Genomic DNA, 230,686 nt, shown 5'->3' on the forward strand with positions numbered 1-230,686 from the left:
CTCGTCGTGGTACTTGGCGTGCATCCGGTCGACGAACGCGGGTTCGCCGGTGAGGTCGACGTAGTCCGTCCCGGAGCGCGCGCACGCGGCGACGAGCGGCTCGCCGTGCTTGGCGTACGGGCCGACCGTTGTGAGGACGACGCGTGCCGCGTCCGCGATCCGGGCGATCGAGTCGGGGTCGGTGGCGTCGGCGTGCAGCAGTGGCAGGTCGGCGCACGCGGGGTCGATCTTGGTGAGCCGGTCGCGGACGGCCGTCAGCCTGCTCCGGTTCCGTCCGGCGAGGGCCCAGCGCGTTCCGGGGTCGGCGTGCCCGGCGAGATATGCGGCCGTGAGGCCGCCGGTGAATCCGGTGGCGCCGAACAGCACGATGTCGTAAGCGCGGTCGCCGGGCACGGCACCCTCCCACGGGCTTCGAGTTTCACGATTCTGTCCTGTTCGTTTCGGGTGTGCCCGCCGACGCGGCGATGTGGACGACCGCACTCGTCTAGGGTTGCTCCGGTGTGGGGGGAGGTGGTGTCGTGACAGGCCTCGCCGTGGCGATGGACATCGTCGCCGTGGGTTTCTTCGCCTGGTTCGTGGCCCTGGCGACCCACGGCAGGACCGTGCCCGCCGACGAGGGGGGCCAGTCCGTGGCGATGCTCCTCATCGCCGCCAGCCTGGTCCTGCTGTCGGTGTCCCTGTGGAGCCTTCCCTGACGTTCGTGCGGGACCGCCTCGGCCTCGTGGCGACCCCTCGGCGACGCAGGCCCCGGGGCGAAGAGGGAAATGCCACGAATGCGTACATTGGACGATATGGAAATGTGGGGGAAAAGGTGCTGAACCCTGAGGAGCTGTACGAGCTCGACACCGACCTGCCCGAGATGACCGAGCCGGTGCTCCTGCACAGCCTCGACGGCTTCGTCGACGCGGGTTCCACCGGCCAGCTCGTGCGGGAGCACCTTCTGGAGGCGCTGGAGCACCGCGTCATCGCCCGCTTCGACGTCGACGCGCTGATCGACTACCGGGCGCGGCGCCCGCCGATGACGTTCGACCGCGACCACTGGGCGTCCTACGAGGCGCCGGAACTGGTGGTGCGGCTGCTGCGCGACGAGGTCGGAAGCCCGTTCCTGATGCTGTCCGGCCCGGAGCCGGACCGGCTCTGGGAGGGGTTCACCGCGTCCGTCCTGCATCTGGTGAAGCGCCTGGACGTCGGGCTGGTCGTCGGGTTCCACGGCATCCCCATGGGCGTCCCGCACACCCGTCCGGTCGGCGTCACCACGCACGCCACCCGCCCCGAGCTGGTCACGCGGAACTCGTGGTTCGACAAGGTCCAGGTCCCCGGGAGCGCCGCCGGGCTGCTGGAGCTGCGGCTCGGGGAGGCGGGTCATGACGCGGTCGGGCTGGCCGTGCACGTCCCGCACTACCTCGCGCAGTCGGCGTACCCGGCCGCCGCCGTCGCCGCGCTGGACTCGGTCATCGCCGCCACCGGGCTGGTGCTGCCCGTCGAGCGGCTCCGGGAGGCCGCGACCGCGACCGACGCCGACATCGCCGAGCAGGTGGACGGCAACGACGAGGTGGAGAAGGTCGTCCGGGCCCTGGAGCAGCAGTACGACGCGTTCGCCGGGGCCGCCGAGCGCGACAGCCTCCTCGCCGAGTCGCAGGACATGCCCACCGCGGAGGAGCTCGGCGCGCAGTTCGAGCGCTTCCTCGCCGAGCAGGACGGGCCCGACGCGCAGGCCTGACCGCCCCGCCGCCGACATATCCCGCCCGTCGCTGGGTACGCGAGCCTGAGAGGGGAGGCTCGCACATGGCCCAGATGGTGAACGAGGTGATGACACCGGTGCCCGTGTCGGTGTCCCCGGACACGTCCCTGGTCCGGGTAGGGGACCTGATGCGGCAGCATGGGATCGGCGACGTCCTCGTCGTCCACGAGGGGCGGCTTCGCGGCCTGGTGACCGACCGCGACATCGTCGTCCGCGCCGTCGCCCTGGAGAAGGACCTGGGCGCGACGCCCGTCGCCGACATCTGCAGCACCAACATCGTCACGGTCGCGCCGGACGCGGACGCCGACGACGCCGTGCGGCTCATGCGGCGACACGCCGTCCGCCGCATCCCGGTCGTGGACGGCGACCGCCCGATCGGGATGGTCTCCATCGGGGACCTGGCCGTCCAGCGCGACGAACGCTCGGCCCTCGCCGACATCAGCGCGGAACCGCCCAACACGTGATCTGATGACGTCTGTGCGCGACGTCATCGTGGTGGGCGCGGGTCCCGCGGGGTCCGCGGTCGCCTGTCATCTGGCCCGGTTCGGTCTGGACGTCCTCGTGCTGGAGAAGTCGTCGTTCCCGCGTGAGAAGGTCTGCGGGGACGGGTTGACGCCCGGCGCCGTCCAGGAACTCCGTCGCCTCGGCGTCGACGTGACCGGGCCGGGGTGGTTCCGCACCGGCGGCATCCGCTTCGTCGGCGGCGGCCATCGCCTCGAAATCCCCTGGCCGGACGGTCACGGCCTCACCCGCACCCGCGCCGACCTCGACGAGTTACTCGCCCGCAACGCGGTCGCCGCCGGAGCCGACCTCCGGGAGAACACGAAGGTCACCGGGCCCCTCCGGGCGGACGGACGGGTCACGGGCGTCCGCACCGCCGGCGGAGAACACCGGGCCCGCCTGGTCATCGCCGCGGACGGCGCCTCCTCGCGGCTCTGTGTCGCGCTCGGGCTGCGGCCCCGGCGCGACCGTCCCATCGGAATCGCGGGCCGCCGCTACTACCGCAGCCCCCGCCATGACGACGATCACCTCGAAATCTGGCTCGACCTGGCGCCCGCCGGTTACGGCTGGGTGTTCGGCATGGGCGACGGCACCTGCAACGTCGGAGTGGCGTTGCTGCGCAGCGCGCACCCCGACTATCACGGGCTCATGTCCCGCTGGCTGGCCCGGCTGCCGCCGGAGTGGGGCCTCACCGACGAGAACGCCGTCGGACCGGTGCGCGGCGCCGCGCTTCCCATGGGCTTCAGCCGCGCACCCCACCACCTGCCCGGGCTCCTGCTCGTCGGCGACTCCGGCGGCATGGTCAACCCGTTCAGCGGCGAGGGCATCGCGTACGCGCTCGAAGCGGGCCGGATCGCCGCCGACGTGATCATGACCGCGTTCTCCGCGGAGGCGCCGGAACGGGTCCTGCGGACGTACCCGGCCGCCCTGAAACGCGCCAACGGCGGCCCGTTCACCCTCGGCCGGGCCGTCACCCGCGCCCTCGACGACCCGCGCGTCATGCGGCTCGCGACCCGCCACGGGCTGTCCCACCCGTCCCTCATGCGCTTCGCCCTCACGATGGTCGGCGGCCTCCCCGCACCGGCGGTCCCGGGGGCCGCCGACCGTATCGCCGCCGCGCTGACCCGCATCACGCCCGCGTCCTAACCTGTGCCGCGACAGACAAGGATCATTCGGACACAATCAAGATCCCGACCCGGCCGAGACGCTGGACTGGCACAAGAATGGGAGGACAGCACATGAGCGAGGCTTACGACATCATCAAGGCCCACTACGCGGCGTCGGACCGCGGCGACCTGGCCGGAATGATGGAGGCGTTCGGCGACGACATCGCGTGGACGGAGATGGCCGGGTTCCCCTACGCGGGCACCTATGTGGGCCTTGACGAGATCAAGGCCGGAGTGTTCGGGCGCCTGAACGCCGACTGGGAGGGCTTCCGCGCCGACCCCGACGAGCTGGTCGACGGCGGTGACGGGACCGTCGTCGCGATCGGCCACTACTCGGGCACCTACCGGGCCACCGGGAAGTTCATGAAGGTTCGGTTCGTCCACGTGTGGCGGGTGAAGGACGGCAAGGTGACGGGTTTCGAGCAGTTCTGCGACACCCATCTCGTCCGCGAGGCCATGGCCTGAGGCATGACGTCGCTCTCCGTCCGGGCCGGGCTGCCACTAGCGCGATCCGGCCCGGACGGTGCACCATGGGTGCATCAGGGGAATGGGGTCTCATCTGGGGAAATGCGCATGTCCATGCTCATCCGCACGTCGGATCTTCCGGTCGCCGAACGGTTCGACTACTGGCGCAACTCGGTCACGGACATGTTCGTGCCGCTGCGTGCCGACACCAACCGTCCGGAACGGTTCGAAGGCCGCCTGCGCGGACGTGAGCTCGGCGCGCTCACGGTGGCCGACGTCGCGTCCACACCGAACATCGTGCGCCGCACCGGCGCGCTGATCTCCCAGTCCGATCCCGGACACTACAAGATCGGCGTGCAGCTCAACGGGTACTGCCTGCTCACGCAGGACGGGCGCGAGGCCGCGCTCGTCCCCGGCGACTTCACGATCTACGACACGACGCGTCCGTACACGCTCGTGTTCGACGACTCGTACCGGCAGCTGGTCCTGATGGTCCCGCGCCGCCTGCTGCATCTGCCCGAGGACGCCGTCGCCGGGCTCACCGCCACCCGGATCTCCGGCCGCCAGGGCGTCGGGGCACTGCTGTCCCCGTTTCTGCTCCAGCTCGCACAGCAGCTCGACGACCTGGACGACCACGGCAGCGTCCGGCTCGGCGACAACATCGTCGACCTTCTCGTCACCCTCCTCGCCGAACGCCTCGACACGAGCGCGCCGACCGCCGACGCGCGCCGCCGCGCCCTGCTGCTGCGCGTCCGCGCCTACATCGAACGTCATCTGGACGACCCGGACCTGTCCCCGGACGACATCGCCGCCGCGCACTTCGTCTCGTCCCGCCACCTGTACAACCTGTTCCGCGAGGAGGGCACGACGGTCTCGGCGTGGATCAAGGAGCGCCGTCTGGAGCACTGCCGCCGCGACCTGCGTGACCCGCTCCAGCTGCACCGTCCCGTCAGCGCCATCGCGGCCCGGTGGGGTTTCGTGGACGCGGCGCGCTTCAGCCGCGTGTTCAAGGCCGCCTACGGCGCCAGCCCGCGCGAGTACCGGGTGACGATTTCCGGCGAGTGATCGTTACCGATCAGGTCAAATCTCGTACACCCACAGACAAGACCCGGACGCCCTCTCCGGCCGAGACTGGGGCCGAACCTGCGAGGGAGGTCCCCCCATGAACACTCGGCTCTACATCAACGGCGAGTGGGCCGCGGCCGCGGACGGCGCCGAGTTCACCACGTCCGATCCGGCCACCGGAGCGGTCCTGGCGTCCTGCGCGGAGGCCGGGCCCAAGGACGTGGAGAACGCCGTCGACGCCGCGCGGGCCGCACTGCGCGACCCGGCGTGGACCACGATGGCGCCCAGCGCCCGCGCCCGCCTCCTCTGGCGCGTCGCCGACCTGATCGAGGAGCACCAGGCCGACCTCGCCGAACTGGAGACCCGCGACCAGGGCCAGCCGCTCGGCATCGCCCAGTCGGTCAGCGTCAACGGCGCCGCCGAGCACTTCCGCTACTTCGCGGGCTGGTGCACCAAGCTCGAAGGCGCGGTCACTCCCGTCTCGTTCCCGGACACCCTGCACTACGTCCGCCGCGAACCCGTCGGCGTCTGCGCGCTGATCACTCCGTGGAACTTCCCCCTCATGATCGCCGCGTGGAAGCTCGCCCCGGCGCTCGCCTGCGGGAACACCGTCATCATCAAGCCCGCCGAGCAGACGCCGCTGACCACCGTCCGGCTGATCGAGCTGTGCGCCGAGGCCGGCTTCCCGCCCGGCGTGATCAACCTCCTCACCGGCGGACCCGACGTCGGCCGCGCCCTCGTCGCGCACCCCGACGTCGACAAGGTCTCCTTCACCGGCTCCAGCCCCGTCGGACGCGAGATCGTCAGGGCCTCCGCGGGCAACCTCAAGCGCGTCACCCTCGAACTCGGCGGAAAGGCCCCGAGCGTCATCGCCCGCGACGCCGACATCGACAAGGCCGTCGCCGGCAACCTCCAGGGCGCCCTCCTCAACAGCGGCCAGGTCTGCGCCGCCTACACGCGCCTCTACGTCGACCGCCGCCGCGCCGACGAGTTCACCGAGAAGCTCGCCGCCGCCGCCTCCACCCTCCGCCTCGGCCCCGGCCTCGACCCCGAGACCCAGATCGGCCCCCTCGTGTCCCTCGAACAGCTCGACCGGGTCGACTCCCTCGTCAAGACCGGCACCGAGCAGGGCGCCGAACTCGTCACCGGCGGCCGGCGCGCCGACGGCCCCCTGGCCAACGGCTACTTCTACAGCCCCACCGTCTTCGGCGGCGTCACCGACGACATGACCATCGCCCGCGAGGAGATCTTCGGCCCCGTCCTCCCCGTCCTCGCCTACGACGACCCCGAGGAACTCGCCGCCCGCGCCAACGACACCGACTTCGGCCTCGCCGCGTCCGTCTGGACCCGCGACCTGTCCACCGCACACCGCCTGGCCGCCGACATCCGCGCCGGCGCCGTCTTCATCAACATGCTGCCCATCCCGGACGCCGCCGCCCCCTGGGGCGGCTACAAGTCCAGCGGCTGGGGCCGCGAGATGGGCCCCTACGCCCTGGACGCCTACACGGAGGTCAAGGGCGTCTGGGTCCACCTGGACACCTGACCCCCGACCGCACGGAGCCGGTTCGCCACCCCGGCGAACCGGCCTCCGCCGAATCCACTTCGCCCCCACACTCCGAACCGGGTACGCTTTCCCGGCGACACGGGCGCGTAGCTCAGGGGTAGAGCACTCGCCTTACAAGCGAGGAGCCGGCGGTTCGAAACCGCCCGCGCCCACCACCACAAGGACCCCGTTTCCAACCAAGGAAACGGGGTCTTCGTGCCATTAACGACAAGCACGAGCATCCCGCACACCCTCACCGTCGTCATCAGCGTCAACGCCACCACCTCGCCCGGGCGGACCAGCGCGTGAGGCCCCGGCCCCGGTGAGGTCGCCGAGATGCCGCCGTGGCTCCGAAATGATCGCTCGAGGGAGCGCCACCGTCCGCGAGCCCGCTCGTGACTCGGGTGGGCCGATGATCAGTTCATCCGTGTCGCGTTCGACCTGCGCCTGCCGGATGGTGACCGCACCCGCGCTGAGGTCAAGGGGCGGCGGGCACTTGGCCCGCGAGCCTGCGCCTGGCCGCCCGGAGCATGCGGCGTGGGCGCCCCGTCCGCTGGATGCCGGCGGTCACCGGGTTGCGCCGTTGCACTTTCCCGTCATTGATCAGGGGAGTCGTCGCGCTTCGAGCCCGCCTTATGAAGCGCGGCATGGGCACGAAAACGAATGCGAGCGCACCGGCGCCGTTCCTCATCGGAAGTGGCATCAGTGCACACGCAGCGAGTGGCCAACCACTTCAGATCCTCCGGACTCAGCCAGAAAGCCACCCGACCCAGGCTCGCCTCATGTTCGGGATCAGTTGGCTTGGGTGGGCTCGGCATGCCGCGAGCCTACGCACTTGGCGCAGAAGAGCGCCTCCGGCGCAGTACTCCGGCTCTGAGAAGTGTGGGGCGTGTTCGTGGCGGTCGCCAAGGGGCGAGCGGTGATCATGGCTTTTTGTGTCTGCCGGATGTTGCGATGTTGGGGTCAGACTGCGGTGTGGTTTTGGTTGGCGTGGATGGTCACTCATCCGGAGGTTGAGACGGATGGGGCTTGGCTGGACTGGCGGGACGGCTGTGTCGTCGTGAAGAACCCGGATGAGGTTCTGATCGCGAAGATGTGTGAGATCGCTAAGAAGTTTGGCGCCCGCGTTCAGGGGGACGAGGGCGAGTACCACGACGAGTGAATCAGCCGTCCTGTGTCACGGGTGAGCGTCTGTTCAGGCGTAGTTGGCGGCTATTTGTTCGGAGGTCGGCCAGCGGGAGTAGGTGGGGGACTGGGGCCAGCCTTCGGGGGAGTCCTGCCATTCCTCCTGGCGGCCGTAGGGGAGGATGTCTATCAGGGCGAAGGTGTGGGTGAGTTGTTCGGTGCCGCGGCCGTTGGTGTGCCAGGTGCGGTAGACGGTGGTGCCGTCGCGGAGGAAGACGTTGACCGCGAAGCCGCCGCCGGGGGGTGCGCCGACGTCGGTGCCGAAGGGGCTGTTGGCGGTGGAGTACCAGGTCATCTTGTTGCCGACGCGGTGTTTGTAGGCCAGGGCCTCGTCGATGGGGCCCTGGGTGACTATGACGAACCTGGCGTCGTAGGCGTCCAGGAACTCCAGACGGGTGAACTGGGACGTGAAGCCGGTGCAGCCGGGGCACTGCCAGGTTTTGTCGGGGAACCACATGTGGTTGTAGACGATCAGTTGGCTCTTGCCGTCGAAGATGTCGGCGAGGCTCACGGCGCCGTGCTCGCCCTCCAGGGTGTAGTCGGGCATCTCGACCATGGGGAGGCGGCGGCGTTGGGCGGCGATCGCGTCGAGTTCGCGGGTCGCGGCCTTCTCGCGGGCGCGTAGGTCGTCGAGGTGGCGTTGCCAGGTGGCGGTGTCGACGATGGGCGGGAGTGCTTTGGTCATGGCTCCTCCTTGTGGTGTCGAGGTGTAGACCATGGCCGTGGGTGAAAGTCATCGGAGGGGCCATGCGAACATGGCCCCTCCGAGCGGTCAGCAGAGGTTGGGCGGGCTGGAGGTCCGGCAGGAGTTGCCGACGAAGCGGTTGGTCTTGCTGCCGCTTCGGTTGACCAGATCGTACGGCGTGTTCTCGCGGAGGTTGTTCGCCTTGATCAGGTTGTGCGCGGCCGGACGGTTGAGCGGTGGGACGCCGCGGAAGAGGACGATGCCGCCGGAGTAGGCGAGCTTGCCCTGGTTCTTGTGGACGGTGTTCTGCACGACCTCGTTGTGGTCACCGCCGAAGAACAGGATCCCGGTGCCGTTAAGCGCGGGCGCCGGGCCGTGCGGCGGGCAGTACTTGTTGTTCTTCGAGACGGTGTTCTTCCAGATCTTGGTGTTGCCCTGCCCGGTGCGCTGGCCGTCGTCGACCAGGGCGATTCCGGTGCAGTTGTCGTGGAGGTTGTTGTCGTGGACCTTGATGTGGCGGGCGTGCCGGACCAGGAGGCCGAGCGCGTTGCCGGACGAGTTGTTCCAGGCGACCTCCGTGCCCTGCGCGTTGGCGGTGTCGCCGACGTAGAGGCCGGCGTCGTTCCTGTTCTCGATCGTCCAGTTCCAGACGAGTTCGCCGCGGGTGGAGTTGAACTGGGCGATGCCGTACTCGCCGTTCTTCTTGGCCAGGACGGCCAGGACCTTCATGCGGTCGGTGTAGTTGCCGTAGACGCCGGTGTCGCGGAAGCCCTGGACGGTCACCTGCTTGATGAACACCCCCGTGACCGGGTGCTTCGGCCGTCCGACGACGCAGATCCCCATGCCGGGGACCTTGGCCTTCGCGCAGTGGTCGGTGCGGCCGGGACGGATGATGGTGTTGTTGCCCTCGCCGCGGATGGTGAGGGGCTTGCGGACGAGGATGCCGCCGTCGTAGTGACCGGCCTTGAGCCGCAGCGTGTCGCCCGGCTTGGCGCGGTCGACGGCCGACTGGAGCGAGTGACCCGGCCAGACGATATGGGTTTGTGCGCCGGGATGCGCCTGGCTGGAAGGTGCGATGGCGGCGAGCCCGGCCAGTACGACGACCGTGCCGAGTGGAGCCGCGATAGTACGCCTCATCCTTTTCCCCCGTTCTGTGTTTTTTGCCGCACGGTGCGGCGAGGAATTCCTCGCTCATTTTGAACCGGGAAGATCATGTAGAAGGGATCAGAAAGGTAAAAAGATAAAGTGTGGATGGTGGGTGGCGTCCCGGCGGCGGCTCGCGGGTTTACATGGCGTTCACATACGGGCAACAGGTCCGAAATGCCCGGTTGGCAGGGTGTGGCGTGCCTGAGAAGCGTCTGAAGGGACCCATGTTGAGCTACAAGGCCGAGTACATCTGGATCGACGGCACCGAGCCGACCGCGCGGCTGCGGTCGAAGACGAGGATCCTGGCCGATGGCGCCGATCTTCCGGACTGGGGCTTCGACGGGTCCAGCACCAACCAGGCGCCCGGTGACCACTCCGACTGTGTGCTCAAGCCGGTGTTCACCTGCCCCGACCCGATCCGGGGCGGCGACTCCAAACTGGTGCTCTGCGAGGTCTACCTGGTGGACGGCACGCCCCACGAGACCAACTCGCGGGCGAAGCTCCGTCCGATCGCCGAACGGTACGCGGCGCAGGACTCCTGGTACGGGATCGAGCAGGAGTACACGTTTTTCAAGGACGGGCGTCCGCTCGGCTTCCCCGAGCGGGGCTACCCGGCCCCGCAGGGCTTCTACTACTGCGGTGTGGGCGCCGACGAGGTCTTCGGACGTGAGATCGTCGAACGGCACATGGACGCCTGCCTGGCCGCCGGGTTGAAGATCTCCGGCATCAACGCCGAGGTCATGCCGGGGCAGTGGGAGTTCCAGATCGGCCCGGCGGGCCCGGTCGAGGTCGCCGACCACATGTGGGTCGCCCGGTGGCTGCTCTACCGCATCGCCGAGGACTACGACGTGTCCGCCACGCTCGACCCGAAGCCGGTCGAGGGCGACTGGAACGGTGCGGGCGCCCACACGAACTTCTCGACCAAGGCCATGCGCGAGGGGTACGACGCGATCATCACGGCCTGCGAGGCGCTCGCCGAGAAGGCGCAGGAGCATGTCGCCGGGTACGGGGCCGACATCGAGCGGCGGCTGACCGGGATGCACGAGACGGCGCCCTGGAGCGAGTTCAGCTACGGCGTGTCCGACCGTGGCGCGTCGGTGCGGATCCCGTGGCAGGTCGAGGTGGAGAAGAAGGGCTACATCGAGGACCGTCGCCCGAACGCCAACGTCGACCCGTACGTGGTGACCCGCCTGATCACCGGCACCTGCTGCGCCGCGCTGGAGAAGGCCGGGCAGGTCTGAGGCTCCGCCGGAGAAAGGCGGCCAAACATCTGCAAAATGGTGCGCTTGGGGGAGTTCCCTCCCCCGGCGCCGGGTATCCCCTCCTCGTTCGCACGGGGGAGGGGACATGCCCGATTCGTCATTCGGGCGGTACTCCGGCGGTCTGCACGGCAGGCGCGCCGGCCGCCCGGCGCCACGGCCCTGGGAACGGTCGTTCCGGTGCCCGTCCACGGCGCGTCGGCGCCCCCTGGAGGCTCCGGCGAGACGCTACGAGGACTTCGTCGCGCTGCACGAGGAGATCTCCGCCCGGTCCGATCCGCGGCTGCGACCGCTGTGGTGGACGGGGATCTCCGCGGCGCTGTGCGGCGGTGTCCTGGCGTTCGCGTCGGTGGCGGCGCTGCGCACGATGGCCGGGGTGGACGTCCCGGTGTTCGCGGGTGGACGCGCCGAAGCGGTCCCGGCCGCGACGAGCTACGCCCTGTGCGCGACGGCCGGAACGATCCAGGCGACCGCGTTGATGCACCTTCTCGTGGCGTCGTCGGCGCGGCCCGTCCGGGTGTTCGCGTGGATCGGCGCGATCGCGGTCGTGCTGCTGACCGTCCTGCCGCTGGTCCTCAGGGGCCCGCTGGACGCGGCGCTCGCGACGTCCGGCCTCAACCTCGTCGGCGGGACGGCCGTGGTGGTGCTGCTCTCGCTGGTGGTGGTCGGCTCGCGGCCCTTCCCACCTGAGGCCGGACGCGGACGGTTCTGAGGCCGCCGCGGCCTGCCGGGGTCAAGGGACCTCCAATGTTCCTTGCGGCGGCGGCATCGGCGTGCCCGCGGGTGTGTCGTCACGGTGATCGCGGTGTCGCCGACCGTAGTGTGACGCACCGTTGTTGCGAGCCGCACGGGACGTCGGGGGGCAGTGCATGGCGGCGGACGCGGGCGAGTACGGGCGAGGGTCGGACGACGGCCCCCGGACGGAGATCATCGGGGTGACCCCGTTCGGCCGTCCGGCACCCCATCTCGTCGTGGCGGTCGCGCGGGCCGGGGGCGTCGGCGTGCTCGACCTCGGCGCCGACCGCGCGCCGGGTCTCACCGCGCTCGCGGACGTGCGCCGCTGGTGGACGGGACCGTTCGGCGTGCGCGTCCCGGCGGGGTGCCGGATCCGACCGGCGGAGCTTCCGGACGCCGTGGACACCGTTCTGGTGGACGCGCCGGCGCTCCGGTCGGACGACTCGCTCGACATCGCCGGGTTCGCGCGCGGTCGCCGCCTGCTGGTGGAGGTCGTCGGCCCCGAGGAGGCCGCGGCCGTCCTGCCCGTCGCCCGCGGTCTCACCGGTGACGTGGGGCTCATCGCGCGGGGCTCCGAGGCGGGTGGACGCGCGGGTGAGCTGACCGCGTTCGTCCTGCTGCAGCGGTTGACGGCCGATCCGTCGGTGCACGTTCCGGTGTACTCGGCGGGCGGGATCGGGACGCACTCGGCCGCGGCGGCGGTGGTGGGCGGAGCGGCCGGGGTCGTCCTGGACGCGCAGCTCTCGCTCGTCCGGGAGGCCGACGCGGCGCCCGGACCGGACGATCCGCTGGCGGCGGCGCTCGCCGGGCGCCACAAGACCGCAGGGGGCGTGGTCCAGGCCGTCCGGGACGGGATCGCGGCGCATCTACGGGCCGCCGTCCGCGCCGAACCGCTGGTGGAGCGCACCTCTCCGGTCGTCGTTCAGGGGCCGATGGCGCAGGTCACCGACGGTTCGACGTTCGCGGGCGCGGTCGCGCAGGACGGTGGCCTGCCGTTCCTCGCGCTCGCCCTGATGGACGGCGACACCGTCCGGGCCCTGCTGCGCGAGACCGCCGACCGGCTCGGCGGGCGGCCCTGGGGCGTCGGAATCGCCGGCTCCGCCCCGCCTGACGTCCGGGCGGAGCAGCTCGCCGCCGTCCACGAGATCGGACCGCCGTACGCGTTGCTCGCCGGCGGGAGCCCGGCGGAGGCCGAGCCGCTGGAGGCCGCCGGAACCGGCGCGTACCTCCATGCCCCCACCCCTGACCTGCTGGAACGTTTCCTGGACGGCGGCGCGCGCAAGTTCGTGTTCGCGGGCCGGGAGTGCGGTGGTCCGGTCGGGCCGCTGGCGGGCTTCCCGCTGTGGGACGCCCAGGTCGAACGGCTGCTGACGTGCGGCGACGACACCGTCGCGGAGCTGTCGGTGATGTTCGCGGGCGGGATCCATGACGAGCGCTCCGCGGCGATGGTGGCGGCGCTGGCGGGGCCGCTGGCCGAGCGGGGCGCCGACGTCCGCGTCCTGATGGGCACCGCGTACCTGTTCACCTCGGAGGCCGTGGCGGCGGGCGCGATCCTGCCGGGCTTCCAGGAAACGGCGCTCGACTGCACCGAGACCGCCCTGCTGGAGACGTCGCCCGGACACGAGGTCCGCTGCGCCAGAACCCCCTATGTCGAAACGTTCGCCGACACTCGCCGCGAACTGGAACAGGCCGGGACGCCGCACCCGGAGGTCGGGCGACGGCTCGAGAAACTGAATCTTGCTCGTCTGCGCCTCGCCGGCAAGGGGTTGCGCCGCTCGACGCCCGTGGCGCCCGCGGTGCAGCGGTCGGAGGGCCTGTACGTGATGGGCCAGGCCGCGGCGCTGCGCTCGGCCACGACCACGGTCGCCGCGCTGCACGAGCAGGTCACGTCCGGCGCGACCGCGTTCCTGGCCGCCCGCGCCGCCGAACTCGGTCTCACGGGGTCGCGTCCCGAACCGGTCGGCGCGGCGCGTCCCGCGGACATCGCGATCATCGGGATCGGGTGCGTGTTCCCCGGCGCCCGCGACGCCGACGGCTACTGGGCGAACATCGTGGGCGGCGTCGACTCGATCACCGAGGTCGTGTGCCGGGACCCGGAGGTCGATCATGAGGCCGATCATGAGGCCGATCATGAGGCGCCGTCCAGGTGGCGCGGGTCGCTGCCCGACATCGCGTTCGACGCGCTCGCGTACGGCATCCCGCCGGGCACGGTCGGCGGCATCGACCCGGTCCAGCTCCTGGCGCTGGAGGTCGCCGCCCGCGCGCTGCGCGACGCCGGATACGCCGACCGTCCGTTCGACCGGTCCCGCACCTCGGTGATCTTCGGTGCGGGGGGCGGCGGTGACCTCGGCGCCGCCCACGCCATGCGCGCCGCGCTTCCCGACTACTTCGGCGAGGTTCCGGCCGGGTTGGACGAGCAGCTCCCGCGTCCGGTGGAGGGTTCGCTTCCGGGGGTCCTCACCGGCGTGATCGCCGGACGGATCGCCGACCGGCTCGGCCTCGGCGGCACCGCCCACACCGTCGACGCGGCCGGGGCCGCGTCCCTCGTCGCCCTCGACGCCGCCTGCAAGGAGCTGCTGGTGGGCGCCGGCGACATGGTCCTGTGCGGTGGCGCCGACCTGTATGGGGGCGTCCGGGACCATCTGTACGCGTCCGCGGGCGCGCTGTCGCCGTCGGGCCGCTGCGCCGCGTTCGACGCGTCCGCCGACGGGGTCGCGCTCGGCGAGGGCGTCGCCTGCGTCGTCCTCAAACGCCTCGCGGACGCCGAACGCGACGGCGACCGGATCTACGCGGTCGTCAAGGCGGTCGCCGGGGCCGGTGCCGGGCGCTCCGCCGATCTCGCCGCGCCGCGTGCCGAAGGGCAGCGCCGCGCACTGGACCGCGCCTACGAGCGCGCGGGCGTCGCGCCCGCCTCGGTCGGGCTCGTCGAGGCGCACGCGGCGTGCACGGCGGTCGGCGACCGGACGGAACTGTCGGCGCTGCGCTCCACCTTCACCGACGCGACCCCGGGCGGGATCACGCTCGGGTCGGTCAAGGCGCAGATCGGGCACACCGGATGCGCCGCCGGGCTCGCCGGACTCGTCAAGACCGCGTACGCGCTGCACACGGGCGTGCTGCCGGGGGCATCGCATCTCGTCCGTCCGAACGCCGCGTGGGAACCCGGCGGCCCGTTCTCCTTCGGCGGCGCCGCCCGCCCGTGGGCGGCACCGCCCGGCGAACGGTTCGCGGGGGTGAGCGCGTTCGGCGTCGGCGGCGTGCACGTCCACGCCGTCCTGTCCGGTTACGACGGTGCGCCCGAGCCGGTGTCCGGGCTCGCCGAATGGCCCGCCGAACTGTTCCTGATCCGGGCGCCGGACCGGTCCGCCGCCCGCGCCGAACTCGACCGCCTCTCGGCCCTCCTGCCGGTCGAACCCCGGCTCCGCGACCTCGCGCGGACGGCCGCCGCCGCCGACGGCCCCCTCCAGGTCGCCTTCGTCGCCACCGGACTGGACGACCTGCGGCGGAAACTCGACCTCGCCGGGGAGTTCCGCCCGGCACCGGGTGTGTTCGTCCCGTCCGGCGAACCGGGCCGGATCGCGTTCCTGTTCCCCGGGCAGGGGGCGCAGCGTCCGAACATGCTCGCCGACCTGTTCATCGCGTTCCCTCGCCTGCAGCGCCTGCTCCGCCTGGCGGGCGGACGGTACGCCCCGGCGATGTTCCCGCCCGCCGCGTTCACCCGCGCCGCGACCCGGCGCCACCAGGCCGAGATCAACGACGTCCGGGTCGCGGAGCCCGCCCTCGGCATCGCCGGGCTGGCCGTCCATCGCCTCCTGACCGCCCTCGGCGTCCACCCGGACCTCGCCGCGGGCCACGGGTACGGAGAGGTCGCCGCGCTGTGCGCCGCCGGGGTCTTCGACGACACCGGCATGGTCGGGTTCAGCGCCGTCCGCGCCGAGGCGACCCTGGCCGCGGCGCTGGCCGGTGTGCCGTCCGGCGGGCCGCCCGCCGGTGGGGACGAGCCGGGCGCGATGGCCGCCGTCGCCGCGTCCCTCCCCGAGGTCCGTGCCGCGCTGAGCGGCCTCTCGGAGGTCGTCGTCGCCGGACACGACGCGCCGCGCCGGGTCGTGATCTCCGGGACGTGCGCGGGCCTCGACCGTGCCCTGCGCGCGCTGTCCGCCGCGGGCATCGCCGTCGAACGGCTTTCGGTGGCGTGCGCGTTCCACAGCCCGCTCGTCGCCGCCGCGTCCGCCGAACTGCGCGCCGACCTCCTGCGCCGCGACCTGCGCTCGCCCGCCTTCCCCGTCTGGGCGAACACGACCGCCGAGCCCTACGCGACCGACCCCGCCGAACTCGCCGCCGCCCTCGCCGGTCAGATCGCCACGCCCGTCCGGTTCGTCGAGCAGATCGAGGCGATGTACGAGGCGGGCGCCCGAGTCTTCGTCGAGACGGGCCCGGGAGGCGCCCTTACCGGCCTCGTCGAGCAGATCCTCGGCGACCGCCCGCACACCGCCGTGGCCTGCGACGTCCCCGGCGAGAACGGCATCGTCCGCCTCCTGCACACGCTCGCCGAACTCGCCGCCGCCGGTGTCCCCGTCGACCCGCTGCCCCTGTTCGCCGGTCGCGACGCCCGCCCGCTCACCGGTCCCGCCCCGGTGCCCGGCTGGGTGGTCAACGGGCGCCACGTCCGGACCGTCGACGGCGGATACCCGGCGGGCGCGCTCCGCCCGGCCGAACGCGTTCCCCTCGGTGCTCCGCACCCGTCGGAGGCGGCCGTCCTCGAATATCTGCGCACCGGCCGCGAGATGATCGCGGCTCAGCGCGAGGTGGTGCTCCGGCATCTCGGCGCGGCGCCACCGCCCGTCCGGGAGCCGCGGTCCGATCCGGCGGAAGTCTCCGTTCCGGCGCCACGGCCCGCCCTCCCCGCGACGGTCGCGGCGCCCGTGCGGGCCCATCGGACCGGCCGGGGCGAGTCGACGACGGTGTCTCCACGCGAGATGCCGCCCCGGAACGAGGAGCCGGCGCCGCCGTCGTCGGTGCCCGCTCCGTCCGCTCCGGAGCCGGTGGAGGTGCGGGTGCGGCCGCGTGCCGGTGTCGTCCGGCAGGTTCTGCGGGTCGTGGAGCTGGACGCGCTGCCGACGCCCCCGGAGTCGGGGACGATGTTCGCCGGGCGCCGTTTCCACATCGTGGACGACGAATGCGGCGTCGCGCCCGAACTCGCCGTGATGCTCGAACGGCTCGGAGCCCGGACGCGAACGTCACACGACGTCGACGGAGACGCGGACGTGGACGTGGACGGGCTGGTCCAGCTCGCGGCGCTGCGGCCCGCGTCGGCGCCGGCGCTGCCCGGGGCGTACGCGGGCATCCGGCGCGCGCTGTCCGGCGGGCTGCGCTGGCTCGCCGTCGCCGGCTGCGCGGGCGGGACGTTCGGGCGGCGGTTCGACGGCGGTGGTGCCGGGGACCCGGCGCCGGGCGCGGGACTGCCGGGTCTGGCGCGGACGATCGCACTGGAGTACCCCGACGTGCTGGTGCGGGCCGTGGACGTCGACACCGAGGCCACCCCGCGTGTGATCGCGCAGCGGATCCTGGCGGAGCTGCTGGACGCCGACGGACCGGTCGTGGTCGGGCACGAGGGCGGGCTGCGGCGCGGGTTGAGCGTCGTCCCGGCGGAACTGGACGGCGAACCCGAGGCGCCCGTGGGCCCGGACGGCGTCGTGCTCCTCACCGGAGGCGCGCGCGGCTTCACGGCGCGGATCGCCCGGGAACTGGCCCGGACGAGCGGCTGCCACATGGAGATCGTGGGACGCTCCCCGGAGCCCGCCGGTGAGATGGCGGTGTTGCGGGCGCGCGCGGCGTCCGTCCGGTACCACGCGGTGGACGTGCGCGACCGGCGGGCGGTGCGGAACGTCGTCGACGGCGTCTACGCGCGGCATGGGCGGCTTGACGGCGTGGTGCACGGCGCCGGGATCGTCGACGACCGCCCGATCGCGGACAAGACGCCCGAGTCGTTCGAGCAGGTGTACCGGACGAAGGTGGACGGCGCGTGCGCGCTCGTCCAGTCGGTACGGCCCGACCTGGGGTTCTTCGTCGTCCTCGGCGGCGCCGCCGGTGTGCGCGGCGAACCCGGTCACAGCGATCACGCCGCGGCGAGCGACGCCTGCGGCACGCTGGCGAACGTCTGGCGGACGCGGCTGCGAGGGCGGGTCCTCGTCGCCGACCGGGACGTGCCCCCTGGTGGCGAGCCGGTCGAGCCGGTCGAGTGGGACGGGCCCGATGCGGCCCTGGCGGCGCTGCTGCGGGAGATCGCGCACGGCGACGAGACGCATGTCGTGTTCACCGGGGCCGGGCGATGAGCGAGGCGGGAGAGCCGATCGCGATCGTCGGCGCCGGGGCGGTGTTCCCCGGCGCGGGCTCGGCGGCGGACCTGTGGCGCAACGTGCTGGCCGGATTCGACGCGATCACCGACGTACCCGCCGGTCGATGGGATCCCGCGCTGTACTACGACGCCGACGCCTACGGGCGGCCCCCCGAGAGCGACCGGTTCTACTGCAGGAGGGGCGGATTCGTCGACGACCTGGCCACGTTCGACCCGGCGCGGTTCGGGATCGCGCCGGCGGCGGTGCCGGGCATGGAACCCGACCAATTGCTGGCGCTGCGGGTGGCCGCGGACGCGATCGCGGACGCGGGCGGTGACGAGCGTCTGCCCGACCGGTCGAGGATCGGCGTGGTCATCGGACGCGGCGGCTACCTCACCTCGGGCGTGGCGCGGTTCGACCAGCGGGTCCGGACGTCCCACCAGCTCACCGGGCTCCTCGCCGAGCTGGTGCCGGAACTCGGGGAGCGGCGGCTGGACGAGATCCGCCGGGCGTTCCGCGAACGGCTCGGCCCGGACGCCGCCGACGCCTCGACCGGGCTGGTGCCGAGCCTCACCGCGACCCGCATCGCCGACCGGTTCGACCTGCGCGGCCCCGCGTACACGCTGGACGCGGCGTGCGCGTCGGCGCTGCTGGCGGTCGAGCACGCCGTGCGGGCGCTGCGGAGCGGGCAGGTCGACGCGGTGCTCGCCGGGGCGGTCCACCACGCCCATCACGCCACGGTGTGGAGTGTCTTCAGCCAGTTGCGCGCGTTGAGCCCGAGCGGGACGATCCGTCCGTTCGACCGGGCGGCGGACGGGACGCTCCTCGCGGAGGGCACCGGGATCGTCCTGCTCAAGCGGCTGTCGGACGCCGAACGGGCGGGCGACCGCGTGCACGCGCTCGTGCTCGGCGCGGGTTCGTCCAGCGACGGCCGCGCCGCCGGGCTCATGAGCCCGAGCGTGGAGGGGCAGATTCTCGCGGTCGAGCGGGCCTGGCGCGACGCGGGCCTCGATCCGGCGGAGCCCGGCGCGCTCGGCCTGGTCGAGGCGCACGGCACCGGGACCCCGGCGGGCGACGAGGCCGAACTGGCGACCCTGCACCGGGCCTTCGGGGCCGACGGCCCGCCGATCGGGCTCGGCACCGTCAAGTCGATGATCGGGCACGCGATGACGGCCGCCGGGATCGCCGGGTTGATCAAGGCCGCGTGCGCGGTGCGCGACGGCGTGCTGCCGCCGACGCTGCACGTGGACGACCCGCATCCGGCGCTGGAGCACGGCAGGCTGCGGCCCGTCCGGGAGGCGGCCGAGTGGGAACGGCACGGCGGTCCGCGGCGTGCCGTGGTCAACGCCTTCGGGTTCGGCGGCGCCAACGCGCACGTGATTCTTCAGGAGCCGCCCTCGGGCCGTGTCGCCCGGCGGACGGGACGATGGACGAACCGCCGGAAACTCGACACGCCAACGTCGAACGAACCCCAGGCCGACGAGATCGTGCTGCGGCTGGCCGCCCGGACGACCGGCGAACTGGCCGAGGCCCTGACCGCACCCGACGAGGACCTCCTGGCACGTGCGGCGGACGACGTCCCCGACCTGCCGTGCCGCCTCGCGATGGTCGCCCCCACACCGCGTCGGCTCGACCTCGCGCGGGCGGTCGTCCAGCGCGGAGCCGCCTGGCGGGGCCGCAGCGACGTGTGGTTCTCCCCCCGCCCGCTCCTCGCGGAGGGCGGACGCCTGGCGTTCCTGTTCCCCGGGTTCGAGCCCGCCTTCGACCCTTGCGTGGACGACGTCGCGGAGCGTCTCGGGCTCCCGAAACCCGCGCTCACCGGGCGCCGGGACCTGCTCGGCCACGCCGCCGACGCGATCGCCGTGGGCGGCCTGCTGGCCACGGCCCTCGCCGAACTCGGCGTGGAGCCGGACCTCGCGGTGGGGCACGGCCTCGGCGAGTGGACGGCGATGGTCGCCACCGGCGTGTGCGACGCAGACGCGGTCGGGGGCCTCGTCCGGGCCCTCGACGAGGACGTCCCGGGCGTTCCCGACGTCGTGTACGCGGCGCTGGGCTGCGGCGCCGCGAAGGCGCGCGACGCCGCCACGGGACGGTCCGACGTCTTCGTCAGCCACGACAACGGCCCGCACCAGTCGGTGATCTGCGGTCCGGCGGAGGAGGTCCGTGGGATCCTTCTGCGGCTCGCGGCGGAGGGCGTGCTCGGGCGGGAACTGCCGTTCACGTCCGGTTTCCACACGCCGCTGGCCCACGCGTACGAGAAACGGCTGCGGCGTTCTTTGGAGGCCCTGCCGCTCCGGGAGCCGCGTGTGCCGCTGTGGTCGGCGACGACGGTCGCGCCGTTCCCACGGGCCGCCGCCGACGTCCGTGATCTCGCCGTCCGGCACCTTCTCGAACCGGTCCGGTTCAGGGAACTGATCGACGAGCTGTACAACGCGGCCCATGTGCGTGCGTTCGTGCAGGTCGGTCCGGGGAGCCTCACCGGGTTCGCGGCCGACGGGCTCGGTGACCGCGAGCATCTCGCCGTGGCCGTCAACGCGCCGAACCGGGACGGCATGGCCCAGTTGCGCCGCGTCGTCGCCGCGCTGTGGGCGGAGGGGTACGGCGCGGCGCCGTCACCGCCTCCCGCGACGGGCATGCGGCTCGACCTCGGTACGCCGCTGGTGAGGTTGGACGGCGCCGTGGCGCCCCTGCGGCTCGCGTCCGGGGTGCCGTCGCTACCGGCCGACGATCCGGTTCTGGCCGAGTTGGAGGCGCTCCTCGACGACGCGACGAGCGGGGCGCAGTCCGTTCTGGACGCGCTCGGCGACCGTCCGGGGCCGTCCGGCCGGTCGGACGACTCGCCCGCGCCGGTTCCGCCCGCCGAGAACGCGCGGCCCGAGGACGTGTTCCCCGGAGACGCGGGCGCACCGGGCGTGGGCCCGCCCGAGGCGACGGAACGGGCCGGGTCGCGGGTGTTCTCGCTCGACACGATGCCGTATCTGAGTGACCACTGTGTCGTCCCGCAGGCTCCCGGCTGGCCCGACATGTCGGACAGGTTTCCGATCGTCCCGCTGGCCACGCTGCTGGAGGTTCTGGCGGACACCGCGCGGGAACTCCTGCCCGGAATGGTGGTCATCGGGTTCGAGAACGTCCGCGCCGTCCGCTGGGTCGTGGCCGCCCCGCCGACCACCGCAGACGTCAGCGCGCGGCTCATCGACGAGCGTGACCGTCCCCGCAAGGTGAAGGTCGTGGTCGAGGGTTACGCGGACGGGACGGTTCTGCTCGCCGACCGCTATCCGCCGCCGCCCACCCCCGACCGCACCCCGTTGACGGTCGAGGGCCCGCCCATCGTCACCGCCGAACGGCTGTACGAGGAACGGTGGATGTTCCACGGCCCGCTCTTCCGCGGCATCACCGAGATCACGGCGCTCGCCGAGGACGGTGTCCGCGCTGTTCTGACCTCCCTCCCCACACCGGGCGCGCTGCTGGACGGCGCCGGGCAGCTGTGCGGCCACTGGATCCAGGTGTACGGCGACACCAACCAGACCGTGTTCCCGGTGGGGATAGAACGGGTCTCCCTGTACGGGCCGCAGCCGTCGCCGGGCGAAGACGTCGCGACGACCATCTGGAACCAGTCCCTGACGGACACGACCATGCGTTGCTCGGCCGAACTCGTCCACCAGAACGGAACGGTGTGGGCACGGATCGACGGATGGACGACCCACCGCTTCTACACCGACGAAGCCCTCTGGCGGATGAAGTTCACCGCCGAAGTGTCGGGAACGGGCGAACCACAGCCGGGTGGCTGGTGCCTGGCCCGCAAACGCTGGGACGGCACGGCGTCACGCGACCTCCTCATGCGGCAGTACCTGTGCGCCGTCGAACGCGCCGAGTACGAGGCGCTTCCACCGTTCGCGCAGGGGCCATGGCTGCTCGGACGCATCGCGGCCAAGGACGCCGTCCGCGACCACCTATGGCGCAACGGTCACGGACCCCTGTTCCCGGCCGAACTCACCGTCCACGAAGGGCCGACGGTGACGGGCCCCTTCGACGAACCGCTGACCGTCTCCATCGCCTCGGAGGCGGAACTGGGCGTCGCGCTGGTCAGAACCGGCCACCGACCAGCCGGAATCGGCCTCGCCCGCAACGAGAGGGACGCGCGGGTCCGCGCGGCCAAGCAGGCGGTGCTCCGGTCGATGAACGTCGGATCCGACCGTCCGGAACTGACCGTGACCGTCGCCGACGCGGAACGGCTCCTTATCGCCGCCGGCGGCACGGTCACGACGGTGGAGACACGGGAAATCGACGGACACGTCGTGGCCTGGACGGCCACGGACGGCGGCGCAGACATGGAGGAGGCCCGCGCATGAACGACGTTCTCTCCGAGGTCGTCCAGATACTGACCGACGTGGTGGGGGAGGACTTCCCGCCCGACGCGCGGATCGGCCCCGCGACCACGTTCGGCGACGACATCGGACTGGAGAGCATCGAGTTCGTCGCCCTGGCCGACCGGCTCCGCACCCGCTACGGCGACCATGTCGACTTCCCCGGTTTCCTCGCGGACCTCGACCTCGACGAGATCACGAACCTGACGGTCGGGGACGTCGTGGACCACATCACCGAACGGGAACGGGCGCACGTCTCGGCGTCCGGCCCCTCCGCCGCACCTTCGGAAGGCGATCGATGAGCGCGCGCCGTAAGCACGTCCCGTCCCTGCTGGACGATCCCGGCATCCGGCGGGCGAGGACGGCGGCGCGGCGGTTCCTGTTCGCCGTCCCACCGCCGATCGGCCCGGTCGACCCTTCTTCCGAATCGAGCACCGACCCGAACACCGACCCGCTGATCGCGGTCGCCGCCGAACTCGTCCAGCGCGGCCACAAGGTCGCCTGGACGGGGCACCGGCCGTCCCTCGAACGGCTGCTGCGCTCCGGATCCCGCGTGTTCGGGTCCGTCGACGGCGACTTCGCGGCGCGCCTGCCCGGCATCCGCGACGACCGGCTGCGCCTGCGCGGCCTCGCCGCCCTGCGCTTCCACTGGGAGGAATGGGTCGTGCCGCTCGGGCACGCCATGATGCCGGGCGTGGAGAAGGCGATCGACCGTTTCCGCCCGGACGTGGTGGTCTCCGACCAGTTCGTGCTCGCCGCTCCCGTCGCCGCCCGGCACCGCGAGATCCCCTGGGCCACGGCCGCGACGACGCCGGTAAAGTTCACCCGCCCGCTCGGCCACCTGCCGAAGGTCGAGGAGTGGGTCCGTGAGCGGATCGCGGACTTCCAGCTCGACCACGGCATCGACGACCTGCTCGACCTGCGCTTCTCCGACCATCTGGTGCTGGTGTTCTCGTCCGGTGCCCTGGTCGGGGACGTCTCGCTCTTCCCCGACCATTTCGCCTTCGTCGGCCCGGTGCCGGGCCGTGCCGCGCCCCGCGCGTTCCCGTGGGACCGGCTGGACGGCCGTCCCGCCGTTCTCGTCACGCTCGGGGCGGGGACGGGCCCGTCCGGCGACCGGTTCCTCGGGGTCGCCGCCGAGGCCGTCCGCGACATGGACGTCCAGGCGATCCTCGTGGCGCCGCCAGGCGCGGTGCCCGACCCGCCGCCGAACGTTCTCGTGCGGGACGCCGTCCCGCGCCTCAAGCTGCTCGAACACCTCGCGGCCGTCGTGTGCGACGGCGACCACGGCACGGTCTGCGAGTCCCTCTCCCACGGGCTTCCCCTGGTGGTGGCGCCCGTCCGGGACGACCAGCCCGTCATCGCCCGGCGGGTGGCGGCGGCGGGCGCCGGGATCGCCGTCCGGTTCGCCCGCGTCCGCCCGGACGAGATCCGGACCGCGCTCACCGCCGTCCTCGCCGACGGCTCCCGCCACCGGGCCGCCGCCGGACGCGTCCGGGACTCCTTCGCGTCGGCCGGGGGCGTCGCCGAGGCGGCCGACCGCCTGGAGAAACTCACCTGAGCCCTCCGGGCACGGGCCCGGGACATGGCTCAGGACGTGAGGGACGCGTGGAGGCGGCGGGCGCCCTTGACGGTCGCGTCGAACGACGCCTCGGCGATGGCCCTGGTCAGGAAGTGGCACAGCCAGGTGACCGCGAACGTGCCGATGATCAGTATGGGCGCCCAGGACCAGGTCAGATGGACGATGATCCGTTCGAGGGCGCCCTGCGGGTCGGCGACGGGCTCCCAGCTGTTGAGGCGGGCCCAGCGGCCGAGGAAGACGCCGACGGCACAGACGGCGTGCGCGGCGATGGTCACGCGGCCCTGCCAGGCGCCGAGGCCGAGCCGGGCGAGATGGCGGAGCGCGGCGCCGAGGGCGAGGTAGTAGGCCAGGAAACCGGAGCCGATGAACACCGCGTAGACGGGCAGGATGACGCTCACGACGGGTCCGCCGCGGTCGGCCAGCATGATGTCGCCGCGCAGATGCACCAGATCGGTCACGACATACGGAGCATTCGGCAGAAAGAGGACGAAAAGGACGAGTCCGGCCCACCAGATGGGTGAGCGGGACGGTCGCCGACCACGGAAGAGCACCCAGGCCAGACCCACCGGAATCCACGCCAGCAGGGTGTTCCACCCCATCCACCAGGCGTCACGGCGTAGGACGTCGACCAGATTCGGTGCCACCTGTTCCAGTACCCCCATGATCCCCATCATGCATGATCATCAACGCCGGGCGCATGGAGAAGGAGATCGAGCAGGCCGTCCACGTCGCCGAAGAAGGACGTCGCCTCGCGGAGCCGTTCCGGCCAGTCGGAGTCGGTGCGGAGCGCGCCCACGGCGGTTTCGAGCGCCGATGGAGTACCGCCGTAGAGGGTGATGGAACGGGCCTGTAGATCACGTTGGTCGCGTTCCCACCATGCGGTGACATGCCGGAATTGGTCGGCGAGAGTATCGCCGGGAATGGTTCTTTTGTAGGCGGACGCCCATTCCCCGCTGAGTCGATGCCTGCCCGCCTCCGGGTCGTCCCTGTCGGCCCGCTGGAGTTCCTCCAGGACGAGGCACCAGCGATAGGGGGTCGCGAAGTACTCCGTCTCGTCGTCCGTGCAGGGGGCTCCGTGAAAGGTGGCGACGAGATGCTCGGCGAGCCGGGTCGGAGCGCCACGGGCCGCCACCGCGGCGTCGACCGCGTGGGACAGGGCACAGTCGCGTAGCCGTGGGGGTAGGCCGTCCAGCACGGACACGTCCGGTTTCGGCGGCCCCCAGCCGGTCAGATGGGCCGCGGCGGCCAGTTCCGCCCACAGGACCAGCTCGGGACGGTCGGCCACCGCCCGCTGGGCGGCGCGCATGTCGCGGAGGGTGCACGGCGTGTCTCGGCAGTCCGACCCACAGGTGCCGCTCCGCGGGCCGACCAGCGCGCGCGGGGACGCGACCGGCGCGGCCTTCTCCAAGTGCGAGCCGTCCGGCATGCGGACCAGATGCGGGTAGTCCATGCCGTCGGTGAAAACCGCGCCCTCTCCGGGCGTCAGCGTCACCAGGAACCGCGACTGAGCGTCGGTGATGTTCATGGTGGCGCCGACCGCGTCCCGGTCGTCCCGCGCGGGAAGCCGATGGACGATCTTCACGGCGGTGTTCTTGATGACGTCCGGGACGAGCTTCGACGGGATCTGCTCCGCCACGATCAACCCCTCCCCGTATGCGCGGATCTCCGCGAGAAGGCTCGCGAACGTCTCCACGGCATGGGACGCGGGCCCCGCCTGCTCGCTGCGGCGCAGCAACCGGTGCGCCTCCTCGAACACGGTCAGATGACGCAGCCCGGCGCCGCCGCCCGCCCGCTGCCGCATCCGCAGATGCTCCACGAGCCGGACCAGGACCGTCCCCATGAGGAACGCCTTGTCACGGTCGTCGCCGACGTCCTCGATCTCCAGGACGACGTTGCGGGCGAGCAGCGCGTCGAAGTCGATCGGATGACCGCCCTCGAAGAACCGGCCCGTCGTCCCGAGCCGCAGGCTCGACAGCCGGACACGGACGAACCCGCGCACATTGTCGGTGATCTCCTGGCCGTAGCCGATCTCGGTGACGACCTGTTCGGCGGCGGCCTGCAGGTCGGCGAGCGTCGGATGGCGCGGCGCGGCCCCGGGGACGGACGGCTCGCCGAGCGCCAGATCCCAGCCGAGCCGCTCGTAGCAGCGGGTCAGCGCCGCCGACAGCACCTGCGGGAAAGGCTCCTCGGCGTCGAACGCGGCGAGGAACAGCGCGCGGACGAGGTCGGCGTGGGTCTGCAACGGGAACGGCCGCCCGTCCGGGCCCGTCGCCGGTTCCAGGGGGTTGATCCCCGCGGCGATGGCCTCGGTGTCGCCCGGCCGGATCGTGATCACCTCGGCGTCCGGGAGCCGCGCCGCCATCAGCCGGTACTCGGCCTTCGCCGGCTCGACCACCAGCCACGGCACCCCGGCGTCCGACGCCGCCGTGAGCAGCGACCGGACGGTCTGCGACTTGCCCGCGCCGGTCGCGCCGCACACGAACGTGTGCCGGTTCAGGCTGGATAGCGGCACCGACATCGGTCCGACGTCGCGGCGGTCGCGGTCCAGGACCCGGCCGAGGGCCACGCCGGTGCCCGCCGACTCGGGCGTCACGTCGAAGTCGGGCCGCATCACGAACCTGATCCCGGCGACCTCCCGGACGGGCGGCCGCGCGAGCGCCGCCACCAGTTGCGTGCTCGCCTCGAACGGGCCCGGCGCCCCCGGCACCAGGGCGTACGGCAGCCGGCTCAGGTCCGCCGACGCGCACACCAGCGCCGCGACCCGCGCCGCCGCCCGCTCGGTCGCCGCGCCCGCCATCAGCCGCACCCGCCACAGCCCCGCAGTGGCCGCCCGGCGCAGCTCGCGGTGCCGCCGCTCCAACCGGACGGCCGCGACCGACTCCTCCGGCGACATCTCCGCCATCGACTGGGCGCGCCGCTGCCGGTCGGCGAGATCGTCGGCGAGGAACCCGGCCTCCGCCGGAGCCACGGGCTCGGCGACCAGCAGCCACGCGAACGGCTGCGTCCAGACGGAGAGGAGACCGTCCTCCAGGGACGGTCTCGCGGGCTCGTCGGGGGCGTCGTCGTCCACGAGCAGGCCGTCGGCGATGGCGCCGACGCTCACCCAGTGCGCCATGGAGTCCTCGGTGATGCCGTCCGGGACCGGCACGCCGCGTCCACCCGCCGGGAGGCTCAGTGTCGCGGCCCGCCCGTCATGGTCGGCGAGGAGACCGTCCCCGCCGACGAACACCTCCGTGGGGCCGGACGGCCGCGCGCGCCGCCACCCGACCAGCACCGGGTCCCCGCCCGCGTGGTACGCCGACACGAGCGCGGCGAGCCGCTGGTCGCGCCATTCGTCGCGCCCGTCCGTCCCGTCCGGACGGGGCACCTCCAGCAGCCGGCACACCGGGAGGCCGCGCACCACGTTCCACATGTCAGTGGTTGCCATGGCCGGTCAGGCTATTCAGCAAGAAGCCCCGTGGGAAGCCCGAAACCGGAGGGACGACCTGACAAGTCCGGTGTCAATCTGCTTGGGTTGATCACGCATCGCCGCGCACACCCCGTCCCAGGCGTGACGATCACCCTGCATCCGAACAGAACGGGAGTTCAGCGTCGTGAGGGGTGAACCCGTCGATCACGGACGGCCCGGGTCGCGCATCGAGCGGCTCTTCAGTCCCGAACCCCGCCTCGGCTGGATGTTCCGGGACCGCCGACGGTTCCTGCGTCCCTTTCCCGAACCTCCGCCACAGCAGCGTCCACTGCCGGAGTACCTCGCCCGCCGCGTCGCCGAGACCGAGGCGTTCGCGCGGCGCCACCTCAACAGGACGCTACCGGTGAGCCTGGGCGTCGCCTCGATCCTGGCGCTCTTCGCGGCCTGCGCCGCCGTGTCCTCGGGCCCGAGCGGCTTCCCGGTCGGGACGCTGGTCCTCGCCGCCGTCGCCGCCTCCCCGGGCGCCGTGATGGCGTCGTGGGCCGTCCGGCAGCGGCAGAGCGCCCGGGACGCCTACGCCCTGGCCCGCAAGCAGAGCATCGACGGATACCACGAACAGGCCCGCCAATGGCAGGCCCGCAGGCAGGCGCACGACGCGTCCGAACACGCGCGCCTGGACGGGCTGCCCGAATGGGGCGCCGTCACGCGGCCCGGCCGCCGCCTGGACGTGTTCGGCGGGACGCTGTGGGCGTGGGAGGCGCTGCTGACCACGTACGGCACGTCCACGCTGGCCGCGCAACCGCTGCTCGTGCTGGACCTGTCGCGTGAGGTCGTCAGCCGCGAACTGGTCGAACTGGCGCGGGAGGCCTGGATGGGGGTGGACGTGCAACTGCTGCCGAGCCGCCAGTCGTCGTCCAGCCTGCTGACCGACCTGTCGCCGCGGGACCTCGTCGACGCGATCGTCGAATCCATGCACGGCGGCACGCCCGACGCGGCACGGGCCGAACGCAGCATGGACGACCGGATCCTCACCAAGATCTGCGACGCGCTCGGCGACGACGTCACCCTGGGCCGGATCGCGGCCGCGCTCCGCGCGCTGATGGGCGAACCCGACGACGGCGAGAACCTGACCCGGGACGAGCGGCGGCGCGTCACGAACGAACTCTTCACCGTCGAGTACCGCCGCCAGGCCCACGCGAACCTGTCGCGGATCGAGTCCTACGTGCATCCCCTGGAGAACCTCGGCACCGAACCCGAGCGGACCGGCGCGGGCTACCTGACGTGCGTCGCGCTGGACAGCCACGCCCGCAACGTCCGGTCCGAACTGCTCACCGACCTGATCGTGCAGTGGGTCACGCACCGCGTCACCGCGTCCCGCGACGCCACCCCCGCGGTCGTCGTCGTGGGCGCCGACGACCTGGCCCGCTGCCACCTGGAACGCCTGTCGGACGCGTGCGAACGGCGCGGCGTACCGCTCACCCTGCTGTTCCGGCGCCTGCGGGACACCTCCGCCGAGATGATCGGCGGTGGAGCCGTCGCGTTCATGCGCCTCGGCAACCACGAGGACGCCACCAGGGCCGCCGACTTCATCGGCCGCGACCACCGCTTCGTCCTGTCGCAGATCACGAAGAACGTCGGCGGGAACGAGTCGCACACGTCCACCCTCACCGAGGGCGAGGGCGACTCCGAGACCCACAGCACCAGCCGCACGACCGGCACCGCCACCACCTGGGGGACGAGCCGTTCCTCCGGCGCCAGCTACTCGGGCGGCGAGATGTTCGGCCTGTTCCCCGACCGCTCCACCTCCCACTCGCGCGGAAGCAACCGGGGCGGTTCCACCAGCCGCAGCGACACCGAGGGGACCGCGACCTCCACGTCGCGGAACTGGTCCGCCGCCCACGCCTACGCGGAGGGCACCAACTGGAGCGACGCCGACACGACCCAACGCGTCTACGAGTACGCCGTCGAACCGGTCACCCTCCAGCACCTTCCCGACCACGCCCTCCTCCTGGTCGAGTCGGCCCCCGGCGGGGGACGCGCCCTCACCCCGGTCGAATGCGACCCGTCGATCATCACCCTGGAGCGCGTCACCCTGGGCCCCCTCCCGGAGCCACCCGCGCCCCAGGACGCCCTTCCCGCACCGGACGCGACCGTCCAACACCCGTTGGCCGCCCAACCCGCCCAGTGGACCGCCCAACCCCCGCCGAAGTGGACCGCGCCGCCGACCGACCCGGGAGGACCACGTCACCGTCCACCCGGAGAAGGCGGCCCGCCGCCCCTATTCGGCCGCTGACCCCTCAACCGACAAGCCCGCGACGCAACCTCTCCGCCCGCCGCACCAGGGGAAGCGACATCGGCCCACCCTGATCGAGCCGATGCTCCACGGCCGCCAACAGGTCGTCGCCCAACCCCATCCGCACGACCACCGCGTCCGCCCGCGCCTCGAACCACCCCGCCAGCAGACGCCCCGCCAGCCGCGCGGCATGGGCGGCCCCGACCGGAACCACCACCACGACCGTGACCGCCGCCGCGACGACGGCCATCAGAAAGACCAGCACGAACCCGATCGGCATATGCCACGCGACGGCCCGCCGCCACATGGACACGACCGGATCCCACAACGCCCGCCACACCCACGACGCGACCCGACTCGGCGCCGCGACCTGTTCCCGGAGAAACGCGAGCCCCGCCCGCCAGCCGAGCGAATGCCCCAACTCGTGCGCGAGCACCGCCGCCAACCGACCCGGAGGCAACGACCTCGCCGCATGGGACGTGACCGCGACCGTCCGCCCGAACGGCCTGCACGCGTTCAACGCGTCCACGTCCACGACCACGAGCCGGTACGCACCGCCCCCCGCCCGCCGCTGGACGTCCCGCCACGGCCGCTCCAACCGTCCCCGCTCCTCCACGGTCGGCTCCCGGTACCCGTACGCCCTGGGCGCGCTCAGCGTGGCGAGCAACGAAACCGCCCACAGCACGAACGGCACAACACCACCCAAGACCGGCCACACCGTATGCAGCCCGAAGCCGATGACCGAGACCACCAGGGCCTCCACGACCACAACGGCCCCGACCGATGCCCACCGCCGCCCATCACCACCCTCAGGGACGTCCACCCGCCCCCGCCCCGGAGGCAGAAACCGAGGCTCCGCCGCAGGCAACTGAGCGAACGCCGCCACACTCTCACCCGACACCGAACGCTCTCGCCCCACAACCGGCGTCCCCGCCGAAAGAACCTCTCCCGCCCCCGGCGACGCGAGATGAGGAACCGCCGGCGAACCGGGCCCGCCATCCGCGACCGCAGACTCCCCGCCGCGAGGCGTCGGCACGCCCTCCGGCGGAACGTCGGCCCACAGTGAATCGCCCACCTGCGCACCGGTGTCGCGAGGCGCGGCGAGAGGCGGCGCGCTCGACGGCACACGCCCCGACCACGGCGGCGAGGCGTTGTTGTGAGCGGGCCGCGCCGCATCGGCGGCACGCGAGTCGCTGCCGGGAAGCGACCCGGTAGGCGACGCCGTCGGCGGTGGCACGCGTCCCGCTCGCGAAGGAGCCGCACTTGGCGGAACGTTGGGCTGGGCAGGCGGTGGATCGGCCGCTTGCGCGCTGGTGTCGTGGGGCGTGGCGAGAGGCGGCGCGGTTGGCGGCACGGGCCCTGGCTGCGGCGACGCGGCGTTGGTTTGAGCGGCCTGGGGTGGATCGGCGGCACGCGAGTCGGTGCCGGGAAGTGTCCCGGAGGGCGGTGCCGTCGGCGGTGGTACGCGTCCCGCTCGCGAAGGAGCCGCGCTTGGCGGAACGTTGGGCAGGGCGGGCGGCGGCGCGCTCGGTGGCGCGGGCCTTGGCTGCGGCGGCGGGGTGTTGGTGTGAGCGGGGCGTGGTGGATCGGCGGCACGCGAGTCGGTGCCGGGAAGTGTCCCGGAGGGCGGTGCCGTCGGCGGTGGTACGCGTCTCGGCCACGGAGATGTGGCGCCTGGCGGGTCGTTGGGCTGGGCAGGCGGATCCGCCGCGTGTGCGCTGGTGTTGCGAGGTGTGGCGAGAGGCGGCGCTGTTGGCGGCACGGGCCCTGGTTGCGGCGACGCAGCGTTGGTTTGGGTGGCCTGGGGGGGATTGGCGGCACGTGGGTTCGTGGCGGGAAGCGAGCTGGAAGGCGGTGCCGTTGGCGGTGGCACGCGCCTCGCTCGCGGGGGCGCTGCGCCTGGCGGAACGTCGGTTCGCGCGGGAGGCGGTGGACTCGTGGCGCGTGCGTCGGTGTCGCGGGGTGTGGCGGGAGGCGGCGCGGCTGGTGGTGGTATGCGGCCCGGGTGCGGAGGCGTGGCGTCTGGTGGGGGGTTGGTGGTGGGGGGCGACGCGTGTGTTGGTCGTGGGGGAGTGGGGGTGGAGGGGCGGCGGCGGGCGCGGCCTTCGTAGCGGCGGGACTGGTCTGTCCAGGTTTGGCCGTCCCAGTAGCGTTCGCGGCCCATCAACTCCGGATCTGGGTACCAGCCTGGTGGTGCGCTCACCGGACTCCGCCTCCCGTCGAAATCAGGTCAAGGCTTGCGCACCTCGCGACTCAGCGTCAACGGGGTGGTCACAGCTTGGGGGTGAAGGGACGCTGATGGGTGGGGTCGTCCGGTTCGGCGAGGCCGTGTAGGGCCGTCTCGACCAGTTCGATGCCGTGCAGGAGGGTGACGAGGCGGGCGCCCTCGCGGCGGTAGGTGTCCAGGACGGACTCGATGCCGTGCGGGGGGACGACGTCGCCGAGGTCGACGCGGGCGGTGCGGAAGCCCTCGCGGGCCGCCTCGACGGACGCGGCGACATGGTGGCGGGCCATGCGGGCGAGGGCGATGGGGTAGCGGCGTAGGACGCCGTACCTGCGGTACTCGGGCGGGACGAGTTCCAGCAGCCAGGCGAGGGCGGTGTCCTCGAAACGGTCGGAGCCCGGTGGGTGCACCTGCGAGGGCCAGCCGGGCGGAACGTAGGTGCTCACCGGGGAAGGATAACCCGAACTCGAACTTGTGTTCGAGTCAGTCGGGGCGGCGGATGCGGATCTTGCCGGAGGTGAGGTCGTCGCGGGTGGCGCCCGAGCCCGTCTGCTCGTGGTCGTCCTCGCGGAGCAGTTTCTGCCGCTCCTGCTCCTCGACCTTGATCTTCTTCGAGCCCTCGAACACGGAGGCGAGGTCCTCGGCGAGGCCGCCGCCGAAGCCCGCTCCGGTCTTGCCGTCGCCGCGGATGGCGCCCATCAGGGTCGGCTTGCCCGTCCCGTCACGGGGCCATTCGACGGTCTCCTGCTCGGCCGGCTCGGGGCGGTTGCCCATGGCGCGGCCCTTGACGCGCTTGCGGCGACGAAAGGGTGACTTCACACATGCTCCAACGCGATGAGTCTCCAGATTGATCCCGGTGGACGTTCAGTCGACGAACGACCACCGGGTTGGGGAGCCGGTGAAGTCTCCCTGGGCGAGCCCGAACGCCTGCTGTGGCCGCACCGCGACGGTCGCGTTCACCTCGGGGTCCAGGAAGTCCACACGATATCGGGTCGCGTACTTGGAGTTGACCAGGTCGATGAAGCGTTGCAGGTCTCGCCCGTCGGTGAGGATCTCCGCGTGTCCCTCGATGACGACGGGCTCCTCGGCCCCCTCAGTGGTGACGACCACCTGCGGGTTCGCCCTCAGGTTCAGAATCTTGCGGGACGGCGCGCTGCTGCTGAACAGCAGCGCCGCACCGTCCCAGGCGCCCCACACCGGCATGGCGTGCGGGCGCCCGTCCGGACGGACGGTGCACAGCCAGAAGTTGCGCGCGGATTCCAGCCGTTCGACGGCCCAGGACCACGGGAGCAGCCCGCTTCCCTCGTCCGGTCCCCGAACGCCGTAACCGGGCATGTGCGGCCGTTGTGCGGTGGGCTCGGCAGGCCGTGGTTCCGTGGAGGCGGCGGAAGCCGACATGGCGAACTCCTCTCGATCGGGGTGCCCCCCGTCCATCGTTTCAGACCCGGGCGCCCCCGAGTGACGCTCGTTGGCGGGGTCGCGGCGCGGTAGCCTGCGGGACGTGCGCCTATCCCATGTCATCGCGGTCCTCGAAGAGCTTTATCCGCCGTCGTGGGCCGAGTCCTGGGACGCGGTCGGGCTCGTCTGCGGTGACCCTGACCAGGAGGTCCGCCGGGTCCTGTTCGCCGTCGATCCGGTGGCCGCGGTACTGGACGAGGCACTGGAATGGGACGCCGACCTGATCGTCACGCACCATCCGTTGCTGCTGCGCGGGGTCCACTCCGTCGCCGCGACCACGCCGAAGGGACGGCTCGTCCACCGGATGATCGTCAACGGTGTGGCGTTGCACACCGCGCACACCAACGCCGACCGCGCCGACCCGGGCGTGTCGGACGCGTTGGCGCGGGCGGTCGGCCTCACCGGCGTGTCGCGTCCGATGGTCCCCGCCGTCGACGATCCCCGCCGGGGCCTCGGCCGGATCGGGGAACTGGCCGCGCCGCTCACGTTGCGGGAGTTCACCGGACGGGTGGCCGCCGGGCTGCCGCCGACCGCCTGGGGGGTCCGCGCGGCGGGCGACCCGGACCGTCCCGTCCGGACCGTCGCCGTGTGCGGCGGCGCGGGCGACTCGCTGCTGGACACCGCGCGGGCGGCGGGCGTCGACGTGTACCTCACCGCCGACCTGCGGCACCATCCCGCGTCGGAGTTCGCCGAGCACGGCGGGCCCGCCCTGGTGGACGCCGCGCACTGGGCGACGGAATGGCCCTGGCTCGCCGACGCCGAACGGCGCCTGGCCGCGGCCTCACCGGAGACGGGCGAGCTGGAGACGCGGGTGTCCACCATCGTCACCGACGCGTGGAGCCTCCACGACGAGGGAGCGCGTTGACCTCGCCGGCGCACGAACGACATGAGCTTTACAGCAAGGGGTCACTTTGACTAATCCACCGCCATCCGTTGTACGGGAGCGTGACGGATCGGCCATCCGCACGGGAGGTTCTCGGTGAAAGCCGCACCGCAGGCCCAGCTTCGCCTGATCGACCTGCAGGAGCTCGACAGCTCGCTGGACCGGTTGGCGCACCGGCGCCGGACCCTGCCCGAGCTGGCGGAGATCGAGCGGCTGGAGGGCCGGCTGACCGAACTGCGCGACGCGATCGTGGCCGCCGAGACGGAGGTCGACGATCTCCAGCGGGAGCAGCGGAAGGCGGAGCAGGACGTGGAGCAGGTCCGCACCCGCGCCGACCGGGACCGCAAACGGCTCGACTCCGGGCAGGTGACGTCCGCCAAGGACCTCGGCAGCCTCCAGGCGGAGATCGAGTCGCTGCAGCGCCGCCAGTCCGACCTGGAGGAGGTCGTCCTGGAGATCATGGAGCGGACGGAGGAGGCGGAGGGCAGGGTCGCGGCCCTGCGCGCCGACCAGTCCGCCGCGCAGGAGGAACTGGCCACGCTCGTCGAGCGTCGTGACACCGCCCAGCGGGCGATCGACGAGGAGGCCGCGACGACCACGACCGCCCGCACGGCCGTCGCCAAGGACGTCCCGGACGACCTGCTCGCCCTCTACGAGAAGCTGCGCGGCCAGTTCGGCGGCGTCGGCGCGGCCAAGTTGTTCCGCGGCGCCTGCCAGGGCTGCCACCTGGCGCTCAACACCGTCGACCTGAACCGTATCCGCGCCGCCGCCGACGACGAGGTCATCCGCTGCGAGGAGTGCCGCCGCGTCCTCGTCCGGACCCCAGAGTCGGGGCTGTGAACGCCGGGTCGCGCGCGGGCGGTCGCAGGCTCGTCGTCGAGGCGGACGGCGGCTCGCGCGGCAACCCCGGCCCCGCCGGGTACGGGGCGGTCGTCCGCGACGCGTTCACCGGGGAGGTCCTCGCGGAGGTCGCCGAGGCGATCGGGCACGCCACCAACAACGTGGCCGAGTACCGGGGCCTGATCGCCGGGCTGACGGCAGCCGCCGGGATCGACCCGTCCGCCCGCGTCGAGGTCCGGATGGACTCCAAGCTCGTCGTGGAGCAGATGTCGGGCCGCTGGAAGATCAAGCATCCGGACATGATCCCCTTGGCGACCCGGGCCCGGAATCTGGCGATGGGCCTCGGCGCGGTGTCCTACGGCTGGATCCCGCGGAACCGGAACGCGCACGCCGACCGGCTCGCCAACGAGGCGATGGACGCGGCGGCCCGCGGCGAGCCGTGGGTCCGCGGGACGGAGGAGACGCCGGGGGAGCCGGAGCCCCCGCCGCCCGGCTGGTCGCGGCCATCGTCCACCTCGACGACCACGGTCCTGCTGCGGCACGGCGAGACGCCCCTGTCGATCGAGCGTCGCTTCGCCGGGATCCGTGACATCCCGCTCACCGCGAACGGCGTCGCGCAGGCCCGCGCCGCCGCCCTGGCGCTGCAGAGCCGTGGGCTCGACGCGATCCTCACCTCGCCGCTGTCCCGCTGCCGCGCCACCGCCGCCGAGATCGCCGCCGTCACCGGGCTGGACGTCCGGGTCGAGGACGACTTCCGCGAGACCGACTTCGGCGAGTGGGAGGGCCTCACGTTCGCCGAGGCGGAGGAGGCGTGGCCCGTCGAGATGAAGGCGTGGCTCGCCGACCCGGACGCCGCGCCGCCCGGCGGGGAGAGTTTCGCGCAGGTGTCCCGCCGCGTCCGCACGGCCCTGGATAAGCTGAAGGTCCGCCACCGCGAACGGACGGTCCTCGTCGTCTCGCACGTCACCCCCATCAAGCTCCTGGTGCGGGAGGCCTTGGGCGCGCCGATCTCGGCCCTGTTCCGGATGCACCTGGACGTGGGGGCCCTCTCGTCCATCGACTGGTACGCCGACGGTCCCGCGACCCTGCGCGCCTACAACGACGTCCATCACCTGACGACCTGACCGAATCGCCTTCGGTACGCGGTCGGCTCGCGCACCCACTAATCTTGAGGGACGGCGGACGAGCCGGCCGGACGGCCGCGTCGGGGAGCGATTCCCGTCGAGGAAAGTCCGGGCTCCACAGGGCAGGGTGGTCGGTAACGCCGACCCGGGGTGACCCGCGGGACAGTGCCACAGAAAACAGACCGCCGCCGGTCCGCCGGCGGTAAGGGTGAAACGGTGAGGTAAGAGCTCACCAGCGCCCACGGTGACGTGGGCGGCTCGGTAAACCCCACCCGGAGCAAGGTCAAGAAGGGGCCGCGAGAGGCTCCGCGCAGGTGCTCGAGGGCTGCCCGCCCGAGCCTGCGGGTAGACCGCTGGAGGCCGTCGGCAACGACGGTCCGAGATGGATGGCCGTCACCCGGCGCCCTCCGGGGCCGCCGGGCACAGAACCCGGCTTACAGGCCGACTCGTCCGCCCACACCTTCCGGCGCGTGCCCGCCGGTCGATTTCATGGACGGCCGTTCCCGGCGTGCAGAAAAGCCTCGAGTTCGCGGATGTCGTCCAGGTCCTTGTCGCGGCCGAGGGCCTTCTTCCAGACGAGGGTGAGATCCAGCGGCAGGAAGTTGACGCCTCGAACCACGTCCGCCTTCTTGATCAGATGGTCGACGTCCCATCCCAACGTCACCGGAAACCAGCCGTTGAGGATCTCGATGGAGACTCCGCGATGGAAAAAGTGGGCGACGAGAACCTCCTCATAGGGGGCGCGCGTGACCTCGTATCGCGCCTCCACCTTGTCCCATTCCGGGCCGCGCGCGACGATGTCGACATCCTGGATACTGGAGCGCAGACCATGGACGAGGAGCGGAGCGCTCCCCGCCACAATGAAATCCGCATACCTCAGATCAAGGGACTCCAGCGTCTCGATCAGGGAATCCACATCGTTCAAAATGCCCTCTACATGGGTTTCAGATCGAGTGCGACCTTCCACCAGGCGAGCGACGATGCCAGGACCCAGACGCTGTAGAGCCCGGCGAACACCACCCGGAACAGGAACGATCGCCGCACCCGCGGCAGGCTGTCGGGTAACAGGACCGCCACCCACAGCCCGATGAGCACGCTCGCCGACTCCATTCACCCTCCCCTCGCCGCCGGTTAGACGGACGATCGGACACCTCCGTTCCTGGCCGAACCGCAGTGGCAGAGGGCTCACCTCAATTGGGGCGCACGACACAGAAAGGTGGAAACGGTGCGCTTAATGTCAATGTCAAGAGCTGATCGCCTTGATCGGTGACGAAGCGGGGCCGGTGCTGGGTCCCGTGGAGAGGAGCACTGATGTTCGTCATCGCTTTCGTGGCCCTCGTGCTCGCCGGGGTTCTGGCCGGTGCCGTCTACCTGTGGGACTTCTCGCGCGCCAGCCGGCGCGACGCGCTGTTCCTGCCGGCGACCGACCGACGCGCTCGGCGGGCGCGCCGGGTGACGGGGATGTACGCCCGTGACCATGCACGCGACCAGGAGCTGGTCACCCCGCTGACGGGAGAGCGCCACGGGGTCTGACCGCCCGACGACCGTCCGATGAGGCTGCGCCCCGAGCACCGCCGGGGCAGACGCTCGCCGGAACGTCCGAGGCCGTAGGGATCGGCGCCACGGGGGCGCGCCGCAACGCAGCGGCCACGACTCGGCGCCCTTCCGTCCCTCGACGAATGCGGCTTCGGCAGCGGGGTGCCGACCGCTCACACGACCCCGGTCAGGGGCACGAGCCGCCAGGCGAGTGCCCCTGACCGGGGTCGCAGGTAACACAGATCGCTCAGGTGAGGGTTCGGGGGTGTGGGGGTTCGTCCGGGATGGGTTCTGGGGGGACGAGGGTGAAGGTCTGCTTGGTGCGGTCCAGGATCTCGACGTTGGCGGACTGGAGGTCGAGGTAGAGGCCGACGAGTTCGATCTCGCCGGCTTCGACCCGTTCCCGGAGCCACGGGTAGGTGAGCAGGTTGTCCAGCTGCTGCATGACGTTGATCTTGCAGAGGCGGGTGAGGGGTGACTCGTCCGTGGCGGAGGGGTGTTCGGCGAGGAAGCGGGCGAGGCTGTGGTTGCCGTGTTTGAGCCAGCGGGACAGCGCGGGCAGGTGCTCGACCTCGGCTCCGCCGGCGAGGAGCGCGGCCATGGCGCCGCAGTTGGAGTGGCCGCAGACGGTGATCGTCCGGATGTCGAGGACGTTGGTGGCGTACTCGACGGTGGCCGCGACGGAGTCGTCGGGGGTGCGGGTGCCGTGCCGGGGGACGAGGGCGCCCACGTTCCGGTTGATGAACAGGTCGCCGGGGCCGCTGGCGGTGATGATGTTGGGGACGATACGGGAGTCCACGCAGGTGATGAACAGGTGCTGGGGTCTTTGCTCCATCGCCAGCTCGGCCATGATCGGCCGGACGAGCCGGGCGGTCCGGTCGTGGTACTCGCGGACGCCGGCGAGCAACACGGCGGCCGGGGACACCTCGGGCGCGTCGAGTTCGGTCTCGGAACGCCGCCGACGATTCGCCCATGGGGCCCACCAACGGGCAGGTGGTGGCCTTTTGCGCGGCTGAGACATTTCGCCTGTCACAGCCCTTTCATACCAAGCCTCGTGAACCTCGTCGATGTCGACCCTGCCCCCATGGCGTTCGTGGGCCAGCCTCCACTGGTGGACGGCATCGAACGCGGCATGATCCATGAAGTCGACGTTCAGGTCCAGGTCGACATGGGAGCCGGGCGGAACGTCCTGCAGGAGGCGCGTCACCTTCGGCACGCCGAGGAACGTGAGCGTGCCCTCGACGACCACGTGCACGCGGGTCGGCACGGTCCCGTCCTCCGGCGCCGGGACGAGGTGCTCCGCGCGGACCGACAGCCGGGTCAGCCGCCGCAGCGCCAGGATCCCCATGATGCCGATGCCGAGCAGCACGCCCTCGCCGAGCCCGAGGAAGACCACGCCGACCAGGGTCGCGAAGTAGGCGGGCGCCTCCCGATGGTGACGCAGGTCACGGACGCGGGCGGTGTCGACGAGGCTGAACCCCAGGACGACCAGCAGCGCGGCGAGGGCGGGCAGCGGCACCTGTTCGATGAGCGGGCCGCAGGCGAGCGCCAGCACGAGCACCCAGACGCCGTGCAGGACCGTGGACGCGCGGGTACGGGCGCCGGCCTCCATGTTCGCCGTGCTCCGGACGATCACCCCCGCGATCGGCAGCCCGCCGAGAAACCCCGACAGCGCGTTGCCCGCTCCCTGCCCGAGCAGTTCCCGGTCGAGGTCGGCGCGGGGGACGTCGGCGGGACGCCTGCGGTCGATGGCCACGCTGCACAGCAGCGACTCGACGGCCGCGACCAGCGCGACGGACACGATGGCGCCGACGATGCCGGGCAGCGGGCCGTGCGGCAGGACGGGGGCGTCCCAGCCGCTGAGGAGGGTGTCCGGCAGTTCGACGCGCTGCGCGTTCCAGCCGAGCGACCATGCGGTCGCGGTGGCGAGGGCGATGGCGGGCAGGGGACCGGGGATGAGCCGCAGCCAACCCCCGCGCGGAAGCCGCGTCCAGCCCAGCAGGACCAGAACCGTCAGCGACCCGAGCAGCGCCGGATGCGTGTGCGGGTGGAGCAGTTGCCCCGGCAGTTCGCGGAGGTTCTCGATCGCCGACTGCTGGGGGCTGCCGCCGAGCACCACGTGCACCTGCGCCAGGATGATGACGACACCGACGCCCGCGAGCATCCCGTGCACGACGGCGGGGGAGACGGCGAGCGCGGTGCGGGCGACCCGGCTGGCGCCGAGCGCGAGCTGCAGCAGCCCGGCGAGCAGGGTGATCGTGCAGGTGGCCCGCCAGCCATAGGTCTGGATGAGCCCGGCGACGATCACGGTCAGCCCGGCGGCGGGTCCGCTGACCTGGAGCGGCGAACCACCGATGCAGCCGGCGACGATCCCGCCGACCGCGGCGGCGATCAGCCCGGCGGCGATCGGGGCGCCGGAGGCGACCGCGATACCCAGCGACAGGGGGATGGCGACGAGGAAGACCACCAGGGAGGCGGGTAGGTCGTGTCGAAGGTTGGACGCGCTCGGTAGTCGTTTAGTCACGCTGCATATATATCCGGCCCGGTGCAACCTCACCCATGAACACACAGAGGGCCGCCGGATCCATCCGGCGGCCCTCGGTCGAAACTCTCAGCGGCGGTAATTCTCCCAGTCGTCGGTTGGCTGGCGGGAGCCGTACGGGCCGGTGTCGTTCGGCTGGCCCTGCTGGAAACCGCCCGGTTGGCGGACGCCGTACCCGCCGGACCCGTACGACTGGGTCGCGCCCGGGTCGTTGTAGCCACCGCCCGAAGCACCCTGGTCGGGTGGTGGGGAGAGCGGGTCCGCGCCGCCGTTGTAGCTGCTGCCGCTGAAGTCGCCGTAGACGCCCGACCCGCCGGTGCCGCCCGCGCCGGAGCCACCGTCGAACCCGGCGTACGGTTCATGGCCGGTGCCGCTCAACGGGTCGTCATAGCGGGCGGAGTCGCCGTACGCGGGAGCCGTCGGGTAGCCGTCGCTCTGCTGGCCCTGCCCGTATCCGGACGTGCCGCCGAGCCCCGACGAGTCGTAGCCGGACGACGTCCCCGCGCCGACGCCGGAGTCGTAGCCGCCGGTCTGACCGGGTGCGGACCACGGGCCCGTGCCGCCCGACCCCGAGCCCGTGCTGAACGAACCGGTGCCGAGAGGGTCGCCGAGCGGGTCGTTCAGCGAACCGCCGTAGGAACCGCCGCCCGTGTCGGACGGGGACGGCGAGCCGGACGACCGCTGACGGTCGTTCTGGATGCGCTGGAGCAGCTCGTCCACGGTCGGGAGCTTGTGCCCGTCGGTGTCGGTGCCGGGAGCGCCGCTCTGTGCCGCGGGGGCCGCCGGAGCCGGAGTCGCGGGCGCCGGTGGGGCGGGTACGGAGGGAGCGGGCGTCGGGGGAGCGGGCGGTGCGGACGGCTCGTCGGTGCGGCCGAGAGGCAGGCCGAGCGGGTCGGACACGCGCGGGTCGCCGCCGGGCTGACCGCCGCCCGGCGCCGACGACCCGAGGCCGAAGTCGTAGCCGTCCTGGCGGCCCGCGGCCGGGGGACCGGCGGCCGCGGCGGGACGACCGCCCAGCGGGTCGGACCCGTAGGACGGCTCGTGCGTCCCGTGCGGGGACTGGTCGCCGTAGACCGGGTCGTGACCGCCGCCGTACTGGTCGCCCTGGCCGAAGTCGGCCGCGCCGAACGCGGGCTGCGGCTCCTGCCCGCCGTAGGCTTCCTGCCCCCCGTAGGTCTCCTGACCGCCGTAGGTCTCCTGACCGCCGTACATGGGTTGCTCGGGGACGCTCGGACCGCCTCCGTAGGGCGACTGCGGACCGCCCTGCGGGCCGGGACCGCCGGTTCCGGCGAGGTCGGCGGGGATCGGGTCGAGCGCGGTGGAACCCGGGTCCTGGTTCGCGAACGGGGAAGCACCCTGGAACCCGCCGGGCGCGGCCATCTGCTGGGGACCGGTGCCGCCGCCCTGGCCGCCCGGCGCGCCCATGCCGCCGAAGGCCGGGCCGTCGGCGCCCATGGAGACCGGCTGGGTCAGGCTCTGCTGGGGTGGGACGGGCTGGTCCGCGGGGGCCTCGACCGGCGGCTGCGCGTTCAGCGGGTCGGCGGCGGGGTCGACGTCGGCGCGCTCGTCGTCGTGGTCGTGCTGCCACGGGAACTTGGGCTTGTCGAAGGTGATCGTCGCCCAGTAGTCGTCGTCCGCCATCTCGTCCGACGCCTGGCCCCTAGGCGCAGGCGGCGGCGGGGCCTGTGGCCCCTGCGGTCCCTGCGCGGCCTGGGCGGTGGGAGCGGCGAGCGGGCCGCCCGCGACACGGCGGTCGTGGGCCGGCTCGGGAGCGCCCTGACGGTCGTAACCGGAGTCGTACCCGGTCTCGTAGCCGTCGTTGTACCCGTAGCCGTCCGGGCCGCCCATGTCCTCGTGCGACGGGGCCCCCCGGCGGCCGCGCGGCTGCGGCTCGTCGTCCATCCAGTCGTCGTCGTCGCGTCCCGCCCTGCTGGCCCGCAGGCCAAGGGCCACGAGGACGACCACGAGGACCACGACCACGATGAGGCCGAAGACCACGATGTATGAAGTCATGCCACCACCCAATGCCTTGGCTCGGCGAGGAGTTCCGGCGCGGACCTCGGGTCCGTTCCGGCTGTCGCCGGCGGCCTGTCGTCCTCGGGAGTCCGCCGCCCCGGCTTAGCCCGATTCTGTCCGACCGCTATGACCGTTGTCACACCCTTCGCGCACATTTACCCTCACACGGCGCGTGCCGACCGGTCGAGTTCCACCCGTCGGTACGCCCCTGTCGGCTCCGGCCCCCCGGTGGGGTCCGCCTTGACCCTGTGCTGAGACTCCACGGTCAACGCGCCTACTAACCGCCGAAGTTCCCGGTGATCCGTCCCCGTCCGATCGTGTGCTCGGCGATGGCGGGCAGCGAGTCCTTCAGTGCGGCGCCGTTCTGGAACGGTGCCGGATCGTCCAGTGCGTAGATGGTGAACCGGTACCGATGCCGCTCGCCCTTGGGCGGGCACGGCGGCGTGTATCCCGCCTTCTTGTCCGTGGTCAGCCCTTCGACTGTCCTGTCCAGACGTGCTCCCTCGACGACTTCGTTCACGGTTCCGTCGATGCCCGCGATCACCCAGTGGACCTCGGCGCCGCCGGACGCGTCCGGGTCGTCCATGACGATCGCGAACGATCTGGTCCCGGCCGGCGTGCCCGACCACCGGAGCGGCGGGGTCTTGCCCTGACCGCCAGGGTACGTCGTGCAGCCGTACCGCGGGGGCAAGTCGCGGCCATCGCGGAAGACGGGGCTGGTCACGGTGAACCATTCCGACAGTTCGGCGCTCTTGTTCTGGGGCTCGCCGATCAGCCCGCAGCCGCCGACGGTGCCGGCGAGCGCTAGCGCCGCGACCGCGGTCACGGCCGCGGCCGGAATCGGACGCCGGTCTCTGCTCATCATCGATTTCGCTCCCGGGCGAGATCGTACGCCGCGCGCCGCCGCGTCGCCGTCAACTCGGCTCCGCGTCTCGGTGGCCGCGTCCGCCGCCGGCGCCCCCTTCCGTGTCCGCCCCAACCATAGGGCTTTACGGGGACTGGATCGCGCCTTTCGTCCCGTCGGGTGACGGCGTTCCGGAAGCGGGGCCTGTGACGTTGGTCATGCGTGCTTTGGCCATATATGTCGGGAAATATGGGAAGGAGTGGCGAGTTTCACAGCGTCAGCAGCCCTGATCTTTGCCGGTTCGGGAAATTTCTCTGTTCTTCCCGGGGTTCTGGTTGGTGTCGGAGGCGCCTCATCGAGTAGCTTGTGAATGTCTTCACAAGCCGACCATGACATTGGAGACCGCAATGGCCAGGACTGCCCAGGAGACCCCTGGTGCTCCCCACATCCTCATCGTGGGCGGCGGCTATGTGGGCATGTACACCGCGCTGCGCCTGCAGAAGAAGCTGAAGCGCGAGCTGAAGCGGGGCGAGGTGCGGGTCACCGTCGTCGACCCCAACACGTACATGACGTACCAGCCGTTCCTGCCCGAGGCCGCCGCCGGGAACATCTCCCCGCGGCACGTCGTCGTTCCGCTCCGCCGGGTCCTTCCGAAGTGCACCGTCCGCAAGGCCCGGGTGACCGAGCTGAACCACGAGGAGCGCTGGGCGATCGTCCAGCCGCTGGCGGGCGCTCCGGAACGGATCTCCTACGACTACCTGGTCATGGCCGCCGGCGCGGTGCCGCGGCTGCTGCCGATCCCCGGGCTGGCCGAGAACGGCATCAGCCTCAAGACCGTCGGCGAGGCCATCCACCTGCGCAACCACGTCCTGGAACAGCTGGAGATCGCCGAGTCGACCGACGACGAGGAACTGCGCCGCAAGGCGCTGACGTTCGTGTTCGTCGGCGGCGGGTTCGCGGGCGTCGAGGCGGTCGCCGAGCTTGAGGACATGACCCGCGACGCGACGAAGTACATGCGCAACGTCACCCCGCAGGACCTGCGCTTCATGCTCGTCGAGGCCACCGACCGCATCCTGCCCGAGGTCGGCCCGGACATGGGCAAGTGGACCGCCGAGCAGCTGCGCGGCCGTGGCATCGCGGTGAAGATGAACACCCTGCTGCGGTCCGCGGTCGGCGGCCGGATCGAGCTGTCGGACGGCAGCGCCTTCGAGGCCGGGACCCTGGTGTGGAACGCGGGCGTGAAGCCGTCTCCGGTCGTCCGGAACGGCGACCTCCCCGTCGACGAGAAGGGCCGCGTCAAGGGCACCGAGTACCTGACGATCGAGGGTCTCGTGCGCGCGTTCACCGCGGGTGACAACGCCGCGATCCCCGACCTGACCCAGGACGGCGAGTTCTGCCCGCCGAACGCGCAGCACGCCGTCCGGCAGGCCAAGCTGCTCGGCGACAACATCGTCCGGTCGCTGCGCGGCAAGACCCTCAAGCCGTACGTCCACGGCAACCTCGGCACCGTCGCCGGCCTCGGCCTGCACAAGGGCGTCGCGAACCCGCTGGGCTTCAAGCTCAAGGGCTGGCCCGCGTGGTTCTTCCACCGCAGCTACCACGGCGCGATGGTCCCGACGTTCAATCGCAAGATCCGCGTCGTGGCGGACTGGACGCTCGCGCTGTTCCTCAAGCGCGAGACCGTCTCCCTCGCCACCGTCGAACAGCCCCGCGCCGACTTCGAGCTAGCGGCGCTCGACGGTGCGAAGGCGAAGAACGAGATCACCGAGAACGCGGCCTGACGCTCCAGGGCACGCAGCGAAAAGCCCTCGTCCTCCGGCGCTGAGCGTCCGGAGGACGAGGGCTTCGTTCATGGTCGGGTTCGGCCGCCACTCCCGGCGGTTACGCGCGCTTCTTGAAGGCGCGGAGGGAGAGGGGGGCGAAGACCAGGGCGATGCCGAGGCCCCACGCCAGGGCGATCCAGGCGTGTTCGAGGACGGGACCGCCGACCAGCAGCCCCCGCATCGCCTCCACCAGGTGGGTCACCGGGCTGTTGTCCATCACCCAGGCCACCGGACCGGGAATGCCCTCGGTCGACTTGATGAACGCGGTGCTCAGGAAGCTCAGCGGGAAGATCACGACAAAGCCGAAGATCTGCACCTTCTCCGGCTCGTTGACCTTCATCGCGATGAACACCGACGTCCAGGAGAACAGCACCGCGAAGGTCAGCAGGAGGGCGAACGCGGTGAGCAGGGCGAGCACGTTCGTGCCCAGCCTGAACCCGATGGCGAAGCCGACCGACAGCAGGATCAGCATCGACCACGCCTGTTTGGCGGTGTCGGCGATGATCCGGCCGAGGAGGGGGGCGCTGCGCGCGATCGGCAGGCTCCGGAACCGGTCGAAGACGCCCTTGGTGATGTCGGTGTTGAGGCCGAAGCCGGTGCTCATCCCGGCGAACAGGGCGTTCTGCGCGATGATGCCGGGAATCACGATCGGCAGGTACGCGTCGACGCTGCCCTCCATCGCGGGGCCGAACACGTACGAGAACAGCAGCACGAACATGATGGGCTGGATGGACAGGTCCAGCAGCTCCATCGGGTTGTGCTTGATCTGGACGAGGTTCCGCCAGGCCAGCGTGAGGATGTTGCGGACGGCGGTGCCAGGGGCGACCCGCTTGGAGAGGCCCTGCGGCGCGAACGTCGCGGTGGTCATGCGGACGCTCCTTCCTTGTCGGTCGCCTGCTGCCTGGTGGACTGCGCCAGCTCGTCGGCCTCGGCGTCGATGTCGTCGGTGTGATGGCCGGTGAGGGCGAAGAACACCTCGTCCAGGCTCGACTTGCGCAGCGACAGCTCGCCGACCGTGACACCGGCCTCGTCGAGGCGCCGGACGACGGCGGGCATCAGCTGCGGGTCGGTGATCGGCGTGCTGACCAGACCGTCGTGGACCTCCGGAACCGCCCCGGCCAGTTCACCGACGATCTTCGCCACGGCGTCCAGGTCGGGCGCGTCGACCGGGCGGACCTCCAGAACCTGGCCGCCGACCTGCGCCTTCAGCACGTCGGACGTGCCGTGCGCGATGACCTGGCCGCGGTCGATGACGATGATGTCATCGGCCAGCTGGTCGGCCTCCTCCAGATACTGGGTGGTCAGCAGCACGGTGACGCCGTCGTCGGTCAACCCGCGGACGATGTCCCACAGCCCGTTGCGGCTGCGCGGGTCGAGGCCGGTGGTGGGCTCGTCCAGGAACAGGATCTGGGGCCGTCCGACCAGGCTCGCCGCCAGGTCGAGGCGGCGGCGCATGCCACCGGAGTACGTCTTGGCGGCGCGCTCGGCGGCGTCGCTGAGCTGGAAGCGGTCCAGCAGCTCGGCCGCCCGCGCCCTGGCGGCGCGGCGCGGCAGCCCGAGCAGGCGGCCGATCAGGATGAGGTTCTCGGTGCCGGTGAGCATCTCGTCCACCCCGGCGTACTGCCCGGTGAGGCCGATGAGCTGGCGCACCTTGTGCGCCTCCTTGACGACGTCGTACCCGCCGACCCGGGCGGTGCCCCCCGTCGGTTCGATCAGCGTGGCGAGGATCCGGGTCATGGTGGTCTTGCCGGCGCCGTTCGGGCCGAGTACGCCGAGGACCGTTCCGGCCTGGGCGGTGAGCGAGACGCCCGCCAGCGCCTGGGTCTCACCGAACCGCTTCTCCAAGCCCTCGGCCTGGATCGCGAACGTCATGTGATCTCCTGGGTGTGTGAACTCGCCGGACGTCTCTGCTCTGCGGAGAGCAAGGCCAGCCAAAGTATGCGGAGTTCGATTGGATTGCATCCTGTTTTTTCGCGCCGCCCGCATCACGCGCTGTGCGGAGGCGCTCGGGACGTCCCACAACTTCGCATGTGCCACTGACAAAACGGTGACATCCGCTTGTTTGTGCCCTGAGTGCCGCGGTTCGCACCCGGAGGAAACAACGGGAGGGCGCCTCCGGCGTTCTAAACTCGCTCTGTGACGTCGGTGCGGCGCAGTCGCCACAGGGACGGCGGGGGGCCGCGCCCGCCGCGTCTGCGGCCGCCCGAACACCGGGTGTCGCGCCGCGCGATCGCGCACTGGGCGATCGAGTACCTGCTGCTGTGGGGGCTGGCGTTCGGCCTCTCGGTGGGCGTGGCGGCCTGGGTGGGCGACGCCGGGTGGGACGACATGCCCGGCTGGCTGTCCGGCCGGATCGGCTGGCTGCCGTACATCGTCGGGGCCGCCGGACTGCTCATGGTGACGGTCGCGCCCGTATGGCGGTACCGCGTCCACCGCTGGGAGGTCAGCGCCGACGTCGTCTACACCCGGACGGGCTGGTTCAGCCGCGAATGGCTGCTGGTCCCCGTGGGCCGCATCCAGACCGTCGACACCGAGCAGGGCTGGATAGAGCGGATGCTGGGTCTCGCCACGATCGAGGTCAACACGGCCTCGCACGCGGGGTCGTCCGAGGTGTCCGGCCTTCCGGTGGACGTGGCGACCCGCCTGGCCGAGGATCTCGCGCACCGCGCGCACGACCTCCGTGACGACGCGACGTGAACCTCCGAGACGACGGGGCCGCGGGCGAACCCGCCGCGCACCCGCACCGGACGGTCGAAGCGTCGTCCAACGGCCGGCCCGACGCGGGCCGGCATCCCGCGCCGAACGGAAGCCGGACGCCCCCGGCGGACGCCGGTGAGGAGCAACGGCTGCACCCGCTCACGTTCGTCGTCGGGGCCGTCCGGGAGCTCATCGCCCTGGTCGCCGCCGCCGCGACGGGACTTCTCGTCGGGGGGCTGTCCACGGCGTTCTACTTCGCCCTCACCGGGCTCGCGTTCGGGCTGCTGTTCCACGTCGCGAGCTGGGTGACGTTCACGTACGTCCTGTACGGCGACCGGATCGAGTTCCGGCGGGCGCTCATCGGACGGTCGGTCAAGAGCATCCCGCGCGACCGGATCCGGGGCGTGGACATCACCGCGTCCCTGCCGCACCGGCTGCTCGGGCTCGCCGTCGTCCACATCGACGCCGGGGCGGACGGCGGCGAAGGGTCCCTCAACGCCGTGACCCGGAAGGAGGCCGAACGGCTCCGCGGCGTTCTGCTGGCCCGCGACGCGCCCGCGCCGCCGCGCCGCGTCCTCGCCCGGATGCGCCGCCGCTGGTACGTGTACGCGCCGCTCAGCGGCGCGTACCTCTTCACGCCGTTCGCGCTGGCGGGCAGCCTGCTCGGCACCGCCTACAACCTCGGCGACGACCTCGGGCTCATCACGCGGGAACGGGTCGAGAACCTCGGGCATGACGTGGTGGGGCTGCCCACCGCCCTGGTCGTGGCGCTGACCATCCTCGTGCTGATCGCCATGCCGGTCATGTCGGTGATCGTCTTCACGCTGTTCAACTGGGACTTCACCGTCCATGAGAGGGACGGTTCGGTCGTCGCGGAACGCGGGCTCGTCACGCGCCGCAGCGTGTCCCTCGAACGGCGCCGGCTGCGCGGCGTCGAACTGGCCGACAACCCGTTCGAGCGCGTGGCCGGAGTGACCCGCCTCGGCGCGCTCATCACCGGGCTCGGGGACGCCGCCCACCGGGGTCGTCTCCTGCCCGCGGCGCCCCGCGCGGTCGCCGAGTCCCTCGCCGCCCGCGTCGTCGGTGACGTGCCCGGCCCCTTGGTGGCGCATCCGCCGGCCGCCCGGGGACGCCGGCTGGTCCGGGCGGTGGCGACGCCCGTGGGCGTCGCCGTTCTGGCCCTGCTCGCCGGTCAACCGTGGGTCGCCGCCCTGTGCGGGATCCTGGCGGTCCTCGCCGTCCCGCTCGGACTCGACCGCTACCGGCAGCTCGGCCATGTCACGGACGGCGAGCGGCTCAGCGTCCGTTCGGGCTCGCTGCGCCGCCGCCAGGTGGTCGTCGAGCACGGCGCCGTCGTCGGGTGGCGCGTCCGCCGGACCCTCTTCCAGCGCAGGCTCGGCCTGGCGACGCTCATCGCCGCGGTCGGCGCGGGAGACGGCGGCTACGCCGCCACGGACATGGCGGAAGAGGACGCGCTGGCCCTCGCCGCCGCGATATCCCCCGCCTGGGTGACGCCGTTCCTGGAGGTTCCGCCCGAGTCCGGTCGTTGACGTCGGGCGGGCCTATTCGGGACGGCGGGCGCCGAACATGATCTCGTCCCAGGACGGCACCGAGGCGCGCTTGGCCTTGGACTTGCGGCGCCGCGCCGGTCGCGCCGCCGGTTCGCCACTGGCCGCGGCGGGCGACGAGGCGGCGGGCTTGTCCTGGGCGGCCGCGGCGGGCATGGCGGGACGACCGGTCTGCTTCTTCTTCGCGGGCGGGCGCGGGGACTGCCGCTGCGGGGCCCGTTGCGGCGTCGCGGGCTTGTCCGGCGCGGCCTCGCCGCCCTCGCCCTCGGAAATTTCGGCCTCGGGGGCCTCGGCCTCGGGGGCTTCGGGCGCCGTCGGCTCGGCCTCGGGCGGGGGAGCGGAAGCCTCGCCGGACGCCTTCTCGACCGGTGCGTCGACGGCCGCCTCGACAGATGCCTCGACAGATGCCTCGGCGGGTGCCTCGACAGGTGCCGTGTCGGACGCGGCGTCGTCGACGTCGCCGGTTACGTCGTCGGTCGTGTCTTCTCGCCGGTCGGCGACCGCCTTCGGCTCCTCGGCGGGGATCGTGTCCTTCTCAACGGCGGCGTCGCCTTCGTCCTCCTGCTCCTGCGGGTGGACGGTCTCACGCGACTCCACGTCCGCAGTGGCTTCCGCGGCGGGCTCGGGCTTCTCGGCGGAGTCGGTGGTCTCGCTGGAGTCGGTGGTCTCGGTGAGTTCGGTCTCGTCGGCCGGTTCGGTCGCGGCGGTCGGACGCAGCGGTGCGGGCGGGACGGCGGCGGGTTCGGAACGGTCGTCCGGCTCGTGGGGCTGGGCGGCCTCGCGCAACGCCACGGTCTCGCCCGGCCGGCGGAAGGGGCCGCGGGGGTCGTTTCCGGGGCCGTGCTCGACGATGGAGGCGCGGGGCTCGGCGGCGCGGAGGGGCTCGCGGACGGCGGACCGTTCGGGTCGTTCGCGCCGTCCGAGCTGTTCGACCGGTTCGGGCTGGTCGGGTTCGGTGGGCAGGCCGCGCGGGGCCAGATCGCGCGGCTGGTCGCGGGGCGGCAGTTCACGGGGCGGCAGGTCGCGGTCGCTGGAGACGACCTTCATGGCGGGACGGCGCGGGACGAGCGGGGTGACGGTGTCGGAGAGCGGCTCGTCGTCCCATTCGACGGCGGTGAGGCGGGCGGCGATCTCGTCCAGCGGGGAGACATGGCGCCGCCGCGGGTCGAAGGTCCATTCGGCGGCGTGCGGGCGTCCGTTGTCGAAGAAGGACAGCCGGACGCGCCAGGTGTTGTCCTCGCACTTCCAGGAGTCCCATTCGACCTCCTCGAGGTCGACGCCGCCGCGGCCGAGGCGTTCCTCGACGGTCTCGCCGAGCGGCGGTCCGGGGGTGGACTCGCCGGGGCGGCGGACGGCGACGCGTTGCGCCTGCTGTGCCATGTACTCGCGTTCCTGCAGGACCGGGCCCTCGAACCAGCGGACGCGTTCGACCGGGATGCCCGCCGACTCGGCGATCTCCTCCGCGGTCTCCCCGGAACGGATTCGGGCCTGGATCTCCTTGGGGCGCAAGGGACTCTCCACTTCGATCTCGAACTGGCCGAGGCGGGAGAAGTGCCCACGGACCGCGGCGCGGAGCCGGTCGTCGACGGGCAGGGTGAACCGGGTGCCTCGGCCCGCGGTGGCCAGGACGAGGTACGTACCGTCCTCGCTGACCGCGACGAGGCGCAGCTCCTGCATGCGTGTCCTTCCTGCCCTGTCATGATGGCACGGAGGACCCCGGACCCACCCGCCGTGCTCTCAAACCGGCCGGCCGTCCGATGCCCACCGAGGGCGCATGCGTGCCCTTCCCCCGGGTTCCCGAGTCTCTCTTTCGGACACACCTGCTGCCAGCACCGTACCCGGCATGTCCGAACATCGCCGCTCTCGAAGCCCTCTTCACGAGGCCGAAGAGGGCACCTGACCAAGCTTGCCGGGGACGCGACCGGCCCGGGGGCGCCCGGCCGGATTCTTGTCCATCTTTTTCCACACCGTGCCCGACGGACGTCCGGCCCCGTGCGTCCTCCGACGTTGTGAGCGTCACGTTCTCGCTAGGAACAACCTCAACGTCCTGATTAGTTGGTCTTGCGGGGATTCGATGGCGTTCATTGCGATGGACAGGGGTGAGTGACCGTAATGCCGCGTAAGCTGCCGGAAGTCAGCACGACGCAGCTGATCGCGAGCGCGACGGCGACGGCGATCGCCGCCTTCGGCGCGTCCTATCTGGGCGTGTACGGAACGATCATCGGTGCGGCGCTGATGAGCGTGATCTCGACGGCGGGCTCGGCGGTCGGCAAGCACTACCTCGACCAGGGCCGCGAGCAGATCAAGGAACTGACGCACCTGCAGACGGCCGCGCGGCGGCGGGCGACGGCGGAGGACGCGGCGGACGAGGCGACCAGCGCCGACCCGACCCGCACCATCGCGTGGTCGGGCGATCCGAACGCGACGCGGTTCGACCCGGCGTTCGGTGGCGGTGACCCGAACGCGACGCGGCTCGACGGCACGTTCGGCGCCGATCCGGGCGCCACCCGCCGGGACCCGGTCGACGCGATCGCCGCTTCGCTCGCCGAGGAGGCGGGCGAGGACGCGGTGCGCCAGGTCGTCCGCCGGTCGGCGTGGCGGAGCACCGTCGAATGGGCGAAGGCGCGCTGGGTGATGCTGGTGGTGTCGTCGGCGGTGGTGTTCGGCATCGTGATCGCCGGCATCACGATCTGGGAGGCGACCACCGGGCAGCCCATCGGCAGAAGTGACAAAGGACTGACCGTGACGAATGTTCTCGGTGGCGGGGGCGCGCAGAGCGAGGACGCGCCGTCGCCGTCTCCGAGCGACCGTCCGACCGAGCCCGACACTACCCCGAGCGACACGCCGACCGGTGAGGCGCCGCCCACGCGGCCGAGCACACCGGACGGGGAGCCGACGACGCGACCGACCGAGCAGCCCACCGAGGAGCCCACGACCGCGCCCACGACCTCGCAGCCGACGCAGCCGGCCACGCCGGCGCCCACCGAGGATCCGCCGGGCGGCGGCCAGGAGCCCGGGGCCACCAACCCGCAGGGCCGCTCCGCGCCGACCGGCTAGCTCCGCGCCGTCCGGCTAGCTCCGCGCCGTCCGGCTGGCTTGGCGCCGTCCGGCTGGCTTGGCGCCGTCCGGCTGGCTTGGCGCCGTCCGGCTGGCTTGGCGCCGTCCGGCTGGCTTGGCGCCGTCCGGCTGGCTTGGCGCCGTCCGGCTGGCTTGGCGCCGTCCGGCTGGCTTGGCGCCGTCCGGCTGGCTTGGCGCCGTCCGGCTGGCTCCACGCCGTCCGGCTGGCTCCACGCCGACCGGCTGGCTTCGCGCCGACCGGCTGGCTTGGCGCCGACCGGCTAGGGGTCAGTCGCCCAAGACGCGCCGGGTGTACGGGTTGGCGAAGCGGCGGTCAGGGTCGAGTTCGTCCCGGAGTGCCTGGAAATCGCGGAACCTCGGGTACGTCTTCTCCAGGTACGCCGCGTCGCGCGTGTGGAGCTTGCCCCAGTGAGGGCGGCCTTCCAGTGAGGTCATGAGGTCCTCGACGCCGCGGAAGTAATCCTCGTGCGCGTCGCGATGGTAGACGTGCACGGCGATGAAGGCGCTGTGCCGTCCGTGGGCCATCGACAGCCAGGCGTCCTCCGGGGGGAGCACCCGCACCTCGATGGGGAAGCTGATCCGCCAGTCCCTTCGTGCGAACAGGGAGCGGAGTTCGCGCAGCGCCGGGACGAGGCGATCCCGCGGTATCGCGTACTCCTGCTCCTTGAAGCGGACCGTCCGCGAGCTGGTGAAGACCTTGTACGAGGTGTCGCTGTACGTGCGGGCACCGAGCGCCCTGGCCGAGATGCCGTTCATGTACGGCGTGACTGCGGGCGTCAGGTGCGTCAGCCGGTTCACGGCCCCGAAGACCGTGTTGGACAGGAACTGGTCGTCCAACCAGTGCTTGAGTTTCGGCAGCGGCTTCGCGGGGCCTTGGCCGCGGTTGTTGCGTTTGGTCAGGCACCCCTCGGTGTGCGGGAACCAGTAGAACTCGAAGTGTTCGTTGTCGGCGTCGAACTCGTCCAGGCGTGCGAGGACCTCGTTCCACCTCATCGGCTCTTCCCGCGCGTGCAGGAGGAACGATGGAACGGTCCGCCAGGTGACGGCGGTGACGACGCCGAGCGCGCCGAGGCCGGAGCGTGCCGCGTCGAACAGGTCGGGACGCTCGGCGCGCGAGCACGTCACGATGGCGCCGTCGGCGAGGACCAGTTCCAGCGCGGTGACCTGTGAGGCGAGCCCGGCGGTGTCGCGGCCGGTGCCGTGCGTGGCGGTCTGGAGGGCGCCGGCGACAGTCTGCTCCTGGATGTCGCCCATGTTGGCCAGCGCGAGTCCGTGGTCGTCCAGGACGTGGTTGAGTTCGCGCAGTGTGAGCCCCGCTTCGACGGTGACGAGCCCGGACGCGGTGTCGACCGAGCGGACGGCCGTGAGCCCGGTGGGCCGCAGCAGGACGCCCTCCGCGACGGCCGCGCCGGTGAACGAGTGACCCGTGCCCGTCATGCGGACCGTGAGCCCGTCGGAGGCGGCGGTCCGCACCGCCTCGGCCACCTCGTCCGCGGTGCGCGGGGTGCCGACGCGGCGTGGTGCGGCCCGCTGGTTTCCAGCCCAGTTCTGCCAGGTCGGGTGGGTCTTGGGGGACATGCGGTGACTCTAACTCGCCGGCTATTCGCGAGGAAAGCTCATGTTTTGTGACCGGCGGCGACGGTGCGGCGTGAGCGCTGGGACACAGCTGATTTGATGGAGGCATGACTTCGTCCGCGCACACGAGCACGCCCTACGACGCGCTGCTGCTGCTGTCGTTCGGCGGCCCTGAGGGGCCCGAGGACGTGTTGCCGTTCCTGGAGAACGTGACACGCGGCCGCAACATCCCCCGCGAACGCCTGGAAGAGGTGGGGGAGCACTACCACCTGTTCGGCGGGGTCAGCCCGATCAACCAGCAGTGCCGTGACCTCAAGGCCGCCATCGAGGCCGACTTCGCCGCCCACGATGTGGGGCTGCCCGTCTACTGGGGCAACCGGAACTGGACCCCGTACCTCGCCGACACCGTCCGGCAGATGAGGGCGGACGGCATCCGGCACGCCGCCGCGTTCGTCACGTCCGCCTACAGCGGGTACTCCACCAACGACCAGTACCTCGAGGACATCAGGCGCGCACGCGAGGAGGTACCGGACGCGCCCGTCATCGACAAGCTGCCCGTCTACTGCGACCGGCCCGGCTTCCTCGAACCTTTCGTGGACGCCACCCGAGACGCGCTCGACCGGCTCCCCGAAGACGCACGGCTGGTCTTCACCGCGCACAGCGTGCCGCTCGCCCAGCCCAACCGGGAACGGTACGTCGCGGAACTGGAGACGGCCGCCCGGACGGTCGCGCGGAAGGCGGCCCCCGGGAAGCCGTGGGACCTCGTCTACCAGAGCCGCAGCGGCCCACCGACCCAACCGTGGCTGGAGCCCCAGATCACCGACCATCTGGAGAAGCTGAGCGGCGAGGGCGTCCGCGGCGTCGCGGTCGTCCCGATCGGGTTCGTCTCCGACCACATGGAGGTCAAGTTCGACCTCGACGTCGAGGCGGCGGAACGGGCCGCCGAACTCGGCGTCGCGTACGCGCGGGCCGCCACCCCCGGCACCGACCCCCGCTTCGCCGCGCTGCCCCGCCACCTTCTCGCCGAGGCGACAGGAGCCACCGCGACAGGAGCCACCGCGACATGAGTCACGCGGACGAACTGCTGGAGCTGGCCGCCGCGACCGCGCGGGAGGCCGGCCGGATGCTGGTCGACAAGCGCCCCGCGGACGGGCCGGACGTCGTCCAGACCAAGTCGTCCCCGACCGACGTGGTCACCCTGATGGACCGCGCCGCCGAACAGCTCATCATCGAGCGGATCCGCGCCGTTCGACCGGACGACGCGTTCCTCGGCGAGGAGGGCGGCGACCACGCGGGCGGCAGCGGCGTCCGCTGGGTGGTCGACCCGATCGACGGGACCGTCAACTACCTCTACGACCTGCCCGACTGGGCGGTCAGCATCGCCGCCGAGGTGGACGGCACGGTCGTCGCCGGGGTGGTGGAGATCCCGCTGCGCGGCGAGACCTACACCGCCGTGCGCGGCGGCGGCGCCCTCCGGCACACCGCGTCCGGCGCCCGCGAACTTCGCGTGAACTCCCGGGTGCCGCTCGGTGAGGCGCTGGTCGCCACGGGGTTCGGGTACGCGGCGGGGCGGCGCGCCCGGCAGGCACGGGTCCTCACCGATGTGCTGCCGCGGGTGCGCGACATCCGCCGGGGCGGCTCCTGCTGCGTCGACCTGTGCTCCCTCGCGGCCGGACGGATCGACGCCTACTACGAGCGCGGTGTCCAGGCGTGGGACATCGCCGCGGGCGGTCTGATCGTCCGTGAGGCGGGCGGACGGATCGAGGGCCTGCACGGCGTTCCGCCCAACCCCGAGCTGACCATCGCCGGGGGACCGGGCACCTTCGAGGCCCTGCACGACCTCCTCGCCCCGCTGGACCCGCTCGGCGACGACTGACCGCCCGGGACGCCGACACGCGGCGACACGCGGCGACACGCGCCGACAGACCGCCACAGGCTGATACGGGGAGCCCGGGACGTGTCCGTCCCGGGCTCCCCGTAAGCTCGTGCGCGTCGTTCAGTCGCAGCGGGGTGGCTCGACGCCGATATCGTTGTTCGCTGCGATCCGGCGCAGGTCGTTGATCTCCTCCTGGCGAATGTCCGCCAGGTAGGTGTCTCCCTCTGCGTGGGCGTTCCGCAGCGACGCGTACGCGTCATCGAGTCGCTGCTGGATCATGCGTGACAACTCGCCCATAGGCCTCCTCCCGGATCGTGCCCAGGCTTACCCAGGCCTAGGCTGAAGGTAAACCTGTTCGCCCTGCAATTTTCGCCGCGATTTGCGTCGAGAACGGCACGGCGCGGACGACGATCCGCTGAACAGGTGTTTACGGGCGCCTTACGGCTCCCGTGGCATATCTGGAACCCCGGGGCGGCGGTCGCCCCGGCCATGGAGGGGGACCCGTGCGTGTGCTAGTCGTCGAGGACGAGCGCGTGCTCGCCGACGCGATCGCGACCGGTCTGCGCCGGGAGACGCTGGCCGTGGACGTCGCCTACGACGGCGCGGGCGCGCTGGAGCGGGCGGGCGTCAACGACTACGACGTGATCGTGCTGGACCGTGACCTGCCCAAGGTCCACGGCGACGACGTCTGCAAGCAGCTCGTCGCGCAGCGCTACCCCGCCCGGATCATCATGTTGACGGCGGCGGGCGAACTGGACGACCGGGTCGAGGGCCTGTCCATCGGCGCCGACGACTACCTGGCCAAGCCGTTCGCGTTCGCCGAGCTGATCGCCCGGGTGCGGGCCCTCGGCCGCCGCGCCGCCGCGCCGCTGCCGCCCGTGCTGGAACGCGCCGGGATCACCCTCGACCCGGCCCGCCGGGAGGTCGCCCGCGACGGCCGTCCCATCGAGCTGACCCGCAAGGAGTTCGCCGTCCTGGAGGTGCTGCTCAGCGCGGACGGCGCCGTCGTCAGCTCCGAGCACCTCCTGGAGAAGGCCTGGGACGAGCACATCGACCCGTTCACGAACGTCGTCCGCGTCACGATGATGACGCTGCGCAAGAAGCTCGGCGACCCCCCGGTGATCGAGACCGTGCCCGGGGTGGGATACCGGCTGTGACCACCGAGCCCACGCCGCAGCACGGCCCCGACGAACCGCGGCGGCCGGGGACCGGCGAGCACCGCGCCTGGCGGCGCCCCGGCCCGCAGCAGGTCCCGCAGCCGCCACCGGCCGTCAAGGGGATGTGGCACGGCGGCGATATGAAGGCGCTGCCCCGGATGAGCGTCCGGCTCCGCCTCACCCTCCTGTACGGGCTGCTGTTCTTCCTGGCGGGCGCGCTGCTGGTGTTCGTGATGTCGCTGCTGATGGCCGACATCCTCGGCGGCGTCAAGGTGATCGGCTTCAACATCACCGACGAGCAGGCCGCCGCGTTCCAGCGCCAGTTCGTCGAGCAGACGATGCGGCGGCTCGTCGGACGGTCGCTGCTCGCGCTCGGCGGGGTCGGCATCATCACGCTGGTGCTCGGCTGGTTCGTCGCCGACCGGGCGCTCGGCCCGCTGCAGCGGGTCACGACCACGGCCCGCCGCCTGTCGGAGAGCACGCTGCACGAGCGGATCGCGCTGGAGGGCCCAGACGACGAGATCAAGGAACTGGCCGACACGTTCGACGCGATGCTGGAACGGCTCGGGCAGGCGTTCGACTCGCAGCGCCGCTTCGTCGCCAACGCCTCCCACGAACTGCGCACCCCCCTCGCGATCAACCGCACGCTGCTGGAGGTCGCGCTCGGCGACCCCGACGTCTCCGACGACCTGCGCGCCGTCGGCCGGACGCTGCTGGCGACCAACGCCCGCCACGAGCGGCTCATCGAGGGGCTGCTGCTCCTCGCCCGCAGCGAACGGGAACTGGTGACCCGCACGCCCGTCGACCTGGCCGAGGTGGCCACGACCGTGCTGGAGCGCCCCGGCCGGGGCGGCGACGGCACCGATGTGACCGTCCATCCGGAGTTGACGCCGGGGAAGGCGCTCGGCGACCCGGTGCTGCTGGAACATCTGGTGTCCAACCTCGTCGACAACGCCGTGAAGCACAACGTCGAGGACGGCGGCGAGCTGTGGATCCGCACCGGCATGCTGGAGGGGTACGCGACCGTGCAGGTGGAGAACACCGGGCCCGTCGTCCCCGCCTACGAGGTCGAGCGGCTGTTCGAGCCGTTCCGGCGGCTGAACGCCGACCGGGTCGAGTCGTCCAAGGGCGCCGGGCTCGGCCTGTCCATCGTCCGGTCGGTGGTACTGGCGCACCGCGGTGCCGTGTACGCGGCGCCGCGTCCCGGTGGCGGGCTGATCGTCACCGTCCGCCTCCCTCCCGGCTGAGCCCGCACCGTCCCGCCGCGAAGCGTGCTACCTGAGCGCGGCCGTCGCCACGGTCGGGTCGCCGTCGTAGTCCATCTCCAGACCGACGAACCTGTGGCCGCGCACCCTGGCGGCCGTTCCGTTGTAGAGCAGGGGGATGAGGGCCAGGTCGTCCAGCGCCGTCTTCTCGGCCTGCCGGAACAGGCTCGTCCGGGTGTCGGCGGAGTGCGTCCTGAGCGCCGTGGAGATCAGGTCGTCGAAGCGGACGTTCTTCCAGCCGGCCAGGTTGGAGTACTGGTTCTCACCGGTCGCCACCAGCGTGCCGCCCAGCAGCGGCCACAGCATCGTGTAGGCGCTGGGATAGTCGGGGCCCCAGGGGAACAGCACCAGACCGGACGCGTCGTCCGCGACCACATCCTTCCGGAACCGTTCGTACTCGGTGATCGGGACGCCCCTCATCTCGACCTTCCAACCGAGCGACGGCGACTCGAGCATGGTCTTCACGGCCTCGACGAACCGCCGGTACTCCGGCCTCTCCAGGTAGTAGAGCCGGATCGTGGTCCCCGGCTTGAGCCCCGCCCGCCGCGCGAGCTCCTGGGCCTTCGCCGGGTTCGCCTCCGCGCACGAGGGGCAGGCGCCGGGCTCGCCGAACCCGGGGATCGACGCCGGGACGATGCCGTGGGCGGGCTTGTAGACGCCGCCGAACAGCTCGCTGAGCTTCCTGCGGTCGATGAGGTGGGACACCGCCTCCCGCGCCTCCCTGGACTTCATCGGCCCCCGCGCGGTGATCGGGACCAGCAGCCGGGTGAACGCCGTGGTCCGCGACCTCACATCGGGCTTGAGGGGCTCGCCGAGGGAGTCGATCGAGGTGGGCGCCCAGTCGACCTGACCTGAGGTGTAGGCGACGCCGCCGAGATCCGGGGTCGTGACCATGGAGATCTCAACACCGTCCAGTCTGGTCTTGCCGAACGCCCAGGCGTCGTTACGGGTCAGGACGACGCGCACGCTCGGCCGGTACTCCTTCAGCTTGAACGGACCGTTGCCGACCGGGTGCTTGTTGTAGGTCGTGTTGTCGTGCCTTCCCGCGGCCTGGGGGACGGGCATGAACGCGGGTTCGGCCAGCCGGGTGGAGAAGTCGCAGTTGGGGGAGGTGAGCGCGACGCTCAGCTCCGTGTCGGAGACCGCCACGACCCCGGACAGCGTCTCGGATCTGCCGTCCGCGACCGCGGCGAAGCCCTCGATGTCGTTCAGCAGGTAGGAGCCGCCGCCCTCGCTCGTGACCGCGGCGCTGCGCGCCCAGCCACGCGCGAAGGCCCGCGCGTCGACGGGCTCGCCGTTGCCGAACGTCGTCCCGCCCCTGATGCCGATCTTCCACTGCCGGCAGTCCGGGCCCGGCGTGATCCGGGTCGCGAGCCGGTTGCGCGCGACACCGTCCGCGCCGACCTCGGTCAGGCCGGTGAAGAGCTGCTTGGTCAGGAAACGTCCGGTACCGGAGAAGACATGCGACGGGTCGATCACGTCGTTGATCGTGCCGGCCGAGAGTCCCGTCATCCGGAACGTGCCGCCCGTCCGGCCGGCCGGCGCCGGCGGGGGGTCGTCGCCGCCGGTGAGCTGGACGGCGATCACGGTGCCCGCCACGACCAGGGCGACCAGCGCGGCGCCGCCGGCGCCCGCCAGCACGCCGATGCCGCGCCTTCTGCCTCTCACCCTGCCCCTCACCGGGGCGGTGGGGCCCATGCCCAGGTGCGGAGGGGAGTGCGGAGGCGGCACGGGGAGAGGCGGCCACGCGGTGTGCCCCTGCGGGCCCTGGGGCGGGAACGGCGACGGATGCGCCCATGCCGGCGACTGCGGCGACTGTGGCGACTGCGGCGACTGCGGCGACGGAGTGGGCGGCGACGGAACGGTCCGCAGCCGCGCCGACTCGGTGGCCGCCGTCACGGCGCCCTGGGTCAGGATCACCGAGTCCTCGCCGCCGGCCGCCTCCGGCGCGACCTCCGGCTTCGGCAGGCTCCCCGCGAGGTCCAGCAGGTGCGCCAGGACGCTCGGGGACGTCGGACGCAGCGCCGGGTCCTTGCTGAGGCAGTCCGCGACGACCTGGCGCAGCGGTTCCTCCAGATCCCCGAGGTCCGGCGGCAGGGCGAGGATCCGGTGCATGACCGCGGGAATGGAGTCCTGCCCGAACGCGGGCCGCGCCGTGGCCGCGTACACCATCGTGGTGCCCCACGCGAACACGTCGGCCTCCGGCCCGACCGGCGCCCCGGAGATCTGCTCGGGCGCCATGTAGGCGGGCGTGCCGACGGCGGTGCTCGACAGCGTGCCGGTCGCGTCCAGCGCCCGCGCGATACCGAAGTCGATCACGCGCGGGCCGTCCGGCGCGAGCAGCACGTTCGCGGGCTTGAAATCGCGGTGCACGACGCCCGCCTGGTGGATGGCGGCGAGCGCCGTCATCGTCCCGATCGCCAGCCGGTCCAGGTCGGTGCCGCGCCGCGGGCCCTCGTCCGCCAGCACCCGCGACAGCGGCGGACCGTCGATGTACTCGCTGACGATGTACGGGCTGTCGCCCTCGACGTCGGAGGCCAGGACGCGAGCCGTGCAGAACGCCGAGACGCGCTGCGCCACCGCCACCTCGGCCGCGAACCGCGCCCTGGCCTTCGGGTCGCCGCTGAAGCGAGCGTGCAGCAGCTTCACGGCGACCCGGCGGCCCTGGTCGTCCTCCCCGAGGTAGACGGTGCCCTGACCGCCCGACCCGAGGAGGCCGGTCAGCCGGTAGGAACCGAGATACGAGGGATCACCCTCGCGAAGGGGGGTGATCTCCGTCGTCACTTGCTCACGGTTCCGAAGGCGGCTGCGGTCGCGGCGTTGCGGTCCTGGCGCCACTCCCAGCGCAGGATGTCACCGGACGGGGACGGCTTGAACTTGATGTAACCGGCGGCGCACTGGTTCGGGTCCATGCCCGTGAACGGTGTCTCCTGGTACTCGATCTCCGAGCTGTTCGCGTCACCGGACAGGTGCGAGAGCCGGGTACGGCACTCGATGCTCGCGTTGGCCGGGTACGTGTACGTCGCGAGCCCGACCGAGTAGGCGAGCGTGAACCGGACCTGGAAACTGGTGTTGCCCGAACCGGCGCCCGGCTGCGTGCCGTTGCCCCGGAACACCCCGATGAGCCCCCCACGCGTGCTGGTGAGGGTCGGCGACGGCAGCACGGGCGGCGAGTAGGTGGTCGGCGGCACGTACGGGTCGGGGTCGTCGTCGCCGGAGGCGGCGATGACGATCGCCACGATCACGATCACCACGATGAGCACGAGGACGCCACAGCCGATCGCGAGGGCCGGTCCGGCGCCGCCGGACCGCTTGGGCGGCGCGTACCCCGGCATCGTCGGCCCGGGCGGGCCAGGTGGGCCCGGCATCGGCGGCCGGCCCATCGGCATGCCATGCTGCTGCGGCGGGGGCGGCATCGCCCCGCCCTGGTACATCGGCATCGGCGGCGGCGTGATCGGCTGGGGCGGCGGGGTGTTCGGCCCCGGCATCCCGCCCTGGTGCATCGGCATCGGCGGCGGGGTGATCTGCTGCTGCGGCGGCTGCGGGCGGGGCGCCGGCGGCACCGGAGGCGGCGGCGCGAGCTGCGACGCGATCCGGGTGCCCTGGTTCAGCAGTTCCTCCTGCCCGCCGCCCTGGCCCGCGGGCGCAGCGCCGACGTGCCCCAGCAGGTTCAGCAGGAGCTGCGCGGCCGGTGGACGCAGGCCCGCGTCCTTGGACAGGCAGCGTCCGATCAGGTCGCGCAGCGGGCCCGGGGGCAGCGCGGACAGGTCCGGCTCCTCGTTGAGGATCCGGTTGATGATGACCGGCAGCGTCTCCGCTTCGAACGGCGACTGCCCGGTCGCGGCGAACACCATCGTCGCGGCCCAGGCGAAGATGTCCACGGCCGGGGTCAGCGGCGCGCCGGTGAGCTGCTCGGGCGCCAGGTAGCCGGGCGTGCCGACCACCATGCCGGTGGCGGTCACCGCGCTCTCCTGCGAGTTGACCGTCCGGGCGATGCCGAAGTCGACGACGCGGGGGCCGTCGGACGCGAGCATGACGTTGTTCGGCTTGAAGTCGCGGTGGACGATCCCGGCCTCGTGGATGGCGGCGAGCGCCGTCACCGTGCCGATCGCCAGCCGTTCCAGCTCCTCGGGGCTGCGCGGCCCGTCGTGCGCGACCACGTCGTGCAGCGAGGGACCGTCGATGAACTCGCTGACGACGTACGGCTGGTCGCCCTGGACGTCGGCCTCCAGGACGCGAGCCGTGCAGAACGGCTCGACCTTCTGCGCCGCGGCGACCTCCCGGGTGAACCGGGCGCGCGCGGCGGGATCGTTCGCCATCTGGGCGTGCAGCAGCTTGACGGCGACGTACTCGCCTCCCGGCGCCCTGCCGAGAAAGACGGCGCCCTGGCCACCGGCGCCGAGCCGCCCGACGACCTCGTACTGCCCGAGTGCCCTAGGATCGCCCGGCTCCAGCGGAGCGGCATCCGGCATCTGTCCTCCAGTGACCCGCAGTGATGTCCCGCGATGATGTGCGCCGGGCCCGATGGGGGCCGTGTGCCGGCGATCGCCGGGCAGGCCCCGCAGGGGACCCGCCCCCAACCTCAGGCGGGCACGATATCGCGTTAGTTCAGACGTTTCACCGAAGAGTCTGGTTCGACGGTCGACCAGGTCGCGTCGGCCGCCCCGGCGCGCCGGGCAGGTCGGCGCGCGCAACGCCGCCCGGACCGATATGATCCCCGACCGCCGCGGGATCCACGGCGGGGCGTTCACCGTTCAGGGAGCGGGACGGTGACATCTCGGTCAAATGTGTGACGGAAGACACAGTACGAGGAAGAGATGCGGGTGATAGGTGTCACTCGTGGGGACGGTCGCGCCTCGTGTGTCGCAGGTCACCAATCGTGACAGAATTTCCCGCCCGGATCGGGCACAAGAACGGCCCCCCGAGCGTTAGTTCCGCGCGACGGGGCGCATAAAGCACTGAGGGGGATGGAGACAGAAGATGGCGACCGACTACGACAGCCCACGCAAGACAGACGACGATCTCAGCGAGGACAGCCTCCAGGAGTTGCAGGCCCGCCGCGCGGACAAGGCGGCCAGCATCATCGACGAGGACCTGGACGCCGGTGAGGTCGCCGAGCTTCCAGGCGCCGACCTGTCGAACGAGGAGCTCACCTTCCGGGTGGTTCCGCGGCAGGCCGACGAGTTCACCTGCACGCGCTGCTTCCTGGTGCACCACCGCAGCCAGTTGGCCACGGAGAAGAACGGTCAGCCGGTCTGCCGCGAATGCGCCGCCTGACCGGGAGTGGCCGCCGGGTGACGGGAGAGATCGAACGACGTGATGACGAGGTGGAGCCGTCCGGCCATGACGGCTCCACGGAGGTCGGTGAGCTGATCGGACGGCTCGCCGGCGACGAGCGCATGGACCGTGCGACCCGCGGCCGCCTGCTCGGACGGCTGGCCGGCCTGCTCGGTCAGAACGCCCGCAGGGCGGGCGCCGCGGGTGTCGCGCGCGGCCGGTGGCTCGGCGAACTGCTCGTCGAGGCCGCCCCGCACATCCCCATCCGTGACATCGAGACCCTCCAGGCCCACCATCCCGGCCTGCTGGGCGAGGAACTCGCCGACAAGATCGTCAAGGTCGCCGCGAACGGCACGACCGCGGTCGGCGCCGCCGGGGGCGCGCTCGCCGCGGTGGAGTTCGCCGCCCCGCCGCTGCTGCTGACCGCGCCCGCCCAGCTCGCCGCCGAGACCCTCGTGATCGCGGCCATCGAGGTCAAGATGATCGCCGAGCTGCACGAGGTGTACGGCGTCCGCGTCCAGGGCGGCGGCACCGCCCGCGGCGCCGCGTTCGTCACGTCCTGGGCCCGGCAGCGCGGCGTCAACCCCCTGGAGACCGGGTCCCTCACCAGCGCGCTGGGCACGGCCGCCAAGTCGGCCCTGCGCAAACGGCTGCTGCGCACCTTCGGCCGCAGCCTCGGCACCATGGGACCGTTCCTCACCGGCGCCGCCGCCGGGGCGGCCCTCAACCGGTCCGCCACCAAGGCCCTCGCCGCCAAGATCCGCAAGGACCTCGGCGCGACCGTCGGCCCGCCCTCCATCCCCCCGAGTACCCACTGATTCGCAGGCTGTGTTTAATACAGGCCCGGCCCACTCCGCTCGCCTGGCGGCTCGCTACGTAACCTGTCCTGGTGCGAACGCGGCATCGCTTCGCGATCTGCCCGGTTCCGCTCGCCTTTAGCTTCGCTGCACCGGGCGGGTAACGCGTTCGCACGCGGGCTGTGTTTATTGCAGGACCGGCCCACTGCGCTCGCCTGACGGCTCGCTACGTAACCGTTCCTGGGGCGAACGCGGCATCGCTTCGCGATCTGCCCGGTTCCGCTCGCCTTTAGCTTCGCTGCACCGGGCGGGTAACGCGTTCGCACGCGGGCTGTGTTTATTGCAGGACCGGCCCACTGCGCTCGCCTGGCGGCTCGCTGCGTGACCGTTCCTGGGGCGAACGCGGCATCGCTTCGCGATCTGCCCGGTTCCGCTCGCCTTCGGCTTCGCTGCACCGGGCAGACAATGCGTTCGCGCGTGGGCTGAGGCGACGCCGAAACGAGCCCAAGCCCTGTGTCAGACCTCGGACCTGAGGTTCGACGGGAGTTCGCCGGTGCCCTTGGCCCACTGCCTGGCTGCGGCGCGGGTGGCGAGCAGCCGCGCGAGCTCCATCCCGACGCCCATCACCACGGCCCAGCCGATCGCCTCGGTCAGCGCGACCTCCGGGGACTCGGGGTTCGTCGGCGGCTCCTTCCCGGTGCTCTTCTTCCAGGCCAGCGTGATCGCCTTCTTCGCGACGAAACCGCCCGCGAAGGCCGCGGCGCCGGCCATCACCCGCCAGCCGAGGTCGCCCTTGTCCGCCATCTTCGTCCTCCAGTCGTCCTGTCCTGTCCGACGCTACCGGAACGGCCCGCCCCCGGCGCCGCCGAACAATTGGCCTGCGATCCGGGCCGATGTCAATACGATTGATCCATGACAGAGCAGCCGCGTACCTCCCATGTGCCCGCCAAGCCCTCCCTGGACGGCCTGGAGGACAAGTGGGTACGCGTCTGGGAGGACGACGGCGTCTACCGCTTCGACCGCACGCGCCCGCGCGGTGAGGTCTTCTCGATCGACACCCCACCGCCCACGGTGAGCGGTTCCCTCCACGTCGGTCACGTCTTCTCCTACACCCACACCGACACCGTCGCGCGGTACCACCGCATGCGCGGTCGGGCGGTCTTCTACCCCATGGGCTGGGACGATAACGGGCTGCCCACGGAGCGACGCGTCCAGAACCACTTCGGCGTCAGGTGCGACCCGTCGCTTCCGTACGACCCGGACTTCCAACCCCCGGCCAAGCCCGACGCCAAGCGCCAGCAGCCCGTGTCGCGGCGCAACTTCATCGAGTTGTGCGAGCGGCTCACCGCCGTGGACGAGAAGGCGTTCGAGGAGATGTGGCGCCGCGTCGGCCTGTCGGTCGACTGGAACCACCTGTACACGACGATCGGGGACGTCGCCCGGACGGCCTCGCAACGCGCGTTCCTGCGCAACCTGGCGCGCGGTGAGGCGTACGTGTCCGAGGCGCCGACCCTGTGGGACGTCACGTTCCGCACGGCCGTAGCCCAGGCCGAACTGGAGGACCGCGAGCAACCCGGCGCCTTCTACCGGATCCGTTTCCACGGGGACGAGCGGCCCGTCTACATCGAGACGACCCGTCCCGAACTGCTGCCCGCCTGTGTCGCCCTGGTCGCGCACCCGGACGACGAGCGGTACCAGGAACTTTTCGGGACGACCGTCCGCACACCGCTGTTCGGCGTCGGCGTCCCCGTCGTCGCGCACCGGCTGGCCGAGCCCGACAAGGGGTCCGGCATCGCGATGATCTGCACGTTCGGCGACGTCACGGACGTCACCTGGTGGCGCGAACTCGACCTGCCCACCCGCGCGATCATCGACTGGGACGGCCGGCTCGCCGCCGACCCGCCGGACGGCGTCCCCGCGCACCCCTACGACGAACTCGCGGGCAAGACCGTGCACTCCGCCAGGGAACGGGTCGTCGAGCTGCTGCGCGACTCCGGCGATCTCGACGGCGAACCCCGCAAGATCAGCCGACCGGTGAAGTTCTACGAGAAGGGCAACAAGCCCCTGGAGATCGTCACCACCCGGCAGTGGTACATCCGCAACGGCGGACGGGACGAGGGCGTCCGCGCCGAACTGCTCGCCCGCGGCCGTGAGCTGCGCTGGCATCCCGGCTACATGCGGGCCCGCTACGAGAACTGGGTGGAGGGCCTGAACGGCGACTGGCTGATCTCCCGCCAGCGGTTCTTCGGCGTGCCGATTCCCGTCTGGTATCCGCTGGACGACTCCGGGGAGCCCCGCTACGACGCGCCGATCGTCCCGTCCGAGAACGCGTTGCCGGTCGACCCGTCGTCCGACGTCCCGCCGGGCTTCACCGAGGAGCAGCGCGGCAGGCCGAACGGTTTCGTCGGCGACCCCGACGTCATGGACACCTGGGCGACGTCGTCGCTGACCCCGCAGATCGCGGGCGGTTGGGAGCGCGACACCGACCTGTTCGGCCGGGTCTTCCCGTACGACCTGCGGCCCCAGGCTCACGACATCATCCGGACGTGGCTGTTCTCCACGGTCGTCCGCGCCCATCTGGAACACGGATCGCTGCCGTGGCGGGCCACCGCGCTGTCCGGATGGATCCTCGACCCCGACCGCAAGAAGATGTCCAAGTCGAAGGGGAACGTCGTCACCCCGATCGACCTGCTGCACCAGTACGGCTCCGACGCCGTCCGGTACTGGGCGGCCGGGGGACGTCCCGGCACCGACACCGCGTTCGACACCGGCCAGATCAAGGTCGGTCGCCGTCTCGCCATCAAGATCCTCAACGCGTCGAAGTTCGTTCTCGGCCTCGGCGAGGTCCCGCCGGACGCGCCGGTGACCGAGCCGCTCGACCGGGCGATGCTGGCGACGCTGTCCGGTGTCGTCCAGGACGCGACCGAGGCGTTCGAGGGCTACGACTACGCACGGGCCCTGGAACGCACGGAGCGGTTCTTCTGGGAGTTCTGCGACGACTACCTCGAACTGGTCAAGACCCGCGCCTACGGCGACGGCCCGGACGCCCGGTCGGCGCGGGCTGCCCTGCGCACCGCGCTGTCGGTCCTCCTCCGCCTGTTCGCCCCCGTCCTGCCGTTCGTGACCGAGGAGGTGTGGTCGTGGTGGCGGCACGGGTCGGTGCACACCGCGTCGTGGCCGTCGAAGGCCGAACTGCCGCCGGGCGGCGACCCGGCCGTCCTCGCGGCGACGGGCGAGGCGCTCCGCCAGGTCCGTAAGGCCAAGTCGGAGGCGAAGGCGTCGATGCGCGCGGACGTGACCCGCGCCGTCGTCCGGGGCGCCGAGGTCACCCAGATCGCCCGCCCGGACCTGGCGGCCGCGGGCCGCATCGCCGACCTGACCCTGGAGTCCGCCCCCGCCGCCCTGAGTGTCGAGGTGACCCTGGCCCCCACCCCCTGACCGACCGCCGATCGATCTCGCGTGTACGAACCGCACCGGATATCGACGCTCCGGCGGCGCCGACAATAGGGAATGGGCGGACAGCGTGACTTCTGCCCGTCCACCACGAGAAACGCCGCTCAGAAGGGGCAGTTGAACAGGTAACCTTCCCCGGTGAATGTCGCCAATGAGGAATAGCGGGCCATCTTTGGCTGCTAGGCTGCCGCGAAACGCGTCCGGTGCGGCCGGGCCTTGGTATGTCACAGGGCGCGGAACCGCTGCGGGAAAGGACGGGCGTGGCACCGCCAGAAGGCTTAGGCAACGACCGGCCAGGCGCGACCATGAGACCGGCGCCGCCGACGTCACCGTTCGGCGGCGCCCCGGTGACGGCGGCCGGTGGAGGCGTGGAGTTCGACCCTCCGGTGATCGAAGCGTTCGGTGGCAGGCTCATTCAGGCGGTGGGCAAGGAACTGACCGCGGCCCGCAAGCACCTGAACGGGGCCCCGCGGCAGGTGGAGGCCACCGCGTTCACCACGTTCTGCATTCCGCTGGCCCACGTCTACGTCCAGGCCACCGAGTACGCGGACGTCGATCTCGTCACCAAAGAGAAGGTCCTGACGGACTACGACGCCAAGCTCAAGAAGACCGCCGCGATCCTGCGCGAGGCGGACAGGAAGAGCGCACCCAAGAGTAAGTAGCCGCCACGCGCCAAGAGGAGTCCGGAGTGGCCGACAATGGCTTAAGCGCCCTGGAGAACGTCGCCAAGGCCGCCTATTGGGAGGCGACCATAGCGGCTTTCTTCATTCCCAACGCCTGGTCCATGGTGGCCATCATCTACCAGGCGCAGTCGAACCCGGGGCAGCTCTGGGACGCCGCCGACGAATGGTACGAGGTCAAACAGCGCCTGGTGGCGGCCGACAAGGAGGTCACGGCACAGCTCAAGGCACTGAGCGAGCGTGACTGGTCGGGCGAGGACCGCGACGCGTTCGACAAGAAGCTGCACGACTACCAGAACCAGATCCGGCTCTCCTACGCTTTCGCCGTCGCCGTCCATCTCATGCTCAAGATCATGGCCATGCTCATCGCCATGTTCATCATGATGATGTGGGCCTTCGCCACGATCATCTTCATCTACGCGATGATCATTCTGGTGCTGTGGGGCTTGATGGCCGTCCCGGTCTTGAATACCTGGGCTACAGCTGCGCTTTCCTCGGTGCGGGCACAGGCCACCGTGATCACAGGCCAGCTCTACATGATCCTCAAGTCGGCGGCGGCGGGTCTGGAGACCTTCGGGAAAGGGGCCGCAGCCACACTGGGTGGGCTGATGGCCATCGACGTCACTGGCCAGATGCTGACGGGGAACACCGCTGCCTACGCCGACTTCGGCCAGGCGGCCGTGAACAGCTTGGACGACGTGGCCAAAGGCCATCTCGCCCTTTTGGAGCAGAAACTGACCGGCCAGTTCATGAAGGGGAAGAGGCTGGGCGGCGCCGACCTAGGAGCGATCGGTAAGTACAAGTTTCCGGCGGCGAAAATCCCGAAGAACGCGCGGCCCTGGTTTGAAAAAATCGGCGGAGTCAAGGGTGCGTTCGATGTAGGTGTCCCAGGTGCTGAGGAGGGAACCTATCCCGCTGGAGGATCACCGACCGTCACCCGGCCCGTCACGGGGCTCGGCGAGAAGTACGGCGACCCATTCGTTACGCGGACCGATGCGCTTCCTCCATCGTGATTGGAACGACGATAATGTCATCGCCTCAGGAAATTGAGTTTGATAACATGACTGAGGGCCTTCCTTTGGTCTTTGGCTCATGTATCGTCATTGGTGGGGGAGCGGTCTGGCTGGGAATCAGGCAGGACGGCTGGTTGGCGATCTTCCTCTTCGCGATAGCTGCCCTCGTACTGGTTTACGTGGTCTATGTCACGCAATCTCTACTGCGTGTGGGCCCGAGCAAGTTGTCGCTGACGCCTAAGGGGCTGGTTTACAAGGTCGGGGGGAAATGGGACTTGGTGCCGTCCGAAGCCATCGAGGCGGTCGGGCTGGTGCGTCACCGGGGGGCGGGGGTGCCGGCGGAACTGTTGCTCTGGTACGACCCGTCCCGGATGGCGGAGGTGCCGAAGAACATCCGGCGGCGTGAGACGGCCCCCGGGCAGATCCGACTCGCGCATGTCATGGACGAGCGGAACTTCTTCCCGCCCCACCGGGTCAAGGAGGTTCGGGAACTCGTCCAGGCCCATGGGCTGGGGGAGTGGCGGAACCGTGGGGCGGGGACCTGACACCTCAGTTCATTCCAGGGAGGTTGGAGTACGTCTCGTCGGCGGTGACGGCCATGGCGAGCATGACCACGTCCCAGCCGGTGGAGCCGTTGGTCCGCAGGTCCACGGTCCAGGAGTCGCCGCTGATCGCGATGGTGGCGATCGGAGCGCCGGAGGTGTCGACGGCGTCGAATGAGTCCCACGCCGCATTGGTCGTGATCGTTCCCATCGGTGCGCCGTCCGCGTCCTGGACGGTGAACTCCACCTTGAGGATCGCCAGTCGGCGTTTCTTCTTCTTGACGAGCGCGGAGGGAATCCCGTCGGCCGCCGTCACACGGCACTCGTCGTCGTCCTCGGCGTCGAATTCGGGCATCTCGAACAACAGCGTGCCGTCCGTCCGGACGATCCGCAGGGTTCCGCCCGAGGTGAACATCGTGCGCCAGGTTCGGCGCGGGCGCTCCACCCTGGCCAGCACGTTGCCGTCCCAGTCGGTGAAGACGTCGTCGGAGTAGAGCAGTTCGCCGGTTCCGAAGAGCATGCTCATCGCTCGAAGTTCCTCCGCATCTGCTCGAAGATCTTGTTCGCGTCGCGGAGGCCGCCGGTGAACAGGTCCTGGATGCCCGCGATCGTCTCCTTGAGTTCGGCCGGGTCGGGCTGCAGATCAGCGGGGTTCGCGGTGCCGAATACCTCGCCGGTGAGTTCGTCCAGTTGACGCTGGAGGTCTTGCTTGGCCGCACGTGCGACCTCGACGATGATCTCGGCCAGGCTCTCCGAGCCCTCGCGCATGGCGCGGGGATCGATCCGGAGTTCGGCCAGGTCACCGGAAGGCCCCCAACCGATCTTGACGCGACCGTCGGCCGATTCGGCGCGGCCGACCAGTTCGGCCGTCCGTGCCTTCAGCTTCTCCGTGTCGGCCAGTTGACGCTCGGAGGCGCGCAGGATTTTCTCGAAGTCGAACTCGGGGGGTAACAAGGGAGCCCTTCGCTGTCTCGTCTGTCGAATGCCGGTCCAATGTTAGCCATCGGTTCTGGTCGCGTCGGGTGGAATCGACTGTTGGCCGGGGAAAATGCTCGGGGAAGCGAAATATTCAGAGATTTTCGCTAGTGGCCGGTCGCGATCGGTTTGCGGTGCAGGATCGTGCGTTCTGCGGCAGTCCAGGCGGTCGATGTCAGTAGGTACAGGCCTGCTGCCAGGGGGACGAAAGCCGCCACGGCGACCGTTCCGAAAGGTGCGAGGCGGGCGGCCGTGCCTATCGGGCCCTCGGCCGTCACTCGGCGGGACGACCACGTGGCCACGGCTGCTAGAAGCGCGAACAGGCCCAGGAAGACCAGGGAGGGCGGGGAGAACAGGCCGGCGCCGACGACGCCGATCCAGTTCTGTCCGAGCGGTGCCGCCAGCAGTGTGTGCGTGAGGAGCAGGTTCTGGTGGCCCGCGACCGTCGCGGAGACGAACAGTCGGTACATGACCATGAAGAAGGGCACCTGTACGAGCAACGGCAGGCATCCGGCGGCCGGTGAGACGCCGTCTGCCTCGAAGAGGGCGGCCGTCTCCCGCCGGAGCCGCTGCGGATCGTTCGCGTGCTTCTTCTGGAGCTTCCATACCTCGGGCATCAGGCGGGTCCGTGCCCGTTCGCCGCGCGCGACGGCGACGGACAGCGGAACCATCAGGAGGCGCACCGCGGCGGTGAACACGACGATCGCGAGCGCGGTCGCGAGACCGCCCGCGAGCGGGTGCAGGACGTCCGCGAGCCCTCCGACGAGGGCGGCGGCGATCGAAACGGGAAAGTCGAGCATGGGAGAGCCTTCCGGAGAGAGGAGATCGGTGGCGTGCCGGCCGCGCTCAGGCGGCCGCGATCTCCGTTCCGGGGGCTCGGGGACGGGGACGTCCCGCCGCGTCCGGATCGCGTTGCGGAAGGTAGGCCGTGCGGAGGGTTCGGTCGCGCAGGGTCGTCCGGACCCGTGCCGGTGTGGAGTGGTGGCGGGTCGTGGAGAGCCGCGCGCCGGCCAGGAACAGCAGGCCCGTCACGGCGACCGTGGCCAGGGCCAGCAGGATCGGGCCGTCGGAGGCGGCCCACCCGGCCACGGCGAATCCGCGGAGTGTCGCGGAGATCACCAGTGACCAGATCACGTGCGGGCCCTTCTCGACGGTGTCCGTTCTGATCGACGCTCGCCGGGCGCGGTGGGTTCCCCGATGTTCGGTATGCGTGTTTCTTCCGTGAGTGGGCGAAATTTCCGGGCGGGGGCATACTGCGGAGCGGGTAGGGTCAACTGCCGGACTCGCCCGGCGGCGGCGTTTCAGCGTCGGCCGGGCATCGCGCCCTGGGTAGGGTCGTGAGGTTTCCGGCACGTGAGCGGCGAGGTGGACGCGTGAGCAAGGTCGATGTGCTGATCCGGCGGCTGGATCCCGGGCTTCCCCTACCCCGGTACGCGCATCCGGGCGACGCGGGCGCCGATCTCGTCGCGGCCGTGGACGTCCGGCTGCCCCCCGGGGAACGCGCCGTCGTCCCGACCGGCATGGCGATCGCGCTGCCCGATGGCTACGCCGCTTTCATTCACCCCAGGTCCGGTTTGGGCGCTAGGTTGGGGGTGACGATAGTCAACGCACCCGGTACGGTCGACGCCGGCTATCGGGGTGAGATCAAGGTGACCCTGCTGAACACCGACCCCCGCGCCACGGTGAGCCTGCGGCGTGGAGATCGCATCGCGCAGATGGTCGTGCAGCGGGTGGAACGGGCGGTGTTCCACGAGGTCGCGGAGCTTCCCGGATCGGCGCGCGGAACCGACGGATTCGGCTCCACCGGCGGATTCGGTCGCGGACCCGGCGAGCGTGGGCTCGCGGGCGCGGATAATGCAGGCAATGAGCACAGTCGAGAAGGAGCGTGAATCGTGGTTTTTGGACGTCGCCGGCAGGCCGAGGAGCCCGAGAAGGGGCCCGAGGTGACCGAGGAGCCGGCGGAGACCGCCGAGGAGGCTCCCGCCGATGAGGCCGCCGCCGAGGCGGCGCCCGCCGGAGGCGGTCCCTGGGACTCCGAGGACTCCTTCCCCGATTTGCAGCGGCTCGACTTCGGGTCCCTCCGGATTCCGGTGGCGGAGGGGCTCGGTTTCCAGGTGAACTTCGAGGCCACCCAGGTGGACGAGGAGGGCAACCCGCTCGACGGGCGTCCCGTCGCGGTCCTGGTGCAGTACGAGGAGAGCGCCATGCAGTTGCAGGCGTTCGCGGCCCCGAAGCGCAGCGGCATCTGGGACGACGTGCGCCGTGAGACCGCCAAGGACATCCAGGAGGAGGCCAAGGGCCAGATCCAGGAGGGCGAGGGCCCGTTCGGCCCCGAACTGCTGGCGATGGTGCCGCAGCCGCTGACCGAGGAGGTCCTCGCGGAGATGCCGGAGGACTTCCGCGCGCAGATCCCCGCCGAGTTCATCGAGCAGGGGTGGGCGCCGCAGATCATCCGTTTCCTCGGTGTGGACGGCCCCCGCTGGTTCCTGCAGGCCGTCGTGCAGGGCGCCGCGATCGAGAACGAGGAGCAGTGGCAGGTCCTGGAGGACGTGCTGCGCGGTGTCGTCGTCGTCCGCGGTGACGCCCCCATGCCCCCGCGCGACCTGCTGGAGTTGCAGATCCCGAAGGAGTTCCGCGAGGGCGGCACCGAGGAGGAAGAGGAGGCCGTGGAGACCTTCGACCCCTTCGAGCGCGGCCCCGAGATCACCGAGGTTCGCTGACCCGGACACCGGCCGCACGCCTTTACGGACGTGCGGCCGGCGGTTTTTCGCGGGGTCGTGCGCGGCCCGGACCTTGCCTTCGACGCCTCCCGGGTGCTGAATCAGGACATGTCGAAGAAGACGCGGAAACGCCGGGCCCGTAAGCGCAGCAAGTCCAACAAGGGCAGGCGGCCCAACGCCCGCCACTGAGCGTTCTAGCCCTCGATCATCTCGAACGTGATCGCGTGCTCGACGCCGACGGCGCGTCCCGCCTCCTCGGCGGCGCCGGTGAGGAACGCCGCCGCGTCGAACTCGGCGCCCAGGTTCGAGAAGTACACCTCGTGCGCGAGCAGCGAGTCGATGCCCGCCCGCAGGTGGCCGGTCACGTCCACATAGTGCGTGGCCCGCGGTGACCCGCCGAACAGCGCGAACCGCACGCCCTGCCACGGGTCGAGGCCGAGGTCGCGGAACACCCACCGGTTGGCGGCGTCCCTGATCGCGTCCGCGACGGCGAGCCCGAGGACCCGGTGGTCGGCCATGTTGAACCCGCCGCCGGGAAACGTCTCCCGGAAGTTCAGCGACAGCACCACCTCCGGCCGGTGCCGCCGGATCGCGGCGGCGAGCGAGCGCCGCAGCGGCAGCCTGTACTCCAGCACGCCGTCCGGGAAGTCGAGGAACTCCACGGTCTCCACGCCGACGATCCGCGCCGCCTCGACCTGCTCGGCGCTGCGGATCCGGGCGACCTCGTCCGGTTCCATCGAGTCGATCCCGGCCTCGCCGCGGGTCGCCATCACCTCGACCACGGTTTTGCCCTGACCGGTCCACTTCGCGATCGCCGCGGACGTTCCGTACTCGACGTCGTCGGGGTGCGCGACGAGCGCCAGCGCCCTTTCCCAGTCCTCAGGTACCTCGTCCATCCCCTCATCCTCGCCCACGGTTACAGGTAGCGCAGCCACAGGTACGGGGTGGCGAGAGCGACCGTGATCAGGGTGACGACGAGGCCGTACCGGGTGAAGTACCAGAAGCTGATGGGCGAGCCGTGGCGGGCGGCGATGCCGAGGACGACGACGTTGGCGCTGGCGCCGATCGCGGTGGCGTTGCCGCCGAGGTCGGCGCCGAGGGCGAGCGCCCACCACAGGACCTGGCCGTCGTCGCCGGGGTACTGCTGGACGAGGTCCGACACGATCGGGCTCATCGTCGCGACGTAGGGGATGTTGTCCACGATCGCCGACAGCCCGGCCGACGCCCACAGCAGCAGCATCGACGCGGCGCCGAGCCGGCCCTCGGTGGCGTCGGCGGCGGCCTCGGAGATCTCGCCGATCACACCGGTCTCGACCAGCCCGCCGACCATCACGAACAGCCCGGCGAAGAACACCAGCGTCGGCCACTCGACCTCGCTCAGCGCGTCCTCGGTGGTCACCTTGGTGGCGGCGACGAGCAGCCCGGCGCCGAGGAGCGCCACGACGGACGGCTCGTAGTGCAGCACGGGGTGGAGCACGAACGCGGCGACGACCACGGCGAGGACGGCGAGGCCCTGCACGAGCAGCCGCCGGTCGGTGATGACCTCCCGTTCCCGCAACGCCATGACCTCGGCGGCGCGGTCCGGGTCGTAGCGGAACGCAGAGCGGAACAGCCAGCGGCAGAGCAGGCAGAACACCACCATCAGCAGCACGACCAGCGGCGCCAGATGGACGAGGAAGTCGTTGAACGACAGATCGCCGCGGCTCGCGATGATGATGTTGGGCGGGTCGCCCACCAGCGTGGCGGTGCCGCCGATGTTGGACGCCATCACCTCGGCGACGAGGTACGGCTCGGGTCGCAGGGCGAGTCGTTCGCAGACGAGGAACGTGACCGGCGCGATCAGCAGCACGGTGGTGACGTTGTCCAGCAGCCCCGACGCGACCGCGGTGAGGGCGACCAGCATCACCATCAGTCGATAGGGGCGGCCCCGCGCCCGCTTGGCGGCCCAGATCGCCACGTACTCGAACACGCCGGTCTGCCGCAGCACCGACACGATCACCATCATCCCGAGGAGAAGGAAGATGACGTTCCAGTCGATCCCGGACTCCTCGGAGTAGAAGGAGTCCTCCGCGTCGGTGATGTGCAGGAGCAGCATCAGGCCGGCGCCGCCGAGCGCCACCGCCGTCCGGTGCACCTTCTCGGTGGCTATCAAGACGTAGGCGCAGAGGAAGATGACGATCGCGACTGTGGCCTGCACGAAGTCTCCTGATCGGCGTACGCGTGACGGGACCTGCCGACCAGACTTCCCGGCGCACCGTCAGCGACTGTAACCCGTCCCCGTCGGGCGGGGCGACACCGGGGGGCGGCCCGGAGCCCCGGCGAGGGTGGGGTTTTGTCTACCCCGATCGGCGTGCTGGACCCATCCTCCGCGGCCGTCGCCGTCCGTAACTTCGATCTCGCAGGCGCTCCAGAACGGGGCGATGGGCGGAAGGTAAGGCGATGATCGGACGTAAGGGATCGGCCCCCACGGGCGGGGCACAGAGCCACCCCCAGGGGGAGGCGCTGCGCCTGGAAGGCGTGCGGAAGGTGTACGGCGCCGAAGGCAACCGGGTGGTCGCGCTGGACGGCGTGTCGCTGTCGCTGCCGACGGGGTCGTTCACCGCGGTGATGGGGCCGTCCGGGTCGGGCAAGAGCACGCTGCTCCAGTGCGCGGCCGGCCTCGACCGTCCCACCGAGGGGCGGATCTTCGTGGACGGCGCCGAACTGTCCGGGGACGACGAGGCCGCGTTGACGAAGTTCCGCAGGGAGCGGATCGGATTCGTCTTCCAGCAGTTCAACCTGCTGCCGACGCTGACCGTGACGCAGAACGTGGTGCTGCCCTTGAAGCTCGCGGGCCGGAAGGTGGACCGGCGGGCGGCGCGGACCGTCCTCGACCGCGTCGGACTCGGCGAGCGGCTCGATCATCTGCCGGCGGAGCTGTCCGGCGGGCAGCAGCAGCGCGTGGCGATCGCGCGGGCGCTGGTGACGCGGCCGCGGGTGCTGTTCGCGGACGAGCCGACCGGCGCGCTGGACACCCGGAGCGCCCGTGACGTGCTGGGACTGCTGCGGGAGTCGGTGCGGGTCTCCGGGCAGACGATCGTGATGGTCACCCACGACCCCGTCGCCGCGTCCTTCGCGGACGCCGTCCTGTACCTGGCGGACGGACGGATCGTCGGCCGGCAGAGCGCGCCGACCGCCGAGGCCGTCGCGGAACGGATGACGCACCTGGCCGAAGAGGTCGAGCGGCAGCGGACGATGGCGGAGGCGTGACGATGTTCCAGTTGGCGATCAGTTCACTGCGCAGGCGGACCGGGGCGTTCGCGGCGAGCTTCCTCGCGATGTTCCTCGGCTCGGCGATCATCATGGCGTTCGCGTCGATGCTGGACACGGCGGAGGCGAGCGACGCGACCGGAACGGCCAGGGAGACCCTCGTCGTGATGGCGAACGTCGTCGGCGGCTGGGGCCTGCTGCTGGTGATCTTCGCGGTCACCTCGACGCTGACCCTGTCCGTCCGGCAGCGGGCCGCGGAGGTCGCGCTGCTGAAGAGCGTCGGCGCGACCCCGGCGCAGCTCGCCCGCATGATCGTCGGTGAGGCGGCGGCCCTGGCGGTGGCGGCGGCGCTGCTCGGGATCGTTCCGGGGATGCTGCTCGGCCGGGGGCTGCTCGGCCTGCTGCACGACACCGACCAGGTCCCGGCGGACGTCGGGTACAGCTTCGGCCCGGTCGCCCTGTCCATGGGCGTCGGCATCACGATCGTGTCCGCGGTCGGCGCCGCGCTGATCACCGCCCGCCGCACGACCCGCGTCCGGGTCACCGAGTCGCTGACGGCCGCGGCCGTCGACACCGGCCGGCTGACCAGGAAGCGCATCGTGTTCGCGGTGATCTTCCTCCTGGTCGCGCTCCAGCAGGCGATCATCACCGTGACCGTGATGGACGGCAAGGGCACCGACGCGATGGCGACGTCCGGGCAGGCCGACATTTTCGCCGCGATCGGGCTGGCGCTGCTCGCCCCGGCGATCATGCGGCGGGTGACGGCGCTGGTGGCGCGTCCGCTGGGCCGGTTCGGCGGCGCGGCGGGCGGGCTCGCCGCCGACACCATGCGCCGCCGCACCTCCGCGCTGGCCTCCGCCGTCACGCCGATCATCCTGTTCGTCGCGACGGCCGTCGGGACGCTGTTCCTGCAGGCCACCGAGAACGCGGCGGTGGCCGCCTCCGGGCTCGCCAAGACCACCGAGCAGAAGAACATCGAGACGCTCAACTTCGTGGTCATCGGCATGGTGGTGCTGTTCACCGCGATCATGCTGGTCAACACGCTGGTCGCGGCGACCGCGCACCGGCGCCGCGAGTTCGGCCAGACGCGGCTGGCGGGCGCGACGCCCGGCCAGGTGCTCGGCGCCGTCGCGGTCGAGTCGGCGGTGCTGACCGTCACCGGGGTCCTCGTCGGGACGGTCGCGTCCGTCTTCACCATCGTCCCGTTCGGGCTCGCCCGGCACGACTCGGCCACCCCGGACGGAAGCGTCTGGACCTACCTCGCCGTGGTGGCGCTCGCCGCCGTCCTCACCGGGGCCACCGCCTACGCGGCGACCCGCCGCGCCGTCCGCGTCCCCGCGGTCGAGGCGGCGCTGCACTGAACCCGGCCGCCGGAACCCGGCACGTGCCACGTGGGCGCACCTCCGCACGGAGGGCGCCCACGCGGCATACTGGCGCGTCCTGGGGGTGGTGCCGATGGACGAGCCCGACAAACGCCGGATCCTGATGCCCGCGGTCCTCGACGAGGCCGAGCGGGCGGAGCCGCCCGGCGAACCCGAGCCCGGGCTCGTTCCGGTCCGCGACCCCGGGGACATCGCAGATCCGGGGCCCGCCGACCGGCCCGGCTCGGAGGGCGACGAGATCGGCGGCGCCGCGCAGGCCGCGCCGCCGGGCGTCGCGCACTCCAGCGCCGTCATGGCGATCGGGACGGTCTTCTCCCGCCTCACCGGCTTCCTGCGCACGGTGGTGATCGGCGCCGCGCTCGGCACCGGACTGCTCGGCGACGCCTACCAGGCCGCCGAGATGATCCCGTACACGGTGTACGAGCTGTTGCTCGGCGGGCTGCTCGCCAGCGTGTTCGTCCCGTTCCTGGTCAAACGGCGGATGCGGGACGACGACGGGGGAGCGGCGACCGAGCGGCGGCTGCTCGGCGTCGTGCTGGTGTCGCTGGCCGTCCTGACCGGTGTCGCCGTCCTCGCCGCCGACCAGCTGATCTCCCTGTACGCGGGCGGGTACCAGGGCAGGCAGCGCGACGTCGCGGTGCTGCTCACCCGGATCCTGCTCGTGCAGATCTTCTTCATCGGCGTCAGCGGGCTGGCGAGCACGCTGCTGAACGTCCGGCGCCGGTTCGGGGCGCCGATGTGGGCGCCGGTCGTCAACAACCTGATCACGATGGCGGCGGGCCTGCTGTTCCTCTGGATCGCCGGACGCGGCCGGACCACCGCGACCGTCACCGACGGCCAGCTCGCCCTGCTCGGGTTCGGCTCCGCGGTCGGCACGGTCGCGCAGAGCGCCGTCCTGGCGTGGACGCTACGGTCCGCCGGGTTCCGCTGGCGGGCGCGCCTCGACCTGCGCGGCTCCGGGCTCGGCGAGGCGGTGCGGGCCGCGTCGTGGATGCTGCTCTACATCGTCGTCGCGCAGGCGGGCGTCCTCGTGACCGCGAACGTCGCGACCCGCGCCGGGGACCGCGCCGTCGACGCCGCCGGCCACCCCGTCACCGGCAGCGGCCTGGCCGCGTACAAGTTCGCGCTCGTCGTCTTTCAGCTTCCGTACGCGATCATCGCGGTGTCGGTGATCACGGCGTTGCTGCCGAGGATGAGCGCGCATGTCGCGGACGGGCGCCGGGACCTCGTCCGGGACGACTTCTCCCGCGGCCTGCGCCTGGCCTCGGCGCTGCTCGTCCCGCTGTGGCTCGGGATGCTGGTGTTCGCGGTGCCCGGCTCGGTCACCTTCTTCGCCTACGGCAGCCTCACCGAGGACGGGGCGCGCCGCATCGGCGCCGTCCTGATGGTCTTCGCCGTGATGGTGCTGCCGTTCACCCTGCACCAACTGCTGATGCGCGTGTTCTACGCGCTCGGCGACACCCGCACGCCCGGCCTGATCGCCATTCCGGCGGGGATCGTCCAGGCGGCCACGGCGTTGGCGCTGCTCGGGCTCGTCCCGGCACGGCAGGTGGTGCTCGGCCTGCCCGTCGCGTACGGGTTGTTCTACGTGGTCGGCGCGGCCGGGGCCGCGTTCGTCCTGCGGCGCCGGCTCGGCGGCATGGACGGGCGGCGCATCCTGCGCGCGCTCGTCCGGCTGCACCTGGCCGCCGCGCCCGCGGTGGTGTTCGCGGCGGCGGCCGTGTGGGGCTTCGGTCACCTGCCGGGCGACCGGCTGCCCGCCCTGCTCGCCCTCGCCGTCGGGGGCCTCGGCGGCGGGGTGCTGTACGTCCTGACGGCCCGGCTGATGAGGGTGCCGGAGATCGGATACTTCACCGCGATGGCGGCGGCGAGAGTACGCCGTTCCTGACCGAGGGCGGGGGGTCCGATTCGTCCGGGGATGCCATACGCTTCGTGGCATGGACGAGGAATCGGCCGATCGGGGGAGAGGCGGCCTGCGGCGCTTCCTGCGGCGCATGGCGTCGAGCAGGGCCGAACTCGAGGCCGAGGAGCTGCAGAAGTCCTCGGGGGACGAGGGCGCGACGCCGATCACCGAGTGCGCCGAGCGCACGCGACACCGGGTGGCGGGTACGCTGCGTACGGTGACGCTCCGTCCACGGGGCGGCGCTCCCGCGCTGGAGGCGGAGCTGTACGACGGCACCGACGTGATCAGCCTGGTCTGGCTCGGCCGTCGTAAGATCACCGGCATCGACCCGGGGCGCATGCTGCGCGCCGAGGGGCTGGTGAGCACACAGGACGGGCGCAAGGTCATGTTCAATCCGCGATACGAGCTGCGCGGCGGTTCGTGAGGGCCGCCGCGGCGGTCGGGAGTTCGACGTGAGCGAAGTGGATACGTCCCAGGACGACAGGGCGGCGCACGACACGGTCGAGGCGGCCGTGCGCGCCCAGCTCGCCAAGGCCCTCGGCGGTGTTCGCGGCATGATCGAGGCCGCGGTCCCCGTCACCGCCTTCACCGGCACCTATGTCGCGACGAAGGACGTCAAGCTCGCCGTGGGCGCCGGTGCCGGCGCCGCGGTGCTGCTGCTGGCCGTGCGGATCGCGCAGCGCTCCAACCCGCAGTTCGTCCTGAACAGCCTCTTCGGCATCGCGGTCGCCGCGTTCTTCGCGCTGCGCTCCGGCAAGGCCGAGGACGCGTTCCTGCCCGGGATCATGCTCAACGCCGCCTATGCCGCCGCGATGATCTTCTCGATCGTGGTGCGCTGGCCGCTGGTCGGCTTCATCATCGGCACGGTCACCGGCGACCCGACCGCGTGGCGCCGCGACCCCGGGATCGTGAAACTGTGCTCCCGGTTGACCTGGCTGCTGGTGCTGCCGTGCGCGGCGCGGGTCGCCGTCCAGTACCCCATCTACCTCGCCGACGGCGACCAGAGCGGCCTGCTCGGCCCCGCCAAGATCGTCATGGGCTGGCCGTTGCAGGTGGCGGCGCTGGCGGCGATGGTGGGCCTGCTCGCCCGCGGCCGCACCCCCATCGACCGGGAGAAACCCGCCTAGGCGCCCGTCGCGGGCCGGTCGAGGAGGCTCGCCTCCCCGACCAGGTCACGCGTCCGGGCGGCCCGTCTCAGTGGCCGCCGAGAAGTTCGGCCAGTTCGTCCTCCACGTCCTGGCTGGCGAGGAACATCAGCTCGTCGCCGGGCTCCAGTGTGTCGTCGGCCGTCGGCACCAGCACCCGGCCCTCCCGCAGGATCGCCACCAGCGCCGTGTCGCGCGGCCAGTCCACCGACCCGACCCGCTGCCCGCCGAGCGGCGCGTCCTCCGGCAGCGTCAGCTCCACCAGGTTCGCCTCGCCCTGCCGGAACGTCATCAGCCGGACGAGGTCGCCGACGCTCACCGCCTCCTCCACCAGCGCGGACAGCAGCCGCGGCGTCGACACCGCGACGTCCACGCCCCACGACTCGTTGAACAGCCACTCGTTGAGCGGATGGTTGATCCGGGCCACGACGCGCGGCACCCCGTACTCGGTCTTCGCCAGCAGCGACACCACCAGGTTCACCTTGTCGTCACCGGACGAGGCGACCACCACCTGGCAGCGCTCCAGCGCCGCGTCGTCCAGCGCGGAGATCTCGCACGCGTCGGCGAGCAGCCACTCGGCGCGCGGCACCATCTCCACCTTGATGGCCTTCGGGTTCTTGTCGATCAGCAGGACCTCGTGCCCGTTCTCCAGCAGTTCCTGCGCGATGGACCGGCCCACCGCGCCCGCGCCCGCGATCGCGACCCGCATCAGGCCTCCTCCCCGTTCCGTGCCGCGACGGCGGCGTTGACGCGTTCGAGATCATCGGCGCCGGCCATGATGTGCACGATGTCGCCGTCCTGGATCACCGTGTCGCGGTCGGGGACGAGGGCCTCGCCCATCCGCGACAGGAACGCCACCCGCGTGCCCGCGTGCTCCTCCAGCGCGCCGACCTTCTCCCCGACCCACAGCGCCCCGGAGTCCAGTTCGGCGAGGACGACCGCGCCGGTCGGATCCCGCCACAGCGGCTCGGCGCCCTCGGGGAGCAACCGCCGCAGGATCTGGTCGGCGGTCCACCGGACGGTCGCGACCGTGGGGATGCCGAGACGCTGGTACACCTCGGCGCGCCGCGGGTCGTAGATCCGGGCCACGACGTTGTCGACGCCGAACGTCTCCCGCGCCACCCGGGCCGAGATGATGTTGGAGTTGTCACCGCTGCTGACGGCCACGAACGCCGACGCGCGCTCGATGCCCGCCTCGGCGATCACATCGCGGTCGAAACCGAACCCGGTGATGCGGCGGCCCCGGAACCCGCTGCGCAACCGCCGGAACGCCTCCGGGTTCTGGTCGATGATGGCCACCGAGTGACCCTTGTCCTCCAGGATGTGCGCGAGCGTCGAACCGACCCGCCCGCATCCCATGATCACGATATGCACGGCCGTTCCTTCTTCCGTCCAGGGGGACGTTCCCCCTGTACCCCCCGCGCCGTGCACGGCATTTCGTCGATGGCCGCCCATGCCGTGCCGCACTCGAGGATCGTTACCTGTGAGGATCCCTACCGGGCTGCAAACCTACACATCCCCCCAGGAGAGCACTACCCGGCCCGCCTCATGCAGGTGGGGGCGAAAAGGCCGCATCCTGTCCGAAGGCTAGGCTCTCCTCTCGTGTCGAAGGTTCCGGACCTTGCGAAGCGGCTGCTCGTCGGTCGGGCGCTGAGCAGCTCCCAGCAGCACGAACAGCTTCTGAAGAAGCGCATCGCGCTGCCGGTGTTCGCCAGCGACGCCCTGTCATCGGTCGCCTACGCTCCGCAGGAGATCCTTCTCGCGCTCGGCGCGGGCGGCCTGGTGATGTACCACTACACCCCGTGGATCGCGGCGGCCGTGGTGGTGATCCTGCTGACGGTGGTCGCCTCGTACCGGCAGAACGTCCGGGCCTACCAGAGCGGCGGCGGCGACTTCGAGGTCGCCACCGAGAACCTCGGCGGCAACTGGGGCGTGGTCGTCGCGAGCGCGCTGCTGGTCGACTACGTCCTCACGGTCGCGGTGTCGGTGTCGTCGGGGGTGGAGAACCTCGGGGCGCTGCTGGAGTTCATGCGGCCGCACGAGGTCGCCGTCGCGATCGGCATCGTGGCGCTGCTCACCATCGGCAACCTGCGCGGGATCAAGGAGGCCGGCGTCGCGTTCGCGATCCCGACCTACCTGTTCATGTTCGCGGTCCTCAGCATGCTGCTGTGGGGGGTGGTCCGGCTGGTCGCCGGCACCGACCTGGAGGCCGAGACGGCGGGCTACGAGGTCCGCGGCGACGAGACCGACGTCGCCGGGTTCGCGCTGGTCTTCCTGTTGTTGCGGGCGTTCTCGTCCGGCTGCGCCGCCCTCACCGGGGTCGAGGCGATCAGCAACGGCGTGCCCGCGTTCCGCAAGCCGAAGGGCGAGAACGCCGCCAGGACGCTGCTGGCGCTGGGGCTCGTCGCGATGACGCTGTTCGGCGGCGTCACCGCGTTCGCCTACATCACCGACGCCAGGTTCGCCGAACCCGGCCACCACAGTCAGTTGGTCGACCCCGAGACGGGACGGGTCGTCGAACACGCCGATCCGGTGATCGCGCAGGTCGCGCACACGGTGTTCAGCAACTTCGAGCCCGGCTTCGCGCTCGTCACCGCGATGACCGCGCTGATCCTGTTCCTGGCCGCCAACACCGCGTACAACGGGTTTCCGGTGCTGGGGTCGGTGCTCGCGCAGAACCGTTACCTGCCGCGGCAGCTCCACACCCGCGGCGACCGGCTCGCCTACAGCAACGGCATCATCATCCTCGCCACCATGGCCGGGCTGCTGATCTACGCGTACGACGCGTCCGTCAGCCGGCTGATCCCGCTGTACACGGTCGGCGTGTTCGTGTCGTTCACCGTCAGCCAGGTCGGCATGGTCCGGCACTGGAACCGGCTGCTGGCCGCCGAGCCCGACGCCGCGCAGCGCCGCCGGATGAAGACGTCCCGCGGCATCAACGCGTTCGGCGCCACCCTCACCGGCGTCGTCCTCGTCGTCGTGCTGATCACCAAGTTCGCGCTCGGTGCCTACATCGTGTGCATCGCGATGCCGGTGCTGTTCCTGCTGATGAAGGGCATCAGGCGGCACTACGACCGGGTCGCCGACGAGCTGGTGCCGTCCGGGGAGGAACTCGCGCTGCCCGCCCGCAACCACGGCATCGTGCTCGTCTCCAAGATCCACAAGCCGACGTTGCGGGCGCTGGCCTATGCCCGCGCGACCCGTCCGTCCACGCTGGAGGCGGTGACGGTCGCGGTGGACGCGGCGGAGTCCCAGCGGCTTCAGGAGGAATGGGACGCCCTCGACGTCCCCGTCCCGCTGAAGATCCTCGACTCCCCCTACCGGGAGATCACCCGGCCCGTCCTCTCCTATGTCAAGAACGTCCGGCGCAGGAGTCCCCGCGACGTCGTCACCGTGTTCATCCCCGAGTACGTCGTCGGTCACTGGTGGGAGCAGCTCCTGCACAACCAGAGCGCCCTGCGGCTCAAGGGACGGTTGCTGTTCCAGCCGGGCGTCATGGTCACGAGCGTCGCGTGGCAGTTGCAGTCGTCCGACCGGCTGAAGGGACGGGTCGAGCCGCCCGGACCCGGCTCGTCCAGGCGCCCGCCGCGGACCGAGGCGCCTCCCGGTGCGGGTAGTGTTTCGGACCGTGACTGACCTCGAACCCGACGTCCTCGACCTGGAGGTCGGCAACGTCGCCAACGGCGGATTCTGCGTCGCCCGGCACGAGGGCCGCGTGGTGTTCGTCCGGCACGCCCTGCCCGGCGAACGGGTCCGGGCCCGCGTGACCGAACGCGCCAAGAACTTCCTCCGCGCCGATGCCGTGGAGATCGTCGAGGCGTCCCCGGACCGGGTGGATCCGCCGTGCCCGTTCGCGGGCCCCGGACGCTGCGGCGGCTGCGACTGGCAGCACGCCGCGCTGCCCGCGCAGCGCGCACTCAAGGCCGCCGTCGTCGAGGAGCAGTTGCGGCGGCTCGCCGGGATCGACCGCACGGTGATCGTCGAGGAGGTCCCGTATCCGGTGGAGTCGGACGTGGCGCCGCCACCGGGCCTCGGCTGGCGCACCCGCGTGCAGTTCACCGTCTCCGGCGGCGCCGTCGGGCTGCGCCGCCACCGCTCCCATGACATCGAACCCGTCGACGAGTGCCTGATCGCCCACCCGGGCGTGGAGTTGATGGGCATCGAGCGCAAACGCTGGCCGGGCGCGTCCGGGGTCGAGGGCATCGTGTCCGCGACCACCGGCGACCGCGTCGTCGTGCTGCGCGGCCGGGACCGTCGCAAGATCCGGGTGCCCCGGCTGGACGTGCCCGTCCGGCTCGTCCGCGGCAAACCCGAACCCGGCGCCGGTCTGCCCTACGTCCGCGAAGAGGTGGCGGGGCGCCTGTACCAGGTGAGCGGCAGCGGCTTCTGGCAGGTCCATCCGGGCGCCGCGGAACTCCTCGCGGGCGCCGTCGTCGACGCTCTGGAACCGAAACCCGGCGACATCGCCCTCGACCTGTACTGCGGTGCGGGCCTGTTCGCCGGGGTCCTCGCCGACCGGGTCGGATCGGACGGCCTCGTCGTCGGCGTCGAGTCCGACGGGCAGGCGGTCCGTGACGCCCGGTACAACCTGCGCGACCTGCCGCAGGTGTCCATCGAGCGCGGCGCCGTCGAGGAGGTCGTCGGCGACCTGGAGTTCGGTCGCGCCTCCGGCGGGTCCCGGGCGCAGAACAAGCGCGGCGGCGGCCACCAGGGCGGTGAGCGCGTCGGCGGCGCCGACATCGTCGTCCTCGACCCGCCCCGCACCGGCGCCGGACGCGAGGTCGTCCGGCACGTCGCCCGCCTCGCCGGCCGCAAGATCGCCTACGTGTCCTGCGATCCGGCCACCCTGGCGCGTGACCTGGCGTACTTCGGTGAGCGCGGGTGGACGCTGGAGACCCTCCGCGCGTTCGACGCCTTCCCGATGACCCATCACGTGGAGTGCCTCGCCACGCTCGTTCGCGGCTGATCCACGCCACGGACCAGCGAAAAGCGGTTGCGGCCGGGCATAGCGTGGAAGAGTGATCGAGCTCAGAGACATTCCCGAAGGCGACGTCGAACGCATGGTCGACCTCGCCGGAGTGGTGTTCCACACCCGGGTCGAGAAATCCGAATACGAGAACGAGACGTGGCGGCCGCGGCGGGCCGAACGCGTCGGCGCCTACGACGGCAAGGACCTGGTCGGGCAACTCGCGGCCTTTCCCGCGCGCCTCGCCGTTCCCGGCGCGGTCCTCGACTGCTCCGCGGTCACGCTCGTCGGGGTTCTGCCCACGCATCGCCGGCGCGGCGTGCTCACGTCCATGATGGACCGGATGCACGCTGACGCGGTCGCCGCGGGCCGCCCGGTCGCGGCGCTGTGGGCGTCGCAGAGCGTCATCTACGGACGGTACGGGTTCGGTGCGGCGACCCGCTCGATCGACCTGGAGGTCGACTCGTCCAGGGAGTTGAGGCTGCGCACCGAGCCCGACCCCGCGCCCCTGCGGCTGCTCGACACCGCTTCCGCCCCGGAGATCCTCGACCCGATCTACACCCGTGCGTTGTCGAGGCGTCCGGGCAGCCTGCTCCGCGACCCCGAATGGTGGTCGCGTTCCGTCCTGCCCTCGACCGACCGGGAGGCCCCCGGTTTCACCGAGCCCCGCGTCGTCGTCCACCCCGCCGGCTACGCCGTCTACCGCACCGATTCGGAGAAGACGGTCCGGCTGGACGAGCTGTTCGCCGAGACACCGCAGGTCGAGGCCGCGCTCTGGCGGTACCTGGCCTCGGTCGACCTGACGACCCGCATCCAGGCCCACGGTCGTCCGGTGGACGACCTGCTCCCGCGCATGGCCGTCGACCCCGACCAGGTGTCCCACAAGGGTGAGTGGGCCGCCCTCTGGCTCCGGCTCGTCGACGTGCCGGCCGCGCTGCGGTCCCGTTCCTGGGCCGCCGACGACGCGTTCGTGCTGGAGGTACGGGACCCGCGCGTCCCGGCCAACGAGGGGCGGTGGCGGCTGCGGGTCGGCGCCGCGCCGGCCTGCGACCGGACGGAGGAGCCACCGGACCTGACCCTGTCGGCCGCCGACCTCGCCGCCGTCTACCTGGGCGGCACGCCGGTGACCACCCTGGTCCGGATCGGCGCGGTGACCGAGCACACGCCGGAGGCCGCCGCCCGCCTGGACGCGGCCCTCGCCGTGCCGTTCGCGCCGTACATCGCCGACCAGTTCTGACGCGCCGCGCCGCCGGGGATCTTTGCCGGGGTTTGGGGCACGGTTAGGGCCGGTGAGCGGAACCGGTCGTGACAATGAGATCCAAGATCGTTACCGCGCCGCGGCCGGACGATCGAGGACCCGTCACCACGAGGACCGGAAGCCGTCTGCCATGTCCCGGCCATGTCCCGCGTAGCGTGCGCGCCACCGGCGCGAACCGCCGTCCAGGACGGTGTCGCGGTCATCATGCCCGCCTACCGCGAGGCGGAGAACCTGGCGTCGACCGTGGAGGACTTCCTGGTCACGCTGGACACCGCGGGGCACGACCACCGGATCGTGATCGTGGACGACGGCAGCCCCGACGCGACCGGCGAGCTCATGGACGAGCTGGCCGCGCGGTACCCGGGCCGGATCATCGGCGTCCGGCACGCCGTGAACCGCGGGTACGGCGCGGCCGTCCGCACCGGTATCGCCGCCGCCCTGGAACGTACCAACCTGCGGTGGCTGCTCCTGACCGACTCCGACGGCCAGTACAAGGCCGCCGACCTCCTCGCGCTGCTGCGCATCCAGCGTGAGCAGCGCGCGGACGGCGTGATCGGGTACCGCGTCCACCGCGCCGACTCGCCCGCCCGCCGCCTCAACGGGCACCTGTGGACGGTGGTGAGCCGCCTGCTGCTCGGCACCCGCAGCAGGGACGTCGACTGCGCCTACAAGCTGCTCGACCGGCGGCTGCTCGACGATCTGCGACTGATGGGCGAGGCGGCCGCCATCGACCCGGAACTGCTCGCCAAGATCCAGCGGCGCCGGGCCCGGATCGTCGAGCATCCCGTCGACCACCATCCCCGCGAGCACGGCCGTCCCACCGGCGCCTCGCCCTGGGTGATCGCCAGGTCCCTGGTGAGCATTCTCGGCGTCTACCGGAACCTGATCGCCGAGGGCCACCGGTGGCGTGCCGCGCGGTGGCTCCTGCGGCCCCGGGATCCGGTGCTCGCCCTGGTGACGCTCGCGGCGGTGCTCCTGTCGGCCGGCGCGTTCGCGCACCATCTCCGGCACGGCACCGTCCTGGCCTACGCCGACTCGGTGTCGCACCTGCTGATCACCCGCCGGGTCGTCGACGGGCCCACCGCGGGCGCGGCGCAGCTCGGCGGGGTGTGGCTGCCGCTGTCGCATCTGCTGTCGCTGCCGCTCGCCTGGAACGACGTCCTGTTCTACTCGGGCTTCGCGGGCGCGGCGGTCTCGATGCTCGCCTACGTGGTGACGGTCTGGTACGTCTACCTGATCGCGGCGCGGATGGCGGCGGGCCGGGCGGGCGGCACGGGAGACCGGGTCGCGGGCGCCGCGGCCGCCGGGCTGTTCGCCCTCAACGCCAACGTGCTCTACCTGCAGAGCACCCCGATGACCGAACTGCTGCTCTTCGCGTGCGTCGCCGCGGCCGTCCACCATCTCCAGGCGTGGTGCCGGACCGGACGGTACGAGCAACTGGCGATGGTGTCGTGCGCGACGGTCCTGGCCACGCTGACACGCTACGAGGGCTGGGTGCTCGCCGCCGCCGTGGCCGCCGTCGTGGCCTACGTGTCGGTGCGCCGCTGGAAGAACTACGCCCGGGTGGAGGCCCATCTCGTCTTCTTCGGGGTCGCCGCGTTCAGCGGTGTCGCCGGCTGGGTCGGCTGGAACTACGTGATCTTCGGGGATCCGCTGTACTGGTACTCCGGCGAGTACGCCGACCCGTCCCTGTGGGCACTGTCGGGCGACCGGAACATCGGCGCGGCGGGCGTCGCGACACGGACGTACGCGTTCGCGATGGTCCACGACCTCGGCTGGATCACCCTGGCGGTGGCCGCCGTCGGGCTCCTCGTCCACGGCTGGCGCGAGCGCGCGCGGCCGGTGTCCGTCGCCCCCTACATCCTGCTGGTCTTCGTGCCGTTCTTCGTCTACGCGCTGTACTCGGGGCAGCGTCCGCTGCACGTCCCGGAGATCCACGGCGGCTCCTACAACATCCGGTTCGCCCTGGTGATGCTCCTGGCGGCGTCCGTCTTCGCCGGATACCTGGTGTCGCTGGCGCCGCGGGGGACACGTCCCCGGACCTGCCTCCGGACGGCCGTCGCGGCCGGTGTGGTCGCCACGGTGCTCGCGGTTCCCGGCACCGCGACCGTCGCCGAACCTCTGAACTGGAACGCCGAACGGCAGGGGCGGGCGGTACGGGACGGCGCGGCGTGGCTGCGCCGCCACTACGACGGCGGCACCGTCCTGATGGAGAACTACGGCAACGAGCCGGTCGTGTTCAACGCCCGGATCCCGATCGGGCGGATCGTGTACGAGGGCAGCTTCGGGTTGTGGCGCAGGGCGCTCACCGACCCGGCGGGCAGCGGAATCCGCTGGATCTACGCGCGAACCGTCCCGGAACTGCCCGACGAGACCTGGCGGACCCTCCGCGGCACGCCCGCCCTCACCCGCCACTACACCCTCGTCTACCGCGACGACGTGCAGCGCGTCTACCGCAGGACGGACCCTCGATGACACAGACGACGCAGGTGACGGCCGCGCCGGAGGCGCCCGGACGGACACGTCCCATCGCGCCCCTGACCGACGATCTGAGCGCGCGGCGCCTGCTGAGCGGCGGTCAGGCGATCGCGGGCGGCGCGCTCCTGGCGGGACTCGTCGTCGCGCTGGTCGCCGACATCGTCGTCGAGTCCGGGGCGCCGCTCGTCTGGGGGCAGTGCGTCGTCGCGCTGCTCACCGCCGCGTACGTGCTGACGCTGCTGTTCCGGGCGGTCCTCGTCGCCGCGGCCTGGCGCTCGCCGGTGATCACGTTCGACGACGGGGAACTCCGCGGCCTGTCCGACGATGCGCTGCCGGACTACACCGTCCTCGTACCGCTGCACCGGGAGGCGAAGGTCCTGCCGCTTCTCCTGGACCGGCTCGGACGCCTCGACTATCCCGTCGACCGGCTCCAGATCCTGCTGCTGATCGAGGAGGACGACGACGAGACCCGCGCCGCCCTGCCCGACCTCGACCCGCCCTTCGAGGTCGTGATCATCCCTCCGTCACGGCCCCGCACCAAGCCGAAGGCGTGCGACATCGGGCTGGCGCGGGCCCGCGGCGAGTTCGTCGTCATCTACGACGCCGAGGACCGTCCCGACCGCGACCAGCTGCGCAAGGCCGTGCTGGCGTTCCGCTCCCTGCCCGACCGGACCGTCTGCGTCCAGGCGGAACTCCAGTACTGGAACCCGTGGACGAACTGGCTGACGCGATGCTTCGCGGCCGAGTACGCCACCAACTTCTGCCTGTGGCTGCGCAGCCTCGACCTGTACCGTCTGGCGATCCCGCTCGGCGGGACGTCCAACCACTTCCGCGCCGACGCGCTCGCCGACCTCGGCGGCTGGGACCCCTACAACGTCACCGAGGACGCCGACCTCGGCATCCGCATCGCCCGCCGCGGGTGGGAGGTGCGGATGATGGCGTCGGTCACCGAGGAGGAGGCCAACAGCCGCCTGGGCAACTGGATCCGGCAGCGCAGCCGCTGGATCAAGGGGTACATCCAGACGTGGCTCGTCCACACCCGGCACCCGCTGCGCCTGTGGCGCGAACTCGGCACCAGACGCACCATCGCGTTCCACCTGACCATGGGGTTCTCGACGCTCACGACCCTGGCCAACCCGTTCTTCTGGACGCTGACCCTGGTCTACGTCTGCACGGGCACCCGCTACGTCCAGGCGCTGTTCGCGGCGCCGACGCTCTACAGCGGGGTCACGGCCATGGTCGCCGGCAACCTTCTGGTCGTGTACTGCCTGATGGCGGGCTGCATGGAACGCGGCCTGTACCGCGCGGTGCGGGTCATGCTCACCGTTCCCCTGTACTGGGCGCTGATGAGCGTCGCCGCCTACAAGGCCGTCTTCCAACTCCTCCGGCCGAGCCGCCGCCATTTCTGGGAACTCACCGACCACGGCCTCGTCACCCACGCGGACACGTCCACGCGCACCTGACCCTCCACTGATCTTGTGATGGCAGGATCGGTACCCGGGTGCGTCGACGGCGGAACGGAGCGGCTGTGAGCGATCTGGTGGAGTTCCTGCGGGCCAGGCTCTTCGAGGACGAGGACACCGCGCGGTGGGCGGCCGACTACCGGTCGCGCCCGAACGGTGGCCCCGACTTGTCGGGTTCGGAGCGCTGGCAGTGGGTCGAGACGACCTCGGGCGAGCGTCTCCGCCTCGGACGTCGCCCGATGGACCACCTCCAACGTCCCGTCTCGTTGCGGAGCGTCAACGAGTACCCGTGGCAGAGCCGCCCGGGGTACGGGCCGCATTTCGTGCTGGACGTGTCATTCGTCAAGGAGGGCGTGGCGCTGCACGTGGCACGCCATTCACCGGCACGGGTGGTGGCGGAGGTACGCGTGAAACGCCAACTCCTCGACCTGCACTCGCGAATGAACGGTACGGGCGTCTGCGAGGCGTGCGGCGAACACGTCCGCGAGGGCGGCTGCACCACCCTCCGCCTCCTGGCCACCCCCTACTCCGACCACCCGGCCTACCGAGCGACCTGGCGCGTCTGACGCGACGCTCCGACACGGACGTCGTACACCGAGTCGTCATACGCGGGGCGTGGAAGTGGCCCTGCCACGCGGGATCTGGACGGTCGGCCTGTATACCGGTCGGCCGCAAACCAGATGGTCGTGCGTCGTGGTGCTCGGCGGTCGGACCGTGGGCCGGTCGGTCGCACGAGGGGTGGTCGTACATCGGGTAACGGTGCGCCGCCGGGGCTGGACGGTCGGCCTGTATACCGGTCGGCCGCAAACCAGATGGTCGTGCGTCGTGGGTGCTCGGCGGTCGGACCGTGGACCGGTCGGTCGCACGAGGGGTGGTCGTACATCGGGTAACGGTGCGCCGCCGGGGCTGGACGGTCGGACGGTGCGCCGGCGGTCCGTTGGTCGGGCCGTCATGCGACGGGGGTGGTCGGACGGTGTGCCGGTTGGTCGCGTGTCGGGTGACGGCGCGTCGCGGGGCCGGGTGGTCCGCCGGGCGCTTGTCCGGCGGTCGCGTGGGGTGGGGTGTGCGTTGGGGTGACCGGGGTGCGGTGCTGGAGGTTTCCTGGTGTTTCCGGCATGCTGGGCGGCATGGCCGGGGACGTGGACCGGGAGCGGGTCGCCAAGTACGCGGTCGCCCGGCGCGGGTCGCTCGGGTTGACGCAGGAGCAGGTCGCCGAGCGGGCCGGGGTGACGGTCAAGACCATCTACAACCTCGAGTCGGGGGAGCGGTGGCCGCAGGCGCGGACCCGCGCCGCCGTCGAGGAGGCCCTGCGGTGGCGGCTCGGGGATCTCGCGCGGATCGGTGAGGGCGGGGAGCCGCTCGGCGGTCGGGACCTGGACGCGGCCGACGCACTGCCCCGTGAACTCGCGGAGCTCAACGCCTACTTCGCCGACCTGCGGACCGATCCGGGCGAGAGGCGGCGGATGGCGCTGGCGTTTCTCCGCGCCCTCTACGGGGAGCCGGACGGACGCTGAGTTACCGGGTCTTACCGCCGAGGGTCATTTCCAGAACAACACCTTGGCGGTGCCCTGGGTGACCGTGGCGGGCGCGTCGCCGTGCTGGAGCAGCTGGAACCGCACCCGGTGGCCCGCTCCGACGGTGTCGGCGGCGAGCCCGTACACCAGGTTCGTCGTGTCGCCGACGGACACGAAGTCCTGGACGGGGCCGACCGCGAACTTGCCGGTGTCCTCGATCTGAACCTCGATCGCGCGGGCCTGGATGAGGGTGCCGGCGGGGACGCCGGTGACGGTCGTCGCCACCGACAGGCTGTAGCGGGCGGACCCGGTCAGCAGACTCGGGCCGCCCTTGTCGTAGTGCTGGTGCTCGCGGTCGGAGTACTCCTTGGCCCAGCCGACGGTCGTCCACGCGCCGGGAGGAAGCTGCTGTCGCTCGCCGCCGGTGCCGACGGACACGTAGTCGGGCATGTCGTCTCCCTCGGGCGAGACGCCGACGCGCCACTGCCCGTAGTCGCTCCTGACGGCGCGGTCGTAGTCGACGGTGACGCCGTTGATCTGGTGGTCGTTGGAGTACTGCTGGAGGTGCGCGCGGTCGTCCCACCGGCCCTCCGACCAGGCGTAGGTCTGCCAGCCGAAGGTGATCTTCCCGGCGTCGAAGGCGCGTTTCAGCGGCCCATGACCCGCGTAGAGGCCGACGCGGCGGCGGCCGAGGACGCTCGCCGCGCCGTCGAGATAGGCGTTGATCTCGTCCTGTTGGCCGGGGGAGGCGTCCCAGTCGGCGGCGAAGTAGATCGGCCGGCCGTCCGGCATGCCGCACGTCGTGGCCTGCGCGGCGGCGTCCCTGGCGTCCGCGACGCCCGCGGCGCGCCCGTCCAGGGGACGCTTGGCGGTGGTCTCCCAGACGACGACGAGCCAGATGCCCGCGTCGGACAGACTCTCGGCCTCCGCGGGGGTGAGGTTCTTCCCGGTCTTGTCGTGCGAGAGGTAACGGCACGCGAACTTCACCCCGGCGCGTTTCAGCGCGGCCACGCCGGGACGTCCCCACGCGTAGTCGACGCCGAAGACAGCCATGTCAACTCCATGGGTCGTGGTTCCGGTCCGTCCATCGCATTCAACAGGGCGCGCCCGTGAACGCGCAGCGGAACCAAGGGCGGTCCATCCGTGACGACAGCTGTCACTATCTGTCACGACACGCCGACACGGCGCTAGGCGGACGGCCGGGCGCTCGCTACAACGGACCTGTCCACAGGAAGAAACCGCAGGCCACGGGGGGCTCATTGTGATCCGGACATGGAGGGGGCGCGGTCTCCTCATCCTGGCGGCCGTGCCGCTGGTGGGGGCCGTGCCGATGACGGACGTGGCGGCGGCGAAGCCGCCCCCGCGTCCCAGAACGCACGCCGGGCCGTCGAAGGGCGTGGTGCTGCGCACGGCGGCGCCGGAGAGGGCCGTGGTCCCGGGACGGGCCTACGCGTGGGCGTGGACGTTCCGCGTGACCGGCAAGGCGCGGGCGAAGTCCGGGGAGGCGGTGTTCAGGACGACGCTGCCGGAGTCACTGGCGTTCGTGTCCGGTGAGAAGGCCTGCGCGTCCAGTGGACGGGAGGTCGTCTGCGCGCTCGGCACCGTCCGGCGCGGTCAGAAGATCGGCGGGGTGATCAGGGCCAAGGTGCTCAGGCGGGCCAAGCCGGGTACGACGATCCACCTGCGCGGCGCCGTCACCTGGCGAGGGACGCGTGTGACCACGCGGTTCCCGGACGTGCGCGTCTCCCGCACCGCCGACCTCGCGATCATCGAGACCGCGCCGGCGAAGGCGCGGAGCGGCGCGCGGATCCGGTACGCGCTGGGCGTCCGGAATCTGGGCCCGGCCACGGCCGAGAGCGTGACCGTGGAGTCGCGGGGGCCGATCAGGCTCGTCGGCCACGACACCGCCTGCCTGCCGCGCGGCCGCGACTACGTGTGCGCGGTGGGGTCGCTCCGGGCCAGGGCGTCCAGGACGCTGCACTTCGAGGCGGTGCCGCGCGGCGGCGTCCGGGCGGGCACGGTGCTGGAGTCGTCGTGGCGGGCGACGTCCCCGACCCCCGACGCCGACATGTCGAACAACCGCGCCGTCGTCCGCACCCGGATCACCGGGCACCGCTGAACGAACCGCTGGTCAGTGGCGCGAGCAGGGGGACGCGGGTAGCAGGATGGGGACATGCGACTTCGGATCTTCACCGAGCCCCAGCAGGGGGCGAGCTACGAGACACAGCTGACCGTCGCCAAGGCGGCGGAGGACCTCGGTTTCGACGCGTACTTCCGTTCGGACCACTACGTCAAGATGGGCGACGTGACGGGCGAACCGGGCCCGACCGACTCCTGGATCACCCTGGGCGCGCTGGCCAGGGAGACGAGCCGGATCAGGCTCGGCACGCTGGTGACGGCCGCGACGTTCCGCCACCCGGGCCCGCTGGCGATCTCGGTCGCGCAGGTCGACCGGATGAGCGGCGGGCGCGTCGACCTCGGTCTCGGCACGGGCTGGTTCGAGGTGGAGCACACCGCGTACGGCATCCCGTTCCCGAGTCTGGGCGAGCGTTTCGCGCGCCTGGAGGAGCAGCTGGAGATCGTCACCGGGCTCTGGGGGACGCCGGGCGGCGAGACCTACTCGTTCAGCGGCGAGCACTACACGCTGACCGAGTCGCCCGCGCTGCCGAAGCCCGCCCAGGCGGGCGGCCCGCCGATCATCATCGGCGGGACCGGGGCGAAGCGGACACCACGGCTGGCCGTCCGGTACGCCGACGAGTACAACGTCCCGTTCCAGCAGCCGGACGACACGCGCGCCGCGTTCGACCGGGTCCGCGCCGCCTATGCCGAGGCGGGACGGACGAAGCCGCTCGTGTACTCGGTCGCGCAGGTCCTGTGCTGTGGCCGCGACGAGGCGGAGGTGAAGCGCCGCGCCGCCGCGATCGGACGGGAGGTCCCCGAACTGCGGCAGAACGGCCTCGCGGGCACGCCCGCCGAACTGGTCGACAAGCTGGGCCGGTTCGCGGAGATGGGCGCCGAGCGCGTCTACCTCCAGGTCCTCGACCTGGACGACCTGGAGCACCTGGAACTGATCGCCTCCGAGGTCATGCCCCGGCTCTGATCGTCCCCGAACCACGCCGGAGCCCGCGGCGGGCGACTCCCGCCGCGGGCCCTGGTGCGTCACGTCCCAGGTCAGGCCGGCACCTCCTCGATCCGCGCGTGCCTCGGCAGCAGGAAGGTCGCCAGGAAGGTGAGCCCGAGAAGGCCGACCATGACCCACATCGTGATCTTCATGGCGTCGCCGAAGCCGGTCCTGGCGGCGTGCTCGTCCGCGTCCGCGACCGCCGTCCGGACGGCGGTCGCCGATCGCGGCGCGGCGGCGGTCACGGCCGTGACGTCCACCCGGAGCCGGTGGCAGGAGGCCGGGACGGCGGCGGCGTCCTCGGCGGTGGCGCGGTCGCGACCGCAGTCGCGGACGCCGGCCACGATCCGGTCCTGCCACGCGGCGGGCACGGACGCGGCCGCGAGGTCCGCGCGGAGGGCGGCGGCACCGCCGTTCGCGGCGGTCGCCACCTGCCCGCCCAGCAGACCGAAGAAGATCGTTCCGAGGACGGCCGCGCCGAACGCGGCGCCGAGCTGCTGCACGGCGGTGAGCGTGCCGCCCGCCGATCCGGTCTCCTCCGGTTCGACGCCCGCGAGGACGATGTCGAACAACGGCCCCATCAGCAGCCCCATGCCGACACCGGTCACGGTCAGCGCCGGGGCGAGCTGCCACGGCGTCACGTCGACGCCCGCGTACCGGAGGGTAAGGGAGAACGCGGCGATTCCGACGGCCATGATCAGCGCGCCCGCGTGGATCACCGTGCGACCGAAGCGCTGGACGGCCTGCACCGCGCCGAACCCGAGGACGATGCCGACCGACCAGGGGATCTGTGAGAGGCCCGCCTTGAACGGCGAGTAGCCGAGCCCCATCTGGAAGAACAGGGACAGCACCAGGCCGAGGCCCGCGACGGCGGAGAAGAACACCAGGCCGACGCCGAGGCCGCCGGTGAAGCCGCGCCTGCGGAACAGGCTCGGCACGATCAGCGGGTCGGCGCCGGCGCGCTGCCTGCGGATCTCGTACCGGGCGAACACCGCCCAGACGGCGAGCGACGCGGCCATCATCAGGAACGTCCAGGCGGGCCAGTCGTGTTCGCGGCCCTGGACGAGGGGGTAGATCAGCAGCCCGGCGCCGAGGGACGCGAGCGCCGCGCCGACGAGATCGAGCCGGGACGTGTGCTCGGCGCGTCCGGCGGGCAGCAGCCGCAGCCCGGCGAGGACGGTGGCGGCGCCGAGCGGCAGGTTGATCAGAAAGATCATGCGCCAGCCGGTACCGAACAGGTCGGCGTCGACCAGCCATCCGGCCAGCACCGGCCCGCCGACGGACGACAGCCCCATGACCGGCCCGAAGAGGCTGAACGCGGCGGCCATCTCCTTCGGCGCGAACATCTGCTTGATCATCCCGATGCCCTGCGGGAGCATCAGCGCGCCGAACAGCCCCTGGACTGCGCGGGCGCCGACGAGCATGCCGGGGGAGACGGCGACGCCGCACAGCAGTGAGCCGATCGTGAACCCGGCGGCGCCGACGAGGAACATCCGTCTGCGCCCGTACAGGTCGCCGAGGCGCCCGCCGGTGAGAAGACCGATCGCCATGGCCAGGGTGTAGCCCGCGGCGAGCCACTGGACCGTGGCGGCGGAGCCGCCGATCTCGGCGCGGATCGTCGGGGCCGCGATGTTGGTGACCAACGCGTCCAGCATGTCCATGACCTCGGCGGCGAGGATCACGAACAGGGCGGCCCAGCGCCGGCGGTACGGGGCCTTCGCCGCGCGCTCGGGAGTGGAGATCGACGGCACGGTCATGAGCACTCCAAGAACAGTGTTCGTTAGGTACGAACGCTGTTCTAAACTAAGAACAGTGTTCGCGTCAAGTACGCTGTTCGCGAGGTCTGTCGAGATGGGGATGAGGACCGGAGGGACTCCGACGTGGCCACCGAACGCCTGGACATGCCGACGCCGCCCGGACGCAAGCCCCGCAGGGCGGCGCCTCCGCGGCAGCCGCTCAGCCGGGACGTGATCGTCGCCACCGCGATCCGTGTCCTGGACGCCGAGGGCCTCGACGCGGTCACCATGCGCCGCGTCGCCCAGGAGCTCGACACGGGCGCGGCCTCCCTCTACGCCCATGTCTCGGGCAAGGACGAGCTGTACGAGCTGATGCTCGACCACGTCGCCGGGGAGATCGCGATCCCCGTCACCGACGCCGCGCGCTGGCAGGAGCAGTTGAAGGCGCTGGCCAAGGAGATCCGTCGCGTCTACCTCTCGCACAACGACATCGCGAAGGTCTCGATGGGACTGATCCCCACCGCGCCCAACCTGCTCCGCGTCGCCGAGGCGCAGCTCGCCCTCATGCGGGCGGGCGGTGTCCCGCCGCGGATCGCCGCGCTCGCCGTCGACGCCCTCGGCAGGTACGTCGACGCCGACGCGATCGAGGGCGTGGTCTACTCGGCCAAGCTCAGCGGCGGCGAGGACGCGTGGGAGCGGTTCCGCCGCTACATCGACGAGATCCGCGCGTACTTCGCGGCCCTGCCCACGGACCGGTACCCGAACATCGTCGCGATGTCGGACGAACTGACCGCCGATGCGGGCGACGCGCGCTTCGAGGTCGGCATCGACATCTTCATCCGCGGCATCGCCTCCTACGCCGCGCCTCCGTCCTCCTGAGCGAGGACGAAGGCTCCACAAGTTCTAGCCGAAGACGGTCTGGAAGGCGGTGTGCCTGGGGGCGCCCTCGGCGGTGTCCCAGACCGCGAAGACGACGTGCTCGAACCGGTCGGCGAACTCCCCGCCCGGACGCAGCAACCCCGCGAACACCTCCGCGACTTCGCGCGGGTCGTTGCGGAAGACGCCGCAGCCCCAGGCGCCGAGGACCAGCCGCCGGTGCCCGTTGACCAGCGCCACGGCGAGGACCTTGCGGGCGCGCCGTGCGAGCACGTCCCGGATGCGTTCCAGTTTGGCGGCGTCACGGATCGCGCCGCGATTAGGGGCGGGAGAGGTCACGAACGCGACGCCGTACGGTTCTTCGAGCAGCCCGCCCGCATCGTCGCGGAAGACCGGCACGTCCGGCGAGTAGATCATGTGGTCGCTGTAGAGAAGGTCGCCCTGCGCGCGGTGGAAGTCGTAGAACTCCCTGGCCGAACGCAGTGACGCGTACAGTCCGAACGATCGGGCCAGCCCTTCCTCCTGCGCGTGCGCCCCGTTCAGGAACCCGCCACCCGGGTTCTTCGCGGAGGCGAAGTTCAGCGCGAACGGAATGGTGCCGGGTCCGCACAGGCGGCGGGCGGCGGCCAGAGTGGTCTCTTCGGTGACCTCGATGCGCGTTCTGGTGGTGGGGTCGGCCGCGGGCAGGTTCTCCAGCAGGTCGTCCAGTTCGTCCGGACGGTAGAGGGTGGTGTCACGGACCGTTCGGGCCAGGTCGTCGGCGATCGGTACCGTGCGGCCGGACGGAGCGACATAGTCGCCGCGGTCGAGAATGGCCACGGTCATCTGTGCCGTCTGTCGGCGGGGGTGTCTGCTCATATCGCTTCGGATTCTGGAGACATGCAGGGGGCCGGGGCAAACCATTTCGACGGTCGGGCGAAAAAACCGATGTGGAGTGTTCGTTCCGGTCCGCCACACTTGTCGGCGTGCTTCTGACGATCGCGACGACCATGAGCCGGGCCACCGAACTGGGTTTCCTCCTTCACAAGCATCCAGGCAGGGTGCAGAAGTTCGAGCAGTCCTTCGGCACGGCTCACGTCTTCTACCCCGACGCGGACGAACGGCGCTGCACGGCCGCGCTGTTGCTTGATGTCGATCCGGTCGAACTCGTGCGCACGCGTGGTCGAGGCACGCCGGACTTCTCCCTCGGCCAGTACGTCAACGACCGTCCGTACGCGGCGTCGTCGCTGCTGGCGTCCGCGATGGCGAACGTGTACCGCACGGCCATGCGGGGACGATGCGACCCACGCCCTGAACTGGCGGAGACACCGATCCCGCTCGAAATCGTCCTTCCGGCCCTTCCTTGCCGTGGCGGCCCTGGGCAGGCTGAACGGTTCTTCGCGCCGCTGGGCTGGGACGTGTCGGCCGTACCGGTCCCGCTCGACCCGGAGTTCGACGAATGGGGTGACTCCCGCTACGTGACGCTCACGCTCACCGGGACGTTGCGCCTGGCCGACGCGCTCAACCAGCTGTACGTGCTGCTGCCCGTCCTGGACGACGCCAAGCACTACTGGATGGCACCCGACGAGGTCGACAAGCTCATCCGGGCCGGGGAGGGCTGGCTCGCCACGCACCCCGACCGTGGAGCCATCACACGCCGCTATCTGGCCAACCGGCGTGGTCTCGTCCGGACCGCGCTGGGTCGTCTCGCCGATGCCGACGAAGCGACAGAGGAGACACTCGACCCCGTCCAGGTAGAGGAGGAGCCCATACCTGAGGACGGCGAGGAACAGGCCGTGTCGCTCGCCGAACACCGTCTCCGCTCGGTCGTGCAGGCCCTGCACGACGAGAACGCCCGTCGGGTCATCGACCTCGGCTGCGGAACGGGGAAACTGCTCTCGCGGCTCGCCAAGGACGAATTCTTCAGCGAGATATCCGGCGCGGACGTGTCGCACCGTGCGCTGTCCCATGCCTGGCGGCGCCTCCGCTGGGACCAGCCGCGCCGCCCGGACGACCGTGTCAAGGACGTCTTCCAGAGCGCGCTCACCTACACCGACGAACGGTTCCGCGGCTACGAGGCGGCCGTGCTGATGGAGGTCGTCGAGCACATCGACCCGCCGCGCCTTCCGGCCGTGGAGCGGGTCGTGTTCGGAGACGCCAGGCCGCGCGTCGTGGTGGTGACGACCCCGAACTCCGAGCACAACGTCCGCTACGAGGGGCTGGCGCCGGGGGCGATGCGCCACTCCGACCACCGATTCGAATGGACGCGCGCCGAGTTCCGCGCGTGGGCCGAGGGGGTCGCCGCCGCGCACGGCTACCGCGTCCGGTACGTGCCCGTCGGCGCCGACGATCCCGAGGTCGGCGCGCCGACGCAGATGGGGGTGTTCACCCGATGACCGAGGTCAAGATCCCGGAGATGGGGCTCGTCGTGCTGGTCGGCGTGACCGGCTCCGGCAAGTCGCATTTCGCGCGCAAGCACTTCAAAGCGACGCAGATCGTCTCGTCCGACTTCTGCCGCGGCGTCGTGTCGGACGACGAGAACGACCAGTCGGCGACCGGCGACGCGTTCGACCTGCTGCACTACATCGTCGCCAAGCGGTTGCGCCGCGGCCTGCTGACCGTGGTCGACGCGACCAACGTGCAGAGCGCGTCGCGGCAGTCGCTGCTGCGGATCGCCAAGGAACACGACGTGATGTCGGTCGCGATCGTGCTGGACGTCCCTGAGAGCGTCGCTGCGGAACGTAACGCCGTCCGCCCCGACCGGGACCTGCCCCCGCACGTCATTCCGCGTCAGCGGCGCGAACTGCGGCGCGGGATGCGTTCGCTGGCGCGCGAGTTCCGGCGCTGCCACGTGCTGACCGGGGTCGCGGAGATCGACGCCGCGACGATCACCTACGAGAAGTCGTGGAACGACCGTCGTGACCTGACCGGGCCGTTCGACATCGTCGGTGACGTGCACGGCTGCCGGGCCGAACTGGAGGACCTCCTCACCGACCTCGGCTACGAGATCGACCGGGACGCGCGGGGACGCGCGACCGGCGCGAGCCATCCCGGCGGGCGCACCGCCGTGTTCGTCGGCGATCTCGTCGACCGCGGACCGGACACGCCGGGCGTCCTGCGTCTGGTGATGGGGATGGTGGCGGCCGGGGACGCGCTCTGCGTCTCGGGCAACCACGAGGCGAAACTCGTGCGCGCTCTCCGCGGACGCAAGGTACGGGTCGCGCACGGGCTGGCCGAGTCGCTGGAACAGCTCCACGCCGAGCCGGACGAGTTCCGCGACGAGGTCCTGCGCTACATGGACGGCCTCATCAGCCACTACGTCCTGGACGAGGGCCGTCTCGTCGTGGCCCACGCCGGGCTGAAGGAGGAGTATCACGGTCGTGCGTCCGGACGTGTCCGGTCCTTCGCGCTCTACGGCGACACCACCGGCGAGACCGACGAGTACGGGCTGCCCGTCCGCTACCCGTGGGCGCGCGACTACCGGGGCAAGGCCATGGTCGTCTACGGGCACACGCCCGTCCCCGAAGCGGAATGGGTCAACAACACGATCTGCCTGGACACCGGCGTCGTTTTCGGCGGGAAACTGACCGCGCTGCGTTACCCCGAGCGTGAGCTGGCGTCCGTTCCCGCGCGGCAGGTCTGGTACGAGCCGACCCGTCCCCTGGACGCGCCGCCCACCACCGCCGGTGGCCGCAGGGAGACCGACGTCCTCAAAATCGAGGACGTGCTCGGCGCGGGCGGCGTCGAGACCCGCCTGATGGGCCGCGTCGCCGTCCGCGAGGAGAACGCGCTGGCCGCGCTGGAGGTGATGAGCCGGTTCGCCGTCGACCCGCGCTGGCTCGTCTACCTGCCGCCCACCATGGCGCCCGCCGCGACGTCGCACCTGCCCGGATACCTGGAGCACCCCGCCGAGGCGCTCGCCGCGTACCGGGACGGCGGCGTGGCCCGCGTCGTGTGCGAGGAGAAGCACATGGGCTCCCGGGCCGTGGTCGTCGTGTGCCGGGACGCGTCGACGGCGGCCGACCGATTCGGTGTGGACGACGGAACGACCGGCGCCGTCTACACCCGAACCGGACGTTCCTTCTTCCGCGACCCTGCCCGCACGACCGAGGTACTGGACCGGCTTCGCGCCGCGATCGGCGCGGCAGGGCTCTGGGACGAACTCGATACCGGATGGCTCGTCCTCGACGGTGAGCTGCTGCCGTGGTCGGCCAAGGCCATGGAACTCATCCGCACGCAGTACGCGGCGACCGGCGCGGCCGCCCGCGCCTCCCTGCCGATGGCGTCCGACCTGCTCGCACGCGCGGAGGGACGCGGTCTCGACCTCGGTGGGCTCCGCGCGCACATCGACCGGCGCGCCGCCAACGCGGCCCGCTTCCGCGACGCCTACGCACGCTACTGCTGGACGGTCGACGGTCTCACCGGCCTCCGGTACGCGCCGTTCCAGATCCTCGCGGGGGAGGGCCGTTCCTGGGCCGTCGCCCGCGACCACGAATGGCACATGACCGTGGCCGGACGGCTCGCCGACCACGACCCGACCGGATTCGTCCAGCGAACGGGTTCGGTGACCGTCGACCTGAACTCGCCGGAGTCGGAGACCGCCGTCACCGAGTGGTGGGAGAAGCTCACCGCGGCGGGCGGCGAGGGCATGGTCGTCAAGCCGCTGGGCCCGTACCCGGACGACCGCCGCGTCCAGCCGGGCGTCAAATGCCGCGGACCGGAGTATCTGCGCATCATCTACGGCCCGGACTACCGCGAACCGGAGAACCTCGACCGGCTGCGCGGCCGGTCGCTCGGCCGCAAACGCTCGCTGGCGACGCGGGAACACGCGCTCGGTGTGGAGGCGCTCGACCGGCTCACCGGCGGGGAACCGCTGTGGCGGATCCACCAGGCGGTGTTCGCCGTCCTGGCACTGGAATCAGAGCCGGTCGACCCGCGCCTGTAGTAGACGTAGGGCCCGCCCCGGCGAATGAGGGGCGGGCCGTACCAATCCGTCACCCGGTCGGCTCGGGAAGAGCCGCTCAGGTGGAGAACAGCATGTGGAAGACGCTCCCGCCGTAAGGGCGGTGGTGGGTGCGCCCGTGGTGATGATGGTGCACCTGAGCCGCAGGAGCCTGCCATCCCGGCCCTGCGGCGGGCGGCGGGGCCGCCCGGTACTGCGACTCCACCTGTGCCAGAGCCTCGAGCTCGCCATAGTCGAGGAAGATGCCCCGGCAACTGTCACACTGTTCGATGTGGACGCCGCTACGCGTGTAGGTCCGCATCACGCCACGACACTTAGGGCAGTGCATCGCCTTCCCATCCTTCCATTACGGATCCCCAGGTAGAGGTCAAATGTAGGGCAGGTCACGCGCCACGTCATGCCGCGTCCCCCGCCCTCGATATCCTGCCGCAGGCATCGATCATCGCCTGCTCCGGCCCGTCGAGCGGCCGGTTCCCCCTTTCCGCGGATATGACGCACGTGGCGGCGATCTGGATCGCCAGACTTCGCGCGGGTACGTCCAGGGTCGTCCAGGGGTCGCCGCCGGCGGGGACGGCCGGACCGCCCGCGTCCGTGTACGCGTCCAGGAAACGGCCCCAGTCATCGGGATGCAGGACCCCCGCCGAGTAGAGCGCGGCCGGACGCGCGAGGTCCCACACCGGGTCGCCGACGCCGAGGTCCTCGATGTCGATGAGCCGCCACCGTCCGTCCGGCGCGCGGACCATCTGCCCGAGATGCCAGTCGCCGTGGATGAGGCGCTCCGGCGCCCCGGGCGGTTCTTCGCCTTCGCCGCGAATCCAGGCGGGGAGGGTCGCGAACGCGTGCCGCACCACATCCGCCGCGGGACCGTGACCCAGCTCAGAGACCCGGCGCGCCACACGGGTGGGACGTCCCCAGGACGGCGCGTCCACCGGGACGGGCGTCGAATGGAGCGCCGCCAGAAGCCGCGCACCCTCTTCCCAGGGCGGGTCCTGGCGCGGATCCACCGGTTCACCGTACGGGGAGACGGTTACCGTTCGTCCGTCGACGTCGAGCGGCGGCCGCAGCGGACCGACCAGGACGTCCGGCACGGTGACCGCCACCCGTATCCGTTCGAGGAACACGGCGCCGTGCTCGCGGTCGGCCTGATGCGCCTTCACGGCCACGTCCCCTACACGCACCACCAGAACGCCGTGCCGGTCGTACAGCGTCTCCGGCTCGGCGGACGCGGAGGACACGGACGCCGAGTCACGCCCGATCTCAACGAGGCGGGCGAACAGGCTCGACTGGACGGTCTCGGTGTGCACCCGGACAGTCAACCATTCGCGCGCGTCCATTCCGACTAGGCGGGGGAGTTGACGACCTCGTCGCGCAACCGCCGTCTGACCACCTTGCCGAGCACGTTGCGGGGCAGTTCCGTCCGTGGACGGAACTCCGCGGGCACCTTGTAGTGGGACAGATAGCGTTCGCAGTGCCGCCGCAGTTCGTCCGCCGAGAACGGGTAGGCGGGGTGCTCCACCACGTGCGCGACGACGCGTTCTCCCCGCCGGGCGTCCGGCACGCCCACCACGGCGCAGTCATGGACGGCGGGATGACGTCGCAGCACCCGCTCCACCTCGGTCGGGAACACACTGAACCCGCTGACCTTGATGAGGTCGCGGCGGCGTTCCAGGATGGTGATGAAACCGTCCTCGTCCATCACCGCGATGTCACCTGTGCGCAGCCACCCCTTCGACAGGGCCTGCGCGGTGGCGAGCGGCGCCTTCCAATACCCGGCGAACACCTGCGGCCCCCGCACGACCAGTTCCCCGGGCTTCCCGGGCGGCAGGACCTTCCGCGGCGCGTCCTCGTCCACGACGACGACATCGGTCATGGGCAGCGGCAGGCCCACGGTCAGGTTCCGGGCCCCGCCGCCGAGCGGGTTGGCGGTGACCCCCGGGGACGCCTCCGTCAGCCCGTACCCGTTGATCAGGCCCGTGGCGCCGAGCCGTCCCAGCCGGTCGATCGTGCCCCGCCCGAGGTCCGTGGCGCCCGAGACGACGATGCGCAGCGACCTCAGGTCGGACGGCGCCAGCCGCGGGTCGTCGAGCAGCTCCTCGAACAGGGTCGGCACGCCGGGGAAGATGGTCGGCCGGTACCTGCGGAGCGCGCGCAGCACCCGGCCGGCGTCGAAGCGGGGGAGCAGCACCACGGCCCCGGCCGTCATCATCGGCGAGACGAGGCAGCTCATCAGCCCGAACGAGTGGAACAGCGGCAGCACCGCCAGCGTCACGTCCGCGCCGGGACGCCCCTCACGGTCCCACGCGTGCTGCTGGCTGGCGTTCGCGACGAGGTTCCGGTGCGTGAGCATCGCGCCCTTCGGGCGACCCTCCGTCCCGCCGGTGTACTGGATGGCCGCCAGATGCCGCGACGGCTCCAGCTCCAGCTGCCGCACCGGCCGCCGCGGCGCCCGCTGCATCTCGCCGAACCGGACGACGCCCGGATCGTCCGGCACGTCCACGACGAACGCCGCGCGCCGCCGCCCGGCCCGCGCCGACGGCAGCCGCAGCGCGAGCCGCCGGCGCACCGGCAGGAAGTCGGCCAGCGACGTCACGATGACGTGTTCGAGCCGCACCCGCGACCGGACCGCGCTGACCGTCGCGTAGGAACGATCCAGCACGACGGCGACGCGGGCACCGCAGTCCGCGAGCTGGTGGAGCATCTCCTCCTCGGTGTACAGCGGGTTGTGCTGCACCGCGACGGCGCCGCGGCGCAGCACACCGTAGAACGCGATCACCTGTTGCGGACAGTTCGGGAGGATCAACGCCACCCGGTCACCCGGTTGGACGCCGAGGCGGCGCAGCCCGTCGGCGAACCGGTCCACGGCCGACCGCAGCCGCCGATACCGGATCCGCCGGTCGAAGAAGATGAGCGCGGGTCGGCGCGGATACCTGTCCGCGGCGTCGTCGAGCAGCCGCGTTACGGGAACGTCCGGGATGTTCAGCTCCTGGGGAACGCCCGGCTGATACCACCGCCGCCATGGGGCGGGCCGTTGTGACGCATGCCACATGGGAGACGATTCAACCATCTGCGGGGTGCCCGCGTCCCCGCTTCACGATCTCTACGACACCGCGTACGGCGTCTTCTCACGCCCGTCGTGCGGCACGCTCGCCCACCACGACAACTGGTCGAGAAGCGTCTTCGCGGCGGCGTCGGCACCGTCCGCGTCGAGCAGCTTCCCGTCCTCATCCACGCGTGACCAGTGCCGATCGAAGCTGACCTGGTCCCGCACGGGGACGGAGTGGGTCTCGACGAACACCTGCCTGAGATGCTCGACCGCCCGCAGCCCGCCGCCCATACCGCCGTACGAGACGAAACCGACGGGCTTGGCGCGCCACTCCTCCAGATGCCAGTCGACGAGATGCTTCCCACCGCGCCTGCCGCGCCGCGCCGGCGTGGAACGATTCGTCCACCCCGACGTGGGCGAACTCCGGCTGGCTTACGAAACCCTCGAATCACCCGCGGGCGACGCCCAGGCGCTCATCGCCTATCTCCCCGCCGATGACGCCACGTCCACCGCCCTGGACCGACTGCGCCCCACCACCCTGCGCGCCGTCTCGGGCCTCCGATAACTCAGATACGCCCCGTACCACGGCAAACGTTGCACGTCTCGCCGGTGGCGGTGCTCGTCCCCGTCCCGTTACACCCCGGACACGCCCGCGTGGCCGGCTTGTTGTGCTTCCCCACGTCACCACCCCCGCCGCTCATCCTAAAGGGATGAGCCCCCATCCGCCCGCCACCTTCGACCCCACCCGAGGATTTCCCCCGCCCCTCGACCGACCCGGTCCGCTGATCTCCAGGCCACGGTGGTACTCGTCTCTCTGCTGAGAGAAGAAAGTCAGGGGAGCCAATCAGGGAGCCGACGAGAATCCGCGCGAGACGCCCCAGATCGACTGTGCCGGTTTGGTCCGCTGGCTCCCCTTCCTTGTCTCCGCAGGTGACCGGCTCCCTGGCCGACTCCCCGAGACTCATGCGGACGGGAGCCGGATAAGGCTCGCTCAGGCGTTCCTTAACGCGGGCATAAGCGGCGTGCTGTGGGGGGTGGGGGGTGCGAGGTTCGGGGTGTGGCAATGCGAATGGGCAAGGGCATTGGTTCGATTGGTCCCGGCGTGGCGGGGGAGCGGATGCGGCCTGCCGTGGTCGCTCGGGCCTTTCGGGCGCTGCCGTCCGCGCATCGGGAGATTCTCGCCGAGACCGTGTTCAGGCAGCGGTCGGTCAACGAGGCCGCCGCGTCGCTCGGGGTGCCGGTGGACGTGGTCAAGCTTCGTGTCTACCAGGCGCTGCGGGCGTTGGGCGCGGCCCTGGAGGCGGCCGGGCGGTAAATGGTTTGCCGGGGCGGGAATGGTCTTGGCAGTATGGGCGTTGTCGGAATCGAGACCGGGAGGGAACATGCGTAGTCATCGAATGTTCAGTCATTCCGGGCTCGGACGCGGGACGTGAGGTTCACGTTCTGAAGTCGGCCGCCCGGTTCGTCTGGGCGGCTTTTTTGGTTTCGGAGGGTTGGCCGAGTGGGAAGGCAGCGGCTTGCTAAGCCGTCGTCAGGGTCATCCCTGCGCGAGTTCGAATCTCGCACCCTCCGCACCGGGTGAGGACGCTGGTGTGTCCGGCGGTTTCATAAGCCGCGGTAGGCAGGTTCGATTCCTGCACCCGGTACGTGTCATCGAGTCTCCGTGGCGCAGTGGAGAGCGCGCCGGGTTGCGGACCCGGAGGTCGCAGGTTCGATTCCTGCCGGAGATGCGGCTTTCGTGGTGTAGTGGTCTGCACGCCAGGTTGTGGCCCTGGAAGTGTCGGTTCGATCCCGATCGAAGGCCCTCAGATATTGCCGAGTGGCTGGTTCCGGATTGCGTTGAGTTGGAACCGCGCTGGAGAAGCCCTCATGTATGCACGGTTTCTTCGGGAAGGTGACACGGTCTCGGGTGGTCGGGTGCGGCATGGTCGTCGCCCTGGCGCTCGTCACGTGCGGGGGGCGGGTGGAGCCCGGGCCCGCGCCCTACATGGATCCGCAGTTGGCCGTCGAGGATCGGGTGGACGACCTGCTCGACCGGATGAGCCTGGACGACAAGCTCGGGCAGATGACGCAGCCCGAACGCAGGTACATCACACCGCAGGAGATCACCCGGTACCGGATCGGGTCGGTGCTGTCGAGCGGTGGGTCGGCGCCCACGCCGAACACGGCGAGGAACTGGGCGGACATGTACGACGGGTTGCAGCGGGCCGCGCTCGCCGGGCCGTTGGGAATTCCGCTCATGTACGGCGTGGACGCGGTTCACGGGCATAACACCGTGGTGGGGGCGACGGTGTTTCCGCACAATATCGGGCTTGGTGCGACCCGTGACCCGAGGCTGGTCCGTGAGATCGGGGCGGCGACCGCGAAGGAGATGACCGCGACGGGGGTGGACTGGAACTTCGCGCCGTGTCTGTGCGTGGTGCGCAATGACCGGTGGGGGCGGACGTACGAGTCGTTCGGTGAAGTGCCCGAGCTGCCGACGATGATGACGACGGTCATCGACGGGATGCAGGACGCCGGTCCGGCGTCGGTTCTGGCGACGGCCAAGCATTATCTGGGGGACGGAGGCACGGAGGGCGGCGACGACCGGGGCGACACCAGGGTCTCGGAGAAGGAGCTGCGGGCGGTTCATCTGCCGCCGTTCCGGGCTGCCGTGAAACGCGGTGTGGGGTCGGTGATGGTCTCTTACAGTTCGTGGAACGGGCTGAAGATGCACCGGCACCGGTATCTGATCCGTGACGTGCTGAAACGCGAACTCGGGTTCACCGGGTTCGTGGTGTCGGACTACAACGGCATCGACGAGATCGACGGAAGGCCGGGGTTCACCAAGGACGAGGTCTCCGCCGCCGTCAACGCCGGGATCGACATGGTGATGGTGCCGACGAAATGGCGCCAGTTCCTCGACCATCTGCGGGACGTGGTGAAAACCGGTGACGTCCCGATGACCCGCGTCGATGACGCGAACCGCCGGATCCTGACCAAAAAGTTCCAGTTGGGGCTGTTCGAACGTCCGATGGCGGATCGGTCGTATCTGGCGACGGTCGGGGGCGCGGCGCATCGGAAGTTGGCGCGGCGCGCGGTGGCGGCGTCGCAGGTGCTGCTCAAGAACGACGGCGTGCTTCCGCTGGACGACGAGGACAAGATCTTCGTGGCGGGGGACAGCGCGCACGACATCGGGATGCAGTCCGGTGGCTGGACGATCACCTGGCAGGGGAAGGCGGGGCCGATCACGCCCGGCACGACGATCCTGGACGGCATCCGCGAGGTCGCCCCGTCCGCGACCGTCACCTATGGCAAGGACGGCACGGGGATCGACGGGTCCTACGACGCCGCGGTCGCCGTCGTGGGGGAGCGCCCGTACGCCGAGTACCACGGGGACCGCACCGGCGACCTCGGTCTCGACGCGGGCGACCTCAAGACCATCGACCGGCTCCGCGCCGCCGGGGTTCCGGTGGTGGTGGTGCTGGTGTCGGGACGTCCGCTGGACATCGCCAAGCAACTTTCCGGGTGGGACGCGCTGGTCGCGGCGTGGCTGCCGGGCACCGAGGGCGGCGGTGTCGCCGACGTGCTGTTCGGCCGGACCGCCCCGACCGGTCGGCTCCCGGTCACCTGGATGCGCGACGGCGGCCAGCAACCGATCAACCGGGGCGACGGGAAGCGGCCGCTCTTCCCGTTCGGCCACGGACTCACCTACCGGTGGGTCAGGTCGGGTTGAGCAGGACGAGGGGCGTGGTGGTCGGTCGTGCGGAGCCGCCCGCCGGTTCGATCGTCAGGCCCACCCTGTCGGCGGGACGCCACGTTCCCGCGACGACCGGCCGGGTTCTGTCGGCGGGCAGCAGGCCCGCCGAGCGGGGACCGGAGGCATCGATCAGCCACAGCTGATACGCCTTCGAGGACGGGAGCGCCCGCAGCCCGGACGTGGCGACGACGACACGGCCCGCCGTTCCGGACGCGGTGATCGTGACCGTTCCGCCGCCCGTGGCGCGGCCCGTCGCCGACCGCCTGTCGGGCGCCGACAGTACGGACGCCACGGCGCGGGCCGTCTCCTCGGCACGGTCCACACGCTGGCGTTCCCGCATCACCTGGGTGACGGACACGGCCGTGACCAGGCACGCCGCCCCGACCAGGCCCGCGGTGGCGACCCGGCGCCACCGCTTCGCCTTCGGACGTTTCGGCGCGGACGGTGTCCGCGAGGTGACCGGGGGAAGTTGGCGGACGTGCCGGATGTCGGCCAGCACCCGGTCGCGCAGCCCCGGCGGGGGAGGCTCCGCGGCCGCCATGCCGAGCCGCGCCGTCGTCGCCCGGAACTCGTGAACCTCGGTGGCGCAGGTCTCGCACCGGGCGAGATGCGACTCGAACCGCCGCCGCTCCTCGGTGTCGCCGATCGCGTCCATGGCGTACGCGCCGGAGAGGACGTGCAGGTCGTCCGTCATCGCTCGACCCCCAGGCAGTCGCGCAGCCGGATGATGCCGTCGCGCATCCGGGTCCGCACCGTGGTCGGCGGCGCCCCCACCAGGTCGGCCACCTCACGGTAGGTGTGCCCACCGTAGTACGCGAGCGTCACCGTCTCGTGTTGCAGGGGCGTCAGCGTCCGCAGGCAGCGCCGCACCCGCTCGTGGTCCAGCCGCGCCTCGACGCGGTCGGCGACCGGGTCGTGCCCGGCGACGGGATCGTGCCGTGCGGCCCGCGCCTCCCGTTCGCCCGCGCTCTGTTCGCGCCGCACCCGGTCGACGGCCCGGCGATGCGCGATCGTCATGATCCAGGTCATCGCGCCGCCACGGCCGGGATCGTAACGGGCGGCGGTCCGCCACAGTTCGAGCATGACCTCCTGCGTCACCTCCTCGGCCATCGCGGGATCGCGGACGATCCGTCGCGCCAGGCCGTGCACCGGCGCCGCGACCGCGTCGTACAGCCGCTCGAACGCGCGCTCGTCGCCGCGCGCCGTCCGGCCGAGGAGCTGGTCGACGACCTGGCCGGGCACGGTGCCGTCGGGCGGGCCGGTGTCCGTCGGCATGCCGCACTCCCCTCCGTGGATCGTCCATCGGGCACTGCGCAAGGGGGTCCTCCTCGGATCGATGTTCACAGGACGAGGCTGCGCAACGTCAGCCCGACCCCGAGCGCGACGACCGTGGCGGAGGTGCCGATGGGCATCACCCCGGACGGGAGCCGCCGCCGCCCGGTCAGCACCCGCCGCGCCAGGACGCGTCCGGAGCCCGCGACGAGGACGCCGACCGTCACGAGTGCGGCGGCCAGGCCGAGCCCGTACGCGAGGACGAGGACGATCCCGAACCAGGCCCGGCCGATCGCCGTGCCCCCGACCAGGACCACCACCGCGGACGGGCTCGGGACCATGCCGCCCGCCAGACCCATCAACACGAGCCCGCCCCGGCGCGGCCGCTGATGCCCGTGTCCGTGTCCGTGTCCGTGTCCGTGTCCGTGTCCGTGTCCGTGTCCGTGTCCATGTCCGTGGCCGGGGGTGTGGTGGCGGTTTCGCAGGGCGCGTCTCAGCAGCAGCGCGCCCGCCGCCGTGACCAGCATGCCGCCCGCCGCGCCGAGCCACGGGAACAGGACCTCGGGCGCCAGCAGCGTGCCCGTGGTCACCAGCGTCCCCAGGACGAGGACCCCGACCGTGTGGGTGAACGTGACCGTCAGGCCGAGCGTGACGACGTCCCGGGTCCGCCTCCGGCCGTCGCCCATCGCATGCGCCGCCATGATCGTCTTGCCATGGCCGGGGGCCAGGGCGTGCAGCGCGCCGAGCGCCACCGCGATCAGGAAGGCCAGCACGGCGAAGCCCGGGGTGAGATCGCGGCGCGCGACCAGGGACGTGAAGCGTTGCGTGAGCCCGTCCGTGCCCCGGGGCAGCAGCCGTTCCGCCCCGCCGCCCGCCGCGGGCCCGGCGGCGAGCGGCGGGCCGCCCGCCCGCGCCGTGAAGGTCGCCGACCGTTGGTCGAGCGGCGAGGCGAGCATGTCCTCCGGATAGGCGGTGAGCCGCCCGCTACGGGACGACCCGGGCACATCGGACGACGACAGCGTCATCCGGTCGCCCCGCGCCGTGATCTCCCGCCAGCCGACCCGCCCGTCCGCGCCGCCGCCGTTCCGGAACGCGATCGTCCCCGGCCCGGCGGGCGCCGTGAACCGGCATTCGGCCCGCAGTGTCGGCAGCCCCGCCTGACCGGGCGGCGCCGTGGCGGACGCCGCCGCGACGGTCGCGGTCACGGGCCGTCCGTCGACCGTGACGCGGACGGACGCCGCCGCGCGCACGCAGACCCCGCCGGCCCATGTGGCGAGTTCCGCGGCGGACGGTCGTCCGTCGCGGTCGGAGTCCACATCGGGGAGGGCCTGCGCCGCGGGGATCTCCGCGAGGTCCTCGACATGGTCGATTCGCAGTTCGTGCGGCGCGACGACGAGCCCGTCGTAGTGGTTCACGGTGAAGTTGCCCAGCGGATGCGCGGCGATCAACCCGGCCGCGAGCATGGAGACGATCATGGGGTGTCCTCGGGTGCGGCGCCGAGCGACTTCTCGATGGCGCGCAGATGGGCGCGGAACCGCGGGTTGCGGTAGCCGGTCGCCGTGGCCTGGCGGGCGTGGCGGAGCGCCTCCTTGTGCCGGCCGTTCACATGCAGGGCCCAGGCCAGCGCGTCGGCGGCGTGGACGCCGCACTGGCGGACCTTCGGTCCTGGGCAGCGCCGGTCGTACTCCGCCCGCGCCGCGCGCAGCGCCTCCTTCGGGTCGCCGTGGTCGGCCTCGAACAGCGCCGTCTCCAGGTCGGCGTCGACGCCGTTGGCCTTGGCGATCCGCGTCCAGGTGGACGCGACCGCGTACTGACGTCGCGCCTCGTCGGGGCGTCCCGCCGATTCCAGCAGCGCGCCGTACTCGCTGAGGTACTCGGGCAGCGGCAGCCGCCGGACGAGTTCCGCCCGGTCGTCGAGCGCGCCCTTGACGTCGCCGCGCGCCGCCCGGACGCGGGCCCGTCCGTCCAGGGCGGGCAGGTGGCCGGGGGAGACGCGCAGCGCCTCGGCGTACTCCCGTCCCGCCCGGTCGAGGTCGCCGTCGTTCCAGGCCAGCTCGCCGAGCTGGGTCGCGATGTAGGCGAGGTCGCCGCGCTCGGTCGCGGACGTGCGCGCGAGGCCGAGGACCCGGCGGGCCTCCCGGACCTCCCCGCGCAGCTCCCGCACGTACGCGAGCCGCGTGAAGATCGGGACTCCGGGGCGCCGGGCGTCCGCGGTCCGCGCCGCCGCGAGCGCCGCGTCGTAGCGGCCCAACTCGACCAGGGCGTCCACCCGGACGGCGGCCGCGCGCTGTCCGTACGGGTTGGCCCGGAGCGCCTGGTCGGCGTACCGCAGCGCCCCATGGAAGTCGTGCCGCGCGGCGGCGAGCGCGGCCAGCCCGGCGAGCGCGCCGTCATTGCCCGGCTCCTCCTTCAGCGAGCGGCGCAGCACGTCGTCGGCCTTGGGATACCAGGCGGTGTTCCCGGTCTCCCGGGCCTCCTCCACGTACGCGACGCCGAGCGACGCCCACGAGGCGGCGTCGCTCGGCTGCTCGTGCAGATGTCGTTGCAGTCCCGCGATGCCCGAGGCCGGGGCCCCGGTCGAACCGGAACCGGCCGTGGTGGACGTTCCGGAGGGGCGGCTGGGAGCCACCGCCCCTCCGAACGTCAACACCACGATCAGCCCGGCGACCGAGGCCCCGGCGACCAAGGGTCGGGGGAGAGGGGGACGGCGCATCAGGCCTCGTGCCGTCCCGCCGCGGGACGCCTGTTGCGCCACCAGAGCAGACCACCGGTCATGAGGAACGTCGCCCCACCGGCCAGCCCGGCGGCGGGCAGCGCGCCGGAGAGCCCGGGTCCGCCGTCGTCGCCGGACCCGGACGTGCTCTCGGCCGCACCCGCGTTGAGCAGGTTCAGCGTGGTGCCGTCGCCGCTGTTCGACGTCCCCGAGGCGTTCGCCTTGGGCTTCGACGAACCGCGCACCTCCGACCCGGAACGCGGCTGCGCCACGTACGGGAACGCGTTCTCGAACCTGAGGTCGTTGGCGTTGACGGCGTCACCCAGGTCGTTCTTGGTGCCGAGCAGCTCACCCTCGACCACCTGGAGTTCGATGTCGACGACGTCGTCGGTGAGGCGCCGCCCGTTCGGGAAGCCCTGGTTGTCACCGCCGAGCACACCGAGCCGGTCCGGCTTCGCGGACGGCTTGATCGACGTGTTCAGCCGGAGCAACTCGGCGGGACGCACCCGCGCCGGCTGGTTCAGCCCCGGCACACCGGTCAGGAACACCTGGACGAGGTCGTTGCGCGGAGTGGGCGGTGCCGGGATCTTGTAGATCTGCTGGATGACCTTCGGCAGTTCGGGATCGGTGACGAACTTGGCGAACTGCGCGTCGTGCCACGGGTCGGAGGCGTTGAACAGGTCCTTCTTCCCCATCGGGTTGACGAGCTCGTTCACCAGCGGGTTCCCGAGCCGCGACACCTGCGTGTAGTCACCGGACGCGTTCTGCCGCTGCACGGTCGAGTACACGCCGATGACCGGATCCTTGCCCTTCACCAGGTGCTGCGTCGGGATCTGCAGGGCGACGGTGTTGACGTTGTAGCCGCTCAGAGTGTCGTTGCCGACCTCCTTGAGGTTCCCCCCGTAGATCAGGTCGAAGACCCGCAGGTCCAGGAAGAACGAGTCGTCGGCCTGCCCGGCGAACGCCGTCATCCCGTCGCCCAGCGGCTTGATCGCCTGGTTGCGCAGCGTCCGGTAGTTCGGCATGGACGCCTGCCCCACGTTGGACGGGGCCACCGGCGCGTTGTCGGCGAGCTTGGTGGTGCTGTGCACCCGGCCCTCCGTGCGCCGGATCAGCGTCAGGTCGTACGTCTGCGTGACGTTGAGGTCCGGGTCGTCCAGGCTCGTCACCGGCCCGGTGTTGTAGAGGAAGGTGTTCTGGTTCTTGACGCGATCCTGGAACTGGAACCGGTACGTGAGGTCGGCCAGCGAGTCGCCGTCGTTGTCGACGTTGACGTCGTACTGCGCGTCCCGTGCGAACCTGTAGAAGTTGGGCCCGCCCGCCGGTTCCGAGAACGGGAGGAAGTTCGCGATCAGCGTGGTCGTGTCCGGCTTGTCCGGACTCACGAACGCGTACACGTCGGTGTTGTCGTACTGCGGCTGCCCCGAGATGAGCGGGGCCTCCCGGTGACTCGACGCGGTTCCCTGCCCGGGCGCCAGCCCGGCGAGGCCGCTCACGCTCAACAGCCCCCCGGCGGCGACCATCGCGGCGATCCGCGCTCTGGACCGATGAAGTCTCGGCATCGTGCATCCCCTGCCGGTCGCCGGAGTGCCGTCGCGGCGGCGCCACTTCACGTGACGCTGGGCTAGGTCTGCCGCGACGCCGGATCGACCGGTTTCTTCGCCATGCCCGCAGCTACTTCGAAGCCCGCCCCGAAACCGATGGGTCGCTGTCCACATGCGGCCACGTCGATCGAGAAGTCCCTGGACACGGCGGAACGCCCGGCGGAATCCGCCGGGCGTTCCGAACGTCGCCGTTCGAGGTCGTGCTCTAGGCGACGATGAGAAGGGGGTTCTGGAGCAGCGTGGCGAGACGGTCCAGGAACCGGGCGCCGGTCGCGCCGTCGGTGGCGCGGTGGTCGACCGACAGCGTCACCGTCATGCGTTTGCCGGGCACGACCTGACCGTCCCGGACGACCGGTTCGTCCCGGACCGCGCCGACCGCCAGGATCGCCGCCTCCGGCGGGTTGATCACCGCGGAGAACGAGCTGACGCCGAACATGCCGAGGTTGCTGACGCTGAACGTTCCGCCGCTCATCTCCGCCAGGGTGAGCTTGCCGTCCCGCGCCTTGCCCGCCAGCTCGCGGGTCTCCCGGCCGATCTCCGACACGCTCTTGCGGTCCGCGTCCTTGATGACGGGGACGAGCAGGCCGTCCTCGACCGCCACCGCGATGCCGACATGGACGCGCCTGTGGAAGAGCAGGTTCTCCTCGGTGTAGGAGACGTTCACGGCCGGGTGCTCGCGCAGCGCCGTCGCGACCGCCTTCACGATCAGGTCGTTCACGCTGACCTTGGCCGGGGCCAGCGCCTCGTTCACCGTGGCGCGGAACGCCAGCAGCGGCTCGGCGTCCACCTCGCGGTTGAGGTAGAAGTGCGGCGCCTCCCGCTTGCTCTCGGTCAGCCGCCGCGCCGCCACCTTGCGGAAGCGGTTCAGCGGAACGGCCTCGACGTCCGGATCATCGGCGGCCCGCGCCGCGACGGGCGCCGCCGCCGGGGCCGGGCTCGGAGCCGCGCTCGGGGCCGGGCTCGAAGCGGGCGCGGCGGCGCCGTCGCGGATCGCGGACTCGATGTCGGCGCGGACGATGCGTCCACCCGGGCCCGAGCCGTTCAGCGTGCCGAGATCGATGCCGTGGTCGCGGGCCAGCCGCCGCGCCAACGGCGACGACGGCGGACGCGAAGCCCTGTCCGACGCAGCCCCGCCCGAAGGCCGCGCCGCCGGAGCGGGGGCCGGAGCGGAAGCCGGGGTCTCGGCGACCGGTTCCGGTTCCGGTTTCGCCTCCGGCTCCGGAGCGGTCGCCGGTGCCGCCGAGTCCGCCGTGGGGCGCGCGCCGCCCGCCGGGGCGATCACGGCGATCGGGGCGCCGATCGCGGCGGTCTCGCCCTCGGCGACCAGGATCTTCTCCAGGACGCCCGCCTCGTAGGCCTCGTACTCCATGACGGCCTTGTCGGTCTCGATGTCGACGATCACGTCGCCGACCGCGACCTCGTCCCCCGGCTGCTTCTGCCAGGAGCTGATGACGCCCTCCTCCATCGTGTCGGAGAGGCGCGGCATGAGGATCTCGGTCATTCAGATCTTCTCCAGGACACGGCCGGTCGCGCGGAGCGTGTCGCGGACGGCGCTGAGCAGCGAGTCGGCGGACGGCAACGCCGCCGTCTCCAGGGACTTGGCGTAGGGCAGCGGTACCTCCGCCATCGCGACGCGCCGGACCGGCGCGTCCAGCCAGTCGAAGGCGCCCTCCTGGATCGTCGCGGCGATCTCGGCACCGATCCCGTAGGTGAGCCAGTCGTCCTCGGCGACCACGGCGCAGCCCGTCCTGCGCACGGACTCGACGACCGTCGTCCGGTCGAGCGGGCGCAGGCTGCGCAGGTCCACGACCTCGGCGGACACGCCCTCGGCGGCGAGGGTCTCGGCGACCTCGGCGGCGACCCGCGCCATCCGCGAGTAGCCGATGATCGTGATGTCGGTGCCGGGACGGGTGACCGCGGCGCGGCCGATCTCCGCGGGCTCGACGTCCTCGACCGCGGCGGGCAGCTCGCCCTTGGTGTTGTAGAGCGCGAGGTTCTCCAGGAACAGCACCGGGTCGTCGTCGCGGATCGCGGCCTTCAGCATCGCGGACGCCTCGGCGGGCGTGCTCGGCGCGACGACCTTCAGCCCGGGGACGAACGAGTAGAACAGCTCGACGTTCTGGGAGTGGGTGGCGCCGAGCTGCTGCCCGCCGCCGCCCGGGGTGCGGATCACCATCGGTACGCTGGCCTGCCCGCCGAACATCCCGTAGATCTTCGCGGCGTGGTTGACGATCTGGTCCAGCGCCAGCAGCGAGAAGTTGATCGTCATGATCTCCACGACGGGACGCAGCCCGAGCATGGCGGCGCCGATCGCGGCGCCGACGAAGCCCTCCTCGGCGATCGGGGTGTCGCGGACGCGGCGCGGCCCGAACTCCTTCAACAACCCCTCGGTGATCTTGTAGGAGCCCTCGAAGAGCCCGATCTCCTCGCCGAGCAGGAACACGTTCTCGTCCCGGAGCATCTCGGCGCGGAGGGTGTCCCGGAGGGCCTGGCGGTAGGTCATGGGTGCCATGGGTCGCTCCTCAGGAACCGAAGACGGCGTCGGCGGGCAGGCGGCGCAGCTCGCCCGGGACGGGCGTGGCGTAGGTGTAGTCGAACAGGGTGGACACGTCGGGCGCGGGGCTCTCGTCGGCGAACGCGGCGGCGGCGTCCACCTCGGCGGTGACCTTCGCGTCGAGCGCGTCGCGCTCCTCGTGGGAAAGGATCCCGGCCTCCTCCAGCTCCAGCGCCATCCGGGCCAGCGGGTCGGCGGCCTTGAGGGCCTCCTTCTCCTCCTTGGACCGGTAGCGGGCCGGGTCGACGACCGAGTGGCCCTTCAGCCGCGGGCTCGTGGTCTCCAGCAGGTACGGCTTGCTCTGCGACCGGGCGCGCTCGACCGCGACGCGCGCGGCGTCCCGGACGGCGACGACATCGGTGCCGTCCACCCGGGCGCTCTCCATCCGGTACGCGGCGCCGCGCCGGTACAGCTCGGGCTCGGCGGCGGAGTTCTCCACGGTCGTGCCCATGCCCAGCCCGTTGTTGATTACGACGAAGACGACCGGGAGGTCCCAGAGGGCCGCGATGTTCAGCGACTCGTGGAACGCTCCGATCGCGGCCGTTCCGTCGCCCATATGGCACATCACGACCTCGTCGCCGCCCTTGTACGACACGGCGAGCGCCGCGCCGGTGGCGAGCGGGACCTGCCCGCCGACGATGCCGTACCCGCCGAGCAGCCGCGCCTCGGCGTCGAACAGGTGCATCGACCCGCCCCAACCCTTCGACACGCCCGTCGACCGGCCGTACAGCTCCGCCATGACCCGGTCGGCGCCGATGCCCTTGGCGAGGGCGTAGCCGTGCTCGCGGTAGTTGGTGAACAGGTAGTCGGACGGGCGCAGCGCCGCCATCAGCCCGACGACCGTGGCCTCCTCGCCGAGGTTCAGATGGCAGTAACCACCGATCTTCGCCTCGGTGTAGGCGCGGGCGGCCCGCTCCTCGAACCGCCTGATCAGCAGCATCTGCCGGTAGTAGCCGACGAGCGTCTCGGCGTCGGCCGCCGGGACGGGAGCGCTCGGCTCGGGGGCGTCCGGGTCGGGGGCGGCCGGAACCGCGGCGTCCTTCGCCCGGGGGGCCTTGGTGCCGCGTGTTCTCCCGCTGCGAGCCGGAGCGGCCTTCGTCGTCTCAGCCATCGGCGATCTTCCTCTTTCCGGGGCGACGCCGTAGGATCGCCACGACGCTCACCGATCATCTTTGATCTATGATCGATCATATTCCATCCGTCAAGAGTTCACTTACCGACGCTGCGTCTAACATGGGATGTCGTGAACGCGCCGACCGCCGCCCCGCTGCTCCGTACCGGACTCGCCGACCAGATCCGCGAGTTCATCGTGGACGGCATCAGCTCCGGGCGCTGGCAGCCCGGTGAACGTGTCGTCGAACGCCGTATCGCCGCCGAGTTGGGTGTCAGCCAGGGGCCGGTCCGTGAGGCGCTCCGCCAGCTGGAGGCGCAGCGGCTGATCGAGTCGCTGCCGAACCGCGGCGCCCGGGTCCGCGACTTCACCGAGCGGGACCTCGCGGAGATCTTCCCCGTCCGCGCCGGTCTGGAGCGGACGGCCGTGGAGCTGGCCCTACCCGAGATCGCCGGCTGCCTGGACGCGCTGGAGGTGCACAACCGGCGGCTCGGCGAGGCCGCGCGGAACGGTGACCTGGCCGAGCAGATGCGCCTCAGCATCGCCTTCCACCGCGAGATCGTCGAGGCGGCCGGGAACCGGCTGCTGGTGTCGGTCTGGGAGGGCCTCGGCATCGAGCTGTGGACGACCCTGTCCCTCCGCCTCCACCAGACGGAGATCTACTCCAAGTCGGCCGAGCACGCGGAGCTGATCGAGGCGTTCCGCCGCCGCGACCCGTGCGCCCCGCAGCTCCTGCACGACCACGTCATGAACTACGCGCCCACACCCTGACGCGCGCCCACGTCCTGATACGCGCCCACGTCCTGACGTGCGCCCGGCTTCGTGGCGTGCGCCCGGCTTGATGACACGCGGCCACGTCCTGACGCGCGCCCAGATCCTGATACGCGCCCACGTCGTGGCGTGCGCCCACGTCGTGATGTGCGCCCGGCTTCGTGATGTGCGCCGGGCTTGATGACGGGCGGCCACGTCCTGACGCGCGCCTACGTCATGAACTACGCGCTCATGTATTGACGCGCCCAGATCCTGATACGTGCCCACGTCGTGACGTGCGCCCGGTTTATGACGCGCGCTCGGCTTCGTGACATGCGTCGGTGTGTCGTCAAGGACGGGCGGTGGTCGAGTCCTTCTCGCGGTATCTCGTGGTGAGCTGTGTCTCCGCGTCGTCCAGGTACGACCGGAGTTCCTTCTCGGCCGCCGTGAAGTCGCCCTGCGCCATCAGGTCGTGGATGCGGCGGTTGCGGGCGAGGTACGGCTCGTGGAACTCGCGCGGCGAGTCCATCTCGTGGAAGACCAGCCGCATCTCGACGAGGAGGTGCCCGATCATCTCGTCGACCCGGGGGCTGCCCAGCAACCCGGCGAGGGCACGGTGGTACTTGATGTCGGCGGTTCCGACGTCGTCCCACCTGCCGTCCTCGGCGGCGTGCTCGCCCTCCAGCACGGCGGCCTCCACCTGGTCGAGCGCGGCCCCGGTGGACGCCGCCGCGCGCACCCCCGCGCATTCCAGGAGGCGGCGGACGCTGTAGAGGTCCGGCAGCGCCTCGACGGGCACCTTGTTCACGAACATGCCGCGGTTGAACTTGTGCTCCAGGAGCCGGTCCTTGACGAGGATCTGGAAGGCCTCGCGCACGGTGTTGCGCGACACCTCCATGACGGGCGCGATCTCCTGGTCCGACAGCCGGTCTCCGGGGCGCAGCAGCCCGTCGGCGATCTGCTCGCTGATCGCCTCCGCGATCCAGGTCGCGGTGCTGGACCGGCCCGTGCCATGCCGGCGCGCGCTGATCGCGGCCAGCCACGGCTTCTGTGTCGACATCGGCCCGCCCTTTCCAGGCGCGGCTCGCTGAGCCGCGAACGACGTGAGCGACTGGAGTCGTTCCAGCGTATCCAGCGATCGATAAATATCTCAACAAGAGGATTGATGAACTGTTGAGCAATCTCTACCCTGAGGAAAAGCCGCACCCTCGGAAGGGTCAGTCCCATGACGGATCGGACCACCCTCGACAGCCCCCCGGCATCACCCGCCTCCTCCCACCGCGGCGCGCTTCTCGGCGCCATGTTCCTGATGGCCACCAGCGCCATCGGCCCCGGGTTCATCACCCAGACCACCGTCTTCACCGCCAAACTCGGCGCCGCGTTCGCGTTCGCGATCGTCGTGTCCGTGCTGGTCGACATCGCGATCCAGTTGAACGTGTGGCGCGTCGTCGGCGTGTCCGGCATGCGCGCCCAGGAGCTCGGCAACCGTGTCCTGCCCGGCGGCGGTTACGCCCTCGCCGCGCTGGACGTCTTCGGCGGCCTGGTCTTCAACATCGGCAACATCGCCGGCACCGCGCTCGGCCTGAACGCGCTGCTCGGCCTGGACGTCAAGATCGGCGGCGGGATCTCCGCGCTGGTCGCCATCGGCGTCTTCCTCAGCCGCCGCGCCGGGGTCGCCATGGACCGGATCGTCGTCGTCCTCGGCGCCGTCATGATCCTGCTGACGCTGTACGTGGCGTTCGTGTCCGAACCGCCGCTCGGCGACGCGCTCCGGCAGAGCGTCGCGCCGGAGACGGTCGACTTCCTCGTCATCACCACGCTGATCGGCGGCACGGTCGGCGGTTACATCACCTACGCGGGCGCCCACCGCATGATCGAGTCCGGACTGCGCGGGCCGGAGAACGTCCGGCAGATCAACCGCAGCGCCGTCACCGGCATCCTCGTCACCGGCCTCATGCGCACCCTGCTGTTCCTCGCCGTGCTCGGCGTCGTCGCGGGCGGGGTGAAGCTCGCCGAGCAGAACCCGCCGTCCTCGGCGTTCGAGCACGCGGCGGGCGAGGCCGGGCTGCGGCTCTTCGGCCTGATCATGTGGTCGGCCGCGATCACGAGCGTGATCGGCGCGTCCTACACGTCGGTGTCGTTCCTCGTCTCGTTCTCCTCGTTCGTGGAGCGGCACCGCAACCGGCTGGTCGTGGCGTTCATCACCGTGTCCGCCGGCATCTACCTCGTCATCGGCACGGCGCCCGCCAAGCTGCTGATCTTCGCGGGCGCGCTGAACGGGATGATCCTGCCGTTCGGCCTCGGTGTGCTGCTGTGGGCGGCGGCCCGGCGCCGCGACCTGCTCGGCGGCTACCGGTATCCGGTCCCGCTGCTCGCCCTCGGCGCCGTCGCGTGGCTGCTGTCCGTCTACCTCAGCTGGGACCTGCTCACCGGACTCGACCAGCTCTGGAAGTGACAGGACATGCGATTTCAAGAAATCCAGGTTGATTCAGAGGAGTGGGAACCATGAAGTCGACATGGGACGTTCCCCCTACAGGGCCGCGGGCGACAGTCCGGGATCGGGGCCGTCCGGGTCATGCGGCGCTCGGCGTGGGGGTGTCGGGCGCCGCAGACCCGGACTCATCGAACCCCACCGCGCGACGCCTCGGCCGGGCGGAGGGACTCCGACCATGACCGCACCCATCGAGCCGGGTGCACTGTCACCCGAGCAGGCCAGGGCGCTGTTCCGCGCCGGACTCCACGTCCCCACCTCCGGCTGGTGCGCGGGCTGGACGCAGGCGAACCTCATCGCGGTGCCCCGCGAACACGCCTACGACCTGCTGCTGTTCGCGCAACGGAACCCGAAGCCGTGCCCCGTGCTGGACGTCACCGAACCCGGCGAGACGTCCGCGTCCCTGTTCGCCGGGGACCTGCGCACCGACCTGCCCGGCTACGTCGTCTACGAGCACGGCGAACCGGTCGCCGACACGTCCGACGTGATCGGATACTGGCGGGACGACCTCGTCGCGTTCCTCATCGGGTGCAGTTTCACCTTCGAGGACGCGCTCCGCGAGGCGGGCGTCCCCGTCCGGCACATCGAGCAGAACCGGAACGTCCCCATGTACCGGACGAACCGCATGTGCCGCCGCGCCGGTGAGTTCGGCGGCCCGCTCGTGGTGTCGATGCGTCCGGTGCCCGCCGCGCAGGTCGCCGACGCGGTCCGGATCACGTCCCGGTATCCGTCGGTTCACGGCGCGCCCGTCCATGTCGGCGATCCCGTCGAACTCGGCATCGACGATCTGGACCGGCCCGACTTCGGCGACCCCGTCGACATCCGCGTGGACGAGCTTCCCGTGTTCTGGGCGTGCGGCGTCACCCCGCAGGCGGCGGTGATGGCGTCCCGGCCGAAGTTCGCCATCGGGCACGCGCCCGGCCATATGGCGATCACCGACGCCCGCGACACCCGGTTCCTCGTCCCCTGACGCACGTTCTAGGCTCTCTCCATGCCCGAGATCGTCGCCCCGGGCGACCGTCTCGGGGAGCGCTACCGCCTCGACCGGCCCCTGGGCGCCGGGGGCATGGCGACCGTCTGGCGCGCGGTGGACCTCGTCCTCGACCGCGCCGTCGCGGTCAAGGTGCCGAGGGAGGGGTGGCCCGAGGAGTTCACGCGGCGGCTTCGCCAGGAGGCGAAGGCCGCCGCGGGCCTCGCCCACCCGAGCATCACCGGCGTCCACGACTACGGCGAGCAGGACGGCGTCCCCTACGTCGTCATGGAGCTGCTGGACGGTGAGAGCCTTGCCGCCCGGCTGGCCCGGGGCCCGCTGCCGTGGCACGAGGCCGCCGAAATCTGCGCCCGCGTCGCCGACGCCCTGGCCGCCGCGCACGCCGCCGGGATCGTGCACCGCGACATCAAACCCGCGAACATCTTCCTCGCCACGGTCGGCGTGAAGGTGCTCGACTTCGGCATCGCCTTCACCGGACCCGCCACGCCGGGCGGGCCCGTTCTCGGCACACCCGCCTATGTCGCGCCCGAACTGCTGTCGGGAACGCGGCCCACGGCGGCGGCCGACGTGTTCTCCCTGGGCGTCGTCCTGCACGAGGCCGTCACCGGCCTGCCTGTGTCCACGCAGGCCCTTCCGCCCGACGTTCCGGGCGAGGTCGCCGCGCTCTGCCGCCGCTGTCTGAGCGGCGACCCCGGTTCCCGTCCGGCGGCCGACGAGGCGGCCCGCGTCCTCGCCGAAGCGGCCGGTGTCCGGCTCGCCCGGCCCCGGCCGCCGCTGACCGCGCCGCCGGCGACCGCACCGCCGCTGACCATGTCACCGGGAGCCGGGTCACCCCGGCGCGAACCGAATCCCACGCGGGTTCTGGACGAACCGTTGCCCGCCGCCCCACCTCCGGTCTCGTCCCGTAGGCCGCTGGTCATCGCGGGAACCGTGGTCGGGGCGGCGGCGCTCATGGCGGGCCTGCTGGCGGCGCTGGCCCCCGACAGGTCCGAGCCGCCCACGTCGAGCGTCTCGCCCACCGGGCCGGGCGGAGCGTGCGCGGTCTCGTATCGGATCGTCGGTACGTGGGACCAGGGGTTCCAGGCCTCGGTGCGGATCACGAACCTCGGGTCCGGTGCCATCGACGGCTGGACGCTGAGCTTCGAGTTCCCGGACGGCCAGACGATCACGCAGCTGTGGAACGGCGGCCAGGTGCAGAACGGCTCGTCGGTCAGGGTGACGTCGGCGGACTGGAACCGCGCGATCCCACCGAACGGCACGGCCGACTTCGGCTTCCTTGGGCGACAGAACGGCGCCAACGGCGCGCCGTCCCGCTTCGTCCTCAACGGCGACGAGTGCCGCCCCTGAATTCCCGCCGAAGCTCACAGGCGCGGGCCAAATTGTTCCCAAACGCATTGCGCGGCGGTGCGCCCCTCGATTATGAGTGAAGCGTCGAGGCTTTCATCGGGGGAGGAACACATGCATGGTTCGCGGGCTCGTGTCCGATGGGTCGCCGGGCTGATGGGAATGGCGGCCGTCGCCTGCGCCATGCCCGCGCACGCGGAGGCCCAGGTGAAACCGGTCGGCGTCTACCGGCTGAAGGTCACGCCCGAACACGGTGTCGCCACCGAGAAGAGGCTGCGCTGCCGCCCGGACGGAGGGACGCTCCACGCCGCGTCCCGGGCCTGTGACCAGCTCGAAGCCGCCGACGGCGACGTGGGACGCATCCCCGCGCAGCCCGGAATGTGCACCCTGGAGATGGCGCCCGTCCGGGTCACCGCCGAGGGCACCTGGCGCGGTAGACCGCGCCATTTCGCCCGCGACTACCCGAACCGATGCCTCGCCGTACGCGATACCGGCGGAATACTGTTCCAGTAGGTGCTCGCCCTCACCGGACCGGACATTCTGGTTGAATTCCAGCGTTCCGGAGGAATAGCCGGAATTCAGGAGCGAGTGACGGTCGACGTTTCCGGGACGGCCGTCGTCAACGACAGGCCGATCACGCTCGGGCTGGGGGAGATGCGCGGCCTGCGCACCGCGCTGGGCCACGTCGTCACCCTGTGGTCGTCACCCGCGGGATGCGACGTCGCCGACCACTTCACCTACACGCTCACCTACCGGGGGACGCGGGCGACACGGTGCCTCGTCCCGCCCGACTGGCGCGCGGCGGTCGAACGGCTGGAGGCCCTCGCCCAGCGGTGATCCCGGCGGTGCACGCGGGAACCGCGCGTCAGCGCCGCATGGTGGCGGCGCGGGTGTGCAGGTCCCGCATCGCGGCCTCCAGGGACGCGACCGGACCGTCCACCCGGATTCCCGGCACGACCTCCTGGATCGGGAACGGCGTGACCGGACCGGGCTCGATGCCCAGCTCGGCCCGCCACGCGCCGAGCTGCGCCGACGAATGGACGTAGACGATACGGCCGAGCCCGACCCAGCCGTGCGCGGCCGAGCACATCGGGCAGTGCTCCCCGGACGTGAACACCGTCGCGGCGGCGCGTTCCTCCGGCGTCAGGTTCCCCGCCGACCAGCGGGCGACCTCGAACTCGGGATGCCGGGTCTGGTCGCCGTCCGCCGTGCGGTTGCGGTCCTCGAACAGCACGTCACCGGACGCGGACACCAGCACCGTCCCGAACGGTTCGTCACCCGCTTCCAGGGCCTCGGCGGCGAGCGCGACACAACGGTCAAGGTGGACGAGTTCGGCGGTGGTCGGTTCATACCCCATGAAAGGATCTTTCCACGTTCCACGTTCCCCCGACGGCCAGGCTGCCACCGTGACGATCCCCGACCACGACACCCCCGACCGCGCGCCCGACCAAGCGCCCGACCACGACGCCGCGCTCGATCTCGTCCGCGACCACACGATCCTGTCGGTCGTGGTCGGGTCGCGGGCGTACGGTCTGGCGACCGCCGACAGCGACGTCGACCGGCGCGGTGTCTACGCCGCCCCGGCACCGCTGTTCTGGCGGTTCACGAAGCCGCCCACCCACCTCGACGGTCCGCTGCCGGAACAGTTCTCGTGGGAGCTGGAACGGTTCTGCGCGCTGGCGCTGGCGGCGAACCCGACCGTCCTGGAGTGCCTGTGGTCGCCGATCGTCGAGCAGGTCACCCCTGAAGGCGAGGAGTTGCTGGCCGCCCGGTCGGCGTTCCTGTCCCGGCACGCGCACCGCACGTTCCTCCGGTACGCGCAGGCCCAGTTCCACAAGCTGGAGGGCGATCTGCGCAACGGCGGCGTGCCGCGCTGGAAGCACGTCATGCACATGCTGCGACTCCTGGTGAGCGGCCTGCACCTCGTCCGGCACGGGGAGCCGCGCGTGGACGTCGGCGACCTGCGCGACCGGCTCCTCGCCGTCCGCCGCGGGGAGGTCGGCTGGAACGAGATCGAGGCGTGGCGCGCCAGGCTGACCGCCGACCTCGACACCGCCGTGGACCGCAGCGCCCTGCCTCCCGAACCCGACCGGGCCGCGGTCGAGGACCTGCTGATCTCCATCCGACGAAGGAGCGTGGACCGGTGACCCGTCCCGTGGACCTCCCCGGCGGCATGCTGGACCGTCTCGCCGCCGACCACCCCTACCCCCGCGCGTTCGTCACCGTCAGCGGAGCGCACCTGTACGGGTTCCCGTCGAAGGACTCCGACGTCGACCTGCGCGGCGTCCACCTCCTGCCGCTGGAGGAGATCGTCGGCCTGGAGACCGGCGACGACACCGTCACGCTCATGTGGGACCACGCGGGCGTGGAGGCCGACGCCGTCACCCACGACCTCGCCAAGTTCTGCGCGCTGCTGCTGCGGCGCAACGGCTACGTCCTGGAACAGCTCATGTCGCCGCTCGTCGTCGCCACGTCACCGCTGCACGAGGAGATGAAGGCGCTGGTCCCGGGGCTCGTGACCGCCAACCACGCGCACCACTACCTCGGGTTCGCGCGCAGCCAATGGACGCTGTTCGAGAAGACCAACGAGCTCAAGCCGCTGCTCTACACGTTCCGGGTGCTGCTGACCGGCGTCCATCTGATGCGGACCGGCGAGATCGAGGCCGACCTGACGCGGCTCATCGGCCCGGCGGACGGAGACACCCCGCCCTACCTGCCGGAGCTGATCGAGGCGAAGCGGGCCGCCGAGCACGGCGCGCTGCCCCCCGGCGCGCCCGCACCGTCCCGGCTCCACGCCGACGTGACCGCGCTCACCGCCCGTCTCGTCGCGGAACGTGACCGCAGTGACCTGCCGGAAGACCCCGCGAATCGCCGTGCCGTACACGACTTGGTGGTTCGCGCGCGCCTAGGCTGAACCCTGCGGCGCCTCCCCTCCGTGCCACGGATCGTACGAGAGAACGTTCTGACCACCGGCGACCACCGCGTGCGCTCCACCGCGCGCCCCCGGTGGACGCGGAGCCGAGGAAGGGGAGCGATGCGCGACCAGGGCATCGAGCGGAAGGACTCGCGTGACGACGCCGCGCCGGCGGACGCCGCGAGCAGGGAACTCGCGCCCGAGGACATCGCGGAGGCGAGGCTGCGGACGCGCCGGGGCGTGTTCCGGGCCGTCGCGTTCCGCGACCCGGTCGACGGGCACGAGCACATGGCGCTGGTCCGCGGGGACGTCCGGGGCCGGGACGGCGTGCTCGTGCGGACGCACTCCGAGTGCATGACCGGCGACATCTTCGGCGCCACGCGCTGCGAGTGCGGGGACCAGCTCGACACGGCGCTGGACGCCATCGTCCGGGAGGGCGCCGGGGTCCTGGTCTACCTGCGCGGGCACGAGGGCCGCGGGATCGGGCTGGTCGCCAAGGTCCGCACGCACATCCTCCAGGACGACCAGGGCCTGGACACCGTCGACTCCGCCACCGCCATCGGCCTGCCGGTGGACGTGCGCGACTACGGCCCGGCCGCCCGCGTCCTGCGGCATCTCGCGGTCCGGTCGGTACGGCTGCTGTCGAACAACCCGCTCAAGGTCGAAGCGCTGGAGTCGTACGGCGTGCCGGTCGCGGCGCGGGTGCCGCTACTCGTCCCGGTCAGCGACGACAACGTCCGCTACCTCACCGCGAAACGCGACCGGCTCGGCCACGACCTGCCGCAGCTCGACATGCGCGGCGACGCGCCGGTGGGCGAGGTCCGCGGATGACGCGCCCGATGACCGCGCCCCACCCGGCCGGGGCGGTGTGGCGCGCAACCGCGACGCCGTCCCGGAACGGGCCCCGGGTCGGCAGGGGATTGGAATTGGCGGCCGCGTCGGTCGCGCAGCTCGTCCTGCTGGTGGTGTTGCGTCCCGGCCTCGCGGGCCTGGCCGTGGGCGTCTGCTACGCGCTGGCGGCATGGGCGGTGCTGAGCGTGGCGTTCCGCCGCCGCCGGGCGCTGGCCCCGGCCGACCATGTGACGCTGACCCGGGTCGTGCTCACCGGCGGTGTGACGGCCCTCGTCACGGCGCATCTCCTCGGCGGCGGGCACACCTGGACGCTCGTCGCGGTCGCGTCGACGGCGCTCGTCCTCGACGGGGTGGACGGGCGCGTCGCCCGCCGCACCGGGACGGCGTCGCGGCTCGGCGCCCGGTTCGACATGGAGGTGGACGCGTTCCTCGTCCTGGTGCTGAGCGTGCACGTCGCGTGGACGGCCGGGGCGTGGGTACTGGCGATCGGGGGGATGCGGTACGCGTTCGGCGCGGCGGCCCGGGTGGCGCCGCGGCTGCGCGGGGACCTGCGGCCGAGCCTGGCGCGCAAGGCCGTGGCGGTGGTGCAGGGCGTGACGCTCGTCGTGGCCGCATCGGGTGTCGTCCCGTACGCGGAGGGTCTGGTCGCGGCGGCGCTCGCGCTGCTGCTGTGGTCCTTCGGACGGGACGTGGTGTGGTTGTTCAAGCGGGGGAGGAGCACCGATGGAGCGGGACGCCCGAGCGTTCTGGATCCGGTCGCCCGGTGAGGGCGAGATCCGCGACGAGGTCCTGCCGGAACCGGGGGACGACGAGGTGCTCGTCCGGACCCTTCACACCGGAGTGAGCCGGGGCACCGAGGCGCTGGTCTTCCGTGGCGGCGTCCCGCCGAACCAGCACGAGGTGATGCGGGCGCCGTTCCAGGACGGCGCGTTCCCCGGCCCCGTCAAGTACGGGTACCTGAACGTCGGCGTCGTCGAGCACGGCCCGTCCGGGCTGCTCGGCCGCCCGGTGTTCTGCCTGTACCCGCACCAGACCCGGTACGTCGTCCCGGCGAGCGCGGTCAGCCCCGTCCCCGACGACGTGCCCCCGGAACGCGCCGTCCTCGCCGGGACGGTGGAGACCGCCGTGAACGCACTCTGGGACGCGGCGCCGCTCGTCGGCGACCGGATCGCCGTCGTCGGCGCCGGGATGGTGGGCTGCGCGGTCGCCGGGGTCCTCGCCGGGTTTCCGGGGAGCCGCGTCCAGCTCGTCGACACCGACCCGTCCCGCGCGAACGTCGCGCGGGCGTTCGGCGTCGAGTTCGCGTTCCCCGAGGAGGCCGGCGGCGACTGCGACCTGGTCGTCCACGCCAGCGCCACCGAGGCGGGCCTGGCCCGCTCCCTGGAGCTGCTCGCCCCCGACGGGGAGGTCGTGGAGCTGAGCTGGTACGGCGACCGGCGCGTCGCCGTCCCCCTCGGAGAGTTCTTCCACTCCCGGCGGCTGACCATCCGCGGCAGCCAGGTCGGCACGGTCGCGCCCGCCCGCCGGTCCCGCCGCCGCTTCGCCGACCGCCTGGCGCTGGCGCTGCGCCTGCTCGCCGACCCCGCGTTCGACGTGCTGATCACGGGGGAGAGCCGCTTCGCGGACCTGCCGGAGGTCATGCCGCGGCTGGCGAGCGCTGAACTTCCCGCGCTCTGCCACCGAATCATCTACTGACACCCCGACCGACCGACGGGAGCACCCCATTGTTCGCGATCACCGTTCGCGACCATGTCATGATCGCGCACAGTTTCCGCGGCGAGGTCTTCGGACCGGCGCAGCGGCTGCACGGCGCCACCTACGTCGTGGACGCGACGTTCCGCCGCGCCGACCTCGACCCGGACGGCATCGTCGTCGACATCGGGCTCGCCACCCGCGAACTCGGCGAGGTCCTCGGCGCGCTGAACTACCGCAACCTGGACGAGGAGCCCGACTTCGCAGGGATCAACACCTCCACGGAGTTCCTCGCCAAGGTCGTCGCCGACCGGCTCGCCGACCGCGTCCACGCGGGCGCGCTCGGCGAGCACGCCCGCGGGCTCGACGGCATCACGGTGACGCTCCACGAGTCGCATGTCGCGTGGGCGAGTTACGAGCGCGCGCTATGACCCTCCAGGAGGTCTGCGTCGTCGTCCCCGGCGACATCGACGACGCGGAGGCGCCGAGCGGGGGGAACCACTACGACCGCAGGCTGTGCGAGGAGTTCGCCGCGTCGGGGCGCCCGGTCCGGGAGTTGGCGGTGCCGGGGACGTGGCCGCGTCCGGGCGCCGCCGCCCGCGGGGGGCTCGCCCGGATGCTGGCCGCGCTGCCCGCCGGGTCCGTCGTCCTGCTGGACGGGCTCGTGGCCTGCGGCGTGCCGGAGATCGTCGTGCCGGAGACACGGCGGCTGCGGATCGCCGTCCTCGTCCACCTGCCCCTCGCCGACGAACCCGGGCAGGCCGATCTGGACGCGGCCGAACGCGACACGCTGGAGGCGGCCGGGGCCGTCGTCGCGACCAGCCCGTGGGCCAGGGACCACCTCGTCGCCCACCACGGCCTCGAACCGTCCCGCGTCCACGCCGTCACCCCCGGCACCGACCCCGCGCCCCTCGCGACCGGCACCGACGGCGCCACCCGCCTGCTGTGCGTCGCGTCGGTGACGCCGCGCAAGGGCCACGACCTCCTCGTCGAGGCGCTCGCCGCCGTCGCGCACCTGCCGTGGCGCTGCGAATGCGTCGGCCCGCTGCGCCGCGACCCCGACCATGTGACACGGCTGCGCCGTCTGATCGCGGGGCACCGCGTCGGCGACCGCGTCCACCTGGAGGGGCCGCTGACCGGCAAACGGCTCGACGACGCCTACGCCGCCGCCGACCTCACCGTCCTCACCTCCCGCGCCGAGACCTACGGGATGGTCGTCACCGAGGCCCTCGCCCGGGGCGTGCCCGTCCTCGCGACATCGGTGGACGGCGTCCCCGGCACCCTCGGCCAGGACCCGACCGGCGCCGTGCCCGGGTTGCTCGTCCCGCCCGACGACCCCGCCGCGCTCGCCGCGGCACTGCGCCGCTGGCTCACCGAACCCGACCTGCGCGGCCGCCTGCGCGCCGCCGCCCGCCGCCGCCGCGGCGCCCTTCCCGGCTGGGACGACACCGCCCGCCGCATGGCCACCGTCCTTTCCCGGCTCCGCAGGGGGATCCGATGATCACGCATGGCGCCACGGGGACCGGAGAACCGTCCCCACGGAGGGAGACACCGGGTTTCGACCCCGCCTGGCTGGCGCTTCGCGAACCCGCCGACGCCGCCGCACGCGACACCGGCCTGCTCGAACCGCTCCGCGCCGCGCTCCCACCGGCCGGCCCCCTGACCATCTGGGACCTGGGGTGCGGCACCGGCTCCATGGGACGCTGGCTGTCCGGGCGGCTGCGCGGGCCGCAGCACTGGGTCCTCTACGACACCGATCCGCGGCTCCTCGACGCGGCCTGCGGCGACACCTGGACCAGCGCCGACGGCGAACCCGTCACGGTCGAGACCCGCAAGGGCGACATCGGGTCGCTGCGCGCGGCCGATCTCGTCGGCGCGTCGCTCGTCACCGCGTCCGCGCTGCTGGACGTGCTCACCGCCGCCGAGGTCGAGGCGATCGCCGCCGCGACGGCCTGCCCGGCGCTGCTGACCCTGTCGGTCGTCGGACGCGTCCGGCTGTTCCCGTCCGACCCGCTCGACGCGGACCTCGCGGCCGCCTTCGACGCGCACCAGCGCCGTGACGGCCTCCTCGGCCCGGCCGCCGCGGGCGCCGCCGCCGACGCGTTCGCCCGGCGCGGCGCCACCGTCCTGACCCGGCCCAGCCCCTGGCGGCTCGGCCCCGGGCAGGATGAGCTGATCATCGCGTGGCTGCGCGGCTGGGTCGCCGCCGCCGTCGAGCAGCGCCCCGACCTCACGCCCGAAGCGGACGCCTACCTGGGCCGCCGCCTCGACGCCTGCGCCGCGGGCGGCCTCGCCGTCGAGGTGCACCATGTCGACCTGCTCGCCGTCCCCGGGGGGTCGAGATGACGAGGCTCGTTCGGCGGCGCGGGCCGTGGCTGCGCCTGCTCGTCGGGCTCGGCATCCTCGCCGCGCTCCTGTGGTGGCACAGCACCGCCGCGTTCGTGGACGCCCTCCGCGCCGTCGACGCCCCCGCCATCGCCGCCGCCCTCGCCGTCGGGCTGGTGACGACCGTGCTCAGCGCGGCCCGCTGGCGCCTCGTCGCCCACCGCCTCGGCCTGCGCCTGACCCTCGCCGACGCCGTCACCGACTACTACCGGGCGCAGTTCCTCAACGCGGTCCTGCCCGCCGGGATCCTCGGGGACGTCCACCGCGCCGTGAACCACGGACGGCGGTCGGGCGCGGGCGGTGTACGGGCCGTGTTCCTCGAACGGGTCGCGGGGCAGGTCGTGCCGGTCATGGTGGGCGTCGCCGTCCTTTTCACCCAGCCCGCCGTCCTGGCGGCGATGACACCGGCGCTGCTCACCCTCACGGCCGTCCTGGGCGTCCTGCTCCTCTTGGCCCGCAGGTATCACCGGGCGCTCGCGGCGACGTTCGCCGACGTCCGGGCCGTCCTGGACGCCCTGCCCGCCATCACCGTGCTGTCCCTGACGGCCCTCGCCGGGCATCTCTCCCTGTTCGTGCTCGCCGCCCGCCTCACCGGCTCCACCGCGCCGCTCCACCAGTTGCTGCCGCTCCTGCTGCTGGCGCTCCTCGTCATGATCCTGCCGGTGAACGTCGGCGGCTGGGGGCCCCGCGAGGCGGTGCTCACCGTCGCGTTCGGCGCCGCCGGGCTCGGCTCAGCGCAGGGCCTCACCGTCTCCGTCCTGTACGGGGTGCTCACCTTCGTCGCGTGCCTGCCCGGCGCCGCCGCCCTGCTGCTGAAGCGCCGCGAGGCACCCCCCGAACGACGCGACGAGGCTCTCCAGGGCGTCCCGGCCCTTGCGGGCGCGGGCCAGTGACGGCCGGCCGATGACACCGGACTCGGTGTAGGCGGCCATCCCCGCGGTCAGCAGGAACCGCCGGTCATCGGCCCGGTGGTCGGCGGTCTGGTAGCCGTCCCGGACCAGCTCCGGGTGGGCGTGCAGCAGGATCGACGTCTCCAGCTCCCCGGCGTGCATGTCGGCGTCGCCGGAGGTCTCCATCCCGGCGGCGCGCCGCGCGTCCTCCCAGTCGTCCGGCCCCGGGAACAGGGCCATGTCCCCGGACGCCTCCTGCACCACGTTCCCCAGCACGTAGTTGCCGCCGTGCCCGTTCACCAGCACGAGCTTCGGCACCCCCGCCCGCGCGAGCGAGTCGGCGACGTCCCGCACCACCGCGTGCAGGGTCGCCGCCGAGATGCTCACCGTCCCCGGCCAGGCCGCGTGCTCATGCGAGCACGAGATCGTCACGGGCGGGAGCGTCCGCACCGGATGCCTCGTCGCGATCTCCCGCGCGATCGTGCAGGCGATCACCGTGTCCGTCGCCAGCGGCAGGAACGGGCCGTGTTGCTCGTGGCTCCCGATCGGCAGGACCGCCACGGGCACGTCCGGTGTCTCGGGACTCGTGTGCGTCGGCAGCATGCCCCCAACCCTGCCGCACCCGCTCCACCAGCGAAACCAGCGCCATCGCCACGACCAGCAGGACGCCGGCGACGATCCCGTCCACCCAGTAGTGGTTCGCCGTCACCACGACCACGAACACCGTGACCGGCGCGTGCATCGCGATGACCCACCGCCACCGGCTCCGCGACACCCGCAGCACCGCGACCGCCACCAGGATCGCCCACCCGATGTGCAGCGACGGCATCGCCGCGTACTGGTTCGCGAGCCCGTCGGCCTCCGCCGGGTACGCCGACGGCCCCACCGTCAGCATCGTGTCCACCGCGCCGATGCCCGCCAGGCGCGGCGGCGCCAACGGGAACAGCATGTGCACGACCAGCCCCGCCGCCGTCAACGCCACCAGTTCGTTCCGGACCCTGCCGTAGGACGACCGGTGACGCACGTAAAGCCAGACCAGCAGCAGGGCCGTCCCCGGAAAGTGCACGCCCACGTAGTACACGTTCGCGAGGAACGCCGTGTGATCCCACCCGAGCGCCCACTGCTGGAAATCCACCTCGTTCGGCAACCACGACCGTTCGAACCGCCACAGCCGTGCCGCGTTCTCCATCGCCACACCGGAACCGTGCTCGAACAACGTCCGCCCCCACTTGTAGAAGGCGAACAGGACCAGCAGGAGCCCCATCTCGGTGACCAACGGCCGTATCGCGCGCCCCCGCATCGCCACGCTCGCCATGTCCCCTCCCGTGCCCGTCTCCGTCGTTCAATGACAACCCTTGCCTCTGACATTCCGTGAGGCACTGGGCCCAGCCACCCACCGTGGGGAGGGAAAGCCCCGCACCGAAGGTGGAGGTAGCCCCACCCCCCGAGCCCGGCACGGGCCGGGCCCGACTGTCCCAAAAAGGTCGATCAACCGGGAATAGCCCCACTAGGGTTCGTTGATCATGTCGCAGTGGAGCGGAAGAACGCAGGCGGTTTTATGGGTCGCCGCGGTCGCGGTGAGTGTGGCTCCGGACACGGCGAGTTGGGTAGCCTCGCTTTTCGGTTCGTCGTCCGGCCCTTACCTGTGGGGTGCCGTCACCCATGGCGCCGATTGTGAGGGCTTCCACCAATGGACGGAGTTGGTGGTGGACCTGCGCGGCTATCGCGCCCTCAGGAGCAGGCCGTACCTGATCGTCCTTCCGGCGTTCCTGATCTGGCTGGTGACCAGACGGCGTGCCGTCGGATGGGCGGCCGCGGGAACCCTTGGGCCGGTGATGGCCGGCGAACCGGTCCTCTTCGGCTATGACGTGGCACGGTCGGGCGGCGCGTGCACCGACCTGTGGCTGAGCCCCTTCGCCGGTTCACAGATCATCGGATGGACGTACGGGCTTGCCCCGCTGGTCCTCATTCTGGCGACGCTCTACCGTCCGGGTCGCCGCGCGTTCCGCGCGGTCGCGGTGACCACGGTCGTCACTCTCATCCTGGGGACCGCCGGTGACATTCCACGGCCGAAGACCGTGCTGGCGAACCCCGACGACTGCCGTCAGGTGAATCACCCGAGTCAGATCGACCCCGACGCACTGAGGTCGACAATCGAGAAACTCTCCGCGCACCAGCGAAGACTCGCCTTCGTCTGCTCGTTACGGGATTTCCCCGGCGCGCGTTTCGCGGAGGGCGGTTCGCCGTCCGACGCCGTCCTGCTCGATATGGGTAGGCGCGCCTGTCAGGGGACGAGCGGCTACCGGATCGTGACCTCGCCCGCCTGGGCGCACGCACGCCTTCCATCGATCAGCTCGCGTACCTGTGCCCGGAGAAGGCGATTCCGCAAATGCGTGAGCTGGAACAGACGAGAAAGAAAAGGGCGGAGGAGTATCGGCGTCAGGAAGCGCAGGCCCTGGCCTACTGCGAACGGACCGTCCCCAAGGGACCGCGTCCGGCCAGAGAGGCGACAGAACTCGCCTACGGCGGGGAGAGCAGTAGCTACTTCGTCGGCGCCGGGGATGACGGCCCTTCCTTCGACAAGGCTCTCGACGACGGTTTGATAGCGGCCGTGGGCGGGGCGGTCACCATTCTCACCGGCACCGAAGGGGATCTGTGTCTGACCGTCCGGGCCTACCGGAAGGCGCCACCGCCCGCCCTCAAGGGCTGGGACAAGGTCGTCGAAGTCGGCTTCGACAGCCCGGACGGCAAGACCATGGTCGGCTCGTATGAAGGCGAGGCGGAACTGCCGTCGCTCACCGCGTCCGGCCCGGGACCGTACCGGCTGCGCCTTCACGTCCGCGGCCACGGCGCCCCCGAAACCTTCTACCCCGAAATGCCCGACGAACATCACCTGATCGTCGTCTACCCCGGCAGATCCAAGGAACGGAAGAAATACAAGTGAACGCCTGGACGAAATGAAGGGTGAATCGATGATGCGTGGACGGATTCCGATGATATTGCTGGCCACCGCGCTCGTCGGTGGATGCGCCGAAGCCGCACCCGACGATGCAGCGGACTCCACTCCCAGCCGTGCGACGCAACCCGTGGCCACCCCTTCGACTTCGGCGAAGAAAGACGAGTCGAAGAAGATCGATCCCGGGGAGACGCAGTCGGCCTGGTGGACGTGGGCGGCCAGTGCGCCGACCGGACGAAACCCCGTGGAGGACACGGACGGCGCGCACTGCGCGGTCGGCCAGCCGAACGACCTGTGGTTCCTGGCGGGCACCTTCGGCGGCACGGTGCGGCGAACCTGCACGGTCCCGCCCGGACGCGACCTGGTGGCGCCGATAGTGAACCTGCACGGCTCGAAGACCGACTGCGCGGATTTCATGAGCACCGCGAGCGGCACATTGACGGTGGACGGAAAGGCGTCATCAGTTCAGCGCTGGAGCGCGACTCCGATCACGGTCACCGGGGTCGCCGGAAATCCGGTGACGCGGGCGGAAGGCTCGGTCGACGCGTACGGCTGCGGCCTGTGGGGCGTGGTCCGGTCCCTGCCGCCCGGGTCGCACCAGGTGCGCATTCGGGGCGGCAGTGGAGACTTCAAACTCGCGGTCGACTACGAACTGACCGTCCAGGGGTAAGGCGCCGCTCGCGTTCGGAACGCCCTGCCTTCTCAGGCGCAGATGAAAGGGAACGGTCCGGTTCTCGACTTCGGAGTGGAAGTTCCAGATAACGCCCAATCGGCGTTGGTCGCCGAAACATCCGTCAGGTGTGCCAGTGACCGACCAGTTCGGCGTAGAGGGAATTGTGTCTCATCAGAGCGTCGTGGGAGCCGATGACGGGGGTGGAGCCGTCGAGGAGCAGGATGAGGTCGGCGCGTTCGGCGGAGCTGATCCGGTGCGCGATGACGATGAGGGTCCCGCCCCGGTCGGCGAGGGCCTGTTCGGCACGCGCCTCCGCGGCCGGATCGAGATGGCTGGTGGCCTCGTCCAGGATCGTGATCGGCGCGGGGGACAGGTACGCGCGCGCGAGCGTGATGAGTTGACGTTCGCCGTGGGAGAGGGCGCCGCCCCCGGGTGGGATCTCGGCGTCGTAGCCGCCGAGACGTTCGACCGTGCCGGACAGCCCGACGGCGTCGACGGCGCGGTCGAGCTGCCTGTCGGTGGCCTGCGGACACAGGTAGACCAGGTTGTCGCGCAGCGCCCCGGCGAAGACGTAGCTCTCCTGCGGGACGAGGGTGACCGCCGACCGCAGCCGCGCCGGATCGAGATCGGGAACCGGGACGCCGCCGAGCGTGACGGTGCCCTTCTGCGGACGGAGCAGGCCCGTGAGCAGGTTCGCCAGCGTCGACTTCCCGGTGCCGCTCGGACCGACCACGGCCAGATGGGTGCCCTCCGGGACGTACAGGGACACGTCCGTGAGAACCGGTTCGGCGCCCGGAGCGTAGGCGAACGTGAGGTGGTCGGTCTCGATGTCGAACGAACCGGGGGCGGCGACCGGCGCGGCGACCGGCCCGGCGACCGGCGCGATGATCGACGGCGGGGCCGGGATCGCGCACACCTCGGCGAGCCGTCCGAGCATCACCGCGAGACTGAGCAGCAGGGTTCCGCCGGTGTCGACGAGGACGATGATGCCCGGCTGGAGCCCCGTCACGAGATAGACGGCCCCGCCCGCCACCTCCCCGGCGGTGAGGCCGTGCCGCGCGGTCAGATAGGGCGACAGGGCGAGGAGCGCGAGCAGCGGCAGATGCACGCCGAGGCCCAGCACCGGCAACCGGACCAGGCGGGTGCGGGCGTAGGCGCGCAGCGCCCCCGCCTGGGCGTCGACGGCCTCCCCGACCGTACGGGCCGCGCGGTCCTCGGCGGCGCACGCGGCGACGTCCCGGACACCGTGCACGATCACGGCGGCGGTCTCGCCGATGCGCTCCGCCTCCCGGACGACGGCCCGGTAACGCCGCACCTGCATGCCGAGGAACGCGGCGAACACCGTCAGGGCCAGGCCCACCGACCCACAGGCGACCAGGGCCAGCGGCGGGGAGAGCAGCGTCAGGCCGACCAGCGCGGCGACGCCCGCCGACAGCAGTTGCCGGACGTTGCGCAGCGCCGTCCCCAGCAGCGCCCGGACGGCCTCGGCCTGCTCGGTCACCTGGGACGCGCCCGCCCCCGCCGCGTCCGGCGACCGGTCGGAGATCCGGTGCAGGGCGGCGGTGACGACCTCCCGGACGAGCGAGTCGCGCATCGGCTCGACGGTGGCGGCGAGCCACGGGTAGATCCGGCCGGTGCCCACCGCCCCGGCGATGTACAGGACCGCGAGGGCGCCCAGCCACGCCAGGCCGGTGAGCGGCCGGTCGGCGAGGAACCCGTGGTCGATGGCCCGTGCCAGCAGCAGCCCGGACGCCAGCGCGGGCAGCGACTCCAGCGCCGACCAGGCGGCCAGCCGGCGCAGCGCGGGCCCCCGCCCGCGCAGATGGCGGCGCAGCAGCCGGACGGCGGGCGGCGCGGCGATCATGAGGCCGCCGGATCCGAGCCGAACACGGCCCGGTAGTCGGGGTCGTGCCACAGTTCCGCGTGCGGGGCCAGGGCCCGCACCCGGCCCCCGTCGAGCCAGGCGACGAGGTCGGCGCGGGCGGCGGTCGCGGGACGGCGGGCCACCACCAGGCTCGTGCGGCCGGTCAGGATCCGGCGCAGCGCCCGCGTCACCTTCGCCTCCGTGGCGGTGTCGAGGCTGCTGGTGGCGTCGTCGAGCACGACGACCCGCGCGTCGGTGAGCGCGGCGCGGGCCAGTCCGAGGCGTTGCAGCTCACCGCCGGACATCGGGGCGTCCGTGAGGAGGGTGTCGTAGCCGTCCGGCAGCGCCCGGACGAAGGCGTCGGCGGCGGCGATGTCGGCGGCGCGGCGCACCTCGGCGCGCGTCGCGTCCGGGCGGGCGTAGGCGATCGTGTCGTGCACGGTGGCTCCGAGCAGGGCGGGACGTTCGAAGGCGTAGGCGACGGCCCGCCGCAGCTCCGGAAGCGGCACCGCGGCGACGGGCACGCCGTCGAGTTCCACCGCTCCCTCGTCGGGGTCGATCAGCCGCCCGATCGTCGACACCAGCACGCTCTTGCCCGACCCGGAGGCCCCGGCGACCGCGACGGTCGCGCCGGGCGGCACGTCCAGGTCGAGACCGTCCAGGACGGCGCGCCCCCCGGCACGGACGGTGACCCCGCGAAGGACGAGCCGTCCCGGGCCGTCCGGCAACCGCACCGGCCGTTCGGGGGGCCGGACCGCCGGGGAGGTCGTGAGGATCTCGTCGACGCGTCCGGCGCCGACCTGGCAGTTGAGCAGCGCCACGACGGTGTCGAACAGGGACGCCGACGCGACCGCCATCGCGACGTACGACGCGCTCGCCACGAGCTGGCCGGTGGTGATGTCGCCGCTGGCCAGGCGCAGCCCGGCGACTCCGATGACGAGGACCTGCACGAGCGGCGCGAGCATCGCCAACCGGCGGCTCACCCGCCCCTGCACCTGCCATGTCTCCCGGCCCGCCGCGCGCAGCTCGGGCAGCGGCCCGAGGATGCGCTGGACCTCGGTGTCCGCGGTACCGCTCGCCCGGATCGTCCGGATGCCCTGGCGGGCGTCGAGCAGCCGCGTCACGATCGCCGCCTGGCATCGCTGGTAACGCGCGAACGGCTCGGTGGCCTTGACGACGAAGACCCGCAACGCCACGACCACCGGCGGCACGCCCAGCGCGAACACGACGGCGAGCCACCAGTCGATCAGGGCCAGCGCGGTCACCGCCCCCACGGCGGTGAGCAGCGCCGCCGCCGCCGACAGCAGCAGGACGGGAAACGCCGCCGGAGCGGACGCGCTCTCGGTCAGCCGGGCCAGCACGTCCCCGGTGGGGAACCGCCGTGGGCCCTGCACGCCGAGCGCCAGCACCCGCCCGACCAGCCGGTGCCGCAGCCAGGCGGTGATGTCGCCGCCGCAGTAGGAGCCGAGCACGTCCTCCAACGTGTCGGCCAGCGTGGCCACGGCGAGGACGACCGCCAGCCGTGCCGCCGCCGCGCCGACGCCCGCGTCCGCCCGGACCGCGTCGATCGCCGAGGCGAGCATGACCGGGACGAGCAGCGTCGCGCCGACCCGGGTCGCGGTGAGCGCCGCCAGCACGGCCACCTTCAACCGGATGTGGCGGATGGCCTCCCACAGCCGGCGGCGGCCCGCGGCGCGCAACGCGGCGGTGGCGGCCGGCGACCCGAAGGGGACGGCGGCGCCCGTGGGCTCGGAAATGTCCGTGGGGTCGTCGGGGGCGTCCGAGGGGTCGGCGGGCGGGGTGGAGCGCGTCGATGTCCGGGCCACCCTTGTCCGCTCCATCCGATTTCGGCAGGAATCAACTAGAGTCGACTACATAGGTCCGGTCACGGACCGGCTTGCGCCGGTCCGTGACCGGGGTTCTGCGGCCGGAACGTTCAGGGGTTCCGAGGTCCGCATGGGTCGCACGGCATCACGCGCAGGAGATGCCGATGCAGATGGTGTTCAGCAGCGTGAGCAGGCCGACGCACTCACACGTGCCACCCAGCTGGATCCCGTCGATCTCGACCGGGTCGGTCTCGGGCAGCTCCTGGAGAGCGGCCACGATGTCACCGTCGAAAGCGTTCATGTTTGTCACCTCCTTTCCTGATCGTGGACTGCGGTCCATTCCGGGTGAGACAGAAACGGACCACGGCTTTGCGCAGGACGGGAGGCCATACCTGGACGACGGCGTGATGGTCGTCGTCCACCTCCAGGTAGTCGAAGTCGACTCCCTCTGCCCTGCCGAGTTCGAGGAGGCGCCGTTTCAGCGCCCTGGACTGGCCGACCGGGACGGTCTCGTCCCGGCCGCCGTGCACGAGCAGCAACGGCGCGGTGAGCGCCGCGCACTCGCGAAGGACGTCGCGTCCGCTCTCCCGCCCGCCGGGCGCCTCGCAGCGGCTCAGCCGGGACACGCGCTCCCCGACATGCCGCGGGACGGCGCCGTGCAGGGCGGACGCCGATGTGAAGGGCGCCAGCGCGACGCAGCCCGACCACAGCTCCGGCTCCCGGCACGCCGCCAGCAGCGCGAGGAAGGCTCCGTAGCTGCCGCCGAGCACCGTCGGCCGGGGCAGCCCGGCACGGTCGCGTTCGGCTGAGACCGCGCGGGCCAGATGGACGACGTCGTCCAGGTCGGGGCCGCCCCAGTCGCCGATGACCGGGCGCAGATGCCCGTCCCCGTAACCGGTGCTGCCTCGGTAGTTGGGCGCGGCCACGGCGATGCCCGCCGCCGCGAGGTACTGGAACAGCGGCTCGAACTCGAACCGCCACGCCGCGAGCGGACCGCCGTGCAGGGCCAGCACCAGGTGGGGCCGCAGTCGCCAGTCCGGGCCGCCGTAGACGATCGTCTCGACGGGACCCGCCGGACCCGGCAGCTCCACCAGCTCGGCGTCCTCCCACCGGCCGGGCTCGCTGCGATGCCCGCTGGCGTACCGGACGTCCGGAGCAGGCGAACCGGGCTCGCCGACCGTTCCCACGGTCGCCAGGGTCGGCGGCCGGTTCGGTGCCGCGAACCGCAGGTGGATCCGGCCGTCGTCCGCCCAGTGGACGGGCGGCCACAGCATCCCCGGCGGGGCCTGGACAGGCGTGAGACGGTCCCGCTCCGGGTCGTACACGGCGAGCCGCGCGGTGGCGCCGTGGATCTCTCGGACGAGCAGGTTGTGGCCGTCCGCGTCGAAGGTCAGCGGCATCCGGGGGCGGGGCGACCGGTTGAGGGTCTCGGGGAACCGCACGGTCCCCTCGCCGGGGAGCCGCAGCCCGATCTGCTCCGCGCCCGGCTGCTGGACGCCCGGCGCGGTGGTCGTGACCGCCAGCGCGCCCGTCCGCGTGCTGTAGGCGACGATACGGTCGGTCGTGGTCTCCGACACCGACCAGACGCGCCGCCAGGACCGTTCGGCGAGGTCGACGAGGATGCCGTTCGTGCGGCGCCCGATCTCGGTGTGGTCGAAGGCGAGGGAGCGTCCGCCGTCCATCCAGACACCGCCCGCCAGCACGCCGGGGATCCGCAGGACCGGCTCCGGGCGCGGCGAGGCGTCGGTGAGCCGCCAGATCCGGGAGTGCCCGTCGCCCTCGACGGCCACCAGCAGGGCGGTCCGCTCCGGGCCCGGCACGAGGAACCCGGTCAGCATTGACGGAACGGGCCACGACCGGGTGACGCGCAGACCGGAGTGGGACGGTTCGGCGGCGAGCACCGTGCCGTGCCCGGCGGGCTCCCCGTGGTCGCCGGTCGAGGCCCGCACGAGCAGGACGCGGCCGTCGTCCAGCGGCAGCGCGCCGCAGCGCCGGTCGATGGGCGTGCCGGGGTCGGCGGAGCTCAGGACGCGCCGGGTCGGCACCGCGGGCGCGAGGTCCCACCGTTCGACGGTGACGTCGTCCTCGACGGCGCTCAGACAGGCGGCCCAGCGGCCGTCACCGGAGAAGGCGAACCCGAACCGGGTCGGAATCGGCGGTGGTTCCGTCGCCGTGAGCGGCGTGACGGCGGCCGTCATGACGCCTGTCCCGAACCGATCGGCGCGGCCACCGCGACGGCGGCCGACGCGTCCACGGCGTCGGCGGTCCACAGCCGGGACGCGCCGTGCCGCAGCCGGAGCAGGAAGCCCAGGATGCCGCTCAGACCGTCGCCCCAGGTCACCGAGACCTGCCCGAACTCGTCGGCGAACACGACCGTCTCGTCGCGGTATGCCCGAGCGGACAGGAGGATCTCGGCGAACCGCCAGGCCGCGCCGGTGTGCCGGTCGTCGCCGGTCTGCGCGGCCATGTCGAGCAGGAAGTCGCCGTTGCCCGCCAGCCCGTGGCACTGCCCGAGCGGCGCGCGCCACCGGTGCTCCACCACCGACCGGGCGGAGCGTTCCGCGGCCCGGACGAAGCGCGCGTCGCCCGTAAGGGTGCCGAGCCGCAGGAGGAATCCGCCGATCCCCGCGGCACCATGGCACCAGTACGGCGCCGTGGGCGCGTCGCCCGGGCCCGCCCCCCAACTCGCCGACCGTTCCGTGCCGGTCGCCTCTTCCAGCAGGTTCTCCGCGACCGTGACGGCCATGGCCCGGTAGTCGTCGCCGCCGGTCACCCGAGCGCACGCGGTGAGGAACTGGCCGACTCCGGCGACGCCGTGGGCGAACCCGTGGTAGCGCCGCCCGGCGAGCTTGGACTCGTGCTGCGCCGGGGTGCTCCAGGAGAGCCTGCCTGACACCTCCTCGACGCTCGCGACCAGCGAGTCGGCGGCCGCGACGGCCCGCTCGGCGTACCGCTCGTGGCCGGTGCGCGCCCACAGGTGCAGGGCGGTCAGGCCGAGCCCGGACGTCCCGTGCGTGATGTCGGGGCCGGGAAGCGAGGCCGGGAACCGGTCGGCCACCGCCAGCGCGCCGTCGACGAGTTCGCGGTCGTCCAGCGCGAGGCCCGCGTCGAGGACGGCCCACACGGCCCCGGCCGAGCCGAAGTACAACCCGGCCTTGCGGGTCGTGCCGCCGTCGAGCCGCTCCAGGATCCACCGGGCGGCCGGCGCGATCGCCTCCGGCAGGCGCGGGTCGGCGGTGAGCTCGTGACATCGGACCAGGGCACCGAGGACTCCCGCGGCGCCGTGCTGGAGGCTGCACGGGTCGGGCGCACCGTGCACGCAGGAGGCGGGCCACAGGGTCTGCGGGGAGTCGGGGGTCATGGTGGAGAGCAGATGCTCGACGATCCCGCCGATCGCCTCGTCGCACAGCTCCCGCACCTTGTGCGGGACGCTCTCTTGCAGCACGTCGTCCGGGGCGGTGTTCGAGGCGGGGACGGTCGGCCGGGCCAGCGTCGCCCGTGCCCGTTCCAGGCTCCATCGGTCGGCGGGGTCGTCGGCCATCAGTCCCAGCACCAGCGCCGGGAGGTCGGCGGGGTGGTCCAGGTCTCGGATGCGGGCGGTGAGCCATTCCGCCAGCCGTTCGGTCACGGGCCGGGGGTCGGGCTGCTCGTCCAGCAGGAACGGCGGCGCCCCACTGATCAGGTGACAGAGCGTCGCGCCGAGGGAGAAGCGGTCGGCGGCGGGGTCGGGCAGCGCGCCGTCCATCTGCTCGGGCGAGGAGTAGCCGAGGGTGCCCGAGCGCAGCGGCCCCGGGTCGGCGGCGTCGGGGGTGACCGCCAGCTCCAGGTCGATCAGGACGGGCGTGCCGTCCGGACGGACCATGATGTTGTTCGGGTTGAAGTCGCGCAGGACGACTCCGGCGTCATGCGCCTTGGCCATCAGCTCGGTCAGCCGTCCGGCCATCTCCAGGGCCCTGGGCAGGTGCGGCCCCCAGCCGAGGTCGCCGATGACGTCCGCCGTCCACTGCCGCAGCGACGTCCCCGGGACCATCTCCTCGGCCAGGAACAGGTGGCCGCTCTGGGTGAACAGCGTGACCGGACGGGGCGCGATGCCCAGGTGCGCGATCGCCTCCAGCGCGCGGGCCTCGGCGCGGAGCCGGTCGCGGGTGTCCCTGCCCTGCTCGTCGGCGGCCACATGGGGCCGCGCCTCCTTGATCACGATCTGCCGGCCGTCGGTGGTGTCGGTGGCGCGGTACACGCCGCCCTTGTTGGTGTGGCGGATCGCCTCCCGGACCGCGAAACGCGTGCCGATCAGAACCTCGTTCCGCCCGTCGCCGCCGTTGCCGCCGCGGTTCTCGCCGCCGTTCGCGGCGCCGGTCTTGCCATGATCGGGAAATGGACTGATCGCCCAGGACGGCGGCGTGTACTTGCCGACACGCTTGTCCTCGACCGGGTTGCCGTCCGGGTCGAGAATCATCCAGGCGTAGAAGCCGTCATTGGTGATCCGGCGTTCCTCGACGAACGCGCCATAACGGTAGTGAACCAGGCTTCCGGGAGCATACGGACGATCGGACAAAATGCGCGGACCGGGCAATCCGGTTGTGGCGGCGTCCAGTTCCGCGGCGAGCCGGACGGCCTCGTCATCGCTCACCGGGTAGATCGTCATGAATTTTCCGGAATGGCCGCGTGAGGTATTGCGCGCGTTGAGCGCGGCGACATGATCGTGGGTGGCGGCGAACTTGAAGGCCGAGCCGGCGGCCAGCAGCACCTCCAGCGCGCGGGCGAGGACGTCCTGCGCGGAGGCGGGCGTTGCCGACACGTGCAGCTTCCATCCCTGCGCCGGACAGTGGCCGCCGTCCGGTGTGACGTGGCACCACATGGCGCTTCGGACGGTCGTCCAGCGCGTCGGCGCGGGCGCGGCGGCGAGCGCCCCGTCGAGGACGTCGAGGAGCCGGGTGTCCCCGGACCCCGCCGCCGCGACTCCGCCGAAGACGCTGATATTGAAATCCGCCATGGGTTCTTTCGCTCTCTTCCCGGGCCGCCTGCCGCCGCCGTTTCCGTACCCCGGCCGGCCGTGTGGCCCGGCTTATTGATCAAAGATTTGATTGATCGGGAATTGCTGCTGACGAACGAGGACACGGTAACCATGGACCGCCGTCGATCGCCAGACGCTATTCGCTTCCAGCATGCACCGTGCCGGTATAGAAGTCTTACTGACGCGCCTGGAGCCCCTGAGGTCCCTGTGCGGGGAGTGACAACTCGGCCCGCCAATTGTCGATAATTAGACTGATTTGTCCACTTGATGCGTCACCAGCTGGGATGCTGACCTTGCTTATCCGGACACGAATCAGTTTCGGTCCTGGGCATGGCCAATGGCTGCCATCCTCGCCACTGGCGGTTCGCCGTCCGCCTCTGCTATGAGGCGCCGCTACGCGGGGCGTGCGCGGCCCGGCCGTCGATGGCGTCCGGGGCCAGGACGCGGTCGAGGACCATGGCGGCGCAGCCGGTCAGACCCGCAGGTTCGCCCAGCCGGCTGGGCTCGACGCGCAGATCACGGGTGGCGAGGGCGGTGGCGCGCCGGTAGACGACCTCGCGCACGCCCGCGATGAGCGGCTCGTCCGCGCCGACCAGGTCGCCGCTGAGGACGACGACGGCCGGGTTGAGGAGGTTGACGGCGGTGGCCACGACCTCGCCGATCAGACGTCCGGCCTCGCGGAGGAGGGCGACGGTGGCCGGGTCGCCCGCACGGGCCAGCGCGGCCAGCCCGGCGAGATCGTCGGCCGCGGAGCGCGTGAGGAGGGCGGCGCCGCCCGCGACGGCCTCGACGCAGCCGGTGTTGCCGCAGCGGCAGGGCGCGCCGGCGGCGGCCGGGATCGGGACGTGGCCGAGCTCGCCCGCCGCGCCGAGGGCGCCGCGCTGGATGCGCCCGCCGCAGATCAGGCCCGCGCCGATGCCGGTGGAGACCTTGACGAACAGCAGGTCGTCGACGCCGGGATGGGCCTGGTGCTCGCCGAGCGCGGCGACGTTCACCTCGTTGTCGAGGTAGGCGGGGACGCCGAAGCGGCCGGTGATCGGAGGACCGATCCGCGTGCCGTTCCACCGTCCGGCCGCGTGCTCGACGGCGTCGGGGACGCCGAGACCGACGCCGCGGACGGTGGCGGCGTCGATGCCGGACGCGTCGAGAAGGGACGCCCACGCGTCCAGCAGCCGGAGCAGGAACGCGCCGGTGGACGGGTGGCCGGCCGAGTCGCCGGACGGGTCGCCGGACGTGTCGGCCGGGGGCCCGTCGACGCGCGCGAGGATCGTCCCGGCGAGGTCGCAGACGGCGAGCTGACCGCGTGACTGGCCGAGGTTCGCGACGAGAACGGTGCCCCCGGCGGCGTTGAACTCCAGGCGGGCCGGCGGACGGCCCCCGGTGGACGGCCCGTCGACGCGTTCGACCAGCAGGCCCCGGGCGACGAGGTCGGCCACGCGGGAGGCGACGGCCGGCCGGGACAGGCCGGTGACGCGGCCCAGCTCGGCGCGGGTGGCGACACCGTGCTCCCGGATCAGGCGGAGCATGTCGCCGCTCGTGGAGGGGCGGGAGGCGGCACGCGACATCCGGCCAGTCAAGCACGCATCCCTTCGGTACGTCCAGTTAGTACAAGCGACAGACTTTTGCTAGCCAAAGTTCATAAGTCTGTTGTCGATCTTACGAAAAGCTCGCTACCGTGAAGAGACCGGAGATCCCCTCGACCGGCCCCCGTCTGGAGCGTTCTATGGCTGTGCAACCCGTGCTGGCGGAAGTGACCAGGCGCGTCGCCGAACGGAGCGCCCAGCGGCGCGGCGCCTACCTGGACCGGATCCGGGACGCCCGCACCGCGGGCCCGGCACGCGGCGGGATGGGATGCGCGAACCTGGCGCACGGCTTCGCCGCCTGCGGCGCCCAGGACAAGCTGTGGCTCAGGGGCGACGTCACGCCCAACATCGCGATCGTGTCGGCGTACAACGACATGCTGTCCGCGCACCAGCCGCTGAAGGACTACCCCGACCTGCTGAAGGCGGCCGTCCGGGCGGCGGGCGGCACGGCGCAGTTCGCGGGCGGCGTGCCCGCGATGTGCGACGGCATCACGCAGGGCCGGGCCGGCATGGAGCTGTCGCTGTTCAGCCGGGACGTGGTGGCGATGGCGACGGCGGTGGCGCTGTCGCACGACATGTTCGACGGCGCGCTGCTGCTCGGCGTGTGCGACAAGATCGTCCCCGGGCTGGTGATCGGGGCGCTGTCGTTCGGGCACCTGCCGGCGATCCTGGTGCCCGCCGGGCCGATGGCGTCCGGGCTGCCGAACGGGCGGAAGGCGAAGATCCGCAAGCGGTTCGCGGCCGGGGAGGTCGGCAGGGACGAACTGCTCGCCGCGGAGGCCGCGTCCTACCACTCGCCCGGCACCTGCACCTTCTACGGGACGGCCAACACCAACCAGCTCCTGATGGAGGTCATGGGCCTGCACCTGCCCGGCGCGAGCTTCGTCCCGCCGGACACCAAGCTGCGCGACGCCCTGACCGAGGCGGCGGGACGCCGCGTCCTGCGGCTCACCGGACTCACCGACGGCTACCTGCCGATCGGCGAGCTGCTGGACGAACGCGCGTTCGTCAACGGGATCGTCGCGCTGCTGGCCACGGGCGGGTCCACCAACCACACGTTGCATCTGGTCGCGATGGCGGCAGCGGCCGGAATCGAGCTGACCTGGGACGACTTCGACGAGCTGTCCACGGTGACGCCGCTGCTCACCCGCCTCTACCCGAACGGGACCGCCGATGTGAACCACTTCCACGCGGCGGGCGGCACCGCGTTCCTCATCGGCGAGCTGATCGACGCCGGGCTCCTGCACGAGGACGCGCGGACGGTCGGCGGCGACTCCCTCGCCGCGTACCGGCGCGTCCCGGAGTTCGTCGGCGACGGCGTCGAGTGGCGGGAGACCGTGACAGAGTCGGGTGACACGGGCGTGCTGCGTCCCGTCGCCGAGCCGTTCGACGCGCACGGCGGGCTGCGCACCGTGCGCGGCAACCTGGGCCGGGCGGTCGTCAAGGTCTCCGCCGTCGACTCCGAGCACCGGACGATCGAGGCCCCGGCCCGCGTGTTCGACTCGCAGGAGCGGTTGCAGGAGGCGTTCGCCGCCGGGGAACTCGACCGGGACGTGGTGGCGGTCGTCCGCAACCAGGGGCCGCGCGCCAACGGGATGCCGGAACTGCACCGCCTGACCCCGCCGCTGTCGGTCCTCCAGGACCGGGGACATCGCGTCGCGCTCGTCACCGACGGTCGGATGTCGGGCGCGTCCGGGGCGGTTCCCGCCGCGATCCATGTGTCGCCGGAGGCGGCGGCGGGCGGCCCGCTCGCCCGAATCCGCGACGGCGACGTCGTCCGGCTCGACGCGGACGGCGGCGTCCTGGAGGTCCTCGTCCCGGACGAGGAGTTCGCGGCCCGCGAACCCGCCCTAGCGGCACCCGGCGACGTCTATGGCACGGGACGCGAACTGTTCCACGCGTTCCGCCGGGCGGTCGGCCCGGCCGAGCGCGGTGCCGGGGTCTTCTCGTGAGCGCCGCGAACCGGGGGCCCTGGCTGGTCGGGGACGTCGGCGGCACGAACGCGCGGTTCGCGCTGGTGGACGGCCCGGACGGCGTCCCGTCCCGGGTGAAGTCCCTGCCCACCCGCGACCACGCCGACCTCGCCGAGGCCGCGTCCGCCTACCTTCACCGGTACGCGCCGGACGTCCGGCCGTCCGCCGGGTGTCTGGCGGTGGCGGGCCCGGTCGTCGGCCGGACCTACCACCTGACGAACGCGGGCTGGCCGAAGGGAACGGCGGACTACGTGCGCGCCCGCCTCGGCCTGCCCCACCTGGAGGTCATCAACGACTTCGAGGCGCTCGCCCTCTCCCTGCCGCGCCTCGGCGGGGACGACCTGGTCCCGCTCGGCGGCACGGCCCCCGACCCCGGTGCGCCGCTCGCCGTCGTCGGACCGGGCACCGGGCTCGGCGTCGCCGGGCTCGTCCCCACGCCGTCGGGGTGGGTGCCGCTGCCGGGCGAGGGCGGCCAGGTCGACGTCCCGGCCGCGACCGACCGGGAACTGGAGGTCGTGCGGCTGCTGCGCGCCGAACACGGCACGGCCAACGTCGAGTACCTGCTGTCCGGGAACGGCCTGGCCCGCCTCCACCGGTACCTCGCGACGCTCGACGGCGCACCCGCCGGAACGCTCACCGCCAGGGAGATCACCGAACGCCGCGACGACCCGCGCTGCCGCGAGACGCTGGAGATCTTCTGCGCGCTGCTCGGTTCGCTCGCCGGGAACGTGGCGCTCACGCTCGGCGCGCGCGGCGGCGTCTACCTCGGCGGCGGGATCCCGCCGCGCATCGTGGACGTGCTGCGCGGCGGCGCGTTCCGCGCCCGCTTCGAAGGGAAGCCTCCGATGGAGGAGTACCTGCGCGCCATCCCGGTCGCGCTCATCGTCCACCCCGGCCCGGCCCTCGCCGGCGCCGCCATGCGGCTCGCGCAGAGCCCGCCGGAACTGGAGCACGCATGATCGCCGACGACCTGTTCGATCTCGCGCCCGTCATCCCCGTCGTGGTGCTGGACGACGTGGACGCCGCCGTCCCGCTGGCCCGCGCCCTCGTCGACGGCGGTCTGCCGGTGGTCGAGGTGACGCTGCGGACCCCGCAGGCGCTCGCGGCGATCGCGCGGATCGCCGCCGAGGTGCCGGACGCGGTCGTCGGCGCGGGCACGGTCGTCCGGCCGCAGGACGCCGAACGGTCCGCCGCTGCCGGGGCGCGGTTCCTGGTCAGCCCCGGCCGCACGCCCCGGCTCCAGGACGCGATGGTCGCGACGGGGCTGCCGTTCCTGCCGGGCGTCGCGACCGCGTCGGAGGTGGTCGCGCTGCTGGAGGACGGGATCACGGCGATGAAGTTCTTCCCCGCCGAGGCCTCGGGCGGGACCGCCTTCCTGAAGTCCCTGGGCGGGCCGCTGCCGCAGGCCAGGTTCTGCCCGACCGGCGGCATCGGCCCGGGGAACGCCGCCGAGTACCTCGCGCTGGAGAACGTCGGCTGTGTCGGTGGGTCGTGGACGACCCCGGCGGACGCGATCCGTGACGGGGACTGGGACCGCGTCCGCGCCCTCGCCTCCGAAGCGGCGGCCCTGCGCGCCCGGTGAGGCGGCACCGGACGCTCCGCTTCGGGGTTCACCCTCGCTCAGGGGTGACCTCGCGGTGCGGGCACGGCCCCGCCATGGCGTACTGCGCCGCCGCCGGGTTCACCCCCCGGCTCGCCCACATGGCCACCAACTGGTCGGTGATCTGGGCGCTGGTCGCTCACGGCCTCGGGGTGTCGCTGGTGCCGCGCCTGTCGGACGGGCCGTCCGACCAGCCGGTCGTCCGGGTCCCGCTGACCGGCGACGGCGTGCCGAGGCGGCGCGTGCTGACCTGCGTGCGGCGCGGCAGCCGTGACAACCCGCTGATCGTCCGCGGGCTTGGCGCGCTGCGCGACGCCGTCCCCGACCGCTGCGCGCCCGCCGCCTGAGGTCGCCCGTGGGCCACTCGGTCGCGGGGCCGCTCGGTCGCGGGCTACTCGGTCGCGATCGCCTGGAGGACGTTCATGCGGGCGGCGCGGCGGGCGGGCCACACCGCCGCGACGACACCGATCACGGCGGACGCCGCGACGCACATCGCCAGATGGCCGTAGGGGATCGCGAGGACCTCCATTCCATCGTCGCCCTCCGTCATCACGCGCTGGAGGACGACCCCGAGGACGACACCCGTCCCGACGCCGAGCACCGCGCCGAACAGCGAGACGACGACCGCCTCGTAACGGATCATGCGGCGGAGTTGGCGGCGCTGCATCCCCAGGGCGCGGAGCATACCGATCTCCCGCGTCCGCTCGGTCACGGCCAGCGCGAGCGTGTTGACGATGCCGAGCGCGGCGACGAGGACCGACAGCAGCAGCAGTCCGAGCACGAGGTCGAGGAACAGGTCGATGTCCCCGGCGGCGTCGTCCTTGATCTGCGCGCGATCCTTCAGCTCCAGGTTGGGCCACGGGGCGAGCGCCGACTCCAGCGCCGGACCGGTCGCCCCCGCGTTCGACGCCGCGCCTTCGCCGGCGAGGTCGACCTCGATGCGGTCGATCGGGGCCTCGGGTTCGTGCGTCCGGTATCCCGCCCAGTTGATGATCATCGAGGGGGCGGACGGGGTGACCGACGGCCGGTCGGCATAGACGCCCACAATGCGGAACGTCCGTTTCGTCCCGTCCCGGTACTGGCCGTCGACCGTCGTCCCGGCCGTCCAGCCACGCGTCGCCGCGACACTGCGACCGACGAGCAGTTCGTCCCCGCGCGCGGACGCCGTTCCCTCCTGGAGCGGCAGGCGGAAGTGGGTGAGAAGCTCCCCGGGCGAGCCCGCCGCCGCCGTCCGCACGGAGCCGTCCAGCCGGAACCGCGCCGTGCGGATCGGGATCGCGGCCCGCACGCCCGGAACGCCCGCGACCGCGACGGCGGCCTCCTCGGCGACCGGGGTGATCTGGCTCCGCCCGGTGACCTGGTAGTCGGCGGTGAGGCCCGCGTCGAGCTGCCGGTCCACCGACGCCGCCAGCGACTGGACGATCACCGACACCGTCGCGATCAACGCGAGCCCGATCGTCAGCGCGGACGCCGTCGCCGCCGTCCGCCGGGGGTCGCGCAGCGCGTTCCGTCCGCCCATCCGGCCCGCGCTCCCGCCGAACCGGGCGAACGGCCACCCCAGCGCCCGGACCGCCGGTCGGCTGAGGACCGGCGACACCAGCACGACCCCCGCGAACAGCGCCATCGCGCCCGCCCCGGCCAGGTCGAGCGCCGTGGACCCGTCCTTCGCGAGACCGGCGGCGACCAGGGCCGCGCCCGCCGCGAGCGCGACGCCCCCGCAGGCGAGGCGCTTGCGCAGCGGACGCGGCGTCTCTGTCCCCTCGCGGAGCGCCGCGACGGGAGGTGTTCGTGCCGCGCGCCGTGCCGGGACCACGGCGGCGGCCAGCGTGACCAGCGTCCCCACCGCGTACGCCGCGACCACCGCGGAGGCGGGCACCACCGGCGACCCGAACGGCGGCGCCTCGCCACCGGCGACGGCGCCCATCAACCGCGCCAGCCCGACCGCGACCCCGCAGCCCGCCAGGAGACCCAGCGTGGAACCCGCCAGGCCCACCCCGGCCGCCTCGCCGAGCACCGACCGTGTGACCTGCCCCCGCGACGCGCCCACCGCCCGCAGCAGCGCCAGCTCCCGCACCCGGCCGCTGACGAGCATCGCGAACGTGTTGAAGATGATGAACGAGCCGACAAAGACCGCGATCACGGCGAACACCAGCAGGAACGTACGGATGATCTTGATGATCTCCTTGATGGACGCGCCCTGCTCGTCGACCGCCTGCGCCCCGGTGATCGCCTCGACGCCGGGCGGGAGGGCGGCGGCGACCGCGTCGCGGAGCCGCTCCTGCGAAACGTCGTCGTCCCCGTGCACGACGATCCGCGCGTACGTCCCCGGACGGTCGGACAGCAGCCGCCGCGCCGTGTCGGGCGCGAACGCCGTCATCGAGATCTGGTCGCTCAGCGCCGAGTCGCCGACCTCGAACAGTCCCGTGAGCCGGAACGGGCGCGTCCCCGACGTCAACGCCACCGTGACCCGGTCGCCGATCCGGTATCCGGCGTCGGCGGCGGTCGTGACGTCGACGGCGATCTCGTCCGGCCCGGTGGGCGGCGCGCCGGACCTGAGGCGGGTCTGCGACAGGTCGGGATCGCCGTCCCATGCCACACCGGTCTGCGGCTCCGCCCCCGCGATCTCGCCGCGCCGGTCCACGACGGCCGCGAACCCGGTGACCACCCCGCGCGCCTTCTCCACCCCCGCCGTCCGCCGGACGGCCGCCAGCACCGACTCCGACACGGGACGGTCCGGCACCCGCTCCCCGAACTCCGGCTCGAACGCCCGGTCGGCCCGGACGATCACGTCGGTGCCGCGTCCCAGATCGTCCAGGGCCCGGTCGAACGAGCGGTCCAGCGTGGCGGAGAAGATCAGCGTGCCGGCGACGAACGCGACACCGGCCACCACCGCGACCGCCGACATCAGCAGCCGGGCACGGTGCGCGGCGAGGCCCCGGAGCGCGAGCTTGAACATCATGGAACCGATTCCAGCCCGACCGGGCCGCGGTCCGGCAGCGTGGAACGTCGTGCCCGACCCCGACGAACGGCCCGCGTTTAGCGACTTTCGTAGGGGTGGCGCGGCGCGCCCCGATGCGTACGGTGTTGGTGTGCGCCTGCCATCGCCGCGTTCCGCCCTGGCGCGGCTTCTCCCACCCGGACGGTCCCGCGACCTGGTCGCCGACGCCGTCGTCGTCTTGTCCGGCGTGGCATTGAGCCTCGGCGGGGACGGGGGGACGATCGTCCGTCCGCAGGGCGGCGCGACCGTCGCGCTCCTCATGATCCCCGCGCTGGCGCTGGTGGTGCGGCGCCGCGCCCCGCTGACCGTCGCGTGGACCACCGCCGCCGTGGCCGTCCTGGTGTGGCTCGTCGAACAGGCCGCGCCGGGAACGCTGCTGCGCGTGGACGCCGACCACTCCGTCAGCCCACCGGTGTGGTGGCCGCCGACCGCGCCGCTCGCCGCCTACGCGGTGATGGCGTTCCCCCGCGACGGCGCCCGCCCGGTCTGGATCCGCGCGCTGCCCGTCGTCGTGCTGCTCCTCCCGGTCGGCGCCCTGAGCGACGTGCTGCCGGTCACGGCCCTGCGGCGGTTCTCGGCGGAGGAGACCGACAGCGTCGAGGCACTGGTGTTCCGCAGCGCCGCCGTCGTGGTCGGCGCGGCGCTGGTCGGCATGTACGTCGCCGCGCGCCGCCGCGTCCTGCAGGCCCTCACCGACCGTGCCGAACGCGCCGAGCGGGAACGGCACCTGCTCGCCGAACGGGCCCGCGCGGAGGAACGCGCCCGGCTCGCCGCCGAGATGCACGACGTCGTCGCGCACCGGGTCACGCTGATGGTGCTCCAGGCGGGGGCGCTGCGCGTCCGGGCCCCCGACGAGCCGACCCGCGCGGCCGCCGAGGAACTGCGCGGCACCGGCTGCCAGGCCCTCGAAGAACTCCGCGACGTCGTCGGGCTGCTGCGCCGCGACACCTCCGGCGCCCCGGCGGAACGCGCCGGCGACGCCCCCGGCCCGCTTCCGGACCTGTCCACCCTGGTCGCCGAGTCGGCGGCGGTCGGCGTCCCAGTGGAGTTCGCCGAGCACGGCGACCCGCCGCACGCGTCACCCGCCGTGGGACGCACCGCGTACCGGGTCGTGCAGGAGGCGTTGACCAACGCGCGCAAGCACGCGCCGGGCGCCACCGTCCACGTGGACGTCCGCTACGGCACCGGCGGTGTGACGCTGACCGTCCGCAACGCGGCGCCGTCCCGCGAACCGGACGCCGACCTCGCGGCCAGCGGGTCCGGGATGGGGCTCGCCGGGCTGCGGGAACGCGTCGAGCTGATCGGCGGGACGTTCGCCGCGGGCCCGCACCTCGACGGTTTCCGCGTCGAGGCGTCCCTGCCCGCCTACGTTCCGGTGGCGGGTTCGTGATCACGGTTCTTCTGGTGGACGACGAGCCGATGGTGTGCGCGCACCTGCGGACCATCCTCGGCGCCGTCGCCGACGTCGAGGTGGTGGGGGAGGCGCACGACGGGGCCGCCGGGGTGGAGGCCGTCGTCCGGTACCGGCCGCACGTGGTGCTCATGGACCTGCGGATGCCGGGCGTCGACGGCCTCGCCGCGATCGAGCGCATCGCCGCGCTCCGCTCCCCGCCCGCCGTCGTCGCGCTGACGACGTTCGACGCCGACGAGTACGTCGTCCGGGCCCTGCGGGCGGGCGCCGCGGGCTTCCTGCTGAAGACGACGCCGCCGGAGGACCTGGCGAAACTGATCCGGGTCGCCGCCGACGGGCACACCGTGATGTCGTCGGCCGCGACCGTCCGGCTGCTCGGCACGGCCGACGCCCGCGCGTCCGACCGCGACCGGACCCGCGCCCTGGTCGGCGGCCTCACCGAACGGGAGACGCAGGTGCTGGCCTGCCTCGGCGAGGGCCTGTCCAACGCGCAGATCGCCGGACGCCTCCACCTCAGCGAGGCCACCGTCAAGGGCCACGTCTCCCGGGTGCTCGACAAGCTCGGCTGCGCCAACCGCACCCAGGCGGGGCTCATCGCACGCGACGCGGGCGTGCGCTGAGCCCCGGGCGCGGGCCCGGTCAGACACCGTGCCGGGAGCGGCGCACCCCGAACGCCACCAGAACCGCACGGATCACCCAGATGGCCAGCGCCACCTGGAGGACGACGAAAACCCCCGTGCCGGGCCCGACCGTGAACGCCAGCACCAGGAACAGCGCGAGCAGCAGCGGGAACGCCGGGAAATGCCCGTGCCCATGGTGACGACGCCGCGCCATGTGCCTCTCGTGCGTGTGCCTCTCGTGCATGTGCCTCTCGTGCATGTGCCTCTCGTGCATGTGCCTCTCGTGCATGTGCCTCTTGTGCATGTGCGTCAGGTGGTTCGCGTCCGCGGTGCCCGGCCACCAACCGCCCGGCCCCCAACAGCCCGGCCCCCGGCGGACGGCCGTGGGCGCCGGGCTCGCGGGTTCGGGCAGGCCGGTCGGCGGCGGCAGGTCCCGGACGAGCGCGCGCAGGTCGCCGTGCGTCTTGGCGGCGAGCGCGGTGTCGAGGCGCTCGTCCAGTTCGCCGCGGTCGAGCCGTCCGGCCGCGAAATGGTCGTGCAGGGCGAGCATGACCGCGTCGCGATCGGCGTCGCCTACGCGGATCTCATCCTGGCGTGCCATCGTCACTCCCCGGTGGTCGTGGCCGTCGGACCCGTGTCGTCGTCGTGGTCGTCGTCGGCGAGGATCCGGTAGAGGCCGCGCCGCGCGTCCGCGAGGACGGCCGTGGCCCGGTCGACCTGCTCCGCCGAACCGGAGTGGACGATCTGCATCATCGCGGCTCCCGTCTGCGCGGCCTGCTTGAACAGCTCGGGCACCCCCTCGCCGAACTCGGGCCTCATCTCCGCCCACGGCTCGGCCAGCCGCTCGGCGTTCTCCTCGACATGCGCGCGGCCCGCGTCGGTGAGGTGGAACGAGCGCCGTCCGCCCGACTCCTCACCCGCGATCAGACCCTCGTCCGCCAGCTGCTGGAGCGCCGGGTAGACCGCGCCGGGGCTCGGCCGCCACGCGCCGCCGCTGCGCTCGTCGATCTCCTGGATGATCTGGTAGCCGTTGCGCGGCTCCTCGGCGAGCAGCACGAGGATCGCCGCGCGGACGTTGCCCTTGCGCGCCTTGGCGCCCCTGGCCCACGGCCCGCCGCCGCCCCGCGCCCACGGCGGACGCGGACCGTGCCCGAAGCCGCCACGTGGACCCCACGGCCAGGATCCGGGACCGCCGCCGAACAGCGCACCGAACGGGGAGTCGCCCCAGGGGCCGCGACCATGCGAGTGACCCATGTTCTTCACCACCTTCTGAGATGTCTCTATGACCTCTCGCGATACGACAACGATATATCGAGAACGCGAAGATCGCACCAGGAGTTCCCGCCGCCTTCCGCGCGGCGAACCGGACATGATCCTTAATTCCGGTCATGGCCGTCTGATCGCCGGGAAACGTGGGTAACAGCCGTAGGGGAAGGACGATGGGCGCACAGGAAGCGGTGACCGCCAGGGACGCGGTCCTCACGACGGACGCGCACGGCCCAGGGCTGCGCGTCCGCCGCGAGCTGCTGATCGGGCTGCTGCTGTTCGCGCTCTACACGGTGGTCGCCAAACTGCCCATGGAGGGCAGGACGGCCACCGCCCGCGAGCACGGCGAGGCGATCCACAACCTCCAGAAGACCCTGCACATCGATGTCGAGCTGGGTCTCAACGGCTGGTTGGCGAACCAGTCGCTCCTACGGGTCCTGGCCAACTACGAGTACGCGATCACCTACATCGCCAGCGCGCTCGCCCTGCTGATCTACCTGTTCGTGCGGCATCCCGAGCGGTACCGGATCGCCCGCAACGCGTTCATCCTGCTCAACCTCGGCGGCCTCACGACGTTCGCGCTCTACCCGGTCATGCCGCCGCGGCTCATGCCCGACCTCGGGTTCGTCGACACCGTCCTGCTGGGCGGCACGTTCGGCTCGTGGGGGTCGCCGCTGGTCGAGCACGCCGACAAGTACGCCGCCGTGCCGTCGCTGCACATGGGGTGGACGCTGTGGGTCGGCGTCGAACTCGCCCGCGTGCACGCCAGGCGTTGGGTGCAGGTGGTGAACGCCGTCCACGTCCTGGTCACCCTGTACGTGATCCTCGCCACCGCGAACCACTTCGTCCTGGACGCGGTCGCCGCCGTGCCGTTCGTGGTCGTGTCCGTGTACGTGGCGGAACGCATGGCCCGTCCGGCGCCCGCGCGGGCCGAGGGTCCCGACGCGTTCTTCCTCGCCGTGGAGACGCCCACCGCCCCGCAGCACGCCGGCGGCGTGATCATGCTGGACATCTCGCGGCGGGACGTCGGCCCGGCCGACCTCGTCCGGGTCATCAAGGAGCGGCTCGACGGGCTGCCCCGGTTCCGGCAGCGGCTCGTCCGCCGGGGCCGCTGGCGCCGTCCCGTCTGGCGCCCCCACGACCACGTCGACTGGGACTGGCACGTCACCGAGCGGCATGTCGACGGCATGGACGGGCTGCGCGCCGTCGTCGCCGAACTCCAGTCGCGGCCGCTGCCGCTCGACCGTCCGCCGTGGCGCATGGTCGTGGTGAAGGGCGCGGCCCCGGGCCGTACCGCGGTCGTGTACCTGATGCACCATGTCGTCGCCGACGGCGTCGGCATCGTCGCCCAGGCCGTGCATCTGATGGACCCGCCGCCCGAACCGGTCGGCACCCGACCCCCGCGCAGGCCGATCCGGAAGGCCCTGGCCACCGTGATCGGTTTGGGTCAGCTCGCCGTTGACACCGCGCCGCCCGATCGGCTGCCTGCCGCAGGGACGTCCGAGCGCCGGTTCGGCACCATGCACCTTCCGCTCGGGACCGTGCGGGAGGTGGGCCGCCGGCACGGCGCCCGGGTCACCGACGTCGTACTGTGCGCGGTCGCGGGCGCGCTGAACCGGACCGTCGGCGCCCGCGACGACGCCCCCGGCACCTGCCGCGTCGCCGTTCCGCTGATGATGCGGCCACCCGGCAGCGCCATGGTCGGCAACCACACCACCGCCGTCATGGTGGACCTGCCGCTCGGCCCGATGCCCGAGACCGAACGGCTCGCGCTGATCTCCCGGCGCAGCCGCGTGCTGCGGTCGGGGACGCGGGCGCAGGCCGCGTGGACCGTGATGTGGCAGGCGGGACGGATCCTGCCCGGCCCGCTGCACGCCCGCTTCGCGCGGATGGCCTACAGCGGCCGTTTCCTCCAGGGCACCGTGTCGAGCCTCCCGGGGCCCGACACGACGCTGCGGCTCGCGGGCGCCCCGCTCACCGCCGTGTACCCGATCGTCCCGCTCGCGCCCGGCACGCCGTTCGCGCTCGCCGGGCTCGGCGTCGCCCGCGAACTGTGCTTCGGGCTCTCCCTCGACCCCGGCCTCGTGGACGACGCCGGCGCGCTGATGGACGCCGTCCACGACGTCATCGAGGAACTGCGGGACGAGCCCGTGCCGTCAGACGCTGCGCATCGCGCGGAGTGACTGCCGAAGCGACCCCACGGTCGCGAACACGGCGGTCGGCTCGTACCCGCAGTGCGCCATGCAGTTCGCGCAGCGGTCGTCGCGGCCCCGCCCGTAGGCGGTCCAGTCGGTCGTGTCGAGAAGCTCCTGGTAGGTCGCGGCGTGGCCGTCGTCCATCAGGTAGCAGGGCCGCTGCCAGCCCTTCAGCGAGTACGACGGGATCGCCCACGCCGTGCACGGGAAGTCGACCCTGCCTTCGAGGAAGTCCAGGAACAGCGGCGAGTGGTTGAGCCGCCAGCGGCGCCGCCGCCCGCCCGCGAACGCCTTGCGGAACAGCTCCCGCGTCTCCCGGACGCCGAGGAAGTGCTCCTGGTCGGGCGCCTTCTCGTACGCGTACGCCGGGGAGATCATCATCTGGTCGACGCGCAGGTCGTCGTTGAGATAGTCCAGGACGTCGATCACCGTCTGCGGGGTGTCGGTGTTGAAGAACGTCGTGTTCGTCGTGACCCGGAACCCCCGCTCCCGGCACAGTCTGATCGCGTCCACGGCCTGGTCGAACACGCCCTCCTTGCAGACGGACGCGTCGTGCCGCTCCCGCAGCCCGTCGATGTGCACCGCCCACGCGAAGTACCGGGACGGCTCGAACAGGTCGATCTTCTTCGGGACGAGCGCCGCGTTCGTGCACAGGAACACGTACCGCTTCATCGCGACGAGTTCGGCGACCATCTCGCCGATCTGGGGGTGCATGAGCGGTTCGCCGCCCGCGATCGACACCATCGGCGCGCCGCACTCGCGGACCGCCGCGACGGCCTGCTCCACCGGCATCCGCTGCTTCAGCACGTCCGCGGGATGCTGGATCTTCCCGCAGCCCGCGCACGCCAGGTTGCACGCGTACAGCGGCTCCAGTTCGACGATCAGCGGGAACCGCGTCCGGCCGCGGAGCCGGTTGCGCAGGATGTGCCCACCGACGCGGAGGCTCTGGCGCAGTGGCATCGCCATGTGTTCACGACCCCTTCAGGTAGCGGCCCAGCGCGCTGAGGGGGAACACCAGGCGGTACAGGTGGTAGTTGATGTAGAAGTCGCCGGGGAACCCGGTGCCGGTGAAGTGGTCCTCGTCCCAGGTGCCGTCCTCGCGCTGCCGCTCGACGAGCCACCGGACGCCGCGTTCGACGGACGCGCCGCGCTCACCGGCGGCGAGCAGCGCCAGCAACGCCCACGCGGTCTGCGACGCGGTGGACGCGCCGTGCCCGACCCAGCACCGGTCGCGGTAGGAGCGCAGGTCCTCGCCCCAGCCGCCGTCGTCGCGCTGGTGGCGTTCCAGCCAGCCGACCGCGTTCCGGATCACGGGCCCGTCCGGGCGGACGCCCGCCGCGACGAGCGCGGGCACGACGCTGCCCGTCCCGTACACGTGGTTGGCGCCCCACCGGCCGAACCACGACCCGTCCGGCTCCTGCGCCTTCAGCAGCCACACCACGGCCCGTTTCACCAGCCGCGAGTCGGCCATGCCCCGGTGCGCCATCGCCTCCACGACATGCGCGGTGACATCGGCGGACGGCGGGTCGATCACCTCGCCGAAGTCGCAGAACGGCAGCCTGCGGCACAGCGCGCGGGTGTTGTCGGCGTCGAACGCGCCGAACCCGCCGTCCCGGGACGCCATCCCGGCCATCCAGCGCACGCCCCGCTCGATCGCCGGTTCCGCCGCCGGGTGCTCGACCCGGTCCAGCGCGATGACCACCTCGGCGGTGTCGTCGACGTCGGGATAGCCGTCGTTGTCGAACTCGAACGCCCAACCGCCCGGGGGGAGGTGGGGGCGCCGCACCGACCAGTCGCCGGGGCCCTTGACCTCCTCGCGGATCAGCCAGTCGGCGGCCCGTTCCACCGCGGGATGCCCGGCGGGCAGTCCGGCGTCGGTGAGGGCGGTCATCGCGAGCGCGGTGTCCCAGACGGGCGACTGGCACGCCTCGACGCGCCGCCCCCGCTCGTCGCGGATCGTGAACCGTTCGAGACCGTCCAGGGCGCGCCGGAGGACCGGATGGTCGAGGCCGTAGCCGAGCAGGTGCAGGGCCAGCACCGAGTACACCCACGGCGGCTGGATCCCGCCCCAGGAACCGTCCCGCTCCTGCCGCGCGACGATCCAGTCGGCGGCGCGGCGCAGCGCCGCACGCCGCAACGCCCGGACCGGGCGCCGCTCGTACACGTGCAGGGCCTTGTCGAGCGTCCCGAACGCCAGGTCCCAGCCCGACGGCGCGCGCCTGTCCGGCAGCGGGACGTCGTAGCCGGGATACAGCTCGCCCAGGTCGAACGGCAGCGGCCGGACGGGTCGAAGCGCGCCCACGACCGACAGCGGGACGATCGTCTGCCGCGCCCAGCACGCGAAGTCGTAGACGTTCAGCGGGAACCAGCGCGGCAGGAAGATCATCTCCGGTGGCACGACCGGCAGGTCGTCCCACGACCACCGGCCGAGCATCGCCAACCAGAAACGCGTGAACACCCGGGTCGCCGGAACGCCTCCCTCGCCGCGGATGTAGGCGGCGGCGCGGGCCATGTGCGGCGTTTCGGGCGGGTCGCCGGCGAGCCGCAGCGCCACGTACGCCTCGACGGTCGTGGACAGTTCGGGCGGCCCGTCGTGGAAGTTGGCCCAGGTGCCGTCCGGGGCCTGCTGCGACCTGATCCAGCGGGCCGCCTCGCGGGTGTCGTCGTCGGTGCGGATGCCGAGGAACTCCCGCAGCAGCAGATCCTCGGCGTCCATCGTGACGTTGGTCTGCAACTCGCCCTTCCACCAGCCCTCGGGCGACTGGAGGAGCAGCAGATGGTCGCGGGCGGCCTCCAGCGCCTCGGCGGCGGTCCGCCGCGCGTTCCGACGGCCCGTGGTGGGCTCCTCCACCGCCGTCATCAGTGGTCCCGGCGGGTGACGAAGTCGGCGACGCGCAGGAACTCGGCGCGGACCGGTTCGGGCAGCCGGGCCGATGCCAGATGTTCGGCGGCGCGCTGGATCCGGCGCTCGGCCTCCATCTCGGCCCAGGCTCGTCCGCCCGCCGCCTCGACGAGCGCCGCGACCTCCCGCAGGCCGTCCTCGGAGAGGTCGGCGCGCCCGTACAGCTCGGCGAGGCGTTCGGCCTCCGGCCCCTCGGCGTTCAGCGCGGCGACGACCGGCAGCGACATCTTGCGGGACCGCACGTCCGACAGCGCGGGCTTGCCGGTCGCGTCGGGGTCGCCCCAGATGCCGAGCAGATCGTCCACGAGCTGGAACGCGATGCCGAGATCGGCGCCGAAGGCCTCCAGCGCGTCCGACAGCGACTCCGGCGCCCCGTCCAGGACGGCGCCGATCGCGCAGGAGCACGCCAGCAGCGCGGCGGTCTTGCCGGCCGCCATCGCCACGCACTCGTCCAGTCCGATCTTCCGGCGGGTCTCGAAGTCCATGTCGAGGGACTGGCCGGCGATGAGGCCGCGGGTCGCCGCCGCCAGCGCGTGCGCGGCCCGCGCCGACCCCTGCCCCGGCGCCTCCAGCAGCACCTCCCCGGCGAGCGCGAGCAGCGCGTCACCGGCGAGGATCGCGGACGCCTCACCGAAGATCGTCCACGCGGCCGGGCGGTGCCTGCGGGTCCGGTCGCCGTCCATGATGTCGTCGTGCAGCAGCGAGAACGCGTGTACGAGCTCCACCGCGACCGCGCCGGGCAGCGCGCTCTCCTGCGGGGCCAGGGCGGCGCGGGCCGACAGCAGCGCCAGCGCCGGGCGCAGCGCCTTCCCGGCCGGGGCCGCGCGGGGACGGCCCTCCTCGTCGGTCCAGCCGAGATGGTAGGCGGCGACGCGGTAGGTGCGCGGGTCGAGCCGGCCGACCGCGGCGCGCAACGCGCCGTCGACCAGCTCGCGGACATCGGTCAGGGACACCGGAACCGCCGTCACCGGACTCCCACCCCCTCGGCCGCCCGCTCCGGCGCCCGCTCCAGGTGGCGGCGGACGAGGCGGGCCGCGGTGAGACCGCTGCGCACCGCGCCCTCCATCGTGTCCGGCCACCCCGTGTCGGTCCACGCGCCCGCCAGGAACAGGCCGGGCGCCCGGGTCGCCGCGGCGGGCCGGACCGCCGCGCAGCCGGGACGCTGCCGGAACGTCGCCCGCCGCTCCCGCGTCACGAACAGTTCCCGGACGGACGCGCTCCGCGCCGCGGGCAGCAACCTGCGCAGCTCCGGCACGAACCGGCCCCGGATCTCCGCGGTCGACATGTCGATCCAGCGGTCGGCGGCCGACAGGGACACCGCCAGGTACTGGCCGGGGCCCCGCAGCCCGCTCACCGTCGACCTGTCGAACACCCACTGCACGGGCGAGCCGACCGCCGCGGCGAACGGCACGTCCAGGACCTTCCGGTCGTAGACGACATGCACGTTCACGATCGGGCTGGCGTCCAGCTCGTGCCACAGCAACGGGTCCGGCAGCGCCTGCGCGGGCAGCAGCCGCGCCGCCGCCTCGTGCGGCACCGCCACGATGACCGCGTCGGCCGCGATCGGCGCGCCGTCCACGACCACCTTCGGGTCGGTGGTGATCGCCTCGACCTTCGCCTTCAGCCGGACCGTCCCGCCCATCTCGGCGATCCGCCGCAGCGCGGGGCCGCCGTGCAGTTCGGCCAGCGGCACGAGCGGCATCCCGATGTCGGCGGCGTCGGCGCGGCCGAACAGCGCGCGGCGGCACACCATCGCCGCGAGGCCGAGCGCGGCGTCGTCGACCTCGGCGTTCAACGCGGACGTGAGGAACAGCCCCCACAGCGCCTGCCGCGCCCACGTCCGTTGCCCGTGCCGGGCCAGCCACGCCCCGGCCGACACGTCGTCGAGCGCCGGGTCGGCGGGGTCGAGCGCGCGCATCGCGGCCGCGGCGCGCAGGCCCCGAACCCGGTCGGTGAGAGGGAGCGGCGAGTATCCGGCCAGGGCGGGCAGCAGGTGCAGCGGGCCCGGCAGGCTCGACCGCCGCAGCCGCGCGGGCCGCGTCCCCGGCCGCAGGACCGGCACGTCGAACCGGTCCTGCACCGACACCAGGTGTTCGGCACGCAGCCTGCGCAACAACCCCTGGTACGCGGTGCAGCAGCGGAGGAAGACGTGCTGGCCGTTGTCGACGCAAAGGTCCCCGTGCCCGAACGAGTGCGTGGCGCCGCCCAGCCAGGGCCGGGCCTCCACGAGCGTCACCGGCACGCCCGACTCCCGCAACGCGATCGCGGCGCTGATTCCGGCGAGGCCGCCGCCGACGATGACGACGCTCATCGCTCCACCCCCGACAGTGCCCGCGCCGCCACGACCGCCTTCTGCCAGGCGGGCAGCGACACCCTCGTGTTCAGCGCGGCGGAGGGATGTTCGGCGATGGTCTCCAGCAGCCGCCGGTAGATGCCCGCCATCGCCGCCGTGCACGCGGCGCTGCGGCGGTCCAGCAGCGGCAGCAGCCGCAGGCCCTCGGCGTACCAGGCCCGCGCCCGCTCCGCCTGGAAGCCGATCAGCTCGTTCAGCCGCGACGGCGGGTCGACGAACATGCCGGAGTCGTCCAGCCGCAGCGTGCAGCCGAACCGGTCCAGGTCCTCGGCGGGGATGTAGGCGCGGCCCGCCAGCCGGTCCTCGCGCAGGTCCCGCAGGATGTTGGTGAGCTGGAGCGCGACGCCGAGCGAGTCCGCGAGCCCCTCGGCGCGCTGCCGCCCGTCCGAGCCGAACACCCCGAGCGACAGCCGCCCCACCGATCCCGCCACCCGGCGGCAGTAGCGCAGCAGGTCGTCGAACGTCTTGTAGTCGGCGTCGCGGACGTCGTCCTCGCACCCGTCGATCAGCTCGTCGAACGCGTCCAGCGGGATCGGGTAGCGGTCCGCCGCGTCCGACAGCGCGGTCAGCACCGGATGGCCCTCCAGGGCCTGGACGTCGGCGCGGCGCCGCAGCACCTCGCGCACCGTCCCGAGCCGCCGCCGCGACCGGTCCAGCAGGTCCAGCCGGACGCACGCGGGCTCGGGACCGTCCCCGATGTCGTCGACGCCCCGCGCGAACGCGTAGATCGCGCTCATCGCCCGCCGCTTCGGCGGCGGCATCAGCCGGATCCCGTAGGAGAAGTTGCGGGCCTCCTCGCGCACCACCCGCTCACAGTGCCGATAAGCGTCAAGGACCCGGTCGGAACGCTCGCACGCCTCCGAAACCGTCATCGCCTTCCCCTTCCCAGGCCCCGGGCCCATCCGGCCAGAAGCCCCGCGCGTTGTGGACGCAGTCGATGCGCCAGCACGTCGTAACCGCCGCGCTCCAGCGCGGCCAGCGTCGCCCGGCCCCCGGCGACATAGCCCGCCACGGCGATCCGCGCCCAGCCCGTCAGGTCCGCCATCAGCGGCGCGGCCCCCCGGTCCAGGAGTTCGCGGGCCCGCCCGGCCTCCAGCGCCAGCACGCCCCGCAGCCGCGTCGGCGTCACCGCCCGCGCCAGATCGTCCTCGGCGCAGCCGAACCGCCGCAGGTCCTCGCCCGGCAGGTAGATCCGGCCGTCGCGGTAGTCCTCCCCGGCGTCCTGGCAGTGCTCGATGAGCTGCAACGCGGTGCAGACGTCGTCGGACGCCGCCACCAGGCCGGGCCGGTGGGCGCGGAACAGGTGCAGGACCACGCGTCCCACCGGCGCCGCGGACAGCGCGCAGTACGCCACCAGGTCCCCGAACGTCTCGTACCGGTGGACGACCTGGTCCTGCCGGTTGGCGCGGATCAGGTCGCGGAACGGATCCGCCGGGATCCGGTGCGCGTGCACGACCGGGGCCAGCCTGCGCAGCTGCGGCAGGTTCGGCGTCCGTCCGGCGAACACGCGGTCGAGGTCGTCGTCCACCAGGCCGAGCAGCTTGGACCGCTGCTCCGGCGGCGCCTCGTCGCCGATGTCGTCGACGAGCCGGGCGAACCCGTAGACGGCCCGCAGCCCGGCGCGGTGCCGGGCCGGCAGCAGCCGCGCCGCGACCGGGAAGTTCTCCCGCGCGGCGAGCCGGTCCGACTCGCGGTCCCGCTCCTCCAGGCTCCAGGACGCATCAATGATCACCTCCATGAGATCGACCGGACCGGCACCGGGGAAACCCTGGCCAAGGTATGGACTTCGTGAAGCGCCGCTTTACCCGGCCCGGACCGTTCCAGGAAACGGCCGCCCACGGGGTTGACCTTCTCCGGCCGGTCTCGGGGAATGAGGGCCGGTTCCGTCGTCCGATCGCGATACTGGAGAGTGGCGGATTTCGGGCCGTTCCGGTGGGAGGCAGCGGTGAGTACTGCGCGGCGGCGGGGCCTCGCGGCGGGTGGAACGGTCGTGGCGGCCGCGCTGGCCAACGTGGCGACGGGAATGCTCACACAGAACTGGACCGCCGCCTGGTGGGCGTTCACCGGCGTGGTGGTGCTGGTCGGCGGGGCGTTGCAGGCGTGGCTGACCATCGCCACGGGCTCCGAGTCGTCGCGGACCCAGCAGGTCGATCGCACGACCGTCGGCGGTAACGTCCGACAGAGACTCGACGGTCCGGGGGAACAGACGGTGAGCGGGTCCCAGATCAGCGGGGACCTGAACCAAGAACAGAATGGCTGAACGCGTCCCCGGTCGCGGACGGACCTTCGCCGGACGGGGTGGCGGGGGGCCGGTGGTCAAACAGATCGTCCGCCGGTCGCGCATCGGACGAGACGCGATCATGAACGTGTATCTCGGCGGGCGCGGCACGGGACGGGCCGTCCACCCCGAGGACCGCCGGACCATGCTGGACGCGCTGCGCCACATCTGGATCGACGGGGTCCTCGACCGGTCGATCTACCGCAGGACCGTCCTCGAACTCGGCCTCGAAGACCGCCCCGACATGGTCGACAACCCCTGGGACGTGCACCTCGAGGAGCCCGATCACACGTCGGTGCCGCTGGAGCGGGGCGTCACCCCCGGCCAGGTCCTGCGGACGCGGCGCAGCCTGCTCATCGTCGGCGCTCCGGGCGCGGGGAAGAGCACCATGCTGCTCCAACTCCTGCGCGAACTCCTCGACGAGGCCGAGGACGAGACGAAGCCGATTCCCGTGGTGTTCCACCTCGGCTCCTGGCAGGGGGAGACGTCGCTGAGGCAGTGGCTCGTCGACGAACTGACGGCCACGCCTTACAGCGTTCCGCCGGACGTCGCCCGGCTGTGGGTCGAGGAACGCCGGATCCTGCCGCTCCTCGACGGCCTCGACGAGGTCGCGTTGGAGCATCGTGTCGCCTGCGCCCGCGCGATCGACGCGTTCCACGCCGAGGACGGTCTGCTTCCGGTCGTCGTCTGTAGCCGTGTCGCCGAGTACGCGACCCTGGGGTTCAAGCTGGGGTTCAAGTCGGCGCTTCACGTGCAGCCCCTGACACGTTCGCAGGTGGACGGCTATCTGGATCGCTTCGGCGCGCCCCTCGCCGGAATGCGCGAGGCGCTCGGCGCCGACCCGACCCTGTGGGAGCTTCTCCAGACCCCGTTCCTGCTCGGCATCGCCGTCCGCGCCTACGAAGGTCTCCCGGCGGAGGAGATCTCGTTGGAGCGCGGTCCGCTGCCGGAGCGTCGCACCCGCCTGATCGACGCGTTCGTGGACCGCACCCTCCGCGGTCGTCCGGGCCGCTCCCAACTGGACAGGAAGAACGTCGTCCGATGGCTGGCCTACACGGCGAGGGCCCTGGGAGTTCGTCTGGAGACGGTCTTCCACATCGAGATGGTCACGCGCGGTTGGCTGCCCTCGGGAAAGAAGAGACTCGTGCTGGCCGCGACCGCACTTCCCGTCGTCGCGTTGACCGGTACGTTGTGCTATCTGCTCACCGACATCGTTTTCGACCGGCGCCTGGCGACTCCGTTCGCGTCGGCCATGGCCGTTCTCGCCGGTTTCGGCAGCCTCATCTCACAGAACGAACTGAGAGGCCCGATGGGCGGCAGCCGGGCCGGACAACTCGTCTCGACAGTGAAGGAGATGGCGACGATCGCCATCGGGTTGATCGTCGTCTTCGCCCTCGGCGGTGGAGTGGTCGGCGGCACCGTCGCAAGTATCACCCACTCTCTGAAAACGGCTTTCACGTCGGGGGCCCTTATCGACTACGCGGCGATGGGAGCGTTCTTCGCCGCGCTGTTCGCGACCCTGATGGTCTTCGCCGACCCGGCCCCGGTTTCGCGTCGGGAGTTCCATGAGTTTCCGCCGGGCAAGGCCCTCACCTTGGAGAGTTGGTTGGGCCTCGACCTCACGCTGGCGATCGGCGTGCCCGCCGCGGCCGTCCTCGGCGTCCTGAACGGCGGAGTCGGCGCCGTCACCGGCGGACTGCTGGGCTTGTGCGCCGGATACCTGTGCGTCGGGCGAAGACTGGTCAGCTACTGGTGCACGCGCGCGCTGCTCGCATCGGACGGACTCCTCCCGCTCCGGTATCTCCGCTTCCTGGATCTCGCGGTTTCAAGAATGCTGCTCATCCAGGTCGGAGGCGGACACAGGTTCTACCATCGTCTCCTTCTCGAGTACTTCGCCGGACTGGATGTGGACGACGTTCCGAACGGCTACCGGCAAGGCGGCCTTCCGGTCGCCGACATGACCCCCGAAGCCGTACTGAACAACGCGCGGACCGGAAAGGGCGACAGGCTCGTCCTGAAACAACTTCGTTATGCCGGTAACCATTTGCCGGCGGAAGTGTTCGCGCCCGCCGCGCTCGACGTGGCGCGGAAAATGATTCCCGAACCGGACGGCGAGGGAAAACGAAGGTTGGACAAGTGGATCGTGGACACCATCGTCTCCGCGCATCGGCTCGTGTTCAACTCGGGGCACCCCGACCTGTCACCCGCGGCGGCGTTCGAGCTCGCGGAGTGCCTGTACTCCCTCACCTCCACCAAGAACGCCGATGTCACGAAGTGGTGGAAGACGGCCGAGGAGTTCTACCGGTTGGCGATCGACTCGGAACATCCGACCTATGCGCCCGCGGCCCGGAAGAACCTGGAACGGGGCCCCTCTCCCACGGCACTGAAGCTTCCGGAGGCCGCCCCGCTCCAAGGGCCCGGGGGAAACTACATCTACTGATCACCGACCTTCGGCGGACCTAGCGGAGGCGTTCGGTCAGATGGACCGTGATGTCGTCGCCGACGTCCTTGCCGAGGGTCTCGCGGACCTCCGCCTTCACGGCCAACTTGTGGTTGCCGTCGCCGAGCGCCATGAACGAGCCCTGGAACGGGTGCCCGTCGATGGTCCCCTTGACCTTGACCAGGCCCCGCGTTCCGAAGAACTCCGCCGACTCGGGCCAGATCACGTACGTCCAGCCGCCCTTGGCCGGGCTCTTCCGCAGCGTCGCGGTGAACCGCTTGTCGAGATTCGTCGTCATGGTGGCGTCCTCTCTGAGGGTGTCCTACCCAGATGCAGACCGTCCGTGACGCCGAATCTCATCGCCATGCCCGACGAAATCGGGCTCTCCGCTCCGTGCGGTCAGCTCAGCCGGGGGAGGAGCTGGAGCGCGACGTCGAGCGGGCGGCCGTCCGGGTCGCCGCCGTCCTCGGTCGTCCACACCTCGGAGAGCACGCACACGACGAAGCCCCACGCCTCCACCCGCTCGCGCGGCAGGCCGAGAGCGTCCGCGAGCTGTTCGATCCGCGCGGGCACCAGCTTGAGCAGGGCGGTGTCGCGGTCGGCGGGGTCGGGGTTGTAGAGCAGGGCGCCCGTCTCGTAGCCGGGGTCGCCGACGTAGCCGTGCGGGTCGATGGCCAGCCACGGCTCCCGCTCCGCCCGCAGCACGTTGTCGTGGTGCAGGTCGCCGTGCAGGACGACCCGTTCCGTCGCGTCGCCGCACAGTTCCTCGAAGAGCTTCGCGGCCCGCTCCACCAGATGCCGGGGCAGCGGATCGTCCCCGGGGAAGCGGTCCAGATGCCTGGTGAAACCCGCGCCCGCCTTCACGAGATCGGGCAGCGGGCTCTCGGGTGGGGCGGGACGGTGCAGCCGCCGTATCACGTCGATTACCGCGGCCGTGGCCTCCTCGTCCCGCTCGGGTACGAGGTCGCGGGCAAGCGTTCCGGGGGTGGCACGTTCCAGCAGCAGCGCGCCGCGCTCCGCGTCATGGGCGAGCAGCCGCACGGCGCCGCGCCCGTCCCAGAACTCCAGCGCCGCCGCCTCCACGGCGAGGTGGCCGGGCCGGGTCGGGCCGAGCTTCAGCACCGCCGCCGACCCGTCCTCCCGCGTCGCCTCCGCGACCCAGTGGTAACTCAGCTCGTACGGGCGTCCGAGGCGCAGGCCCCAGTCCCGGGCGACGGCGTCGGCGACACGGGGTAGTTCGTCCAGCCAGCGGCGGCCGTCCGCGCCCCAGACGTTGAGCGCGTTCCGGACGAGGACGGGAGGGGGAGTGATCACAAGGTCGATCCTGCCATCTTCACCGGGGTGCAAGTAACTCGATGTCGAGATAAATTGGAAGTAGCTTGACATCAAGAGAAGAGCGGTGGAAGTTAGCCGGACCTGATTCCCGGTCAGAAGCCCGGCTAGGGCAGGATCGACATACGAGATCGAGATGATGCGCCGCGTGCTCATGTCCCGGACCGGACACGCGGTGGTGACGGAGGAGGAGTCCGTGTCCGCGAACAGCTTCGGCAGCCTTGACAAGCTGCAGGTTGGCGACAGGTCGTATGACATCTACCGGCTGGACGCCGTCGAGGGCTCGGCCAGACTCCCGTACAGCCTCAAGGTGCTGCTGGAGAACCTGCTGCGCACCGAGGACGGCGCGAACGTCACGGCGGAGCACATCCGCGCGCTCGGCCAGTGGGACCCCAAGGCGCAGCCGAACAAGGAGATCCAGTTCACCCCCGCCCGGGTGATCATGCAGGACTTCACCGGCGTGCCCTGTGTGGTGGACCTCGCCACGATGCGCGAGGCCGTCCGCGACCTCGGCGGCGACGCGAGCAGGATCAACCCGCTGGCGCCCGCCGAGATGGTCATCGACCACTCGGTCATCGTCGACTACTTCGGCTCCCCGGACGCGTTCGAGCGCAACGTACAGCGGGAGTACGAGCGCAACCGTGAGCGGTACCAGTTCCTGCGGTGGGGGCAGACGGCGTTCGACGAGTTCAAGGTCGTCCCGCCCGGCACCGGCATCGTCCACCAGGTGAACATCGAGCACCTCGCGCGCGTGGTGTTCGACCGCGACGGCGTCGCCTACCCCGACACGTGCGTCGGCACCGACTCGCACACCACGATGGAGAACGGCATCGGCGTGCTCGGCTGGGGCGTCGGCGGCATCGAGGCGGAGGCCGCGATGCTCGGCCAGCCGATCTCCATGCTCATTCCGCGCGTGGTGGGCTTCAAGCTGAGCGGTGAGCTGCCCGCCGGAACGACCGCGACCGACCTGGTGCTGACCGTCACCGAGATGCTGCGCGAGCACGGCGTGGTCGGCAAGTTCGTCGAGTTCTACGGCGAGGGGGTGCACGCGCTGCCGCTGGCGAACCGCGCCACGATCGGCAACATGAGCCCCGAGTTCGGCTCCACCTGCGCCATCTTCCCGATCGACGACGAGACGCTGAGCTACCTGCGGCTCACCGGACGCAGCGAGGAGCAGATCGCGCTCGTCGAGGCGTACGCCAAGGCGCAGGGGCTGTGGCTCGACCCGTCCGTCGAGCCGGAGTTCTCCGAGTACCTGGAGCTCGACCTGGCGACGGTCGTGCCGTCGCTGGCCGGACCCAAGCGCCCCCAGGACCGGATCTCCCTCGCCCAGGCCAAGAAGACCTGGCGGCGGGACGTGCAGAACTACGTCGGAAGCGTGCTCGGCACGCTGGACGAGGCGTCCAACGAGAGCTTCCCCGCCTCCGACAGCCCGGCGGTCACCCGGCAGAGCAACGGGGACAAGCCACGGCACGTCGACGCCGACGGCTCGCACCGTCCGCACAAGCGGGTCCCGGTCACGTTGGAGGACGGGACGGAGTTCGAACTCGACCACGGTCATGTCGCCGTCGCCGCCATCACGTCCTGCACCAACACGTCCAACCCGTACGTGATGATCGGCGCGGCGCTGCTGGCGAAGAACGCGGTCGAGAAGGGCCTCACCCGCAAGCCGTGGGTGAAGACCTCCCTCGCGCCCGGGTCGCAGGTCGTCACCGACTACCTCGAACGCGCCGGACTCACCCCCTACCTCGACAAGATCGGCTTCAACCTCGTCGGGTACGGCTGCACCACCTGCATCGGCAACACCGGCCCGCTCCAGCCGGAGATCTCCAAGGCCGTCAACGACAACGACCTCGCGGTCACGGCGGTGCTGTCCGGCAACCGCAACTTCGAGGGACGCATCAGCCCCGACGTGAAGATGAACTACCTCGCGTCGCCGCCGCTCGTCATCGCCTACGCGCTCGCGGGGACGATGGACGTCGACATCCTCAACGACCCGATCGCCGACGGCGCCGACGGCCCGGTCTACCTGCGCGACATCTGGCCCGCGCCCGAGGACGTCGCCGCGATCGTCGAGTCGTCCATCGGCCAGGAGATGTTCGCGGCGAGCTACGCCGACGTCTTCAAGGGCGACGAACGCTGGACCGGCCTGGACATCCCCACCGGCGACCTGTTCGAGTGGGACCCGTCGTCCACCTACGTCCGTAAGGCCCCGTACTTCGACGGCATGAGCGCCGAGCCGGAGCCCGTCACCGACATCCACGGCGCGCGGGTGCTCGCCAAGCTCGGCGACTCGGTCACCACCGACCACATCTCCCCGGCCGGGGCCATCAAGGTCGGCACGCCCGCCGCGCAGTACCTCCAGGACAACGGCGTCGCCGTGAAGGACTTCAACTCCTACGGCTCCCGACGCGGCAACCACGAGGTCATGATCCGCGGGACGTTCGCCAACATCCGGCTCCGCAACCAGCTCCTCGACGACGTGGAGGGCGGCTTCACCCGCGACTTCACCCAGGAGGGCGCGCCCCAGTCGTTCATCTACGACGCCGCGCAGAACTACGCCGCGCAGGGCACGCCGCTCGTCGTCATCGCGGGCAAGGAGTACGGCTCCGGGTCGTCGCGCGACTGGGCGGCCAAGGGCACGGCGCTGCTCGGCGTCCGCGCCGTCATCGCCGAGTCGTACGAGCGCATCCACCGCTCGAACCTCATCGGCCTCGGGGTGCTGCCGCTCCAGTTCAAGGACGGTGAGTCCGCCGAGTCCCTCGGCCTCACCGGCACCGAGACGTTCGACATCACCGGCGTCACCGCGATGAACGAGGGCGGCGTCCCCGACGAGGTCACCGTCCGCGCCGACGGCAAGGAGTTCTCCGCGACCGTCCGCATCGACACCCCCGGTGAGGCGGACTACTACCGCAACGGCGGCATCCTCCAGTACGTCCTGCGCAACCTCATTCGCAAGTAGTCGTTGAACGGGCCGCCCCCGCGGGGGCGGCCCGCTTCACCGTTCGACGGCCACGCGGACGCCGAACCCGATGAACGCCACCCCGGTGACCTGCTGAAGGCGCCGCTTGACGGCCGGACGCGTCAGAACGCCGCGCGCCGCCCCCGCCGCGAGGACGACGACCAGGAGCCACAGCAGCCCCTCCAGGACGTGGATGACGCCGAACAGCATGCTCGTCGCGAACGTCGGCGCCCCGTCCGGGATGAACTGCGGAAGCATGCTCATGTAGAAGACGCCGACCTTGGGGTTGAGCAGGTTGCTCGTCAGCCCGACGCGCAACGCCGTCAACCCTGAGACGCCCGTGTCCGGCGCGTCCTCGCCGTCGCGCACCTTCCGGCGGTTCCGCCACAGCGCCTGACCGCCCAGCCACAGCAGGTAACAGGCGCCCGCGATCCGCAACACGTCGAACGCGACACGGGACGCCGCCAGCAGCGCGGTCAACCCGGCGGCACTCGCCGCCGCCCAGCACAGCAACCCGGTGACGACCCCCACGCTGGCGAGATAACCGGTCCGCCGACCACTGGTCACGGTCGTACGCAGAACGAGCATCGTGTCCACACCCGGCGTGATCGTCATCAGGGCGGCCACGAGGGCGAAGGCGATGCAGGCCGTCAGCATGAGGATCATTCTCTCAGGAGTGTCCGCCCCTTTGAAGCCTTACAGCTCGGCGAAACCCACCAGGGCCACGACCAGCGCCGGCGCCCCGGTCACGACCAGGGCGCGAGCGAACATGCGCCCGTAGCTCGTCGCGAGTTGCAGCACGTTGAAGACGACCAGCCCGGCGGCGGCCAGCGGCGTCACCACCGAGTACCAGCCCGTCCACCACGGAACGACGACCAGCACCGGGACGAGCAACGACACCAGACAGTCGGCGAAGACCAGCCAGGCGGGGAACGCGCCCGTCGGAACTCCGCCCGCCCGCGCCACCAGCCCGTCACTGGCCTGCGCGATCAGGGGCTTCCGCCACCGGACGACCATGTGCCGCATTCCCACGACACCCTGCGGCAGCAGGAGAACGACCAATAACCCCTGACAGAGCCACATCAGAATGTTCACGGCGATCGCCTCCTCGGGGGCGGCGGCGAACTGTCACCCTCGGGCCCGCCCGGACGCGGGCGGCCTGCCGGAGACGCGCTGCTCCGACCGCAAGGATAGATCAACCCGACAGCCGGGAGACAGCGGTGGAACGTCCGTTTCTGGCGGCCTGTACCGTTCTATGGCGTGCCGGATCTCGACTTCCTCCTGATCGGCGGGCTGGCCGCGCTGGTCGGCGCGATCGTCCAGAGCAGCGTCGGTCTGGGTGTCGGACTGGTCGCGACCCCGATCGTGACGATGCTGTTCCCGTCGCTGATGCCGGGGGCGGTCCTCGTGGTCGCCGCGGTTCTGCCGCTGGCGACCCTCGCCCAGGAGGTACGGGACGCCGATCTGCGCGGTCTCGGCTGGGCGTTCGGCGGGCGCGTCGCCGGAACACCGCTCGGCGTCCTGCTCGTCGCGGCCGTTCCCGCCCGTGCCCTCGGCATCGTCATCGGCGTCGTCGTCCTCGCCGCGCTCGCCGCCACCACCTGGTCGCGCGAGGTGCCGAGGAACCGGGGGACCCTCACCACCGCCGGGGTCATCTCCGGTGCCACCGGCACGGCGTCCGGCATCGGCGGCCCACCGCTCGCCCTGCTCTACCAGCGGGAGAGCGGACCCCGCGTCCGCGCGACCCTCGCCGTGTTCTTCGTCGCGGGCGCGCTGCTGTCGTTGGCGACCCTCGCCGCCGCAGGGCAGCTCCCCGCCCGGCAGATCACCGCGGGCCTGGAACTGCTGCCGTTCGTCCTGGCCGGGTTCGTCCTCGCCGGGCCGCTGCGCTCCTACCTGGACGCCGGACGCGTCCGCCGCGCGCTCCTCATCGTCGTGGGCGCGTCCGCGGTGGCCCTCATCGCCCGTAACCTGATCTGATGCGCCCCTCGAAGGCCGACCTGGAGGCCGCTCGCGACCGTGTCGTCCCCGACGTCCTGCCACCGGACGGCGGCACGCTCAGGGTCCTGTTCAGCGGCATCAACCCCGGTCTCTACTCGGGTGCGACCGGCCACCACTTCGCCCGCCCCGGCAACCGGTTCTGGCCCGCGTTGTACCGTTCGGGCTTCACCGACCGCCTTCTGGACCCGTCCGAGCAGGACCTCCTGCCCTCCTACGGGCTCGGCATCACCAACCTGGCGCACCGCACCACGGCCCGCGCCGACGAATTGACCGACACCGAACTGCGCGAGGGCGGACGCCGCCTCACCGCCCTCGTCGAGCGGTACCGCCCGGCCTACCTCGCCGTCGCGGGCGTCACCGCCTACCGCACCGCCTTCGGCCGTCCCCGCACACAGATCGGCCCGCAGGACGACATGTTCGGGCCCGCGAGAGTCTGGGTCCTCCCCAACCCGAGCGGCCTCAACGCGTCCTGGCCCCTCGCCCGCATCGCCGCCGAGTTCACCCGCCTCCGCGAGGCCGCCGACGCCCTCAGAGATCCGTCAGACGCCTCGGACGCTCCGTGAGTAGTTTCGGATCGAACCGAACGGTGAACGGTTTGTCGGCTGACACCTCGACTTCCAGGAAGTCTCCTGCTTCAGCCGCCTGGTCGAGTCGATAACCGCCGACCCTCTTGCCGGTGGAACCGTCATCGTGTCCATCCAAGACGAACACCTGGACGCGGGGTACCGGTCTGTAGTCGACCATCCAGTACTGGGGTATCCCCATCGCCGCGTACTCTCCGGGTTTGCGGAGCCGATCCCTGCTTTCACTTCCGCTGTGCGGCGAGACCACCTCCGCTACGAGAAGCAACTCGTAGCCTGGAATGGTGGTCGGGCAGTCGCCGTCGAACCACGAGTCGGCGACCTCCCCGGGAACGATGAAGACATCGGGCTTGCGGATGCCGACCCTCGTCCCGATTTCCCAGCCGCTTCCGCCGTCCACGAAGACGAAGGAGCCCGCCCGGTGGGCGGACTCCTCGATGAGTCCCTGCAACCTTCGGTAGGCGATGTTGTGCAGCGGGTTGGGCGACAGCTCGACCAGCCAACCGTCCTCGAGTTCGAGGCCTCGGCCTTCGTCCTCTCGGGCGTGCAGGTCTTCCACCGTGTACGGGCCATGCCCGTAATGATCGTGCGCGACGCCCATGTTCCGCTCCCGTTGGTGGCATGACAGATCCACGCGGGGACCTGAACCCCGCCCAACATTCGCGACCTAGCGTAGTTGCTTCTTTACTCTCAGGTGGCGTTGTGGAGGGTGGCGGTGGTGAACATCGTGGTGACCGCGGTGACGAGGGAGGGTTTCGGTTCCCAGAGGCCGGGGCGGCCGAGGGCCACGATGGGGCGGGGAAGGGCGCGGACGGCGGTGAGGTGCCAGTGGTGCATGCCGGGTTCCGCCCAGGGGCCGCAGTCGCAGGTGTCGGTGGGCGAGCAGACGTGGTCGAGGTCGGCGACGGCGATGACGGCGCCGATGGTCGCAAGGGGATCGCGAGGGTCCCAGCCGGCGGCCTGGATGAGCGGGGAGTCGCAGGCCTTCAGGTCGACGCGCATGGACGCGTGGATGAGGATCGGTCCGCGGTAGGCGGTCGGCATGCCCTGGTTCGAGACGGACTTGCCGCCTCGCGCGATCGCGAAAGCCCAGGGCTGCTGAACACTGATCGCCTGCACGCGGTCACCTCCAGTGCTCGCCTTCTCTCCACCGCCACGGGATCCCCCGAGGCCGGCGAGACGCCGGTACACCGCGCAGTGATGCCCGAGAGGTTAGGCGCATCCCGGCGGAAATTCCAGTGGAGAAGGTGAGCGGGTCGTTGCCACCCGGGAATATCGGACGTCCGTTCGATTCCCGGTGCGGCTCTCCTCGGAAACATCCATGTGACGCGCGAGATGGCCGAGTGGTTGACGGGCAGGTGTGGCTCGCGGCTACCAGTTCAGGGCGGGGGGCAGGTCGTGCTGTCCCGCGTCCGGCCAGTCCCGGGGCGCGCCGAGTGGCGCGAGTTCGGCGAGTTGGAGGCGGTACCAGGGTGAGGACTCGGGGCGTTCGGTGAGTTCCAGGCAGCGCTCCCAGGTCCACCACTCGGCGCGTTCGACCTCCTCGGGGTTCGGGTGGACGGCCCCGTTCGCGGGGACGGTGGCGCGGACGACCGGGCAGCGTTCGTTCTCGACGGTCCCGTCCTCGGCGACGGCCCGGTACTGGAACCGGGGCAGGACGGAGGTGAGGTCCGCGTCCGGGAGACCGAGTTCGTCGCGCAGTCGCCGGAGGACGGCGTCGCGGAGGCCCTCGCCGGGGCCGGGGTGGCCGCAGCAGCTTCCCGTCCATACGCCCGGGAATGTCCTTTTTCCCAGGGCGCGCTGAGTGATCAGTACGCGACCCTCCGTATCGACGACATAGCATGAAAATGCCAGGTGGTAGGGCGTGTCGGTGTGGTGGCTCGCGTGCTTCGGAGCCGTCCCGACGGCCTCGTCGTCCGCGTTGAGCAGCACGATCTCTTCGACGACCATGCTTTCTTACTACCCCATGCGGGGGGTCGGGGTCAGTCGTTTCGCGGTGCGGCGGGCGTAGGCCTCCGGCGCGTCGTGGGCGAACCGGGATTAAACTCGGAACGGCCCGTGCCGGGGGAGACGCGACGGAGGAGTTGAGAGCGAGTGAGCTTGCTGGAGTCGATCTCGGGTCCGGGGGACCTCAAACGACTGGACGCCGCTCAACTGTCTCGACTCGCGGAGGAGATCCGCGAGTTCCTCGTCCAGGCGGTCTCCAAGACCGGCGGCCATCTGGGGCCCAACCTCGGCGCGGTCGAACTGACGATCGCGCTGCACCGGGTGTTCGACTCGCCGCACGACAAGTTCCTGTTCGACACCGGGCACCAGGCCTACGTGCACAAGCTGCTGACCGGGCGGCACGACTTCGACCGGCTGCGCCGGCGCGGCGGGCTGTCGGGCTACCCCAGCCGCGCCGAGTCCGAGCACGACATCATCGAGAACTCGCACGCGTCGACCGCGCTGTCGTACGCCGACGGGTTCGCCAAGGCGTTCCAGCTGCGCGGTGAGGACGACCGGGCCGTGGTCGCGGTCGTCGGGGACGGCGCGCTGACCGGCGGCATGTGCTGGGAGGCCCTCAACAACATCGCGGCGGGCGCCGACCGTCCCGTCATCATCGTCGTCAACGACAACGGCCGCTCGTACGCGCCGACGATCGGCGGGCTCGCGTCCCACCTCGCCGACCTGCGCGTCACGCAGGGCTACGAGAACGCGCTCAGCCTCATCAAGAAGACCGTGCCGCGCGCCCCGGTCCTCGGCGGCATCACCTACGAGGCGCTGCACGGCATCAAGAAGGGCATCAAGGACGTCCTGCAACCGCAGGCCATGTTCGAGGACCTCGGCATCAAGTACGTCGGCCCGATCGACGGTCACGACGAGGACGCCGTCGAACGCGCGCTGCGCCGGGCCCGCGGGTTCGGCCGTCCCGTCATCGTGCACTGCATCACCACCAAGGGGCGCGGCTACGCCCCGGCGGAGAACGACGACGAGGACTGCATGCACGGCGGCGGCGCGTTCGATCCCGCCACGGGCGAGTTCGTCCGCAAGAAGGGCGGCCCCGCCTGGACGAAGATCTTCGGCGAGGAGATGGTGGCGATCGGCCGCGAGCGCGGCGACGTGGTCGGCATCACCGCCGCGATGCTCCACCCGGTGGGCCTCGCCCCGTTCGCCGAGGCGTTCCCCGACCGCATCTTCGACGTCGGCATCGCCGAGCAGCACGCCGTCACGTCCGCGACGGGTCTGGCGATGGGCGGCCTGCACCCGGTCGTGGCCGTGTACGCGACGTTCCTCAACCGCGCGTTCGACCAGGTCCTCATGGACACGGCGCTGCACGGGCAGGCCGTCACGTTCGCGTTGGACCGTTCGGGTGTGACCGGTGACGACGGGCCCAGCCACAACGGCATGTGGGACATGTCGATCCTCCAGCTCGTTCCCGGGATGCGCGTCGCCGTGCCGCGCGACGGCTCCCGGCTGCGCGAGCTGCTGCGCGAGTGCGTCGCCGTGTCGGACGGTCCGACCGCGATCCGGTACCCGAAGGGGCCCGCCGCCGACGACATCGAGGCGGTCGACACGGTCGGCACCATGGACGTGCTGGCCCGCCATGACGGCTCCAACGGCGCCCGCGTCCTGCTCGTCGCGGTGGGGGCGATGGCGACCGCGGCGGTGGAGGCCGCCGGGCTCATCGCCGCGCAGGGCATCGGCGTCACCGTCGTCGACCCGCGGTGGGTGAAGCCGCTCGACCCGGCGCTGGCCGACCTGGCCCGCGAGCATTCGCTCGTCGCCGTCGCGGAGGACAACGGCCGCACCGGCGCCGTCGGCGACGCCGTCGCGCGGCTGCTGCGCGACGCCGAGGTCGACGCCCCGATCCGCACGTTCGGCATCCCGCAGGAGTTCCTCGACCACGCCGCGCGCGGCGAGATCCTCGCCGACATCGGCCTGACACCGCAGGCGCTGGCCCGCGACATCACCGAGCACACCGCGCGGATCACCTCGACCGGGCCCCACGCTCCGGCCGACGCGTCGGACCGGGAGACCTCTGACCGGGACTAGTTTTTTGCAGGACCGGCCCACTACGCTCGCCTGGCGGCTCGCTGCGTGACCGTTCCTGGGGCGAACGCGCATCGCTTCGCGATCCGCCCGGTTCCGCTCGCCTTCGGCATCGCTCCACCGGGCGGGTCACGCGTTCGCGTGCGGGCTGTGTTTATTGCAGGACCGGCCCACTTCGCTCGCCTGGCGGCTCGCTACGTGACCGTTCCTGGGGCGAACGCGCATCGCTTCGCGATCCGCCCGGCTTCGCTCGCCTTCGGCATCGCTCCACCGGGCGGGTCACGCGTTCGCGTGCGGGCTGAGGCTGTGTTTCTTGCAGGACCGGCCCACTACGCTCGCCTGGCGGCTCGCTGCGTGACCGTTCCTGGGCGAACACGCATCGCTTCGCGATCTGTCCGGTTTCGCTCGCCTTTGGCGTTGCTGCACCGGGCAGGTAATGCGTTCGCGTGCGGGGGGTGAGGCCACTTCGACACGTGCTCTAGACGCCCTCGGCGGACAGCAGGTGCCAGGAGTGGGTGACGGACGCCGCGGACGTGCCGAGTCCGCGGCCCGAGTACGTCCATCGTCCGCGCAGGCGCCACGGGCGTCCCGACCCGTCGCGGACGAAGACCTGGAGCGGGAAGCACGCGTCGTGCGCGCGGATGACACCGGACGTGTCGACCAGGGGGTCGAGCCGGGGCTCGCCCTCGCACCGCACGCCCATGACGGACGTGCGCGGGTCCTGGCGCAGGAGGCCCCGCGTCAGGTCGCGCACGAGCACGGAAACGTAGTCGGGGCCGAGCCACCTGAGGTCGGGGACCGTTTCGGGTGGAGGGAACCCGTACAGTTGCGGACCGCCGGTCACAGGCCGCACCGTAGCGCCAGAGTGACAGTCCCGTCACTACCTTCCCGGTGGGATATCGGGGCGCGGCCGGATTATTTCCGGGTGTGGCACGCGGACGTCATCGCGTCCCAGCGGGCCAGCTTGACCCGTTCGCCGCGGTCGAGGCTGCGGGCGAGGGCGATCTCGGCGGCGTCGAGGTTGAGCCAGTCGTCGTAGGTGACGGCCCGCAGGCCGTGCGACGCCACGCGCGACTCCAGCAGTTCCTCGATGGTGCGCTTCGGCGGCGTGCGCGCGGCCCCGGCGTCCAGCAGGTCGTCGAGGAGGTTGCGGACGGTCTCGGCGGCGTCGGACTTGTTGGTGCCGACGACTCCGGTCGGCCCGCGTTTGATCCACCCGGCGACGTACTCGCCGGGGGCGGGGACGCCGTCGGGGCCGAGGACGCGGCCGCCGTCGTTCGGCACGGTGGAGCTGCGTTCGTCGAACGGGACGCCGTCCAGCGGGACGCTCTGGTAGCCGACCGAGCGCAGCACCATGCCGACGGGCAGCGTCTCGAACTCGCCGGTGCCGGTGACACGGCCGGTGTCGTCCAGCCGGGTCCGCTCCAGGCGCAGACCCTCGACCCGGTCGGTGCCGATGATCTCGACGGGGGCGCGCCAGAACCGCACGTCGATGCGGCGGGGCCGGTCGGCGGGCGGCTCGGCGGTCCAGCCGTTCAGGACCTTGATGTTGCCGCGGACGTGCCGGTCGCTCTCGGCGAGTTCGGCGCTCGCCGGGTCGAGGTCCATGTCCGCGGGGCTGACGTGGATGCCCGCGTTCGCCAGCTCGCCGAGCTCCCGGGCCTCCTTGGTGGTGAACTTGGCCTGTGCGGGCCCCCGCCGTCCGACCATGTGGACGCGCTTGACGCGGCTGCGCGACAGCGCCTCGATGACCTGCTCGGGGACGTCGGTCGCGCGCAACTCGTCCGCCGACTTGGCGAGGATCCGGACGACGTCGACGGCCACGTTCCCGACGCCGATCACCGCGACCTCCTCGACCGACAGGTCGAAGGCGTGGTCGGCGGCGTCGGGGTGCCCGCAGTACCAGTTGACGAAGTCGGTCGCGGCGACGCTGCCGGGCAGGTTCTCGCCGGGGATCCGCAGGTGCCGGTCGACCATGGCGCCGGTGGAGTAGATGACGGCGTCGTAGCACTCCAGCAGGTCGGCGCGGCCGATGTCGCGGCCGAGCTCGACGCAGCCGAAGAACCGGACGGCCGGGTTCTCCAGCACCTTCTGCAGGTACCGGGCGATCGACTTGATCGACGTGTGGTCGGGCGCGACGCCGTAGCGCACCAGCCCGTAGGGGGACGGCAGCCGGTCGAACAGGTCCACGCGGACGTCGCCGCCGGTCTGTTTGACGAGCGCCTCGGCGGCGTAGATTCCCGCGGGCCCGGAGCCGATCACCGCGACGAGCAGTGGAGGTGCCATGCGCGCCATTGTGCCCACCCGGCGGCCAAAACGACACCGTTCGGCCCACATGGCGGACCGGGGCGGGACGTCAGTTCTTCGCCCGCGTTCCGGTGGAGCGCTGCAGATTGCTGTTCCGGACCCCGTACAGGGCGTAGACGGCGATGCCGACGACCATCCACGCCAGGAAACGCAGCCATGTCTCGACCGGCAGGTTGATCATCACGAAGAGGCAGCCGAGGACCGACAGCGCGGGGACGACCGGTACCCAGGGCGTCCGGAACGCGCGCGGCAGGTCCGGGCGGGTGCGGCGCATCACCACCACGGCGACCGAGACGACGAGGAACGCGAACAGCGTGCCGATGTTGACGAGTTCGGCGAGTTCGGCGAGCGGGATGAACCCGGCGAGCACGGCGGCGATCCCGCCCATGAGGACGGTGGCCCGGTAGGGGGTGCCGAACCGCGGGTGGACGACCGCCAACCGGCCGGGCAGGAGACCGTCGCGGGCCATCGCGAACAGGATCCGGCTCATGCCGAGCAGCAGGATCATCACGACGGTGATGAGTCCGGCGACGGCGCCGACGTCGATGATGGTGGCGTACGCGGGATGCCCGTTCGCCTTGAACGCGTCCGCGAGCGGTGCGTCGGTGCTGAGCCGCGTGTAGTTCTGCATCCCGACGACGACGATGGACACGGCCGCGTACAGGATCGCGGTGATGACGAGGGAGCCGATGAGCCCGATCGGCAGGTCCCGCTGGGGGCGCTTGGCCTCCTCGGCGGCGGTGGCGACGATGTCGAAGCCGATGTAGGCGAAGAAGACGATGGCGAGGGCGGAGAAGATGCCGAGCCAGCCGTAGGTGGCGGGTGTGAAGCCGAACAGCACCTGCATGAGCGGCGCGTTGAGGCCGCCGACCTCCTCGGTCGCCTTCGACGGCGGGATGAACGGGTCGTAGTTGGCGGCCTTGACGTAGAACAGTCCGGCGACGATGACGAGCAGGACCACCGCCACCTTGATCGTGACGACGATCGCGTTGACCCGCGAGGAGATCTTGATGCCGATCACGAGCAGCGCGGTGACCGCCAGCACGAGCGCGATCGCGGGGACGTTGACCGTCCCGCCCTCGCCCGGCGGGTCGGCGATGGACCCCGGGACCGTGATGCCGATGTCGTCGAGCAGCGCGGCGAAGTAGCCGGACCAGCCGACGGCGACGACCGCCGCGGCCAGGCCCATCTCCAGGATGAGGTCCCAGCCGATGATCCAGGCCGGGAACTCGCCGAGCGTGGCGTAGGAGAACGTGTACGCCGACCCGGCGACGGGGACGGTCGAGGCGAACTCGGCGTAGCAGAGCGCGGCGAGGCCGCACACGACGGCGGCGAGGATGAACGACAGCGCGACCGCGGGCCCGGCCTTGTCCCGGGCGACCTGGCCGGTCAGCACGAAGATGCCCGTCCCGATGATCACGCCCACGCCGAACACGGTCAGGTCGAGCGCGGACAGGGCGCGCCGGAGCCGATGTTCGGGGGCCTCGGTGTCACGGATCGACTGCTCTACCGACTTCGTGCGGAGCAGGTTCATCCTCGGTGCCCTTCCACGTCCGGTGACATCGCCGTTGGCCTCATGCCCGCACGCGCGCACTTTATGATCAGGTCATCGGAAGGTCATGTCCGTTACGTGGGGCGACGCACGGAAAGAGGCATTCCGAATATCGTTCGGAATGCCTCTTTCGGGTGGCGTGGACGGAACTCAGGCGGGCAGCGAGGCGACTCCCGGGTCCAGGAAACGGCGGCCCGTCACCTTCTCGGAGACGCCCGTCCGGTCCAGGTACGGGGTGACGCCGCCGAGGTGGAAGGGCCACCCCGCGCCGAGGATCATGCACAGGTCGATGTCCTGCGGGGCCGCGACGACGCCCTCGTCCAGCATGATCCGGATCTCGTCGGCGAGGGCGGCCAGCGCCCGGTCGAGGACCTGCCGTTCGGTGGACGGCTCGTCGCCGCCCGCGAAGATCTCCACGGCCTCGGGATCCAGCGTGAAGTCGGGCAGGTACACACCGGACTTGCCGGACGCCACCAGCTTCGCCAGGTTCTCCGACAGCGGGAACCGGTCGGGGAACGCGGCGTGCAGGGTCTCGTTCACATGCAGCGCGATCGCCGGGCCGACCAGGCCCATCAGCACGAACGGCGGCATCGGCAGGCCCAGGGGCCGCGCGGCCCGCTCGGCCGTCTCGATCGGTGTGCCCTCGTCCACGGCCTGGACGATCTCGGCGAGCAGGCGCAGCAGGACGCGGTTGACGACGAACGCCGGGGCGTCCTTGACCAGCACGCACGACTTCCGCAGCGCCTTGCCGGTCGCGAACGCGGTGGCGAGCGTCGCCTCGTCCGTTCGTTCGCCCCGGACGATCTCCAGCAGCGGCAGGACCGCGACCGGGTTGAAGAAGTGGAAGCCGACGACGCGTTCGGGATGCCGCAGCCCGGACGCCATCTCGGTGACCGACAGCGACGAGGTGTTGGTCGCGAGGACGCACTCGGGCGACACGTGCTCCTCGACCTCCGCGAACACCTTCCGTTTGACCGACATCTCTTCGAACACGGCCTCGATGACGAAGTCGGCGTCGGCGAACGCGTCCTTGCCGAGCGAACCGGTGATCAGTGAGGTGAGCCGGGCGGCCTTGTCGGGGGAGAGGCGCCCCTTCGCCAGGAGCTTGTCGATCTCGCCGTGCGCGTGGCCGACGCCCTTGTCGAGCCGTTCCCGGTCGAGGTCGGTCAGCACCACCGGCACTTCGAGGCGCCGGGCGAACAGCACCGCGAGCTGCGAGGCCATCAGGCCCGCGCCGACGACGCCGACCTTGGTGACCGGGCGGGCGAGGGACGCGTCCGGCGCCCCGGCGGGCTTCTTCGCGCGTTTCTGGGTGAGGTCGAACGCGTACAGCCCGGCGCGCAGCTCGTCGCTCATGATGAGGTCGGCGAGCGCCTCGTCCTCGGCGGCGAAGCCCTCGTCGCGGGTGCGGTCCTTGGCGGCCTCGATCAGGTCCAGGGCCCGCGTGTAGGACGGTGCCGCGCCGTGAAGTTTGCCGTCCACGGTCCAGCGCGCCATGGCCACGGCGTCGTCCCATGCCTTGCCCCTGTCGACCTCGGGCCGCTGGACGGTGATCTCGCCGGTGAGGACCCGGGCCGTCCAGGCGAGCGACTCCTCCAGGAAGTCGGCCGGGTCGAACATCGCGTCGGCGATGCCCAGCTCGTGCGCCTGCGGGCCCTTCAGCATCCGGTTCTGGGCGAGGGGGTTGTCGATGACGACCTTGAGCGCCTTCTCCGCGCCGATCAGGTTCGGCAGCAGGTACGTCCCGCCCCAGCCGGGCACCAGGCCGAGGAACGTCTCGGGCAGCGCGAACGCCGGGACGCCGGACGAGATCGTCCGGTACGTGCAGTGCAGGCCGATCTCGACGCCGCCGCCCATCGCCGCGCCGTTGTAGTAGGCGAACGACGGGACGTGCAGTTCCCCGAGCCGCCGGAACACGTCGTGGCCGAGCCTGGCGATGGCGAGGGCGTCGTCCCGGCCACGGATGAGCGGGATGCCCTTGAGGTCGGCGCCGACGGCGAAGATGAACGGCTTGCCGATGACGCCGACGGCCGCGATGTCGTCGCGTCCGGCGACCGAGTCGAGGGCGGCGTTCAGCTCGGTGAGCCCGCCCGGGCCGAACGTGTTGGGCTTGGTGTGGTCGTGCCCGTTGTCGAGCGTGATGAGCGCGAGCGTGCCCGCGCCGTAGGGGAGCGTCACGTCCCGCACGTGGGCGTGGGTGACGACCTCGTCGGCCACGAGTTCTCCGAGGCTGCTCACTTGGCGCCCTCCCAGTCGACGTTCTCCCAGAGCACGGTTCCGCCCATGCCCATGCCCACACACATCGTGGTCAGTCCGTAGCGGACGTCGGTGCGCTCCTCGAACAGACGCGCCAGCTGGTTCATGAGCCGGACGCCGGACGAGGCCAGCGGGTGGCCGAGGGCGATCGCGCCGCCCCACGGGTTCACCCGCGCGTCATCGTCGGCGATCTTGAAGTGTTCCAGAAAGGCCAGCACCTGCACCGCGAACGCCTCGTTGATCTCGATCAGGCCGATGTCGTCCATGGTCAGCGCGTTGCGGGCGAGAAGCTTCTCGGTGGCGGGGACGGGCCCGACGCCCATCACCTCCGGCTCCACCCCGGCGAACGCGAAGTCGACGAGCCGCATCCGCGCGCTGAGGCCGAGTTCGGCGGCGACGTCCTCGGCGGCGAGCAGACAGGCCGTGGCGCCGTCGTTGAGCCCGGCGGCGTTCCCGGCGGTGACGTTGCCGTGCACGCGGAACGGCGTCTTCAGCGCGGCGAGGTCGTCCGTTGTCGTGCCGGGACGCGGCGGCTCGTCCCGCGTCGCGAGCCCCCACCCCTTCTCCGCGGAGCGGACCGCGGTGGGCACGAGATCCGGCTGGATCTTCCCGGCGGCGTAGGCGTCGGCGACCTTCCGCTGGCTGCGGACCGCGTAGGCGTCCGCGCGCTCCCGGGTGATGCCGGGGAACCGGTCGTGCAGGTTCTCCGCCGTCGAACCCATGACCAGGGCGGACGGGTCGACGATCTTCTCGGCGAGGAACCGCGGGTTCGGGTCGACGCCCTCGCCCATCGGATGCCGTCCCATGTGCTCGACGCCGCCCGCGATGACGACGTCGTAGGAGCCGAACGCGATCCCCGCCCCGGACGTGGTGACGGCGGTCATCGCGCCCGCGCACATCCGGTCGATCGCGTAGCCGGGGACGCTCTTGGGCAGCCCGGCCAGCACGGCGGCGGACCTGCCGATGGTGAGGCCCTGGTCACCGGTCTGGGTGGTGGCGGCGATCGCGACCTCGTCCACCCGCTCGGGCGGCAGGGACGGGTTGCGGCGCAGCAACTCGCGGATCGCGCGGACGACCATGTCGTCGGCGCGGGTCTGCGCGTACAGGCCCAACGGGCCCGCCTTGCCGAACGGAGTGCGGACGCCGTCGACGAACACGACGTCGCGTGCGGTGCGAGGCACGGGATCGTCCTCCCTGAGATGGGCTCCGGTGAGACGTTCCCAATGCTACTCGCTAGTAACCGACTGCCGGGACGGGACGCGCGGGCACCGCCTCCGTGGACACGGGCAGCCGCACCGTGATCGACAGGCCGCCGCCCTCCCGGGGGACGGTCTCGATCGTCCCGCCGTGCGCGTCCACCACCGCCCGGACGATCGACAGGCCGAGTCCCGCGCCGTCCGCCGACCCCGTCCGCTCCCGCGCTCCGCCGCCGGACCCGTCGCGGTCGGCCCGCGACCGGTCCGGACGCAGCCGACGGAACGGCTCGTAGATCGCCGCGACCTCGTAGGACGGGACGGGCCTGCCGGTGTTCACGACCTGGAGGAACGCCGAGCCGTCCCGCATACCCGTGCGGACCCACAGCCGCCCGCCCCGCGCGTTGTACTTCACGGCGTTCTCCAGCAGGTTCACCGCGCAGCGTTCCAGCAGCACCGGATCACCGGACACGGCGGCGGGCGCGAGCCGGGCCTCGACCTCCACGCCCGCCTCGTCGGCCAGCCCGTCGAGATGGTCGAGCGCGCCGCGCACCACGTCCGGCAGCGGTGTCTCCACCCGGACGCCGAGATCCCGTTCGGACCGGGCCAGCGTGAGCAGCCCCTCGATGAGTCGCTCGTGGCGGGCCGTGTTGCCGAGCAGCACGTCCGCGAGCGCCTTGGTCTCCGGCGGGTTCTTCCGGCTGGCCAGCGCGACCTCCAGCACCGTCCGGTTGATGGTGAGCGGCGTGCGCAGCTCGTGCGAGGCGTTGGCGACGAAGCGGCGCTGGCCGTCGAACGCCCGGTTCAGCCGGTCCAGCATCCGGTTGAACGTGTCGGCCAGGTCCTTGATCTCGTCCTGCGGGCCGTCCAGCGCGATCCGCTCGTGCAGGTTGCTCTCCGACAGTCGCCGCGCCGCCGCCGTGACGGCGTGCAACGGACGCAGCATCCGCCCCGCCACCACGTATCCGATCACCACGGCGAGGACGCCGAGAACGAGCATCGTGACCAGGGAACTCTGTAGAAGCTGCTCCAGCACGTCGCGTTTCTGCTGGGCCATCTGCCGGTCCGCCCGCTCCTTCAGCGCGACGAGTTCGGTGACGTCGCCCGTGGCCGCCACGCTGCGCAGCCTCGTGACGGTCGTCGGGTCCAGGCCGTCGTTCGCCGTGAAGCGCCGGTCCATGGTCCGGACGGTCAACAGGTACGTCACCGCGACCAGGATCGCCGAGGTGACGAGGAACAGCGACCCGTACACGAGCGTCAGCCGCGTCCGGACGCTCACCCTGGGCACCGGCCGGATCCTCATCGCGCCTCCAACCGGTATCCCGAACCCGTCACCGTCTCGATCACCGGGGGTTCGCCGAGCTTGCGGCGCAGCGTCGCCATCGTCACCCGGACGATGTTGCTGAACGGGTCGATGTTCTCGTCCCACGCCCGCTCCAGCAGCCGTTCGGCGCTCACCACGCCGCCCTCCGCTCGCAGCAGCTCCTCCAGCACGGCGAACTCCTTGTTGGTCAGCCGCAGTTCCCGCCCGTCGCGCGCGACCCTCCGGCGGTACGGGTCGAGGCGGATGCCGCGCCGCTCCAGCACCGGGGGCACCGGCGGCGCGGACCGCCGCGCCAGCGCCCGCACTCGCGCGACCAGCTCGCCGAACACGAACGGCTTGGGCAGGTAGTCGTCGGCGCCGAGGGACAGGCCGTCCACCCGGTCCTCCACGTCCCCGGCCGCGGTCAGCATCAGGATCCGCGCGGAGCTTTTCAGCCGCACCAGTTCCCGGCACACCTCGTCGCCATGGACGGTCGGCAGGTCCCGGTCGAGGACGACGACGTCGTACTCGGTATGGGAGGCACGCTCCAACGCGTCGTCACCGTCGTACACCGCGTCGACGGCGATCGCCTCGTCGCGGAGCCCGTCGGCGATCGCGTCCGCGAGCACCCGCTCGTCCTCGACGATCAGAACACGCATGGCGCCGAGCATGACCGGCGCGACGTTAAACGCCGGTAAGGAGACGCCGACGCCGGCGGCCGTCGGCCGCCGGCGTCCGCAGCGGGTGGCTAGGGCTTGATCGCGATGATGTCGTAGGGGGTCTGGGGGGTGGGCGGCGTGCTGAACCGCGCGTTCGGCAGGTACAGCATGTCCCCGGCCTTCGCCACGGTCGTCGGAACGTCGAAGCGCGGGTCGGTCAGCTTCTTGGTGACCCGGCCCTCGGTGGCGTCCTCGTTCAGCTCGATCACGGCCACGGAGTTGAGTGCGTTCTGCACCGCGTACAGGGTCCGGCCGTCGGCCAGGATGCCGTCCCCGGCCGTCAGCGTCTCGCCGTGCAGGTCGATCGCCTTCCCGACGCCGGTCTCGGGGTCGACCTTGAACACCTTGCCGACGTTGGACTGCATGAGGATGAGCGACCGTCCGTCGGGCGCCACGGCGATCCCGTTGCCGTTGAAGCCCTCCTTGTAGACGATGTCCCCGCTCAGCGGCAGGGTCTTGACCGGCCCGGACCCTTCGAGCGGGATCCGGTAGAGCGCCTGGTTGGTCGAGTCCGTGAACCACGCTCCGTCGCCGGCGACGATGACGTCGTTGATGAAGGCCGTCTTCGTCGTGAGCTTGAAGCTCTGCAGGACCTCCCCGCTCTCGGTGTCCAGGACCCGCGCGTCACCGGCCCTGCCACCGGCCACGTACAACCTGTTGTCCTTGACCTTCATGCCGAGCGAGGGCGTTCCCGGCCCCTTGTTGATGATCTTTCCTTCGCCGGTGGTGAGGTCAGCCCGGTAGATCTGGCCCGTCGCCCGCGAGCCGAGGAACGCCACCGGCCCGGGACCGGCCGCGATGCCCTCGGGCTGGAACCCGGCGGGCAGCGGTATCCGGTCGGGCGGCGCCGTCTCGGCCCGCGCGGACGTTCCCAGCGGACACAGAAGGCCGACGATCAGTGCGGTGGTAAGAATTCGAGACCACATGGGGACAAACTTCTCGTATCACGCACAAATCGACCAGACCTATCTAATGCTGCTTTAACCCCTATGGCGGTGTTATAGGGGCGGTCTACGGAGAGGTAACGATGAGAATCCCAAGATTGACCTTGATGATCACCGTGTCGTTGATGCTCGCCACCGCAGGGTGCACGGGCGACGACGGGAACGACGTCGCCACGGCCGCCGGAACGACGGCGAAACCGTCCGCGTCGGCCCCGGCGCCGGCATCGACGACGGCATCGGCGACGGCGCCGCCCTCGCCGACCACGTCGCTGTCGCCGGAGGACGCGCGGCTCGAATTCGCGCGGTGCATGCGGCGGAACGGCGTGGACCTCCCCGACCCCGGCAGCGGTGAACTGGAGGCGATGCGGCTCGGCAAAGGGGTCGACCCGAAGAAACTGGAGGCCGCGCTGCACAAATGCCGGCCCTGGCTCCAGGCGGGCGGGAAGTTCCCCGATCTCGAAGACCCGAAGGTCCGTGACCGGTACGTCAAGTTCGCGCAGTGCATGCGCAAGAACGGGGTGAACCTTCCCGACCCGGGCCCGGACGGCCGGCTCAAGTTCCCGTCCGGCGGCATCGACCAGGGCGCGTTCGAGAAGGCCCGCGAGGCGTGCAAGGCCCATCTCGCGGTGATCCGCCAGTGAGGCGCCGCGTGATCGCGGGCGGCGCGGCCCTCCTGGCGCTGGTCGGTGGCGGCGCGCTGGTCTGGTCGGCGGACGGAGACGAGGCGGAGGCCGGACCCCGGACGCCACCGGCGACCGCCGAGGTGACCCGGGGCGATCTCGTCGACACCGAGACCGTGGACGGCGAACTCACCTACGACGACGTCCGCGAGGTGTGGACGGGCGCGTCCGGTGTCGTGACATGGGCGCCGAAGCCGGGCGCCACGGTCGAACGCGGCGGAACGCTCCTCGCGGTGAACGGCAGACCGGTCACCCTCATGTACGGCGGCGGCCCCATGTACCGGACGCTCGGCAACGGCGCCTCGGGCAACGACGTCCGGCAACTCGAACGCAACCTCAAGGCCCTCGGCTACGGCGGTATGACCGTGGACCGCGAGTTCACCGCGGCGACCGAGGCGGCCGTCAGGAAATGGCAGGACGACCGCGGGCTCCCCGAGACCGGCGCGGTCGACGCCGCCCAGGTCGTCTTCCTGGACGGAGCCGTCCGCGTCCGGCAGGTCACGGCGCCGGAAGGAAAACGGACGGCGCAGGGACAGCCCGTCCTGACCGTGGCGGGCACCCGGCGCGTCGTCCACGTCGACCTGGACGCCGACCGGCAGGACCTCGCGCGTGAGGGCGCGAAGGTCACGGTCGAGCTGCCGGGCGGCACGACCGTCAACGGAACGATCACCAAGGTCGGCGGCGTCGCGGAGACGACCGGGGAGGGGCAGGAGAAGAAGACCACGATCGACGTCGACATCTCCCTCGGGAACGTCGCGACCGGACGCCTGGACGAGGCGCCGGTCAGCGTCGAACTGGAGAGCCGGCGGCGCGAGAACGTCCTGTCGGTGCCGGTGGAGGCGCTGCTGGCCCTGCGCGAGGGCGGCTTCGGCGTCGAGGTCGTGGACGGCCCGCGCACACGCCTCGTTCCCGTGCGCGCCGGGACGTTCGGCGGCGGACGCGTCGAGGTCAGCGGCCCCGGCATCGCCGAAGGCGTGAAGGTCGGGGTGGCGGCCACATGACGCCTGCGAACATCGTCGAGCTGACCGGCGTGGCCAAGGAGTACGGCGCCGGTGTCGTAGCGCTGCGCGGAGTCGACCTGATGATCGAGGCCGGGGAACTCGCCGCGATCGTCGGGCCGTCCGGGTCGGGGAAATCGACGCTCCTGCACCTGATCGGGACGCTGGACCGTCCCTCCCACGGAACCGTGCGGGTCGCCGGTCACGAGGTGGCGGCCCTCAACGACCGGGAGCTGTCGGCGCTACGCGCCCGCCACATCGGGTTCGTCTTCCAGCACTTCCACCTCGCCGCCGGTGTGAGCGCCCTCGACAACGTCGCCGACGGCCTCCTCTACTGCGGGTCCCGGCCGGGGGAGCGGCGGGAACGGGCGAGGGAGGCCCTCGCCCGGGTCGGTCTCGACCACCGGACCGCGCACCGGCCGCACGAGCTGTCGGGCGGCGAGCGGCAGCGGGTCGCCGTGGCGCGGGCGGTGGTCGGCGACCCCGACCTGCTGCTGGCGGACGAGCCGACCGGCAACCTCGACTCCGCGGCGGGCGCCGAGGTGCTGGCGCTGCTGCACGAGCTGAACCGCGCCGGCACCACCGTGGCGATCATCACGCACGACCCGGACGTCGCCGCCGGGGCGCCGCGCCGGGTCCGTGTCCTCGACGGCCGGATCGTCGCCGACGAACGAACGGAGGCCACCCGGTGAACACCGTGAAGGAGAGGGCGGCGACGGACCCCGGCCTGCGGCCCGCGCGCCTCGGTGCCGGTGACGTCGTCCGCGTCGGCCTCGGCGGGCTGCGGACCCGTCCGGCGAGAGCGGTGCTGTCCGCGCTCGGCATCGCCATCGGGATCGCCACCATGGTCGCGGTCATCGGGATCTCCTCGTCCGCCGAGCAGGACCTGCTGCGCCGCCTCGACCGGCTCGGCACGAACCTGCTGCGCGCCCAGCCGGGCGACACGCTGTTCGGGGAGAAGGCGGCGCTGCCCGAGCCGGCCCCGGAGATGGTCCGCCGGATCGGGCCGGTCACGGCGGTCGGCGCGACCGGAACGGTGGACGCGACCGTCCGCCGCACCGACCGGATCCCCACGGAGATCACGCAGGGCATCGCCGTCCAGGCCGCGACGACGGACCTGCTCGGCACCCTCGACGTGACCGTGTCGAGCGGCGCCTGGCTGAACGCGGGCACCTCCCGCCACCCGGCCGTCGTGCTCGGCTCCGAGGCGGCACGCCGCCTCGGGGTGCACCGGGCGGGCGGGCAGGTGTGGCTCGGCGGGCGGTGGTTCGTCGTCCTAGGCGTCCTGCGGCGGGCCGAACTGGCGCCGGAGATCGACCGCTCGGCGCTCGTCGGCTGGGACGCGGCACGCCGCCATCTGGGCTTCGACGGGCATCCCACGACGATCTACGAACGGTCCGCGGACGAGGCCGTCGACGACGTCCGGAACGTCCTCGCCCGGACGGTCAACCCCGAGCGTCCCGAGGAGGTCAAGGTCAGCCGTCCCTCGGACGCGCTCGAGGCCAAGGCCGCAGCGAGGGGCGCGTTCACCGGCCTGCTGCTCGGGCTCGGCGCCGTCGCGCTGCTCGTCGGCGGCGTCGGCGTCGCCAACACGATGGTGATCTCGGTACTGGAGCGGCGACCCGAGATCGGGCTGCGCCGTTCGCTCGGCGCGACGCGCGGGCAGGTCCGCACGCAGTTCCTCGCCGAGTCGCTGCTGCTGTCGGCGTTCGGCGGCGTCGCCGGGGTCCTGCTCGGCGCGGCGGTCACCACCGGGTTCGCGCTGGCGAGGGGCTGGCCGCCGGTCGTGCCCGGCTGGGCGCTCGGCGGCGCGCTCGCCGCCACCCTCGTCGTCGGGGCGGCCGCGGGCCTCTACCCGGCGACGCGCGCGGCGCGGCTCCCACCGACCGTGGCGCTCGTCGCCACCTGAGCCTCTGGCCACTCCACGGCGGTACGGTGCATGATTGGTGGGGCCCGACGAAGTTCCGCGCACGGGGGAGGTGCCGCTCGAGTCATGCCGCTGTCACGCCCGCTCCGCGAACGCTGCCGCGAGTTCCTCGGAATCGACGGGGAGATCCGCTACATCTTCCCGGCGTTGACCTACGGCGGCGGCGCGGGCTTCATCTTCGTCATCACCGACGACCAGATCGCGGTGATCTCCACCGGCGCGATGAGCCGCAGCACGCCGAAGAGCGTCTGGGGCAGCTACCCGCGCGGTACCCGCATCGGACCGGTGGAGACCAACGTGACGCCGTGCTTCGAGTTCGCGGGCGCGGACTTCGAGCTGGAGGACGAGTACGTCGCCGTCGTCAACGCGGCCGACGCCGAGATCTTCGCCCGCGACAGCCTGCCCCGCGACCCCCTGCCCGACCTCTGAACCCCGGCCCCTGACCTCTGCGAGGCCGGTCTCAGAGGTCTCCCTTGTGCTCCAGGCGAAGGAAGGCCAGGGCGATGGGCTGGGCGGTGAGCGCGACCTGCCACTCGCGGGCGCCGAGGTCGCGCAGGGCCCCGCCGATGGCCGAGGCGGACGCCTCCGGCGGCGGCGTCCAGGCGAGACGGCGGACCAGGTCGGGCTGTATCAGGTTCTCCGACGGCATCGAATGCTCGTCGGCGAGGGCCGCGACGACCGCGCGGGCGGCGGTGAGGCGCTTGGCGGCCTCCGGGTCGCGGTCGGCCCAGCGATGCGCGGGCGGCGGCCCGTCGCCGGGGACGGTCGACTCCGGCAGCCCGCGGTCGGTGAGCTCGCGGGCGCGGGCGACGGCCCGCAGCCACGCCGACTGGTGGCGCCGGGCGCCGCGGCCCCGCATCGTCGGCAGCGCCTGCAGCTCGGCGGGCGTCCGCGGGGCGCGTTGCGCCAGCTCGATGATGGCGGCGTCCTGGAGCACCCGGCCGGGCGACAGATCCCGCTCGCGGGCGATCTTGTCACGGGCCTCCCAGATCTCCCGGACCGTGGCGAGCGCCCGCCGGTTCCGCACGCGGTGGATGCCGGACGTGCGGCGCCACGGATCCGCCCGCGGCGGCTTCGGCGGCGTCGTCAGGATCGCGGCGAACTCCTCCAGCGCCCACTCCAGCTTGCCCGCGGCCGTCAGCTCCGCGTGCAGCGCGTCGCGCAGCTCGACCAGCAGCTCGACGTCCAGCGCGGCATAGCGCAGCCAGTCCTCCGGGAGGGGACGCGTCGACCAGTCGGCCGCCGAGTGCCCCTTCTCCAGCACGTACCCCAGCACGTTCTCGACCATGGATCCGAGCCCGACGCGCGGGTAGCCGAGCAGCCGCCCCGCCAATTCGGTGTCGAACAGCCGGCGCGGCACGAGCCCGACCTCGGCGAGGCAGGGCAGGTCCTGGTTGGCGGCGTGCAGCACCATCTCGGTGTCGGCGAGCACGGCGTCCAGACCCGACAGGTCGGGCAGCTCGATCGGGTCGATCAGGGCCGTGCCGGACCCCGCGCGGCGCAGCTGGATCAGGTAGGCGCGCTGCCCGTACCGGTAGCCGGACGCGCGCTCGGCGTCGACCGCGACCGGCCCCGTGCCCGCCGCGAACGCCGCGATGACACGTTCCAGTTCGGCGGCGCCGGTGATCACGGGTGGCACGCCCTCGCGCGGTTCCAGCAACGGGACGGCCGGGGGACCGGCCCCGCCCTCGGCGTTCGGCCGCGGGGCGGCCTGTGCTGGAACGGTCCCGGACCGCTTCGCGGTGTTCTCCGCACCGGTCTCCCGCTCGGGACCGGTGGCGCGCGTTTCGGACACTCCCACTGAACCTTTTTCATCTTCGGATCGACGAGCCCTGCGAGACAACCGGGACACCGGCGGACGAGAAGGGCCGTCTGCTTCCGCGTGCTCCTCCGCCGCCGCCCCGATCTCGAGCGCCGAATCGGACGCCGTGCTCACGTCCCCTACCGTACGTCGCTCAGCCGCCGGCCCCGCCAGGGCGGTCCGGTAGCGCGGCGACACCGGACGGCGGCAGCCCCGCCGTGGTGCACATCACCTCGCACCAGGCCGCCACATGCGGGGCGAGATCGTCGCCCGTCGGGGACCAGGACGCCCGCAACTCCAGCTCGGTGGTGGACGGCTCGCCGCGCTTGTCGCCGAAGCTCTCCGACACCGCACGGGTGATCGTCCCGGAGACGCCCGCGTACCCCGCGGGCTCCAGCGCCTCCAGCAGCCAGTCCCACGCGACGGAGCCGATCAGCTCGTCGGCGGCGATGTCGGGCTCCAGATCGGCGCGGATGTAGGCGACGATCCGGAAGTCGTTCGTCCAGCCGCCGCGGCCGTCCGGGTCGTACAGGACGATGAGGCGGCCCATGGCGACCTCGGTGTCGTCGTCACGGTAGACGCTGCCGGACATGGCCGCCGCGTAGGGCGCCAGGCTCTGCGGCGCGGGCATCTCCTCCAGGTCGAGCTCCGGCCGGACACCGGGACCGGCCAGGATCGCCTGGAGGGTGTCGAGGGCCCGCTGGAAGGCAGGTGGGTTCATGGAAGGACCGGCCTGGTCGCGGTGGCGTGTACGGGGGCGTGGTTCGGGTCGGTGGTCGGGATGACGGGCCCGTGGCGGCGCGCCGCCCCGGGCGGAGAGGGCGGCGACTGAGGGGCGCGGAGGGGAAGCAGGCACGGCACAGCTGATTTCGTCTCGGGGGCGGGCCGGTCAGGCCACGGCCCGCACGGTGGCCGCGGGGGCGGGCGGTCCTGGAACGGATCCTGCGGCGGGCGCGGTCGCGGACGTGATCGGCGGCGAGCCGACCAGCACGGCGGCACCGCACTCCACGCAGGCGCGCTCGGGGCACTCCTCGCCGTGGCCGTCCGGACACGGCGGCTGCTCGAACTCACGTTCATCACCGCAGGTGGAGCAGTACAAGGGGGACCTCCCTCGGCTATGACACGCATCACGTTCGCACGCGGCGGTGACAGAATGCGGGACTTCGCTCGGCGTGTCCGGAAGTTCATACCGCTCCGGGCGCCGTTCCCGTGCTTTCTCACCCTCGATTCATGGGACGATCGCAAGGTGACAGAGAGTCCCTTCCTGCTGGCGTGCCGCCGACGTCCGGTGCCGCACACGCCGGTGTGGTTCATGCGGCAGGCCGGCCGTTCACTCCCCGAGTACCTGCGCGTCCGCGAGGGCGTCCCGATGCTGGAGTCCTGCGCCCGGCCCGACATGATCGTCGAGATCACGATGCAGCCGGTGCGCCGGTACGCGGTGGACGCGGCGATCTTCTTCAGCGACATCATGGTGCCGCTGAAGGCCATCGGCGTGGACCTCGACATCAAACCGGGCGTGGGGCCGGTCATCGCCGACCCGATCCGCGACGCGGCCGATCTCGCCGCGCTGCGTCCCCTCGTCCCCGACGACGTCCCCTACGTGACCGAGGCCGTCGAGGGCCTGGTCGGCGAGCTGGGCACCACACCGCTGATCGGCTTCGCGGGCGGCCCGTTCACGCTGGCGTCCTACCTGATCGAGGGCGGGCCGTCGAAGAACCACGAGCGCACCAAGGCCATGATGTACGGCGAGCCACGGCTGTGGTCCGCCCTGATGGGCCGGCTCGCCGACCTCACGATCGCGTTCCTGAAGATCCAGGTCGCGGCGGGGGCGAGCGCGGTACAGGTGTTCGACTCGTGGGTGGGCGCCGTCGCCGCGCACGACTACCGCGAGTCCGTGCTGCCCCACACCCGCCGCATCTTCGCCGAGATCGAGTCGCTCGGCGTCCCGCGCATCCACTTCGGCGTCGGAACGGGCGAACTGCTCGGCCTGATGGGCGAGGCCGGCGCGGACGTCGTCGGCGTCGACTGGCGGGTGCCGCTGGACGAGGCCGCCCGCCGCGTCGACCCCGGCAAGGCCCTGCAGGGCAACCTCGACCCGGCGATCCTGTTCGCCCCCTGGGAGACCGTGGAGCGCCGGGCCCTCGACGTGCTCACCCGCGGCCGCACCGCCGAGGGCCACATCTTCAACCTCGGCCACGGCGTCCTCCCGTCCACGGACCCCGACGTCCTGGCCCGCCTCGTCGACTTCGTCCATTCTGTTTAATCCAGGAACGGCCCACTGCGCTCGCCTGGCGGCTGTGTTTATTGCAGGAACGGCCCACTTCGCTCGCCTTACGGCTCGCTACGTGACCGTTCCTGGGGCGAACGCGCATCGCTTCGCGATCCGCCCGGTTCCGCTCGCCTCCGGCGTCGCTCCGCCGGGCGGGTAACGCGTTCGCGTGCGGGCTGAGGTCGCTGTACTTCTGGCAGGCCCGGCCCACTGCGCTCGCCTAGGGCTCGCTGCGTGACCGTTCGTGGGGCGGACGCGCATCGCTTCGCGATCTGCCCGGTTCCGCTCGCCTTCGGCGTCGCTCCGCCGGGCGGGTAACGCGTTCGCGTGCGGGCTGAGGTCGCTGTACTTCTGGCAGGCCCGGCCCACTGCGCTCGCCTAGGGCTCGCTGCGTGACCGTTCGTGGGGCGGACGCGCATCGCTTCGCGATCTGCCCGGTTCCGCTCGCCTTCGGCGTCGCTCCGCCGGGCGGGTAACGCGTTCGCGTGCGGGCTGAGGTCGCTGTACTTCTGGCAGGCCCGGCCCACTGCGCTCGCCTAGGGCTCGCTGCGTGACCGTTCGTGGGGCGAACGCGGCATCGCTTCGCGATCTGCCCGGTTCCGCTCGCCTTCGGCTTCGCTCCGCCGGGCGGGTCACGCGTTCGCGTGCGGGCTGAGGTCGCTGTACTTTTGGCAGGCCCGGCCCACTGCGCTCGCCTGGCGGCTCGCTGCGTGACCGTTCGTGGGGCGGACGCGCATCGCTTCGCGATCTGCCCGGTTTCGCTTGCCTTCGGCTTTGCTGCACCGGGCAGGTGACGCGTTCGCGTGCGGGCTGAGGGGCCTCGAAAGTGATTCTGGCTTACGTGGACGGCGGCGGGGCCTCCTCCGTGGGCTTTGTGCGCCTGAACCTGGTCCGGGCCGTGCCGAAGTGGGTGCGAAGGCGGGGGCGGAACAGCACCACGGGGACGGCGAGCAGGGTCGCGGCGACGAGGAAGGGCAGGAGCCAGCCCGCGAGGACGGCGATGCCGCCGAGGAACGCGGTGAAGGCGTCCCAGCCGTCGTCGAGCGCGCCGACGAACCCGCCGCGGTCGTCGTCCTCGGTGGGCCGGGTGACCTCGCTCACCACGGTCACGGTCACGGTCGCGAACGCCGTGCGGTGCTTGAGTGTCTTCTCGCGGGCCTGGAGGGCCTCCAGATCGGCCTCCCGTTCCGCGATCTCGTTCTCGATGTTGATGATCTCGCTGACGGAGTTCGCCCGTTCGAGCAGCTTGCGGAACGACGCGAGTGTCGCCTCGGCGGAGCGGACCCGGGCCTGCACGTCCGCGACCTCGCCCGTGACGTCCTCGGCCTCCTGGGTCAGCGAGAGTTTCTTCCCGAGCTGCGTGGCGAGCTGGTTCAGCACGCCCGTGTATTGGGTGGCCGGGATCTTCAGGGCGATCTCGGAGCGGGCGGGGTCGGTGGAGCTGGACTCCCGTTCCACATAGCCGCCCACCGCCGTGACCAACTGCTTGGCCTTGGCGGCGGCGGCCTCCACATCGTTCGCTTTGACCCGAAGGCTCGCCATGTGGACGACCTCACGTCCGTTGACCGGGGGCGAGTTCGGCGCCCTCCGGTTTCGGGGCCGGCCCGGTGCGCCCTCCTGGGCGCGGCCCTCCTGCCGGAGGCCGCCGTCCGTGGCCGCGGGCGCCCGGCCGCCGCCTCCCTGGTCCACGGCCTTCGACTCGTGGGAGTCACCGTCGCCACCGCAGGCGGACAGTGATCCGGCGAGTGCGAGAACGGCCAGGGCGTATGCCGCTTTTCTGACGATCCGCATGGGCGTTGGACGGCGGTGACCCGGGTCACCGTTCCCGTGGCGGCGTCGCGATCGGGGAACGAACGGGGCACACCGCCGTCACGGCGCGGGCGGGCCCCGGTGCGCGATCCGCCGGGGCGTCTGGGAGGCTTGGGACATGTCCACGTCCCATGCCGTCGTCGTCGGGGGCGGCATCGCGGGCCTCACCGCGGCGCGCGAGCTGGCCCGGGGCGGCGTTCGCGTGACCGTGCTGGAGGGCTCCCCGCTGATCGGCGGGAAGCTGCGCGTCAGCGAGATCGCCGGACTCCCGGTGGACGAGGGCGCCGAGGCGGTCCTCACCCGCCGGCCCGAGGCGCTCGACCTCGTCCGCGACCTCGGCCATGACGACGATCTGCGCGTCCCCGGCACCACCTCCTCCGCGATCCTCAGCCGTGGCGCCCTCCGGCGGTTCCCGTCCGGGCAGGTGATGGGCGTCCCGTCCGACCTGCGGGCGCTGGCCGCGTCGCGGGTGCTGTCCCCGGCCGGGCTGGCACGGGTCCCGCTCGACCTCGTCCTGCCCGAGACGCCGCTCGGCGGCGATGTGTCCGTCGCCGCGTTCATCGGCGCCCGGCTCGGCCGCGAGGTAGTCGACCGGCTCGTCGAGCCGCTGCTCGGCGGCGTGTTCGCCGGACGGGTCGAACTGCTGTCGTTCGAGTCGACGCTGCCCGCCGTCGCCACCGCCGCGCGCACCCACCGCTCGCTGATCGGCGCCGCGCAGGGCGTCCGGGCCACGGCCCCCAAGGACCCCGGACCGGTGTTCGCCACCCTCCCGGGCGGCCTCGGCACCCTTCCCGGCCTGGTCGCGGACGACGTCGTCGCCGCCGGCGGAACGGTCCGGACCCGCGCGACCGTCCGCGAGCTGCGCCGCCGCGACGGCGGCTGGCGACTCACGATCGGCCCGACCCGCGACCCCGAGCACCTGGACGCCGACGCCGTGGTGATCGCGGTCCCGGCGGCGCCCGCGTCCCGCCTGCTCAAGGAGGAGGTCCCCGCCGCCGCCCGGGAACTCGCGGCCGTCGAGTACGCGAGCATGGCGGTCGTCACGCTCGCCTACCCGGCCGCCGCGTTCCCGCGCCTGCCCAAGGGCAGCGGGTACCTCGTGCCCGCCGTGGAGAGCGACCCGGAACGGGGCGGGCGCGGCGTCAAGGCCGTCACGTTCAGCTCGGTGAAATGGCCCCACCTGCGCGACCGCGACCCCGGCCTCGTCGTGGTGCGCTGCTCCATCGGACGGTTCGGCGAGGAGCGCACGCTCCAGCGGCCGGACCCGGAGCTGGCGGCCGTCGCGGTGGCCGAGATGGCCGCGACCTGCGGCGTCACCGGGCCGCCCGGCGAGACCCGGGTCACCCGGTGGGGCGGCGGGCTTCCGCAGTACAACGTGGGCCACGCCGACCGCGTGGCCAGGGTCCGGGCGGCGGTCGCCGACCAGCCGGGGCTCGCCGTCGCGGGCGCCGCCTACGACGGCCTGGGCGTGCCCGCCTGCATCGCCTCGGCGCGCGCGGCGGCCACCCGGATATTGGACGACCTGCGCAGCCGAGAAGGAGCAGACCATGGCGCAGAAGGCACGCGAGCTCAATAACGTCATCCGCTACACGATGTGGTCGGTGTTCCGGCTCACCGCCCCCGGAACGGTCGGCGAGCACGACGCGGCCGAGGTCCAGGACCTCCTCGACCAGGTCGCCGAGAAGGACGTCACGACCCGCGGCGCCTACGACGTCGCCGGGCTGCGCGCCGACGCCGACTACATGTTCTGGTGGCACGCGCCCACGTCCGACGACCTCCAGGAGGTCTACACCCGGTTCCGCCGGACGCACCTGGGCCGCGCGAGCGAGCCGGTGTGGTCGCAGATGGCGCTGCACCGTCCGGCCGAGTTCAACAAGAGCCACATCCCGGCGTTCCTCGCCGACGAGGAGCCGCGTCCCTACGTGTGCGTGTACCCGTTCGTCCGGTCCTACGAGTGGTACCTGTTGCCGGACGAGGAGCGCCGGGCCATGCTCGCCGAGCACGGGATGATGGCCCGCGAGTACCCCGACGTCCGGGCGAACACGGTCTCGGCGTTCGCGCTCGGCGACTACGAGTGGATGCTGGCGTTCGAGGCCGACGAGCTGTACCGCATCGTCGACCTCATGCGCCATCTGCGGGGGGCGAAGGCCCGCCTCCACACCCGCGAGGAGGTTCCGTTCTACACGGGCCGTCGCAGGTCCGTCGCGGAGCTCGTCGCCGGCCTCGCCTAGGACGCTACCCGGCGGGTTCGAGGGTGAGCGAGATCGAGTTGATGCAGTACCGGTCGTCGGTCGGCGTGCCGTAGCCCTCGCCGTGGAAGACGTGGCCGAGGTGCGAGTCGCAGGTGGCGCACCGCACCTCGGTGCGGACCATGCCGAGAGAACGGTCCTCGATCAACGTGACGGCGGTGGAGTCGGACGGCGCGTAGAACGACGGCCAGCCGCAGTGGCTCTCGAACTTGGTCTCCGACCGGAACAGCTCCGTCCCGCAACCACGGCACCGGTACACCCCGACGGTCTTGGTGTCGGTGTACTTCCCGGTGAAGGGCCGCTCCGTGCCCGCCTGCCGCAGCACGCGGAACTCCTCGGGGCTGAGTTCGGCCCGCCACTGGTCCTCGCTCTTGTGGATCTTCTGCATACACCCGACCGTACCCGGAGGCTTGTCCCACCTGTGGGTTAACGTGCAGACATGGCCTCGCCCTATATAGAGATCCCGGTCGGGGATCGGCTCGTCAAGGTGTCCAACCCCGACAAGGTCTACTTTCCCGAGCACGGCTACACCAAGCGGCAGCTCGTGGAGTACTACGTGGCCGTGGGGGAGGGGATCCTGCGCGCCACCCGTGACCGTCCGACGACGCTGGAGCGCTGGCCCGCGGGCGTCTTCGAGGGCGCCCGGATGGCCACCCGGGAGGACTACGCGCGCGGCCAGGCGGGCATGGGCGGCGGGAAGTCGGACGCGTTCTACCAGAAGCGCGTCCCCAAGGGCGCGCCCGACTGGGTGCACACGTCCCGGATCGCGTTCCCCAGCGGCCGTTCCGCCGACGAGGTCTGCCCGACGGAGGTCGCCGTCATCGCCTGGGCCGCCAACCTCGGCACGCTGACGTTCCATCCGTGGCCCGTCCGGGACGGCGACGTCGATCATCCGGACGAGCTGCGCATCGACCTCGACCCGCAGCCCGGCACCGACTTCTCCGACGCCGTCCGCGTCGCCCTCGGCCCCGCCCGCGACCTGCTGGTGGAGCTGGGCCTCACCGGCTTCGTCAAGACGTCCGGCAAGGGCGGGGTGCACATCTACGTTCGGATCGAGCCCCGCTGGACGTTCACCGAGGTCCGCCGGGCCGCCCTGGCCTTCGGCCGAGAGGTGGAGCGCCGCGCCCCCTCCGAGGTCACCACGAAATGGTGGAAAGAAGAAAGGGGGGAACAAATATTTATCGACTACAACCAGAATGCGCGTGACAGGACGATCGCGTCCGCCTACAGCGTGCGCCCGGCCCCGCACGCCCCCGTCTCGGCTCCCGTCACCTGGGACGAACTGGCCGACGTGGATCCGCACGACTTCACGATCGCCACCATGCCCGCCCGCTTCGCCGAGGTGGGCGACCTGCACGCCGCGATCGACGACGAGTCGTTCTCCATCGAGGGCCTCCTCGACCTCGCCGACCGCGACGAACGCGACCACGGCCTGGGCGACATGCCGTACCCGCCCAACTACCCGAAGATGCCGGGCGAGCCGAAACGCGTGCAGCCCAGCAAGGACACCGACAACCGCTGACCGGGGCGGTCGAGTGATCGGCGAGCCGCGACCGATGCCTCCTCCGCGCCACTGCGACGTCCCCATGCGGTCGGGTTCTCATGCCGAATTCACCTGGCCGATGTCGGACGATTCCGGTGCCGCCGTATGAGCTGGACGCTGTGCGTTGTGCAGCAAATCGGCCGGTATTTGTCCCTATTCGCCATTGCCGAAGTCATTTAGCGTGCTGATCGTCCGACGAATGATCGGGCTTGCCGTCGACGTCTCCCAGAAGGAGCATGATGGACCAGCCGCACAACGGCTCTTCTCGCCGGAAGTTCTTGGGCATGGCCGCTTCCGCCACTCTGCTGCAGGTCATGACCGGTGTCGTTCCGGCCGACGCGGCGACCGCGCCCACCGGTCTTGCCGCCGGTTCGCCGACCGGTCTCCGGAAGCCGCCCGGCGGGAAGGGCGGCGGCCGGACCGTCGCGATCCTCGGCGCCGGTGTCGGCGGGCTCACCGCCGCGCTGAAGTTCGCCGAGGCGGGCTACGGGGTGACCGTTCTCGAGGCACAGGGGCGCGTCGGCGGACGCAACCTCACCGCCCGGCGCGGGGACACGATCACCGAGGTTTGGGAGGACGGATCGGTCCGCACCCAGAAATGCCGGTTCGATCGCGGCCTGTACGCCAACCTCGGCCCGGCGCGCGTTTCCTACGAGCATCAGCGTGTCATCGGAATGTGCCGCAGACTCGGCGTCCCGCTCGAACCGTATCTGGTGCGGACCGCCGCGAACCTGTACCAGACCGACAGGGTGTGGCGGCGGGCGCCCGTATCCAACGGCCGGATTTCCAACGATGTCCGCGGATATGTCGCCCAGCTCGCGGCGGCGGCCGTGAAGAAGGGGTTGCTCGACGACGGCGGACTCGACGGCGTCCAGCGTGACAGGCTGCTGGGCCTGCTGGCCGCGTTCGGTGATCTCGACACGCAGGACCATGTCTACAAGGGGTCCTTACGCTCGGGGGTGGCCCAGGCGCCCAGCGTTCCGACCTGGGCAGAGAAGATCGTCCCGCTGTCGCTTTCCGACATCGTGGAAAGTGGATTCTGGGAGCAGCGGTTCTGGGACGAACTCGAGTACGGCTACCAGCCGACGTTGTTCCAACCTGTCGGCGGAATGGACGGGATCGTCCGTGCCATGGCGTCCGCGCTGCCCGCCGGGACCATCACCCTCAACGCCCCGGTGCACGCGATCAGATCCGGCGAGGACGGGGTGCGGGTCGCGTGGAAGGACGCCGACGGCGAACACGATCGGCGGTTCGACTACTGCCTGAGCAGCATCCCCGTGCCGGTCCTGCGGCAGAGCGTCCGGCTCAAGGGATTCTCCCGCGACTTCGAGCGCGCCGTCGCCAACGTCGAGTTCGCGCCGGGGTGCAAGATGGGCTGGCAGGCGAACCGGCGGTTCTGGGAGTCGGAGAAGAACCGGATCTACGGTGGCGTCAGCTGGGTCGACGATGAAATCCGGCAGATCTGGTATCCGTCCGACGACCATTTCTCCGCGACCGGCAAGGGCATCCTGATCGGCGCCTACTGTGCCTACGCCAACGGGGCGAAGTTCGGCGCCCGCTCCCACGCCGAGCGCCTGAAGGCGGCGCGGGCGGCCGGGGCGAGGCTGCACCGCGAGTTCGCCGACCGGTCCGTCGTCCCGGACCGGCAGGGCCTCACCGTCGCCTGGCACAAGGTGCCCTACCAGCTCGGCGTCTGGGCCCACTGGGACCGCGGCGTCCCCGAGCACCGGGAGATGTACGAGACCCTGATCAACGTCCAGGGGCACGGCAACGTCATGGTGATCGGCGACCAGGTCTGCCCCCTGCCCGGCTGGCAGGAGGGCGCGATGATGTCGGCGGAGTGGGCCTTCGAGATGATCCACGGTGACCGGCGCGGCACCCGCGCGACCGTCCGCCGGGCCCCGGACTCCCGGAGCGTGACGGCCGGCCGCTGAGCCCACGCGTCCGGCACGGCGAGGCCGCCGCCCCCTCGGGGACGGCGGCCTCCTCACGTGATCAGTGGAACCTGCGTTCCTGGACGGGAAGCGTCACCTCGGACGGCCCCCGCCACGTTCCCCTCGGCCGCGGGACGAGCGCCGCGGCGTCGTCGCCCTCGACCAACGGGATGTTGACGGAACTGTTGTGCAGGTCGACCGTCACCACGGCTCCGGTCGGCGTCTCGGTGTTGTAGTCGGAGTCCGTCCCGGCGAGGATCAAGCCCAGCCGGTGCCCCTTCTTCAACACGTACTCCTGGCTGAGCGTCTCCCACCGGACGTCGTAGTAACGGCCCGGTTTCAGCGGCGTCGGACTGCTCAGCGACTGGTCGTTCTGGGCGTCGAGCCAGCCGCGCGCGACCACGTTCACCGCCGACCGCACGGTGGTGACCTGCGTCTGCTTGTAGCAGGCGTCGTCGGCGGGGATGCTCTCACCGTGGCAGTCCTCGGTGTTGAGGGTCCGCACGCCCGAGCCGGTGCCGAGGTAGTCGACGCGGGTGTCGTCGCCGTAGTCGACGAGCAGCGCGGTGAGGTTGGACGTGGGCTTGTCCAGTTTGATGCGCAGGCTCGCCTCCGGCGTCCCGGACAGGCGGGACGTCCACTGCATGGGGCCCGACACGAACGCGGCCCGGTACGGCCGCGCCGTCCCCGGCGAGCTGACCATGTCGCCCTCCGGGTAGCCGGTGCGGTTCGGCCCGAGCGCGTCGGTGAACGTGACGGTCGAGCCCTCCGGGGCCCGCCCGATGCCGAACGTGCCGTCCTCGAGGGGCCGCAACTGGATGACGGCGCCGTTCGGGGACGGCCAGTCCGCCTGGGTGATCCACTGGTCGGGGCCGATCTCGATGTCGGCGCGCGGCTCGTCCATCACCCGGTTGCGGACCTCGTGCAGCTCGTGGTCGAACCACGCGTGCAGGGTCTTCACCCAGTCGTCCCGCCGGATGTCGAACGGGTCGACGTGGCCGCGCTGCGACAGCCACACCTTCCGCTCGACGCCCTGCCTCGCGAGGGCCTGCCACCACACGGCGAAGTGGTCGTCCTTGACGTTCAGGTCGTTGACGCCGTGGTAGGCGAACACGCTGGCGCGGACGTTGCCGACGTTGCCGATGGTGCCGTCCAGGTAGTCGGCGGTCTTCCAGTAGGCGTTGTAGTTGCCGGTCCTGTCGTCCTGGTCCCTCGCGAGATCGTCGCGGACGGCGGCGCACTTGGCGGGCGGGTCGGTGTCGACGTAGTCGGCGAGCCACTGCTGGTAGCCCGTCCGGTACAGGACGCCGTTCATGCGGCTGTAGCGGTACCAGGTGCTGATCGCCGAGATCGGCACGATCGTCTCCAGGCCCTCCACACCGGTCGCGGCGACCCCGTTGGCGAGCGTCCCGTCGTACGACTTGCCGATCATGGCGGTGCGCCCGGTCGACCAGGTCGCCGCCACCTGGGAACCGTTCGCCCGGTACGCCTTCGCGCGCCCGTTCAGCCAGTCGACGACGGCCTTCCCGCCGAGGACGTCGGACGGGCCGCCGCTCACCGGGCAGCCGTCCGACTTGGTCGTGCCCACCATGTCCACGGCGAGGAACGCGTAACCGCGCGGCACGAAGTAGTTGTCGTAGTACAGCGGGAACTTCGTCGGGTTCCCGGCGGCGTCATAGGTCTTGCGCTCGTTCTCGTTGCCCCGTCCGGCGTTGTCGTAGTACGGGCTCTCGTCCATGATCACCGGCACCTTGAGACCGCTCTGGGTCTCCTTGGGCCGGACGATGTCCACACGGACCCGGTCGCGCCTGCCGTCACGGTCGCTGTCCACGGTCGACTCGACGTACACGTGCTCGCGGATCGCGTCCTTGTAGGAGAAGACCGGCTGGGTCACACCGCCCTTCACCACGATTCGGGGAGTCGTCTGCGCCAGGGCCGCCGCCCCGCCCGCCGCGGCGAGCGCCGCGCCGGTGAGCACGGCCACCGTCATCGTCCGCCGGGTTCGTCTCAGGGATCGCCTGGCCAACCCGCACCTCCTAGAGGAAGGATGATCTCTACGGAGGCACAGGCTCCTCTCCGCCGTACACCCCGTAAAGAGCGGAACCCGCCCAACCAGTGCCAGATCCTGGCACGCCCAGCCCTTGATTTCCGCGCCCGCCCTCTAGCACCACCCGGCCCGTCCTCGCCATAAAACGGAGGGTGAGTCCGCATACGGCCAGTGTAGTGGTCGGCGCAGTCGGAAGCGTAGCGAATCGACCACAATTCGCATGTCCGCTTAAGCAGGGGCTACCAGGCGCAATTCCCCACAGGGAACGAAACGGGGCGTTTTTTGATCACGATCAAGGGGCGGGCGGCCGCCTCGCCCGATCGACTTGACCGCGACGACACGGTGAAACTCCTGCGCGGCCTGTCCGCGCAGGACCGTCTACGGGGACGGGCACCGCAGCTCGCGCGGCTCGCCGACGATCTGGAGGCGGAGCGAGACCTCGGTCGCTGGGCCGCCATGGACCTGTACGCCGCGTTCCTGCAGGGCGACACGCTCGGCGAGCGTCCACGGCGGCCCACCCGCCGCAGACTGGGCGGGGCGCTCGACCTGCTGCCCACTGTGGTGATCTTTCTGCCGATCATGCTTACCTGGTTCGGTCTCTTCAAGGCGACGGCCGCCTACCGCGAAAGCAGAGGAGATCCCGCGCTCACCGGGAAGTCGTTTCTGGAACAGTGGCAGACTGGTTTCAACGGCCGCCTCGGCGAGCCGTTCTACTTCGACCGGATCGCCCTGTGGACGCTGCTCGCGATCGGCTTCCTGATCACTGTCTCGCTGGTCCAAGCCGTGACCCGGCGGAGCGCCGACCGTGCCGACGAGCAGGAGCGGGCGCGGCTCTCCCGCGAACTGGCAAGCGCGATCTTCGCCGCCGACTTCCACCTCAGCCTGTTCCGGATGGACGACGCGTCCCGGGTCGACCACGCCGCGCGGCAACTCGAGGACGCCGCCGACGAGGCGAGGAAGGCGGGCGCCATCGCGGTCGACCTCCAGAAGCAGGCGCACCAGTCGATGGAACATGCCGAGAAGCTCGCCGCCGCACTGTTGAAGAGCGACGACACGGTGCGGACCGCCGCCGAACGGTTGGCGGACAGCGCCGCGGACATCGGCAAGTGCCTGGCCCAGGTCGCCGCCGCGGCGGCCGATCTGTCCAGTTCCTCGACCGCCGACTCCGAGCGCCTGCGCAAGGCGGTCGCGGAGGCGGCGGTCGAACTGCGCTCCGCGGCGGACGCCGATCGGGAAAGGCTGGGCGACCGCATCGCCGCCGCCCTCGACACGAGTGGCTCGGCGATTCGCACGGCCCTCGACGACTGGCGGACCGAAGGCGCCATGTACTCCCACCGCCACGAGACCACCGCCGACCACCTCGGCCTCATCGTCGGCCGTGTCGAAGAACTGATGGACCGCACGTCCCGCGCGCTCGACACGGTGGCGACCGCCGTCAAGGCCGTGGAGGACCAGTCCGAGCGGCTCCTCGCCGGTCTCCCGCTCGCCGAGGACCTCACCCGCGCGCTCAACGAGGAGTTCGCCGGGCTCCGCGAGGCGGTGGACCGTCTCCAGGACGGGTTGGGCCGGGTGGGCGGTCGGAGGCGATGGTTCCGGTGAACCTGCGGATGCCCGTCGTCGCCGTCGCCGGATGGCTGTTCGCCGACCTTCTGCTCGCGTTCGCCATCGTCGTCCTCGGCACGCAGGACCCACCTCCCCGTCCCGTCGCGCGGCCCAAGCCGCCGTCGCGGCAGGCGCTCGAACGCAGGTTCGTCAAGGTCGAGCTCAGACTCGACGCCGACGACGCCGCGAAGGGCCGCCGTTCGGCCGTCGAGGCCCTCCGCCGCGCCGTCCAGGCCGAGCCCGGCCTACGCGGACGCAAGGCGGGCATCGTGTTGACCTTCGCGGCCCAGCACAACGGTGGCGAGGACTTCGCCCACGACGTCAACGAACTGCTCGGCCGGGCGGACGGCACGCTCTTCGCCGACGTCGCCACCCGCGACTTCCAGCTCCTCGGAGCATCCGGCGGGGAAGTGATGCTCAACATCTACCTCTTCCACAAGAACTGACCACGAGGAGCCCACGGATGACCGAACAGGTTCTCCCCTTCTACCTTGTTTGCGATGAGTCCTGGTCGATGAGCGGTGAGCCCATCGACGCCATCAACGATTCCCTTCCGAAACTTCACGAGGAGATCGGCAGCAACCCGGTCGTCGCGGACAAGACCCGGTTCTGTCTCATCAGTTTCAGCCAGCAGGCCCAGGTCCTTCTTCCGCTTTCCGACCTGAGCGAGGTCACGGCGATTCCCAAGCTGACGGCGGATGGCGGTACCTCGTACAGCAGCGCGTTCGATCTTCTCCGCGCGACCATCGAAAGCGATATCGACCAACTGAAGTCCACCGGACACCAGGTCCTTCGTCCCGCCGTCTTCTTCCTCACCGACGGCCAGCCGAACGACTCCGCCGACTGGGGCGTGGCGTACCAGCGCGTCATCGACCCGGCATGGGGGCCCCGGCCCAACATCCTCGCGTTCGGTTTCGGTGACGTGGACGGACAGACCCTGCAGCGGATCGCCACCGTGCGGGCCTTCATCTCCGATGAATCGATGGAACCGCACCAGGCGTTGAAGGAGTTCGCGAAGTCGTTGATCCGTTCGATCGTCCGGTCCGGTACCTCCGGTGCCTCGGGTGGCGGAATGAGCCTTGCGATGCCCGACCAGGTTCCCGGCTTCACCACCATTCCGGCCGATGTCGTCTGATCACCGAGTGCCGGATCATTCCGATGACGACTGGCGGCACCGACTTCCGGATCCGCCGCCAACGCGGTCCGGCCCGCCCCCGCTCGGGGGTGAGCCGACCCTTCGGCAGGCGGCCCCGGCGGCCCCGGTCGGCGCGTCCCCACCGTCCCCTCCGTCCCCACCGTCCCCTCCGTCTCCACCGTCCCCTCCGTGTCCGCCTGCGGGCGAGAACCGTGAGGAGGTCGTGGCGCCCGCCAGTCCCTCCCTACAGGGTGAGGTGTTCACGAGTCCGCCGACGTATCGCCGGCCGCATCCGAAGGGCGGTGTTCCCCGGGGCCTTCCGCGTTCGGCCGCTCCGGTGCCCGACATGGTGTTGGACGGCGCGGACTTCGAACGCCTCGTCGTCCGGGCCGCGTCACTGCGCGGGGACGAGCACCGCTACTACGGTGAGCCGCGGCAGGACTCCGTCGCGCTCTGGCCGTTGACTCTGGCGGGGCGCGACGCGGTCCTGGCGTGCGTCGCGGACGGCGTCGGAAGCGAGCCGAACTCGCACGAAGGGTCCGCGATGGCCTGCGACCTCCTCCGAGCGGAACTCGAAAGGGACGCCGGAAGCTGGACGTGGGACCACGGCGACGGTTTCGCGGTCACCGCACGGTGGATCGCCGAAGGGATGATCCACCACGCCCAGCGGCGAGGACTCGCCCCCAAATCGTTCTCCACCACGATCATCGCCGCCGTCGTCGACCTCGTGCCGACCGATGGGCGCCATCGGTTCGCCTTGATGCGCCTCGGTGACAGCACGGCCTTTCAGCTGCGGGACGGGATGCTCGCCGAGCTTCCTTCGTTCGGTTCGTCCGATGGGACGATCCTGGACACCGCCACCGACGCGTTGCCGGGCGATCCGCGGGCCGTCCGGACAGCGGTCGGCGAGATCGGCGTCGGCGAGGCGCTCGTCCTGTGCACGGACGGCCTGTCCAATCCGATGCGCGGCGACGAGGTGAGACAACAGCTCCAGGAATGGTGGGCCCGCGACGATGTGCCGGGCATCCTGGAGTTCGGCTGGCAGCTCGGGTTCAGGGCGAAGTCCTTCGGTGACGACCGCTCGGCCGTGTGCATCTGGGGGAGATAGCCGGATGTGGCCGAACGTTACGGATCTGCGACTACGCGACCTGACCCTGGGGGCGGAGGTCGGCTCCGGCGGTCAGGGCAGGGTCCTTGAGGTCCTTGGGGCCGGTGGCGGTCATGTCTTCAAGGAGTATCTGGAACCTCAGAAGGTGAACGGCGCCGTCCTGAAACGGCTGGTCGAACTGCCCGGTGAGCTGTCCCAGGCTGACCGTGACGCCTTTCTGCGGCAGGCGGCCTGGCCGCTGGCGCGCGTCCTCGACGGCGGTACCGTCAAGGGCTTCGTGATGCGCAGGGTGCCGCCGGAGTTCTGGGGTAGAGCGGCCCCGGGGATGAAGCTTCGCGAGGTGCAGTACCTGCTGTTCGAACCGAAGGCCCTGTGGGGGGAGATCCGACCTCCCGACGTGGACGGACGGCTGAAGATCGTCCGCAGGATGGTGGATCTGTTCCGGCTGCTGCACTCCAGGCGGCTCGTGGTCGGTGACGTATCGATGAACAACCTCCTGTGGTCGCGGTCGGGATGCGTGTTCCTGCTCGACTGCGACGGCATCCGCGAGGTCGGAGCGGATCCCGTTCTGCTCCAGCCGTCCACCCCGGACTGGGACGATCCGCTCCAGCCGGCCACGGGACCCGACCTGGACACCGACCGGTACAAGCTGGCGCTGCTTGTCACGCGGGTGCTGGCCAGGTCGTCCAAGCTACGGCCGGGCGAACCTCACCACCTGGTGGCGGGGGTACCGGACCGGATCGCGGGCGAGGTGTCGGCGCTGTTCGCGGCCGCGGCCGGGCAGCGGGGCCTGCGGCCGGACGCGGCGCGGTGGGCCCGGGCGCTCGATGAGCGCGGGGTCATCGAGCTGGGACCGCTGCCGCCGGTGCGTAGGCCGCCGAACCTTCCGCGGGCTCCCCTGGACGGCAGGCGGGGGCAACGGCCGACGATCCCGCTGCCCCCGGTGTGAGCCGTCAGGCGAGATTCGCGAGGAGGGGTGGTAGGTCGTCGTCGTGGACGATCGTCAGGCGGCGGGTCGCCCTGGTCAGGGCCACGTACAGGTCCTGGCCGCCCATGGGGGACTCGGACACGATGCCGGCGGGGTCGACGATGACGACGGAGTCGAACTCCAGGCCCTTGGCCTCCTGCGCGGTCAGGACGACGGTGGGGGAGTCGAGGGCCTCCGGGGTGGCGCCGACGGCGGCGGACGGGAGGGCGTCCAGCACGGCGGTGTGACGGGCGGCGGACGTGATGACGGCGAGGCGGCCCTCGGTGAAGGTGCCGCCGATGCCGTCCGACGCGTCCCCGGTGATGAGCGACAGCTCGGACCGGACGAGCCGCGGCAGATCGGAGACCGGCAGCGCGATCGCGGTGGGCGGTGGACCGTCGTCGCGGACGGGTTCGGGCGGGGTCTGGTCGGGCGCGACGGCGGCGAGGACGTCGGCGGCGACCCGCATGATGGCGGCGGGGGTCCGGTAGTTGACCAGGAGCCGTTGCTCGCGCCACCGGCCGGGCACATAGCGGTCGAGCATCTGACCCCAGGACGAGGCGCCGGCGGCGCTGCCGGTCTGGGCGATGTCGCCGACGACGGTGAGGGAGCGGGTCGGGACGCGCCTCATCACTGTGCGCCAGGCCATCGCCGACAGCTCCTGCGCCTCGTCGACGATCACGTGCCCGTACGCCCATTCCCGGTCGGCCATGGCGCGCTGGGCGGTGGTGAGCGGCGGACCGTCGTCGTGGTGGCGCTCGGCGAGGTCGGCGGCGGAGACCATGTCGAGGTCGGCGAGGCCGGTGGTCTCGATGACCTCGCGGGCGTACAGTTCCTCGGCCGCGCGCCGGGCGCGGTCGGCGCGCCGGCGGGCCGCCCGCGCCGCGGAGTCGTCCTTGCCGAGGAGGTCGGCGGCCTCGTCCAGGATCGGCACGTCGGAGACCGTCCACGGAGCGCCGGACGGACGGTGCAGGAACGCCGCCTCGGCGGGGCTCAACCCGGCTCGGGCGCCCAGGCGGGTCAGGGAGTCGAGGTCGGCGTAGAGGTCGGTGACCAGTTCCTCGGGGGTCAGCTCGGGCCAGAGCGCGTCGAGAGCGGCCTGGACGGACGGCTCGTGCCAGAGGGCCTCCTTGGCCATCCGCAGTTCCGTCTCGTCCAGGAGAGGGGTGTCCTCGGCTTCGTCGATGAGCTCCTGGAGCCACTTGGGCAGGCCGCCGTTCTTGGCGATCTCCTCCAGGGGCTCGTCCATGATGCGCTCGTACTGTTCGGCGCGGTCGACGGCGAGGGCCTCCAGCAGGTCGTGGACGAAGCGGCGCCGCTGGATGTTGTGGGGGACCCGTAGACCGCGGGCGCGGTCGCGGGCCCGCTCGCACGCTTCGGCGTCCACGGTGAGGGTCAGGCCCTCGACCTCGACGCGCAGACCGTCCGCGGGGACGCGCTGCCGGTCGTGGACGGCCTCCCGCACCAGGTCGGCCATCCGCAGATCGCCCTTGACGACGGCGACCGCAGGGTCGTCCATGGCGGTCGCCTTCAGGCCCGGGTACAGCTCCCCGACCGTGGACAGCACGACGTCGGTCTCGCCCAGGCCGGGCAGGACCTGCTCGATGTAGCGGAGGAACGTGGCGTTCGGGCCGACGATGAGGACGCCGCGCCGTTCGAGGACGTCCCGGTGCGTGTACAGCAGATACGCGGCCCGGTGGAGCGCGGCGACCGTCTTGCCGGTGCCGGGGCCGCCCTGCACGACGAGAACGCCGTGCAACCCCGAGCGGATCACCTGGTCCTGTTCCTCCTGGATGGTCGCGACGACGTCGCTCATCCGGCCCGTCCGGCCCCGGCGGAGCGTGGCGAGCAGGGCTGCCTCGCCGACGATGCCGCGCCGCTCGGACTCGGCCAGGCCCTCCAGGTCGAACACCTCGTCGTCCAGCCGGACGACCGCGCGGTCGCGCAGGTGCAGGTGGCGGCGGCGCGCGAGCGTGCCGGGCGCCCCGGAGGTGGCGGTGTAGAACGGGCGGGCCGCGTCGGCGCGCCAGTCGATCAGGAGGGGTTCGCGGTTCTCGTCGCGCAGCCCGACGCGGCCGATGTAGAACGTGTCGCCGGGGCCGTCGGCGTCCGCGCGGTGGTCGATCCGGCCGAAGCACAGGCCGTGTTCGACGCCGCTGAGCCGGGCGAGGCGACGCGCGGCCTCGTCGGTGGCGACGGCGCCCTCCAGCCTGGCCTGGAACGCGCTCCCGCCGCCCGCCGCAGGTCCGGCGCGCAGCGCCGTCTCCGCGCTCTCCCGTTCGGCGTCGAGCCGCGCGTACACACGGGACACGTACCGCTGTTCGGCCTGGATCGCGGCCTGCCGTGACTTTTCCTCGCGCTCGGGGTTGACGGCGTCGGCTTGACGGAGTCCCATACCTCTGCTACGCTCCTAGTTATAGGATGGATTTTCTGTGCGCAACTTGAAGTTGCCAGCCTACCACCCTTCTGTCCGCCCTGCATGATCTTTTCGGGTCTTCCCAACTGATCATTTTTGTTGTGGTGGACGTCATCTCCGCGGTGTCCTCGGGTCACCGGCCTTCGTGAGGCTTTCCGGCGATCGATGCCGGAAGCTCCAGAAAGGTCGCTACTCCATGGCCGACACCGCACGCCGGCTGAACCGGCGAACCTTCCTCATCACCAGCGGACTCGCCACCGCCGTCGCCGCGACCGGCGTCCCGGGACCCGCCCACGCCGCCCCCCGCGCCCGGACACCCGACGGCGATCCGTTCACCCTCGGAGTCGCCTCCGGCGACCCCGGCCCCGACGGGTTCGTCCTCTGGACCCGGCTCGCCCGCAACCCCCTCGCCGAGGACGGGCTCGGCGGCATGCCGTCCCGGACGATCCCCGTCCGCTGGGAGGTCGCCACCGACGAACGCTTCCGCCGCGTCGTGCGCCGCGGCGTCGCCGCCGCCCACGCCCGCTCCGCGCACTCCGTCCACGTCGAACTCGACGGCCTGCGCCCCGGCCACGACTACTGGTACCGGTTCCGCGTCGGCGGCCACATCTCCCCGGTCGGACGGACGCGCACCGCCCCGCACCCCTCCACCTACGGTTCCGCCCTCGCCATGGGCTTCGTGTCGTGCTCCCAGTTCGAACACGGCTACTTCACCGCGTACCGGCGGCTCGCCGAAGAGCACCCCGACCTGATCCTGCACCTCGGCGACTACCAGTACGAGTACAAGAAGGGCGTCTACACCGTCCCGGGCGGCAACGTCCGCGACCACGAGGGCCCCGAGACCGTCACCCTCGGCGACTACCGGCTGCGGCACGCCCAGTACAAGTCCGACCCCGACCTGCAGGCCGCGCACGGCGCCGCGCCCTGGCTCGTCGTCTTCGACGACCACGAGGTCGAGAACAACTGGGCCGACGACGTCCCGGAGAACAACTCCGACACCCCGTCCCCCGAGGCGTTCCGCGCCCGCCGGGCCGCCGCGTTCCAGGCGTACTACGAGAACATGCCGTTGCGCCGCCGCTCCATCCCCCACGGCCCCGACATCCAGGTGTACCGGCGGGTCGCATGGGGCAGGCTCGCCAACTTCCACATGCTCGACACCCGCCAGTTCCGCGACGACCAGGCGTGCGGCGACGGCTACAAGGACTGCCCCGACGCCCTCGACCCGAAACGGTCCATCACCGGCGACCGGCAGGAACGCTGGCTCCTGGACGGCTTCCGCCGCTCCCGCGCCCGCTGGGACATCCTCGGCCAGCAGGTGTTCTTCGCGCAGCGCGACAACACCGCGGGCCCGGTCAAGAAGACCTCCATGGACTCCTGGGACGGCTACGTCGCGTCCCGCGACCGGATCACCAAGGGCTGGCTCGACGCACGGGTCCGCAACCCCGTCGTGCTCACCGGCGACGTCCACGCCCACTGGGCCGGCGACCTCAAAGCCGACTATGACGACCCGGACTCCAGAACCGTCGGCTCCGAACTGGTCTGCACGTCCATCACCAGCGGCGGCGACGGGAGCGACTCCAACCCGGCCGACCAACCCTTCCTCAAGATCAACCCGCACCTGCGCTTCTACAACAACCAGCGCGGATACGTGCTCACGAAGATCGGCAAGGATGAGATGAAGGCCGACTTCACGACGCTGCCCACCGTCCGGACGCGCGATGCCGAAGCCTCCATCAAGGCGACCTTCGTCATCGAGGACCGCGAACCCGGCGTCAAGCAGACCTACCTGCGCCCCCACGACTCGCCCAGAACCAAGTCGCAGTCCGACGAAGAACTCATCCGCCAAACCATCCAGAACGAAACTCAGCCCTGATCCGGCTTCTTCCGGCATTCGGACGCGATCGCAACCGTGGGAAGCGTTGCGGAATTGCGACGATGGCCGGGGTGAGCGCCGTCGGGTCGTGCGATCTCCGCGGTCGTGCGGCCCGGCGGGGCTAGTGGTCGGCCCTGGGGTTCGTCGCCTGGCCGAAGAGGATGTCGTCCAGGTCGTAGGCCACGGGGACTTCCAGCTGTTCGTAGGTGCACGACTCGGGGGTCCGGTCGGGACGCCAGTTGCGGAAACGGGCCGTGTGCCGGAACCGTTCGCCCTCCATCGCCTCGTACGCCACCTCGACGACCAGGTCGGGACGCAACGGCACCCAGCTGAGGTCCTTCTTGCCCGTCCAGCGGGAGATGGCGCCCGGCATCCGGTCGACGGTCGCCTCGGTCTGGCGCGCCCAGTCCGCCCACGGATGCTCCGCGAGATCGTCCAGCCGGTACGGCCGAAGCTCCTCGACCAGCTCGGCGCGGCGCTTCATCGTGAACGACGCCGCCACCCCCACGTGCTGAAGGTTGCCCTGGTCGTTGTACAGGCCGAGGAGAAGCGACCCCACGATCGGGCCGGACTTGTGCCACCGGAAGCCCGCCACCACGCAGTCCGCGGTCCGTTCGTGCTTGACCTTGAACAGGGCCCGCTTGTCGGACTCGTACGGAATGTCGCGGGGTTTGGCGATGACACCGTCCAGCCCGGCGCCCTCGAACTCGTCGAACCAGCGCAGCGCCAGCTCGTAGGAGTCGGACGCGGGCGTCACATGGATGGGCGCCCGCACCTGCGAGAGCGTCTCGACCAGCCGTCGCCGGCGCTCACCGAGCGGCACCTCCATCAGCGACTCGTCGCCCAGGGCGAGCAGGTCGAACGCGATGAACGACGCCGGAGTCTGCTCCGACAGCAGCTTCACCCGGGACGCGGCCGGGTGGATGCGCTGCTGGAGGGCCTCGAAGTCCAGACGGGTGCCCATCGGCAGGACGATCTCCCCGTCGATCACGCAACGTTCGGGAAGCTCGCGCCGCACCGCCTCGACCAGCTCCGGGAAGTACCGGGTGAGCGGCTTCTCGCCCCGGCTGGACAGCTCCACCTCGTCACCGTCGCGGAACACGACGCAGCGGAAACCGTCCCACTTCGGCTCGTACAGCAGATCGCCCTGGGGCATCGTCTTCACCGCCTTGGCCAGCATCGGCGGCAGCGGCGGAAGGATCGGCAGGTCCATCCCCCTATAGTGCGCCCGGGCACCGACAGTCCGACCACGCGGGGGGCGGCATGGCGCGTCCGATGTCGCAGGTCAGCGCGTGTAGCGGAGGAAGAGGAAGTCGTCGTCGCGCAGCACGTGCGCGAGGGTCAGCTCCGGTGGGACGGGCAGCGGCGGGCCGTTCAGGATCCGCGCCGGACGCCCGGCGAGCAGCTGCGGACTCAGCGTGAGGCACAGCTCGTCCAGCAGCCCCGCCGCCAGCACCTGCGCGAGCACAGCTGGGCCGCCCTCGCACAGCAGGCGCCGGTGGCCGCGTGCCGCGAGTTCCGCGACGGCGGCGGGGAAGTCCAGGGACTCCTGCCCGGCGACGATGACGTCGGCGCGCTCCCGCGCGGCCGCCAGCCGCGCCGGATCGGCGGTCGCGGTCGTCAGCACGATCGTTCTGGCCCGCGCCTCGGTGAACAGCGGCGCGTCGTAGTCGAGGTCGAGGGTGCGCGAGACGACCGCCAGCGGCGGGACGGGCGCGCGACCGTCCCGCACGCCGTCCCACGTGTCGGCCGGCAGCACCGGCCCGTAGCCTTCGGCCCGCACCGTGTTGGCGCCGACGAGCACGACGTCGGCGAGACCGCGCAGCAGCAGGAACAACCGCCGGTCGGCGGCGTTGCCGAGGCCGCCGCTGCGTTCGTCGCGCTGCGCCGCGCCGTCCAGGCTGGCGACCATGTTGGCCCGCAGCCACACCCCGTCGGACGGATAGGCGTAGCGCTCGACGAGATCGACCTCGCCCGCCTCCGGAGAAAGAATCCGCATAGGGCCTCGAAGTCTACGGGAGCCTGCGCAGGACGCTCAGGGAGCGGCCGACGACCGGGACGGCGTCACGCGCCTTGACACGGGGACGTTCCCCGACCCCGCCGGGTTCGGCGGTGTCGAGGGCGAACTCCCAGCGTTCGCCGTACTCGCCGCCGGGAAGCGTGAACTCCACGGGATCGGCGCCCGCGTTGATCAGCAGGAGGAACGAGTCGTCGCGGACGCGGCGTCCACGAGGGTCGGGTTCGGTGATGGCGTCGCCGTTGAGGAACACGCCGAGCGACTTGGCGAACCCGACGTCCCAGTCTTCGTCGGTCATGCTCTCCCCGGCGGGCGTGAGCCAGGCGATGTCGGCGGCGGCGCCCGTCCCGGTGCCGGTGAAGAAACGGCGACGGCGGAACACCGGGTGGTCATGCCGCAGCCGCGACAGGGTCCGCACGAACTCCATGTCGTCGGAGTCCTGCCAGCGCACCCAGGCGATCTCGTTGTCCTGGCAGTAGGCGTTGTTGTTGCCGTCCTGCGTGCGGCCCAGTTCGTCGCCGTGCGACAGCATCGGCACGCCCTGCGAGAGGAACAGCGTCGCGAGGAAGTTGCGGCGCTGCCGGGCCCGCAGGTCCAGGACGGCGGGGTCGCGGGTCGGGCCCTCCACGCCGCAGTTCCACGACCGGTTGTCGTCGGTGCCGTCGCGGTTGTCCTCGCCGTTGGCGTCGTTGTGCTTGGTGTCGTAGGACACCAGGTCGGTGAGGGTGAACCCGTCATGGCAGGTGACGAAGTTGATGGACGCCGACGGTCGCCGCGCGCTGTGCTCGTACAGGTCCGACGATCCGGTCAGCCGGGACGCGAACTCCGGCATCGTCGCGTAGGAGCCGCGCCAGAAGTCGCGGACGGTGTCACGGTACTTGCCGTTCCACTCCGTCCACAGCGGCGGGAAGTTGCCGACCTGGTAGCCGCCCTCCCCGACGTCCCACGGTTCGGCGATCAGCTTCACCTGGGACACGACCGGGTCCTGCTGGACGAGGTCGAAGAACGCGGCGAGCCGGTCGACGTCGTGGAGTTCGCGGGCCAGCGCGGACGCCAGGTCGAAGCGGAACCCGTCGACGTGCATGTCCAGGATCCAGTACCGCAGCGAGTCCATGATGAGCTGCAGCGCGTGCGGGTTGCGGACGTTGAGGGAGTTGCCGCAGCCGGTGTAGTCGAGGTGGTAGCGCTTGTCGTCGTCGCGGAGCCGGTAGTAGGACGCGTTGTCGATGCCGCGGAACGACAGTGTCGGCCCGAGATGGTCGCCCTCGGCGGTGTGGTTGTAGACGACGTCGAGGATGACCTCGATGCCCGCCTCGTGCAGGGCACGGACCATCGCCTTGAACTCCAGCACCTGCTCCCCGCACTGCCCGGACGACCCGTAGGCGTTGTGCGGCGCGAAGAACCCGATCGTGTTGTAACCCCAGTAGTTGCCGAGGCCCCGCGCCACCAGCGCGTGCTCGGGGATCGACTGGTGCACCGGCATCAACTCCACGGCCGTCACGCCGAGGTCGAGCAGATGGTCGATCATCACCGGGTGCGCGAGCCCCGCGTACGTCCCGCGCTGCTCCTTCGGGACGCCGGGATGCAGCTTCGTCAGGCCCTTCACGTGCGCCTCGTAGATGACGCTCTCGTGGTACGGGACGCGCGGCGGCCGGTCGTCCCCCCAGTCGAAGAACGGGTTGACCACCACGTTCTTCGGCATGTGGGGGGCGCTGTCGTCCTCGTTCAGCGTGTCGGGATCGGCGAACCGGTACGAGAACAGCGACTCGTGCCACCGGACGTCGCCCTCGACGGCCTTGCCGTACGGGTCGAGCAGCAGCTTCGCCGGGTTGCAGCGGTGCCCCTCCCGGGGGTCGAACGGCCCGTGCACGCGATATCCGTACCGCTGGCCGGGGCCGACGCCCGGCAGGTAGCCGTGCCAGACGAAACCGTCCACCTCCGGCAGCGTCCGCCGCGTCTCGTGCCCGTCGTCGTCGAACAGGCACAGTTCGACGCGTTGCGCCACCTCCGAGAACAGCGCGAAGTTCGTACCCGTGCCGTCCCAGGTGGCGCCCAGCGGATAGGGGTCACCGGGCCACACCTCCCGCATGCCGCAACTCCTCCACCTGGTCGTCCTGGCCCGTCGATTGTGGCCTACCCCGCCGTCGGCCCGCGCATCACGGCGTGCCGTCAGAGTGTCACGCGTAACAGGACGCCCGGCGAGGGCGCCGCGTCAGCATAGGCGCGGTGTGGGAGCGGTCGCGTCAGAGCCGCTGCGTCCAGACGCCGGCGGGGTGCTGCCGCGGGGGAAGCCACAGCCACGGCTGCGAATGGCGGAACCGCAGGTCGGTGCCGGGCTGCCAGGGGAACAGGCCCTCCCGGTTGGGCCATACGACCTGGAGCATCGGCGGCGTGGGACGCCGGTAGAACGCGACGGCCCCGCCGAACATCGCGTCGTACCAGAGCGGATCGGTCTCGCGGAACGCGGCCGCCTGGCCGCGGACGACACCGTCGCGGCGTTCGCCGTCGGTGGGGAGGCGCCCGTCGGCGGTGTGCCGGCCGAGCGTGTTCAGCGACTCCTCCATCTCGTAGACGTCGCCGCCGAACATGGCCAGCTCGGGCGCGCCGTGACTGTGCCACAGACCGATCGTGTACGCCCACCCCGGCCCGTCGTCGTCGGGGTGCACGAGGACGACGCTCCAGCCGTACTCGGTGATGTGCACGATCGTGCGGAGCTGGAAGTTGTCCAGACGGTCGCGGTCACCGTGGTTACAGATCACGCAGGTGCACGGGGTGTGGCCGTCGGACATGGCCTTCAGTTTAGGATCCATCGGTGCTCGGCATCGCTTCGTCTCCGGTGACCGGTCACCAAAATACGCCGGTGTCCGCAGGTCTGGCCTCGTGGGCGCTCCGCACGTCCGGTCCGGTGACCAGGCGGCAGACCATCGTCGCGAGCAGCAGCACGGCGGGCAGCGCGAGCGGGACCGCGGTGAGCGGCGCGATCGTGGCGACCCGCAGCGCCGTCCCGCCGCACAGGCCCGCGACGCCGAGACCGTCGCCCTGACGGCCCGCCGGCACCGCCACCGCGATGATCGCGGCGGCGACGGACAGGCCCGCGGCCGGCAACGCGAGGATCCGGCGGCGGACGAAGAAGCCCAGCCCGACGCCCGCCGCGCCGAGCACCGGCAGGGCCATCGCCGCGAGCCAGCGGACCGGCCGGGGCCGCAACTCGACGCGTACCACCGGCGGCGGCGCGTCGGCGCGCAACCGCCACGCCAGGGGCCCGGACGACCCCGTGTCCGCCTGCCCCGTGTCCGCCTGCCCCGTGTTCGCATGCCCCGTGTTCGCGCGCACCGTGGCCGGTACGGACGGCAGCCGCAATCTCATGGTCGTGTCACGGAAGCCCCGCGCGGCGAGCACCCGGACGGCGGCGGCCGTGTCGATCCGCAGCGACGGCGCGGGTCCCGTCCGGTAGGCGCGGCGGATCTCGACCCGGGCGAACGGCAGACCGCGATCCCGCTCGGTACGGGCACGGGCCGCCCACGCCCCGGGGAACGTCGCCGCGGCCACCCGCCGGGCCAGGGCACGCACGTCGGCGTCCGAACGCAGCCGCCCCGCCGCGTGCAGGTCCAGCAGGGCGTTCCCGTCCGGCAGTATGACGACACGGAACCACGCCCGCTGCGGCGGCGCGGGACCGCCGCCCGCGCACCCGGCGAGCACGGCGACGGCGAGCACGGCCGCGGCGAACGCGGCGAGCCGCCGAACCGACACGGGAGCCTCCGGGGGTGGGCACTGGTCGAACCAGCATGGCCGATTCAGGTCGCACCGGCGTCTCGTTCCGGTGACGGTGGATTCGCCGGGCGCCCCTCGACGAGGCCGGACGACCACCCCTGAAACGCTGACCGACCTGGTCAAACACCGTCGCCGGCGGCGTTGGACGTCATGGACATCCATACCGCGGGCCGGGCACGGCCGTTGGGGGCGAGAGGTTGACCGTTTCAGTGGCCGGGGCAGAAAGTTGCTTCTGTGGTCGACGAGGATCACCCAATGCCCCCGAAGTAGAGGTTCACCAAATGGTCGATGTCATCGGCGCCGGATTCGGACGCACGGGAACCATGTCGCTCAAACTCGCCTTGGAGCAGTTGGGGTTCGGCCCCTGTTACCACATGGCCGAGTTGACCGAGCATCCCGAGCAGATCCCGGTATGGCGTGACGCCGCGCGCGGGAAGAAGCCCGACTGGCGCCGCTTGTTCGCCGACTACCGATCCGCCGTCGACTGGCCCGCGTCCAGATTCTGGGACGAACTCGCCGACGTCTTCCCGTCCGCGAAGGTGATCCTGACCGTCCGGGACCCGCAGCGCTGGTACGACAGCACCGCGTCGACCATCCACCGCGTCGCCATGGCCTACTCGGAATCCGACGAGGACGGCGGGCTGATCGCCGACATCCAGAAGGTCGCCACGGACGTCATCTGGGACGGTGTGTTCGACGGGCGCTTCGCCGATCGCGACCACGCCCTCAACGTCTTCACCGAGCACACCGAGACCGTCCGCCGGACGATCGCGCCCGAACGGCTGCTGGTGTTCCAGGTCAGCGACGGCTGGGAACCGCTGTGCGAATTCCTCGGCGTTCCGGTCCCGGACGAACCGTTCCCGCGCAGGAACGACCGGGAGGCGTTCGCCGAATGGGTGGAGGAGTTGTCGACACGCGCGGGACACCAGGGGGAAGGGTGACGCGGTGTGGTTAGCCGGAAAGGTCGCGAAAGGCGCGGAACCGCAGCCGAATGATCGGTGTATGACGTCCTCGACCCGGCTCTCGACACGGCTCTCGACACCGCGCTCGACCTGGGGCGAGGTCCATCCTCCTGAAGTGGTGGGACGATCTCGTTCGCGCGGCGGATTGCCCACCGTCACCGGGGGCATACCGTCGAAGCCATGAGTCAGTCCAGTCCACAGCCGGAGCGGTCCTCCCCGCACCGCCCGCAGGACCGGCGGCAGGAACTGCATCCCGACCGGCCCGTCGCCGAACCCACCGAGGTCACGGCGGCGTCCGACACGGCAGGCGCGCCCGACGCCGTCCGCGCACCCGACCGGGTGCGCGCGTCCGACGCCGAGCGGGAGGCCGTCGTGGAGCGGTTGCGGATCGCCTCCGTCGAGGGACGGCTCACCTTCGAGGAACTGACCGAGCGCACCGAGGCCGCCTACGCGGCCGTCACCCGCGGCGATCTCGACGCCATCACCGCCGACCTGCCCGGCATGGGCGCCCCCGGCGCCGAGCCCGCGCCGCTCCAGGTGAAGCGCCGGTTCAGCGCCGTCATGGGCGACTGCAAGGAGCGCATCGTCGGCCGTATCGACGGCCCGCTGGAGGCCGTGTCGGTGATGGGCGACGTCGAACTCGACCTGCGCGGCGCCCAGGTCCCGAGCGGCGAGGTCACCGTGACCGCCACCGCCGTGATGGGAGACGTCAAGATCATCGTCCCGGACGGCGTCCGTGTCGAGGTGACCGGTCACAACTTTCTGGGCGACCGCAGGATCGCGGTCCGGGAGCCCCATCCCGGGGCGCGTGTCCCCGTGGTCCGGGTCAACGCGACCGTCGTGATGGGCGACGTCAAGATCGTCGATGACGAGCACCATGCGCCGCTGCGCCGCGCGATCGCCGACCGGTGGCGCGACCGCACGTGATCCGCGACCGCACGTGACCCGCATCCGACCCGTACCCGACCGCCCACGGCGGCCGGGTACGGGTCAGACCGCGGTGGCCGCGCGGGCCGTCTCCAGCGCCTCGTCGTAGCGGTGCACGACCAGTTCGGCGACCTCCGGGGCCGCGCCGAGGACCGGTGAGACCACGGCGGCGCCCGCGGCGAGCGTCTCCGCCCTGACCTTGTCGGCGAAGTGACCCGGTGCCAGGAAGTACGACGCCACCGCCACGCGGCGGGCGCCCGCGTCGAGCAGGGCCGTCACCGCCTCCGCCGGGGTGGGCCGGGCCGCCGACGCGTACGCCGCGACCACGTCCGACCAGCCGCGGGACCGCCACCGCCGGGCGAGGCCCGCGATGGTGGCGTTGGCGGACGCGTCGCTGGACCCGGCCGAGACGAGGACGACGGCCGTGTCCGGGTCGCCCGGCGCGACACCGGCCTCGGCGAGGCGGCGCTCCAGGGCGGCCGTCAGCAGCGGATGCGGTCCGAGCGTCCCGGCCGTGCGGAGCCCGAGCCGGGGATGCCGTCCCCGCACCCGGTTCAGCACGCCCGGAATGTCGGTCTTGCTGTGGTAGGCGGCCGTGAGCAGCAGCGGCAGCACCACCGCCTCGTCCGCGCCGGCGCGGGCCAGCCCGTCCAGGACGCGGCCGGGCGTGGGCGCGGCGTGGTCGAGGAACGAGGCGTGCACGGGCACGTCCGGCCGCCGGGCCCGGACGGCGTCCAGCAGGGCGGCGACGGTGGCGGCGGCGCGCGGGTCGCGGCTCCCGTGCGCCACCGCCACCATCGGCCGGCTCACAGGTGGATACCGCACTCGGTCTTGCCCAGCCCGGCCCAGCGGCCGCTGCGCGGGTCCTCGCCGGGCGCGACCGGACGGGTGCACGGCGCGCAACCGATCGACGGGTAGCCGTCGTAGTGCAGCGGGTTCACCAGAACCCCGTTGTCCTCGATGTAGTTGTCCATGTCCTCCTGGGACCAGCCCAGGATCGGGTTGACCTTGACCATGCCGCGCTTGCGGTCCCACTCGACGACCTTCCGGTCGCGGCGGCTGGCGGTCTCGTCCCGGCGGATGCCGCTGAACCACGCCATGTAGCCCTCCAGCGCCCGGCCGAGCGGCTCCACCTTGCGCAGGTGGCAGCACAGGTCGGGGTTGCGGCCGAACAGGCGGGGGCCGAGCGCGGCCTCCTGCTCCTCGACCGTGCGGGACGGGGTGACGTTGATGACGTTCACCGGGTAGACGGCCTCGACGGCGTCGCGGGTTCCGATCGTCTCGGCGAAGTGGTAGCCGGTGTCGACGAACAGCACGTCGATGCCCGGCTTCACCTTCGACACCAGATGGATCAGCGCCGCGTCCGACATGGAGGAGGTGAGGCAGATGCGGTCGCCGAACGTGGCGACGGCCCACCGGATGATCTCCAACGTGGGCGCGCCCTCCAGCGCGGCCGCCGCGGATTCGACGATGTCCTCCAGGTCCAGGGTAGGTCTGTCGGTCTCCAGAAGAGTCACCGAGGGATCTCCTTGCTCGCGGTGCGGGGAGCTCCGACACCGAGGAATTTCAGCGTGAAGGATCGAAGGCAGTCGGGGCAGAACCACGAGCCGTGTTCCGCACGGGGTTCGAGGTTCTCCTCGCCGCAGTAGGGGCAGTAGAACGGCGCCATGCGCTCACTCATGCCCGCGTCCGCTCACTTGAGGTCCGCCTCGTCGGCGCGGTGCACCCAGGCGGCGAACGTCTCGCCGTCGGTGCGCTGCTCGTCGAACTTGCGGACGACCCGCTCCACGTAGTCGGTGAGCCCCGCCGACGTGGTCTTCAGCCCGCGGACCTTCTTGCCGAACGACGCGCCGAGCTGTCCGCCGAGGTGGATCTGGAAGCCCTCGACCTGGTCGCCGTTCTCGTCCACGACGAGCTGGCCCTTCAGGCCGATGTCGGCGACCTGGATGCGGGCGCACGCGTTGGGGCAGCCGTTGACGTTGATGGTGAGCGGCTGGTCGAAGTCGGGGAGCCGCTTCTCCAGCTCGTCGATCAGGTCCATGGACCGCTGCTTGGTGTCGACGATCGCGAGCTTGCAGTACTCGATGCCGGTGCACGCCATCGTGTGGCGGCGGAACGTCGACGGACGGACCTGCAGGTCGTGCTTCGCCAGTTCCGCGGCGAGCTCCTCGGTGTTCTCCTCGGGGACGTCCAGGATGACCATCTTCTGCTCGTTCGTCGTCCGGACCCGTCCGGTGCCGTAGCGCTCGGCCAGGTCGCCGATGACGCCCAGCAGCTCGCCGTTCACGCGGCCGACGCGCGGCGCGAACCCGACGTAGAAGTTGCCGTCCTGCTGCGGGTGGATCCCGACGTGGTCGCGGCGGGGGAGCGGCGCGGCGGGCTCGGGGCCGTCCGGCAGCGCGTAGCCGAGGTACTCCTTCTCCAGCACCTCGCGGAACTTCGCCGCGCCCCAGTCCTTCATCAGGAACTTCAGCCGGGCGCGGCTGCGCAGCCGCCGGTACCCGTAGTCGCGGAAGATCGAGGTGACGCCGTGCCACACCTCGGTGGCCTGCTCCGGCTTGACGAACACGCCGAGGCTCTGCGCGAACATCGGGTTGGTGGACAGCCCGCCGCCGACGAACAGCGCGTACCCGGTCTCACCGGCCTCGTTCACGACCCCGACGAACGCGATGTCGTTGATCTCGTGGACGGTGCAGTGCGCCGTGCAGCCCGACATCGCCGTCTTGAACTTGCGCGGCAGGTTGGAGAACTCGGGGGAACCGATGTACCTGTCGTGGATGTCGCGCAGCTGCGGCGTCGCGTCGATGACCTCGTCGGCCGCGATGCCGGCGAGGGGACAGCCGATGATGACGCGGGGGACGTCGCCGCACGCCTCCATCGTGTGCAGCCCGACCGCTTCGAGGGCCTCCCAGATCGCGGGGACGTCCTCGATCCGCACCCAGTGCAGCTGGACGTTCTGCCGGTCGGTGATGTCGGCGGTGCCGCGCGCGTACCGGGTGGAGATGTCGGCGATCGTGCGGAGCTGCGGGCCGCTCAGCTGCCCGCCGTCGATCCGCACCCGCATCATGAAGTAGCGGTCCTCGAGGTCCTCGTCCTCGAGCGCGCCGGTCTTGCCGCCGTCGATGCCGGGGCGGCGCTGCGTGTACAGGCCCATCCAGCGGAACCGGCCGCGCAGGTCGGCCGGGTCGATGGAGTCGAACCCGGTCTTGGAGTAGATCTCGATGATGCGGCGCCGGACGTTCAGACCGTCGTCGTTCTTCTTGTTCTCTTCGTTCTTGTTGAGAGGTTCGTGATAGCCGAGGGCCCACTGGCCCTCGGCCTTCTTGCGCTTGATCGCGGGTGGCACGGCGCGCGTCCTCATCTGTGATGTGAGGGACGCGTAGCGCACCGGCAGTCAGGAGCGGCCGGCTCGGCACTGAGCTGGGTGAGTCAACGATGACGCCGATGCACCACGCGCCCGGCTGAGCAGGGGCGTGGTCGGAGCGTCACCGACAGATCGCGCTGCGGACGCGGAGAAAGTCGACGTGCCGGCGCTTGGCCAGCAACGGGTCCGCGGCAGTCATACCTGAACTGTGACATGCCGTCTTGCGGACTGTCCAGTTACGTCCCCCATACGGACGGGTGAGATGTGTCATCCTTGCCGTCTCCAATTCACCGGCGGCTCGGCCTCGTCGCCCGCGGGACCGGTGGTGGGGTCGCTCCCGGACGGCCGCGGTTCGCGTGTCGCCGTTCCGGGATGGTGCTGGCAGTCGCACCAGGACCCGCCGCGGCACTCCTCGTGGCGGCGCTCTCGGCACGACTGGCATATCACGCCTTCCATTGTCACCGATGGACGCCGATGCCTCGTCCCTGCCTCGTCCGTGCCTCGTCCCACACCTCCGCCCTCGTCCGGTACGTCCGGAGACGATCATGGTCGGGTGGACGTTCCGCTCCGTCAAAGCGGGTATGGCGGAAGTGATGCGCGGGGAACGCGGGGGAAACCTGCGAGATGATCGGGCGGGGGAGGCGGTCGTAACGCGACGCGCGGAGCGGATCACCACGATGGGCGGTGGAGCGAACCGGAAGGTGAGCCCCCGGCGAGAGGTTCGGATGGGCGATGCGGCATGTTCCGGGGGCGTAACGCTCTACGGTGGGGCGGTGTGACCACCGTCTCCGACGCCGCGGGCGTCTCCCCGGCCGGGGACCCCCGACCCGAGGGCGACCCCGGCGGCCCCGCCCCGGGCTCCGGTCCCGACGACCGGGAGCCCGGACGCGACCTGGCCGGTCGTGCCCGCGCGACGGTCGAGACATGGGGTCGGGTCGGCTGGACCCTGGTCAAGGACACGGCGGTCGGCGCGTTCCGGTACCGGGTGACGGGACTGGCCGCCGAGGCCGCGTTCTTCGCGTTGCTGTCGCTGCCGCCGCTGGTCCTCGGGCTGATCGGCACGATGGGGCACCTGCGCGGCGCGATCGGGCCGGGCACCGTCGCCGAGATCCGCGCGTGGGCGATCGAGCATTCCCAGCAGGTCCTCACCAGGGATGCGGTGGACAACACCGTCGCCCCGCTGATCGACGACGTGATCAAGGGCGGCAGCCCCGACATCGTGTCGCTCAGCTTCCTGCTCTCGCTGTGGGCGGGTTCGCGTGCCACCAACGTCTATGTGGACACCATCACCATCGCCTACGGGCTGTCCGGGATCCGCGGCGTGATCCGCACCCGGCTGCGCGCGTTCTTGCTCTACCTCATCGGCCTGCTGCTCCTGCTGGTCGTCGTCCCGCTGCTGGTGGCCGGGCCCACGCTGGTGCGCAAGGCGTTGCCGGAGAGCGCCGAGGCCGTCCAGTTGCTGTACTGGCCGGTCGTGGTGACCCTGTCGATCGTCTTTCTGGCGACCCTCTACCACGTGAGCGTCCCGGTGCGGACGGCGTGGTCGCGGGCCGTGCCGGGCGCGGCGGTGGCGCTGCTGATCTGGATCGTCGGCAGCATCACGCTGCGGATCTACCTGACCGGGTCGCTGAGCGGCGTGTCGGTGTACGGGTCGCTGGCCGCGGCGATCGCCCTGCTCGCCTGGCTGTACGTCGCGGCGCTGGCGGTGCTGATCGGGGCGACGCTGAACGCCGAGATCGACCGGCGGTGGCCGAGCGAGATCACCGCCCGTGCGCGGGCCGAACTCGCGGCGGAGGACGAGCGACCGCAGCACGGCGAGGACGACGGGCCGGACGTTCGACCCGACGGCCGGGCCGAGGGCGAGGCGGAGTCCGGGGGGCCGGGAGGTAAAAACAGCGCCGGTTGAGGGCCTGAAAAGGCGAAACATGTCGTAACCTCGCCTGACATGACCCCCCGAGTGGACCGAGGCCGGCTCCGGACCGTGACCGGCACGATCGCGACGTCCGAGATCACCGGGCCGGTGCTGTCACACGAGCACCTGCGGATGGACCTGCGCTGGCCGGCGCGTCCGCGGCTGGCCGAGTCCGACCCGCGCCGGTTCCTGGACGAGGAGAAGCCCGTCCAGCGGGAACTCGCCGCCCTGCGCAGGGAGCACGGCCTCGGGCTCGTCGTCGACCTGACCTGCTCCGGCATGGGACGCGACGCCGCCGCGCTCACCCGGATCAGCACCGGGGCGCGGGTCGCGGTCGTCGCCGGGACGGGCGTGTTCACCGAGCCGTTCCATCCGTCGTACGTCCGTGAGGCCCTGGACGCCGACCGCGACGGGGGGACCGCGGCCCGG

At 71.8% G+C, this 230,686-nt stretch carries 199 protein-coding genes, 5 tRNA genes, 1 other RNA gene and 4 pseudogenes (2 of these 209 only partly in view); 112 read left to right on the plus strand and 97 right to left on the minus strand.

The features are described from left to right. Nucleotides 1-393, minus strand: partial view of a saccharopine dehydrogenase family protein gene (locus BZB76_RS28785; protein WP_121437587.1) — the start only. Its footprint begins 777 nt before the window's first position; only the first 393 of its 1,170 coding nucleotides appear in the window; it begins with the start codon at nucleotides 391-393; its stop codon lies off the left edge, out of view. A 125-nt stretch (nucleotides 394-518) separates the two neighbouring features. Here BZB76_RS28785 and BZB76_RS34990 point away from each other — a divergent pair, with 125 nt between their 5' ends. From BZB76_RS34990 to BZB76_RS28830, 9 genes are all read left to right on the plus strand, one after another. After that, a complete protein-coding gene (locus tag BZB76_RS34990; RefSeq protein WP_170180800.1) occupies nucleotides 519-695 on the plus strand; it encodes a hypothetical protein in 177 nt (58 codons plus the stop codon). Between the two features lie 116 nt (nucleotides 696-811). Next, nucleotides 812-1,720 carry a proteasome assembly chaperone family protein gene (locus BZB76_RS28790; RefSeq protein ID WP_211343242.1) on the plus strand — a complete coding sequence of 303 codons (909 nt, stop codon included), beginning with the start codon at nucleotides 812-814 and terminating at the stop codon, nucleotides 1,718-1,720. A gap of 65 nt (nucleotides 1,721-1,785) precedes the next feature. Then, nucleotides 1,786-2,205 (plus strand): CBS domain-containing protein, encoded by a 420-nt coding sequence (locus tag BZB76_RS28795; protein WP_117404072.1) that lies wholly within the window; start codon nucleotides 1,786-1,788, stop codon nucleotides 2,203-2,205. A gap of 4 nt (nucleotides 2,206-2,209) precedes the next feature. Further along, nucleotides 2,210-3,388 (plus strand): geranylgeranyl reductase family protein, encoded by a 1,179-nt coding sequence (locus tag BZB76_RS28800; RefSeq protein WP_121437588.1) that lies wholly within the window; start codon nucleotides 2,210-2,212, stop codon nucleotides 3,386-3,388. 92 nt (nucleotides 3,389-3,480) lie between these two features. Further along, nucleotides 3,481-3,873 carry a nuclear transport factor 2 family protein gene (locus tag BZB76_RS28805; RefSeq protein WP_121437589.1) on the plus strand — a complete coding sequence of 131 codons (393 nt, stop codon included), beginning with the start codon at nucleotides 3,481-3,483 and terminating at the stop codon, nucleotides 3,871-3,873. Between the two features lie 108 nt (nucleotides 3,874-3,981). Continuing rightward, on the plus strand, nucleotides 3,982-4,938 hold the full coding sequence (locus BZB76_RS28810) for an AraC-like ligand-binding domain-containing protein (protein ID WP_121437948.1): 957 nt from the start codon (nucleotides 3,982-3,984) through the stop codon (nucleotides 4,936-4,938). A 97-nt stretch (nucleotides 4,939-5,035) separates the two neighbouring features. Next, nucleotides 5,036-6,481 carry an aldehyde dehydrogenase family protein gene (locus BZB76_RS28815; protein WP_121437590.1) on the plus strand — a complete coding sequence of 482 codons (1,446 nt, stop codon included), beginning with the start codon at nucleotides 5,036-5,038 and terminating at the stop codon, nucleotides 6,479-6,481. 101 nt (nucleotides 6,482-6,582) lie between these two features. Then, nucleotides 6,583-6,657 (plus strand) — tRNA-Val (locus tag BZB76_RS28820). Nucleotides 6,658-7,370: 713 nt separating this feature from the next. Beyond that, the gene (locus tag BZB76_RS28830; protein WP_147449588.1) at nucleotides 7,371-7,643 is read left to right on the plus strand and encodes a hypothetical protein; all 273 of its coding nucleotides are present in this window, start codon (nucleotides 7,371-7,373) and stop codon (nucleotides 7,641-7,643) included. A gap of 33 nt (nucleotides 7,644-7,676) precedes the next feature. On the opposite strand, the gene BZB76_RS28835 is transcribed toward BZB76_RS28830, so the two are convergent. Together BZB76_RS28835 and BZB76_RS28840 are read right to left on the minus strand one after the other, a co-directional pair. Continuing rightward, complete coding sequence (locus BZB76_RS28835) at nucleotides 7,677-8,351, minus strand: DUF899 domain-containing protein (RefSeq protein ID WP_121437593.1); 675 nt, start codon at nucleotides 8,349-8,351, stop codon at nucleotides 7,677-7,679. 87 nt (nucleotides 8,352-8,438) lie between these two features. Next, nucleotides 8,439-9,488 (minus strand): right-handed parallel beta-helix repeat-containing protein, encoded by a 1,050-nt coding sequence (locus BZB76_RS28840; protein WP_121437594.1) that lies wholly within the window; start codon nucleotides 9,486-9,488, stop codon nucleotides 8,439-8,441. Nucleotides 9,489-9,694: 206 nt separating this feature from the next. On the opposite strand from BZB76_RS28840, the gene glnII reads away from it, so the two are divergent. From glnII to BZB76_RS28870, 6 genes are all read left to right on the plus strand, one after another. Then, a complete protein-coding gene (gene glnII / locus BZB76_RS28845; RefSeq protein ID WP_246007279.1) occupies nucleotides 9,695-10,738 on the plus strand; it encodes a glutamine synthetase in 1,044 nt (347 codons plus the stop codon). Between the two features lie 106 nt (nucleotides 10,739-10,844). Beyond that, nucleotides 10,845-11,468, plus strand: coding sequence for a hypothetical protein (locus BZB76_RS28850; RefSeq protein WP_121437595.1), 624 nt, complete (start codon nucleotides 10,845-10,847; stop codon nucleotides 11,466-11,468). A 157-nt stretch (nucleotides 11,469-11,625) separates the two neighbouring features. After that, complete coding sequence (locus BZB76_RS28855) at nucleotides 11,626-17,820, plus strand: type I polyketide synthase (protein WP_121437596.1); 6,195 nt, start codon at nucleotides 11,626-11,628, stop codon at nucleotides 17,818-17,820. Beyond that, nucleotides 17,817-22,172 (plus strand): beta-ketoacyl synthase N-terminal-like domain-containing protein, encoded by a 4,356-nt coding sequence (locus BZB76_RS28860; RefSeq protein ID WP_121437597.1) that lies wholly within the window; start codon nucleotides 17,817-17,819, stop codon nucleotides 22,170-22,172. Before BZB76_RS28855 ends, BZB76_RS28860 begins: the two co-directional genes overlap by 4 nt. Next, nucleotides 22,169-22,489, plus strand: coding sequence for an acyl carrier protein (locus tag BZB76_RS28865; protein WP_211343243.1), 321 nt, complete (start codon nucleotides 22,169-22,171; stop codon nucleotides 22,487-22,489). The genes BZB76_RS28860 and BZB76_RS28865 overlap by 4 nt, the downstream gene beginning before the upstream one ends. Next, nucleotides 22,486-23,748 carry a glycosyltransferase gene (locus tag BZB76_RS28870; protein WP_121437598.1) on the plus strand — a complete coding sequence of 421 codons (1,263 nt, stop codon included), beginning with the start codon at nucleotides 22,486-22,488 and terminating at the stop codon, nucleotides 23,746-23,748. Before BZB76_RS28865 ends, BZB76_RS28870 begins: the two co-directional genes overlap by 4 nt. A 29-nt stretch (nucleotides 23,749-23,777) precedes the next feature. Here BZB76_RS28870 and BZB76_RS28875 read toward each other — a convergent pair whose 3' ends face one another. Together BZB76_RS28875 and BZB76_RS28880 are read right to left on the minus strand one after the other, a co-directional pair. Further along, a complete protein-coding gene (locus BZB76_RS28875) occupies nucleotides 23,778-24,431 on the minus strand; it encodes a DUF1361 domain-containing protein (RefSeq protein WP_121437950.1) in 654 nt (217 codons plus the stop codon). A gap of 8 nt (nucleotides 24,432-24,439) precedes the next feature. After that, on the minus strand, nucleotides 24,440-27,196 hold the full coding sequence (locus tag BZB76_RS28880; protein WP_121437599.1) for an ATP-binding protein: 2,757 nt from the start codon (nucleotides 27,194-27,196) through the stop codon (nucleotides 24,440-24,442). Nucleotides 27,197-27,362: 166 nt separating this feature from the next. Here BZB76_RS28880 and BZB76_RS28885 point away from each other — a divergent pair, with 166 nt between their 5' ends. Further along, nucleotides 27,363-29,471, plus strand: coding sequence for a hypothetical protein (locus BZB76_RS28885; RefSeq protein ID WP_121437600.1), 2,109 nt, complete (start codon nucleotides 27,363-27,365; stop codon nucleotides 29,469-29,471). Nucleotides 29,472-29,475: 4 nt separating this feature from the next. On the opposite strand, the gene BZB76_RS28890 is transcribed toward BZB76_RS28885, so the two are convergent. The 5 genes and pseudogenes from BZB76_RS28890 to BZB76_RS28905 form a co-directional block, all read right to left on the minus strand. Further along, the gene (locus tag BZB76_RS28890; RefSeq protein ID WP_147449589.1) at nucleotides 29,476-30,222 is read right to left on the minus strand and encodes a M48 family metalloprotease; all 747 of its coding nucleotides are present in this window, start codon (nucleotides 30,220-30,222) and stop codon (nucleotides 29,476-29,478) included. A 1,371-nt stretch (nucleotides 30,223-31,593) separates the two neighbouring features. Next, nucleotides 31,594-31,674, minus strand: a pseudogene (locus tag BZB76_RS36765) (DUF2510 domain-containing protein); the annotation flags it as partial. Between the two features lie 68 nt (nucleotides 31,675-31,742). Then, entirely contained in the window at nucleotides 31,743-32,141 is a 399-nt protein-coding gene (locus BZB76_RS28895) for a hypothetical protein (RefSeq protein ID WP_121437602.1), read from the minus strand. 37 nt (nucleotides 32,142-32,178) lie between these two features. Next, nucleotides 32,179-32,514, minus strand: coding sequence for a DUF6191 domain-containing protein (locus BZB76_RS28900; RefSeq protein ID WP_121437603.1), 336 nt, complete (start codon nucleotides 32,512-32,514; stop codon nucleotides 32,179-32,181). Between the two features lie 45 nt (nucleotides 32,515-32,559). Continuing rightward, nucleotides 32,560-33,093, minus strand: a complete 534-nt coding sequence (locus BZB76_RS28905; protein WP_121437951.1) for a pyridoxamine 5'-phosphate oxidase family protein — start codon at nucleotides 33,091-33,093, stop codon at nucleotides 32,560-32,562. Between the two features lie 103 nt (nucleotides 33,094-33,196). On the opposite strand from BZB76_RS28905, the gene BZB76_RS28910 reads away from it, so the two are divergent. From BZB76_RS28910 to rnpB, 4 genes are all read left to right on the plus strand, one after another. After that, complete coding sequence (locus BZB76_RS28910) at nucleotides 33,197-34,018, plus strand: Nif3-like dinuclear metal center hexameric protein (protein ID WP_121437604.1); 822 nt, start codon at nucleotides 33,197-33,199, stop codon at nucleotides 34,016-34,018. 114 nt (nucleotides 34,019-34,132) lie between these two features. Further along, nucleotides 34,133-34,876 carry a zinc ribbon domain-containing protein gene (locus BZB76_RS35410; RefSeq protein ID WP_211343244.1) on the plus strand — a complete coding sequence of 248 codons (744 nt, stop codon included), beginning with the start codon at nucleotides 34,133-34,135 and terminating at the stop codon, nucleotides 34,874-34,876. Continuing rightward, nucleotides 34,873-36,000 (plus strand): bifunctional RNase H/acid phosphatase, encoded by a 1,128-nt coding sequence (locus BZB76_RS28915; RefSeq protein WP_211343245.1) that lies wholly within the window; start codon nucleotides 34,873-34,875, stop codon nucleotides 35,998-36,000. Before BZB76_RS35410 ends, BZB76_RS28915 begins: the two co-directional genes overlap by 4 nt. Nucleotides 36,001-36,059: 59 nt before the next feature. Further along, nucleotides 36,060-36,453, plus strand: an RNA gene (rnpB, locus tag BZB76_RS28920) — RNase P RNA component class A. A 34-nt stretch (nucleotides 36,454-36,487) separates the two neighbouring features. On the opposite strand, the gene BZB76_RS28925 is transcribed toward rnpB, so the two are convergent. Both BZB76_RS28925 and BZB76_RS34995 read right to left on the minus strand, forming a co-directional pair. Continuing rightward, entirely contained in the window at nucleotides 36,488-36,967 is a 480-nt protein-coding gene (locus tag BZB76_RS28925; protein ID WP_246007280.1) for a hypothetical protein, read from the minus strand. Next, on the minus strand, nucleotides 36,934-37,110 hold the full coding sequence (locus BZB76_RS34995) for a hypothetical protein (RefSeq protein ID WP_170180801.1): 177 nt from the start codon (nucleotides 37,108-37,110) through the stop codon (nucleotides 36,934-36,936). The genes BZB76_RS28925 and BZB76_RS34995 overlap by 34 nt, the downstream gene beginning before the upstream one ends. Nucleotides 37,111-37,311: 201 nt before the next feature. On the opposite strand from BZB76_RS34995, the gene BZB76_RS28930 reads away from it, so the two are divergent. Next, complete coding sequence (locus BZB76_RS28930; protein WP_121437606.1) at nucleotides 37,312-37,533, plus strand: hypothetical protein; 222 nt, start codon at nucleotides 37,312-37,314, stop codon at nucleotides 37,531-37,533. Between the two features lie 250 nt (nucleotides 37,534-37,783). Here BZB76_RS28930 and BZB76_RS28935 read toward each other — a convergent pair whose 3' ends face one another. The 3 genes from BZB76_RS28935 to BZB76_RS28955 form a co-directional block, all read right to left on the minus strand. Further along, on the minus strand, nucleotides 37,784-40,060 hold the full coding sequence (locus BZB76_RS28935; RefSeq protein WP_121437607.1) for a SulP family inorganic anion transporter: 2,277 nt from the start codon (nucleotides 40,058-40,060) through the stop codon (nucleotides 37,784-37,786). An 87-nt stretch (nucleotides 40,061-40,147) separates the two neighbouring features. Further along, a complete protein-coding gene (locus BZB76_RS34365) occupies nucleotides 40,148-42,091 on the minus strand; it encodes a hypothetical protein (RefSeq protein WP_147449590.1) in 1,944 nt (647 codons plus the stop codon). A gap of 280 nt (nucleotides 42,092-42,371) precedes the next feature. Continuing rightward, nucleotides 42,372-42,959 (minus strand): YbhB/YbcL family Raf kinase inhibitor-like protein, encoded by a 588-nt coding sequence (locus BZB76_RS28955; protein WP_246007281.1) that lies wholly within the window; start codon nucleotides 42,957-42,959, stop codon nucleotides 42,372-42,374. Between the two features lie 386 nt (nucleotides 42,960-43,345). Here BZB76_RS28955 and BZB76_RS28960 point away from each other — a divergent pair, with 386 nt between their 5' ends. Continuing rightward, a complete protein-coding gene (locus BZB76_RS28960) occupies nucleotides 43,346-44,719 on the plus strand; it encodes an NAD(P)/FAD-dependent oxidoreductase (RefSeq protein WP_121437611.1) in 1,374 nt (457 codons plus the stop codon). A 100-nt stretch (nucleotides 44,720-44,819) separates the two neighbouring features. Here BZB76_RS28960 and BZB76_RS28965 read toward each other — a convergent pair whose 3' ends face one another. Together BZB76_RS28965 and BZB76_RS28970 are read right to left on the minus strand one after the other, a co-directional pair. Beyond that, nucleotides 44,820-45,629 carry an ABC transporter permease gene (locus BZB76_RS28965; protein WP_121437612.1) on the minus strand — a complete coding sequence of 270 codons (810 nt, stop codon included), beginning with the start codon at nucleotides 45,627-45,629 and terminating at the stop codon, nucleotides 44,820-44,822. Then, on the minus strand, nucleotides 45,626-46,633 hold the full coding sequence (locus BZB76_RS28970) for an ATP-binding cassette domain-containing protein (RefSeq protein WP_121437613.1): 1,008 nt from the start codon (nucleotides 46,631-46,633) through the stop codon (nucleotides 45,626-45,628). Before BZB76_RS28970 ends, BZB76_RS28965 begins: the two co-directional genes overlap by 4 nt. A gap of 264 nt (nucleotides 46,634-46,897) precedes the next feature. Between BZB76_RS28970 and BZB76_RS28975 the strand changes: the two genes are divergently transcribed. Together BZB76_RS28975 and BZB76_RS28980 are read left to right on the plus strand one after the other, a co-directional pair. Continuing rightward, nucleotides 46,898-47,458: a PH domain-containing protein gene (locus tag BZB76_RS28975; protein WP_121437614.1), complete on the plus strand. Its 561-nt coding sequence runs from the start codon at nucleotides 46,898-46,900 to the stop codon at nucleotides 47,456-47,458. After that, entirely contained in the window at nucleotides 47,455-49,008 is a 1,554-nt protein-coding gene (locus BZB76_RS28980) for a PH domain-containing protein (protein ID WP_246007282.1), read from the plus strand. The genes BZB76_RS28975 and BZB76_RS28980 overlap by 4 nt, the downstream gene beginning before the upstream one ends. A 12-nt stretch (nucleotides 49,009-49,020) precedes the next feature. On the opposite strand, the gene sepH is transcribed toward BZB76_RS28980, so the two are convergent. Beyond that, entirely contained in the window at nucleotides 49,021-50,703 is a 1,683-nt protein-coding gene (gene sepH / locus BZB76_RS28985) for a septation protein SepH (protein ID WP_121437615.1), read from the minus strand. A gap of 435 nt (nucleotides 50,704-51,138) precedes the next feature. Here sepH and BZB76_RS28990 point away from each other — a divergent pair, with 435 nt between their 5' ends. Then, nucleotides 51,139-52,083 carry a hypothetical protein gene (locus tag BZB76_RS28990; RefSeq protein ID WP_121437616.1) on the plus strand — a complete coding sequence of 315 codons (945 nt, stop codon included), beginning with the start codon at nucleotides 51,139-51,141 and terminating at the stop codon, nucleotides 52,081-52,083. A 288-nt stretch (nucleotides 52,084-52,371) separates the two neighbouring features. On the opposite strand, the gene BZB76_RS28995 is transcribed toward BZB76_RS28990, so the two are convergent. Next, nucleotides 52,372-53,682, minus strand: coding sequence for a D-arabinono-1,4-lactone oxidase (locus BZB76_RS28995; RefSeq protein WP_121437617.1), 1,311 nt, complete (start codon nucleotides 53,680-53,682; stop codon nucleotides 52,372-52,374). A gap of 104 nt (nucleotides 53,683-53,786) precedes the next feature. On the opposite strand from BZB76_RS28995, the gene BZB76_RS29000 reads away from it, so the two are divergent. Both BZB76_RS29000 and BZB76_RS29005 read left to right on the plus strand, forming a co-directional pair. Then, nucleotides 53,787-54,746 carry a ferrochelatase gene (locus BZB76_RS29000; RefSeq protein WP_121437618.1) on the plus strand — a complete coding sequence of 320 codons (960 nt, stop codon included), beginning with the start codon at nucleotides 53,787-53,789 and terminating at the stop codon, nucleotides 54,744-54,746. Further along, nucleotides 54,743-55,555 (plus strand): inositol monophosphatase family protein, encoded by an 813-nt coding sequence (locus BZB76_RS29005; RefSeq protein ID WP_121437619.1) that lies wholly within the window; start codon nucleotides 54,743-54,745, stop codon nucleotides 55,553-55,555. The genes BZB76_RS29000 and BZB76_RS29005 overlap by 4 nt, the downstream gene beginning before the upstream one ends. A 120-nt stretch (nucleotides 55,556-55,675) precedes the next feature. Here BZB76_RS29005 and BZB76_RS35000 read toward each other — a convergent pair whose 3' ends face one another. Beyond that, nucleotides 55,676-55,852, minus strand: a complete 177-nt coding sequence (locus BZB76_RS35000; protein WP_170180802.1) for a hypothetical protein — start codon at nucleotides 55,850-55,852, stop codon at nucleotides 55,676-55,678. A 206-nt stretch (nucleotides 55,853-56,058) separates the two neighbouring features. On the opposite strand from BZB76_RS35000, the gene BZB76_RS29010 reads away from it, so the two are divergent. Continuing rightward, complete coding sequence (locus BZB76_RS29010; RefSeq protein ID WP_117404189.1) at nucleotides 56,059-56,712, plus strand: response regulator transcription factor; 654 nt, start codon at nucleotides 56,059-56,061, stop codon at nucleotides 56,710-56,712. Further along, complete coding sequence (locus BZB76_RS29015; protein WP_246007283.1) at nucleotides 56,709-57,959, plus strand: sensor histidine kinase; 1,251 nt, start codon at nucleotides 56,709-56,711, stop codon at nucleotides 57,957-57,959. The genes BZB76_RS29010 and BZB76_RS29015 overlap by 4 nt, the downstream gene beginning before the upstream one ends. A 27-nt stretch (nucleotides 57,960-57,986) precedes the next feature. Here BZB76_RS29015 and BZB76_RS29020 read toward each other — a convergent pair whose 3' ends face one another. Together BZB76_RS29020 and BZB76_RS29025 are read right to left on the minus strand one after the other, a co-directional pair. After that, complete coding sequence (locus tag BZB76_RS29020) at nucleotides 57,987-60,761, minus strand: ABC transporter substrate-binding protein (RefSeq protein ID WP_147449591.1); 2,775 nt, start codon at nucleotides 60,759-60,761, stop codon at nucleotides 57,987-57,989. Then, the gene (locus BZB76_RS29025) at nucleotides 60,758-62,449 is read right to left on the minus strand and encodes a serine/threonine-protein kinase (protein ID WP_121437621.1); all 1,692 of its coding nucleotides are present in this window, start codon (nucleotides 62,447-62,449) and stop codon (nucleotides 60,758-60,760) included. The genes BZB76_RS29020 and BZB76_RS29025 overlap by 4 nt, the downstream gene beginning before the upstream one ends. 508 nt (nucleotides 62,450-62,957) lie before the next feature. Between BZB76_RS29025 and BZB76_RS29030 the strand changes: the two genes are divergently transcribed. Beyond that, on the plus strand, nucleotides 62,958-63,254 hold the full coding sequence (locus BZB76_RS29030) for a DUF4193 domain-containing protein (protein ID WP_117404125.1): 297 nt from the start codon (nucleotides 62,958-62,960) through the stop codon (nucleotides 63,252-63,254). Nucleotides 63,255-63,271: 17 nt separating this feature from the next. Beyond that, complete coding sequence (locus BZB76_RS29035) at nucleotides 63,272-64,072, plus strand: hypothetical protein (RefSeq protein ID WP_246007284.1); 801 nt, start codon at nucleotides 63,272-63,274, stop codon at nucleotides 64,070-64,072. A 495-nt stretch (nucleotides 64,073-64,567) separates the two neighbouring features. Here BZB76_RS29035 and BZB76_RS29040 read toward each other — a convergent pair whose 3' ends face one another. After that, complete coding sequence (locus BZB76_RS29040) at nucleotides 64,568-64,855, minus strand: DUF4235 domain-containing protein (RefSeq protein WP_121437622.1); 288 nt, start codon at nucleotides 64,853-64,855, stop codon at nucleotides 64,568-64,570. Nucleotides 64,856-64,963: 108 nt separating this feature from the next. On the opposite strand from BZB76_RS29040, the gene valS reads away from it, so the two are divergent. From valS to BZB76_RS34370, 4 genes are all read left to right on the plus strand, one after another. After that, nucleotides 64,964-67,489 carry a valine--tRNA ligase gene (valS, locus tag BZB76_RS29045; protein ID WP_121437623.1) on the plus strand — a complete coding sequence of 842 codons (2,526 nt, stop codon included), beginning with the start codon at nucleotides 64,964-64,966 and terminating at the stop codon, nucleotides 67,487-67,489. Nucleotides 67,490-67,809: 320 nt separating this feature from the next. Then, nucleotides 67,810-68,166: a hypothetical protein gene (locus BZB76_RS29050; protein ID WP_121437624.1), complete on the plus strand. Its 357-nt coding sequence runs from the start codon at nucleotides 67,810-67,812 to the stop codon at nucleotides 68,164-68,166. Nucleotides 68,167-68,192: 26 nt separating this feature from the next. Continuing rightward, on the plus strand, nucleotides 68,193-69,197 hold the full coding sequence (locus BZB76_RS29055; protein ID WP_121437625.1) for a hypothetical protein: 1,005 nt from the start codon (nucleotides 68,193-68,195) through the stop codon (nucleotides 69,195-69,197). Nucleotides 69,198-69,472: 275 nt separating this feature from the next. Beyond that, complete coding sequence (locus BZB76_RS34370; RefSeq protein WP_147449592.1) at nucleotides 69,473-69,742, plus strand: hypothetical protein; 270 nt, start codon at nucleotides 69,473-69,475, stop codon at nucleotides 69,740-69,742. Between the two features lie 4 nt (nucleotides 69,743-69,746). Here the strand turns inward: BZB76_RS34370 and BZB76_RS29065 are convergent, their stop codons facing one another. The 4 genes from BZB76_RS29065 to BZB76_RS29080 form a co-directional block, all read right to left on the minus strand. Then, entirely contained in the window at nucleotides 69,747-70,265 is a 519-nt protein-coding gene (locus BZB76_RS29065; protein ID WP_147449593.1) for a hypothetical protein, read from the minus strand. Further along, nucleotides 70,262-70,693, minus strand: a complete 432-nt coding sequence (locus tag BZB76_RS29070; protein ID WP_170180804.1) for a YbaB/EbfC family nucleoid-associated protein — start codon at nucleotides 70,691-70,693, stop codon at nucleotides 70,262-70,264. The genes BZB76_RS29065 and BZB76_RS29070 overlap by 4 nt, the downstream gene beginning before the upstream one ends. Nucleotides 70,694-70,821: 128 nt before the next feature. Then, complete coding sequence (locus BZB76_RS29075) at nucleotides 70,822-71,514, minus strand: YidC/Oxa1 family membrane protein insertase (protein ID WP_121437629.1); 693 nt, start codon at nucleotides 71,512-71,514, stop codon at nucleotides 70,822-70,824. 46 nt (nucleotides 71,515-71,560) lie between these two features. Continuing rightward, nucleotides 71,561-71,848, minus strand: coding sequence for a DUF6412 domain-containing protein (locus BZB76_RS29080; protein WP_121437630.1), 288 nt, complete (start codon nucleotides 71,846-71,848; stop codon nucleotides 71,561-71,563). Nucleotides 71,849-72,087: 239 nt separating this feature from the next. On the opposite strand from BZB76_RS29080, the gene dut reads away from it, so the two are divergent. The 3 genes from dut to BZB76_RS36855 all read left to right on the plus strand — a co-directional run bounded on the left by dut (nucleotide 72,088) and on the right by BZB76_RS36855 (nucleotide 73,623). Further along, nucleotides 72,088-72,603, plus strand: a complete 516-nt coding sequence (gene dut / locus BZB76_RS29085; protein ID WP_211343246.1) for a dUTP diphosphatase — start codon at nucleotides 72,088-72,090, stop codon at nucleotides 72,601-72,603. A gap of 3 nt (nucleotides 72,604-72,606) precedes the next feature. Further along, a complete protein-coding gene (locus tag BZB76_RS29090; protein WP_121437632.1) occupies nucleotides 72,607-73,434 on the plus strand; it encodes a DUF3710 domain-containing protein in 828 nt (275 codons plus the stop codon). 108 nt (nucleotides 73,435-73,542) lie between these two features. Continuing rightward, entirely contained in the window at nucleotides 73,543-73,623 is an 81-nt protein-coding gene (locus BZB76_RS36855; protein ID WP_475647907.1) for a 50S ribosomal protein bL37, read from the plus strand. 5 nt (nucleotides 73,624-73,628) lie between these two features. Here the strand turns inward: BZB76_RS36855 and BZB76_RS29095 are convergent, their stop codons facing one another. Next, entirely contained in the window at nucleotides 73,629-74,330 is a 702-nt protein-coding gene (locus BZB76_RS29095; RefSeq protein WP_121437633.1) for a PIG-L deacetylase family protein, read from the minus strand. 20 nt (nucleotides 74,331-74,350) lie between these two features. Then, entirely contained in the window at nucleotides 74,351-75,631 is a 1,281-nt protein-coding gene (locus tag BZB76_RS29100) for an ArsB/NhaD family transporter (protein WP_121437634.1), read from the minus strand. Between the two features lie 242 nt (nucleotides 75,632-75,873). Here BZB76_RS29100 and BZB76_RS29105 point away from each other — a divergent pair, with 242 nt between their 5' ends. The 5 genes from BZB76_RS29105 (at nucleotide 75,874) to BZB76_RS29125 (ending at nucleotide 81,095) form a co-directional block, all read left to right on the plus strand. After that, the gene (locus BZB76_RS29105) at nucleotides 75,874-76,683 is read left to right on the plus strand and encodes an ABC transporter ATP-binding protein (protein WP_121437635.1); all 810 of its coding nucleotides are present in this window, start codon (nucleotides 75,874-75,876) and stop codon (nucleotides 76,681-76,683) included. Nucleotides 76,684-76,685: 2 nt separating this feature from the next. Continuing rightward, the gene (locus tag BZB76_RS29110) at nucleotides 76,686-78,044 is read left to right on the plus strand and encodes an FtsX-like permease family protein (protein WP_121437636.1); all 1,359 of its coding nucleotides are present in this window, start codon (nucleotides 76,686-76,688) and stop codon (nucleotides 78,042-78,044) included. 94 nt (nucleotides 78,045-78,138) lie between these two features. Further along, complete coding sequence (murJ, locus tag BZB76_RS29115; protein WP_246007285.1) at nucleotides 78,139-79,953, plus strand: murein biosynthesis integral membrane protein MurJ; 1,815 nt, start codon at nucleotides 78,139-78,141, stop codon at nucleotides 79,951-79,953. 49 nt (nucleotides 79,954-80,002) lie between these two features. After that, the gene (locus tag BZB76_RS29120) at nucleotides 80,003-80,392 is read left to right on the plus strand and encodes an OB-fold nucleic acid binding domain-containing protein (RefSeq protein WP_121437637.1); all 390 of its coding nucleotides are present in this window, start codon (nucleotides 80,003-80,005) and stop codon (nucleotides 80,390-80,392) included. A 28-nt stretch (nucleotides 80,393-80,420) separates the two neighbouring features. Further along, nucleotides 80,421-81,095 carry a DUF3159 domain-containing protein gene (locus BZB76_RS29125; protein ID WP_246007286.1) on the plus strand — a complete coding sequence of 225 codons (675 nt, stop codon included), beginning with the start codon at nucleotides 80,421-80,423 and terminating at the stop codon, nucleotides 81,093-81,095. 67 nt (nucleotides 81,096-81,162) lie between these two features. Here BZB76_RS29125 and BZB76_RS29130 read toward each other — a convergent pair whose 3' ends face one another. Then, nucleotides 81,163-81,822 (minus strand): potassium channel family protein, encoded by a 660-nt coding sequence (locus BZB76_RS29130; protein ID WP_121437638.1) that lies wholly within the window; start codon nucleotides 81,820-81,822, stop codon nucleotides 81,163-81,165. Then, complete coding sequence (locus BZB76_RS29135; protein ID WP_121437639.1) at nucleotides 81,822-82,487, minus strand: potassium channel family protein; 666 nt, start codon at nucleotides 82,485-82,487, stop codon at nucleotides 81,822-81,824. The genes BZB76_RS29130 and BZB76_RS29135 overlap by 1 nt, the downstream gene beginning before the upstream one ends. A gap of 228 nt (nucleotides 82,488-82,715) precedes the next feature. Here BZB76_RS29135 and BZB76_RS29140 point away from each other — a divergent pair, with 228 nt between their 5' ends. The 7 genes from BZB76_RS29140 to BZB76_RS29170 all read left to right on the plus strand — a co-directional run bounded on the left by BZB76_RS29140 (nucleotide 82,716) and on the right by BZB76_RS29170 (nucleotide 92,792). Next, nucleotides 82,716-84,749 (plus strand): APC family permease, encoded by a 2,034-nt coding sequence (locus BZB76_RS29140; protein ID WP_121437640.1) that lies wholly within the window; start codon nucleotides 82,716-82,718, stop codon nucleotides 84,747-84,749. Beyond that, nucleotides 84,742-86,079 carry a class I SAM-dependent RNA methyltransferase gene (locus BZB76_RS29145; protein ID WP_121437641.1) on the plus strand — a complete coding sequence of 446 codons (1,338 nt, stop codon included), beginning with the start codon at nucleotides 84,742-84,744 and terminating at the stop codon, nucleotides 86,077-86,079. Before BZB76_RS29140 ends, BZB76_RS29145 begins: the two co-directional genes overlap by 8 nt. A 52-nt stretch (nucleotides 86,080-86,131) precedes the next feature. Continuing rightward, the gene (locus tag BZB76_RS29150; RefSeq protein WP_246007287.1) at nucleotides 86,132-87,316 is read left to right on the plus strand and encodes a GNAT family N-acetyltransferase; all 1,185 of its coding nucleotides are present in this window, start codon (nucleotides 86,132-86,134) and stop codon (nucleotides 87,314-87,316) included. 162 nt (nucleotides 87,317-87,478) lie between these two features. Then, entirely contained in the window at nucleotides 87,479-89,812 is a 2,334-nt protein-coding gene (locus BZB76_RS29155; RefSeq protein WP_121437642.1) for a glycosyltransferase family 2 protein, read from the plus strand. Then, nucleotides 89,809-91,278, plus strand: coding sequence for a glycosyltransferase family 2 protein (locus tag BZB76_RS29160; RefSeq protein WP_121437643.1), 1,470 nt, complete (start codon nucleotides 89,809-89,811; stop codon nucleotides 91,276-91,278). Before BZB76_RS29155 ends, BZB76_RS29160 begins: the two co-directional genes overlap by 4 nt. Nucleotides 91,279-91,343: 65 nt before the next feature. Then, nucleotides 91,344-91,844 carry a DUF6221 family protein gene (locus tag BZB76_RS29165; protein WP_121437644.1) on the plus strand — a complete coding sequence of 167 codons (501 nt, stop codon included), beginning with the start codon at nucleotides 91,344-91,346 and terminating at the stop codon, nucleotides 91,842-91,844. Nucleotides 91,845-92,405: 561 nt separating this feature from the next. After that, nucleotides 92,406-92,792 carry a helix-turn-helix domain-containing protein gene (locus tag BZB76_RS29170; protein WP_170180805.1) on the plus strand — a complete coding sequence of 129 codons (387 nt, stop codon included), beginning with the start codon at nucleotides 92,406-92,408 and terminating at the stop codon, nucleotides 92,790-92,792. Nucleotides 92,793-92,816: 24 nt separating this feature from the next. Here the strand turns inward: BZB76_RS29170 and BZB76_RS29175 are convergent, their stop codons facing one another. Next, a complete protein-coding gene (locus BZB76_RS29175) occupies nucleotides 92,817-93,845 on the minus strand; it encodes a glycoside hydrolase domain-containing protein (RefSeq protein ID WP_121437646.1) in 1,029 nt (342 codons plus the stop codon). A 253-nt stretch (nucleotides 93,846-94,098) separates the two neighbouring features. Here BZB76_RS29175 and BZB76_RS29180 point away from each other — a divergent pair, with 253 nt between their 5' ends. Together BZB76_RS29180 and BZB76_RS29185 are read left to right on the plus strand one after the other, a co-directional pair. Further along, nucleotides 94,099-94,911 carry a DUF11 domain-containing protein gene (locus BZB76_RS29180; RefSeq protein ID WP_147449594.1) on the plus strand — a complete coding sequence of 271 codons (813 nt, stop codon included), beginning with the start codon at nucleotides 94,099-94,101 and terminating at the stop codon, nucleotides 94,909-94,911. Between the two features lie 54 nt (nucleotides 94,912-94,965). Further along, a complete protein-coding gene (locus tag BZB76_RS29185; protein WP_121437648.1) occupies nucleotides 94,966-95,892 on the plus strand; it encodes an LLM class F420-dependent oxidoreductase in 927 nt (308 codons plus the stop codon). Between the two features lie 71 nt (nucleotides 95,893-95,963). On the opposite strand, the gene BZB76_RS29190 is transcribed toward BZB76_RS29185, so the two are convergent. Continuing rightward, nucleotides 95,964-97,670 (minus strand): MFS transporter, encoded by a 1,707-nt coding sequence (locus BZB76_RS29190; protein WP_121437960.1) that lies wholly within the window; start codon nucleotides 97,668-97,670, stop codon nucleotides 95,964-95,966. Between the two features lie 123 nt (nucleotides 97,671-97,793). On the opposite strand from BZB76_RS29190, the gene BZB76_RS29195 reads away from it, so the two are divergent. Next, nucleotides 97,794-98,528: a TetR/AcrR family transcriptional regulator gene (locus BZB76_RS29195; protein ID WP_246007288.1), complete on the plus strand. Its 735-nt coding sequence runs from the start codon at nucleotides 97,794-97,796 to the stop codon at nucleotides 98,526-98,528. A gap of 24 nt (nucleotides 98,529-98,552) precedes the next feature. Here BZB76_RS29195 and BZB76_RS29200 read toward each other — a convergent pair whose 3' ends face one another. Further along, entirely contained in the window at nucleotides 98,553-99,350 is a 798-nt protein-coding gene (locus BZB76_RS29200) for a TIGR02452 family protein (RefSeq protein ID WP_246007289.1), read from the minus strand. Nucleotides 99,351-99,490: 140 nt separating this feature from the next. Between BZB76_RS29200 and BZB76_RS29205 the strand changes: the two genes are divergently transcribed. Beyond that, a complete protein-coding gene (locus BZB76_RS29205) occupies nucleotides 99,491-100,900 on the plus strand; it encodes a 3' terminal RNA ribose 2'-O-methyltransferase Hen1 (RefSeq protein ID WP_121437962.1) in 1,410 nt (469 codons plus the stop codon). Further along, entirely contained in the window at nucleotides 100,897-103,449 is a 2,553-nt protein-coding gene (locus BZB76_RS29210; protein WP_121437650.1) for a polynucleotide kinase-phosphatase, read from the plus strand. The genes BZB76_RS29205 and BZB76_RS29210 overlap by 4 nt, the downstream gene beginning before the upstream one ends. A gap of 76 nt (nucleotides 103,450-103,525) precedes the next feature. Here BZB76_RS29210 and BZB76_RS29215 read toward each other — a convergent pair whose 3' ends face one another. The 4 genes and pseudogenes from BZB76_RS29215 to BZB76_RS29230 form a co-directional block, all read right to left on the minus strand. Continuing rightward, nucleotides 103,526-103,795, minus strand: coding sequence for a TFIIB-type zinc ribbon-containing protein (locus BZB76_RS29215; RefSeq protein WP_121437651.1), 270 nt, complete (start codon nucleotides 103,793-103,795; stop codon nucleotides 103,526-103,528). Between the two features lie 67 nt (nucleotides 103,796-103,862). Beyond that, a complete protein-coding gene (locus tag BZB76_RS29220; RefSeq protein ID WP_246007291.1) occupies nucleotides 103,863-104,771 on the minus strand; it encodes a phosphotransferase family protein in 909 nt (302 codons plus the stop codon). 35 nt (nucleotides 104,772-104,806) lie between these two features. Continuing rightward, nucleotides 104,807-106,513: an AMP-binding protein gene (locus BZB76_RS29225; RefSeq protein ID WP_121437653.1), complete on the minus strand. Its 1,707-nt coding sequence runs from the start codon at nucleotides 106,511-106,513 to the stop codon at nucleotides 104,807-104,809. Nucleotides 106,514-106,564: 51 nt separating this feature from the next. Beyond that, a pseudogene (locus tag BZB76_RS29230) lies at nucleotides 106,565-106,858 on the minus strand (NADPH-dependent FMN reductase); the annotation flags it as partial. A gap of 40 nt (nucleotides 106,859-106,898) precedes the next feature. Here BZB76_RS29230 and BZB76_RS36140 point away from each other — a divergent pair. The 7 genes from BZB76_RS36140 (at nucleotide 106,899) to BZB76_RS29260 (ending at nucleotide 110,225) form a co-directional block, all read left to right on the plus strand. Continuing rightward, the gene (locus BZB76_RS36140) at nucleotides 106,899-107,075 is read left to right on the plus strand and encodes an MmyB family transcriptional regulator (protein ID WP_246007292.1); all 177 of its coding nucleotides are present in this window, start codon (nucleotides 106,899-106,901) and stop codon (nucleotides 107,073-107,075) included. 552 nt (nucleotides 107,076-107,627) lie between these two features. Beyond that, nucleotides 107,628-107,825 carry a sigma-70 family RNA polymerase sigma factor gene (locus tag BZB76_RS29240; RefSeq protein WP_147449595.1) on the plus strand — a complete coding sequence of 66 codons (198 nt, stop codon included), beginning with the start codon at nucleotides 107,628-107,630 and terminating at the stop codon, nucleotides 107,823-107,825. A gap of 172 nt (nucleotides 107,826-107,997) precedes the next feature. Continuing rightward, nucleotides 107,998-108,082: transfer RNA gene (locus tag BZB76_RS29245), tRNA-Ser, on the plus strand. Between the two features lies 1 nt (nucleotide 108,083). Next, nucleotides 108,084-108,156: transfer RNA gene (locus BZB76_RS35005), tRNA-Met, on the plus strand. Between the two features lie 11 nt (nucleotides 108,157-108,167). After that, a tRNA-Arg gene (locus BZB76_RS29250) sits at nucleotides 108,168-108,240 on the plus strand. A 2-nt stretch (nucleotides 108,241-108,242) separates the two neighbouring features. After that, nucleotides 108,243-108,314 (plus strand) — tRNA-His (locus BZB76_RS29255). 90 nt (nucleotides 108,315-108,404) lie between these two features. Continuing rightward, on the plus strand, nucleotides 108,405-110,225 hold the full coding sequence (locus BZB76_RS29260) for a glycoside hydrolase family 3 protein (protein WP_246007293.1): 1,821 nt from the start codon (nucleotides 108,405-108,407) through the stop codon (nucleotides 110,223-110,225). On the opposite strand, the gene BZB76_RS29265 is transcribed toward BZB76_RS29260, so the two are convergent. From BZB76_RS29265 to pdhA, 8 genes are all read right to left on the minus strand, one after another. Then, on the minus strand, nucleotides 110,212-110,943 hold the full coding sequence (locus BZB76_RS29265; protein ID WP_121437657.1) for an anti-sigma factor: 732 nt from the start codon (nucleotides 110,941-110,943) through the stop codon (nucleotides 110,212-110,214). The two genes, BZB76_RS29260 and BZB76_RS29265, sit on opposite strands and share 14 nt — an antisense overlap. Beyond that, nucleotides 110,940-111,524: an ECF RNA polymerase sigma factor SigK gene (sigK, locus tag BZB76_RS29270; RefSeq protein WP_121437658.1), complete on the minus strand. Its 585-nt coding sequence runs from the start codon at nucleotides 111,522-111,524 to the stop codon at nucleotides 110,940-110,942. Before sigK ends, BZB76_RS29265 begins: the two co-directional genes overlap by 4 nt. 65 nt (nucleotides 111,525-111,589) lie before the next feature. Continuing rightward, a complete protein-coding gene (locus BZB76_RS29275; RefSeq protein WP_121437659.1) occupies nucleotides 111,590-112,996 on the minus strand; it encodes a sulfite exporter TauE/SafE family protein in 1,407 nt (468 codons plus the stop codon). After that, complete coding sequence (locus BZB76_RS29280; protein WP_147449596.1) at nucleotides 112,993-114,150, minus strand: tetratricopeptide repeat protein; 1,158 nt, start codon at nucleotides 114,148-114,150, stop codon at nucleotides 112,993-112,995. The genes BZB76_RS29275 and BZB76_RS29280 overlap by 4 nt, the downstream gene beginning before the upstream one ends. An 83-nt stretch (nucleotides 114,151-114,233) precedes the next feature. Then, a complete protein-coding gene (locus BZB76_RS29285) occupies nucleotides 114,234-115,796 on the minus strand; it encodes a DUF4331 domain-containing protein (protein WP_121437661.1) in 1,563 nt (520 codons plus the stop codon). A 247-nt stretch (nucleotides 115,797-116,043) separates the two neighbouring features. Continuing rightward, nucleotides 116,044-117,339, minus strand: coding sequence for a dihydrolipoamide acetyltransferase family protein (locus BZB76_RS29290; protein ID WP_121437662.1), 1,296 nt, complete (start codon nucleotides 117,337-117,339; stop codon nucleotides 116,044-116,046). Then, nucleotides 117,340-118,350 carry an alpha-ketoacid dehydrogenase subunit beta gene (locus BZB76_RS29295; protein ID WP_121437663.1) on the minus strand — a complete coding sequence of 337 codons (1,011 nt, stop codon included), beginning with the start codon at nucleotides 118,348-118,350 and terminating at the stop codon, nucleotides 117,340-117,342. Between the two features lie 10 nt (nucleotides 118,351-118,360). Continuing rightward, a complete protein-coding gene (gene pdhA, locus BZB76_RS29300; protein WP_121437664.1) occupies nucleotides 118,361-119,503 on the minus strand; it encodes a pyruvate dehydrogenase (acetyl-transferring) E1 component subunit alpha in 1,143 nt (380 codons plus the stop codon). Between the two features lie 132 nt (nucleotides 119,504-119,635). On the opposite strand from pdhA, the gene BZB76_RS29305 reads away from it, so the two are divergent. After that, a complete protein-coding gene (locus BZB76_RS29305) occupies nucleotides 119,636-120,274 on the plus strand; it encodes a GntR family transcriptional regulator (RefSeq protein WP_121437665.1) in 639 nt (212 codons plus the stop codon). A 328-nt stretch (nucleotides 120,275-120,602) separates the two neighbouring features. On the opposite strand, the gene BZB76_RS29310 is transcribed toward BZB76_RS29305, so the two are convergent. After that, nucleotides 120,603-121,313 carry a GntR family transcriptional regulator gene (locus BZB76_RS29310; RefSeq protein ID WP_121437666.1) on the minus strand — a complete coding sequence of 237 codons (711 nt, stop codon included), beginning with the start codon at nucleotides 121,311-121,313 and terminating at the stop codon, nucleotides 120,603-120,605. 165 nt (nucleotides 121,314-121,478) lie between these two features. Between BZB76_RS29310 and BZB76_RS29315 the strand changes: the two genes are divergently transcribed. The 5 genes from BZB76_RS29315 (at nucleotide 121,479) to BZB76_RS29340 (ending at nucleotide 125,916) form a co-directional block, all read left to right on the plus strand. Then, nucleotides 121,479-122,708 carry an NRAMP family divalent metal transporter gene (locus BZB76_RS29315; protein WP_121437667.1) on the plus strand — a complete coding sequence of 410 codons (1,230 nt, stop codon included), beginning with the start codon at nucleotides 121,479-121,481 and terminating at the stop codon, nucleotides 122,706-122,708. Between the two features lie 214 nt (nucleotides 122,709-122,922). Then, nucleotides 122,923-123,714 carry a putative hydro-lyase gene (locus BZB76_RS29325; protein ID WP_121437668.1) on the plus strand — a complete coding sequence of 264 codons (792 nt, stop codon included), beginning with the start codon at nucleotides 122,923-122,925 and terminating at the stop codon, nucleotides 123,712-123,714. Between the two features lie 21 nt (nucleotides 123,715-123,735). Beyond that, nucleotides 123,736-125,082 carry a protein kinase domain-containing protein gene (locus BZB76_RS29330; RefSeq protein WP_121437669.1) on the plus strand — a complete coding sequence of 449 codons (1,347 nt, stop codon included), beginning with the start codon at nucleotides 123,736-123,738 and terminating at the stop codon, nucleotides 125,080-125,082. Between the two features lie 111 nt (nucleotides 125,083-125,193). Continuing rightward, nucleotides 125,194-125,592 carry an SSI family serine proteinase inhibitor gene (locus BZB76_RS29335; protein WP_170180806.1) on the plus strand — a complete coding sequence of 133 codons (399 nt, stop codon included), beginning with the start codon at nucleotides 125,194-125,196 and terminating at the stop codon, nucleotides 125,590-125,592. A gap of 75 nt (nucleotides 125,593-125,667) precedes the next feature. Further along, on the plus strand, nucleotides 125,668-125,916 hold the full coding sequence (locus tag BZB76_RS29340; protein ID WP_121437671.1) for a hypothetical protein: 249 nt from the start codon (nucleotides 125,668-125,670) through the stop codon (nucleotides 125,914-125,916). A gap of 28 nt (nucleotides 125,917-125,944) precedes the next feature. Here the strand turns inward: BZB76_RS29340 and BZB76_RS29345 are convergent, their stop codons facing one another. Beyond that, nucleotides 125,945-126,436 (minus strand): nucleoside deaminase, encoded by a 492-nt coding sequence (locus BZB76_RS29345; RefSeq protein ID WP_121437672.1) that lies wholly within the window; start codon nucleotides 126,434-126,436, stop codon nucleotides 125,945-125,947. 49 nt (nucleotides 126,437-126,485) lie between these two features. On the opposite strand from BZB76_RS29345, the gene BZB76_RS29350 reads away from it, so the two are divergent. The 9 genes and pseudogenes from BZB76_RS29350 to BZB76_RS36150 form a co-directional block, all read left to right on the plus strand. Next, nucleotides 126,486-127,226: a nucleotidyltransferase domain-containing protein gene (locus BZB76_RS29350; protein ID WP_246007294.1), complete on the plus strand. Its 741-nt coding sequence runs from the start codon at nucleotides 126,486-126,488 to the stop codon at nucleotides 127,224-127,226. Beyond that, on the plus strand, nucleotides 127,223-127,993 hold the full coding sequence (locus BZB76_RS29355) for a nucleotidyltransferase domain-containing protein (RefSeq protein ID WP_246007295.1): 771 nt from the start codon (nucleotides 127,223-127,225) through the stop codon (nucleotides 127,991-127,993). Before BZB76_RS29350 ends, BZB76_RS29355 begins: the two co-directional genes overlap by 4 nt. A gap of 120 nt (nucleotides 127,994-128,113) precedes the next feature. Next, complete coding sequence (gene ribA / locus BZB76_RS29360; RefSeq protein ID WP_121437674.1) at nucleotides 128,114-128,824, plus strand: GTP cyclohydrolase II; 711 nt, start codon at nucleotides 128,114-128,116, stop codon at nucleotides 128,822-128,824. Next, nucleotides 128,821-129,612 carry a CDP-alcohol phosphatidyltransferase family protein gene (locus BZB76_RS29365; protein WP_246007296.1) on the plus strand — a complete coding sequence of 264 codons (792 nt, stop codon included), beginning with the start codon at nucleotides 128,821-128,823 and terminating at the stop codon, nucleotides 129,610-129,612. Before ribA ends, BZB76_RS29365 begins: the two co-directional genes overlap by 4 nt. Continuing rightward, nucleotides 129,569-130,540, plus strand: coding sequence for a zinc-dependent alcohol dehydrogenase (locus BZB76_RS29370; protein WP_121437676.1), 972 nt, complete (start codon nucleotides 129,569-129,571; stop codon nucleotides 130,538-130,540). The genes BZB76_RS29365 and BZB76_RS29370 overlap by 44 nt, the downstream gene beginning before the upstream one ends. Before the next feature lie 29 nt (nucleotides 130,541-130,569). Next, on the plus strand, nucleotides 130,570-130,968 hold the full coding sequence (locus BZB76_RS29375; RefSeq protein WP_121437677.1) for a 6-pyruvoyl trahydropterin synthase family protein: 399 nt from the start codon (nucleotides 130,570-130,572) through the stop codon (nucleotides 130,966-130,968). Further along, entirely contained in the window at nucleotides 130,965-132,038 is a 1,074-nt protein-coding gene (locus BZB76_RS29380) for a glycosyltransferase family 4 protein (protein ID WP_121437678.1), read from the plus strand. Before BZB76_RS29375 ends, BZB76_RS29380 begins: the two co-directional genes overlap by 4 nt. After that, nucleotides 132,035-132,883, plus strand: coding sequence for a small ribosomal subunit Rsm22 family protein (locus BZB76_RS29385; protein ID WP_121437679.1), 849 nt, complete (start codon nucleotides 132,035-132,037; stop codon nucleotides 132,881-132,883). The genes BZB76_RS29380 and BZB76_RS29385 overlap by 4 nt, the downstream gene beginning before the upstream one ends. Continuing rightward, nucleotides 132,880-133,650, plus strand: a pseudogene (locus BZB76_RS36150) (lysylphosphatidylglycerol synthase domain-containing protein); the annotation flags it as partial. The gene BZB76_RS29385 and the pseudogene BZB76_RS36150, both read left to right, overlap by 4 nt. 3 nt (nucleotides 133,651-133,653) lie before the next feature. On the opposite strand, the gene BZB76_RS29395 reads toward BZB76_RS36150, so the two are convergent. Next, nucleotides 133,654-134,415 carry a creatininase family protein gene (locus BZB76_RS29395; RefSeq protein WP_121437680.1) on the minus strand — a complete coding sequence of 254 codons (762 nt, stop codon included), beginning with the start codon at nucleotides 134,413-134,415 and terminating at the stop codon, nucleotides 133,654-133,656. Nucleotides 134,416-134,467: 52 nt separating this feature from the next. After that, a pseudogene (locus BZB76_RS36155) lies at nucleotides 134,468-135,127 on the minus strand (phosphatase PAP2 family protein); the annotation flags it as partial. 1,074 nt (nucleotides 135,128-136,201) lie between these two features. Here BZB76_RS36155 and BZB76_RS29405 point away from each other — a divergent pair. Both BZB76_RS29405 and BZB76_RS29410 read left to right on the plus strand, forming a co-directional pair. Then, a complete protein-coding gene (locus BZB76_RS29405; protein WP_121437682.1) occupies nucleotides 136,202-136,756 on the plus strand; it encodes a hypothetical protein in 555 nt (184 codons plus the stop codon). Between the two features lie 256 nt (nucleotides 136,757-137,012). After that, on the plus strand, nucleotides 137,013-137,438 hold the full coding sequence (locus tag BZB76_RS29410; protein ID WP_211343247.1) for a signal protein: 426 nt from the start codon (nucleotides 137,013-137,015) through the stop codon (nucleotides 137,436-137,438). Between the two features lie 124 nt (nucleotides 137,439-137,562). On the opposite strand, the gene BZB76_RS29415 is transcribed toward BZB76_RS29410, so the two are convergent. From BZB76_RS29415 to BZB76_RS29435, 6 genes are all read right to left on the minus strand, one after another. Further along, nucleotides 137,563-139,305: an ABC transporter ATP-binding protein gene (locus BZB76_RS29415; RefSeq protein ID WP_147449597.1), complete on the minus strand. Its 1,743-nt coding sequence runs from the start codon at nucleotides 139,303-139,305 to the stop codon at nucleotides 137,563-137,565. Then, nucleotides 139,302-141,131, minus strand: coding sequence for an ABC transporter ATP-binding protein (locus tag BZB76_RS29420; protein ID WP_170180807.1), 1,830 nt, complete (start codon nucleotides 141,129-141,131; stop codon nucleotides 139,302-139,304). Before BZB76_RS29420 ends, BZB76_RS29415 begins: the two co-directional genes overlap by 4 nt. Before the next feature lie 145 nt (nucleotides 141,132-141,276). Further along, entirely contained in the window at nucleotides 141,277-141,432 is a 156-nt protein-coding gene (locus BZB76_RS35010) for a VenA family class IV lanthipeptide (RefSeq protein ID WP_170180808.1), read from the minus strand. Then, the gene (locus tag BZB76_RS29425; protein ID WP_147449598.1) at nucleotides 141,413-143,329 is read right to left on the minus strand and encodes an alpha/beta hydrolase family protein; all 1,917 of its coding nucleotides are present in this window, start codon (nucleotides 143,327-143,329) and stop codon (nucleotides 141,413-141,415) included. The genes BZB76_RS35010 and BZB76_RS29425 overlap by 20 nt, the downstream gene beginning before the upstream one ends. Next, entirely contained in the window at nucleotides 143,326-146,124 is a 2,799-nt protein-coding gene (gene lanL, locus BZB76_RS29430) for a class IV lanthionine synthetase LanL (protein WP_211343248.1), read from the minus strand. Before lanL ends, BZB76_RS29425 begins: the two co-directional genes overlap by 4 nt. Before the next feature lie 401 nt (nucleotides 146,125-146,525). Next, entirely contained in the window at nucleotides 146,526-147,710 is a 1,185-nt protein-coding gene (locus BZB76_RS29435; RefSeq protein ID WP_121437686.1) for an ROK family transcriptional regulator, read from the minus strand. 158 nt (nucleotides 147,711-147,868) lie between these two features. Here BZB76_RS29435 and edd point away from each other — a divergent pair, with 158 nt between their 5' ends. From edd to BZB76_RS29455, 4 genes are read left to right on the plus strand one after another with little or no spacing between them, the layout of a single operon-like run. Further along, nucleotides 147,869-149,680, plus strand: coding sequence for a phosphogluconate dehydratase (gene edd, locus BZB76_RS29440; RefSeq protein WP_121437687.1), 1,812 nt, complete (start codon nucleotides 147,869-147,871; stop codon nucleotides 149,678-149,680). Further along, complete coding sequence (gene glk / locus BZB76_RS29445; RefSeq protein WP_121437688.1) at nucleotides 149,677-150,660, plus strand: glucokinase; 984 nt, start codon at nucleotides 149,677-149,679, stop codon at nucleotides 150,658-150,660. The genes edd and glk overlap by 4 nt, the downstream gene beginning before the upstream one ends. Next, a complete protein-coding gene (gene eda / locus BZB76_RS29450; protein WP_121437689.1) occupies nucleotides 150,657-151,283 on the plus strand; it encodes a bifunctional 4-hydroxy-2-oxoglutarate aldolase/2-dehydro-3-deoxy-phosphogluconate aldolase in 627 nt (208 codons plus the stop codon). The genes glk and eda overlap by 4 nt, the downstream gene beginning before the upstream one ends. A gap of 44 nt (nucleotides 151,284-151,327) precedes the next feature. Continuing rightward, nucleotides 151,328-151,648: a LysR substrate-binding domain-containing protein gene (locus BZB76_RS29455; RefSeq protein ID WP_246007297.1), complete on the plus strand. Its 321-nt coding sequence runs from the start codon at nucleotides 151,328-151,330 to the stop codon at nucleotides 151,646-151,648. A 44-nt stretch (nucleotides 151,649-151,692) separates the two neighbouring features. Here BZB76_RS29455 and BZB76_RS29460 read toward each other — a convergent pair whose 3' ends face one another. Continuing rightward, nucleotides 151,693-154,260 (minus strand): ABC transporter permease, encoded by a 2,568-nt coding sequence (locus BZB76_RS29460; RefSeq protein WP_170180809.1) that lies wholly within the window; start codon nucleotides 154,258-154,260, stop codon nucleotides 151,693-151,695. Nucleotides 154,261-154,390: 130 nt separating this feature from the next. On the opposite strand from BZB76_RS29460, the gene BZB76_RS29465 reads away from it, so the two are divergent. Together BZB76_RS29465 and BZB76_RS29470 are read left to right on the plus strand one after the other, a co-directional pair. Continuing rightward, the gene (locus BZB76_RS29465) at nucleotides 154,391-155,689 is read left to right on the plus strand and encodes a sensor histidine kinase (protein WP_211343249.1); all 1,299 of its coding nucleotides are present in this window, start codon (nucleotides 154,391-154,393) and stop codon (nucleotides 155,687-155,689) included. Further along, a complete protein-coding gene (locus BZB76_RS29470; protein WP_121437692.1) occupies nucleotides 155,686-156,330 on the plus strand; it encodes a response regulator in 645 nt (214 codons plus the stop codon). The genes BZB76_RS29465 and BZB76_RS29470 overlap by 4 nt, the downstream gene beginning before the upstream one ends. A gap of 19 nt (nucleotides 156,331-156,349) precedes the next feature. On the opposite strand, the gene BZB76_RS29475 is transcribed toward BZB76_RS29470, so the two are convergent. Next, nucleotides 156,350-156,931, minus strand: coding sequence for a DUF1707 SHOCT-like domain-containing protein (locus BZB76_RS29475; protein ID WP_121437693.1), 582 nt, complete (start codon nucleotides 156,929-156,931; stop codon nucleotides 156,350-156,352). A 2-nt stretch (nucleotides 156,932-156,933) separates the two neighbouring features. Further along, the gene (locus BZB76_RS29480) at nucleotides 156,934-157,584 is read right to left on the minus strand and encodes a PadR family transcriptional regulator (RefSeq protein WP_121437694.1); all 651 of its coding nucleotides are present in this window, start codon (nucleotides 157,582-157,584) and stop codon (nucleotides 156,934-156,936) included. Nucleotides 157,585-157,769: 185 nt separating this feature from the next. Here BZB76_RS29480 and BZB76_RS29485 point away from each other — a divergent pair, with 185 nt between their 5' ends. After that, nucleotides 157,770-159,779 (plus strand): bifunctional phosphatase PAP2/O-acyltransferase family protein, encoded by a 2,010-nt coding sequence (locus tag BZB76_RS29485; protein ID WP_121437695.1) that lies wholly within the window; start codon nucleotides 157,770-157,772, stop codon nucleotides 159,777-159,779. Here BZB76_RS29485 and hpnH read toward each other — a convergent pair. From hpnH to hpnC, 6 genes are read right to left on the minus strand one after another with little or no spacing between them, the layout of a single operon-like run. After that, the gene (gene hpnH, locus BZB76_RS29490; protein WP_121437696.1) at nucleotides 159,753-160,757 is read right to left on the minus strand and encodes an adenosyl-hopene transferase HpnH; all 1,005 of its coding nucleotides are present in this window, start codon (nucleotides 160,755-160,757) and stop codon (nucleotides 159,753-159,755) included. The genes BZB76_RS29485 and hpnH overlap by 27 nt on opposite strands. A gap of 4 nt (nucleotides 160,758-160,761) precedes the next feature. Beyond that, nucleotides 160,762-162,651 (minus strand): squalene--hopene cyclase, encoded by a 1,890-nt coding sequence (shc, locus tag BZB76_RS29495; RefSeq protein ID WP_121437697.1) that lies wholly within the window; start codon nucleotides 162,649-162,651, stop codon nucleotides 160,762-160,764. After that, on the minus strand, nucleotides 162,651-163,661 hold the full coding sequence (locus BZB76_RS29500; RefSeq protein WP_121437698.1) for a polyprenyl synthetase family protein: 1,011 nt from the start codon (nucleotides 163,659-163,661) through the stop codon (nucleotides 162,651-162,653). Before BZB76_RS29500 ends, shc begins: the two co-directional genes overlap by 1 nt. Next, a complete protein-coding gene (gene hpnE / locus BZB76_RS29505; RefSeq protein WP_121437699.1) occupies nucleotides 163,658-165,004 on the minus strand; it encodes a hydroxysqualene dehydroxylase HpnE in 1,347 nt (448 codons plus the stop codon). The genes BZB76_RS29500 and hpnE overlap by 4 nt, the downstream gene beginning before the upstream one ends. Continuing rightward, the gene (hpnD, locus tag BZB76_RS29510) at nucleotides 165,001-165,918 is read right to left on the minus strand and encodes a presqualene diphosphate synthase HpnD (RefSeq protein WP_121437700.1); all 918 of its coding nucleotides are present in this window, start codon (nucleotides 165,916-165,918) and stop codon (nucleotides 165,001-165,003) included. The genes hpnE and hpnD overlap by 4 nt, the downstream gene beginning before the upstream one ends. Next, on the minus strand, nucleotides 165,915-166,784 hold the full coding sequence (hpnC, locus tag BZB76_RS29515; RefSeq protein WP_121437701.1) for a squalene synthase HpnC: 870 nt from the start codon (nucleotides 166,782-166,784) through the stop codon (nucleotides 165,915-165,917). Before hpnC ends, hpnD begins: the two co-directional genes overlap by 4 nt. Nucleotides 166,785-166,991: 207 nt before the next feature. Between hpnC and BZB76_RS29520 the strand changes: the two genes are divergently transcribed. Further along, a complete protein-coding gene (locus tag BZB76_RS29520) occupies nucleotides 166,992-167,306 on the plus strand; it encodes a hypothetical protein (protein ID WP_147449599.1) in 315 nt (104 codons plus the stop codon). A gap of 52 nt (nucleotides 167,307-167,358) precedes the next feature. After that, on the plus strand, nucleotides 167,359-169,764 hold the full coding sequence (locus BZB76_RS29525; RefSeq protein ID WP_121437703.1) for an NACHT domain-containing protein: 2,406 nt from the start codon (nucleotides 167,359-167,361) through the stop codon (nucleotides 169,762-169,764). Nucleotides 169,765-169,783: 19 nt separating this feature from the next. Here the strand turns inward: BZB76_RS29525 and BZB76_RS29530 are convergent, their stop codons facing one another. Continuing rightward, a complete protein-coding gene (locus tag BZB76_RS29530) occupies nucleotides 169,784-170,062 on the minus strand; it encodes a DUF1905 domain-containing protein (protein WP_121437704.1) in 279 nt (92 codons plus the stop codon). Nucleotides 170,063-170,163: 101 nt separating this feature from the next. Next, nucleotides 170,164-171,078, minus strand: a complete 915-nt coding sequence (locus BZB76_RS29535; RefSeq protein ID WP_170180810.1) for an aminoglycoside phosphotransferase family protein — start codon at nucleotides 171,076-171,078, stop codon at nucleotides 170,164-170,166. 214 nt (nucleotides 171,079-171,292) lie between these two features. Between BZB76_RS29535 and acnA the strand changes: the two genes are divergently transcribed. Then, a complete protein-coding gene (gene acnA / locus BZB76_RS29540) occupies nucleotides 171,293-174,058 on the plus strand; it encodes an aconitate hydratase AcnA (RefSeq protein ID WP_121437967.1) in 2,766 nt (921 codons plus the stop codon). A gap of 36 nt (nucleotides 174,059-174,094) precedes the next feature. Here acnA and BZB76_RS29545 read toward each other — a convergent pair whose 3' ends face one another. Together BZB76_RS29545 and BZB76_RS29550 are read right to left on the minus strand one after the other, a co-directional pair. Next, entirely contained in the window at nucleotides 174,095-174,715 is a 621-nt protein-coding gene (locus BZB76_RS29545) for a LysE family translocator (protein WP_121437968.1), read from the minus strand. 39 nt (nucleotides 174,716-174,754) lie between these two features. Beyond that, nucleotides 174,755-175,153 (minus strand): hypothetical protein, encoded by a 399-nt coding sequence (locus BZB76_RS29550; protein WP_147449600.1) that lies wholly within the window; start codon nucleotides 175,151-175,153, stop codon nucleotides 174,755-174,757. Nucleotides 175,154-175,318: 165 nt separating this feature from the next. Here BZB76_RS29550 and BZB76_RS29555 point away from each other — a divergent pair, with 165 nt between their 5' ends. Both BZB76_RS29555 and mug read left to right on the plus strand, forming a co-directional pair. Then, a complete protein-coding gene (locus BZB76_RS29555) occupies nucleotides 175,319-176,038 on the plus strand; it encodes a sulfite exporter TauE/SafE family protein (RefSeq protein WP_121437707.1) in 720 nt (239 codons plus the stop codon). Further along, entirely contained in the window at nucleotides 176,038-176,622 is a 585-nt protein-coding gene (gene mug / locus BZB76_RS29560; protein WP_121437708.1) for a G/U mismatch-specific DNA glycosylase, read from the plus strand. The genes BZB76_RS29555 and mug overlap by 1 nt, the downstream gene beginning before the upstream one ends. Here the strand turns inward: mug and BZB76_RS29565 are convergent. From BZB76_RS29565 to idi, 3 genes are all read right to left on the minus strand, one after another. Beyond that, nucleotides 176,588-177,199: a Uma2 family endonuclease gene (locus BZB76_RS29565; protein ID WP_170180811.1), complete on the minus strand. Its 612-nt coding sequence runs from the start codon at nucleotides 177,197-177,199 to the stop codon at nucleotides 176,588-176,590. The genes mug and BZB76_RS29565 overlap by 35 nt on opposite strands. Nucleotides 177,200-177,330: 131 nt before the next feature. Continuing rightward, nucleotides 177,331-177,759 (minus strand): ASCH domain-containing protein, encoded by a 429-nt coding sequence (locus BZB76_RS29570; protein ID WP_121437710.1) that lies wholly within the window; start codon nucleotides 177,757-177,759, stop codon nucleotides 177,331-177,333. 252 nt (nucleotides 177,760-178,011) lie between these two features. Next, a complete protein-coding gene (gene idi, locus BZB76_RS29575) occupies nucleotides 178,012-178,590 on the minus strand; it encodes an isopentenyl-diphosphate Delta-isomerase (protein ID WP_121437711.1) in 579 nt (192 codons plus the stop codon). Nucleotides 178,591-178,734: 144 nt separating this feature from the next. Here idi and dxs point away from each other — a divergent pair, with 144 nt between their 5' ends. Continuing rightward, nucleotides 178,735-180,675, plus strand: a complete 1,941-nt coding sequence (dxs, locus tag BZB76_RS29580; RefSeq protein WP_121437712.1) for a 1-deoxy-D-xylulose-5-phosphate synthase — start codon at nucleotides 178,735-178,737, stop codon at nucleotides 180,673-180,675. 475 nt (nucleotides 180,676-181,150) lie between these two features. Here the strand turns inward: dxs and BZB76_RS29585 are convergent, their stop codons facing one another. The 9 genes from BZB76_RS29585 to BZB76_RS29625 all read right to left on the minus strand — a co-directional run bounded on the left by BZB76_RS29585 (nucleotide 181,151) and on the right by BZB76_RS29625 (nucleotide 191,256). Then, nucleotides 181,151-181,516, minus strand: coding sequence for a hypothetical protein (locus BZB76_RS29585; protein ID WP_121437713.1), 366 nt, complete (start codon nucleotides 181,514-181,516; stop codon nucleotides 181,151-181,153). A 71-nt stretch (nucleotides 181,517-181,587) separates the two neighbouring features. After that, nucleotides 181,588-182,958: an FAD-dependent oxidoreductase gene (locus tag BZB76_RS29590; protein WP_121437969.1), complete on the minus strand. Its 1,371-nt coding sequence runs from the start codon at nucleotides 182,956-182,958 to the stop codon at nucleotides 181,588-181,590. 70 nt (nucleotides 182,959-183,028) lie between these two features. Then, on the minus strand, nucleotides 183,029-184,513 hold the full coding sequence (locus BZB76_RS29595; RefSeq protein WP_121437714.1) for an amino acid permease: 1,485 nt from the start codon (nucleotides 184,511-184,513) through the stop codon (nucleotides 183,029-183,031). Between the two features lie 168 nt (nucleotides 184,514-184,681). Then, nucleotides 184,682-186,769: a 3-hydroxyacyl-CoA dehydrogenase NAD-binding domain-containing protein gene (locus BZB76_RS29600; RefSeq protein ID WP_121437715.1), complete on the minus strand. Its 2,088-nt coding sequence runs from the start codon at nucleotides 186,767-186,769 to the stop codon at nucleotides 184,682-184,684. Next, entirely contained in the window at nucleotides 186,766-187,968 is a 1,203-nt protein-coding gene (locus BZB76_RS29605) for a thiolase family protein (protein WP_121437716.1), read from the minus strand. The genes BZB76_RS29600 and BZB76_RS29605 overlap by 4 nt, the downstream gene beginning before the upstream one ends. Before the next feature lie 52 nt (nucleotides 187,969-188,020). Then, nucleotides 188,021-189,268 carry a sensor histidine kinase gene (locus tag BZB76_RS29610; protein WP_246007298.1) on the minus strand — a complete coding sequence of 416 codons (1,248 nt, stop codon included), beginning with the start codon at nucleotides 189,266-189,268 and terminating at the stop codon, nucleotides 188,021-188,023. An 11-nt stretch (nucleotides 189,269-189,279) separates the two neighbouring features. Then, the gene (locus BZB76_RS29615; protein WP_121437970.1) at nucleotides 189,280-189,942 is read right to left on the minus strand and encodes a response regulator transcription factor; all 663 of its coding nucleotides are present in this window, start codon (nucleotides 189,940-189,942) and stop codon (nucleotides 189,280-189,282) included. Nucleotides 189,943-190,031: 89 nt separating this feature from the next. Further along, the gene (locus tag BZB76_RS29620; RefSeq protein ID WP_121437718.1) at nucleotides 190,032-190,928 is read right to left on the minus strand and encodes an NHL repeat-containing protein; all 897 of its coding nucleotides are present in this window, start codon (nucleotides 190,926-190,928) and stop codon (nucleotides 190,032-190,034) included. A gap of 85 nt (nucleotides 190,929-191,013) precedes the next feature. Next, nucleotides 191,014-191,256 (minus strand): hypothetical protein, encoded by a 243-nt coding sequence (locus BZB76_RS29625; RefSeq protein ID WP_121437719.1) that lies wholly within the window; start codon nucleotides 191,254-191,256, stop codon nucleotides 191,014-191,016. Here BZB76_RS29625 and BZB76_RS29630 point away from each other — a divergent pair. From BZB76_RS29630 to BZB76_RS29650, 5 genes are all read left to right on the plus strand, one after another. Then, a complete protein-coding gene (locus BZB76_RS29630; RefSeq protein ID WP_121437720.1) occupies nucleotides 191,255-191,587 on the plus strand; it encodes a hypothetical protein in 333 nt (110 codons plus the stop codon). The genes BZB76_RS29625 and BZB76_RS29630 overlap by 2 nt on opposite strands. Beyond that, nucleotides 191,584-192,627 (plus strand): peptidoglycan-binding protein, encoded by a 1,044-nt coding sequence (locus BZB76_RS29635; RefSeq protein WP_246007299.1) that lies wholly within the window; start codon nucleotides 191,584-191,586, stop codon nucleotides 192,625-192,627. Before BZB76_RS29630 ends, BZB76_RS29635 begins: the two co-directional genes overlap by 4 nt. Next, nucleotides 192,624-193,316, plus strand: coding sequence for an ABC transporter ATP-binding protein (locus tag BZB76_RS29640; protein ID WP_121437722.1), 693 nt, complete (start codon nucleotides 192,624-192,626; stop codon nucleotides 193,314-193,316). Before BZB76_RS29635 ends, BZB76_RS29640 begins: the two co-directional genes overlap by 4 nt. Continuing rightward, a complete protein-coding gene (locus tag BZB76_RS29645; RefSeq protein WP_420534832.1) occupies nucleotides 193,313-194,533 on the plus strand; it encodes an ABC transporter permease in 1,221 nt (406 codons plus the stop codon). The genes BZB76_RS29640 and BZB76_RS29645 overlap by 4 nt, the downstream gene beginning before the upstream one ends. A gap of 84 nt (nucleotides 194,534-194,617) precedes the next feature. Then, nucleotides 194,618-194,980, plus strand: a complete 363-nt coding sequence (locus tag BZB76_RS29650) for a hypothetical protein (protein ID WP_121437723.1) — start codon at nucleotides 194,618-194,620, stop codon at nucleotides 194,978-194,980. Between the two features lie 31 nt (nucleotides 194,981-195,011). Here the strand turns inward: BZB76_RS29650 and BZB76_RS29655 are convergent, their stop codons facing one another. The 3 genes from BZB76_RS29655 to BZB76_RS29665 all read right to left on the minus strand — a co-directional run bounded on the left by BZB76_RS29655 (nucleotide 195,012) and on the right by BZB76_RS29665 (nucleotide 197,451). Then, entirely contained in the window at nucleotides 195,012-196,346 is a 1,335-nt protein-coding gene (locus tag BZB76_RS29655; RefSeq protein ID WP_121437724.1) for a ribonuclease D, read from the minus strand. Nucleotides 196,347-196,506: 160 nt separating this feature from the next. Next, entirely contained in the window at nucleotides 196,507-197,073 is a 567-nt protein-coding gene (locus tag BZB76_RS29660) for a DUF3000 domain-containing protein (protein WP_117402296.1), read from the minus strand. Between the two features lie 168 nt (nucleotides 197,074-197,241). Further along, nucleotides 197,242-197,451, minus strand: a complete 210-nt coding sequence (locus BZB76_RS29665) for a hypothetical protein (protein ID WP_121437725.1) — start codon at nucleotides 197,449-197,451, stop codon at nucleotides 197,242-197,244. 147 nt (nucleotides 197,452-197,598) lie between these two features. Here BZB76_RS29665 and hemE point away from each other — a divergent pair, with 147 nt between their 5' ends. After that, the gene (gene hemE / locus BZB76_RS29670) at nucleotides 197,599-198,615 is read left to right on the plus strand and encodes a uroporphyrinogen decarboxylase (RefSeq protein ID WP_281273926.1); all 1,017 of its coding nucleotides are present in this window, start codon (nucleotides 197,599-197,601) and stop codon (nucleotides 198,613-198,615) included. 843 nt (nucleotides 198,616-199,458) lie between these two features. Here hemE and BZB76_RS29675 read toward each other — a convergent pair. After that, entirely contained in the window at nucleotides 199,459-200,412 is a 954-nt protein-coding gene (locus BZB76_RS29675) for a DUF4349 domain-containing protein (RefSeq protein ID WP_121437726.1), read from the minus strand. Nucleotides 200,413-200,548: 136 nt separating this feature from the next. Between BZB76_RS29675 and hemG the strand changes: the two genes are divergently transcribed. Continuing rightward, nucleotides 200,549-202,006 (plus strand): protoporphyrinogen oxidase, encoded by a 1,458-nt coding sequence (hemG, locus tag BZB76_RS29680; protein WP_121437727.1) that lies wholly within the window; start codon nucleotides 200,549-200,551, stop codon nucleotides 202,004-202,006. Continuing rightward, nucleotides 201,978-202,661, plus strand: coding sequence for a hydrogen peroxide-dependent heme synthase (gene hemQ, locus BZB76_RS29685; RefSeq protein WP_121437728.1), 684 nt, complete (start codon nucleotides 201,978-201,980; stop codon nucleotides 202,659-202,661). The genes hemG and hemQ overlap by 29 nt, the downstream gene beginning before the upstream one ends. 4 nt (nucleotides 202,662-202,665) lie before the next feature. Here the strand turns inward: hemQ and msrB are convergent, their stop codons facing one another. Further along, nucleotides 202,666-203,067, minus strand: a complete 402-nt coding sequence (gene msrB / locus BZB76_RS29690) for a peptide-methionine (R)-S-oxide reductase MsrB (protein WP_121437729.1) — start codon at nucleotides 203,065-203,067, stop codon at nucleotides 202,666-202,668. 51 nt (nucleotides 203,068-203,118) lie between these two features. On the opposite strand from msrB, the gene BZB76_RS29695 reads away from it, so the two are divergent. Then, complete coding sequence (locus tag BZB76_RS29695; RefSeq protein ID WP_121437730.1) at nucleotides 203,119-204,201, plus strand: DNA polymerase domain-containing protein; 1,083 nt, start codon at nucleotides 203,119-203,121, stop codon at nucleotides 204,199-204,201. Nucleotides 204,202-204,506: 305 nt separating this feature from the next. After that, on the plus strand, nucleotides 204,507-206,156 hold the full coding sequence (locus tag BZB76_RS29700) for a flavin monoamine oxidase family protein (RefSeq protein WP_170180812.1): 1,650 nt from the start codon (nucleotides 204,507-204,509) through the stop codon (nucleotides 206,154-206,156). A 61-nt stretch (nucleotides 206,157-206,217) separates the two neighbouring features. Here BZB76_RS29700 and BZB76_RS29705 read toward each other — a convergent pair whose 3' ends face one another. Then, nucleotides 206,218-208,146: a Xaa-Pro dipeptidyl-peptidase gene (locus tag BZB76_RS29705; RefSeq protein WP_121437732.1), complete on the minus strand. Its 1,929-nt coding sequence runs from the start codon at nucleotides 208,144-208,146 to the stop codon at nucleotides 206,218-206,220. Nucleotides 208,147-208,485: 339 nt separating this feature from the next. Here BZB76_RS29705 and BZB76_RS29710 point away from each other — a divergent pair, with 339 nt between their 5' ends. The 5 genes from BZB76_RS29710 (at nucleotide 208,486) to BZB76_RS29735 (ending at nucleotide 212,997) form a co-directional block, all read left to right on the plus strand. Next, nucleotides 208,486-209,802, plus strand: a complete 1,317-nt coding sequence (locus BZB76_RS29710) for a hypothetical protein (protein ID WP_121437733.1) — start codon at nucleotides 208,486-208,488, stop codon at nucleotides 209,800-209,802. Continuing rightward, on the plus strand, nucleotides 209,790-210,251 hold the full coding sequence (locus BZB76_RS29715) for a hypothetical protein (protein ID WP_121437734.1): 462 nt from the start codon (nucleotides 209,790-209,792) through the stop codon (nucleotides 210,249-210,251). Before BZB76_RS29710 ends, BZB76_RS29715 begins: the two co-directional genes overlap by 13 nt. Before the next feature lie 17 nt (nucleotides 210,252-210,268). After that, on the plus strand, nucleotides 210,269-210,940 hold the full coding sequence (locus BZB76_RS29720; RefSeq protein ID WP_121437735.1) for a vWA domain-containing protein: 672 nt from the start codon (nucleotides 210,269-210,271) through the stop codon (nucleotides 210,938-210,940). Between the two features lie 346 nt (nucleotides 210,941-211,286). Continuing rightward, nucleotides 211,287-212,048 (plus strand): protein phosphatase 2C domain-containing protein, encoded by a 762-nt coding sequence (locus BZB76_RS29730; protein ID WP_121437737.1) that lies wholly within the window; start codon nucleotides 211,287-211,289, stop codon nucleotides 212,046-212,048. 4 nt (nucleotides 212,049-212,052) lie between these two features. Continuing rightward, nucleotides 212,053-212,997: a hypothetical protein gene (locus tag BZB76_RS29735; protein WP_121437738.1), complete on the plus strand. Its 945-nt coding sequence runs from the start codon at nucleotides 212,053-212,055 to the stop codon at nucleotides 212,995-212,997. 4 nt (nucleotides 212,998-213,001) lie between these two features. Here the strand turns inward: BZB76_RS29735 and BZB76_RS29740 are convergent, their stop codons facing one another. Beyond that, nucleotides 213,002-215,410 carry a HelD family protein gene (locus tag BZB76_RS29740; RefSeq protein ID WP_121437739.1) on the minus strand — a complete coding sequence of 803 codons (2,409 nt, stop codon included), beginning with the start codon at nucleotides 215,408-215,410 and terminating at the stop codon, nucleotides 213,002-213,004. 217 nt (nucleotides 215,411-215,627) lie between these two features. On the opposite strand from BZB76_RS29740, the gene BZB76_RS29745 reads away from it, so the two are divergent. Next, entirely contained in the window at nucleotides 215,628-217,304 is a 1,677-nt protein-coding gene (locus BZB76_RS29745) for an alkaline phosphatase D family protein (protein WP_121437740.1), read from the plus strand. A 121-nt stretch (nucleotides 217,305-217,425) separates the two neighbouring features. Here the strand turns inward: BZB76_RS29745 and BZB76_RS29750 are convergent, their stop codons facing one another. The 5 genes from BZB76_RS29750 to BZB76_RS29770 form a co-directional block, all read right to left on the minus strand. Next, a complete protein-coding gene (locus BZB76_RS29750) occupies nucleotides 217,426-218,517 on the minus strand; it encodes an ATP-dependent DNA ligase (RefSeq protein WP_121437741.1) in 1,092 nt (363 codons plus the stop codon). 72 nt (nucleotides 218,518-218,589) lie between these two features. Continuing rightward, nucleotides 218,590-219,303 (minus strand): pyrimidine reductase family protein, encoded by a 714-nt coding sequence (locus BZB76_RS29755; protein WP_121437742.1) that lies wholly within the window; start codon nucleotides 219,301-219,303, stop codon nucleotides 218,590-218,592. A gap of 13 nt (nucleotides 219,304-219,316) precedes the next feature. Continuing rightward, nucleotides 219,317-221,410, minus strand: coding sequence for a glycogen debranching protein GlgX (glgX, locus tag BZB76_RS29760; protein WP_121437743.1), 2,094 nt, complete (start codon nucleotides 221,408-221,410; stop codon nucleotides 219,317-219,319). A 154-nt stretch (nucleotides 221,411-221,564) separates the two neighbouring features. Beyond that, nucleotides 221,565-222,110: a DUF4262 domain-containing protein gene (locus tag BZB76_RS29765; protein WP_121437973.1), complete on the minus strand. Its 546-nt coding sequence runs from the start codon at nucleotides 222,108-222,110 to the stop codon at nucleotides 221,565-221,567. Nucleotides 222,111-222,165: 55 nt separating this feature from the next. Continuing rightward, the gene (locus BZB76_RS29770; protein ID WP_121437744.1) at nucleotides 222,166-223,071 is read right to left on the minus strand and encodes a hypothetical protein; all 906 of its coding nucleotides are present in this window, start codon (nucleotides 223,069-223,071) and stop codon (nucleotides 222,166-222,168) included. A 302-nt stretch (nucleotides 223,072-223,373) separates the two neighbouring features. Here BZB76_RS29770 and BZB76_RS29775 point away from each other — a divergent pair, with 302 nt between their 5' ends. Next, nucleotides 223,374-224,033: a sulfotransferase family protein gene (locus BZB76_RS29775; RefSeq protein WP_121437745.1), complete on the plus strand. Its 660-nt coding sequence runs from the start codon at nucleotides 223,374-223,376 to the stop codon at nucleotides 224,031-224,033. A gap of 201 nt (nucleotides 224,034-224,234) precedes the next feature. After that, nucleotides 224,235-224,981, plus strand: a complete 747-nt coding sequence (locus BZB76_RS29780; protein ID WP_246007300.1) for a DUF1707 domain-containing protein — start codon at nucleotides 224,235-224,237, stop codon at nucleotides 224,979-224,981. A gap of 63 nt (nucleotides 224,982-225,044) precedes the next feature. Here BZB76_RS29780 and BZB76_RS29785 read toward each other — a convergent pair whose 3' ends face one another. Genes BZB76_RS29785 through BZB76_RS29800 form a run of 4 tightly spaced genes read right to left on the minus strand, consistent with a single transcriptional unit; the run spans nucleotide 225,045 to nucleotide 228,342 of the window. Further along, complete coding sequence (locus BZB76_RS29785) at nucleotides 225,045-225,779, minus strand: sirohydrochlorin chelatase (RefSeq protein WP_121437746.1); 735 nt, start codon at nucleotides 225,777-225,779, stop codon at nucleotides 225,045-225,047. Between the two features lie 8 nt (nucleotides 225,780-225,787). Then, nucleotides 225,788-226,498 (minus strand): phosphoadenylyl-sulfate reductase, encoded by a 711-nt coding sequence (locus tag BZB76_RS29790; RefSeq protein ID WP_121437747.1) that lies wholly within the window; start codon nucleotides 226,496-226,498, stop codon nucleotides 225,788-225,790. Then, complete coding sequence (locus BZB76_RS29795) at nucleotides 226,495-226,662, minus strand: Insertion element protein (RefSeq protein WP_121437748.1); 168 nt, start codon at nucleotides 226,660-226,662, stop codon at nucleotides 226,495-226,497. The genes BZB76_RS29790 and BZB76_RS29795 overlap by 4 nt, the downstream gene beginning before the upstream one ends. Nucleotides 226,663-226,674: 12 nt before the next feature. Further along, the gene (locus BZB76_RS29800; protein WP_211343250.1) at nucleotides 226,675-228,342 is read right to left on the minus strand and encodes a nitrite/sulfite reductase; all 1,668 of its coding nucleotides are present in this window, start codon (nucleotides 228,340-228,342) and stop codon (nucleotides 226,675-226,677) included. 778 nt (nucleotides 228,343-229,120) lie between these two features. Between BZB76_RS29800 and BZB76_RS29805 the strand changes: the two genes are divergently transcribed. Then, the gene (locus tag BZB76_RS29805) at nucleotides 229,121-230,251 is read left to right on the plus strand and encodes a YihY/virulence factor BrkB family protein (protein ID WP_246007301.1); all 1,131 of its coding nucleotides are present in this window, start codon (nucleotides 229,121-229,123) and stop codon (nucleotides 230,249-230,251) included. 39 nt (nucleotides 230,252-230,290) lie between these two features. Next, nucleotides 230,291-230,686, plus strand: partial view of a phosphotriesterase family protein gene (locus BZB76_RS29810; protein ID WP_121437751.1) — the 5' end (the start) only. 609 nt of this gene lie beyond the right edge of the window; the window shows 396 of its 1,005 coding nt (coding positions 1-396); its start codon is at nucleotides 230,291-230,293; its stop codon lies beyond the right edge, outside the window.

It is taken from the genome of Actinomadura pelletieri DSM 43383 (assembly GCF_003634705.1).
In the GTDB taxonomy this organism is placed as follows: Bacteria; Actinomycetota; Actinomycetes; order Streptosporangiales; family Streptosporangiaceae; genus Spirillospora; species Spirillospora pelletieri.

Coding starts and splice junctions, on each gene's coding strand:
- BZB76_RS28995 (WP_121437617.1), bottom strand. CDS start 53,682: ATGTCCCCCAAGACCCACCCGACCTGGCAGAACTGGGCTGGAAACCAG.
- BZB76_RS28905 (WP_121437951.1), bottom strand. CDS start 33,093: ATGTCGGCTTCCGCCGCCTCCACGGAACCACGGCCTGCCGAGCCCACC.
- BZB76_RS28835 (WP_121437593.1), bottom strand. CDS start 8,351: ATGACCAAAGCACTCCCGCCCATCGTCGACACCGCCACCTGGCAACGC.
- BZB76_RS29425 (WP_147449598.1), bottom strand. CDS start 143,329: ATGACGGCCGCCGTCACGCCGCTCACGGCGACGGAACCACCGCCGATT.
- BZB76_RS28930 (WP_121437606.1), top strand. CDS start 37,312: ATGTTCGTCATCGCTTTCGTGGCCCTCGTGCTCGCCGGGGTTCTGGCC.
- BZB76_RS29225 (WP_121437653.1), bottom strand. CDS start 106,513: ATGTGGCATGCGTCACAACGGCCCGCCCCATGGCGGCGGTGGTATCAG.
- BZB76_RS29095 (WP_121437633.1), bottom strand. CDS start 74,330: ATGGACGAGGTACCTGAGGACTGGGAAAGGGCGCTGGCGCTCGTCGCG.
- BZB76_RS29005 (WP_121437619.1), top strand. CDS start 54,743: ATGAGTCACGCGGACGAACTGCTGGAGCTGGCCGCCGCGACCGCGCGG.
- BZB76_RS29050 (WP_121437624.1), top strand. CDS start 67,810: ATGAGACCGGCGCCGCCGACGTCACCGTTCGGCGGCGCCCCGGTGACG.
- BZB76_RS29740 (WP_121437739.1), bottom strand. CDS start 215,410: ATGGGACTCCGTCAAGCCGACGCCGTCAACCCCGAGCGCGAGGAAAAG.
- BZB76_RS29040 (WP_121437622.1), bottom strand. CDS start 64,855: ATGGCGGACAAGGGCGACCTCGGCTGGCGGGTGATGGCCGGCGCCGCG.
- BZB76_RS29395 (WP_121437680.1), bottom strand. CDS start 134,415: ATGCTGCCGACGCACACGAGTCCCGAGACACCGGACGTGCCCGTGGCG.
- BZB76_RS29315 (WP_121437667.1), top strand. CDS start 121,479: ATGACGGATCGGACCACCCTCGACAGCCCCCCGGCATCACCCGCCTCC.
- ribA (WP_121437674.1), top strand. CDS start 128,114: ATGCGCGACCAGGGCATCGAGCGGAAGGACTCGCGTGACGACGCCGCG.
- BZB76_RS29160 (WP_121437643.1), top strand. CDS start 89,809: ATGACACAGACGACGCAGGTGACGGCCGCGCCGGAGGCGCCCGGACGG.
- BZB76_RS29730 (WP_121437737.1), top strand. CDS start 211,287: ATGGTGTTGGACGGCGCGGACTTCGAACGCCTCGTCGTCCGGGCCGCG.
- BZB76_RS29185 (WP_121437648.1), top strand. CDS start 94,966: ATGCGACTTCGGATCTTCACCGAGCCCCAGCAGGGGGCGAGCTACGAG.
- BZB76_RS35010 (WP_170180808.1), bottom strand. CDS start 141,432: ATGAACGCTTTCGACGGTGACATCGTGGCCGCTCTCCAGGAGCTGCCC.
- BZB76_RS29190 (WP_121437960.1), bottom strand. CDS start 97,670: ATGACCGTGCCGTCGATCTCCACTCCCGAGCGCGCGGCGAAGGCCCCG.
- BZB76_RS29000 (WP_121437618.1), top strand. CDS start 53,787: ATGACTTCGTCCGCGCACACGAGCACGCCCTACGACGCGCTGCTGCTG.
- BZB76_RS29775 (WP_121437745.1), top strand. CDS start 223,374: ATGGTCGATGTCATCGGCGCCGGATTCGGACGCACGGGAACCATGTCG.
- BZB76_RS28960 (WP_121437611.1), top strand. CDS start 43,346: ATGGCCAGGACTGCCCAGGAGACCCCTGGTGCTCCCCACATCCTCATC.
- edd (WP_121437687.1), top strand. CDS start 147,869: ATGGCTGTGCAACCCGTGCTGGCGGAAGTGACCAGGCGCGTCGCCGAA.
- BZB76_RS29335 (WP_170180806.1), top strand. CDS start 125,194: ATGCATGGTTCGCGGGCTCGTGTCCGATGGGTCGCCGGGCTGATGGGA.
- BZB76_RS29595 (WP_121437714.1), bottom strand. CDS start 184,513: ATGAACCTGCTCCGCACGAAGTCGGTAGAGCAGTCGATCCGTGACACC.
- BZB76_RS35000 (WP_170180802.1), bottom strand. CDS start 55,852: ATGGGCGAGTTGTCACGCATGATCCAGCAGCGACTCGATGACGCGTAC.
- BZB76_RS28880 (WP_121437599.1), bottom strand. CDS start 27,196: ATGGCAACCACTGACATGTGGAACGTGGTGCGCGGCCTCCCGGTGTGC.
- glgX (WP_121437743.1), bottom strand. CDS start 221,410: ATGCGGGAGGTGTGGCCCGGTGACCCCTATCCGCTGGGCGCCACCTGG.
- BZB76_RS29435 (WP_121437686.1), bottom strand. CDS start 147,710: ATGTCGCGTGCCGCCTCCCGCCCCTCCACGAGCGGCGACATGCTCCGC.
- BZB76_RS29345 (WP_121437672.1), bottom strand. CDS start 126,436: ATGGGGTATGAACCGACCACCGCCGAACTCGTCCACCTTGACCGTTGT.
- BZB76_RS29715 (WP_121437734.1), top strand. CDS start 209,790: ATGGTTCCGGTGAACCTGCGGATGCCCGTCGTCGCCGTCGCCGGATGG.
- BZB76_RS29765 (WP_121437973.1), bottom strand. CDS start 222,110: ATGTCCGACGGCCACACCCCGTGCACCTGCGTGATCTGTAACCACGGT.
- BZB76_RS29075 (WP_121437629.1), bottom strand. CDS start 71,514: ATGCTCGACTTTCCCGTTTCGATCGCCGCCGCCCTCGTCGGAGGGCTC.
- BZB76_RS29480 (WP_121437694.1), bottom strand. CDS start 157,584: ATGGGTCACTCGCATGGTCGCGGCCCCTGGGGCGACTCCCCGTTCGGT.
- sigK (WP_121437658.1), bottom strand. CDS start 111,524: ATGCCGACGGACACCGGCCCGCCCGACGGCACCGTGCCCGGCCAGGTC.
- BZB76_RS28840 (WP_121437594.1), bottom strand. CDS start 9,488: ATGAGGCGTACTATCGCGGCTCCACTCGGCACGGTCGTCGTACTGGCC.
- msrB (WP_121437729.1), bottom strand. CDS start 203,067: ATGCAGAAGATCCACAAGAGCGAGGACCAGTGGCGGGCCGAACTCAGC.
- BZB76_RS29290 (WP_121437662.1), bottom strand. CDS start 117,339: ATGACCGAGATCCTCATGCCGCGCCTCTCCGACACGATGGAGGAGGGC.
- BZB76_RS29065 (WP_147449593.1), bottom strand. CDS start 70,265: ATGAGCATGCTCTTCGGAACCGGCGAACTGCTCTACTCCGACGACGTC.
- BZB76_RS29210 (WP_121437650.1), top strand. CDS start 100,897: ATGACCGAGGTCAAGATCCCGGAGATGGGGCTCGTCGTGCTGGTCGGC.
- BZB76_RS29780 (WP_246007300.1), top strand. CDS start 224,235: ATGAGTCAGTCCAGTCCACAGCCGGAGCGGTCCTCCCCGCACCGCCCG.
- BZB76_RS29330 (WP_121437669.1), top strand. CDS start 123,736: ATGCCCGAGATCGTCGCCCCGGGCGACCGTCTCGGGGAGCGCTACCGC.
- hpnH (WP_121437696.1), bottom strand. CDS start 160,757: ATGGCGATGCCACTGCGCCAGAGCCTCCGCGTCGGTGGGCACATCCTG.
- BZB76_RS29675 (WP_121437726.1), bottom strand. CDS start 200,412: ATGCGGATCGTCAGAAAAGCGGCATACGCCCTGGCCGTTCTCGCACTC.
- eda (WP_121437689.1), top strand. CDS start 150,657: ATGATCGCCGACGACCTGTTCGATCTCGCGCCCGTCATCCCCGTCGTG.
- BZB76_RS29785 (WP_121437746.1), bottom strand. CDS start 225,779: ATGGTGGCGGTGGCGCACGGGAGCCGCGACCCGCGCGCCGCCGCCACC.
- BZB76_RS29700 (WP_170180812.1), top strand. CDS start 204,507: ATGGCCGCTTCCGCCACTCTGCTGCAGGTCATGACCGGTGTCGTTCCG.
- BZB76_RS29720 (WP_121437735.1), top strand. CDS start 210,269: ATGACCGAACAGGTTCTCCCCTTCTACCTTGTTTGCGATGAGTCCTGG.
- BZB76_RS28860 (WP_121437597.1), top strand. CDS start 17,817: ATGAGCGAGGCGGGAGAGCCGATCGCGATCGTCGGCGCCGGGGCGGTG.
- BZB76_RS28795 (WP_117404072.1), top strand. CDS start 1,786: ATGGCCCAGATGGTGAACGAGGTGATGACACCGGTGCCCGTGTCGGTG.
- BZB76_RS29705 (WP_121437732.1), bottom strand. CDS start 208,146: ATGACGGTGGCCGTGCTCACCGGCGCGGCGCTCGCCGCGGCGGGCGGG.
- BZB76_RS29200 (WP_246007289.1), bottom strand. CDS start 99,350: ATGACCGTGGCCATTCTCGACCGCGGCGACTATGTCGCTCCGTCCGGC.
- BZB76_RS28990 (WP_121437616.1), top strand. CDS start 51,139: ATGCCGCGTAAGCTGCCGGAAGTCAGCACGACGCAGCTGATCGCGAGC.
- BZB76_RS29285 (WP_121437661.1), bottom strand. CDS start 115,796: ATGCCGAGACTTCATCGGTCCAGAGCGCGGATCGCCGCGATGGTCGCC.
- BZB76_RS28870 (WP_121437598.1), top strand. CDS start 22,486: ATGAGCGCGCGCCGTAAGCACGTCCCGTCCCTGCTGGACGATCCCGGC.
- mug (WP_121437708.1), top strand. CDS start 176,038: ATGCGCCCCTCGAAGGCCGACCTGGAGGCCGCTCGCGACCGTGTCGTC.
- BZB76_RS29640 (WP_121437722.1), top strand. CDS start 192,624: ATGACGCCTGCGAACATCGTCGAGCTGACCGGCGTGGCCAAGGAGTAC.
- BZB76_RS29295 (WP_121437663.1), bottom strand. CDS start 118,350: ATGGCACCCATGACCTACCGCCAGGCCCTCCGGGACACCCTCCGCGCC.
- BZB76_RS29215 (WP_121437651.1), bottom strand. CDS start 103,795: ATGCACTGCCCTAAGTGTCGTGGCGTGATGCGGACCTACACGCGTAGC.
- BZB76_RS29310 (WP_121437666.1), bottom strand. CDS start 121,313: ATGTCGACACAGAAGCCGTGGCTGGCCGCGATCAGCGCGCGCCGGCAT.
- BZB76_RS28850 (WP_121437595.1), top strand. CDS start 10,845: ATGCCCGATTCGTCATTCGGGCGGTACTCCGGCGGTCTGCACGGCAGG.
- BZB76_RS29130 (WP_121437638.1), bottom strand. CDS start 81,822: ATGCGGGTCGCGATCGCGGGCGCGGGCGCGGTGGGCCGGTCCATCGCG.
- BZB76_RS29800 (WP_211343250.1), bottom strand. CDS start 228,342: ATGAGGACGCGCGCCGTGCCACCCGCGATCAAGCGCAAGAAGGCCGAG.
- hpnC (WP_121437701.1), bottom strand. CDS start 166,784: ATGGAGGTGATCATTGATGCGTCCTGGAGCCTGGAGGAGCGGGACCGC.
- idi (WP_121437711.1), bottom strand. CDS start 178,590: ATGGTCGTCGAAGAGATCGTGCTGCTCAACGCGGACGACGAGGCCGTC.
- BZB76_RS29385 (WP_121437679.1), top strand. CDS start 132,035: ATGATCACGCATGGCGCCACGGGGACCGGAGAACCGTCCCCACGGAGG.
- BZB76_RS28810 (WP_121437948.1), top strand. CDS start 3,982: ATGTCCATGCTCATCCGCACGTCGGATCTTCCGGTCGCCGAACGGTTC.
- BZB76_RS28815 (WP_121437590.1), top strand. CDS start 5,036: ATGAACACTCGGCTCTACATCAACGGCGAGTGGGCCGCGGCCGCGGAC.
- BZB76_RS29110 (WP_121437636.1), top strand. CDS start 76,686: ATGTTCCAGTTGGCGATCAGTTCACTGCGCAGGCGGACCGGGGCGTTC.
- BZB76_RS29170 (WP_170180805.1), top strand. CDS start 92,406: ATGGCCGGGGACGTGGACCGGGAGCGGGTCGCCAAGTACGCGGTCGCC.
- BZB76_RS28865 (WP_211343243.1), top strand. CDS start 22,169: ATGAACGACGTTCTCTCCGAGGTCGTCCAGATACTGACCGACGTGGTG.
- BZB76_RS29530 (WP_121437704.1), bottom strand. CDS start 170,062: ATGACGACGAATCTCGACAAGCGGTTCACCGCGACGCTGCGGAAGAGC.
- BZB76_RS29175 (WP_121437646.1), bottom strand. CDS start 93,845: ATGGCTGTCTTCGGCGTCGACTACGCGTGGGGACGTCCCGGCGTGGCC.
- BZB76_RS29650 (WP_121437723.1), top strand. CDS start 194,618: ATGCCGCTGTCACGCCCGCTCCGCGAACGCTGCCGCGAGTTCCTCGGA.
- BZB76_RS29030 (WP_117404125.1), top strand. CDS start 62,958: ATGGCGACCGACTACGACAGCCCACGCAAGACAGACGACGATCTCAGC.
- BZB76_RS29155 (WP_121437642.1), top strand. CDS start 87,479: ATGTCCCGCGTAGCGTGCGCGCCACCGGCGCGAACCGCCGTCCAGGAC.
- BZB76_RS29590 (WP_121437969.1), bottom strand. CDS start 182,958: ATGGCACCTCCACTGCTCGTCGCGGTGATCGGCTCCGGGCCCGCGGGA.
- BZB76_RS28800 (WP_121437588.1), top strand. CDS start 2,210: ATGACGTCTGTGCGCGACGTCATCGTGGTGGGCGCGGGTCCCGCGGGG.
- BZB76_RS29625 (WP_121437719.1), bottom strand. CDS start 191,256: ATGCACCGCGCGAATTCGAGCCGCGCGTCCTCCGGCGACAGCGACGTG.
- BZB76_RS29380 (WP_121437678.1), top strand. CDS start 130,965: ATGACCCTCCAGGAGGTCTGCGTCGTCGTCCCCGGCGACATCGACGAC.
- BZB76_RS28965 (WP_121437612.1), bottom strand. CDS start 45,629: ATGACCACCGCGACGTTCGCGCCGCAGGGCCTCTCCAAGCGGGTCGCC.
- BZB76_RS29620 (WP_121437718.1), bottom strand. CDS start 190,928: ATGTGGTCTCGAATTCTTACCACCGCACTGATCGTCGGCCTTCTGTGT.
- BZB76_RS29485 (WP_121437695.1), top strand. CDS start 157,770: ATGGGCGCACAGGAAGCGGTGACCGCCAGGGACGCGGTCCTCACGACG.
- BZB76_RS29695 (WP_121437730.1), top strand. CDS start 203,119: ATGGCCTCGCCCTATATAGAGATCCCGGTCGGGGATCGGCTCGTCAAG.
- BZB76_RS29265 (WP_121437657.1), bottom strand. CDS start 110,943: ATGACGGACGACCTGCACGTCCTCTCCGGCGCGTACGCCATGGACGCG.
- valS (WP_121437623.1), top strand. CDS start 64,964: ATGACAGAGCAGCCGCGTACCTCCCATGTGCCCGCCAAGCCCTCCCTG.
- hpnE (WP_121437699.1), bottom strand. CDS start 165,004: ATGAGCGTCGTCATCGTCGGCGGCGGCCTCGCCGGAATCAGCGCCGCG.
- BZB76_RS29735 (WP_121437738.1), top strand. CDS start 212,053: ATGTGGCCGAACGTTACGGATCTGCGACTACGCGACCTGACCCTGGGG.
- BZB76_RS29755 (WP_121437742.1), bottom strand. CDS start 219,303: ATGCGGATTCTTTCTCCGGAGGCGGGCGAGGTCGATCTCGTCGAGCGC.
- BZB76_RS34365 (WP_147449590.1), bottom strand. CDS start 42,091: ATGACTTCATACATCGTGGTCTTCGGCCTCATCGTGGTCGTGGTCCTC.
- murJ (WP_246007285.1), top strand. CDS start 78,139: ATGGACGAGCCCGACAAACGCCGGATCCTGATGCCCGCGGTCCTCGAC.
- BZB76_RS28970 (WP_121437613.1), bottom strand. CDS start 46,633: ATGACGTTCGCGATCCAGGCCGAGGGCTTGGAGAAGCGGTTCGGTGAG.
- BZB76_RS29795 (WP_121437748.1), bottom strand. CDS start 226,662: ATGAGTGAGCGCATGGCGCCGTTCTACTGCCCCTACTGCGGCGAGGAG.
- BZB76_RS28805 (WP_121437589.1), top strand. CDS start 3,481: ATGAGCGAGGCTTACGACATCATCAAGGCCCACTACGCGGCGTCGGAC.
- lanL (WP_211343248.1), bottom strand. CDS start 146,124: ATGGCGGATTTCAATATCAGCGTCTTCGGCGGAGTCGCGGCGGCGGGG.
- BZB76_RS29475 (WP_121437693.1), bottom strand. CDS start 156,931: ATGGCACGCCAGGATGAGATCCGCGTAGGCGACGCCGATCGCGACGCG.
- BZB76_RS29365 (WP_246007296.1), top strand. CDS start 128,821: ATGACGCGCCCGATGACCGCGCCCCACCCGGCCGGGGCGGTGTGGCGC.
- BZB76_RS29630 (WP_121437720.1), top strand. CDS start 191,255: ATGCGGCGGAACGGCGTGGACCTCCCCGACCCCGGCAGCGGTGAACTG.
- BZB76_RS29545 (WP_121437968.1), bottom strand. CDS start 174,715: ATGCTGACGGCCTGCATCGCCTTCGCCCTCGTGGCCGCCCTGATGACG.
- BZB76_RS29615 (WP_121437970.1), bottom strand. CDS start 189,942: ATGCGTGTTCTGATCGTCGAGGACGAGCGGGTGCTCGCGGACGCGATC.
- shc (WP_121437697.1), bottom strand. CDS start 162,651: ATGACGGCGGTGGAGGAGCCCACCACGGGCCGTCGGAACGCGCGGCGG.
- hemG (WP_121437727.1), top strand. CDS start 200,549: ATGTCCACGTCCCATGCCGTCGTCGTCGGGGGCGGCATCGCGGGCCTC.
- BZB76_RS29660 (WP_117402296.1), bottom strand. CDS start 197,073: ATGAACCCACCTGCCTTCCAGCGGGCCCTCGACACCCTCCAGGCGATC.
- BZB76_RS29240 (WP_147449595.1), top strand. CDS start 107,628: ATGCGGCCTGCCGTGGTCGCTCGGGCCTTTCGGGCGCTGCCGTCCGCG.
- BZB76_RS28955 (WP_246007281.1), bottom strand. CDS start 42,959: ATGATGAGCAGAGACCGGCGTCCGATTCCGGCCGCGGCCGTGACCGCG.
- BZB76_RS29750 (WP_121437741.1), bottom strand. CDS start 218,517: ATGGACCTGCCGATCCTTCCGCCGCTGCCGCCGATGCTGGCCAAGGCG.
- sepH (WP_121437615.1), bottom strand. CDS start 50,703: ATGCAGGAGCTGCGCCTCGTCGCGGTCAGCGAGGACGGTACGTACCTC.
- BZB76_RS29745 (WP_121437740.1), top strand. CDS start 215,628: ATGGCCGACACCGCACGCCGGCTGAACCGGCGAACCTTCCTCATCACC.
- BZB76_RS29325 (WP_121437668.1), top strand. CDS start 122,923: ATGACCGCACCCATCGAGCCGGGTGCACTGTCACCCGAGCAGGCCAGG.
- BZB76_RS34995 (WP_170180801.1), bottom strand. CDS start 37,110: ATGGAGTCGGCGAGCGTGCTCATCGGGCTGTGGGTGGCGGTCCTGTTA.
- hemQ (WP_121437728.1), top strand. CDS start 201,978: ATGGCGCAGAAGGCACGCGAGCTCAATAACGTCATCCGCTACACGATG.
- BZB76_RS29370 (WP_121437676.1), top strand. CDS start 129,569: ATGGAGCGGGACGCCCGAGCGTTCTGGATCCGGTCGCCCGGTGAGGGC.
- BZB76_RS29405 (WP_121437682.1), top strand. CDS start 136,202: ATGCGTGAGCTGGAACAGACGAGAAAGAAAAGGGCGGAGGAGTATCGG.
- hpnD (WP_121437700.1), bottom strand. CDS start 165,918: ATGACGGTTTCGGAGGCGTGCGAGCGTTCCGACCGGGTCCTTGACGCT.
- BZB76_RS29415 (WP_147449597.1), bottom strand. CDS start 139,305: ATGATCGCCGCGCCGCCCGCCGTCCGGCTGCTGCGCCGCCATCTGCGC.
- BZB76_RS29460 (WP_170180809.1), bottom strand. CDS start 154,260: ATGATGTTCAAGCTCGCGCTCCGGGGCCTCGCCGCGCACCGTGCCCGG.
- BZB76_RS29275 (WP_121437659.1), bottom strand. CDS start 112,996: ATGATCGTCTCCATGCTCGCGGCCGGGTTGATCGCCGCGCATCCGCTG.
- BZB76_RS36855 (WP_475647907.1), top strand. CDS start 73,543: ATGTCGAAGAAGACGCGGAAACGCCGGGCCCGTAAGCGCAGCAAGTCC.
- pdhA (WP_121437664.1), bottom strand. CDS start 119,503: ATGGCTGAGACGACGAAGGCCGCTCCGGCTCGCAGCGGGAGAACACGC.
- BZB76_RS29105 (WP_121437635.1), top strand. CDS start 75,874: ATGATCGGACGTAAGGGATCGGCCCCCACGGGCGGGGCACAGAGCCAC.
- BZB76_RS29025 (WP_121437621.1), bottom strand. CDS start 62,449: ATGCCGGATGCCGCTCCGCTGGAGCCGGGCGATCCTAGGGCACTCGGG.
- BZB76_RS29120 (WP_121437637.1), top strand. CDS start 80,003: ATGGACGAGGAATCGGCCGATCGGGGGAGAGGCGGCCTGCGGCGCTTC.
- BZB76_RS28875 (WP_121437950.1), bottom strand. CDS start 24,431: ATGGGGGTACTGGAACAGGTGGCACCGAATCTGGTCGACGTCCTACGC.
- BZB76_RS28855 (WP_121437596.1), top strand. CDS start 11,626: ATGGCGGCGGACGCGGGCGAGTACGGGCGAGGGTCGGACGACGGCCCC.